The sequence below is a fragment of the Paenibacillus sp. 05T425 genome, assembly GCF_056396205.1.
Genome location: NZ_JBFTLA010000002.1, coordinates 403,700 through 634,385 on the forward strand (window position 1 = coordinate 403,700; position 230,686 = coordinate 634,385).

The 230,686-nt window shown below is 51.1% G+C and carries 195 protein-coding genes and 3 riboswitches (2 of these 198 cut by a window edge); of the genes, 155 read left to right on the plus strand and 40 right to left on the minus strand.

What is annotated here, in order from left to right:
- Together AC1DF0_RS05615 and AC1DF0_RS05620 are read left to right on the plus strand one after the other, a co-directional pair.
- Positions 1–372 carry the 3' portion of a YceI family protein gene (locus tag AC1DF0_RS05615; protein WP_442049394.1) on the plus strand. 162 nt of this gene lie to the left of the window's left edge, so the window shows 372 of its 534 coding nt (coding positions 163–534); its start codon lies off the left edge, out of view; the stop codon is at positions 370–372.
- Positions 373–475: 103 nt separating this feature from the next.
- Positions 476–2,491 carry a GTP-binding protein gene (locus AC1DF0_RS05620; protein ID WP_477573324.1) on the plus strand — a complete coding sequence of 672 codons (2,016 nt, stop codon included), beginning with the start codon at positions 476–478 and terminating at the stop codon, positions 2,489–2,491.
- 247 nt (positions 2,492–2,738) lie between these two features.
- Here the strand turns inward: AC1DF0_RS05620 and AC1DF0_RS05625 are convergent, their stop codons facing one another.
- The gene (locus AC1DF0_RS05625) at positions 2,739–5,042 is read right to left on the minus strand and encodes an AraC family transcriptional regulator (RefSeq protein WP_477573325.1); all 2,304 of its coding nucleotides are present in this window, start codon (positions 5,040–5,042) and stop codon (positions 2,739–2,741) included.
- A gap of 144 nt (positions 5,043–5,186) precedes the next feature.
- Between AC1DF0_RS05625 and AC1DF0_RS05630 the strand changes: the two genes are divergently transcribed.
- From AC1DF0_RS05630 to AC1DF0_RS05650, 5 genes are all read left to right on the plus strand, one after another.
- Positions 5,187–6,749, plus strand: a complete 1,563-nt coding sequence (locus AC1DF0_RS05630) for an extracellular solute-binding protein (RefSeq protein WP_442049397.1) — start codon at positions 5,187–5,189, stop codon at positions 6,747–6,749.
- A gap of 223 nt (positions 6,750–6,972) precedes the next feature.
- Complete coding sequence (locus tag AC1DF0_RS05635; protein WP_477573326.1) at positions 6,973–8,535, plus strand: extracellular solute-binding protein; 1,563 nt, start codon at positions 6,973–6,975, stop codon at positions 8,533–8,535.
- Positions 8,536–8,619: 84 nt separating this feature from the next.
- Positions 8,620–9,579: an ABC transporter permease gene (locus AC1DF0_RS05640; protein WP_442049399.1), complete on the plus strand. Its 960-nt coding sequence runs from the start codon at positions 8,620–8,622 to the stop codon at positions 9,577–9,579.
- 19 nt (positions 9,580–9,598) lie between these two features.
- Entirely contained in the window at positions 9,599–10,474 is an 876-nt protein-coding gene (locus tag AC1DF0_RS05645; RefSeq protein ID WP_442049400.1) for a carbohydrate ABC transporter permease, read from the plus strand.
- Positions 10,475–10,490: 16 nt separating this feature from the next.
- Entirely contained in the window at positions 10,491–11,588 is a 1,098-nt protein-coding gene (locus tag AC1DF0_RS05650; RefSeq protein ID WP_477573327.1) for a glycoside hydrolase family 88/105 protein, read from the plus strand.
- Between the two features lie 67 nt (positions 11,589–11,655).
- Here AC1DF0_RS05650 and AC1DF0_RS05655 read toward each other — a convergent pair whose 3' ends face one another.
- Positions 11,656–12,378 (minus strand): amino acid ABC transporter ATP-binding protein, encoded by a 723-nt coding sequence (locus AC1DF0_RS05655; protein ID WP_442049402.1) that lies wholly within the window; start codon positions 12,376–12,378, stop codon positions 11,656–11,658.
- Positions 12,371–13,885 carry an ABC transporter substrate-binding protein/permease gene (locus tag AC1DF0_RS05660; protein WP_477573328.1) on the minus strand — a complete coding sequence of 505 codons (1,515 nt, stop codon included), beginning with the start codon at positions 13,883–13,885 and terminating at the stop codon, positions 12,371–12,373. Before AC1DF0_RS05660 ends, AC1DF0_RS05655 begins: the two co-directional genes overlap by 8 nt.
- 463 nt (positions 13,886–14,348) lie before the next feature.
- Between AC1DF0_RS05660 and yidC the strand changes: the two genes are divergently transcribed.
- Both yidC and AC1DF0_RS05670 read left to right on the plus strand, forming a co-directional pair.
- On the plus strand, positions 14,349–15,194 hold the full coding sequence (gene yidC / locus AC1DF0_RS05665; protein WP_477573329.1) for a membrane protein insertase YidC: 846 nt from the start codon (positions 14,349–14,351) through the stop codon (positions 15,192–15,194).
- 20 nt (positions 15,195–15,214) lie between these two features.
- Positions 15,215–16,039, plus strand: a complete 825-nt coding sequence (locus AC1DF0_RS05670) for a sugar phosphate isomerase/epimerase family protein (protein ID WP_477573330.1) — start codon at positions 15,215–15,217, stop codon at positions 16,037–16,039.
- A gap of 387 nt (positions 16,040–16,426) precedes the next feature.
- Here the strand turns inward: AC1DF0_RS05670 and AC1DF0_RS05675 are convergent, their stop codons facing one another.
- From AC1DF0_RS05675 to AC1DF0_RS05685, 3 genes are read right to left on the minus strand one after another with little or no spacing between them, the layout of a single operon-like run.
- Positions 16,427–16,972: a chromate transporter gene (locus AC1DF0_RS05675; RefSeq protein ID WP_442049406.1), complete on the minus strand. Its 546-nt coding sequence runs from the start codon at positions 16,970–16,972 to the stop codon at positions 16,427–16,429.
- Positions 16,959–17,597 (minus strand): chromate transporter, encoded by a 639-nt coding sequence (locus AC1DF0_RS05680; protein WP_477573331.1) that lies wholly within the window; start codon positions 17,595–17,597, stop codon positions 16,959–16,961. Before AC1DF0_RS05680 ends, AC1DF0_RS05675 begins: the two co-directional genes overlap by 14 nt.
- A gap of 3 nt (positions 17,598–17,600) precedes the next feature.
- Entirely contained in the window at positions 17,601–18,083 is a 483-nt protein-coding gene (locus tag AC1DF0_RS05685; RefSeq protein WP_337100807.1) for an Lrp/AsnC family transcriptional regulator, read from the minus strand.
- 213 nt (positions 18,084–18,296) lie between these two features.
- Here AC1DF0_RS05685 and ggt point away from each other — a divergent pair, with 213 nt between their 5' ends.
- The 5 genes from ggt to AC1DF0_RS05710 all read left to right on the plus strand — a co-directional run bounded on the left by ggt (position 18,297) and on the right by AC1DF0_RS05710 (position 23,188).
- On the plus strand, positions 18,297–19,883 hold the full coding sequence (gene ggt, locus AC1DF0_RS05690; protein ID WP_477573332.1) for a gamma-glutamyltransferase: 1,587 nt from the start codon (positions 18,297–18,299) through the stop codon (positions 19,881–19,883).
- A gap of 24 nt (positions 19,884–19,907) precedes the next feature.
- Complete coding sequence (locus AC1DF0_RS05695) at positions 19,908–21,185, plus strand: amidase (protein WP_477573333.1); 1,278 nt, start codon at positions 19,908–19,910, stop codon at positions 21,183–21,185.
- On the plus strand, positions 21,182–22,042 hold the full coding sequence (locus tag AC1DF0_RS05700; protein WP_477573334.1) for a fumarylacetoacetate hydrolase family protein: 861 nt from the start codon (positions 21,182–21,184) through the stop codon (positions 22,040–22,042). The genes AC1DF0_RS05695 and AC1DF0_RS05700 overlap by 4 nt, the downstream gene beginning before the upstream one ends.
- 96 nt (positions 22,043–22,138) lie before the next feature.
- The gene (locus AC1DF0_RS05705; RefSeq protein WP_477573335.1) at positions 22,139–22,837 is read left to right on the plus strand and encodes a pirin family protein; all 699 of its coding nucleotides are present in this window, start codon (positions 22,139–22,141) and stop codon (positions 22,835–22,837) included.
- A gap of 24 nt (positions 22,838–22,861) precedes the next feature.
- Positions 22,862–23,188, plus strand: coding sequence for a hypothetical protein (locus tag AC1DF0_RS05710; RefSeq protein ID WP_477573336.1), 327 nt, complete (start codon positions 22,862–22,864; stop codon positions 23,186–23,188).
- Between the two features lie 106 nt (positions 23,189–23,294).
- On the opposite strand, the gene AC1DF0_RS05715 is transcribed toward AC1DF0_RS05710, so the two are convergent.
- Positions 23,295–24,473, minus strand: coding sequence for a DUF4272 domain-containing protein (locus tag AC1DF0_RS05715; protein WP_442049412.1), 1,179 nt, complete (start codon positions 24,471–24,473; stop codon positions 23,295–23,297).
- Between the two features lie 42 nt (positions 24,474–24,515).
- Positions 24,516–25,466, minus strand: coding sequence for a DUF4261 domain-containing protein (locus AC1DF0_RS05720; protein ID WP_477573337.1), 951 nt, complete (start codon positions 25,464–25,466; stop codon positions 24,516–24,518).
- A 141-nt stretch (positions 25,467–25,607) separates the two neighbouring features.
- On the opposite strand from AC1DF0_RS05720, the gene AC1DF0_RS05725 reads away from it, so the two are divergent.
- A complete protein-coding gene (locus tag AC1DF0_RS05725) occupies positions 25,608–26,921 on the plus strand; it encodes an SMI1/KNR4 family protein (RefSeq protein WP_442049414.1) in 1,314 nt (437 codons plus the stop codon).
- Between the two features lie 58 nt (positions 26,922–26,979).
- Here AC1DF0_RS05725 and AC1DF0_RS05730 read toward each other — a convergent pair whose 3' ends face one another.
- A complete protein-coding gene (locus AC1DF0_RS05730; protein WP_337100816.1) occupies positions 26,980–27,111 on the minus strand; it encodes a DUF4023 family protein in 132 nt (43 codons plus the stop codon).
- A 184-nt stretch (positions 27,112–27,295) separates the two neighbouring features.
- Between AC1DF0_RS05730 and AC1DF0_RS05735 the strand changes: the two genes are divergently transcribed.
- The 3 genes from AC1DF0_RS05735 to AC1DF0_RS05745 all read left to right on the plus strand — a co-directional run bounded on the left by AC1DF0_RS05735 (position 27,296) and on the right by AC1DF0_RS05745 (position 28,883).
- Positions 27,296–27,751: a DUF2269 family protein gene (locus AC1DF0_RS05735; RefSeq protein ID WP_442049415.1), complete on the plus strand. Its 456-nt coding sequence runs from the start codon at positions 27,296–27,298 to the stop codon at positions 27,749–27,751.
- Positions 27,752–27,842: 91 nt separating this feature from the next.
- Positions 27,843–28,478, plus strand: a complete 636-nt coding sequence (locus AC1DF0_RS05740; protein ID WP_442049416.1) for a hypothetical protein — start codon at positions 27,843–27,845, stop codon at positions 28,476–28,478.
- Between the two features lie 174 nt (positions 28,479–28,652).
- Positions 28,653–28,883 carry a cold-shock protein gene (locus AC1DF0_RS05745; protein WP_337100818.1) on the plus strand — a complete coding sequence of 77 codons (231 nt, stop codon included), beginning with the start codon at positions 28,653–28,655 and terminating at the stop codon, positions 28,881–28,883.
- Positions 28,884–29,240: 357 nt separating this feature from the next.
- On the opposite strand, the gene AC1DF0_RS05750 is transcribed toward AC1DF0_RS05745, so the two are convergent.
- A complete protein-coding gene (locus AC1DF0_RS05750; RefSeq protein WP_477573338.1) occupies positions 29,241–30,884 on the minus strand; it encodes a response regulator in 1,644 nt (547 codons plus the stop codon).
- A gap of 3 nt (positions 30,885–30,887) precedes the next feature.
- Complete coding sequence (locus AC1DF0_RS05755; protein WP_442049418.1) at positions 30,888–32,768, minus strand: cache domain-containing sensor histidine kinase; 1,881 nt, start codon at positions 32,766–32,768, stop codon at positions 30,888–30,890.
- A gap of 240 nt (positions 32,769–33,008) precedes the next feature.
- Here AC1DF0_RS05755 and AC1DF0_RS05760 point away from each other — a divergent pair, with 240 nt between their 5' ends.
- The 3 genes from AC1DF0_RS05760 to AC1DF0_RS05770 all read left to right on the plus strand — a co-directional run bounded on the left by AC1DF0_RS05760 (position 33,009) and on the right by AC1DF0_RS05770 (position 36,202).
- On the plus strand, positions 33,009–33,905 hold the full coding sequence (locus tag AC1DF0_RS05760) for a carbohydrate ABC transporter permease (protein WP_442049419.1): 897 nt from the start codon (positions 33,009–33,011) through the stop codon (positions 33,903–33,905).
- Positions 33,905–34,738, plus strand: a complete 834-nt coding sequence (locus AC1DF0_RS05765) for a carbohydrate ABC transporter permease (RefSeq protein ID WP_337100822.1) — start codon at positions 33,905–33,907, stop codon at positions 34,736–34,738. The genes AC1DF0_RS05760 and AC1DF0_RS05765 overlap by 1 nt, the downstream gene beginning before the upstream one ends.
- 138 nt (positions 34,739–34,876) lie before the next feature.
- Entirely contained in the window at positions 34,877–36,202 is a 1,326-nt protein-coding gene (locus AC1DF0_RS05770) for an ABC transporter substrate-binding protein (protein WP_442049420.1), read from the plus strand.
- Positions 36,203–36,856: 654 nt separating this feature from the next.
- Here the strand turns inward: AC1DF0_RS05770 and AC1DF0_RS05775 are convergent.
- The 3 genes from AC1DF0_RS05775 to AC1DF0_RS05785 form a co-directional block, all read right to left on the minus strand.
- On the minus strand, positions 36,857–37,594 hold the full coding sequence (locus tag AC1DF0_RS05775; protein WP_442050133.1) for a Bax inhibitor-1/YccA family protein: 738 nt from the start codon (positions 37,592–37,594) through the stop codon (positions 36,857–36,859).
- 90 nt (positions 37,595–37,684) lie between these two features.
- On the minus strand, positions 37,685–38,824 hold the full coding sequence (gene dnaN, locus AC1DF0_RS05780; protein WP_442050132.1) for a DNA polymerase III subunit beta: 1,140 nt from the start codon (positions 38,822–38,824) through the stop codon (positions 37,685–37,687).
- A 5-nt stretch (positions 38,825–38,829) separates the two neighbouring features.
- Entirely contained in the window at positions 38,830–39,084 is a 255-nt protein-coding gene (locus AC1DF0_RS05785; protein WP_442050131.1) for a ribbon-helix-helix domain-containing protein, read from the minus strand.
- Between the two features lie 282 nt (positions 39,085–39,366).
- On the opposite strand from AC1DF0_RS05785, the gene AC1DF0_RS05790 reads away from it, so the two are divergent.
- The 3 genes from AC1DF0_RS05790 (at position 39,367) to AC1DF0_RS05800 (ending at position 42,000) form a co-directional block, all read left to right on the plus strand.
- Positions 39,367–39,654 carry a hypothetical protein gene (locus AC1DF0_RS05790; protein ID WP_442050130.1) on the plus strand — a complete coding sequence of 96 codons (288 nt, stop codon included), beginning with the start codon at positions 39,367–39,369 and terminating at the stop codon, positions 39,652–39,654.
- Entirely contained in the window at positions 39,645–40,526 is an 882-nt protein-coding gene (locus AC1DF0_RS05795; protein WP_477573339.1) for a PP2C family protein-serine/threonine phosphatase, read from the plus strand. Before AC1DF0_RS05790 ends, AC1DF0_RS05795 begins: the two co-directional genes overlap by 10 nt.
- Positions 40,527–40,623: 97 nt before the next feature.
- A complete protein-coding gene (locus AC1DF0_RS05800) occupies positions 40,624–42,000 on the plus strand; it encodes a protein kinase domain-containing protein (RefSeq protein ID WP_477573340.1) in 1,377 nt (458 codons plus the stop codon).
- Positions 42,001–42,004: 4 nt separating this feature from the next.
- Here AC1DF0_RS05800 and AC1DF0_RS05805 read toward each other — a convergent pair whose 3' ends face one another.
- Positions 42,005–43,033, minus strand: a complete 1,029-nt coding sequence (locus AC1DF0_RS05805) for a GGDEF domain-containing protein (protein ID WP_477573341.1) — start codon at positions 43,031–43,033, stop codon at positions 42,005–42,007.
- Positions 43,034–43,299: 266 nt separating this feature from the next.
- Between AC1DF0_RS05805 and AC1DF0_RS05810 the strand changes: the two genes are divergently transcribed.
- Both AC1DF0_RS05810 and AC1DF0_RS05815 read left to right on the plus strand, forming a co-directional pair.
- The gene (locus AC1DF0_RS05810) at positions 43,300–43,668 is read left to right on the plus strand and encodes a hypothetical protein (RefSeq protein ID WP_442050126.1); all 369 of its coding nucleotides are present in this window, start codon (positions 43,300–43,302) and stop codon (positions 43,666–43,668) included.
- A gap of 106 nt (positions 43,669–43,774) precedes the next feature.
- A complete protein-coding gene (locus AC1DF0_RS05815; protein ID WP_477573342.1) occupies positions 43,775–46,075 on the plus strand; it encodes an ATP-dependent DNA helicase in 2,301 nt (766 codons plus the stop codon).
- Positions 46,076–46,077: 2 nt separating this feature from the next.
- On the opposite strand, the gene AC1DF0_RS05820 is transcribed toward AC1DF0_RS05815, so the two are convergent.
- On the minus strand, positions 46,078–46,566 hold the full coding sequence (locus AC1DF0_RS05820) for a hypothetical protein (RefSeq protein ID WP_442050124.1): 489 nt from the start codon (positions 46,564–46,566) through the stop codon (positions 46,078–46,080).
- 153 nt (positions 46,567–46,719) lie between these two features.
- Between AC1DF0_RS05820 and AC1DF0_RS05825 the strand changes: the two genes are divergently transcribed.
- Entirely contained in the window at positions 46,720–47,259 is a 540-nt protein-coding gene (locus tag AC1DF0_RS05825) for a Crp/Fnr family transcriptional regulator (RefSeq protein ID WP_442050123.1), read from the plus strand.
- Here the strand turns inward: AC1DF0_RS05825 and hmpA are convergent.
- From hmpA to AC1DF0_RS05840, 3 genes are all read right to left on the minus strand, one after another.
- Entirely contained in the window at positions 47,208–48,440 is a 1,233-nt protein-coding gene (hmpA, locus tag AC1DF0_RS05830) for an NO-inducible flavohemoprotein (RefSeq protein WP_477573343.1), read from the minus strand. The two genes, AC1DF0_RS05825 and hmpA, sit on opposite strands and share 52 nt — an antisense overlap.
- Positions 48,441–48,573: 133 nt before the next feature.
- The gene (locus AC1DF0_RS05835; RefSeq protein WP_477573344.1) at positions 48,574–49,692 is read right to left on the minus strand and encodes a nucleotidyltransferase domain-containing protein; all 1,119 of its coding nucleotides are present in this window, start codon (positions 49,690–49,692) and stop codon (positions 48,574–48,576) included.
- 420 nt (positions 49,693–50,112) lie between these two features.
- Positions 50,113–50,904, minus strand: a complete 792-nt coding sequence (locus AC1DF0_RS05840; protein ID WP_442050120.1) for a tyrosine-protein phosphatase — start codon at positions 50,902–50,904, stop codon at positions 50,113–50,115.
- Positions 50,905–51,421: 517 nt separating this feature from the next.
- On the opposite strand from AC1DF0_RS05840, the gene AC1DF0_RS05845 reads away from it, so the two are divergent.
- Complete coding sequence (locus tag AC1DF0_RS05845) at positions 51,422–53,167, plus strand: ABC transporter ATP-binding protein (protein ID WP_477573345.1); 1,746 nt, start codon at positions 51,422–51,424, stop codon at positions 53,165–53,167.
- A 36-nt stretch (positions 53,168–53,203) separates the two neighbouring features.
- A complete protein-coding gene (locus AC1DF0_RS05850; protein WP_477573346.1) occupies positions 53,204–55,231 on the plus strand; it encodes an ABC transporter ATP-binding protein in 2,028 nt (675 codons plus the stop codon).
- A 329-nt stretch (positions 55,232–55,560) separates the two neighbouring features.
- On the opposite strand, the gene AC1DF0_RS05855 is transcribed toward AC1DF0_RS05850, so the two are convergent.
- On the minus strand, positions 55,561–57,261 hold the full coding sequence (locus tag AC1DF0_RS05855; RefSeq protein WP_477573347.1) for a methyl-accepting chemotaxis protein: 1,701 nt from the start codon (positions 57,259–57,261) through the stop codon (positions 55,561–55,563).
- A 323-nt stretch (positions 57,262–57,584) separates the two neighbouring features.
- Here AC1DF0_RS05855 and AC1DF0_RS05860 point away from each other — a divergent pair, with 323 nt between their 5' ends.
- Complete coding sequence (locus tag AC1DF0_RS05860) at positions 57,585–58,529, plus strand: hypothetical protein (protein WP_477573348.1); 945 nt, start codon at positions 57,585–57,587, stop codon at positions 58,527–58,529.
- Between the two features lie 61 nt (positions 58,530–58,590).
- Here AC1DF0_RS05860 and AC1DF0_RS05865 read toward each other — a convergent pair whose 3' ends face one another.
- Together AC1DF0_RS05865 and AC1DF0_RS05870 are read right to left on the minus strand one after the other, a co-directional pair.
- Positions 58,591–61,215, minus strand: coding sequence for a putative bifunctional diguanylate cyclase/phosphodiesterase (locus AC1DF0_RS05865; protein ID WP_477573349.1), 2,625 nt, complete (start codon positions 61,213–61,215; stop codon positions 58,591–58,593).
- Between the two features lie 97 nt (positions 61,216–61,312).
- Positions 61,313–61,399: riboswitch (cyclic di-GMP riboswitch) on the minus strand.
- A 210-nt stretch (positions 61,400–61,609) separates the two neighbouring features.
- Positions 61,610–62,173 carry an FAD-dependent oxidoreductase gene (locus AC1DF0_RS05870; protein WP_442050114.1) on the minus strand — a complete coding sequence of 188 codons (564 nt, stop codon included), beginning with the start codon at positions 62,171–62,173 and terminating at the stop codon, positions 61,610–61,612.
- Positions 62,174–62,427: 254 nt separating this feature from the next.
- Here AC1DF0_RS05870 and AC1DF0_RS05875 point away from each other — a divergent pair, with 254 nt between their 5' ends.
- Positions 62,428–62,871, plus strand: a complete 444-nt coding sequence (locus tag AC1DF0_RS05875; RefSeq protein WP_442050113.1) for a MarR family winged helix-turn-helix transcriptional regulator — start codon at positions 62,428–62,430, stop codon at positions 62,869–62,871.
- A gap of 39 nt (positions 62,872–62,910) precedes the next feature.
- Positions 62,911–66,108 (plus strand): MMPL family transporter, encoded by a 3,198-nt coding sequence (locus AC1DF0_RS05880; RefSeq protein WP_442050112.1) that lies wholly within the window; start codon positions 62,911–62,913, stop codon positions 66,106–66,108.
- A 175-nt stretch (positions 66,109–66,283) separates the two neighbouring features.
- Here the strand turns inward: AC1DF0_RS05880 and AC1DF0_RS05885 are convergent, their stop codons facing one another.
- Complete coding sequence (locus AC1DF0_RS05885; protein WP_477573350.1) at positions 66,284–68,140, minus strand: ABC transporter ATP-binding protein; 1,857 nt, start codon at positions 68,138–68,140, stop codon at positions 66,284–66,286.
- Between the two features lie 7 nt (positions 68,141–68,147).
- Positions 68,148–68,696: a PadR family transcriptional regulator gene (locus AC1DF0_RS05890; RefSeq protein ID WP_442050110.1), complete on the minus strand. Its 549-nt coding sequence runs from the start codon at positions 68,694–68,696 to the stop codon at positions 68,148–68,150.
- 603 nt (positions 68,697–69,299) lie between these two features.
- On the opposite strand from AC1DF0_RS05890, the gene AC1DF0_RS05895 reads away from it, so the two are divergent.
- The 4 genes from AC1DF0_RS05895 (at position 69,300) to bcp (ending at position 73,038) form a co-directional block, all read left to right on the plus strand.
- Positions 69,300–70,631 (plus strand): ABC transporter substrate-binding protein, encoded by a 1,332-nt coding sequence (locus AC1DF0_RS05895; protein WP_442050109.1) that lies wholly within the window; start codon positions 69,300–69,302, stop codon positions 70,629–70,631.
- A 133-nt stretch (positions 70,632–70,764) separates the two neighbouring features.
- Positions 70,765–71,862 carry an asparaginase gene (locus AC1DF0_RS05900; RefSeq protein WP_442050108.1) on the plus strand — a complete coding sequence of 366 codons (1,098 nt, stop codon included), beginning with the start codon at positions 70,765–70,767 and terminating at the stop codon, positions 71,860–71,862.
- Positions 71,852–72,532, plus strand: a complete 681-nt coding sequence (locus tag AC1DF0_RS05905; RefSeq protein ID WP_477573351.1) for a VOC family protein — start codon at positions 71,852–71,854, stop codon at positions 72,530–72,532. Before AC1DF0_RS05900 ends, AC1DF0_RS05905 begins: the two co-directional genes overlap by 11 nt.
- Positions 72,533–72,564: 32 nt before the next feature.
- Complete coding sequence (bcp, locus tag AC1DF0_RS05910; RefSeq protein WP_477573352.1) at positions 72,565–73,038, plus strand: thioredoxin-dependent thiol peroxidase; 474 nt, start codon at positions 72,565–72,567, stop codon at positions 73,036–73,038.
- A gap of 508 nt (positions 73,039–73,546) precedes the next feature.
- Here the strand turns inward: bcp and AC1DF0_RS05915 are convergent.
- A complete protein-coding gene (locus AC1DF0_RS05915; protein ID WP_477573353.1) occupies positions 73,547–75,412 on the minus strand; it encodes an LTA synthase family protein in 1,866 nt (621 codons plus the stop codon).
- 340 nt (positions 75,413–75,752) lie between these two features.
- Between AC1DF0_RS05915 and AC1DF0_RS05920 the strand changes: the two genes are divergently transcribed.
- The gene (locus tag AC1DF0_RS05920) at positions 75,753–76,562 is read left to right on the plus strand and encodes a M15 family metallopeptidase (RefSeq protein ID WP_442050104.1); all 810 of its coding nucleotides are present in this window, start codon (positions 75,753–75,755) and stop codon (positions 76,560–76,562) included.
- 120 nt (positions 76,563–76,682) lie between these two features.
- Here the strand turns inward: AC1DF0_RS05920 and AC1DF0_RS05925 are convergent, their stop codons facing one another.
- Positions 76,683–76,838, minus strand: coding sequence for a DUF1540 domain-containing protein (locus tag AC1DF0_RS05925; RefSeq protein WP_169084362.1), 156 nt, complete (start codon positions 76,836–76,838; stop codon positions 76,683–76,685).
- Between the two features lie 71 nt (positions 76,839–76,909).
- Between AC1DF0_RS05925 and AC1DF0_RS05930 the strand changes: the two genes are divergently transcribed.
- Positions 76,910–77,869 carry a nucleoside hydrolase gene (locus AC1DF0_RS05930; protein ID WP_442050103.1) on the plus strand — a complete coding sequence of 320 codons (960 nt, stop codon included), beginning with the start codon at positions 76,910–76,912 and terminating at the stop codon, positions 77,867–77,869.
- 77 nt (positions 77,870–77,946) lie between these two features.
- Here AC1DF0_RS05930 and AC1DF0_RS05935 read toward each other — a convergent pair whose 3' ends face one another.
- The gene (locus AC1DF0_RS05935) at positions 77,947–79,263 is read right to left on the minus strand and encodes a deoxyguanosinetriphosphate triphosphohydrolase family protein (RefSeq protein WP_442050162.1); all 1,317 of its coding nucleotides are present in this window, start codon (positions 79,261–79,263) and stop codon (positions 77,947–77,949) included.
- 160 nt (positions 79,264–79,423) lie between these two features.
- Between AC1DF0_RS05935 and cls the strand changes: the two genes are divergently transcribed.
- The 8 genes from cls (at position 79,424) to AC1DF0_RS05975 (ending at position 88,538) form a co-directional block, all read left to right on the plus strand.
- Positions 79,424–80,872, plus strand: coding sequence for a cardiolipin synthase (gene cls, locus AC1DF0_RS05940; protein ID WP_477573354.1), 1,449 nt, complete (start codon positions 79,424–79,426; stop codon positions 80,870–80,872).
- A 637-nt stretch (positions 80,873–81,509) separates the two neighbouring features.
- Complete coding sequence (locus tag AC1DF0_RS05945; RefSeq protein ID WP_477573355.1) at positions 81,510–81,896, plus strand: Fur family transcriptional regulator; 387 nt, start codon at positions 81,510–81,512, stop codon at positions 81,894–81,896.
- Positions 81,881–82,672 (plus strand): response regulator transcription factor, encoded by a 792-nt coding sequence (locus AC1DF0_RS05950; protein WP_477573356.1) that lies wholly within the window; start codon positions 81,881–81,883, stop codon positions 82,670–82,672. The genes AC1DF0_RS05945 and AC1DF0_RS05950 overlap by 16 nt, the downstream gene beginning before the upstream one ends.
- A gap of 135 nt (positions 82,673–82,807) precedes the next feature.
- Positions 82,808–84,262, plus strand: coding sequence for a catalase (locus AC1DF0_RS05955; protein WP_477573357.1), 1,455 nt, complete (start codon positions 82,808–82,810; stop codon positions 84,260–84,262).
- Positions 84,263–84,437: 175 nt separating this feature from the next.
- Positions 84,438–85,421 carry an aldo/keto reductase gene (locus AC1DF0_RS05960; RefSeq protein WP_477573358.1) on the plus strand — a complete coding sequence of 328 codons (984 nt, stop codon included), beginning with the start codon at positions 84,438–84,440 and terminating at the stop codon, positions 85,419–85,421.
- 287 nt (positions 85,422–85,708) lie between these two features.
- A complete protein-coding gene (locus AC1DF0_RS05965) occupies positions 85,709–86,185 on the plus strand; it encodes a CcdC family protein (RefSeq protein ID WP_442050098.1) in 477 nt (158 codons plus the stop codon).
- Between the two features lie 122 nt (positions 86,186–86,307).
- Positions 86,308–87,639, plus strand: coding sequence for a DUF2252 domain-containing protein (locus AC1DF0_RS05970; RefSeq protein ID WP_477573359.1), 1,332 nt, complete (start codon positions 86,308–86,310; stop codon positions 87,637–87,639).
- A gap of 353 nt (positions 87,640–87,992) precedes the next feature.
- The gene (locus AC1DF0_RS05975; protein ID WP_442050096.1) at positions 87,993–88,538 is read left to right on the plus strand and encodes a glutathione peroxidase; all 546 of its coding nucleotides are present in this window, start codon (positions 87,993–87,995) and stop codon (positions 88,536–88,538) included.
- Between the two features lie 335 nt (positions 88,539–88,873).
- Here AC1DF0_RS05975 and AC1DF0_RS05980 read toward each other — a convergent pair whose 3' ends face one another.
- Both AC1DF0_RS05980 and AC1DF0_RS05985 read right to left on the minus strand, forming a co-directional pair.
- The gene (locus AC1DF0_RS05980) at positions 88,874–89,455 is read right to left on the minus strand and encodes a hypothetical protein (RefSeq protein ID WP_477573360.1); all 582 of its coding nucleotides are present in this window, start codon (positions 89,453–89,455) and stop codon (positions 88,874–88,876) included.
- Complete coding sequence (locus AC1DF0_RS05985) at positions 89,456–89,626, minus strand: hypothetical protein (protein ID WP_477573361.1); 171 nt, start codon at positions 89,624–89,626, stop codon at positions 89,456–89,458.
- 163 nt (positions 89,627–89,789) lie between these two features.
- Here AC1DF0_RS05985 and AC1DF0_RS05990 point away from each other — a divergent pair, with 163 nt between their 5' ends.
- The 5 genes from AC1DF0_RS05990 (at position 89,790) to AC1DF0_RS06010 (ending at position 95,330) form a co-directional block, all read left to right on the plus strand.
- Entirely contained in the window at positions 89,790–90,149 is a 360-nt protein-coding gene (locus AC1DF0_RS05990; RefSeq protein WP_442050093.1) for a DUF6385 domain-containing protein, read from the plus strand.
- Between the two features lie 69 nt (positions 90,150–90,218).
- The gene (locus AC1DF0_RS05995; RefSeq protein WP_477573362.1) at positions 90,219–91,025 is read left to right on the plus strand and encodes a DUF6385 domain-containing protein; all 807 of its coding nucleotides are present in this window, start codon (positions 90,219–90,221) and stop codon (positions 91,023–91,025) included.
- 33 nt (positions 91,026–91,058) lie between these two features.
- Positions 91,059–93,245 carry a tetratricopeptide repeat-containing glycosyltransferase family 2 protein gene (locus AC1DF0_RS06000; RefSeq protein WP_477573363.1) on the plus strand — a complete coding sequence of 729 codons (2,187 nt, stop codon included), beginning with the start codon at positions 91,059–91,061 and terminating at the stop codon, positions 93,243–93,245.
- Positions 93,202–94,812: a glycosyltransferase family 2 protein gene (locus AC1DF0_RS06005; RefSeq protein ID WP_477573364.1), complete on the plus strand. Its 1,611-nt coding sequence runs from the start codon at positions 93,202–93,204 to the stop codon at positions 94,810–94,812. The genes AC1DF0_RS06000 and AC1DF0_RS06005 overlap by 44 nt, the downstream gene beginning before the upstream one ends.
- 107 nt (positions 94,813–94,919) lie before the next feature.
- On the plus strand, positions 94,920–95,330 hold the full coding sequence (locus AC1DF0_RS06010) for a hypothetical protein (protein WP_442050089.1): 411 nt from the start codon (positions 94,920–94,922) through the stop codon (positions 95,328–95,330).
- Here AC1DF0_RS06010 and AC1DF0_RS06015 read toward each other — a convergent pair.
- The 3 genes from AC1DF0_RS06015 to AC1DF0_RS06025 are packed head-to-tail and all read right to left on the minus strand — an operon-like array spanning position 95,302 to position 98,418.
- Positions 95,302–96,429, minus strand: coding sequence for a glycosyltransferase family 4 protein (locus tag AC1DF0_RS06015; protein WP_442050088.1), 1,128 nt, complete (start codon positions 96,427–96,429; stop codon positions 95,302–95,304). The genes AC1DF0_RS06010 and AC1DF0_RS06015 overlap by 29 nt on opposite strands.
- The gene (locus tag AC1DF0_RS06020; protein WP_442050087.1) at positions 96,426–97,172 is read right to left on the minus strand and encodes a glycosyltransferase family 2 protein; all 747 of its coding nucleotides are present in this window, start codon (positions 97,170–97,172) and stop codon (positions 96,426–96,428) included. Before AC1DF0_RS06020 ends, AC1DF0_RS06015 begins: the two co-directional genes overlap by 4 nt.
- Positions 97,173–97,179: 7 nt before the next feature.
- Positions 97,180–98,418, minus strand: coding sequence for a hypothetical protein (locus AC1DF0_RS06025; protein ID WP_477573365.1), 1,239 nt, complete (start codon positions 98,416–98,418; stop codon positions 97,180–97,182).
- A gap of 686 nt (positions 98,419–99,104) precedes the next feature.
- Between AC1DF0_RS06025 and AC1DF0_RS06030 the strand changes: the two genes are divergently transcribed.
- The 6 genes from AC1DF0_RS06030 (at position 99,105) to AC1DF0_RS06055 (ending at position 103,818) form a co-directional block, all read left to right on the plus strand.
- Positions 99,105–100,778, plus strand: a complete 1,674-nt coding sequence (locus tag AC1DF0_RS06030; RefSeq protein WP_477573366.1) for a glutamine--tRNA ligase/YqeY domain fusion protein — start codon at positions 99,105–99,107, stop codon at positions 100,776–100,778.
- A gap of 282 nt (positions 100,779–101,060) precedes the next feature.
- Entirely contained in the window at positions 101,061–101,690 is a 630-nt protein-coding gene (gene mobA / locus AC1DF0_RS06035) for a molybdenum cofactor guanylyltransferase (protein ID WP_477573367.1), read from the plus strand.
- Positions 101,684–102,100 carry a hypothetical protein gene (locus tag AC1DF0_RS06040; protein WP_477573368.1) on the plus strand — a complete coding sequence of 139 codons (417 nt, stop codon included), beginning with the start codon at positions 101,684–101,686 and terminating at the stop codon, positions 102,098–102,100. The genes mobA and AC1DF0_RS06040 overlap by 7 nt, the downstream gene beginning before the upstream one ends.
- 19 nt (positions 102,101–102,119) lie before the next feature.
- Entirely contained in the window at positions 102,120–102,623 is a 504-nt protein-coding gene (locus tag AC1DF0_RS06045) for a GNAT family N-acetyltransferase (RefSeq protein ID WP_442052730.1), read from the plus strand.
- A complete protein-coding gene (locus tag AC1DF0_RS06050; RefSeq protein WP_442052729.1) occupies positions 102,620–103,354 on the plus strand; it encodes a metallophosphoesterase family protein in 735 nt (244 codons plus the stop codon). The genes AC1DF0_RS06045 and AC1DF0_RS06050 overlap by 4 nt, the downstream gene beginning before the upstream one ends.
- 11 nt (positions 103,355–103,365) lie before the next feature.
- Positions 103,366–103,818, plus strand: coding sequence for a VanZ family protein (locus AC1DF0_RS06055; protein WP_477573369.1), 453 nt, complete (start codon positions 103,366–103,368; stop codon positions 103,816–103,818).
- A gap of 53 nt (positions 103,819–103,871) precedes the next feature.
- Here AC1DF0_RS06055 and AC1DF0_RS06060 read toward each other — a convergent pair whose 3' ends face one another.
- Entirely contained in the window at positions 103,872–104,312 is a 441-nt protein-coding gene (locus AC1DF0_RS06060; protein WP_442052727.1) for a hypothetical protein, read from the minus strand.
- A 182-nt stretch (positions 104,313–104,494) separates the two neighbouring features.
- Here AC1DF0_RS06060 and hisC point away from each other — a divergent pair, with 182 nt between their 5' ends.
- The 6 genes from hisC (at position 104,495) to AC1DF0_RS06090 (ending at position 108,266) form a co-directional block, all read left to right on the plus strand.
- On the plus strand, positions 104,495–105,556 hold the full coding sequence (hisC, locus tag AC1DF0_RS06065) for a histidinol-phosphate transaminase (protein WP_477573370.1): 1,062 nt from the start codon (positions 104,495–104,497) through the stop codon (positions 105,554–105,556).
- Complete coding sequence (locus AC1DF0_RS06070; RefSeq protein ID WP_477573371.1) at positions 105,556–105,990, plus strand: hypothetical protein; 435 nt, start codon at positions 105,556–105,558, stop codon at positions 105,988–105,990. Before hisC ends, AC1DF0_RS06070 begins: the two co-directional genes overlap by 1 nt.
- A gap of 136 nt (positions 105,991–106,126) precedes the next feature.
- Positions 106,127–106,732 (plus strand): TetR/AcrR family transcriptional regulator, encoded by a 606-nt coding sequence (locus AC1DF0_RS06075; protein ID WP_477573372.1) that lies wholly within the window; start codon positions 106,127–106,129, stop codon positions 106,730–106,732.
- A gap of 7 nt (positions 106,733–106,739) precedes the next feature.
- Positions 106,740–107,120 (plus strand): DMT family transporter, encoded by a 381-nt coding sequence (locus AC1DF0_RS06080; RefSeq protein ID WP_477573373.1) that lies wholly within the window; start codon positions 106,740–106,742, stop codon positions 107,118–107,120.
- A 7-nt stretch (positions 107,121–107,127) separates the two neighbouring features.
- Complete coding sequence (locus tag AC1DF0_RS06085; protein ID WP_337103968.1) at positions 107,128–107,454, plus strand: DMT family transporter; 327 nt, start codon at positions 107,128–107,130, stop codon at positions 107,452–107,454.
- A 116-nt stretch (positions 107,455–107,570) separates the two neighbouring features.
- The gene (locus AC1DF0_RS06090; protein WP_477573374.1) at positions 107,571–108,266 is read left to right on the plus strand and encodes a serine/threonine protein kinase; all 696 of its coding nucleotides are present in this window, start codon (positions 107,571–107,573) and stop codon (positions 108,264–108,266) included.
- Positions 108,267–108,339: 73 nt separating this feature from the next.
- Here AC1DF0_RS06090 and AC1DF0_RS06095 read toward each other — a convergent pair whose 3' ends face one another.
- Positions 108,340–108,546, minus strand: a complete 207-nt coding sequence (locus AC1DF0_RS06095; protein WP_442052720.1) for a hypothetical protein — start codon at positions 108,544–108,546, stop codon at positions 108,340–108,342.
- 344 nt (positions 108,547–108,890) lie between these two features.
- Here AC1DF0_RS06095 and AC1DF0_RS06100 point away from each other — a divergent pair, with 344 nt between their 5' ends.
- From AC1DF0_RS06100 to AC1DF0_RS06160, 13 genes are all read left to right on the plus strand, one after another.
- Complete coding sequence (locus AC1DF0_RS06100; RefSeq protein WP_477573375.1) at positions 108,891–109,310, plus strand: RrF2 family transcriptional regulator; 420 nt, start codon at positions 108,891–108,893, stop codon at positions 109,308–109,310.
- 75 nt (positions 109,311–109,385) lie between these two features.
- Positions 109,386–109,697 carry a thioredoxin gene (gene trxA / locus AC1DF0_RS06105; RefSeq protein ID WP_337103972.1) on the plus strand — a complete coding sequence of 104 codons (312 nt, stop codon included), beginning with the start codon at positions 109,386–109,388 and terminating at the stop codon, positions 109,695–109,697.
- Between the two features lie 273 nt (positions 109,698–109,970).
- On the plus strand, positions 109,971–110,753 hold the full coding sequence (locus tag AC1DF0_RS06110) for a glycosyltransferase family 2 protein (protein ID WP_442052719.1): 783 nt from the start codon (positions 109,971–109,973) through the stop codon (positions 110,751–110,753).
- Positions 110,754–110,793: 40 nt separating this feature from the next.
- On the plus strand, positions 110,794–111,138 hold the full coding sequence (locus AC1DF0_RS06115; protein WP_442052718.1) for a DUF2304 domain-containing protein: 345 nt from the start codon (positions 110,794–110,796) through the stop codon (positions 111,136–111,138).
- A complete protein-coding gene (locus tag AC1DF0_RS06120; RefSeq protein WP_337103975.1) occupies positions 111,138–111,485 on the plus strand; it encodes an EamA family transporter in 348 nt (115 codons plus the stop codon). The genes AC1DF0_RS06115 and AC1DF0_RS06120 overlap by 1 nt, the downstream gene beginning before the upstream one ends.
- Positions 111,486–111,516: 31 nt before the next feature.
- Positions 111,517–112,782 carry a phospholipid carrier-dependent glycosyltransferase gene (locus AC1DF0_RS06125; RefSeq protein ID WP_442052717.1) on the plus strand — a complete coding sequence of 422 codons (1,266 nt, stop codon included), beginning with the start codon at positions 111,517–111,519 and terminating at the stop codon, positions 112,780–112,782.
- 131 nt (positions 112,783–112,913) lie between these two features.
- The gene (locus AC1DF0_RS06130; protein ID WP_477573376.1) at positions 112,914–115,280 is read left to right on the plus strand and encodes an S-layer homology domain-containing protein; all 2,367 of its coding nucleotides are present in this window, start codon (positions 112,914–112,916) and stop codon (positions 115,278–115,280) included.
- Positions 115,281–115,504: 224 nt separating this feature from the next.
- Positions 115,505–117,334: a cache domain-containing sensor histidine kinase gene (locus AC1DF0_RS06135; RefSeq protein ID WP_477573377.1), complete on the plus strand. Its 1,830-nt coding sequence runs from the start codon at positions 115,505–115,507 to the stop codon at positions 117,332–117,334.
- A 30-nt stretch (positions 117,335–117,364) separates the two neighbouring features.
- Complete coding sequence (locus tag AC1DF0_RS06140; RefSeq protein ID WP_477573378.1) at positions 117,365–118,891, plus strand: response regulator; 1,527 nt, start codon at positions 117,365–117,367, stop codon at positions 118,889–118,891.
- Positions 118,892–119,005: 114 nt separating this feature from the next.
- Positions 119,006–120,295, plus strand: coding sequence for an ABC transporter substrate-binding protein (locus AC1DF0_RS06145; RefSeq protein ID WP_442052713.1), 1,290 nt, complete (start codon positions 119,006–119,008; stop codon positions 120,293–120,295).
- A gap of 70 nt (positions 120,296–120,365) precedes the next feature.
- The gene (locus AC1DF0_RS06150; protein WP_442052712.1) at positions 120,366–121,247 is read left to right on the plus strand and encodes a carbohydrate ABC transporter permease; all 882 of its coding nucleotides are present in this window, start codon (positions 120,366–120,368) and stop codon (positions 121,245–121,247) included.
- Positions 121,247–122,071, plus strand: a complete 825-nt coding sequence (locus tag AC1DF0_RS06155) for a carbohydrate ABC transporter permease (protein WP_477573471.1) — start codon at positions 121,247–121,249, stop codon at positions 122,069–122,071. The genes AC1DF0_RS06150 and AC1DF0_RS06155 overlap by 1 nt, the downstream gene beginning before the upstream one ends.
- A gap of 46 nt (positions 122,072–122,117) precedes the next feature.
- Positions 122,118–123,056 (plus strand): glycosyl hydrolase, encoded by a 939-nt coding sequence (locus tag AC1DF0_RS06160; protein ID WP_477573379.1) that lies wholly within the window; start codon positions 122,118–122,120, stop codon positions 123,054–123,056.
- A gap of 274 nt (positions 123,057–123,330) precedes the next feature.
- Here the strand turns inward: AC1DF0_RS06160 and AC1DF0_RS06165 are convergent, their stop codons facing one another.
- Positions 123,331–123,474 carry a hypothetical protein gene (locus AC1DF0_RS06165; RefSeq protein WP_442053298.1) on the minus strand — a complete coding sequence of 48 codons (144 nt, stop codon included), beginning with the start codon at positions 123,472–123,474 and terminating at the stop codon, positions 123,331–123,333.
- Positions 123,475–123,632: 158 nt separating this feature from the next.
- Between AC1DF0_RS06165 and ychF the strand changes: the two genes are divergently transcribed.
- From ychF to AC1DF0_RS06395, 46 genes are all read left to right on the plus strand, one after another.
- Entirely contained in the window at positions 123,633–124,733 is a 1,101-nt protein-coding gene (ychF, locus tag AC1DF0_RS06170; protein ID WP_337103984.1) for a redox-regulated ATPase YchF, read from the plus strand.
- Between the two features lie 208 nt (positions 124,734–124,941).
- Complete coding sequence (gene prfA, locus AC1DF0_RS06175) at positions 124,942–126,015, plus strand: peptide chain release factor 1 (protein WP_477573380.1); 1,074 nt, start codon at positions 124,942–124,944, stop codon at positions 126,013–126,015.
- Positions 126,016–126,190: 175 nt separating this feature from the next.
- The gene (gene prmC / locus AC1DF0_RS06180) at positions 126,191–127,138 is read left to right on the plus strand and encodes a peptide chain release factor N(5)-glutamine methyltransferase (protein ID WP_477573381.1); all 948 of its coding nucleotides are present in this window, start codon (positions 126,191–126,193) and stop codon (positions 127,136–127,138) included.
- 587 nt (positions 127,139–127,725) lie between these two features.
- Entirely contained in the window at positions 127,726–128,451 is a 726-nt protein-coding gene (spoIIR, locus tag AC1DF0_RS06185; RefSeq protein WP_477573382.1) for a stage II sporulation protein R, read from the plus strand.
- A gap of 80 nt (positions 128,452–128,531) precedes the next feature.
- Positions 128,532–129,596 carry an L-threonylcarbamoyladenylate synthase gene (locus tag AC1DF0_RS06190; RefSeq protein WP_477573472.1) on the plus strand — a complete coding sequence of 355 codons (1,065 nt, stop codon included), beginning with the start codon at positions 128,532–128,534 and terminating at the stop codon, positions 129,594–129,596.
- Positions 129,597–129,714: 118 nt separating this feature from the next.
- Positions 129,715–130,227 (plus strand): manganese efflux pump MntP, encoded by a 513-nt coding sequence (locus AC1DF0_RS06195; protein ID WP_477573473.1) that lies wholly within the window; start codon positions 129,715–129,717, stop codon positions 130,225–130,227.
- A 235-nt stretch (positions 130,228–130,462) separates the two neighbouring features.
- Positions 130,463–131,041, plus strand: coding sequence for a low molecular weight protein arginine phosphatase (locus AC1DF0_RS06200; protein ID WP_442053303.1), 579 nt, complete (start codon positions 130,463–130,465; stop codon positions 131,039–131,041).
- 69 nt (positions 131,042–131,110) lie between these two features.
- A riboswitch (ZMP/ZTP riboswitch) is annotated at positions 131,111–131,192 on the plus strand.
- Positions 131,193–131,429: 237 nt separating this feature from the next.
- Positions 131,430–131,891 carry a ribose 5-phosphate isomerase B gene (gene rpiB / locus AC1DF0_RS06205; RefSeq protein ID WP_337103886.1) on the plus strand — a complete coding sequence of 154 codons (462 nt, stop codon included), beginning with the start codon at positions 131,430–131,432 and terminating at the stop codon, positions 131,889–131,891.
- A 20-nt stretch (positions 131,892–131,911) separates the two neighbouring features.
- On the plus strand, positions 131,912–132,514 hold the full coding sequence (locus tag AC1DF0_RS06210) for a TIGR01440 family protein (RefSeq protein ID WP_477573383.1): 603 nt from the start codon (positions 131,912–131,914) through the stop codon (positions 132,512–132,514).
- 76 nt (positions 132,515–132,590) lie between these two features.
- Positions 132,591–133,838 carry a serine hydroxymethyltransferase gene (locus AC1DF0_RS06215; protein WP_442053305.1) on the plus strand — a complete coding sequence of 416 codons (1,248 nt, stop codon included), beginning with the start codon at positions 132,591–132,593 and terminating at the stop codon, positions 133,836–133,838.
- A 519-nt stretch (positions 133,839–134,357) separates the two neighbouring features.
- Positions 134,358–136,031 carry an ABC transporter substrate-binding protein gene (locus AC1DF0_RS06220; RefSeq protein ID WP_475822644.1) on the plus strand — a complete coding sequence of 558 codons (1,674 nt, stop codon included), beginning with the start codon at positions 134,358–134,360 and terminating at the stop codon, positions 136,029–136,031.
- Between the two features lie 293 nt (positions 136,032–136,324).
- Positions 136,325–137,257, plus strand: coding sequence for an ABC transporter permease (locus tag AC1DF0_RS06225; protein WP_337103890.1), 933 nt, complete (start codon positions 136,325–136,327; stop codon positions 137,255–137,257).
- A 3-nt stretch (positions 137,258–137,260) separates the two neighbouring features.
- Positions 137,261–138,196, plus strand: coding sequence for an ABC transporter permease subunit (locus AC1DF0_RS06230; RefSeq protein ID WP_475822643.1), 936 nt, complete (start codon positions 137,261–137,263; stop codon positions 138,194–138,196).
- A 13-nt stretch (positions 138,197–138,209) separates the two neighbouring features.
- Positions 138,210–139,217, plus strand: coding sequence for an ABC transporter ATP-binding protein (locus AC1DF0_RS06235; protein WP_442049517.1), 1,008 nt, complete (start codon positions 138,210–138,212; stop codon positions 139,215–139,217).
- Complete coding sequence (locus AC1DF0_RS06240; protein WP_477573384.1) at positions 139,214–140,170, plus strand: ABC transporter ATP-binding protein; 957 nt, start codon at positions 139,214–139,216, stop codon at positions 140,168–140,170. The genes AC1DF0_RS06235 and AC1DF0_RS06240 overlap by 4 nt, the downstream gene beginning before the upstream one ends.
- A gap of 145 nt (positions 140,171–140,315) precedes the next feature.
- A complete protein-coding gene (locus AC1DF0_RS06245; RefSeq protein ID WP_442049513.1) occupies positions 140,316–141,416 on the plus strand; it encodes a glycine-rich domain-containing protein in 1,101 nt (366 codons plus the stop codon).
- Positions 141,417–141,765: 349 nt separating this feature from the next.
- On the plus strand, positions 141,766–142,395 hold the full coding sequence (upp, locus tag AC1DF0_RS06250; protein WP_337103895.1) for a uracil phosphoribosyltransferase: 630 nt from the start codon (positions 141,766–141,768) through the stop codon (positions 142,393–142,395).
- 37 nt (positions 142,396–142,432) lie between these two features.
- Positions 142,433–143,581, plus strand: coding sequence for a non-hydrolyzing UDP-N-acetylglucosamine 2-epimerase (wecB, locus tag AC1DF0_RS06255; protein WP_442049511.1), 1,149 nt, complete (start codon positions 142,433–142,435; stop codon positions 143,579–143,581).
- 190 nt (positions 143,582–143,771) lie between these two features.
- Positions 143,772–144,005: an AtpZ/AtpI family protein gene (locus tag AC1DF0_RS06260; RefSeq protein WP_307204789.1), complete on the plus strand. Its 234-nt coding sequence runs from the start codon at positions 143,772–143,774 to the stop codon at positions 144,003–144,005.
- Positions 143,998–144,366 carry an ATP synthase subunit I gene (locus tag AC1DF0_RS06265; RefSeq protein ID WP_442049510.1) on the plus strand — a complete coding sequence of 123 codons (369 nt, stop codon included), beginning with the start codon at positions 143,998–144,000 and terminating at the stop codon, positions 144,364–144,366. The genes AC1DF0_RS06260 and AC1DF0_RS06265 overlap by 8 nt, the downstream gene beginning before the upstream one ends.
- Before the next feature lie 22 nt (positions 144,367–144,388).
- A complete protein-coding gene (atpB, locus tag AC1DF0_RS06270) occupies positions 144,389–145,156 on the plus strand; it encodes a F0F1 ATP synthase subunit A (protein WP_442049509.1) in 768 nt (255 codons plus the stop codon).
- Between the two features lie 85 nt (positions 145,157–145,241).
- Positions 145,242–145,457 carry a F0F1 ATP synthase subunit C gene (gene atpE / locus AC1DF0_RS06275; protein ID WP_307204792.1) on the plus strand — a complete coding sequence of 72 codons (216 nt, stop codon included), beginning with the start codon at positions 145,242–145,244 and terminating at the stop codon, positions 145,455–145,457.
- A gap of 134 nt (positions 145,458–145,591) precedes the next feature.
- Positions 145,592–146,074, plus strand: coding sequence for a F0F1 ATP synthase subunit B (atpF, locus tag AC1DF0_RS06280; protein WP_477573385.1), 483 nt, complete (start codon positions 145,592–145,594; stop codon positions 146,072–146,074).
- Positions 146,071–146,610, plus strand: coding sequence for a F0F1 ATP synthase subunit delta (locus AC1DF0_RS06285; protein ID WP_442049507.1), 540 nt, complete (start codon positions 146,071–146,073; stop codon positions 146,608–146,610). The genes atpF and AC1DF0_RS06285 overlap by 4 nt, the downstream gene beginning before the upstream one ends.
- A 25-nt stretch (positions 146,611–146,635) precedes the next feature.
- Positions 146,636–148,150, plus strand: a complete 1,515-nt coding sequence (gene atpA / locus AC1DF0_RS06290; protein ID WP_442049506.1) for a F0F1 ATP synthase subunit alpha — start codon at positions 146,636–146,638, stop codon at positions 148,148–148,150.
- Between the two features lie 121 nt (positions 148,151–148,271).
- Entirely contained in the window at positions 148,272–149,132 is an 861-nt protein-coding gene (gene atpG / locus AC1DF0_RS06295; protein ID WP_442049505.1) for an ATP synthase F1 subunit gamma, read from the plus strand.
- A gap of 85 nt (positions 149,133–149,217) precedes the next feature.
- Positions 149,218–150,624 (plus strand): F0F1 ATP synthase subunit beta, encoded by a 1,407-nt coding sequence (gene atpD / locus AC1DF0_RS06300; RefSeq protein WP_442049504.1) that lies wholly within the window; start codon positions 149,218–149,220, stop codon positions 150,622–150,624.
- 24 nt (positions 150,625–150,648) lie between these two features.
- Entirely contained in the window at positions 150,649–151,050 is a 402-nt protein-coding gene (locus AC1DF0_RS06305; protein WP_442049503.1) for a F0F1 ATP synthase subunit epsilon, read from the plus strand.
- A 158-nt stretch (positions 151,051–151,208) separates the two neighbouring features.
- Positions 151,209–152,249, plus strand: a complete 1,041-nt coding sequence (locus AC1DF0_RS06310; RefSeq protein ID WP_442049502.1) for an ABC transporter substrate-binding protein — start codon at positions 151,209–151,211, stop codon at positions 152,247–152,249.
- A gap of 38 nt (positions 152,250–152,287) precedes the next feature.
- Positions 152,288–154,309 (plus strand): Fe(3+)-hydroxamate ABC transporter permease FhuB, encoded by a 2,022-nt coding sequence (fhuB, locus tag AC1DF0_RS06315; protein WP_477573386.1) that lies wholly within the window; start codon positions 152,288–152,290, stop codon positions 154,307–154,309.
- 157 nt (positions 154,310–154,466) lie between these two features.
- Complete coding sequence (locus AC1DF0_RS06320) at positions 154,467–156,689, plus strand: methyl-accepting chemotaxis protein (RefSeq protein ID WP_477573387.1); 2,223 nt, start codon at positions 154,467–154,469, stop codon at positions 156,687–156,689.
- 258 nt (positions 156,690–156,947) lie between these two features.
- Positions 156,948–158,561: a spore germination protein gene (locus tag AC1DF0_RS06325; RefSeq protein WP_477573388.1), complete on the plus strand. Its 1,614-nt coding sequence runs from the start codon at positions 156,948–156,950 to the stop codon at positions 158,559–158,561.
- Positions 158,558–159,808, plus strand: coding sequence for a Ger(x)C family spore germination protein (locus AC1DF0_RS06330; RefSeq protein ID WP_477573389.1), 1,251 nt, complete (start codon positions 158,558–158,560; stop codon positions 159,806–159,808). Before AC1DF0_RS06325 ends, AC1DF0_RS06330 begins: the two co-directional genes overlap by 4 nt.
- Positions 159,809–159,817: 9 nt before the next feature.
- On the plus strand, positions 159,818–160,057 hold the full coding sequence (locus AC1DF0_RS06335) for a hypothetical protein (RefSeq protein ID WP_477573390.1): 240 nt from the start codon (positions 159,818–159,820) through the stop codon (positions 160,055–160,057).
- A 7-nt stretch (positions 160,058–160,064) separates the two neighbouring features.
- Positions 160,065–161,306: a GerAB/ArcD/ProY family transporter gene (locus tag AC1DF0_RS06340; protein ID WP_442049496.1), complete on the plus strand. Its 1,242-nt coding sequence runs from the start codon at positions 160,065–160,067 to the stop codon at positions 161,304–161,306.
- Between the two features lie 127 nt (positions 161,307–161,433).
- The gene (locus AC1DF0_RS06345) at positions 161,434–161,778 is read left to right on the plus strand and encodes an NADH-quinone oxidoreductase subunit A (RefSeq protein ID WP_477573474.1); all 345 of its coding nucleotides are present in this window, start codon (positions 161,434–161,436) and stop codon (positions 161,776–161,778) included.
- On the plus strand, positions 161,763–162,281 hold the full coding sequence (locus tag AC1DF0_RS06350; protein WP_337103914.1) for a NuoB/complex I 20 kDa subunit family protein: 519 nt from the start codon (positions 161,763–161,765) through the stop codon (positions 162,279–162,281). Before AC1DF0_RS06345 ends, AC1DF0_RS06350 begins: the two co-directional genes overlap by 16 nt.
- Complete coding sequence (locus tag AC1DF0_RS06355) at positions 162,182–162,961, plus strand: NADH-quinone oxidoreductase subunit C (protein ID WP_442049494.1); 780 nt, start codon at positions 162,182–162,184, stop codon at positions 162,959–162,961. Before AC1DF0_RS06350 ends, AC1DF0_RS06355 begins: the two co-directional genes overlap by 100 nt.
- Positions 162,962–162,967: 6 nt before the next feature.
- Positions 162,968–164,068: an NADH-quinone oxidoreductase subunit D gene (locus AC1DF0_RS06360; protein WP_442049493.1), complete on the plus strand. Its 1,101-nt coding sequence runs from the start codon at positions 162,968–162,970 to the stop codon at positions 164,066–164,068.
- A complete protein-coding gene (gene nuoH, locus AC1DF0_RS06365) occupies positions 164,068–165,084 on the plus strand; it encodes an NADH-quinone oxidoreductase subunit NuoH (protein ID WP_477573391.1) in 1,017 nt (338 codons plus the stop codon). Before AC1DF0_RS06360 ends, nuoH begins: the two co-directional genes overlap by 1 nt.
- A 15-nt stretch (positions 165,085–165,099) precedes the next feature.
- Positions 165,100–165,549, plus strand: coding sequence for an NADH-quinone oxidoreductase subunit NuoI (gene nuoI / locus AC1DF0_RS06370; RefSeq protein WP_337103918.1), 450 nt, complete (start codon positions 165,100–165,102; stop codon positions 165,547–165,549).
- Positions 165,550–166,065, plus strand: coding sequence for an NADH-quinone oxidoreductase subunit J (locus AC1DF0_RS06375; protein ID WP_442049491.1), 516 nt, complete (start codon positions 165,550–165,552; stop codon positions 166,063–166,065). It begins immediately after the preceding gene.
- 4 nt (positions 166,066–166,069) lie between these two features.
- Positions 166,070–166,372 carry an NADH-quinone oxidoreductase subunit NuoK gene (gene nuoK / locus AC1DF0_RS06380; protein WP_442049490.1) on the plus strand — a complete coding sequence of 101 codons (303 nt, stop codon included), beginning with the start codon at positions 166,070–166,072 and terminating at the stop codon, positions 166,370–166,372.
- 9 nt (positions 166,373–166,381) lie between these two features.
- Complete coding sequence (gene nuoL, locus AC1DF0_RS06385) at positions 166,382–168,256, plus strand: NADH-quinone oxidoreductase subunit L (protein ID WP_477573392.1); 1,875 nt, start codon at positions 166,382–166,384, stop codon at positions 168,254–168,256.
- On the plus strand, positions 168,253–169,887 hold the full coding sequence (locus AC1DF0_RS06390) for a complex I subunit 4 family protein (protein ID WP_477573393.1): 1,635 nt from the start codon (positions 168,253–168,255) through the stop codon (positions 169,885–169,887). The genes nuoL and AC1DF0_RS06390 overlap by 4 nt, the downstream gene beginning before the upstream one ends.
- Positions 169,888–169,890: 3 nt before the next feature.
- The gene (locus tag AC1DF0_RS06395) at positions 169,891–171,450 is read left to right on the plus strand and encodes an NADH-quinone oxidoreductase subunit N (protein WP_477573394.1); all 1,560 of its coding nucleotides are present in this window, start codon (positions 169,891–169,893) and stop codon (positions 171,448–171,450) included.
- Between the two features lie 79 nt (positions 171,451–171,529).
- Here AC1DF0_RS06395 and AC1DF0_RS06400 read toward each other — a convergent pair whose 3' ends face one another.
- From AC1DF0_RS06400 to AC1DF0_RS06410, 3 genes are all read right to left on the minus strand, one after another.
- Positions 171,530–173,644 carry an S-layer homology domain-containing protein gene (locus tag AC1DF0_RS06400; protein WP_477573395.1) on the minus strand — a complete coding sequence of 705 codons (2,115 nt, stop codon included), beginning with the start codon at positions 173,642–173,644 and terminating at the stop codon, positions 171,530–171,532.
- Between the two features lie 99 nt (positions 173,645–173,743).
- A complete protein-coding gene (locus AC1DF0_RS06405; protein WP_477573396.1) occupies positions 173,744–175,225 on the minus strand; it encodes an O-antigen ligase family protein in 1,482 nt (493 codons plus the stop codon).
- 127 nt (positions 175,226–175,352) lie between these two features.
- On the minus strand, positions 175,353–176,549 hold the full coding sequence (locus AC1DF0_RS06410) for an acyltransferase family protein (protein WP_477573397.1): 1,197 nt from the start codon (positions 176,547–176,549) through the stop codon (positions 175,353–175,355).
- 254 nt (positions 176,550–176,803) lie between these two features.
- Here AC1DF0_RS06410 and AC1DF0_RS06415 point away from each other — a divergent pair, with 254 nt between their 5' ends.
- The 14 genes from AC1DF0_RS06415 to AC1DF0_RS06480 all read left to right on the plus strand — a co-directional run bounded on the left by AC1DF0_RS06415 (position 176,804) and on the right by AC1DF0_RS06480 (position 193,495).
- Positions 176,804–179,854: a S8 family serine peptidase gene (locus tag AC1DF0_RS06415; protein ID WP_477573398.1), complete on the plus strand. Its 3,051-nt coding sequence runs from the start codon at positions 176,804–176,806 to the stop codon at positions 179,852–179,854.
- Positions 179,855–179,893: 39 nt separating this feature from the next.
- Positions 179,894–180,157: a DUF1146 domain-containing protein gene (locus AC1DF0_RS06420; protein ID WP_442049484.1), complete on the plus strand. Its 264-nt coding sequence runs from the start codon at positions 179,894–179,896 to the stop codon at positions 180,155–180,157.
- Between the two features lie 293 nt (positions 180,158–180,450).
- Positions 180,451–181,860, plus strand: coding sequence for a UDP-N-acetylglucosamine 1-carboxyvinyltransferase (murA, locus tag AC1DF0_RS06425; protein WP_477573399.1), 1,410 nt, complete (start codon positions 180,451–180,453; stop codon positions 181,858–181,860).
- Between the two features lie 712 nt (positions 181,861–182,572).
- Positions 182,573–184,171 carry an efflux RND transporter periplasmic adaptor subunit gene (locus tag AC1DF0_RS06430; RefSeq protein ID WP_442049482.1) on the plus strand — a complete coding sequence of 533 codons (1,599 nt, stop codon included), beginning with the start codon at positions 182,573–182,575 and terminating at the stop codon, positions 184,169–184,171.
- Positions 184,168–184,935 carry an ABC transporter ATP-binding protein gene (locus AC1DF0_RS06435; RefSeq protein ID WP_477573400.1) on the plus strand — a complete coding sequence of 256 codons (768 nt, stop codon included), beginning with the start codon at positions 184,168–184,170 and terminating at the stop codon, positions 184,933–184,935. Before AC1DF0_RS06430 ends, AC1DF0_RS06435 begins: the two co-directional genes overlap by 4 nt.
- A complete protein-coding gene (locus tag AC1DF0_RS06440; protein ID WP_442049480.1) occupies positions 184,877–186,067 on the plus strand; it encodes an ABC transporter permease in 1,191 nt (396 codons plus the stop codon). The genes AC1DF0_RS06435 and AC1DF0_RS06440 overlap by 59 nt, the downstream gene beginning before the upstream one ends.
- 134 nt (positions 186,068–186,201) lie before the next feature.
- The gene (gene spoIID / locus AC1DF0_RS06445; RefSeq protein ID WP_477573401.1) at positions 186,202–187,464 is read left to right on the plus strand and encodes a stage II sporulation protein D; all 1,263 of its coding nucleotides are present in this window, start codon (positions 186,202–186,204) and stop codon (positions 187,462–187,464) included.
- Positions 187,465–187,547: 83 nt separating this feature from the next.
- Entirely contained in the window at positions 187,548–188,291 is a 744-nt protein-coding gene (locus tag AC1DF0_RS06450; RefSeq protein WP_477573402.1) for a peptidoglycan DD-metalloendopeptidase family protein, read from the plus strand.
- A 180-nt stretch (positions 188,292–188,471) separates the two neighbouring features.
- Complete coding sequence (gene spoIIID, locus AC1DF0_RS06455; RefSeq protein ID WP_307204834.1) at positions 188,472–188,759, plus strand: sporulation transcriptional regulator SpoIIID; 288 nt, start codon at positions 188,472–188,474, stop codon at positions 188,757–188,759.
- A 166-nt stretch (positions 188,760–188,925) separates the two neighbouring features.
- Positions 188,926–189,918 (plus strand): rod shape-determining protein MreB, encoded by a 993-nt coding sequence (gene mreB, locus AC1DF0_RS06460; RefSeq protein ID WP_442049477.1) that lies wholly within the window; start codon positions 188,926–188,928, stop codon positions 189,916–189,918.
- 167 nt (positions 189,919–190,085) lie between these two features.
- The gene (locus tag AC1DF0_RS06465; protein ID WP_477573403.1) at positions 190,086–190,946 is read left to right on the plus strand and encodes a flagellar hook-basal body protein; all 861 of its coding nucleotides are present in this window, start codon (positions 190,086–190,088) and stop codon (positions 190,944–190,946) included.
- A gap of 31 nt (positions 190,947–190,977) precedes the next feature.
- Positions 190,978–191,817, plus strand: a complete 840-nt coding sequence (locus tag AC1DF0_RS06470) for a flagellar hook-basal body protein (RefSeq protein ID WP_442049475.1) — start codon at positions 190,978–190,980, stop codon at positions 191,815–191,817.
- Between the two features lie 17 nt (positions 191,818–191,834).
- The gene (locus tag AC1DF0_RS06475) at positions 191,835–192,122 is read left to right on the plus strand and encodes a DNA-directed RNA polymerase subunit beta (RefSeq protein ID WP_442049474.1); all 288 of its coding nucleotides are present in this window, start codon (positions 191,835–191,837) and stop codon (positions 192,120–192,122) included.
- Positions 192,123–192,232: 110 nt separating this feature from the next.
- Positions 192,233–193,495: a glycosyltransferase family 39 protein gene (locus AC1DF0_RS06480; RefSeq protein ID WP_477573404.1), complete on the plus strand. Its 1,263-nt coding sequence runs from the start codon at positions 192,233–192,235 to the stop codon at positions 193,493–193,495.
- A 72-nt stretch (positions 193,496–193,567) separates the two neighbouring features.
- On the opposite strand, the gene AC1DF0_RS06485 is transcribed toward AC1DF0_RS06480, so the two are convergent.
- Entirely contained in the window at positions 193,568–195,778 is a 2,211-nt protein-coding gene (locus tag AC1DF0_RS06485; RefSeq protein WP_477573405.1) for an Ig-like domain-containing protein, read from the minus strand.
- A 246-nt stretch (positions 195,779–196,024) separates the two neighbouring features.
- Here AC1DF0_RS06485 and AC1DF0_RS06490 point away from each other — a divergent pair, with 246 nt between their 5' ends.
- From AC1DF0_RS06490 to AC1DF0_RS06570, 17 genes are all read left to right on the plus strand, one after another.
- Positions 196,025–196,585, plus strand: coding sequence for a CDP-alcohol phosphatidyltransferase family protein (locus tag AC1DF0_RS06490; protein ID WP_477573406.1), 561 nt, complete (start codon positions 196,025–196,027; stop codon positions 196,583–196,585).
- A 139-nt stretch (positions 196,586–196,724) separates the two neighbouring features.
- Positions 196,725–197,156 carry a 3-hydroxyacyl-ACP dehydratase FabZ gene (fabZ, locus tag AC1DF0_RS06495; RefSeq protein WP_477573407.1) on the plus strand — a complete coding sequence of 144 codons (432 nt, stop codon included), beginning with the start codon at positions 196,725–196,727 and terminating at the stop codon, positions 197,154–197,156.
- Positions 197,157–197,218: 62 nt separating this feature from the next.
- Complete coding sequence (locus AC1DF0_RS06500; protein WP_477573408.1) at positions 197,219–198,946, plus strand: phospho-sugar mutase; 1,728 nt, start codon at positions 197,219–197,221, stop codon at positions 198,944–198,946.
- 33 nt (positions 198,947–198,979) lie between these two features.
- Positions 198,980–201,112, plus strand: a complete 2,133-nt coding sequence (locus tag AC1DF0_RS06505) for a DUF5693 family protein (protein WP_477573409.1) — start codon at positions 198,980–198,982, stop codon at positions 201,110–201,112.
- Entirely contained in the window at positions 201,076–202,221 is a 1,146-nt protein-coding gene (gene csaB, locus AC1DF0_RS06510) for a polysaccharide pyruvyl transferase CsaB (protein ID WP_477573410.1), read from the plus strand. The genes AC1DF0_RS06505 and csaB overlap by 37 nt, the downstream gene beginning before the upstream one ends.
- A gap of 7 nt (positions 202,222–202,228) precedes the next feature.
- Positions 202,229–202,978 (plus strand): WecB/TagA/CpsF family glycosyltransferase, encoded by a 750-nt coding sequence (locus tag AC1DF0_RS06515; RefSeq protein ID WP_477573411.1) that lies wholly within the window; start codon positions 202,229–202,231, stop codon positions 202,976–202,978.
- Positions 202,979–203,185: 207 nt separating this feature from the next.
- Positions 203,186–204,328 (plus strand): glycosyltransferase family 4 protein, encoded by a 1,143-nt coding sequence (locus tag AC1DF0_RS06520; protein ID WP_442049465.1) that lies wholly within the window; start codon positions 203,186–203,188, stop codon positions 204,326–204,328.
- 183 nt (positions 204,329–204,511) lie between these two features.
- Positions 204,512–208,675 (plus strand): S-layer homology domain-containing protein, encoded by a 4,164-nt coding sequence (locus tag AC1DF0_RS06525; protein ID WP_477573412.1) that lies wholly within the window; start codon positions 204,512–204,514, stop codon positions 208,673–208,675.
- 499 nt (positions 208,676–209,174) lie between these two features.
- The gene (locus tag AC1DF0_RS06530; RefSeq protein ID WP_477573413.1) at positions 209,175–211,667 is read left to right on the plus strand and encodes an S-layer homology domain-containing protein; all 2,493 of its coding nucleotides are present in this window, start codon (positions 209,175–209,177) and stop codon (positions 211,665–211,667) included.
- A 191-nt stretch (positions 211,668–211,858) separates the two neighbouring features.
- Positions 211,859–214,366 (plus strand): hypothetical protein, encoded by a 2,508-nt coding sequence (locus tag AC1DF0_RS06535; protein WP_477573414.1) that lies wholly within the window; start codon positions 211,859–211,861, stop codon positions 214,364–214,366.
- A 123-nt stretch (positions 214,367–214,489) separates the two neighbouring features.
- Entirely contained in the window at positions 214,490–214,975 is a 486-nt protein-coding gene (locus tag AC1DF0_RS06540) for a hypothetical protein (RefSeq protein ID WP_477573415.1), read from the plus strand.
- Between the two features lie 113 nt (positions 214,976–215,088).
- Positions 215,089–215,364, plus strand: coding sequence for a small, acid-soluble spore protein, alpha/beta type (locus AC1DF0_RS06545; protein ID WP_475822603.1), 276 nt, complete (start codon positions 215,089–215,091; stop codon positions 215,362–215,364).
- 165 nt (positions 215,365–215,529) lie between these two features.
- Complete coding sequence (metK, locus tag AC1DF0_RS06550) at positions 215,530–216,744, plus strand: methionine adenosyltransferase (RefSeq protein ID WP_477573416.1); 1,215 nt, start codon at positions 215,530–215,532, stop codon at positions 216,742–216,744.
- A gap of 154 nt (positions 216,745–216,898) precedes the next feature.
- Positions 216,899–221,257 carry an Ig-like domain-containing protein gene (locus AC1DF0_RS06555; protein ID WP_477573417.1) on the plus strand — a complete coding sequence of 1,453 codons (4,359 nt, stop codon included), beginning with the start codon at positions 216,899–216,901 and terminating at the stop codon, positions 221,255–221,257.
- Positions 221,258–221,457: 200 nt separating this feature from the next.
- Positions 221,458–224,175: a stalk domain-containing protein gene (locus AC1DF0_RS06560; protein ID WP_477573418.1), complete on the plus strand. Its 2,718-nt coding sequence runs from the start codon at positions 221,458–221,460 to the stop codon at positions 224,173–224,175.
- Positions 224,176–224,256: 81 nt separating this feature from the next.
- Entirely contained in the window at positions 224,257–225,417 is a 1,161-nt protein-coding gene (locus AC1DF0_RS06565; RefSeq protein WP_442049456.1) for a sensor histidine kinase, read from the plus strand.
- Between the two features lie 4 nt (positions 225,418–225,421).
- The gene (locus AC1DF0_RS06570) at positions 225,422–226,153 is read left to right on the plus strand and encodes a response regulator (RefSeq protein ID WP_475822599.1); all 732 of its coding nucleotides are present in this window, start codon (positions 225,422–225,424) and stop codon (positions 226,151–226,153) included.
- Positions 226,154–226,298: 145 nt separating this feature from the next.
- On the opposite strand, the gene AC1DF0_RS06575 is transcribed toward AC1DF0_RS06570, so the two are convergent.
- Positions 226,299–228,185 carry a SpaA isopeptide-forming pilin-related protein gene (locus tag AC1DF0_RS06575; protein ID WP_477573419.1) on the minus strand — a complete coding sequence of 629 codons (1,887 nt, stop codon included), beginning with the start codon at positions 228,183–228,185 and terminating at the stop codon, positions 226,299–226,301.
- A gap of 33 nt (positions 228,186–228,218) precedes the next feature.
- Positions 228,219–228,300, minus strand: a riboswitch (cyclic di-GMP riboswitch).
- Positions 228,301–228,554: 254 nt separating this feature from the next.
- On the opposite strand from AC1DF0_RS06575, the gene AC1DF0_RS06580 reads away from it, so the two are divergent.
- Together AC1DF0_RS06580 and AC1DF0_RS06585 are read left to right on the plus strand one after the other, a co-directional pair.
- Entirely contained in the window at positions 228,555–229,028 is a 474-nt protein-coding gene (locus AC1DF0_RS06580; RefSeq protein ID WP_477573420.1) for a glycosyltransferase family A protein, read from the plus strand.
- A gap of 155 nt (positions 229,029–229,183) precedes the next feature.
- Positions 229,184–230,686 carry the 5' portion of a helicase-related protein gene (locus AC1DF0_RS06585; RefSeq protein WP_477573421.1) on the plus strand. It continues 414 nt past the right edge of the window, so the window shows 1,503 of its 1,917 coding nt (coding positions 1–1,503); its start codon is at positions 229,184–229,186; its stop codon lies beyond the right edge, outside the window.

A 230,686-nucleotide genomic window follows, 5' to 3' on the forward strand; every position in this document is an offset into this window, starting at 1 on the left:
GACCTGACGAGCATAGATACGCGCAATAACGACCGTGACGCTCACCTTCGTTCCGGCGACTTTTTCGAGACTGAGAAGTACCCGGCTCTGACATTCAAAGCAACGAGCATTGTGAAAACAGATGACGGCGAATACAACATCACGGGCGACGTAAGCCTGCATGGTGTAACACGCTCGGAGTCGTTCGCAGCGAGCTTCGAAGGCGCAGGCAAAGATCCATGGGGCAATGAGAAAGTAGGCTTTAGCGCAACAGGCAGCTTGAAACGCAGCGACTACGGCTTAACGTACAATGCAGCGCTTGAAACGGGCGGCGTACTGATCGGCGACGAAGTTAAGATCTCGATCGAGATCGAAGCGAATATTGCAGCTTAATCGAATCGTTTATGAACGGCTTATCGGGCAAATGTCCGGTAGGCTGTTTTTTATTTTTATATTATGATAGGCGTATGATCAGGCAGACGAGGAGATATGGTTCATGGTGCATAATAGCGGGGAACGCGGCCGAATTCGGAATATTGGTATTTTCGCGCACGTGGATGCAGGGAAGACGACAACGACGGAGCAAATCCTTTTTCATAGCGGACGGATACGTGCCTTGGGCAGTGTGGACGACGGTACGTCGCAGACGGATTGGATGGAAGTGGAGCGAGCGAGGGGCATTTCGGTACGTGCAGCTGCAACGCGCTACACTTGGCGTGATGTGACGGTTAATGTGATCGATACGCCCGGCCATGTCGACTTTCTGTCGGAAGTAGAGCGTTCGCTTCGGGTAATGGATGGAGCGGTACTTATTGTATCGGCGGTGGAAGGCGTGCAGGCACAGACGGAAGTCATTTGGCACGCGCTGCGGGATCGCGGTATCCCGACGCTGCTGTACGTGAATAAAATGGATCGGGTAGGCGCGGACGCATGGCGAACAGTGATGCAGATCAGACGGCTGCTGTCGGGCATGGCAACGCCTGTGCAGCTTCCGATTGGAGCCGAGGATAGCTTCGCCGGCAGCAGGGATCTGATGGCGGTGCAAGCGTCAATGGCGGGAAGTGCGGATGCCGAACGATTCGAGCAATTGCTTGTGGAGACGGCAGCTGAGCATGATGAGGCGCTGCTGCTGCAGTATATGGAGAGCGGCGAATTGCCGAGGGAAGAGCTGCGCGCTGCTATAGGTGAGCGGGCTTGCCGCGGTGAGCTGTTTCCCGTGCTGTTCGGAGCCTCGAACAAAGGAATCGGCACCCAGCCGCTCATGGATGCGATGATTGAGCTGCTGCCTCCGCCTCCTGCTGATGGGGCTGCAGACGGGCCGGTATCCGGCGTCGTCTTCCGCATCGAGCGCGATCCGGCTATGGGGCGTGTCGCCTATGTCCGCATGTACAGCGGAACGGTACGCAATCGCGATTCGGTTCGCAACGTGACGCAGGAGATTGACGAGAAAGTAACGCAAATAAGGAAGATCGACGGACAGCGGTCAGAGGACGTCGGGATGCTGGCGGCAGGCGATATTGCCGCCGTATGCGGGTGGAATCAGGCGCGCATCGGCGATATTATCGGCAGCGCCGCTTATGTGCCCGGCGAGACGCGGATGGCTGTTCCGCTTCTGACGGTGCAGGTGCGGTGGCGGAACGAGGCGGAGTATACCGCCGTCGTCGCCGCCTTGCATGAGCTGGCGGACGAAGATCCGCTGCTCGATCTGCAATGGCTGCAGGAGCAGCGGGAGCTGCACCTGAAGGTGATGGGGCCGATTCAGGTTGAGGTGCTGACCCATGTGCTCAGTAGCCGCTTCGGCCTTGCCGTGGACTTCGGAGCGCCGTCTGTCATCTATAAGGAGACGCCGGCGCAGACAGGCGAAGGCTTCATCGCGTATACGATGCCGAAGCCGTGCTGGGCGATCCTTCGCTTCCGCATCGATCCTGGCGAGCTAGGCAGCGGGCTTGTCTACGCCTCGCTCGCCCGGCCGGAGCGGCTGCTGGAGAGCTATCAGAACGAGGTCGCAAGGCGAGTGCCTGAGGCCCTTCAGCAAGGGCTGTTCGGCTGGGAAGTGACCGATCTTAAGGTGACGCTGCTGGAAGGCGAGCATCATGTATGGCATACGCATCCGCTTGACTTCGCGGTAGCTACGCCAATGGGGATTATGGATGGCTTGGCGCGCACCGGCGTGAAGCTGCTGGAGCCGATGGTTCGTTTCCGGCTGTCAGTACCGGAGGAGACCGGCGGGAAGATCATGAACGAGCTCGTTCAAATGCGAGGACAATTCGATACGCCTGAGGTTCGGGGCGAGCGGATGGAGATTGAAGGCGTACTGCCCGTGGCGACGTCGCTCGAATTCCCGGCGAGGTTCGGGTCGCTTACGAAAGGACGCGGCGTTATGTCGACGTTCTTCGCAGGTTATCAGGAATCCCCGCCCGACGTGCAGGCTGAGCGAACGCGTACCGGCGTTAACCCGCTTGACCAGTCGAAATATATTTTGTATGTTCGCAAGGCTCTCGCACAGTCCTAATTAGTGGGATTGACTTAAGATGCGGCGTTCATAGCGGAGTGGGGAGCGCCTGTGATTGAGAATAGCGCAAAAACATTGCGCTATTCAGGTCGGGTTTGGGTGTTTAGGGGAAATAGCGAAAGTTTTTTTCGCTATTTCCGTGCATTTTCTATGCATGCGTGGCCAATAGCGGCAGTTTGGGCCACTAATTAGGTGGCTGCAGTGGGAGAGCTTCAGTTAGCTCATATTCAGGCCGTTAACAGCACCATTATCCGGTTCGCTTCTTGTCCCTGTACTGCCCCGGCGTGATGCCTTCCTGCTTGCGGAAGGAGCGTATGAAGTTCTGCGAGTTGTTGTACCGCAGCTTGGCGGCGATGTCCTTGATCGGCATCTCGGAGTCAGCCAGCCAACGCTTCGCCATATTGAACCGGTACATCGACAAGTATTCGCTGAAGGAATAACCGGTTTCCTTGCGGAAAACGCTGCTTAAGTAGTTGGCATTGTAATGCAGTCTCGACGCGCATTCCTCCAGCGTCAGATCGGAATCGTAATGATGCTGGACGAGATCAATGATTTTCTCCGAAATGTTATGATATTGCGCCTCTTGGCGATCCTTGAAAATATTGACCATCGGAAGAACCGCTCTCGTCCAGAACCAATCCTCAATTTCCGCAGCTGTCCGCAGCTCCAACAACTCCTCCAACAGCGAGCCCTTCATCGGGTGAATTTGTTTCAAACTAACCCCTGACTCCTGCATGACAATAAGCAGATTGTTCAGCAGCCGCGCGAGCGGAATCTGGTATTCCTGCGGCGAGGACTCCACGCTGAATACCGCTTGGAGGAACAGCTTCACCAGCTCCTTGGATTTGTCCTTCTCCGCCAGCTTGATCGTGTCCATCAGCTCGTTCTCGATATGCGACGGATAGTTTAACTTCAAATAAGGGTTGCCCGCGTTAATGTTCTCGTACTGGATGATGATGCCTTCTCCAAGCTTCATGCGATGCTTGAGCGCCTCCAATCCTTCGCGATAGGCGATCGGAAGCGAAGCGAAGGAGCTAAGCGGAAGGCTCATGCCGATGCTGGCTTGCACGCTCAAGTAGCTCGTTATTTGCTGCTGCAAATTTTCCGTGATCGCATACAACGAGTTATGGAACTCAGTGCGGTCGTCTTCGACGCTGCCGATCACGGTTACGACCGTATGGTCCATAATGACGGGAGAGAGCCGCTGGCCAAACGGAATAAGTTCCTCAATGATGTTGTGGACGGCGAACAGCAGCAGTTCTAAGTCCTGTTTCGAATAGCGGCTATTCTCGAAGAAATCGATCTGCAGCGTAATGACGGCCATCGACTTCCATTCTTCAAGCTGTACGCCGTAACCGAACTGGATCAGCTTCTCGTTCAGCTCGCTTTGCTTGACGCTTCCTTGCAGCGCCCTGATCAGGAAGAAGGTGCGCACCTGCGATATATGCTGGCTAACTTCCTTCTCGAGCTGCGATTTCGACTGGAACAGGCGATGGACCTGCTCGCCGATCGCCTGGAATTCGTTCGACTTCCGCTTCTGAATATCGCCGAGTCTTTCGCCGATCTGATTCAGCAACAGCTGAATCGGCGAGTACATGCGCCGTGAGCCGATCCATGCCAGAAACATGGACAGCAGGAGCATAAATAAGCAAATATAAAGCGTATAAAAGCCGATCTTTTTCGATTCCTTCGTCATGCTGGCGATGGATGTCACGGATAAGTAAGTCCATCCGTTCAAGTCGGAGCGGTAATACGTAATGGCATAGTCCTTCTGCTCCAAAACGGCGGTGAATTGGCCGGCGCTTTGCGACAGCTGCCCCATTGATAAACCGCTTACATCAATCGATTTGCCAATAAGCTGCTGGTCGGGATGAAGAAGAATGCGGTATTGATCGTCAACGATCATGATGCTGGAGGCGTTGTCTCCGTCGCTCTCGAGCAGATCCTGCAGGCTGCAGGTCGGAATATTGGCAAGCGCAAGCCCGTATTTCTCAAGGCCCGTCGTCGGAAACTTCTTGACGAGACTAATGCTGTAGCTGCATGATGCATTGTTTGCATTCTCTTCGCTGTAGAACCATTCGGACGGATTAAGCACCCAAGAGGTGCTCTCCGGCACCTGCATCAGGCTGGCCAGCTCTTCATATTGGGCATAGGACTTAAAAGCGTACAGCCCGGAGTTCTTCACCATCCAGTTGTGGCGGTCGTTGATGAGGATGACATCCTCCAGTTTCGTATCGAACGATTGCATATGGCGAATTTCGTTGCGAAGGTCGTCGTACAGCATGAAATCGTCGGCGGTTAGCGGGCGGTTCATCGCTTTTTTGAGCACAGTGGAGTTAATGACTTGATTCAGCGTGTGGTTGACAGTCGTCAGTTTCTGCTCTACATTTGAGTTAATTTGCATAATCAGTTGCATTTTTCCTTCGTTTACATTTTTCTGTATTTCCTTGGAAGAAGTGAAGTAGGAGAACGCGCCGATAAATATAACGGGAAGCGTGCTGAGCAGAACCCCGAACATCGTCATCTTGCTTAGAAAAGTTAAAGATCGCACGGTACCCATCACCCTATCTGAATATAGATATAGTCATTATTTTAGTGATCATCGGCGGACTGGACAATAATCATCTCATTGCTGGATAATCATTTGCTTAGATTATGACGTGCAAAGCCTGCCGGGGCAAGCAGGAAACAGCTATTGGCACATACTGCGCTCGATATTGTTAGGGGGATTACGATGATAGAAGAGAAGCCGAACAGGCAAGGCAATCTATTGAAACGGACGGCATTTTTTCTAATGATTGCAATTGTATGCGCTTCCTGCAGCGGCAAACCGAACGCCGACCCAGCCGCAGGCAAGGACGATCGGACGCCGATTTCGATTATGGCGCCGCTCCACTTTCCGCATCCGCCCAGCGACGAAATAATCGCCCAGATCGAGGCGTTGACGAATACGACGCTCGATATCAATTGGGTGCCGGACGGTATTTATACCGATAAGATGAATACGTCGCTTACGACGAACTCCTTGAAGAAGGCGACCTTCGTGAAGCACACCGATTATATTTTTATCAAAAACGCGATTCGTTCCGACTCCTTCTGGGAGATCGGACCTTACTTAGAACAGTTTCCGAATTTGCGGCATCTCGATGCCGATATATTAGCGCAGGCTGCGGTCGACGGCAACATATACGGTCTTTATACGGAGAGGCCGTCCTCCAGGCAGGGCGTCATCATACGCGAGGATTGGCTCGATCGGCTGGGAATGAACAAGCCTTCAACGCTTGACGAGCTGTATGAAGTGATCAAGCAGTTTACAGTGAACGATCCGGATGGCAACGGCAAGCAGGATACGGTGGGGCTAGCCGATCGCAACGACCTCGTATTCGGCGCGTTCAAGACGCTCAGCTCCTACTTTGGGACGCCGAACAACTGGGGGCTATCGGCTTCGGGCAACGAGCTCATTCCGGAATTCGAGACGAAGCCGTACAAGGATACGATGAACTTCATGAAGCGGCTGTATGAGGAAAAGCTGATTAACGCCGACTTTGCCGTAACGAGCAAGGAGGTGCAGCGCGATAAGCTGATCCGAGGCGCCGCGGGCGTCTACATTGGCAGTATGACGGACGTGCAGCGGCTATCGGACGAAGCGAAGCAGATCAATCCCGAAGCAAGGTTTGCGCTTGTGAACCGGATTCAAGGCCCAGCGGGTTACCGGGTATGGTCGATACCAAACTACAACGGATTGTATTTGTTCTCGAAGAAAGCGATTCGGACCGAGGAGGAGTTGCTGGACATTCTCGCCTTTTTCGACCGTTCGATGGATAAGGATGTCGCAAATCTGTTGCGGTACGGTATCTTGAACAAGCATTATACGCTGAGCGGGCAGTCGGTCGTACTGCCGGAGGAAACGTCGCAGCTGCGCGCTACGGATGTCGGAGCGCTTTATACGCTAATGATTGCAGATCTTAGCAATCCAAACGTGCTGGATGCGGCGGAGAAGGAGACGATGTGGGAGCTGGCGGAGCGTCTTAGCGCAGATAACGAGAAATTTCTCGTGAAAGACCCTACAATCGGACTGGAATCGAAGACGTACGACGAGAAGAGCATGGAGCTGTACAAAATCGTGTCCGATGCGACTTACAATTATATTTTGGGGCATCTGAGCGAAAGCGGCTTCGACGATGAAGTGAATCGTTGGCGTCGCGAAGGCGGCAATGAGATTGCCAAAGAATATATGGATGCTTATTTTATGGAATAACAATAGCACTAAAGCAAAGCCTGCTGCGTCTTAATTGACGCGGCGGGCTTTTTTGTACCGTTAATGCCAGCCAGCTATCATCTCTTACCGTAATAATCATTTCCTCAGATGCGCGCAAGGAATCCCCTAATATGAACAAATGATTGTTTCGGCACTTCTGCGGCGGGTGCTAGATTGGAAGCGTACCAACCAAACCATAACGATAATTGGAGGTCAAAGAAGGATGAACAAAAAATCGTATTCGATTCTGTTAAGCGTCGTGCTCGTATTCACCATGCTGCTCGCGGCTTGCTCGGGCAACAACAATAAAGGCGCGAACGAGGAACAGCCGGACCCTACCGCAGACAGCGGCGGAACGAAGGTAGAAGAGACCGCGAAGCCGGAAGAGCCGGAGGCGCCGACAGAGATTACGATCATGCTTCCTCTTAACACCGCAGAGACTCCGCCCGACACCATTAAGAATGAGATCGAGAAGCTGACGAACACGAAGCTGACTTATCAATTTTTCCCGGCAGATACGTACGAGGAGAAGCTGAACACTTCCTTCGCTACAGGTTCGCTGCCGCAGGTTACGTACCTGAAGAACCAAGCTACATTTATTCAAATGAAAGGTGCAATCCGCGACGGTCAGTTCTGGGAAATCGGACCTTACTTAAGCGAGTTCCCGAATCTAAGCAAGCTGAAGGAAGAGATTCTGAACAATACGAAGGTGGACGGCAAGCTGTACTCGCTTTACATCGGCCGCCCGCTGGCACGACAAGGATTGATCTACCGCAAGGACTGGGCAGATAAGCTCGGAATCGCCCCGCCGGCTAACACGGAAGAGCTGTTCGCGATGTTGGAAAAATTCACGACGGGCGATCCGGACGGCAACAACCAGCAGGACACGATTGGTCTCGCGGACCGTAATGATCTCGTTTACGGCGCATTCAAGACGGTCGCTTCCTGGTTCGGCACGCCGAACAACTGGGCAGACGTTGACGGCAAGCTGCAGCCGGAGTTCATGTCGCCGAAGTACGTAGAGACGATGGACTTCATCAAACGGGTTCGCGATGCGAAAGCGATGAACGTCGACTTCGCGGCGACGAGCAAGACCGATCAGGTCAACCTGTTCACGAGCGGCAAGGCCGGCGCATACATCGGTGCGATGAGCGACGTTAATACGCTCGTGAAGGATTTGGTCAAGAACGTGCCGACGGCTGTTGTCGATACGCACAGCATGGTTGCCGCTCCTGACGGAACGCTTGCGAGCTGGTCGATTCCCGGCTACAACAACGTCGTGCTGTTCCCGAAATCGGCGATCAAGGATGAGGCCGAGCTTAAGAAAATACTCGCTTTCTTCGACAAAATGCTGACGCCGGAAGTATCTAATATGATGTTCTGGGGCAAGGAAGGCGTGCATTACACCGTCGTTGAAGGCAAAGCCAAGGCTAGCGACGATCAAGAGCTGACGGAGCGCGAAGTGAAAGGGTTCAAAGACAGCCTGATCGGCGAGCCGGAGACGAACGGCAGTTACGAGGGCTTCCATGATCTAGAGGCGCGTATCAAAGCCGAGCAGTTGACGATCGAGAACGAGAAGATCGCGATCAAGGATCCAGCCGCAGCGCTTGACTCCGCAACGTATACGGAGAAGGGCACAGAACTGCAAGAGCTGATTAAGGACGCAACGTACAAATACATCTACGGCTCGATCGACAAAGCGGGCTTCGACAAAGCGGTCGAGGACTGGAAGAAACGCGGCGGCGATCAAATTATCGAGGAGTTTAACGCAGCCTATCAGAAATAACGGTTGCTTCGCAACTGTTCAAGCAGGGAGAGGCTGCCTTCGCAGGAGGCGGCCTCTCACTCCCCGTGGAAAGGAAGGAATGGCATGCAGGAAACGGTTGTCCAGGCGGTTAAGCCGAGCAGAATACCGCAGAAGAGCAGCAGCGAATTGAAGAAGCGTCTATGGAAAAACAAATGGCTCTACGTGATGCTATTGCCTGGCGTGTTTTACTTTATTATTTTCAAATACATTCCGATGTTCGGAATTGCAATTGCCTTTCAGGACTACAAGCCGTTCAAGGGTGTCGGAGGCAGCGATTGGGTGGGGCTGAAGCACTTCGAGCGGCTGTTCACCGAGCCGGATTTCCTTAATATTTTGACCAATACGCTGTTATTGTTCGGCATGAATCTATTGTTCTTCTTCCCGATTCCGATTGTGCTCGCCTTGATGTTGAATGAGGTGAGGATATCCTTCTTCAAAAAAACGTTCCAAACGCTTGTTTATTTGCCGCATTTCATGTCATGGGTCATCATCGTCTCGATCAGCTTTGTCATGCTCACGTCGGACGGCGGCATCGTGAATGAATTGCTAGCTTTCTTCGGCTTCGAAAAAATCGATTTCCTGCTCAGCCCCGAATGGTTCCGGCCGACCTATATCATTCAGGTCATCTGGCGCGAGGCGGGCTGGGGAACGATCATATATTTGGCGGCGATCGCCTCGGTTGATCCGCAGCTCTACGAAGCTGCGAGAATGGATGGCGCAGGGCGCCTGAGACAGGTGTGGCATATTACGCTGCCGGCGATCCGCAGCGTCATCGTCATCCTGCTCATTCTGAAGATTGGCGACGTGTTGGAGCTTGGCTTCGAGCATGTGTACCTGCTGCTCAACTCGATGAACCGCGAGGTCGCGGAAATTATCGATACCTACGTATATACGGCCGCGCTGAAACAGGGCAAGTTCAGCTATGCCACGGCAATCGGCTTCTTCAAATCGTTCATCGGGCTTGTCCTGGTCATGCTTGCCAACAAGCTGTCCAAGAAGATGGGCGAAGAGGGCGTTTACTAATGGAAGGGGGCAATCTCAAGTGGTAGAAGACAAAACGTTAAGCGGACGCCTCTTCCAGGCGGTCAACTTCACGCTGCTGGCTATCATCGCGCTAGTTACCGTGCTGCCGTTCCTCCATGTGGTGGCGGGCTCCTTCACGACGAGCGCGGAGATGGCGATGAAGAAGTTTATCCTCATCCCGACGATATGGAGCTGGGACGCATATAAGTTTATATTTTCGACCGATACGATCTTCCGAGCGATGGGCGTCTCGATAGGGGTGACGGCAGTCGGAACGGTATTCAGCATGCTTACGACTGCGTTAATGGCTTACGGACTGTCGCGCCGTGATCTGGACGGCCGCCGTGCCGTCATGTTCCTCGTCGTCTTCACGATGCTGTTCAGCGGCGGCTTGATTCCGACGTTTCTCGTTGTGAAGGAGCTTGGCATGATCGACAGCTACTTAGCCTTGATTATTCCATCGGCGATCAGCGCATTCAACCTCATTATTCTGAAAAATTTCTTTCAGAACATTCCCGAAGGGCTTGAGGAATCGGCGAAAATAGACGGCTGCAACGACTTCGGGATCCTGTTCCGTATTGTGCTGCCATTGTCGATGCCGGCCATCGCGACGATCTCTCTGTTCTATGCCGTTACCTATTGGAATACGTACTTGAGCGCCATCCTCTATCTCGATGACAGTGCCAAATGGCCGATTCAAGTGCTGCTGCGGCAGATCGTTGTATTGGCGAGCGGTCTTGACTATAGCTCGGAGCTAGACTCCTCGGTGCCGCCGCCGGACCAAGCGGTGAAGATGGCTGTTATCGTCGTGGCTACGCTGCCGATTCTGGCCGTGTATCCGTTCCTGCAGAAGCATTTTGCCAAGGGCGCATTGATCGGTTCGATCAAAGGATAGAGAGGAGAGCTTATTCATGTTACACCAGACGACAGCAACGCCAATTGAATGGGCAAGAGCGGCCTGCGATTCGTTAATGAGCGCGTACTTGCCGGAAGAGCTTCCTCCGGCAGGCCGCTGGCATTATCACCAGGGCGTATTCCTATGCGGCATGGAAATGCTGTGGGAGGCGGATCGCGATGAACGATACGACGCGTATATCAAGCGTTACGTCGATCAATTGGTCGACGATCATGGCAGCTTCTACTTTGCGCGCGATGAGCTGGATGCGATTCAAGCAGGTTTACTGCTGTTCCGCCTTGATGAGCGGAACGGCGGGAGCAAGTATCGTGCCGCGGCCGACAAGCTGCGCTCGTTATTCCATACGCTTAACCGCACCTCGGAGGGCGGCTTCTGGCATAAGGATAAGTACCCGTATAATATGTGGTTGGACGGTCTCTACATGGGCGGCGTCTTCGCTTTGAAATACGCACGGGCATACGGGGATAATGGATTGCGCGACATGGCGCTGCATCAAGAACGGCTCATGCACCGGCATATGTATGATGAGCGGATGGGCTTGTTGTACCATGCGTGGGACGAGAGCCGTCGGATGCCGTGGGCGGACAAGGAGACGGGTTGTTCGCCCGAGTTCTGGGGCCGTTCGCTTGGCTGGTACGGACTTGCGATCGCGCAGTTTATGGATGAATTGCCCGATGAGCACGCAAGTCGCGGGCTGATTGCCGCCACGCTATCCGACTTCGCCAAGGCGCTGATGCGATATCAGGACCCGGAAAGCGGGCTTTGGTATCAGGTCGTTGATAAGGGACATTTGGCCGACAATTGGCTGGAGACGTCCTGCACTTGCTTGTTCGTCTACACGCTGGCTAAAGCATACAAGCTCGGGCTTATAGGCGAAGATGGCTTGCATGCGGCGAAGCGGGGCTTTGAGGGGCTGGCGAGAGTATGCCGTGTTGACGAGCGGGGGCGATTTATTTTGCCGGACATCTGCATTGGAACGTCGGCTGGCGATTACGAGAATTACGTCACTCGTCCGACGAGCGAGAATGATCTGCATGGCGTTGGCGCTTTCGTCATGGCGTGCGTCGAGATGCAGGAGCTCTTAGGCGAATAGAATGGAATAGACAAAGAGCTGTCCAAGAGAGCTAGCTATTGGCTCTTCAAGGACAGCTCTTTTCTATTTAGAGTACCTGCTCTAGAAACTTTATCGCTCGTTCGCTTTGCGGCTTGTCGAAGAAACTTGCGGGTTCGGAGCGTTCAACTAATCGGCCGCCGTCAAGGAAGTAGACGGTGCTTGCCGCATCGCGCGCGAACCGCATCTCATGCGTCACGATGAGCATGGTCATGCCGCTGTCGGCTAAGCCGCGAATGACAGTCAGCACTTCCTTCACCATCTCGGGATCGAGAGCCGACGTTGGCTCGTCGAACAGCATAATATCGGGTTCCATCGCGAGGCTGCGGGCGATCGCGACGCGCTGCTTCTGACCGCCGGATAGTTTAGACGGGTAGCTGTCCGCTTTGTCGGCCAGTCCGACTCGCCTCAGCAGCTCCTTCGCTTTGAAGCGAGCCTCTTCGATCGGCATGTTCTTCACCTTGCAAGGCGCAAACGTAATGTTGTCGATGACGGTCATATGCGGGAACAGATGGAAATGCTGAAATACCATGCCGATGTGCTGTCTTGCCTTCGTTATATCCGTTCCTTTGTCGGTGATGACCGTGCCGTCAATGACGATGCTGCCCGAGGTCGGCGTCTCGAGCATGTTCAGGCAGCGGAGAAACGTCGATTTGCCTGAGCCGGAAGGTCCGATCAGCGCAACGACCTCGCCTCGTTCGACGGTAGTTGTGATGCCCTTTAGCACTTGGTTTTTGCCGAAGGTTTTGGTTAGATCCGTTACATTAATCACTGCGGCGAAGCCTCCTTTCAAGCAGATGGGCGAGTGATGTTAGAATGAGCACGAGTACGTAGTAGATCACGCCTACGAACAACAGCGCCTCCAGCGCCCGGAATTCAATCGATTGGACGACATTAGCCCGTCGCATTAAGTCTTGCACGCCGATTACGGATACGAGCGACGACTCCTTCAACAAGGCGACGCATTCGTTGACGAGTGCTGGCAATATGGAGCGCAGCGCCTGCGGCAAAATAATGCTGATCATCATCGTCCGGTATGGGATGCCAAGCGCCATGGCAGCTTCTCGCTGGCCGCGATCGACGGACATAATGCCGCCGCGGATCGTCTCCGACAAGTAAGCGGCGGAGTTGAGCCCGAATGCGAGACCTGCGGCAAGCAGCGGCGAAATATCGTAGTGGAACAACTGCGGCGTCGCATAATAGATCAGGAACAGCTGCAGCAGCAACGGCGTACCGCGGAACACCGACGTGTAGACGGTCGCGAACCATTGGAGCGGCTTAACGCCGGATATTTTGAACAGCGACAATATCGTACCCCAGACGAAACCGAACAGGGCTGAGACGAGTGTGAACAACAGCGTCACGTAGATGCCGCGAAGCACGTATGGGGCGTATGGAGCGAGCATGCCGAAATCCAAGTTCAGCTTCTTCAGGACACCGGATTCCTCATCCTCGTCCTCTGCCGCGAACCATTGCTTTATCATTTCGTCGAGCTTACCGTTCTGGCTTATTTCAGCGAGTACGCGATTGAATTCGCCGACGAGCGGCGATTGCTTCGGAAATGCTACGGCATATCCATCCTCCGTCTCGGTTGCCGGAACGAAGTGCTGGACAAGATCGGGATTGGCGCTCGTATATTCAACCGCTACGGCGTCTTCTACGATAAGAGCATCGACGCGTCCCGTCTTCAACTCCTGAACGAGATCGGGAATGCGGTTCAGCTTCTTGAGCTCTACATCCTGAAGGGATTCAGCGTATGTATCCTGCGTCGATCCGAGCTGAACGCCGACTCGCTTGCCCTTTAAGGCTTCAGGGGATGCGTAAGGCAAGTCGGACTTGGAGACGATGGTATTGCGCGCTATGTAGTACGTGTTGGAGAAATCTACGTTTTGCTTCCGTTCCTCCGTCACGGACATGCCGGACATGACGAAGTCAACGCGGCCCGTCTGCAAAGCGGCGATAAGCCCATTGAAATCCATGCTCGCGATTTCCAGTTCATATCCTAGGCGGCTGGTGATATACTTGGCTATATCGATATCAAGTCCGACGATTTCTCCGCCATGAAGAGCATCTACGCTCTCGTAAGGCGGGTAATCGGGCGATGTGCCCATAATAAGCTTAGGCTTGCTTTCGGACGGCACCGCGTAGGCGATGTCCCCATTCAGTCCGGGTAAGTTTTGCTGCCGAGGAATTGACTGTTGGATGAAACTTACGGTGAGTATTAAAATTGCGACGGCGGATAGCGCCGTATAGATGCGTTTAAGCTTATGTCTGGTCATGGCTGCCTCTCTCAGATGGATTATGAATTTATAACTATGTTACTATAGCTTATCGTTACTATTTCCATCAACCCAAATTACTATTTGGCAGGGTGTTATTTATTTGCAGGGAACGGCCGCGCATTTAAGCCGTATAACAACGAAACGGAAACGGAAGGGAGGTGAATCCATTGTTAGAACTGGAATGGCATGATATATTTCCGTACTTATTATCGATTAGTTTACTGTGCTCGTTCGCTTATGCGTATGCATCTCATGTGAACACGAACGCTTATGCGTTCACGGAGGGAAGCATAGTGGTCAGCTTGCTGCTGCCGCTATATCCGGAAGCGTTATGGCGGACTATTCCCATTCGCCACTGGCTTGTTAGGAGAGAGAAGCGGAAGGAATCGCCGGATGACGACATAACCGACTGTAATGCCTCGTTTGTACACGCTAGTTCAAACAAACGAGGAGGATTTACATGCAAACAAACAATAACAATGGATTCACTTCTTTTCTAAGGAACAATCGTTTCATCATGATCGGACTTATGCTGGCTGTGCTGCTGCTCGTTAGCGGCTGCAGTACGGCTAGCGGTACAATCGACGGCGACACGCCTGGTTTCTTCAACCATTATGTGATTTATCCGCTGTCGGCTTCGATCCAGTATATGGCTAAGCTGTTCGACGGCAATTACGGTATCGCGGTAATGGCGATTACGATTATTATCCGCTTGGTGCTATTGCCTCTTATGATGAGACAATACCGCTCGCAAGCGACAATGAAAGAGAAGATGGCTGCGCTCCAGCCGGAGATGAAGCAGCTGCAAGATAAGTACAAAGGCAAAAATGATGCCGAGTCGAAGCAGAAGATGCAGCAGGAGACGATGCAGCTGTATCAGAAGCATCAGGTGAACCCGCTTGCGATCGGCTGTCTGCCGATGCTGATTCAACTGCCGATTCTGACCGGATTGTATTCGGCTATTAAGCTGACCCCGGAGCTAGCGGAGCATTCCTTCTTATGGTTCCAACTGGGGTCGCCGGATTATATTCTTCCGATCCTTGCCGGACTCGTTTATTTGGTCCAGTTCAAGGTGTCGCAGATCGGCGTGGACATGACGGGCCAACAGAAGCAGATGCAATTCATCGGTTACCTGTCTCCGGTTATGATGACGGTATTCGCCTTTACCGCTCCTGCTGCTATCTCGCTCTACTGGGTAACCGGCGGTTTGTTCATGATCGCGCAATCGTATTTGGCCAAAAAAATATACGCGCCTAAACCTGGGGCCGAAGCCGAGAATGCGAAGGCGGCGGGACAGAAGGCGTAAATTCAAGGGAGTTGCAACGAATGTCCGTTGGTGTATTAGCCCATCTGTTCGGCAGTCTGCCGTATAAAGAGCTTGCCCCTAAAGTAGCAGAGAAGGGATTTACGCATGTTCAGCTGGCGTTATGGAAGGCGATCAGCGATATCGACTTCAGCAAGCCGGGCAACCTGAGTCCGGGCCTTGCGAGCGCGATTGGCGAGCAGTTCGATCGGAACGGCATTTCGATCTCCGTGTTAGGCTGCTATGTGCATTTGTTCGACCGCAACGAGGAAGTTCGCCGCGCCAACGTGAATCGGTTCAAGGAGCTGCTTCGTTATGCGAAGCAGTTCGGCGCGCCGATGGTTGCGGCCGAGACGGGCCGTAATGAGGGCGGTGACTATACGGATCGGGATTGGGCCGTTATTAAGTCGACGCTTGAGGAGCTAACGGAGGAAGCGGAGCGATGGGGCGTATACGTCGGGCTGGAAGCAGCGGGCGGACACTTGATCGGTACTGCGCCGGAGCTGGCGCGTATGCTGGAGGAAGTGCCGTCGTCCATGGTTGGCGTCGTGATCGATCCCGGAAATCTGCTGAACGAGTCCAACTTCGCGCGTCAGAACGAGGTGATCGAGGAGGCGTTCGAGCTGCTCGGCGATCGGATTATTGCCGCGCATGCGAAGGACCGTATTCTTCTGCCTGACGGCAGCCTGGGTACAACGCCTGCTGGCTTCGGCGAAATGAACTACGAGCTGTACATGAAGCTGTTGAACCGTTGCAAGCCGCACGTCCATATTGTTATGGAAGAGGCTAAGGAGCAACAAATGGCGCATTCCAAGTCGTACATTGAAGGCATCCGGGGGCGTGTGTAAGACTGGTAGGGTGCAGTTTGGACCCTCGCAGCATCGATCGTGTTGAGCTATATTGGATTTTAGCAGCAACTTTAGGCTAGTTTTGTTGGTTTGGAGTGCTATGTTGGTTTTTTGCAGTAACTTCGAAGTTTAGCCTACTTTTGCGAACAAAACAAGGGGCTATGTTGCGAATATCCAACATAGCCCTCAAGAAAACGCCAAACCACCTAAAGTTACTGCAATTATCCATCATAGCTATTTCATATGTGCCCCGGACGTTCCGGACATCCGACAAACTAGCCAATCTCTTATATTTACTCTATTAACCGGCCATGCCGCGAGGCGAGGGGATGTCCCTCTGAGCAGACTAAACGTCTGCTCGGGGAGACATCCCCTTCTTCGTATTGCTTAAAGCACGTTTAAGTGCGGGATAACCAATCCCCCGTAGACGAAGGCGGCCACAATGACGAAGGCTGGATGGATCTTGCGGAATTGCATCGCCCAGAAGGCGACCGCCGCGATAATCAGCGATTGAATGAGGCCGATCGATTCGACGGAGCTCTCGGCCATCTGCCAAGTGAGCAGCAGCATCATGATCGCGATGACGGGCTGAACGAGCAACGTCATCCCTTTCACGACAGGCGATTGGCGATGCTTCTGCAGCACTTTCAGCAGCAGAATGAGCGCAACTGCCGACGGAACGATGGTAGCCGCGAGGGCGAGCAACGAGCCGCCAAAGCCTGCGACGTCATAGCCCACGAAAGCGGCGATCTTCGTCGCGATGGGGCCGGGAAGCGCGTTGCCGAGGGCTAGAATGTTGGAAAATTCCGTTGGCGTCGTCCATTCATGGTTCGTAACGATTTCCCTATACATAAGCGGTATGGAGGCAGGTCCTCCTCCGTAGCCAAGCACGTTGGCGATAAAAAAGCCGATAATCAAATTAATCCAATCCACGCGTTACGCCCTCCTTCTGCTGCGGCTTATGCTGATCCAACTTGCGTTCTTTTCTCCGCTTAATAGCAGCAACCGTCTTCAGGTGAAACGCGCCGTAGCCTAGGAATAATACAATGACGATAGCAGGATGCAGGTGAATGCCCTGAAGCAGGCCGAACGAGAGGGCGAAGAAGCCGATGCCAACGTAAATGCCGAGACCCTTCACGGCACGCTCGCCGAATTCGTACGCCATCATGCCAAGCATGACCGCAATAACCGGCGTCACCGCGCCGATCATGCCTTGCACGAACGCTGCGCTGCTTAAGTATTGCACGAAGGAGAGCAAAGCGATCATCGCGATGCCGGAAGGCACGATATGAGCCAGCACCGCGACAATGGCGCCAAGCACGCCCTTCTGCCGATAGCMGAGATAAGCGGCTATCTTGGTCGCGATCGGACCGGGCAGCGCATTGGCAATCGCGAGAATTTCTCCGAACTCCTCGTCCTCCAGCCACTTATAGTGGTTCACGGCTTCGTACCGAATGAGCGGAATCACCGATGGGCCGCCGCCGTAGCCGATAATGCCTGTCTTCATAAGCGCCCAAGTCAATTGCGTATACATGTTATCACGGAATGCACTCGCCATCGTCTAAAGCCTCATTCCCATCCGGCTTTTATACCGATTAATAAGCACTTGGCAGTCTACGCCCATAATGCCGGGGAGCGTATACAGCTTTTCCTTCAGGAACTGCTCCATCTCCTGGTTGTTGCGGAACAAGCCGTGCATATGCAGTTTGCTAGGTCCGGTCATATGATAAAGACTCGTGACGAAAGGCTCCATGGCAAGCACATCGGCTGCGGCATGCAGATGCTTCGGCTCGACCTCCACATTAAAGAATGCCGACACATGAATGCCGATTTTCTCCGGATTAATGACCGCAGTGAAACGCTCGATCACGCCTGCATCCATCAGCGCATTAATTCTCGCTTGGACAGCTACGCGCGAAAGTCCGATTTCTTTTGCGAGGTCAGTGTAAGATATTCTACCATTCGTATTGAGAGCTGATATAATCTTACGGTCAATCTCGTCGATTTCGACGGAGGTATGCTCCTCGGATGGTTTGGATTGCATGTCACCAACTCCCCTTTCCTTATGAAATTTGATTTCAAGGTGTCGTGTAATATCTATTTATAATTACCATATGTATAAATATAAACAGGAATTCATTCGTTTTCAATACAATATTGCAAAAACGATTACATTTTAGTTGCCTATCAATGATAGGCGTGGTATTTTTTAATCATAGATTTGAGTTAGGTTATCTAACATATAGGAGTGATCGCGATGAAACAATCTGCAACCGGTACGAAGGCTATGGTTGTCAGTCCTCATTATTTGGCGACCGCCGCCGGCATTCGCATGTTGGAGCAAGGAGGCAATGCCTACGATGCCGCCGTTGCCGTCAGCGCTTGCCTCGCTGTTGTGTACCCGCATATGACGAGCCTTGGAGGGGATTCCTTTTGGCTGATGCACCATCATGAAGAGGAAGTCGTTCGGGGATATAACGCCAGCGGAAGGTCGGGGCGCCTGGCAACAAGAGCCGCCTACGAAGGCGAACAGTCGATTCCGACTCGCGGCATGAGGAGCATTGTTACCGTACCGGGGATGGTGGACGGCTGGTTCGCGGTGCATGAGAGGTATGGCGCGCTTGAATGGGCGCAGGTGCTTGCTCCGGCGATTGAATATGCGCAGAACGGGTTTCCGATGTCTAATGATCAATATGAAAATACTTTGAAATGCGAAGCCATCCTCGCGCAGACGCTGGAGACGGCGGATATTTATTTGCCTGATGGCTGCGCAGTGCAGCCGGGTGAGACGTTCAAGCAGACGAATATGGCCAAGACGCTTCAGCGACTTGCCAAGTTCGGGCGCGATGAGTTCTATAAAGGCGAGACGGCAATGGAAATTGCCGACTATATGCAGCGGAATGGCGGATTGCTGACGCGTGAGGATTTTGAAGGGCATCAGGGTGATTGGGTTGAGCCTGTGAAGGGTTCTTATAGAGGGTATGACCTCTATCAGATGCCTCCGAATTCACAAGGCATCACGGGAATTATGGCCCTTCATATTCTAGAGCAATTCGATCTGCAAGCGATCGAGCACGGCTCGCATGAGTACTATCAGCTTTGTATAGAAGCGCTCAAGCTAAGCTTCCAGGATCGCAATGCGTATTTGTCCGATCCAGCCTTCACGGAAGTGCCGCTGGATAGGCTGCTTAGCAAGGAGTACGCCGCGCAGCTGGCCGCATCTATCGACATGGAGCAAGCGTCCGGGTTGCAGACGAAGTCGATTGGCAGCGATACGGCATATGCCGCGGTCGTTGATGGAGACGGAAATGCCGTATCGTTCATTCAGAGTCTGTATTTCGAATTCGGATCGGCTGTCGTTGCGGGCGAAACAGGTGTGCTGCTCCAAAATCGCGGCTCGTTCTTCTCGCTCGACGCCAGTCATGTGAACCGGCTTGAGCCGGGCAAAAGAACTTTCCATACGCTTATGCCGGCTATGGCTTGCAAGGACGGAAAGCCCTCTATCCTGTACGGGACGCAAGGCGGAGAGGGGCAACCGCAGACGCAGACGGCGATTTTCACGCGAATGGTCGATTACGGGATGGATCCGCAGCAGGCGATTAACGAGCCGCGCTGGGTATGGGGACGGACTTGGGGTGAGCCGACGCAGGAGCTGAAGATGGAGGGCCGAGTAGCCGAAGCGGTGCTCTCTTCCTTATCCCAAGCAGGCCATATCGTGCGCAAAATGAAAGATTTCGACGGCATCATGGGTCATGCCCATGCGATTAAGCGCGATGAGAGCGGTATTCTGCAAGGCGGCACGGATCCGCGCTGCGATGGCGCTGCAATGGGCTTGGATCACTAGAAGACGAGAGGGAGGATACAGACAATGAGCCAGAACCAGCACGAACAGGAGGGTGAGCGTCTGCATTTCATAGAGCGCTGGAACGCCTATGCGAACGCGTCTATCGACGTCCCTCCTTCCGGGAGCGGCGTATTGATCGGGAAGACGTTCGCGGTTAAGGATGTTTTCGATATTAAGGGACATACGTCTGGCGCGGGCAATCCTGATTGGCTGCGGACGCATATGCCTGCAACGGGATACGCGTCGGCCGTAAGCAAGCTTCTTGCCGCAGGGGCACATTTGCAGGGGACAACGATAACGGATGAGCTGATGTACAGCATTAATGGTGAGAACTATCACTATGGCACGCCGATGAATCCAAAGGCGAAGGGACGTATTCCCGGCGGCTCATCAAGCGGTTCGGCCGTTGCGGTGTCGGCTGGGCTTGCCGACTTCGCGATCGGTACGGATACGGGCGGTTCGATTCGCGTTCCTTCCGCGTATTGCGGTATATATGGCATACGCCCTACACACGACGCAGTCGATGTGGCAGGGCTTATTCCGCTTGCGCCGAGCTTCGACACGATCGGCTGGATGACGCGCGATGCTCAGACGCTGCTGGATGTCGGGCGGGTGCTGCTTGATCGAAGGAGCGACAGCGGGAATGGAGAGGAAGTGCAGCATCACGCACCTTTCAAGCGGCTGCTAGTCGCAACCGATCTATGGGATATTCCTGAGCCCTCGCTGCAGGAAACGCTTCGGGCTTACATTAAAGGCTTGGCCGTAATAATGGGAAGCGAACATCAACTGATTGTTGCGGCCCCCGAGGGAATCGGGGAATGGACGAGTGCCTTCCGGACGCTGCAAGGCATGGAAATATGGCAGTCGCATCGCGAATGGATAACGAGCGAGAAGCCAACTTTCGGTCCGGGCATAGCCGAACGGTTCGCGTGGGCAAGCTCGCTCCGAGAGGAGCATGCGATTAAGGCGTCGCTCATTCAGCAGCGCGCGAGAGCGCGCATGGAGTCACTGCTTGGGGAGGACGGTATACTCGTCATGCCGACTGTTCCTGCAGCGGCTCCGCTGCTCGGCCAGTCCGGCGAAGAGGTCGAGCGGGTCCGCATGCGGACATTCGAGTTGTGCTGCGTTGCGGGCCTTAGCGGCCTTCCTCAAGTGACGATACCGATTGCCGGCAAGGACGGCTTGCCGATTGGACTGTCGTTCATGGCGGGGAGAAATCAGGATATCCGCTTGCTGGAATGGCTTGCGAATGCTGCTGACGACAGTATTCAATCACAAGAAGAGAGTGGGAGAACACGATGAGAATAACTACGTTGAAGCTTGGTGAAAAAGAGGTCGCGGCGCTGAATAGCGATGCGGGACTTGTTCTGATCGATACGATTAATAAAGCTGTAGGACGTTCCTGGCATACGGAGTTGTTCGATATTATTTCGTGCGGCGAGCTTGATGCGATAACGCAATGGTATGAAGCCGGCGGCAAGGAGAAGTTGGCAGGCTTGCCTGCGCTTCCTTATACCGAAGCGGAATACGCCCCACTCTACCGCAATCCTCGCAAAATATGGGGAATCGGCATGAACTATGTGAAGAATGAAGAGGAGCTTGCGGCTGCCGACCCTAATGATGAGCCGGTTAGCTTCATGAAGCCGGATACGACACTGATTGGTCCCTTTGACGCCATTCGCATCCCGCAGGGAGCAGGTGCGATTACCGCAGAAGCTGAGCTTGCCGTCGTGATCGGCAAAGCTTGCAAAAACATAACCGAGGAGGACTGCGACGACGTCATCGCGGGCTATGTTGCAACAATTGATGTGACGGCAGCCGATATTCATGCGCGTAACCAGCGTTTTCTCACCCGGGCAAAAAGCTTCGATACGTTCTTTGGTCTCGGCTCGACGCTCGTAACGAAGGAAGAGCTGCCCGAGCTGCTGCAAGTTCATGTCGAAACGGCTCTGAACGGCGAGGTTGTCCATCGCAACAAGCTGTTCCATATGAAATTCCGTCCAAACTTTGCCGTAGCCTTTCACTCGAAGGTCATGACATTGCTTCCGGGCGATATTATCATGACCGGGACGCCTGGCGCGGTCGTTATTCGTGACGGCGATATTGTTGAATGCCGCATAGACGGCTTTGAACCGCTGTGTAACTCAGTCCGCGAGTAAGACTGCTGCGGCTTGGCTTCCTTTTTTTCGCTTGATCGAGATCGCAAAACCTGCTATAAATAAGTAAGTTAATAAATTCAGTTTGGAGGAGAAACGATGATAAACCTATTTCCTGCATCTGAACGGCATATTGCGGATCTCGGCTGGCTGCGAAGCTATCCAGCTTATTCATTCGGAGGTTATCAAGACAAGAGTCGAGCAGGCTTTAGCGTAATGCGCGTATGCAACGACGATTATATAGCTCCAGGACGAGGCTTCGGCGCGCATCCCCACAGCGATATGGAGATTGTATCGATCGTACTGAACGGTCGTATCCGCCACGAGGACAACTTGGGCAATCGCGTCGTAAGCTCGTTCGGCGAAGTACAGCGCATGTCGGCCGGCAGCGGCGTTATTCATACCGAATTCAACGATAGCCCGGATGAGGAGCTCAGGTTGCTCCAGCTGTGGTTCATGCCGCAGAAACGCGGGGCAGCTCCGTCCTATGAGGCGAAGAGCTTCGACACGGCCAAGCTGCATAATGCGTTGCTGCCCGTTGTTTCGGATGAGCTGCCTGGGCAAGCGGCATTGATTGCACAACGCATGACGATCTACCTGAGCAAGCTGGATCGCAATCAATCGATTCATTATGAGGCTGGCGAAGGACGCAACCTGTTTATATATGTCATAGAGGGCAAGCTGGCCGCGCTAGGTCAATCTATGACGGCAATGGATACGGCGGAGATCGAGCGCGAGAGCGAACTGACGCTTACGGCTGAGGAAGATGTTTTCTTCATGCTGATCGATCTTCCATAACGTCCCCGAAGGGAGAGGAAATAGGTGAGACAAACGCTGCTAGTAAAGCATGCGGTTAGCGGTCGGATGCTTATCGATTCGGGCAAGCAGGATGTAGGCTTCTCGCTGAACCAAGATGGAGACGGATGGCAGATCGATATAGAGGTGTCTTGGAGCGAGACGATCGAAGAGATTTTGAAGCTTAAAGAAGAGCTTAACGTGTTTATTTTCTACGAGTATGACGACAAGCCGACATTGAAGACTTGGTATTACGTCGGCAGTGCACCAGTTGAATATGGCATTGAGCAAGGGCTGCTGACCATTAAGGCTCAATCCCGCATTGAGTATTATCCGCACGAATATTCCGTTTAACCGTGTTGAAAGCGAAAGAAGCCCGGACATGCGCAATGCATATCCGGGCTTTCATTTTTATATGCCGAGCTTATAATCGTTGTACCCACCATGTAATGATGGTGGATTACGTATCGGTTTTAATTTCGTCCCATGGCTGGTCCTTGTATCGAATGAGCCAATTCAGCGCGTAATGCCTCTCATACACGACGCCGTTATCCAAATCCCCGGGCGTTTGGCTATCGTTAATCCTGCTGTCCACGCACACCCAGTTATAACGGTAAATGAGGTCCGCTGCGTCCAATATTTCATTCACGCTTCGCAACCGGGCACTCGATTTGAATGCTTCAAAGCTGTCATATCGCTTCAAAATAGAAACGGCTGCTCCAACGTCGCATACGCCGGTCGGCTCGTCCAGCTTCTGGACAAAGCCTAGCGCCCATAGCATCACAAGATAGCCCTCGTAACGCCATGAGAAAGGAGCGGCTTCGTCTATCTTAGGGCTGCGGTTACGAATAAAAGCTTTTTCAAGGGGCGAGAAAAAATCAGATGCGCCATACAGAGCCGTAACCCGATCGACAACCTCGTCTGTATCCTCCTCGCTCTCGCCGCTGCCGACACACTCGCCCTTCAACGCCACGATGCACAAGGCAACGGCGCGTTTTGTAATATCATCTACGCTCTGAATACAGGCGCCTTCGTCCGGCAGCGCCGCAGGCAAGTTCTTGTTGAACGGAATGCCGCGTTCCGTCAAGATCCTCTCTGACCGCTTTTTGCGACTAAGCGCCGTTTCCGTCTCTTTCAGATCGCCGTGCAACAGACTGGTATGGGCTGTAACTTTGAAATCATTCACCTCCGAGTTGCCGTCCAGATCCATCAGAAGCTTTCCGTCCCAATGAAGCAGCTGTCGGCTTCCCCAAAATACGGGGCCGTCCAACCGCTCCGCAATCGAGAGCAATTCTTTATAGAACGCGTCGGAAATTTCCTCCTCCGTCTCGATGCCGATGACCATGTTGAGTGTCGATATTTTGATCAGCAGCTTTTCGTGGACGAGGCTGTTTTTAGCCTGCAGCTGCGCGAAGAAATTTCCCATTCCGTTAATCATTTTTGCAAACTCGTCAGGCTGGGTATGACTGGTCATGATCGTAAAGCGGTTAACGGTTTTAGCGAACCATTTTTTGCGGGTCACTTGAATGTTTGTGCCGTCTTCGGTCACTTGGATACTGTCTTTCGGATATAGCGCTTTGATAAGGTCCAAGACCTGATTAAGGTCGAAATTAGAGCTGTAGATTGCACAGTTTTTCATTGAACTCTCCACTCTTTTTCAAGTTAAAATAATAGGCATTCGTTAGTTGTTCGGATTTAGTCCGGACGGTAGTTCGTTCCCATCGAGAGGGAACCATCGCAGTACGCTTCTAGGCGGATTGCCCAGTCCTTCCTCGAGCGAAAAGGCTTGCCAGTCAATGCTGCCGGGACCGTTGATCGTATCGCCGTCTTGGATGACGGGACCGTTCTTGTACACGTAATCGGACACGTTCCGCAGAAAGTTGGCGACCTCGTTCGGATCATGGGAGCGGCGGTCAAACACCGCTTCGTGATCGTCCGCGTCCAGTTGGAGCATGCCTACCGTATCCATCAACAGCCAATTTTCTTCCTGCGGCAGGTTGAAGAGGCGAACGTTAGACCATAACTCAAGCGGAGGAAGTTGAGACTGCTCAAAGCGCTCGAATAGCTCTTGTATCCGTGCGCCGGAAGCGAGGCATTCTCCGTTCGGGTTGAAATAGCAGAGCGCTTCAGGCAAGCGAAGCAAAGCTTGCGCAATGGCGGTTACCTCCATTAGCTCCGCAAAAGCGTCGTAATCGGCGGGCAAGACAGGGGTTTCGTCGTTTGCTGCCCCATAGGTATAGGTGGATCGAATGCGTATAAATGCGGTATGTTCTTCGACGGCTTGTCTCCCTTCGGGGTAACCCCATGCTTGCTGAGCGGAACGCTCTAAATTTCCTGGATAGGTATAAGGGCCGAAGAAGCCCATCGTCCAAGCGCCGAACAATGTCGCATCTACTGCAGGGTCTCCCATATCATCGGGCCAACGGCGATCGACAATATCGACTGTAATGACGCCGTCTACTTCGGGACGATGCCGAATAAGCAGGCTTGGTCCGCTGAAGACCCATTGCTCGGCATTTTCTTTTATATGATCGGTACTAAATCTTTCATTCAGTGCAGCTTCAATGCTACGGATGGATACGGAGCGTGAAAGTAGGATAGCTACTCCCTGTGTGAAAAAACCTTTTGGCATAACTCTACCTCCTCATCGAATGGTTGAATGTTTACCTTCCATATATCGACAAAACATTTTATAGTTTGGAGAGGCCTAAAGTTTTGAACGTCGGATTATCGATGCACAAACAATTTACGTTGAAGTGAAAGGAGTGAGGGGATGAAGGAAAGATTCGCAACATGGGCGGAGCAGTGGGTAAATCTGCTGGAGAGGTTGGGGCGGAGAGGAGCCCGCGTCCGGCCGCTTGCCATCAAGCCTCCTGCCGAAGAAGAGGAGTTGTTGGAAGCGGAGCGACGAATCGGAATAGCGTTGCCGCAAGCGGTGCGCGAAATATTGCGGGAGGGTTCCCGCGAAGTAAACGTGACGTGGTGGCTGCCGGATTGGACGATTGTGCGGTTCTCGTCTTCGGGCGATTTCGGGTGGAGCTTAGATGATATGGAATGGCCGGATTTCGGCGGCGATTTGGATGTGGCTGGAGGTCGGTATTTGGCTTTCTATTGCGCGCACAACGGGGATTACGTGCTATTCGACAGGGAAAAGGATCCGGAAGATCCTGCCGTTGTAGGCTGGAATCATGAGACGGACGAATTTGTTTTGCTGGCGCCTTCTTTTCAGGAATACATCGAGCGTGTAACCGCACTCAGCTGTATAGGGGCGGAGTGCTGTGAATACGAGTCTTACTGCGACAGTCAGGGACTTGATCTGCATGGAGAGGCGGCACTCGGATGGACAGAGTGGATCGAGCAATATCTGTCGACGACACTGGCGGATGCTGCATCGAATTTAGAAAAGCTTGTTTTATATGCTTCCATGCATGGTCTTGAAGATGAGCGGGTTAAGGAAGCATTCGACACATATGACTCGGCTATCGTGCTTCGTGAATGGCAGCAAAGGTTGGAAAGTGAGTCCGAATCGCACCGCAAAAAAGAGTGGTGCGTGCTGCTTGCCGGTACGGTAGGTCCGGTTGCGACCGATTGGGTGCGGTCTTTATGGCGTGATGCCTCGCATTCGTATTCATTGGTTGGAGAGCCGCTCCACTACTTGACCGCCGCATGTTTGCCGTTTGCTGAGGGGCTGCATTTGGTATGCGGCGAGCTGGAACGTACGGATGAAGGTCGTAAAATAAGCGGCTTTACGGCAAACGGAGCGTTGAGGTTTTTTCGCAATCGCGCCGCTCTTACCTGGATGGAGAAGCATGTTTCATTCCCGATCGATGGCTGGGACAGCTTGTTCGCGGTATCTGAGCCCGAATGGAGCGATGTCAGGCAATGGCTTGCAGGGAACGATGTGCAGCGACATACGGCTGTTTCCGGATTAGGGCTAATGATCAGGGGAAAAGCTTCTCCGAGCGGAGAGCCTGATGCTGCATTACTGATAAATTTATTGGAAGTGGTTAAACGACAATCGGTGCTTCGAAAGGAAAAAGAGCGGGTCGATCTGGTTCTCTCGCATTTTGCGGCTGAATGGCGATAAGCTGGCATGAAAAAAGAAGCCGGAACGTAGAAACGTCCCGGCTAGTTATTTGCTGAAGTTATTTATTCGTGCTGTGCTGCTTGTTGCCAAGATTGTTGGCTGGCGAGCCTTGGCCGTTGCGACGCTTATTTCGTTCAGCCTTGCGCTGTGTATCATGCACCTTATCTACAAACTCCTTTGTGCTTTCCATCCTTGTCACCTCCTCGTCTTTACCTCTTACAGGTATCTTGCACAATCCGCATGCTTATCTTATCCAAAAAATAATTATAATTGCGCGAGATGTGAACTCTCCCTTATTATTATTTTGTGCCGTAAGAACTACATCATATTAGTCCATCAGGCTCATTAATAAACTCTTCGATAGGGGTGTTAGTATGGATGTGTATGTTGTAGTGCTGTTCATTCACATTATTGGGGCAGTGATGGGGCTTGGAGCGGCTTTTTCGTTCCCGATCATCGCCAAATCCGCCAAGACGGTGACGCAGGCGAAGTATACGCTGCAACTGCTGAAGAAGCTCGAGATTATGCCGAAGGTCGGCAGTATAACGCTTTTGATTACCGGGCTTGTGATGGGAATTTTAGAAACGGCATTATTCAGTCAGTTTTGGTTCATTGCCTCAATAGTCGTATATCTGGGTACGCAAATCGTCGTCATCGGATTTTTACCGAAAACGATGAAAGCGCAAATCGATTTGCTGGAGCAAACCTCTGGAGAGGATTTACCTTCGGAATATGCGGTTATCGGCAGAAAATCGTCGCGTTTGGAAGGGATTGCTCATGCCAGCGCCTTCGTGCTCATACTTTTAATGGTATTCCAGCCGACATTTTAGGTTTATAATAGCGGTGCATAGTCGAACCTGCCCGAGGGCAGGTTTTTTGGCATAAATAGATGGAAATAGGCGGAAGGGGCTTGGGCAGACGATGTATAGAGTAATCGCGAGGGCGCAATTGAAGCGAGATGCAATCATAGAAGAAACCTGTGGCGAGACGATGCTGCAGCTCGTTCGCAGCGGTCAGCTTATGACGGGTGCGGCATTCAGATGGGGAAATCATTTGTTCGTTTACGCGGAATGTATGAATGAGCCTCTAGAGGCGGATGTTCTTATGCCGGAGGCAATGGATTTGCTGGAGGATTGGCCGGGTCAAACGATCAAGCGAAAGTGGATTCCGATGATTGATGTGTTTCACTTTAACGCGCCGGCAAGCCGGGAACACTGGCTGCGCAAGGAAGCGGTTGAACGCCGCGTGGGGCGCGTCGCGCACTTGAAGCCGGAGATGGCTGCCAGCTATATTTATTACCACTACCAGCTGCAAGAGGAACAAGCTTTCCATGGACCGAAATATGAAATAATCGCTATGCACGAGAACCTATTGTTCGGTTATCAGGAATTTCCCGCGGTAGTGGAGCAGCCTGAGCTGCCGGGCAAGCTCGGTACGACAGGTACGCCAAGCAATTGGGGCGATTCGCGAATGGACTTGCATTTTCAGCCGTGGGAGGATGGACATCTGTATTTTAAACCGATCGAGACTCTGTTTGCATATTATGGAAGCGAATAATATGAGCTGAAGAGCTGGTAATCATTTGCCTTTGCTTGGTCAATATGGTACGATATGATTAGTCGTCAGACATGAAACCCAATTACAAATACTACAGATGTACATAAACGATAACTGCCCCTAAGCGTGCGCGATAGAGGCAGTTTTTCCTTTTTTGTGCGGAGGAGGCTGACTATGTATAATCGTAAAAAACCGGCCGAAGAAGTGCCGGAGGAAAACACGAAGGTTTGGACTTGCGAGACGGAGGGCTGCAACAGTTGGATGCGGGATAACTTTGCGTTTGACCACGTTCCAAATTGCACATTCTGCCACGCACCGATGGTAAGCGGCATGAAGATGCTGCCTACGCTAGTCAACACGAATGCCGACATGAAATCGTTGAAAAAAGGAACGGCAATTACGTAGTGTTTAGCGGTTGTCGTGATTAAATTAAAGGCTGGAGATCGAGCAGCGGGCATCAGCGCCGTCTGCTTCGATCTCCTTTTTTATTTTGTACGTCTATTGGTTACGGACCATATAGTCGCTAAAAGCGCAAGTAGAGCTAATTGATGAGAATAGCGGACTGCAGCGGCTCTAAATGCTACAAGTTCATGCGAATTAGTTGGATAATGGTGCGATTAAAGCCATTAAGGTCTCTATGGTCCGCAACATTGCGAAAATTCGCGTTTTCGATGTATAAGTGTTACCGGTGTCCGTAATGAGAAGCGTTTCCTCTTTGTCGGAGCACCGAGAGACGGGGTAACATTTCCTGATCCCCGTCGTTTACTTTCCACCGCCGCCGCCGTCATCGCCGTAATGCCGCTTGCGGTAATCGTTGGGCGAGCAATCTGTCCATTTCTTGAACACCTTGCTGAAATATTTCTCGTCTTGGAAGCCGACCTGCTCGGCGATCTGCGTGATGCGAAGCTGTCCGTTCGCAAGCAGCTCCTTCGCCCGTTTAATGCGGCATTTGGCGATGAAGTCCGAAATGTTCTCGTTCATTTCCTGCTTGAACTTCCGCGAAATATACTCCCTGCTCAAGAAGAAACGGCTTGCGATCTCTTGCAGCGTAATATCCGAATGCACATGCTGCTCGATGTATTTGGCAATGTCGTAAATAACGCCGCTTTCCTTGTCCCGTTCGGCGATGCGCTTCGCAGACTGGCATGCTTCATCGAATACAGAGTGCTTCCATTGTTCATAATCGAATTKGCCAAGCTGAGTTACCGGTAATGGGTAAGCGTTGCTTGTGCGCATGCCTGCATTCTTCTCAACTGTCGCCCCGTCATCATGCGTTTCCCACATGGATTTGGCCAGCTCGAATTGTTGACGCCACTGGCCTAGCTGCTCCAGTGAAACATACCCGCTCTGATCGAGCGCATCGAACCAAGGCTGCATGGCGCGGCGGATTTGCTCCTGCTGTCCACTCTGGACGGCGAAGCGAATTCGCTCCTCATGCTCGCTCCACATAAGCAGCGGGTTCTTAGCGGCATGGGCCGTGCTTGGCTCGTAGAAGTGAAGGTCCGAGCCGCTGCCGAGCAGATTGCGCCGCTGCAAAGCGAGCTTCGCCTGCTGATAGGACGCAGCTGCATCGTTTGGAAAAGCGTTTGGCAATCCGATGCCGAAGACGAAACGCGTCTTAAGCGCTTTGAAGATAGCCTCGTTAATCTCGCCCAACAGCTCAGGAGCATTCTTCGCTTCACCCCATAGCAGCAGCGCCATCTCCATCTCATTTCCGCGATAACGGAACGCGTAGCCGAGCCCTTTGACGCGAAGAAACTCGTTGCATATATTCGTCAGCGCGAAGAAAAGCAGGTCCAGCCCCGCGGCGAACTTGGTTCTGACGGCAGGAGGAGACAGTTCAAGACTGACAACCGCGATGCGCGTATGCGGCATCGGCAGCGTAAGGCCAAGCTCCTGCTCCATCGTCTCTGCGAATGCCGGGTGATTGCCGGGCTCGCTGATCAATGTGGAGAAATATTGCTCCAGGAAGATCGGCTTAAGCTGATTCAGCTCCATATTCATATGGAGGCTGCGGCTGCGTTCCTTCTCCTCCCGCTTCCAGCTGTCTATTGCCGTTGCGAGCGCGGCTGTCAACTGCTCGGCATCGATCGGCTTCAGGATATAGTCGATCCCGCCGTACTTCACTGTCGTACGGACGAAGCTGAAGTCGTCATGTCCGCTAATGACGATGATTTTGCTTGCGGGCGCATGCTTCGCTGCCCATTCCAGCAGCTTCGTGCCGTCCATATTCGGCATCATCATATCGGTAAAGATAATCTCCGGTTTCTCTTTCTCAATCAGCTCGATCGCGCTTTGCCCATCCTGCGCTTCTAACAGTGTACCGATCTCGAACGAATCCCAAGGAACAAGGAGCCGGATCGCTTCTCTTACATGTTTCTCATCATCGATGATCAAAGCCTTCATGACTCATTCTCCTTCGCCGAGCGGAATGTGAATCGTAACGGAAAAGCCGTGCGGGCGAACCTGCTCCACTTCCATCGCAGCGGATGGATGGAAATGAAGGCGAAGCCTTGCCAGCACGTTCTGAAGCCCGATGCCGCCAGCCTCCTGGGACGATGCGGAAGCCGATTCCTGCGATGCCGGAGCTTGCGATTGCAGCATTCCATGAGACAGCGGCTTATCCAGCTCATATCGCAGTTCGGCGAGCCGTTCATCCGATATGCCGATGCCGTTGTCCAGCACGCGAATGGTTAATTGGCTGCTATCCTCGTTCAGCCAGCTTGCGATTGTCAGCTCGCTCGGCGAATCCGCTCCCGCGAAGCCGTGCTTGAAGAAGTTCTCGAGCAGCGGCTGAAGAATCATCTTCGGGACGAGAATACGCCGCGTGGCGTTATCGATCTGAAGCTGAATGCCAAGCGCTGTATCGAAGCGCTGCTTCTGCAGATCGAGATAAGCCTGCGCATATTGCAGCTCGCGGTTTAGCTCGACGACCGAATCCATCGTATTCATGTGGTAACGCATCATTTTGCCAAGCGAAGTAATGAGGGAGTAGGCCTTGTGGTCGCCGTGCTGAAGCGAGACCGTCCCAATGGATTGCAGCGCGTTATACAGAAAATGCGGATTAACCTGCGCCTGCAGCGCCTTAAGCTGGTTCGTCTTGTTGGCGAGCTCCAGCCGATATTCCGCCAAAATCAAGTTGTTGATCGTCTGCATCATCGAGCGGAAGCGGCGGGCGAGCAGGCCGATTTCGTCATTGCTTTGAATGTCGATCGAGACGTTCAGATTGCCGGTCTCGATCTTGTTCACATATCCGATCAGCCGCAGGAGCGGCTTCGTGAACGTAATCGAAATGAATAGTGTGGCAATAACGACGATGGCTAGAAAAGCGGCGCCAACCCAAATGTTGATCCGCGCGACGCGGTCGGCGGCGCTGTACAGATGGCTGTATGGCGTCTGCTTGACGAGGTACCAGTCCATGTACGGTGTTTTGATCCGATCGTAAAAAATCATTCCTTCGAACGATTGCTCCGTCCAGTCGAAATGACCGCTGTCTTCACTGGAACTATAGACGCTGTCCATCCAAGCATGGTCGATCTTGCCGCCGATCTCTTCTTGGTTGGAGGCGAGAACGATCTGCCCTTTCATATCCACGATATAGAAATCCTCTTTGCCGCTGTCGTACAGCTGGCGGTTCAGATCCTCGAGCACCGTCAGGCGCACGTCGATGGACAGCTCGGCAAGCAGCTCCTCGCTCGGCGCTCGGAAGATCGGGCGGTGCAACGTAAAAACCATCTCGTCATTAGCGCCGGACTTGACGTTAAGTCCGTAATTATGGCTTTGGTGAGTGGCCTCGATGGTTGCCTTTTTGACCGTCTCAGCCAGTGTGTCCTTGTCATTTTCGCCGACTCTGATGTCGTCGTTCCAGAGCAAATAAGTCGCGTTTTGCTTGACGACATAGAGCCGAACTTTATTGAATTCGCTTACGCTTTGGTAGATGCTGTACAGATGATCCTTGAGCAGGTTGCGGTTGTTAATGACATCCGTCAAGTCGTTCGGGAATACCTCATCCTCTAGGCTGCGCTCCAAAATATAATACAGCGAGCGAGGCACATTCATGGAGTTGTATACGGCCAGCGACTTCTGGTTGATGTTGCTCATGTAGTTCATAATGTTCGTTTTCCCTAAAGAGAGCAACTGCTTGTTTTTGGAAATCGCTTCTTCTGTAATCGAGCCCGTCGTGGCGTTATAGGAAATAATCATGGACGTTGCGATAGGTAAAATGGTAGCCGCCAGCAGAAGCAGCATGAGCTTATTTCGTATCGTGTTGAACGGTTTTCCAGGTTTCAAGTCGCTATTCCTCCCGCTGATAGGCGCTCTTCGCTCACGGCATCAGCCGTTTCGCCTTGTGGATACACAGTAACCGATTGTGCCAAGGATGGTCAATATATTCCACCAACGTTATCATCATCCTCGGTAGTCCGCATAGGGAGCGTGGTTTTATACTTTGGATGTGGGGAAAGCGTAAGCCTGTCTGAACCCACGGCCTACACAGGTGACACGAAGATAGAGAAAGGGGACTAGATCGCGATGTCCAAAGGATTCACTCGAAAAAGATGGAGCGAATGGGCGCAGCAGACCGTATTCGTCGGTCCAGGCCTCATTGCTTTCATTCTGATTGTGCTCGCGCCGTTTGTTATGGGTTTTTATTATATGTTTACCGAATGGGACGGCATTAATATAGGCGACGCCAAATGGACCGGGATGCGTAATCTGACGAAAATTTTCACCGATGACGAGAGGTTCTGGGATGCGTTCCTGTTCACGCTCAAGTTCACGATTGCCGGAGTGCTTATTACGAACCTGACTGCCTTCTTGCTGGCGCTCATGCTTAGCCGCAACCTGAAGAGCCGCAATGTGCTGCGGACGATCTTCTTCCTGCCGAATGTCATCGGCGGATTGCTGCTCGGCTACATCTGGTATTTTATTTTTGTAAGGGGCTTTGCCGCGATCGGCGAGGCGACAGGTATCGGATTCTTCAATCTGCAATGGCTCGGAACGCCGAATACGGCCTTCTGGGGCATCGTTATCGTGTTCGTCTGGCAGACGGCCGGTTATATGATGATTATCTACATCGCCGCGATGATCGGCGTGCCGAAGGATTTGATCGAGGCTGCGAAGATCGACGGCGCAGGTATGTGGCAGATGCTTCGTTCGGTGACAATACCGCTTATTATGCCCGCGATTACGATCTGCTTGTTCCTCACAACGTCGAACGCGTTCAAAATGTTCGATCTGAACTTGTCGCTCACTTCGGGCGGACCGGGCAACGCAACGGAATCGATCGCGCTGAATATTTACCGCGAAGCGCTTGGCTATAGCAGATACGGACTTGGGACGGCGAAGGCGATGATCTTCTTCCTCGGCGTCGCGCTCATCACGGTTACGCAAGTGTGGATTACGAAGAAGCAGGAGGTGGAAGCCTGATGGAAACAAGACAAAAATATACGCCGCTCCTGTTCGTTACAGAGATTATCGGTATTCTACTCGCATTATTATTCATTGCTCCGTTCTACTTCTTGATCGTCAACTCGTTCAAGAAGCTGGGCGATATTCTGCTCAATGCTTCATCCTTGCCGGAGAGCATTAGCTTCATCAACTTTCAGAGAGCCTGGGAAGCTGTAGAATTTCCGCGCGTATTCATGAATTCATTCCTGGTAACTTCGGTCAGCGTGTTGACGCTGGTCGTCATCAGCTCGATGATGGCTTACCGGCTCGTACGCAGGCCGACGACATTCAATAAGCTGTTGCTTACAGCATTGATCGCCGCCATGATCATACCTTTCCAATCGGTCATGCTGCCGCTTATGCGCGTTACGTCGTGGCTGGAGCTTCGAGGACATTTTCACGGGATCGTTATTTGCTACATGGGCTTTGGTATATCGCTCTCGATGTTTCTGTATCACGGCTTTGTTAAGTCGGTGCCGCTGGAGATCGAAGAGGCTGCGGTCATGGACGGCTGCTCCCCGTACGGCGTTTTCTGGAGAATCGTGTTCCCGCTCTTGAAGCCGATCTCGGTTACCGTTATTATTTTGAACGTACTATGGATTTGGAATGATTACTTATTGCCGATGCTAGTCATTAACGATAATATGACGACGATTCCGCTCGCCGTACAGAAGTTCTTCGGACAATACTTGCGCAAATGGGATTTGGCGATGGCGGCGCTGACGCTTAGCACGCTCCCTGTAATTGCTTTCTTCCTTTTCCTGCAAAAACACATTATCGAAGGCATAACAGCGGGTTCTGTTAAAGGGTAATGCGTAAATAATCAAAATATTACACCTAGTTGTTCAATAATTTCGGTGTTGTGCTAGTTTGTTGCACAACTATAATGACGATGTAAACAAGAAAAGGCTTTAATTGTTAAATAATAAAGTTGCGGGAGGTCATGTAAGATGAAGAAATTATCTTTCCTTATGCTCGTCGCGGTTATGGTGATCGTGCTGGCTGCGTGCGGGGGCAACAACAGCAATAACGGCAATAACAAAGGGGCAAATAACGGCGGTACGAAAGCAACGGACAAACCTACGGAGGCTGCACAAACAGAGGCGCCTAAGAAGAACGTAACGATTAAGATCTTCCAATTCAAAGTCGAAATTGCGGAAGCGCTTAATAAGATGGCTGAGGAATACGAGAAAGAGACAGGCGTTAAGGTTGACGTAGAGACGCATGGCGGCGGTGAGGACTACAGCGCATTGCTGAAAGCCGAGCTGGCGGCTGGCGAAGAGCCGGAAATCTTCAACTCCAGCGGTTGGGCAGGCTTCGACCCTTACGTGGATCGTGCTACTGATCTTAGCAACGAGGCATGGGCGAAGGATCTTGTAGAAGCTTCTAAAGCTCAAATCTCGCGTGACGGCAAGCTGCTTGGCATGCCGATGAACCTTGAAGCTTACGGCTTCACGTACAACAAAGACTTGTTCGCCAAAGCTGGCATCACGGAGCTTCCTAAGACGCTTGACGAGCTGGAAGCTGCTGCGAAGAAGCTGCAAGACGCAGGCATTACGCCGTTTGCTTTGACGAACGAGTGGTGGTCGATGGGTATCCACACGCTGAACATCGCGCTTGCTAACCAAGCTGACCCTGCTGCCTTCATCGAAGAAGTGAAAGCCGGCACGAAAACGTTGAAAGACGACGCTACGATGAAGCAATGGGTACGCCTCGTAGACATTATGTTCGCGAACGGACAAAAGAACGCTCTGACGACGGACTACAATACGCAAGTTGCTGAATTCGCAGCTGGCAAGTATGCGATGATCCAACACGGCAACTGGATTCAAGGCATGATCGACGAAGTAACGCCAGGCATGAACCTAGGTATGATGCCTGTACCGCTTCTTGATACGCCAAACGTATTCACAGGCGTTCCGAACAACTGGATCGTGAACAGCAAATCCGCTAACGTGGAAGAAGCAAAAGCGTTCCTGAACTGGATGGTTACTTCGGAAACAGGCAAAAAATATATCGCAACAGACTTCAAATTCGTACCTGCACTATCTTCGATCGAGCCTAACCCTGAAGCAATCGGCAGCATCGGCGGCGACTTCGCGCTATTCGCCAATGCCAACCCTTCGCAAGTGAAAAGCTGGAACTGGGACCGCTTCCCGGACGGCATCACGCAACAATGGGGCGCGGCGATGCAGGAGTACCTCGGCAAGCAAATCTCGGGCGACGAGCTGCTCTCGAAGCTTGACAAAGCGGTACAAGATATCGTGAAGAAATAATAGCGAGTAAGATAGTAAGCTCCGATCAAGCAGCTCAAGCTGCGCGGTCGGAGCTTTTCTTGTGCACGTTGGGATAGTTAATTGAGGCAGCATGCTGTTGCGTGCGGAGCGGAAGCGGAGAAGTAGAGGTTAAGACGGAAATTCCATCCTACTGACTCCAAATCAACCGCTATATAGTGAATAGGATGAAATTCCCATCTTATAAACTTGGAATCGTCTAAAGGAATTGTCATTTGTTATAAAATGAGTAGGATAAGCTTAGTAATCCATCCTATTCATTGGATATCGCTCTTTTGAACGGAAATAAGAGGGATTATCCATCTTAACCGAACCCAGGTCGGTTCAGGCCAATGTCGAAATAGCTGGAAATAGTCCCGTTAATTTCTCGATAAACGGAGAATTCGTACGATTAACTGGAAAAAATCCTGTTAATATTGCGCAAATAGGAAGAGCGGAGGAAATACGGGACAATTAGCAGGAGTAATTCCCGTTATTGATCGCGATGGCGTAATGCCGTCCAAATTAACAGGAGGAATTCCAGTTATTTCTCAAATCGCAGCAGTCAGGTTACCGTTGCAAACAAGCCAAACAAAGAAGAAGCCATTCCACGCCGGGATGGCTTCTTCTATGTTTACTTCTATGCAGCGACCGCGATTAGTCGCGGCTGAAGATTTTGGAGAGCAGGCGGAGCATCTCGATGTAGAGCCATACGAGCGTGACCATGAGGCCGAACGCGCCGTACCATTCCATGTACTTCGGAGCGCCGCGCTGTGCGCCGTTCTCGATGAAGTCGAAGTCCAGCACGAGATTGAGTGCAGCGATGACGACGATAACGAGCGAGATACCGATGCCGATCAGGCCGTTGCTGTGCAGGAAAGGTACGCTGATGCCGAACATTCCGAGCACGAAGCTTACCAAGTAAAGAAGGGCAACGCCTGCTGTTGCGGCGAATACGCCAAGCTTGAAGTTTTCCGTTGCTTTAATAAGTCTTGTCTTGTATGCGAGGAGCAACGCTACGAATACACACATCGTCAGCAGTGCTGCCTGCATCGTTATGCCGTTGTACAGCGATTCGTAATTAGCCGACAATGCGCCGAGGAAAAGTCCTTCTGCTATGGCGTAAACCGGTACTAAGTACGGCGCCGTTCTTGGCACGAAGCTTATGATAAGCGCCATCACAAGACCGATAATAACGCCGCCGATCATATAGCCCATGACGTTCTGGCCGTTGAAATACATGTTCCAAGTCGAGAACGCGCCGCCTAGCATTAATGCGAGCGTAATGAACGCTTTATTGACCGTTCCGTTGATCGTCATCGCGTCATTCAACGAATTGCCGTGCCGATCAAACGTATGATCTCTTAATGTCGGATTACCGCTTCTTCCTAACATGGGTAATTCACCTCATCATCATTTTGTCCCGATTCTATCACATCCTATGATGCTCATCCACTAGCAATGACTATTTCTTTCGCTGCGGCATCAATAGGCGCTTCGGATCGGAGTAAGAATGTAATACGTATCATGCCCTTGCGTAGTTTCAATAATGATCGGTTTCTCTCTTCCTGTCAGGCGTAAGTATATATGCTCGCTCTCAATAGCATCAACCATATCTTTCATATATTTCCCGTTAAAAAATACCGTAATCGCTTCCCCCGACCTCTCCGCAAGCGCCACAGCTTCCGTCACATCGCCGATGTCGGGCGAAGCGGCGAACAATTCCGCATCATCTTCTCCGATGCGTAGTCCGATAATGTGCATATTGCCTGCCAACAGCGATACTCGTCCGACCGCTTCAGCAAAAGAGGCGGTATTCAGCTTGAGCGCTGTAGCTGTAGAGAAGGCGGACGGCAGCAGCTTGTCGGTCGGCGGGAATTGGCCTGGAATAAGCGATGTCTGCATGCTGAAGCTGCTTGTGGCGAACCGCACACCGTGTTCGCTGAAGCTGATCTGCGTGTCGCCGGCGTTGTCGGTTAGCATTTTCGAATAGTCGAGCAGATGTTTAGCTTCAACGACGATAGCTGTCGGCAAGCTGCCGCTGTCATCTGCGTGAAGTCGCGAGGAGCGGGATGCGAGCCGAACGCCGTCCGTTGCCAGCAGCTTCAGCTTACGTCCATCCTCGAGTATGGACATGGAGACGCCGGTAAGGACAGGGCGCGCTTCCGATGTAGAGGCGGCGAAAGCKACTTGCTTCACCATACCTCGCAGCTCCCCGTTGTTGATAAGGAAAAATGAGCGCGCTACGCCATGCAGAGTATTCGGGAATTCATCAGCATTCATCGTTGCGAGCCTGTAGTTGGATTGGCCGGCTTGGATGTGCAAGATTGTACTCTCGATTAACTCGAGCGAAACGATGCCTTCTGGCAAGTTGCGGACAATATCGATGAAGTAACGGGCGGGAACGACGGTTCTTCCTGCTTGCGTAACCGCAAGCGAATCGGAGGAAGAGGGCAATTGATATTGCAATGTCATCGTTAGTTTGGTGCAGGTCAACGTTAACTGGCGCATATCGGCCTGCAGCTTAATGCCTGCGAGAATGGGCTGGACAGGCCTTGAAGGCAGTGCTGCCGCGACATGCTGCAAGGCGTGATGGAGGTCGTGTCTCGCAATTTCAACTCGCATCGCGCTCACTGTTCTCCCGTTTGCTGATCGGACAAGTAAGCTTCAATCATGTTTCGTATCACTTCCGATCGTGAACGTCCGTCCTTCTCGCATTGGGACTCGATCTGCTCCCAAGTTGACGAAGGCAGCGTTAACGATATTTTTCTCGTTTCGCCAATGCCTTTGCGGCCGGCGCCGGTACGAGGCCCGCCTTGCGAGAACATGATCGATAGCTGTCCTTCGTGCTCGGGAATGCCGAGCTTTATTTTTTTCGCGGGCATAGGGATTAAGCTCCTCGCTATATTTGATTAAGGTAACCTATTTCAAATATTCATTAACTTAACTTTACCATGCCTAGTTGTGATTGGCAATATTTGCAACGAAGGCTGGCGATAAGCACTTTTTCGCACAATCTAATGAAGTCATGTTCATGGATAAAAAGGTTGCGGAAACGGGACAACTTCCGCTTCGGCAAGCCTTTTTGGCCGTTGCCCGGCGGTTGGCATAAAACGAAAGTCCTATCCATATGGATGAGTATAATAGTGGCCGGAGAGGGTGGGCGCATGAGCAATCGTTACCCGTATTACAATCCGTATCGGCCGGGTAAACCGAGAGGTTACCGCCAATTGAACGGTCATGCCCTTGCATCGATGATACTCGGCATATGCAGCATCCTATTTTGGTGGACGTGGCTGCTAAGCATCGCGTGCGGAGTTATTGGACTGTTGCTCGGCTTCAAAGGCATCGATTCACAGCGACCAGGCTTAGCGAGAGTTGGAATCTTCACTTCGATTATCGGACTTGGCATAGGCGCGATTTCCTTATTGTTCAAGGTGATTTCATGGTTGTGATGTGGATGATGATCGGTTGCAGCCTTGTATTTATGATCCTTATCGTGGKGTTGCTATCCGGCAGCCAGCCGCATATTGATGAAGCGCTGGCTGAGTCCGAGCGTGACGTTGTGCCAGTGCAGATTGTTTCGGGAATCGCTCAGCATATCGGAGAACGGGAGGAGCAGCAGGATTCCTACTGCTTCTCCGAGCTTCACGATAGAGAGGCGATTCAGAGGCGCGGCGTACTGGCCGTACTCGCCGACGGTATGGGCGGGCTTGCAATGGGAGGCGAGGCGGGTCAACTGGCTGTGCAATCGATGCTTCAAGCTTATAGGAACAAAGCGGATGAAGAGAGCATTCCGCAAGCGCTGGAGCGGGCGATTCACGCGGCTAACCGCGATGTCTATGGGCTGGCGATAGAGCATGGGCTTGAATGGGGCGTAGGCACGACGCTTATTGCGGTTGTTGTGTCGGAAGACCGGCTGTATTGGACTTCGGCCGGCGATAGCCGAATATACCTGTACCGCGAAGGTACTTTACGGGCACTTACGCAGGACCATACCTATGCGAAGCAGCTGGATGAGCTCGTCAAAGCCGGTCTTATGACCCGTGAAGAAGCGGATACGCATCCGGAGCGGATGCTGCTTACGAGTTATCTCGGTATCCCGGAGCTGCGGGAGCTTGATCGTAATTGGACGCCATTTCACCTACAGCCGGAGGATTGGATCTTGTTATGCAGCGACGGCTTCTATGACGGGCTGACGGAGCCGCTGATGAGTGAAGCGGCGAAGCTTACGCCTCAGCTGGCAGCGGAATATATGGTGCAGCGGATAATCGAAGAGGAACGTCCGTATCAGGATAATGCAACCGTCGCTATTTTGAAAATATAGAAATGTTATCGTTTCACTCTTATACGGTCTCGGTACATACATATCAGCCTTTCGACGCTTCTACATGACTTGGCAACTAAAAAAGGCGGGCATAGGGATGAGAGATGATCGCATTTGCTTAGGGTGCATGGAATGGACGGACCGGACGGCAGTATGTCCTTCCTGCGGTTATGCGGGAGGCACGCTGCCAAGCGCTCCATGGCATTTGATGCCGGGTACGATTCTGAACGGCCGTTACTTGATCGGCAGGGTGCTGGGGCAAGGCGGCTTCGGCATTACGTATTTGGCATGGGATCTCAGTCTCGAGACGAAGCTGGCGGTTAAGGAATATTTGCCCCGCGAGCTGGCGACGAGAAGTCTCAATCAGCCGCCTATTAACGTATATTCGGGGGAAGCGCAGCAGCGGTACGCGTATGGGCTCGATCAGTTTCTAGAAGAAGCCAGGCGGGTGTTCAAGTTAGGACCGCATCCGGGCATAGTGACGGTGCGTGACTTTTTCAAGGAAAATGGAACGGCGTATTTGGTCATGTATTATTTGGAAGGGCAGACGTTCAAGGAGTTTCTGAAAATGCAGGGCGGACGCGTACCGTTTGTTATCGCGCTTGGCATTATGCGTCCGATCATGGATGTGCTGCAGGAGCTTCATGCGCATCACATGCTGCATCGGGATATTAGCCCGGAAAACATTTATATAACAACGAACGGCCAAGTAAAGCTGCTTGACTTCGGGGCTGCCAGGCAAGTGGCTGGCGAGCATAGCCTATCGGTTGTCTTAAAGCCGGGCTACGCGCCGGAGGAGCAATATCGAACGAAAGGAAAGCAAGGTCCGTGGACCGACCTGTATGCGGTAGCGGCAACGTTATATCGGGCAATCACAGGTCGGATTCCGCCTGAATCGCTGGATAGGCTGGATCGGGAATCGCTTGTCCCGCCTTTGCGGCTTCACGCGGTCATTCAACCTCATGAGGAAGCGGTGCTGATGAAGGCACTTTCCGTACACGCCTCCGATCGCTTCCAATCGCTGCAATCGTTTCAAGCTGCGCTTGAAGCGGGCAAAAAAGAACGAAGCGTATCTCCTTCAGAGAAGTCGCCTCATTCAAAGCTGCCTCAGCCCCCGCGTTCGCTTCCACAGCCTTCACGATCTAAGAAGCAGCAGGTGCGCGCCTCGCTTGCTCGACGCCGCGCCGTTCCGAAGTGGATGCGTTTTGCTGGAGGCGGAGGCCTGCTCCTTATTATCGTTATCGTGTTCTCCCTTCTAGTGCTGAATCGGGGATTCCGTGTGCCTGCTTATATTGGACATAGCAGCGACTCTGCCGTTAGAGACCTTAGGACCTGGAACATGGCTTACAAAGTAGAATATCGCTATAGCGAGTCCATTGCGTTAGGAATGATAGTTGATCAGTACCCGCTCGCAGGTACGAAGCTGGAGAGAGGAGAAACGGTAACGCTCATCGAGAGCCTTGGTCCGGAATAGAACGCTATTGCACGGTCGTTCGATTTTTGCCGTTATTTTTGGATTCGTATAAGGCATGGTCGGCTTGTTGAAAACAGTAGGCCTTCGTCTCGCCCGGCGCAACGGCATGCAGGCCGACACTTACGGTGACGGGGCGCCGATTCAGCTCGGCAACAGGGTTCAACGCAATCGATTTGCGAAGGCGTTCAATGGAAGCATACGCTTCCGCCTCACTCGTCTCGCATAACAGCACGACGAATTCCTCACCGCCATATCTGGCAGCGAAGGCATTGGCGGTAATGTGCTTGGAGATGCAAGCGGCAACCTGCTTGAGCGCAATATCTCCGACCCAGTGCCCGTATGTGTCATTGACCTGCTTGAAATTGTCGATGTCGAGTATCGCAAGCTGGAGCGGAAACGGACTTCGGTTATATTGTTCAAGCAATTGTGCAAAATACTCATGGAACGACTTGTGATTATGCAGTCCGGTTAGGGGATCGATCTTCGTCATTCTCTCCATCACGATCGTTTGGACGAGCAGCTCCTGTTCGGATTGCATCGATTGATCAAGCTTTTCCACGAGCGCATGGCTGCGATGGATAACGCCAAGGCCGGTCATGGCCGCGCAGAATAGGATGCTCCCGACTATAATGATCTCGATGAGATCCTCCTCCTTCACATAACGGCCGGGTTGAACATAGAGGGCTGCCATGGCTATCAGACACATCGCTAACGTTATGATCAAATAACGTTTCTTGAAATACATCATCGAGATAAGCAATGGGAATATAAGAATGATAGGTAAAGTATCGTAGCTGTCATGGATAAAGTAGAAGTACGAGTGCGAGGTTAATATGGATGAAATGACCGTCGCAAGCTCCATTCCGTTCGGCCATCTGCGGTAGACGATTTCCAGCGCAAGCACGAGCAGCAGAAAAATCGCGTTAGGTACGAGCATGCCGTTAAACAGATAGTTCACCGGCGTTAAGAAAGGCACATGCGCTGACAACACATAATGGATAAGGAGCATCGAGCCAAGAATAATCGTAGACATGGCCCAAAATAAGTTTAATATTCCGCGATTCCATTTTTGTGGAGTACGCATGGTTCGGTAGATGGGCAGAGACATAACATCCTCATTTCTAAAGGGTGAAATAATGAAAGACCGGTTATTAATATCGTACCTGCAATGTTTCTACGGAGCAGGCAGTTATTCCTTCATTATTCGACAGTTTTCCCTTCAAAAGTCAGATGGTTAGAATAACGCAGCTTCGGGGTAATATATGATGGATAACGAATATGTAAGCGGAGGCGATAGATGTGTATTGGAATGAGGAGGAGCGTAGGGATCGTGAGCACAACGATCTTGTGACGGAGAGGGATATCGATCCGGCTTTTGGACTGTTTGCGGACGAGGAGCAGACGAGCGCCGTGCTGGACGCGACGGACGAGCTGTTGCGAAGATATCCGGATAGCGAGGCGGGTTTATCCAGCGCCATCATCTCGGGTGAAGGGGATGACGAGGTAGACACGCCCGAGGAGATTTCGGCTGAGATGGCTGCCGTGCCGGATGCCGATGACATCGCAAAGAACAGCCCGGTAGACCCGGCGTCCCCGGAGCAGGATTTCCACGGCACCGATCTGCTGAACGGCGTCGGGCTGCATCCCGAGGAAGAGACGGAGGAGTAGAAGGGAGAAGGCGTCCGTATAGGACGCCTTTTTCTATGTGTCTGTTGCCGCTGAGCATGATACAATAGAGGAACAAATGTTCTTGGAGGAGTCGGGGAGCTAAGTCATGTCAGACAAACCGAGTACGATCGCGATATCGGTAAGGCATCTGGTCGAATATGTCTACCTGAGCGGCAGCATTGATGTGAAGCTGAATGCGGTAGACGCATTGCATGAAGGAACGAAAGCGCATCAGCGGATTCAGCAGCAGTACGGCGAGCTTGACCGCAAGGAAGTATATTTGAAGGCGGACATCGAGGCGGAAGGGCTTGTTATTGCGGTGGATGGCCGATGCGACGGACTGCTTGCCACCGAGCCTGCTATCACGATAGATGAGATTAAGTCTACATCCGGTGACCTAGACCTTATAACCGAACACTCTTATCCGGTGCACTGGGCGCAAGCGATGTTCTATGCCTATATGTATGCCAAGGATGAGCAAATGCCGCAGATGCGGGTGCAGTTGACCTATGTGCATACGCAGACCGACAGGCTGCAGCAATTCCATCGCATGGTGTCCTTCGAGGAACTCGAACGATTCGTAGAGGATGTCGTACAGCGATATATTCCGTATGCAGCGCTTCGCGTTCGTCATGCAGCTGAGCGGGATGCGAGCATCGAATCGCTCGCCTTTCCTTTCGGCACATATCGTGCGGGACAGCGCAAGCTGGCCGGCGCGGTCTACAAGTCGATCAATGAGGGCGTGCGGCTGTTCGCCAGAGCGCCGACGGGCATCGGCAAGACGATCTCGACGACGTTTCCGGCTGTCAAGGCGATCGGAGCAGGTATGCTTCAGCGCTTCTATTACCTGACGGCTCGCACAACGACGAGGAAAGCTGCTGAGGATGCGCTGCTGCTGATGGATGAGCAGGGACTGCGGATGCATACGGTTACGATTACGGCAAAGGATAAAATATGCTTTCAGGACGAAGTGCGTTGCGAGAAAGAGCATTGTCCGTTCGCGGACGGCTACTATGACCGGATCAACGGGGCGGTGCTTGATATACTCGCTAATGAAACGATCATCACGCGTTCGATCATCGAGCGATATGCGCAGATTCACCGGGTATGTCCGTTCGAATTCTCGCTGGATCTCGCTTACGCGGCCGATGCGGTCATTTGCGACTACAATTATATTTTTGATCCACGTATTTCGTTCAAGCGGCAATATAATGAGCAGAAGCGCAAGACCGCGCTGCTTGTCGACGAAGCGCATAATCTAGTGGACCGGGCGCGCGAGATGTATTCGGCCGAGCTGGTGAAGTCGGCGTTCCTTGCGCTGCAGCGAGAGTTGAAGGGAACGGATCAGGCAGGCTACAAAGCAGCCAAGGCGGTTAATGATTATTTCATTGCGCTTCGCAAGGGGAGCGAGGATTCGCCGCAGCTTGTAGAAAAGCTGCTTCCAGCGGAGCTTGCAGCGCTAGTAGAAACGTTCGCCGCCGCGATGGAACGGCTGCTCGCCGGAGGGCAAAGTGTAAGCGAGCTGCTGCTCGACACCTATTTTGCCGCGCAAAACTTCATTCGTACCGCTAAGCATTACGATGATAAATATGTGACGTTGACGGAACTCACGAAGAACGAGCTTCGCGTGAAGCTGTTCTGCCTCGATCCCTCGCAAATGCTGCAATTGATGGGCAAAGGGTATCGGTCCCATATTTATTTTTCGGCAACGCTGTCTCCGGTATCTTATTATATGGACATGCTTGGGGCGGGGGAGAAGGACTATACGCTGGCCGTCGCTTCGCCGTTCGATAAGGAACAGCTGGAAGTGATCGTGAAGCCGGTGTCGACCCGTTATCAGGATCGCGATGATTCGTATGCGCCGATTGCTCGTCAGCTTGCGCAATTGGTAACGGAGAAGCCTGGAAATTACTTCGTATTTTTCCCTTCGTACGCATATATGAACGCGGTGCATCAGACCTTTATGGAGAGCTGGACGATGAGGGAAGAGGATGAGAAGAAGGCTGAGGTGCTGCTGCAGCAGCGGGATATGTCCGAGGAGGAGCGGGATCAGTTCCTGGACAGCTTCCAGGGCGGCAAGGAGCGATCATTGATCGGCTTTGCGGTCATGGGCGGTGTGTTCTCCGAAGGCGTTGATTTGGCGGGAGACCGACTGGTCGGCGTCGTCGTTGTTGGCGTGGGACTGCCGCAGTTAGGCTTAGAGCGGAATATGATTCGCGATTACTTCAATGAGCAGGGCAAGAGCGGCTATGACTATGCCTACGTCTTTCCCGGTATGAACAAGGTGCTGCAAGCAGGCGGACGTCTCATTCGTTCGGAGACCGATAGCGGCACGCTGATGCTTATTGACGACCGTTACATGCAGCCTCATTACAACCGATTGTTGCCGGAGGAGTGGAGGCGTTAAAGTTACATCACCGCGCGTTCTGGCGCCTCTTGTTCGGTGCTGCGGCGGATGAACGGCGGGGCTTCGCCGAACTTGCGCTCCAGACGAACGGCGGCATAGAGGAAGAGCAGCAATCCTAGCAGAGATACCGCTACGGACAACGGCGTAATCCATATCGTTGACGGCTGGGTGAAGAAGGGGATAAAGGACACGGCCAGTATTGGCGGAGCGTTCCATTTGAACTTGCGGATCAGCCACATCACGGCTACCGTATTCAGAAGTATCGACAGAACGCCGGTGCTGAAGTGCATGCACACCGAGCCGATCAGCGATGCGGTTATTGCGCCAAAGGCGATTTTTCCGACGACATCCTTTTTGAAAGGCTTCGATATGAACAACAGGCTGAATGCGCCCAGCGTAGGGAAAAACAAAGTATGCATAATCGAAACATGCAGGGAGATCCAGTAGATCAGAACAATATAAGCACAGATAGCTACGGACTTAATGGTCATTATGATTGGATCCTTCTTTCTTTTTGATGAGAATAATAGCTGCGGCGCTTACGTAACGCAGGCGCAGCAACAAGTATTATAACACAAAAAAACGCCGTCCATAGAGATGGACGACGTTATATGGTATACATTAACAAATGAAGGAGTGGCGAAATGCTGCTGCATAAAGGAGAAATATTGTTTCGCCAAGGAGAGACGGGATCGCTCTACCATCTCCGCAGCGGCATGCTCAAGATCGTCCGAACGCACGAGGACGGGAGTCCGCTTCTCGTTAATATTATTACGCCCTATGAAACGATTCCTCACCATTCCTTGATTAGCCCGATGCCCTACCACGGCACGGCTGTTGCGCTCGTTACGAGCGAGGTGGTCATGCTGCAGCCGAGCGAATGGTATGAAGAACTGGCTCGCAGTCCGGAGAAATATCAGGAGGTCGCTTTGCTTCTGCAAAGCAAGCTTCGCATGCTGCAGCAGCGTATTGATCAATTGTCGCAGGTGAAGCCGATGGACAAGCTGATCAAGCTGCAGCAATGGTTCCGTCAATATATCGGTGCATCTTCGCTAACGGACGTCCTGACGCAGGACGAGATCGGCCAATTGATCGGCTTGCGCCGCGAGACGGTCAACCGGCTGCTTCGCGCTCAAGCTTCTGATTCCGCGGTTAGGCTGCCGGAAGGTCCGAAGAACTCGTAGCTGATATGATCCGCAGCGACTCCCCATTCGTTTAACATACCGTATACGGTCTTCATGAAAGGGACGGGGCCGCAGAAATAGAAGCGCGAGTCCGGCGAAGCKACGACCGATTGCAGCCAAGCTAGATCCACATACCCTTCTTTATGAAAAGCTTGTTGCTCTCTGTCGCGTATGTTCGGTTGATTATACACATAATAGACTTTGAGATGTTGATGTCTATTTTGCAGCGCTTCAACTTCCTGCTTCATGGCATGAACATTTCCGTTCTGCGCGGCGTGGATGAACGCAATCTCTCGTCCGGGCTGTTGTTCGAGAGCTGTATGGAGCATGCTAAGCATAGGCGTAATACCGACACCTCCGCTGAGCAGGACAAGCGGCTGATCGTCATTCGTATTCAGCGTGGAATCTCCGGCAGGCGCCGATAGCCATAACGCATCGCCTTGCTGAATTTGCTCATGCAGGTAGACGGATGCGATGCCGGCCGGACGATCCTGCAGCGTGTTTTCGCGTTTGACGGTAATGCGATAATAAGGGTTGCCTGACTTGTCGGACAAGCTGTATTGACGTATATGCGTATACTTCTCGCCGGGAATGTCCAATTTGACGCTTATATATTGACCTGCCTCGTATAGAGCAAGCGCTCCGCCATCCTGCGGAACAAAGTAAAAGGAGGTGATAACGTCGCTTTCCTCTACTATTTTCTCAACCGTGAACGCTCTCCAACCGTCCCAGCCTCCGGACTGACGCTTCGCCTCTTCGTACATTTCAGCTTCTACGCTAATGAAGACATCGGCAATGACGCCGTAAGCTTCACCCCAAGCCTGCAAAATGTCATCCGTCGCAGCATCGCCAAGAACATCCTTAATCGCCTGCAGCAAGTGATGGCCGACAATTGGATAATGCTCCGCCTTCACGCCTAAGCTGCGGTGCTTATGCGCGATTTGTTTGACCACGGGCAGGATGTCCGGCAGGCGGTCAATATGCAGTGCGGCCGCATACACCGTATTGGCAAGCGCCGTTTGCTGTCTTCCTTGCTTCTGGTTCGCATGGTTGAAAATATGGAGCAGCTCGGGATGGCTCGCGAACAGCATTTCATAGAAACGCTTCGTAATGGCAAGTCCGTGCACTTCGAGAACCGGAACGGTTGATTTGATAATAGCTACTGTATTGTTGCTTAACATGAAATATCCCCTCCTGGAGGTTTATACGGAAGTTTGTGATGATGCAGCCTTAGTATAAACAATCGCAGGAAGCTATATATGTGATTGAAAACACAGCAAAAAGCAACGATTTGTGACGGCCGTCGAGTGGGGGCTAACCCCGCTGGTCTAGATACAGCTCTAGCTGCTGAGGTGTCTCAAATTCGGCAATGTGTACGGTATGCGACTGGAGTAGGGAGCGCAGCCGCTCATCAAGAAGCAGAATCATGTCCCGCAGCTCGGATAATCGATCGGAGGCGAGCAGCTTAGGCAGATCAGGCAATCCAACAGCGATATATTCATGCATGTAGTCTGCGGTGGCGAGTACGGCGCTTGGCCAATAGCCATTTCTCGAATAGTAGAGGAAACGTGCAATCTCATCCTGGGCGCCGATGGACCAGAAGAAAGCTGTCGTATAATCATTCGCCTCGCAAGCCGTTAACAGCTTATCGAATTGCCCTCTGATTTCCTCGTAAAATCCTTTCATACGCCCTTTGTAATCAGGTCCGGCCGCATAATGCGCCTTCTGGGCGTTCAACAGTTCCAGCATATCTTGCACAAGCTGCTCGCTTGCCGTTTGTATTTCCTTTGTCTCGCTTGTCTGCATAAAAGTGTGCATGTGTTCATCCAGCCTCGCTGGTTTCAGATGAAATTGGTTGATTTGCTCTGTGTTTTTGCCCCAGCCTTTCGTGAAATAAGTACCGTTAAGCAGAGCGAGGGCATACAGCACATGAGTTAGAACTCCATGCGCCTCCGTTCGGAACAGTGTCAGATTACCAGTTGAGTCGTTGTGGAGCAGAGACATTTGGTAGAGATGAACGTAGGCGTCGCGCAAATGATTTTCCGCTTTCTCTATGAGGGCGAGCGATGGCTTGCCGGTTTCGGAGATTCGCTTGCGGAGCTGCTCGAAGCGGGCAAGATCGGCGTCCGAACGGACGTACAGCAGCTTGCAGTCGGCGATGATGGATGTATTCGGCTCTTCGAAAGCGGCCATCCGCTCCGCGCGCTCCCAGCTGATGGGCCAAAAGTCGAAGCTGATGCCGCCGCATAGGAACGAAAGAGCCGCGCGGAAGCCTCGCGGCGTAGATGGAATGAAGAAGAAGTCGAGGTCGGAGCGGGAGGTAGCCGTTCCTTGCGCATAAGAGCCGTAATAGGCGACCAGGGCTATATCACCTTTGAAGCGGGTTTGTATATGCTGAATGAGCGTTTGGGCAACCTCGAACACGTTTGCCATGACATTCACGCCTCCTTTAATACGGATGGGTATCACCTAAAGTATATAGGAGGCCGGAAGCATACATCCGATAAAGAATGGTTTAAAAGGAGCTGTTGGTTTTGTCACTTTCGATAGACGGAATAAGTTGTTTTTGCCTGTATTTCATACAGTCTAATCGGCCCCAATCGCCTAATAAGCGACTTTTGAGTGGAGAACATACAGTCAAACCGGCATTTTAGCCCTTAGCAGGGTTCCTCTGTCCATTAGACTGTACACAATCCAATCAAACTCTGATATCGTATCGTTTCCGGCCATTTGACTGCACAAAATCCATTCATATCCCCGAATAGGAAATGGACAATCGAAAAAGGACCGCAGCCTCCACTTTACAGTGGAAGCCGGAGGTCCTTAGCGTAAGGATTTTGGGACGACAGCCGACTATTCCAGGCAGCGGTCTTGGAGCGCTGCGCGCTTATCGGCATCGAGGCCGAACTCTTGCTCCAGGAAGCTGTCCGTGTCGCCGTACTTCGTATCGATAGCGCCGAATACGGCTTCCATGAACTCGCGGCGGAGCTGGAACATCGCTGACAAGCGCTCCATTTGCTCTTCGTCGAGAAGCCCGGCCAACTGCTCCTTCATCTTCTCGTTCATCGAGACAAGCGTAACGTTCGAGATCAGGTAGTCTTCAATAATCGTCTCGCGATCGACGCCGAGAGCAAGTAGAATGAAGGCGCTGCCGATGCCGGTACGGTCGCGTCCGGCTGCGCAGTGGTGCAGCAGCCCGAGGCTCTCCGATTCCTGAAGGAGCGACATCAGCTTCTTGAAGGAGACGTTGTCGATGGCCATCTGCACGTACATGTCGGCGAACGTCTCGACGGACATATTACGGAACAGGTCGGACTTCAGCATCTCGCGAATATCGCCTGTATTATGAGGCTGGTTCATCGCAGGAACACGAACGTTAGCTACGTTATCGAAGAGAGGGTCCGGCTTAAGCTCGGCTTCTTTGTCGTCGCGGTAATCGAACACGGTCTTAATGCCAAGCGAAGCGAACAGCTCGCGGTCGCTCTCTGTCATGCCTGTCAGCTCGGCGGAGCGGAAGAGCAGCCCGCGCTTCACCTTGCGTCCGTCATTCGTCTCATATCCGCCCATGTCGCGGAAGTTAAGTACGCCCTGGAAAGGCAGAACTTTTACATCGGAATCGTTAACTTGCTGCGTTGTCGTCGTCATTATATCGTATAAGCTCCCTTCATCTAGACCCGTTTATTTCGTTAACATAACTGGTACGCAACTAGAATACAAGTTGAATGTTAACTTGAAATTATTGTGATGCGAAGGTTTTGTAAAGGGTTAGGAGCTGTAATTTTGTGGTTGACATCGTTTTCAACGGATGGTAAAGTGACAATTAGATTTTATTCGAGAGGAGGGTTACGTTACATGCGGAAATTTATGAGAGCCATTGCAGCAGGAATCATGATTCATCGTTTCAACATGAATAACGTAATCCATCCGCGCGTCATTTCCCTGTAATAAGGGAGTATACCCGTCAATAGGGGCGCAGGGTTACGTTACCGTAACTTTGCGCCTTTTCGTTTGCCGCAATCGGGTTGCGGCAGCCTGTTCGCAGGCTGCCCGCACGTCCCGCGGCGGAAGGAAGAAGCGTGTCGTTGCGGCGGCGCGCTTCTTTTGTTTTTTTCTAAGGGAAGAATGTCGTAAGGATGGATAGCGGAAGGTGTGGTAGAGAAGGATGTTTATTGTACTCAAAAAATTAAAATGGTTTTTCGGCATGAACTGGAAGCGGTATACGCTAGCGATCACGCTCCTCGTTCTGACGGGATTCATCGATGTCATTCCGCCGTGGCTGATCGGTTATACGATTGACGGCATTCACCAAGGCGTACTGGGCGACGCCGACTTCCAGCTTATTGTAGTCAGCTGGATCGCTTTAACGATTATCGGGTATGTCATTACATATGTGTGGCATTATCAATTGTTCGGGGGCGCATTCGTGCTGGAACGATTGCTTCGGTCGAGGTTGATGCGGCATTTCCTGAAGATGACGCCGACGTTCTACGAGCGCAACCGTACGGGCGACCTGATGGCCCGATCGACGAATGACCTTGGCGCGGTGGCGACGACAGCCGGTTTCGGCATCTTGACGCTCGTCGATTCGACGCTGTTCATGATTACGATTCTGATCGTCATGGCCGGCCTTATCAGCGTGAAGCTGACGTTGGCTTCGCTTCTGCCGCTGCCTCTTATGGCGCTGGCGATGAGCTACTTCGGCAAGAAGATTCACGAGCGGTTCATGGACGCGCAGGACGCCTTTGGCGATCTGAATGACCAGGTTCTGGAGTCTGTAGCGGGCGTGCGGGTTATCCGCGCATTCGTACAGGAGGAAGCGAGCGAATCGAGATTCAAAGCGAAGACGAAGGAAGTGCTAGGCAAAAACATCGCAGTCGCCAAGATCGACGCGTTGTTCGAGCCGACGATGAAAGTGCTTGTCGGAACGAGTTACTTGATCGGTTTATGTTACGGCGGTTATCTCGTATTCCATAATGAAATTACGCTTGGCGAGCTTGTCTCGTTTAACGTATTCCTCGGCATGCTCATCTGGCCGATGTTCGCCATCGGCGAGCTTATCAACATTATGCAGCGCGGCAACGCGTCGCTTGATCGTGTCAACGAGACGCTCGGCTATAAGCCGGACGTTCCCGAAGCCGCCGATCCGGTTGCGGTGAAGGAGCCGGAAGGTCTTCAGTTCCGGGATGTTACGTTCCGTTACCCGTCCTCGACAGTCGACAACTTAGCGGACGTGTCGTTCACGCTTCGCCAAGGCCAGACGCTTGGTATTGTCGGTCGGACCGGCAGCGGCAAAACAACGCTGTTGAAGCAGCTGTTGCGCGAGTACCCGCTTGGACAAGGCGATATTACGATCTCGGGCTCATCGATTGGTCATCTGCGCACGCAGGAGTGGCTGCGCTGGGTTGGCTATGTGCCGCAGCAGCCGATTTTGTTCTCGAGAACGGTGAAGGAAAATATTATGTTTGGGAAGAGCGATGCGACGGATGAAGATATGCAGCGTGCTCTGCAACGCGCTTCGTTCGCGAAGGATATTCAGTTCCTTCCGGACGGTCTCCAGACGATGGTAGGCGAGAAGGGCGTTGCGCTGTCCGGCGGGCAGAAGCAGCGGGTCAGCATCGCCAGGGCGCTTATCGCCGATCCGGAAATATTGCTGCTGGACGACGCTTTGTCCGCGGTAGACGCGAAGACGGAAGCGGAAATCATTGACGGCATCCGTACGGAGCGCGTCGGCAAGACAACGCTTATTACGACGCACAGGCTGTCGGCCGTTCAGCATGCGGACTGGATTATCGTCCTCGACGAAGGACGCATCGTACAGGAAGGCACGCATGAGCAACTGCTGGAGAACGGCGGCTGGTATCGCGAGCAATACGATCGCCAGCAGCTGGAAGCTTTTATCGAAGAGTAATAGGTGCAGATTCATAATTTAGGGGCGTGAAGGACAATGAAACAGACAACGGGCAAGAGGTTGTTTCAATACGCCATGCTTTATAAGAAACCGATCCTGCTGGCGCTGCTGCTGCTCGTGCTTGCGGTCAGCGCGGAGCTTGCAGGACCGTTCATCGCTAAGCGAATGATTGACCAGAACATTCTCGGTATCGAGAAGAAGTGGCATGAGGTTTCGGCAGAACAGCCGTATGCGGTTCTTTATAAAGATAAATGGTATAAGCGCGAGGATCACTTCGCTGCGGATGAGCAGAAGGGCGCAGAGGTTCGCGTGCTTCAATCGGTACGCCAGTTCTATTGGCTGGAAGAGCCGCTGAAGTTCGAAAGCGGCAAGCGTGTCGTCACGGACGGCACGATGACCATAACGAGTAAGGAAACAGGCGAGCAAGCGAGCTATCCCGTGACCAAGCTATCGTCTTCGGAGCTGTACAGCTTCTACAAGCCGGAATTTCCGGCTTTGCTGACAATGGCGGCGCTGTACTTCGGCTTGCTGCTGCTTGTGGCTGTGTTCACGTACGGCCAGCGGCTGATGCTGCAGACGTCGGCGAACAAGATCGTCCGCCGGATGCGGAACGACATCTTCGCGCATACGCAGCGGCTGCCGGTCAATTATTACGATAATTTGTCGGCGGGCCAAGTCGTCTCGCGTATTACGAATGATACCGAGGCGATCCGCGAGTTGTACGTCGCGGTGCTGGCAAACTTTTTTACGGGCATTATTTATATGGCGGCGATCTATGGGGCATTGTTCCTGCTCGATGCAAGACTGGCGCTCATTTCGTTGCCGCTAGTGCCGATCCTTATCGTATGGATTATCGTTTACCGCAAGTTCGCGGCGCGTTATAACCGCATTATCCGCTCCAAGCTGAGCGAGATTAACGGCATGCTTAACGAGTCGATACAAGGGATGCCGATCATTCAAGCATTCCGTCGCCAAGAGGAAACGAACAAGGAGTTCGAGTCGCTTAATGAGCATTATTACAAGTATCAGAACAAGCTGCTCAGCTTGAACTCCATTACATCCCATAACCTCGTTAACGTCGTGCGGAACATTCTGTTCCTCATTGTCATCTGGCTGTTCTGGGGAGATTGGTTCGGCACGGCTGTATCGGTAGGCGTTCTGTACGCCTTCGTCGATTACATGAACCGGATGTTCGCGCCGATTGTCGGTATCGTKAACCAGCTGTCCAACCTAGAGACAGCGCGCGTATCGGCAGAGAGGGTGTTCCTGCTCATGGACGAGGAAGGCATCGACGTCGTGCCTGGCACGATGGATCGTTACAAGGGCGATGTGCAGTTCGAGCGCGTCTCGTTCGCTTACAAGAAAGGCGAATACGTGCTGAAGAACATTGATTTCCATGCGAAGCAGGGCGAGACGGTCGCGCTTGTCGGTCATACCGGCTCGGGCAAAAGCTCGATCTTGAATCTGCTGTTCCGCTTCTACGATATTAATGAGGGCCGTATCGTCGTGGACGGCAAGGAGGTTCGCGATATACCGAAGCAGCTGCTGCGCCAGCATATGGGCATCGTGCTGCAGGATCCGTTCCTGTTCACCGGAACGATCGCCTCGAACGTCAGCTTGGATAACCCGGCGATCAGCAGGGAGAAGGTCGAGCAATCGCTGCGCGATGTCGGCGCCTACGAAATGTTCAGCGTGCTGCCGGGCGGTATTGACGCGCCGGTTATCGAGAAGGGCAGCACGCTGTCGGCCGGTCAGCGGCAACTGATCTCGTTCGCGCGGGCGCTCGCATACGATCCCGCGATTCTGATCTTGGACGAGGCGACGGCGAGTATCGATACGGAGACCGAGGCGATCATTCAAGAGGCGCTCGATGTGCTTAAGAAGGGGCGAACGACGTTCGTTATCGCGCATCGGCTGTCGACGATTCGCGCGGCCGATCAGATTCTTGTGCTCGACCGCGGCGAGATCGTCGAGCGCGGCAATCACGAGCAGTTGATGGAGCATCGCGGCAAATATTACGCGATGTATCAGCTGCAGCAGGGCGGCGCGACGCAGCCGGCATAAGGCGGTTTGAAGCCTGCCTGCTCCATGCCGGGGCGGGGAATAGTGAAGGATCTCATGAAATAGTGAGTTAAATCTCACTATATAGTGGTGATATTGGCTGTTTGCGGAGATTAGTGAGGCAAACCTCATTAGCCGTGAAGCTGACTTCATGGGCAGTGAGCTTTGCCTCATTATTTGGCGGAGCGCGGTATCATTCAGCGTAATTAGTGAGTTTGTTTGGGTTCATAGATAGTGAAGTAGACCATATAAGCGAAGAAGGCTAGCTTCTCCATTAGGAGAGGCTAGCCTTCTTTATATATAAGGAGGAGGGGTTAGCGTGATCTGATAAATTAGGTTTTGAAGCGTCCGATCGTTTCATTCAGCGTGTTCGCCAGATTGCGAAGCTGCTCGGATGAGCTTGCGACCTCTTGCATCGAGGCGAGCTGCTCTTCGGAAGCGGCTGCTACGCGCTGCGCGTTATCTGCCGATGTAGCTGCAATGCCTTCGAGCTGGTCAAGCGAAGCGGCGATCTGTTCGCTGCCGGCCGACATCTGCTCGGAAGCGGCGGATACCTCTTGCACTTGGCTGGATACATCGCGTATCGACGTAACGATGGCGCGGAACGATTCGCCTGCCTTCGCGCTCACGATTGATCCTTCTCGGGCTGCGACTGCCGATTTCTCCATCGTCAGCACCGCATGCGACGTACCGCTGCCGATGCTGTGCAGAATCGCGCCAATCTGCTCCGATGATTCCTTCGAACGTTCGGCCAGCTTGCGAATTTCATGAGCAACAACGGCGAACCCTTTGCCGTGCTCGCCGGCACGCGCTGCCTCGATCGATGCGTTAAGCGCCAGCAAATTCGTCTGATTCGCAACATCGCCGATCATCGCGAGGATGCCGCCGATCTTATCGCTTTGCTCCTTCAACTCGTGAAGCGTAGCGACGGTTGTCGATACATGCTCTTCAATCTCGTGCATCTGTTGCAGGGTAGAATCAATGACACTCTCGCCTTCCGAAGCAAGCTGACTTGTATCTGCGGCTAGCTCGGATACGGAAGAGGTTGATTCCGCAATACGTTGTATGCCGACGGTCATCTCCGTCATCGCACGCTGACATTCTTGGAAGCTTTGCAACTGCGTATCTGAACCAACGGCTACCTCTTGAATCGCTTCTGTCACATCTTGCGTTGCTTGCGAGGTCTGCTCCGCGCTCTGCTGCATGTTGGCCGCAGCGCCCGCAACCTCGCCTGAAGTTGTGCTAATGTTACCTGCCAGCTCGCGCAGGCTTGCGATCATTGCGTTAAACGAGGTTCCTACTTGAGAAATTTCGTTTTGCCCTTTAACCGCAACGGCAAGCGTAAGATCGCCCTGAGCGGCTAACGCCGATACTTCTGCCAGCCTCTTGAGAGGCTTAAGCACCAAACGGATAAGTACGACAGCTATTAGAATAGCGATGACTGAGAATATTGCAGCAATGATAATGCTTTTCCATAATAGCTCGCTAAGCTTGGCGTTAATGAAAGCATAGTCGATATCAACTCCGAACATGCCTACTACTTGACCATCTTTAGATTGAAGCTCAGTCATTAAGGTGACCCATTGCCCGATCTGGTCCTCATAAACCTTGGAAACCGCAAATCCGTCTGCCGATGCTTCGGTGAACGTTGGCTGCAAAATCTCCGGAATCTCATAGGTGTCGCCGGGAGCAAAACCGGCAGCATGAAGCGCATCGTTGCTTTGCATAACGGTCGCGATCTTCTTCCCGTCTTGTTCAGTTACTTCGGGCATGTATATATAAGCATTCGCCACTAATTCGTTCTTTATCATCGTGTCCAGCAGTTGCTTAAGCTGTTGAAAAACATCGCCCTCCGTATCGCCGCCAGCCTTAATCTCCTCGTAGCCTCGGCCCAGCAAGAAGTAACTGGCTTCCATCTGGGCACCGAGTGTTTCACCGGTACGATTAATCTCCTGCGTAAAGGCGTTTTTTTGGCTGTTATAGGATAACGTCTCCGTAACTCCGATAACGACAATTAATAATAAAGCTAACACAATTGAACTTGCCACTACTAAACTTCTGTTGAACGCACGAAACATCCCATCACTCTCCAAAACATTGATTATGATGAATATCGTCGATTTATGTCGGATTATGTAGGTGGTAATTTGTGGAATCGACAATTCTAGTTGTATTTTCTGCAATAAGCATAACAATGGGATATTAGAAAAATGCGAGAATCAATGTTAGAAAAGTGTTGAATATATAAGCTTCCGAGCGGAATTCAGCTAACTTTCAGTCGGCTTTAAAGGACAATTAAGGAAGTGAGAGTAGGATGTTCCTGTAACAACATTATCGATGAGAGGTGGAATTACGAATGCTTCAATTGAAACCGAAAGCAAAAGCGATAACGGCAGGAGCCATCGCGCTTACTTTGACACTGGGAGGCGGCGTGCTTTGGAGCAGTCAATATGTGAATGCTGCCTCGTCTGACGTTGCTCAGACCGATTCTGACCAAACCGGCAAAGCGGCCGACGGTGCAGAGAAGAAGGGCAGGGGCGGGCAATTCGGCGGACATGGCCTCGGAAACATACAAGAACAGCTTCTCGCGTACTTGGCTATTGATGAAGCAGCGTTGAAGACACAGCTTAAGACGAGCACGCTCAGCGAAATCGCAGTGGCGCAGGGCAAAACACGCGAAGAGTTGAAAGCGAAGCTAATCGAATGGCTGGAGGCGGAGCGTGCGAGCGCCCCGGCCGCATCTGCGGACACCGATAAGCTGAAGGACGGACAAGCAGAGAAGACGAAACCAACCGCTGCCGAGCAGGCGGAGAAGCTGCTTGATTCCAAAGGCGGCGGACAGGGGCTAGGCAAGCATGACGGTCGCGGCGGGAAGGGCTTTGGAGGCGGAGGGCTTGAAGCGGTAGCTGCAGCGCTAGGCCTAGGAGCGGACGAGCTTAAAGAAGCACTGGATGGCGGGAAAACGATTGCGGCACTTGCTGCCGAGAAAGGCATAGCCGTACAAACCGTTATTGATGCGCACATAACCGAAGTGAAAGCCAAGCTCGCCGAGAAGCTTGCGGCGGGAGAGTTGACGCAGGAGCAGTATGACCAGAAGCTTGCAACCTTGGCTGAGCATGCTGAGAAGCTTGTAAACGGCGAGCTTCAAGGGCGCGCTCAAGATGGCGGCAAAGGTCCGCGCGGGGAGCGTCCTAACGGAGCGCGAGGTACGAAGGAAGGTGACAAGCCGGCAGCGGAGAACGGGGCACAGGCAAGCGAAAGCGAATCGGCATCTCAAGCCGAAACCGGAGCAAGCGCTTAAGACGAACAATGGCAGTACAGGAGGCTAATCCTGTACTGCCATTCGTTGTTTATGCAGTGCTTTATGCTGCACTGCCGGCCAGCAGCGCTTCGAACTGATGGGCCGGAAGCGGCTTGCTGAATAAGTAGCCTTGCAGTTCATCGCACTTCAGCTCCTTGCAAAATTGCGACTCGTCATCGGTTTCAACACCTTCTGCCACGACCCTCATATCCATACTGTGCACAAGCTCGATAATAGCCCGAACGATCGAGGACTTCTTCTCGTCGGTCGTAATGCCTTGAATGAACGAGCGGTCAAGCTTCACATCGGAGATCGGCAGCCTTTGCAGCTGATTAAGCGTTGAGTAGCCGGTGCCGAAGTCGTCCATCGAGATTAAGATGCCGAGCTTGCGCAAATACTGGATCGTTTCAATGACTTGCTCCATATTGCGCATGAAGACGCCCTCCGTAATTTCAATGCTGACGTATTCCGGCGATAATTGCGTATCTTCTAACGCGGATACGATCATTTCGATTAAGTTTCCTTGGAAAAAATGTCTGCCCGAGATGTTAACCGATACGCATATCGGAGGTAATCCCGCATCCTGCCACGCTTTGTTCTGGCGGCAAGCCTCGCGGAACACCCATCGGTCAATTTCTAATATGAAGCCCGCCTGCTCGGCAAGCGGAATGAACTTATCTGGCGGAATAAGGCCCAGCTCGGGATGCTGCCAGCGGATAAGCGCTTCTATGCCGCATAACTTCCCTGTCGAGGCGCTCATTTTCGGCTGATAGTGTAAGGAGAATTGGTTCGTTTGCAGCGCATTGTAGAGTCCGTTCTCCAAGTGCATCTTCTCTGTCATGACCGAGGCCAGCTTCGGCTTGTAGAAGCGGTAGCAGCCGTCGCCCTCTTCCTTGGCGCTGTACATGGCGATATCCGCGTTGCTAATAACGGTGTCGATATCTTCACCGTCGAGCGGATATAGACTAATGCCAATGCTGATTGTTAAGTAAAGCGGCATGCCGTCGATATCGAAAGGCTTGGAGAATGCTTCGCCGATCTGTTCCGCCATGTCGTGCACCTCCGCAACGTCGGTATATGAGCCGGCGAAGACGAATTCATCGCCACCGAGACGGAATACATCGAAGCTCGTTGCAGTCTCTGCGAAGCGGCTGGCAGCCTGCTTCAGGAGTCTATCGCCGGTTGCATGGCCAAGCGTATCGTTTACTTGCTTGAAGCGATTAATATCGGCGAACATAACAGCAATCTTATGCTCATTACCGGCATGTATCGTAATCATGTCTTGAATATGCTTCGTAAAGTGAAGCCGATTCGGCAAACCTGTCAGCATGTCGTAATAAGCGAGGCGATGAAGTTTCTCCTCCGATTGCCCAAGCATATACGCTTGAGCTTGCAGGCGCTCGCTGTTTTTCTGCGTCTCACCGAACATGTGGACGAGATTGACCGCCATTTGCTTGAAGTTGCTAATTAAGGCATGGATCTCGAAAATATTGCTGGACGGCCATTCGATCAGGTCTTCCTGCTTTAGGCGGCTCGGCAGATTGTTCGTCGCTTCGGCTAGTCGCTTCAAGCTTCTGCCTAGCCAGCGGTTAATGAAGAACGCAACAAGTGCGGCGAATAAGGCGAGTGTAATCAAATAAATGAAATGCGTGATGTATTTATTAAAAAGATAGTATTGATAGTTATGTAAAGGAATATCGATATGGATCATGAGGCCCGTATCATGGATGGGCGAGGCGTAACGGAACTTGCCTTCATGCCAAGTCGAGATATGGAGCGGATGCTCTTTAAGTACAGGAATAAGCAATTGAAGGTTGTTGCTTAGCGCTTTGTTAATCCGGTAGCTTGAGGTGTCATTACGGATGCTGCCGTTCCAAGGGATGACAGTGCCGCTTCCATCTGTAATGGTAATGGTGTATAGAGCGGACGAATGCTTGGCAATCAGCGATTGCAGGTATGCAAGCGTGGCCTCGGACTTATTGTCGTCATATCGAATCCTGCTCTCCATATATTCTCTTCCGATCATCGAAGCTACGTTGCTGGAAAGCTGCTCGGCGTGGCGGCTGGCTTCCTTGAAGGAGCCCGTGCTGCTAATGTAAATATTCAATAGAAACGGCAGTATAACGCACACGATCGAGAAATGAAACATGACGCGGTTGAGGGAGCTGGATCTGCGCCAATTGCGAGCGATGCCGGACCACTTTGAGAGCGGCAAATATTGCAGGGCAATATCGGCACACAGCGCGTTCAGCAGTCCGTTGATCGCCACAATCGACGTAACGAGCATCAGATCGGTCCCCATAGCGTTATATTGACCAACATGCGTAATATACGTTAGTGGGGCAGCGATAAGCAGCCAAAAGGCAGCGTCGCAGACGAACAGATGACTCGGGAACTTGCGAACGAGCAGACCGACAATGGCAATTTCCAGCAGTCCGATGTTATGGAATAGAGATTGATCCATAAGCTGAGTCCCAATCGTATGCACGACTGCGGCGGCCAGCAATCCGGGCCAGAACCCGAACAAGCGAAGTCCGACTAACAGGAATACGCTTGTAAAGGTGAATGTTATGCCATATAGAAAGGGATAGCCAAGTCTCTCGCTGATTAAAGCGAGCAGCGTGCATAGTAGAAAGGACAGGGCGATGATCCATCGATTACGCTTCGGTTGCTGTACAGTACTCAATTCGGGCCTCCTGGTAATATGTCAATGGAACGATTACGGTTGGATTTGACAATAAAAAAAGGATGCCAAACGGCACCCTCCTGCGGTCACGAATCATTAGGGTAACCCGGCGATCATGGCGTCATTACGCTGTAGACCCGTAGCTTTGCGTCCTATGCTTTCGCATAGTTTGCCCTTTGCCTATTCGGCTTTTCACCTAATATTCGACAATTTATTCTAAATTCCTTCTTTTTTTGAAGTATAGGAATATAGTTTCACACTTTACCTCATGCCTATACTTCACCGGAATGAAACGCGCCTCGCCACCAAGGATGGCACAGAACCGAGCTGCGCAAAGACGCAGCTAACGGTTCGTGCGTAGCGACAGCCTTTTCACCTTGCGCAAACTTGAAAACTAAGCTTTCAGTACGTCGTGATCGACATAACGCTCGCCATTCATTTCGCTAATGATGTTGATAGCAGCTTTGGCGCCGTCGCCGGCCGTAATGATCGCATGAACGCTTACGCCTGCTACCGTTCCAGCGGCCCAGATTCCGGGAATGTTCGTTTTGCCGCTTGGATCGACAGCGACTACCGTCTTGATGCGCGGCTCAGTACCCGCTTTTGTCTGAACGCCGATATGCTCGGCAAGGTCAGTTGCGGCTCCGGTAGCGAGCAGGACATGCTTTGCCTCGTAAGCTCCGCCATCGGATTCAATCATGAAGCCGCCTTCGATGACAGTAATGTTCTGAACGGTTTCCTCCTTAATCTCGGTGCCGAATTTGAGCGCCTGCTTCTTGCCTGTCTCGATGAGATCGGGACCGCCGATTTCGACAACGCCGTAATGGTTCTCGAACCATGCGCGTTTCGTCATCCCTTTGTTATTTTCGAACATGACTGTCTTTTTGCCTGCCTTCGCGCTAAAGATCGCTGCGCTTGCTCCTGCGGGTCCAGCTCCGATAATTGCAATATCGTACACGCGTCCAACCTCCAAATGTATTTATTTCGTTCCTCTTTCGTTTTCGCCAATATTATATAAATGTTCCGCGGCAAAAATCAATCGGACAATTCTAGCCCGTTCACGATATGTTCATTATTGACGCGTTGCATTCGAACCGCGTCTTTGATATAGTTCGATTATCGAATAGTTCTACAGTAGAATTAGTTTGTCCGAGTCATTGAAGTCATTAGTGTTCGGACCATTACGACAGAGAAGGAGGATCTGATGCGGGAATGGATCTCAAACTATCCAAAGAAATTATACATCGCTACGAGGCTGCCCACTTCTTGGTTAACCGCCGATTAAACGCTTTGATACGCGAGCTGATGCCGGAAGAGCTGACGATCGACCAGTTCTCGACGCTGCGATATTTGCATAGCCAGGGGCGGAGCACGTCCTCGGAGCTGGCTGATATTTTCTGCGTGGGCAAAAGCTCGATTACGGCCATTATTAATCGCCTTTTCGACAAGAATCTGATTTATCGTCTGCCTGATGAGAAGGATCGGCGCGTCACGTATTTAGCGCTGACAAAGGAGGGAAAGCAGCTTTTTGACGAGATGGATGTAAAGATGTATGAGCTGCTGCTAAAGTATATCAGCCCGTTCGACGAGCAGGAAGCGATCACGTTCATTCAGACGTTCGAGAAGCTCGCTCATGAACTAGGCAAACCACAATAAGGCTATGAAGCGTAATCGTGAAGGGAGAGCAGAGAGAGAATGAGAGTCATACTGAAGCTGAAGTGGTTAGTGCTTGTATTATGGATTGCGGTGGCAGCAGGGCTGATGATTACCGCGCCGGCAATGGGGGAGCTTGTACGGACCAAAGGACAGATCGGCGTGCCGGAAGGTTACTCCTCGCATATCGCTAGCGAGCTCGTGAAGGAAGTGGGAGGCGACGATGGCGCAAGCGGCATGGCGACCGTGCTCGTCTTCCATAAGGAAGGCGGCTTATCGGAAAGCGACCTAGCCGAAGTGAAGGGCGGCGTTGATAAGCTGAAGGCTGAAGGCGAGGCCATCGGCGTCACGTCGGTTACAAGCCACTTCGATACGCCTGAGCTGAAACCGCAGATGGTGTCCGAGGACGGCAGCACCGTTCTGACGCTTTTGAGCGTCGAGGCCGGCGACCGGGAGCTGGTCGAGCTGAAGGACGGTCTGTATGAGTCGCTGTCCGATATCGGCATTGAGCATTATTATACCGGCAACTGGATTATCTCCGAGGATGTTGTGCAGAGCTCGCAGGAAGGGCTTAAGAAGACGGAGCTTATTACGGTCGGATTCATACTTATCATCTTGTTCATCGTCTTCCGTTCGGCGGTTGCGCCGATTGTGCCGCTGCTGGCGGTGGGCTTTACTTACCTCACCTCACAGTCGATAGTCGCATTCCTCGTGAAGTATGCCGACTTTCCGCTATCGAACTTTACGCAAATTTTCCTCGTTGCCGTCTTGTTCGGCATAGGCACGGACTATTGCATTCTGTTGATCAGCCGATTCAAGGAAGAGCTAGCCCATCGCGGCGACATTACGGAAGCGATCGTTCATACGTATCGCACGGCAGGCAGAACGGTGTTGTTCTCCGGGCTTGCGGTGCTGGTCGGCTTCGCGTCAATCGGCTTCTCGACGTTTATGCTGTATCGTTCGGCCGTTGCGGTCGCTGTTGGCGTAGCGGTGCTGCTCATTGCGCTGTTCACCATCGTCCCGTTCTTTATGGCTGTGTTGGGCAAGGCGCTGTTCTGGCCGGCGAAGGGCTCATTGGAGCATAAGCCGAGCAAGCTATGGGGCGCTGTCGGCAGCTTCTCGCTGAAGAAGCCGGTATGGGCGCTTGTGATATTGGCGGTTATTGTTGTACCGTTCCTCACCGCTTATAAGGGCTCTATCTCATTCAATTCGCTTGACGAGATCGGCGACAAATACGATTCCGTTAAAGCATTCAATATTATTGCGGAAGGGTTCGGACCAGGCGAATCGTTGCCAACGACGGTCGTCGTGAAGACCGATCAGCCGCTGGATACGCCGGAGGGACTGGCAGCGCTGGAGCAGGCGAGCCGCGAGCTGGCGAAGGCCGAAGGCGTGAAGGCGGTTCGCAGCGCCACGCGGCCGATGGGCGAGGCGATGGAGCAATTCCTCGTCGCCGACCAGGTCGGTACGCTCGAGGATGGACTTGGACAGAGCGGCGAAGGACTCGGCAAGATCGGCAGCGGCTTGTCCGAGGCGAGCAGCGCGCTGAACGAGAATGCGCCGAAGCTGGCCGAAGCGGTCGACGGTGCTGGAGAACTCGTCTCCGGCACGAATGAGCTGAAGACGGGCGTCGAGCAGCTTGGCGCTGGTCTGAGCAAGATCGAGCAAGGGCTGCTGGACGGCTCGGCCGGAGCGAAGGAGTTAACCGCTGGGCTTGAGCAGGCGCATGCCAGCGCGGTTCAATTGGCTGCTGCGAGCACGGAGCTTGCGGGCAGCTATGAGCAGCTTGGCGGCGGTCTGGATCAGTTGACCGGCGCTTATAGCGCAGTCGCCGCTGAGCAGGCGAAGCTGGCGGAAGGGCTGGCCGGCGTGCAGCAAGGCTTAAGCGGGCTGACGGACAACTATCCTGGACTGGCGGAAGATGCCGCATTCCAGGAGGCGCTTGGCGCGCTCGCCCAGCTGCAGCAAAGCGCTGCCGGCGTTCACGCCCAGCTTGCGCAGATGAACGCGCAGCTTGGCGCAATCAATACCGGCATGAAGCAGGCGAATGCTGGGTTCACGCAAGCCTCGCAAGGCCAATCCGCGCTTGCAGGCGGACTTGAACGATTGGCAGCCGGCATTGCCGAGCTGCAGAAGGGCATTGAGCAGGCAGCGGCAGGCCAGGGGCAGATCGTTTCCAAGCTGCCGGGCGTAACGCAGGGTCTTGGTCAACTGTCAGAAGGGCAGAAGGAGCTGCAGTCGGGCTTCGCGGCGCTTGGTGATCAGCTCGGCGAGCTGACGAGCGGACTCGACGATAGTGTCAGCGGACTTACGCAAGTGACGGATGGCCTGCAGTCGGCTGGCGGTTACTTGAATGGTTTGGCAGATTCGCCGAATAAACAAATGACGGGCTGGTATATTCCCGAAGAAGCGATTGCGAACGAAGAGTTCCAAACGGCACTTAATGTGTATATGTCCGAGGATCGCCATACGGCTAAGTTCGATGTCGTATTCCGTACGAATCCTTACGAGCAAGATACAATGGCTGAAGTTCCTTCGCTGGAAGCAGCCGTGGAACGGGCTCTGCAAGGCACGGCGTATAGCGATGCCGAGATTGCAATCGGCGGCGTGACGAGCATGAACCACGATCTGAGCAATATATCGTCGGCCGATTATTCGAAGACGGTTGTGCTCATGCTGATCGGCATAGCGATCATTCTGATCGTGCTGTTCCGTTCAATCATTATGCCGCTCTATATGATCGCCTCGCTGCTCGTTACGTTCTACACTTCGATGGCGATTACGGAAGTTATATTCGTACGTTTGCTTGGTTACTCGGGCGTCAGCTGGGCCGTGCCGTTCTTCGGCTTCGTCATGCTGGTGGCGCTCGGCATCGACTACAGCATCTTCTTAATGGATCGATTCAAGGAATATCGCCACCTGTCGCCTTCCGAGGCGATCCTTGAAGCGATGAAAAATATGGGTACCGTCATTATGTCCGCAGCCGTCATTCTCGGCGGCACGTTCGCGGCGATGCTTCCATCGGGAGTCATGTCGCTGCTGCAAATCGCAACGATCGTCCTGTGCGGGTTGTTCTTGTATGCGATGGTTATGCTGCCGTTGTTCATACCGGTCATGGTTCGCATGTTCGGCCCAGCCAACTGGTGGCCGTTCATGGGACGCGAGCGTGATGCCGACTCCGGCGCTTCCATCGGTTCGCACGGTCAGCGAGCTCGCATTGCCTCGCATGACCCGAAGTAAGTCAGATGTTTGTTGATAAATGAAAGAGGCCGTCCCAATAGCCAGTAGGCTGTTGGGACGGTTTTTGTTGTTTATGTGGAGGCTTTATGTGAGATAGAGATCGGTTCTCTATTTCTCCCAAGTCAGCTGAAATTGGTGGAATATGAGGTCTTTGCCGCGAGACTTGATAATGCGACTAAAGTTTCTTCGTTCGTTGCAGCTCCAGCTGTGGTTCAGCGGCAGGTGCGGCAGCCTCCTGCTGAGGGAACTGCAGCTCATATAGCTGCTTGTACCTGCCTTGCGCCGTAAGCAGCTCATCATGCGTGCCGGATTCGAGGATAACGCCTTTATCCAGCACGTAGATCGTATCGGCCTGCTGAATCGTTGACAGCCGATGCGCGATGACGAGGCAGGTGCGGCCTTCGAGCAAGTGCGCGAGAGCATCTTGAATCGACTTCTCGGATTCCGTATCGAGCGAGGAGGTTGCCTCGTCCAGTATGATGATGGCTGGATTTTTCAGTATGGCGCGGGCGATCGATATGCGCTGCTTCTGTCCTCCGGACAGCTTCACCCCTCGTTCTCCGATCTGGGAGTCATAGCCTTGCGGGAACGACATAATGAACTCATGCGCGCTTGCGGCCCGCGCGGCAGCCTCGATTTCTTCATCGGACGCGCCTTGCTTCCCGTACACGATGTTCTCGCGTATCGTACCGTTCAGCAGCACAATATCCTGCGAAACGATGCCAAGATGCGAGCGCAAGGACGCCAGCTTCAATTGCTTAAGCGAAATGCCGTCGAGCGATACCGTACCCTCCTGAGGGTCATAGAACCGCGTCATCAAATGCGTAATCGTCGACTTGCCGGCACCGGAAGATCCGACGATGGCGGTAATCTTGCCCGGAGCAATCTCGAATTCAAATTTCGACAGCACCGGCACATCATTGTGATAGGCGAAGCTGACGTTGTCGAAGACGACGTGCCCTTGCACATGGGTCAGCGTAATAGCATCCGGAGCATCGGCAATTTGCGGCTGCGTGCCTAATATATCGACGATTCGCTCGTAAGCGGCAGCCGATTGTTGAATCGTATTAATGGTGCGGCTGAAGCGGCGGATCGGATTTTGCAGCAGGCGAAGGTATGCCATAAAGGCAACGATGGTGCCGATCGTCATGCTTCCGTCCATCGTGAAGCGTGCTCCGAACAGCAATACGGCAGCGAGTCCAATGAACAAGAGCATGTCGATCACCGGCTCGAACACAGCCCGCGTCTTCACGGCATGCAGATTCGCCTTCATATTGCTCTCGCTTCGCAGCGCAAAGCGTTCAGCTTCGAAGTCTTCGTTGGAAAAAGATTTAATGAGTCGAATGGATGATAACGTATCTTGCAGATGGTTGCTTACCTCGGCTACCGTCTCTTGCACTTTCTTAAAGGCCGCTCGCATCCGCTTGCCGAAAAATTGCGTCGTAAGAAGCATAAGCGGAAACGTTGCGAGCACGATGAGCGTTAACTGCCAGTTGATCCACATCATATAAGCAGCGACGGCGATGAAGGTGAACCAGTCGGTTATGATCGACATCATGCCCGACGAGACGAGCTGCTGAAGCATGTTCACATCGTTCGTGACGCGCGACATTAGATCGCCTGTGCGGTTGCGGTCGAAGAAGCCGATATCAAGCCGCTGAATATGCCGATACAGCTCGCCGCGTATGTCGTATACGGCGCGCTGGCCGACGGAAGCCATTAATAAGCTGCTTAAATAATTGAACAGCCCTAGCAGCAACGCCGTACCTAGCACGCCCAGCGCTACCCAAATCAAGCTGTCGTAACGCTGACTTGGAATGATGTCGTCAATCGTCCATTGCGTAAGACGCGGAATGGCGAACTCAAGCAGCGATACGGCAATGATGCAGATGAAGGCGGCTGCCATGAGCATCCATTGCGCTCGCACATGGAGAAACATTCGCTTGTACATGCTCCATATACTGCCGCGAGCTGGTTTCTTGGCCGGTAAAGGCGGCATTCGATTGCCCATAAAACCTGGATTCGGGTTCATGCTCGCATCACTCCGTTTCCTCGATAGCGCCGGACGCCTGCTGTGCGTATGCATCAAGCAACGAATTGATCTGCTGCTGCTGCTGCGATAACAGCGATTGAAGCTTGGACGAGAGCTCCTTGCTTGCCGAAGCTTCTTGCTCGGCGCGCGTCACAAGACGAAGCAGGTCGAAGGACTCGTTCGATAGGCCAAGCTTGCGTCTCATCTTCTCGAATCGATAGGCTTCCACTTCGGGAGGCAGTTTCCCGTTTTCGTCCCGTTTGGGGCGTTCGGGAAGCAGGGAGAGGGCGGATCGACCTTGTTCGGTGATCGAGTAAACCTTTTTGCTGCCGTCGTCCTCTCTGACCGAGACGAAGCCTTTTTCCTCCAGTGCTTGCAGTGTCGGGTAGATGCTGCCTGCGCTAGGAATATAGAGACCGCCGGATTGCTCCTCCAGCGTCTTCATAATCTGATAGCCGTGCATCGGCTCCTCGGCGAGCAGTCTGAGCAGCGCAATCTTCACGCCGCCGCGGCCGAAGTAACGTTTGCCGGAGCCAGGTTCTTTATGTGGATGCATAGTAGGTCTCACCTCGCTTGTATAATACGATATATCGTATTACTAAGTTAACGATATATCGTATTGAAGTCAATAGCCATTTTCCATCTTCGTCATTGTGTGGCTCTTATCATCATTGACAATGATTATTATTATTATTTACAATATCGGAAATATTTAAGCAAAGCTTGGGACGGAAGTTAATCTGCCATCGTTGTGATGATCTAGACAGCCCGTTGTGGTAAAATAAGACCAAGGTTACTCATATGATCCTCATTGGATGTGCTGAAAGCATGAACTTCAAAAACGACCATTTTCTTGAAAGAATCCTCTCCTTGTCCAGATGGTTCTTCTTAGTAGTTGCTGGAATTGTATACGTTTACTATTTTCATCATACGAAAGCAGATACTTGGCGCATAATCGTATTATTCAGCTGCTCAGTCTTGTATATATGGAGCTTGGGCGTCGTTATAAGGCGGGGAGAATGGACAGACGATGTCGTGAAAGCAACTGATATTTTATTATATTCCGCTAAGAAACAAGGCCGTAACTGTATTGTATGGGGAGTTGCCGACCGATAAATAAGGTAGGACACAACGAAATGCGCTACGGGGAGGGTATGAAATGGATAACAAGTGGAGGAGGCGCGGCTGGTATAAGCTTTTGCTACTACTCGTACTTGTGTTTATCTTGCTCAGTGGATGCGCCTCTCATAACGAGAACATAACCAGACAAGAAAGCAGTCCGCCTGGTGTGACGGATCGTATCACGATTAGGATTGCACAGAGCTTGCCTAATGACGTGCGAACCAAATCGCTGCAGACGCTTATTGAAGCTTTTGAACGGCAGCATCCAAGCATTAAGGTTGAACTCGTATCAACCGACTACGCCACGGCGGATAAGACGATAATGAAGCTGCTTGGCGAGGAGCAAAGGATAGATATTGTAGAAGTGAGAACCGGCAATTTGCAATCACTTGTCTCTGAGGGACTTATTGAAAACCTTCAGCCCTATGTTGCGCAATGGGATCAATATAGCATGTTAAGCGAGAACGCTCGTACCGCTGCAACCAGTCTAGACGGTACGCCTTACTACATTCCGAGCGGTCTATACCAGTCGCAATTGTATTATCGCAAAGATCTGTTCGAAGCCAAGGCGCTTCAAGTGCCTGAAACGTGGGAGCAGTTGTATTTTGTCGGGAAGCAGCTTACGAGCGCTCCGCGCAACCAATTCGGCTATGCCTTCCGCGGTGGAACGGGTGCTACCCGAATGTTGAATCAGATCATCCAGGCGTACAACAGCGACGATGTGAACCTGGGAGATCCGATGTACAGACATGACGGCAAGTCTATATTTGCCGATGATGGAGCTCTCCAAGCTATAGAGCTGTATCGTAATATATACGCCGACACATCGCCTCCTGAATCTATTAATTGGGGGTTCAACGAGCAGGTAGAAGCGTTCGCGAACGGCATGACGGCGATGCTGATTCAAGATTCAGACGCGATCGCGCTTATTGAGGAGAAGCTTGCGTACGGCATCTGGGCTACTGCTCCGCTTCCAGCTGGTCCCGATGGGGTGTCTTATTACAGTGTCGGCGGGGCGGGATGGGGAATTTCGTCCAAGTCCGGGCATAAGAACGAGGCATGGGAGCTGATCACCTTCTTATCGTCGACAGACAACCATATGAAGTTTGCCAAAGATACCGGCGTTATACCGATCTATAATAATGTGGACGACTCGGAGTTTTTCAAAACTGGAGCGTTCGCTCCTTATATTCTTATGAATAACAATCCTGTACGCTATGCGGGAACGAGAACATTAGGCGGCTTTGCTCAAAATGGGGATTACACGCAAAATGGACCGGACATGCTAAGAAAGTATTTGCGTGGAGATTGGACGGGAGAGCATCTGTTGGAAAAGCTTGACGAGATGTGGGAACGATCGCCTGAGTAGGAACATACAAGCGTAACGATGAATGGACGTTGCTTCATTCGCTTACACTATCTCTATATGCAGTTTGACCTTCTCCTGCATCGCCGATACGATAAGAGGGATAGTCGATTAGGTGAAAGGAAGAGTAAAGTCTATGAAGCGCTTATTAATTGTGTTTACAGGCGGGACCATTGGCAGCAGAAGCGCAGGCCGCGAGATTCAGGTGAATGAGTCAGGCTCGTATGCTTTGCTTGACGCTTATCAGGCTAGCGGCTTGAAGCGCGAAGAAGTCGTATTGGATACGATTCAGCCTCTTAATATTTTGAGCGAAAATATGACGCCGAATCATTGGGGCATTTTAGCCGCCGCGCTCAAGGAAGCGGACTGGCGGTCCTATGCGGGCATAATTGTGACACATGGCTCCGATACGCTCGCATATTCAGCGGCGATGTTCAGCTACTTGTTCGCTGATATTACGATTCCGCTCGTATTTACGGCGAGCAATTATCCTTTAGAAGACGAGCGGAGCAACGGCCTCGGCAACTTTAGCCACTCGATAGATTACATATTGGATGGCGAGCTGCCGGGCGTTTTTGTCGTCTATGCGAACGACAAGGCCGAGCCCATTGTCTATCTCGGTACTCGGATTACGCAATGCGAATCGTTCACCGATCAGTTTCGTTGTCCGTATGACCTGCCTTACGGCAAAATGGTCAATCGTAAGTTTGTACGGCTTGCGCATGACCATAATCCGACACCGGAGCAGCTTCGCGGCCGGAAGGATACCGGCTTGGCGGAATGGCAAAGTGAATCGCTTGCTATAGATTCAAGCATCGTATACGTGAAGCCCTATCCGGGATTGAATTATAGCTATTATCGGTTTGGCGAGGGTGACGAGCGGCGGCCGAAGGCGATTCTGCATGATCTTCATCATTCGGGAACGGCTTGCGCGGTAGATGAAGAACCGTATTCCCTAACTCGATTTATTGAAGCTTGCCAGACACAGCAGATTGACGTCTACCTTTGTCCGGTTAAGGACAGCTCGGATTCTATGTATTCCTCGTCGCTGAAGCTGATTGAGGCGGGTGCGATTGTGATCGAGAAGCTATCGGTAGAAGCGGCGCTTACGAAACTCATGCTGGGATGGGGCTTATATGGCGGATCGGGTGACGATGCTCGCGAAAGCGTTAAGTCGTTCGTAACGGGCGCGTCTATCTTTTACGAGAGGAATGAAGCATGCGATGTTCATTGACAGAGCGGAGTTCCTAACAGCTGAGCCGTTGGATCGGCTTATATCCTTTTACAACGAAACTCTGCAGTTTCCGATTGTAGACGAAGGCTTGAGCGGGCGTGTTACGTTTCAGGCGGGCAACTCCCGATTGACGTTCGTATCCGTGGAGAGCGCAGAGAACGATCCTTATTACCATTTCGCGTTCAATATTCCATCGAATAAGCTGGATGAAGCGAAGGGTTGGATCAGCCGGCATGTGCAGCTAGGCGTTGAGGCAGGTGAGGATGTCTCTTATAGTGCTTTGTGGAATTCGCATTCGGTCTATTTTGCCGATCCAGCGGGTAATATATTGGAGTTGATTGCGCGCCATACGATGGATAACGAGGTGGACCGCCCATTCGATGCGAAGCAGGATGTGCTGAACATTAGCGAAATTGGTTTGCCGGCACACCATGTGCGGTCAGCAGTGGATGCACTCGAGGCACTTGGCATACCGACGTATAAGATAAGAGATGACAGCTTCAATCCGATCGGCGATGATGAAGGTCTGTTCATTATTCGAACGGTAGGGGGCAGGTGGCACTTCACGAATAAGACGGCAGAGAGCTTCCCTATACGTGCTGACATACGAGGGCTCGGTGAGTTGCATTTATATGAGAGCGGCCAACAGCTCGTCATCGAGCAAAATTAATTAATAATAAGTAGAGTAGAGGAGAATATGCGATGGGACAAACGGTTTTGCAGGTAGGAGATCAGGTGCCTAATTTTAAACTGCAGGCATCTAACGGCAAGGAAGCTGCACTCGTTGATTATGCAGGCAAGAAGCTTGTTATTTATTTTTATCCGAAGGATATGACGCCGGGCTGTACGACCGAATCCTGCGACTTCCGCGACTTCAACGGACAGTTCGCTGAGCATAATACGGCTGTTATCGGCATTAGCCCAGACGATCTGATGTCGCATGAGCAATTCATCGAGAAGCATGAGCTGCCGTTCCTGCTGCTGTCGGATACGGAGCATACCGTGTCGGAGCTGTTCGGTGTATGGAAGCTTCGCAGCTGGGAAGGCAAAGAGTTCATGGGCATTGAGCGCTCGACTTTCCTGCTGGATGAGCAAGGCAAGATCGCCAAGGTATGGCGCAGCGTGAACGTGGAAGGCCACGCAGCCGAAGTGCTCGAGGCGGCTAAGAGCTTGTAACGGATCAAGGAAAGGGCCCGCTAAGCGTATATGAGCGCTTAGCGGGCCCTTTTCTGTTGCCGCAGCTAACGTCCGGCATAAGCGTCGCATGAAGCATTGCGCTATCCACAGCAGTCTCATCCGCTGCGCGGGCGGCGTTGCAGAGCAAATAGGATTAGGAATGCATCCTATTCGTACAAACTAAGGTTACTTGTATGAGATAAGATGCGAAACACAGCTTATGGTTGGTGAGAGCGACGATTATGATGGGTGCGGGCGGCGAAGCAGAGCAAATAGGATTAGGAATGCATCCTATTCGTACAAACTTAGGTTACTGGTATGGGATAAGATGCGAAACACAGCTTATGGTTGGTGAGAGCGACGATTGTGCTGGGCGCGGGCGGCGATGCAGAGCAAATAGGATAAGATAAGATCAAAAAACACCGCTATCCCAAGGACATTCGTCCAAAKGATAGGCGGTGTTCTTCACCTGCATATTCAACTATCAGCTTAGCTGGCTATCGGTTACTTACTTGTCTGTCTTCCAGCTCGGCAACGAGTTCACGTAGCTGTCGGACAGCTTGAGAAGCTCCAGCGCACGCTGGTACTCGTCTTCCGTTGCTTCCTGCTCGTTCACGCCGTCGCCAGCGAGAGGTAGATGTTTGCCGTCGTCATAGCCGCTGCCAGACATAAACAGCTCTTGGCTGCTTAAGAATGAGCCGCTCGGCAAATAATAACGTTGCGGAAGCACATTGTACGTTTGATTGAACAAGTCCTGACCGAAGTGAATTTGGTTGTCGAGCGATACGCCAAGCAAGTTCGCCACGGTTGGCAATACGTCAATCTGACCGCCCAATTGGTCATACACTTTCGCTTCAGGAGCGCTAGGGTTAATGATTACGAGCGGGATGTTAATCATATCGGTATAACCGTATTCACGTCCGTAAATTTCAGCCATAAGCTCTTTGTCATCGCGATCCAGCGAGTAGATCGGAAGGCCGAGATGGTCGCCGTACATGACGATCAAGCTATTATCCCATATGCCGCGATCCTTCAAGTCTTGAATGAAAAGTCCAAGCGCATAATCGGCATAGTTCTGACCGCGAATGTAGTCGCCTACGAACGTGCCTTCATAGCGTTCTGGAAGCTCCATTTGATACTTGTCTTCCGGTATCGAGAACGGGTGATGCGATGTCATCGAGATAACATGCGAGTAGAAAGGCTTGCCGCTTTCGCTCATGCGCTCCAGCTCTGCTGCAGTCTTCGCGTACAGCATTTCATCGGAAGGACCGAAGAATACCGTATCTTCATGTCCAAAAAACTTCTGATCGTAATAACGGTCGAATCCAAGTGCCTTATAAAGCTCGCCGCGATTCCAGAACTCTACGACGTTCGTGTGGAAAGTAGTCGTATCATAGCCGTTTGATTTCAGCAGCTTCGGCAAGCTTGGAAGCTCTTTGTCGGCATACATCTGCGTTGCTGCGCCGCGCGGCGGTATATACAGCGACGAGTTGACGACGAACTCTGCGTCGGATGTGTTACCTTGTCCAACCTGCTGGTAAAAATGTTTGAAATAATAATTCTCATTCACGAGCTTGTTGAAGTTCGGCGTAATTTCTTTTCCGTCGATCGTCAGGTTGACGAGAAAGTTTTGGAAAGATTCCATCTGAACTATTATCAGATTTTTGCCTTCGGCCGATTTATAAAGTATAGGCTCAATTGGCGGTTGAGCGTTTTTAAGCGAATCGATTTTGGGCTGCGTAATTTGATTCGGGTCGACATACTCGAGATCCTTGTTCGAGAAGATCATGTACGCTTCATAGTTGAGAATGCCCATCTGCTCGGCCTTCACGATTTCATTCATGCTGGCACGGTTAGGCAGGATATTGAATAAGCACAAGCCGATCGAAATCGTAAACAAAGCGACAACGAGACGTTTGTTTTCCTTCTTCGAGCTTTCCTTCTTCCAGTTGATCGCTTTTTTGCGGGCGAACAGGAGAACGGCCATAATGATGATGTCGGTGAAAATAAACAAATAATACGGGTCCATCAGCGAGAACACGCTGTTTTTGACGGCGGTAACCTGATTGACCTGGGCCAAAGCAAAGTATGTGACGATGACGCCATAATACTTGTAATACATAAGAACGGCGAATAGTATAAGCGTCATTACTAGATTGGCAATCAAATAATAAACAAGCTTCCGCTTCGATGCGAACCATTCGATCAAGCAGAATACGATGAGAACGAACGGAACTTCCTTGAGTATTGTCGTCCACGATACGCCACCCTCAAAAACAACCATCCAAGTTAAGTAGCTTTTGAGAAGCAGAATAAACGAGAAAAATAGGATGGGACGAGTGCTCAGGATACGTTTCGGTGCTATAGATGACACATAATCGCCTACCTTTCACAGCAAAAACAGGCTATCTCTCGGAGTAGCCAGCAAGCTTCAAGTAATATAAATGTTTACGACTCATTTACAACCATTATGCTCTTTTTCAGCACGCAATGTCAAAGGCAAATGACCCCTCATTGTCCAAGACAAAATTTACTGACATCATTATCATTTTCGGAATTATTGATGTTCTCATTATTTTCATTTAATCCTAACGAATGGAGTGTAACTTTTGGCGGGTTACACTAGTCTATAACTTTGTTATACAATAAGTATTCAGCATATACCATGAATGAATTAGAATTATTAGGAAAAAAATAAATGCAAGAGGTGCAATATGAAAAGACGAAGAAGAATAGGATTCATCTTATTATTATGCCTTCTCATCACAATCGGTTATTCCTTCGTGAAGACAGGAACGCTGGAGACGATGTGGGGCAATATATTCGCTAGCGATGGACAAGCCGAAGCCGATCCCGGAGAAACCGTGGTGCAGCCAAGCGACACGCCTGACGTTCAAGCCCAAGATCCTGTAAGGACGCAGGAAGAAATGGTCGTCGTTGCAGAGCCGGATAGCGTAACGGCACTGGTTAATCCAGTCAATATGCTGCCTGAGGATTACAATCCAACGGACTTGGTATATCCCGATGTGCGATTCGTATTTAATGAAAAAATCGAGAAGCGAAAGATGCGCCAAGAAGCTGCAACCGCCCTTGAACAACTGTTTGCGGCGGCAGACGCGGACGGCATGCCGCTTGCGGGCGTATCTGCTTATCGTTCGCATGCGACGCAAACGTCGCTTTTTGACCGCTATGTGAAGAAAGACGGCCTCGAGAAAGCTAAAACATACAGTGCTGTGCCGGGCACAAGCGAGCATGAGACGGGACTGGCTATCGATGTAACGGCCAGCGATGGCAGCTGCGCGGTAGAAGACTGCTTCGGCGATATGCCGGAGTCGGCATGGCTTGACGAGCATGCGGCGGATTACGGATTCATCGTGCGTTACCCGCAAGGCAAGGATGACATTACGACTTATCAATACGAGCCATGGCATCTGCGTTATGTAGGCAAAGAATTGGCGCAAGAGCTTGTGCAAAGCGGGGATACGCTTGAGGAGCATTACGGCGTTATACCGGTTAGCAAATAGGCGTAATAGCAGCGGCGCAAGGAAGACAGAGCCAATCGGATCCAGAAGGTTAGGACAGCCGATCGCGGGCAGTCGCCTTGCGTCGCTTTCTCATTGTCAATGTAAGACGTCTTCGTACGATTAAATCTTTGGTTCGAACGTTTTGCAGTCGGTTTCTTCGGAATTGCTCGCTTGTTTGCCGCGGTTGCTGACGACATAAATCGATGATGCGGCGCAATGATTACCCGCTGCCCAATACTTGCAGGAGTTGACTTCACATAATACATCCTTAGCCATTGACATTCACCTCCTCACCACTAGGATGGACAAACGATATATCGTTTTATACTTGAGAATAGACAGGAGCGATGGATATGAAGTTATATTTTAATCATGATGCAGGGGTTGACGATCTTGTATCGCTGTTTCTGCTGCTTCAGATGAAAAATGTTGAACTGACGGGTGTTTCCGTTATTCCTGCAGACGGCTACTTGGAACCGGGTGTGAAGGCCAGCCGCAAAATCATCGACCGCTTCGGAAGCGCCGCTGACAGCGATGCTATCGAGGTTGCTCGGTCGAATTCACGCGGCGTTAATCCGTTTCCTGCGGAATGGCGGATGCATACGTTCTATGTAGATGCGCTGCCGATCTTGAACGAATCGGGAACGATGGTGACGGCCGTATCCGATCTGCCTGCCCATAAGCATATGATTCAGAAGCTGCGCGAGTCGGAGGAGAAGGTGACGCTGCTATTCACGGGTCCGCTCACTGATCTGGCCAGAGCGCTGGACGATGCGCCGGACATTGAGGACAAGATTGAGCGTCTCGTATGGATGGGTGGAACATTTAATGAGAAGGGCAATGTGCTGGAGCCGGAGCATGACGGAACGGCTGAGTGGAACGCTTATTGGGATCCGGAGGCGGCAGCCAGGGTCTGGGCAAGCAGTCTTGCCATTACGCTCGTTGCACTCGAAAGTACGATTAAAGTGCCGCTAACGGTAGCGGTGCGCAACCGCTGGGCTTCGCTGCGCAAGCATGAGGGTGTTGATTTCGTTGGGCAATGTTATGCTGTATGTCCGCCGCTTACGTATATGGAGACAAACTCCACGTATTATTTGTGGGATGTGCTGACGACGGCTGCCCTCGGCAACCCGGATCTTGTTAAGGTGAAGACCGTTCATAGCGCGGTTATTGATGAAGGACCTAGCCAAGGCCGTACGATCGAGAAGGAAGGAGGCAGGCCGGTCAGCCTCGTCTACGACGTTGATCCGGACCGCTTCTTCGACTACATTACATCGCTTGCGGCCAGTGCGGTAAGCAACATATAGTTAGAACATGAATAAAACCGCCAAGGCAGGAGAGATGCTCAGCATCTCAATGCATTGGCGGCTTTGTTGTTGTCTCTTTAGTCTACCTCATAAATCGAGCCTGACTTGCTCGCATATAACTCGGCATACACTTTCTCGGCGTATGCGTCCGTCATGCCGGAGATGTAATCCGCCACGAAGCGCGGCCAACTCCATTTGCTGCGGTGATGCTCGAAGTTATCGATCCAATCCGGCGGAATAAGCAGCCGGCCGTACTCGGGCACTTTGAAGCTGTCCCACAGACGGCGGATCATAATTTCGCTGCGCATTTGGAGACGCTGTACACGGAAATCCTTGATAAGCGTTACCCATGCCAGCTTCTTCAATATTTCCATCGTGCGCAGCAGCTCGATGTCCTGCTTGCCGCCGTCCACGAACGTTACTTTCTTCCAGCTTTTGCCTTGATCATCAATAATGCCAACCTTGCCGGCGAAGATGCTTACCCAGCGCGCCTTCATCTCGCGTCTTGCACGCGAAGGCTCACGGTCGCAGCCAACATACAGCGCTTCCCATTGCTCGAAATAAGAGCCAAGCACACGTTTCACCATCGCAGGGATGTCGACCTGGTCCCAGCCGACGCCCATATTGCCTTTGTCGTTCACAATCTCTTGTACGAGATGGTCGATGAGGCGGCTGTCTTCGAAGAAGGCGCGGTTCATCTGAATTTTGCCGGCCCGAATACCGTCCTCGATATCGTGCGTGGAATACGCGATATCATCGCATAGGTCCATCAGTTGCGCTTCGAGTGTGGAGCAGCCTAGGGGCATATTCCATAGGTTTCGCAGCTGTTCGATCTCTGTCCATTCCGTGCCGTATACGCCCTTGAGCCTGCCAGGCTCGTCAAGCCCAAAAGGGTATTTGTTCACGGCCAGCAGTACCGCTGCGGTCAGATCGAGCCCGCTGCCGCTTCCCGCGCGTTTCTCGAGAAACATCAGGATTCGGAAGTTCTGCGCATTGCCCTCGTACTTAATGCCATATTCCTCGCTCAGCAGCGAATTAAGCACCTCTTCGCCCTTGTGACCGAATGGCGGATGCCCAAGGTCATGCGCCAGTGCGGCGATTTCCACAACGGCTGGCTCAAGCATAAGACCAGGATGCTCGCCCAAGGAAAGAAAAGAATATTGCTTGCCAAGCCTTCGTGCCACCTCGCGAGCTATCTGCGACACCTCAAGCGAGTGGGTCAGCCTTGTGCGATAATAGTCGCCCGAACCTGCGCCGAACACCTGCGATTTTCCTTGCAGTCTGCGGAATGCGGGCGATTGTATAATTCGTGAGTAGTCGCGTTCATATTCATCACGCTCTTCGCTGAATGTGCTAAGAGCTTGTTCGTCCAATCGAAGCTTTCGTAAGTCCATCATTGTTCCTCCCGTGCTGCTTCTGTCGCCGCCAGGGCCTTGTCAGCTTTATACGCTTGATATTTATATCATACTTTATCATACTTTCAGACTTGAACATACTTCGGGCATAGAGTATGATCGCATTAACTTTTACTTGTGACTGAGGTGCAACAGATGTATGGCAATTATGCAGAATATCGTATCGATCATATTGGTTCTTAATATTGTTTTGGCTATTACGATTATTTTCTTGGAGCGGCGAAACGCCAGCTCAACTTGGGCTTGGCTTATGGTGCTGTTGTTCATTCCGGTTCTCGGCTTCGTTCTTTATTTGATTTTGGGCCAGAAAATTCGCAAACGCAAGCTGACCAAACTCATGGGCGTTAATCAGCGTATTATTGAAGATACGGTTGATCGGCAGAAGCGCGAGCTGAAGAGCTCAGAATTTACGTTCGCCGACAGCGAGATGCAGCAGTATCAAGATATGATGTACATGAATTTGAATTCGAGTTTCGCGGTCGTTACAAACAATAATGCGGTCGAGATCTTCACGGACGGCAATCGCAAGTTCGACGCTCTGCTGCACGACATCGAAGGGGCGCAGCATCATATCCATCTCGTCTATTATATCGTTCGGGACGATGAGCTGGGACGCAAGCTGGTTAAGGCGCTTGCGGTGAAGGCGGCCGAAGGCGTCGAGGTGAGATTCTTGTACGATCATATCGGAAGCTCCAATCTTCCGCGCCGCTTCTTCTCTGAGCTGCGGGCGGCAGGCGGCAAGGAGGCGGCTTTCTTCCCTTCGCGCATTCCTTATGTGAATATGAAGATCAATTATCGCAATCACCGCAAGCTTGCGATTATCGATGGCGCTATTGGCTATATTGGCGGCTTCAACATCGGAGATGAATACTTGGGTTTGAATGCCCACTTCGGCGAATGGCGCGACACGCATCTAAGAGTCGAGGGCAATGCGGTGCTGCAAATGCAAGCGCAGTTTCTCATGGATTGGAATTTAGCCGCTTCCGGCAAAATCGAGCTGGACAAAAACTACTTTCCGTATAGGGAAGAGCGGGTCGGCCATATCGATATGCAGCTCGTCGCGAGCGGACCGGATACCGAGTACCAACAGATCAAGGACGCTTATATCAAAATGATCTATGCCGCCAAAAAAACGATCTGCCTCCAAACGCCGTATTTTGTCCCCGACGAGAGCTTGATGACGGCGCTTAAGATCGCTGCGCTATCGGGTGTCGAGGTGCGTATTATGCTGCCGCGCAAGCGCGATCACTTCTTCGTCTATTGGGCAACGCATTCGTATTTGGGGGAGCTGCTTGCCGGCGGAGTGAAGGTGTTCATGTATGAGAAGGGGTTCCTTCATGCGAAGACGCTCGTTATCGATGGCAAGATTGCCTCGGTTGGAACGGCGAATCTGGACATCAGGAGCTTCAAGCTTAATTTTGAAATGAATGCGTTTCTATATAATACGCAGACGGCTGCCAAGCTGCAACGCATTTTCGAGCAAGATATCGAATATTGCCAGCAGCTAACCAAGGAGCTGTATATGTCTCGTCCGCTTATGAATAAGTTCAAGGAATCGGTCTCAAGGCTGTTATCGCCTATCTTATAAGGTCCTGCAAACGCATAAAAAGGGATTCTGCTTATCGATGATAACCAGAATCCCTTTACGTGCACTTGCTACTAATATTCAATTTATTTTAACGCTCCAATCCCTTTGCATGTATTCATTATTTTCCGATCAATCCCTTTCGATAAGTACCGGATGACAAGCTCGATATCAACGATGGACGACTCTGCTTCCCCGCATGTCTTGGATTAACACTTCGGATACTCCTTTCTGCTTTTATGGAAGACATGCTTCGCTAACAGCCTTCAATGGACTATCCCCTCTCTTATGGAATTCGCCTCCGTAAGCGGCGAGTTAATCAAGATTCCCAAATGGACAATGGATATGTGATGCTTGCGGCTACCTCCTATCCGTTTGAGATAGGCTAAGTATATTCTATTTTTTTAATTTTGTAAATATTCAGATAATTAATTCGACAATATTTTTTTAACAATCTAAAATGCGCAAACAAAAGTATATTTCCGAGGCAATAAAGGTCATTATAACGGTTATTGTGTCAATATAACGAAAACGCTGAACAAGCGGCTAATCCGGATAACGTTCCATAACCTTCAATTGACCAACTATGTAAATAGATTTATACTTAGTCTAAATCATATTAATGAGAAGGTGATTCATAATGACCAAAATTAATTTAACGATACAGCGCAAAGCAATCTACGAAGTGGTGCAGCATGCTGAGGACCATCCAACAGCGGCCGACGTCATTGAGCGGCTTCGCAGCAAAGGCTTTCACTTCGCATACGGGACGGTATACAATTCGCTTCGGTACTTAACGGATGTCGGACTTATCCGGGAGTTGAAGCTTGGCGAGGCGGTTAGCCGCTACGATGCCCGGACAGAGGAACATCAGCATATTGTTTGTTCGAAATGCGGACGGGTTGATGAAGTGATGGACGAATTGCCGGAAGCATGGATCAAATCGGTACAATCGTCTACAGGGTATGCGATTGCGCACGCTCATGTCGTACTTGAAGGAGTGTGCGGTCAATGCGCGACGAAGTAATCGTTAAAATGGATATGGATGCTGTCGTCGGTGCATCGATGCTCGGGACAGCAGAAGCTGGTCTAGGCGGCGTGCTTTGTTCGCTAACGAAGCGCGTTATGATCATCAGTCCATTGCCTGAGCGGGTCAAAGGACTGCTAATCACTTTATCCGCGGAATGCTTCGATGTGTTCTCGCTTCATGACTTTGATTCGAGCATGCTCCAGAGCTTGAAGCCGGAGCTGCTCGTATATGATGCGATTCCGGTTACGCGGGCCGGGAGCAGCAACACGCTTCAGGACGGCGCTGCATTAATAGAATTTGCCGATCGATCCGGCGTTCCTGTTCTCGTGTTGACGGATCGGCAATCGTCTAATCATAACGGCGAAGCTGCTCTTGGCGGAGCGGAACTGCTCGTATGGCCTGCCAGCCCGGACGAGGCGCTGAACCGAATTAATCAGATGTTAATGAATCGCCCAACTGCAGGCGTGTCCGATGAGACGATCGCGTTCAAGGATATTCGCGTGGACAAGAAGAAGATGACCGTCGTTCAAGGGACCAATCGGATCGACTTGACGAAGACGGAATACGATCTGCTGCTCTTCTTCCTGACGTCGGACGGCTCTGTTCTTACGAGGGAATCGATGCTGGATACGGTATGGGGGCTTCAATTCTATGGAGGCAGCAATGTGGTTGACGTTCATATAAAGAGTCTTCGCAAAAAGCTGAAGGACAGCGCCGTTGCGCCAAAATATATCGTGACGGTGCGCGGTGTCGGTTATCGGTTAGCCGATTAATTGCCTCCGCTTCATTCTTCATCTATTATTCATGAACCGTTCATGTTGATTTCATGACAGGCCACGCGCATAACCTTATCATAAGTATATAAGATTTAGATCAAGTCTAAATATACGAATGATGAGGTGTGCCCTATGAACAATCATTTAACAACGAACCAAGGAACGCCGGTTGGCGATAATCAGAATTCCCGTACAGCGGGACAGCGCGGTCCGGCGCTGCTCGAAGACTACCATCTGCTCGAGAAGCTGGCCCACTTTGACCGTGAGCGTATTCCGGAGCGCGTCGTTCATGCCCGCGGAGCGGGAGCGCATGGCGTATTCCGCACCGAAGCTAGCATGAAAGCTTATACGAGGGCTCACTTCCTGCAAGCGGAGGGAGAAGAAACGCCGGTATTCGTTCGTTTCTCCACCGTTATTAACGGAACGGGCTCACCGGAGACGCTGCGCGATCCTCGCGGCTTCGCCGTCAAGTTTTATACGCAGGAAGGCAATTATGATATTGTCGGCAACCATCTTCCCGTCTTCTTCATCCGCGATGCGATGAAGTTTCCCGATATGGTACATTCGCTGAAGCCTGCTCCGAACACGAATATACAAGATCCGGCTCGCTATTGGGATTTCATGACGCTGTCGCCGGAATCCACGCATATGCTGACATGGTTATTTTCCGATGACGGCACGCCTGCTAATTACCGGGAGATGGATGGATTCGGCGTTCATGCTTTCAAGTGGGTTAATGAGAGCGGCGAGATCGTCTATGTAAAATATACTTGGAAATCGCAGCAAGGTGTTCGCAACTTTACGGCAGAGGAAGCATCTGCCGTGCAAGCCCAGGACTTCAATCATGCTACTCGCGACTTGTACGACTCTATCGAACGGGGCTCCTATCCGGAATGGGTACTCCATGTGCAAATTATGCCTGTCGAGCATGTCGATCGATATGCTTTCGATCCGCTCGACCCGACGAAAGTATGGCCGGAGGATATGTACCCGCTAATTCGCGTTGGCACGATGACGTTGAACCGCAACCCGGTCAACTATTTCGCCGAAGTTGAGGAGTCGGCGTTCTCGCCGAGTGCGCTTGTGCCAGGCATTGAGCCGTCGGAGGACAAGCTGCTTCAAGGCCGCCTATTCTCTTATCCGGATACGCAACGTTATCGTCTTGGAGCGAACTACTTGCACATTCCGATCAACTGTCCGTACGCACCGGTACGCAATCATCAGCGCGATGGCGCAATGACAATGAAGGTCGATCCATCTCCGGTTAATTACGAACCGAACAGCTCGCAGAGCAGTCCGAAGGAGAATGCGGCTTATGCCGATTCAAGGATGCCGCTGCACGGCATGGCAGGACGTCAGCGCATCGACAAAACGGACGACTTCACGCAAGCGGGAGAACGTTACCGTTCGCTGCCGGAGCAGCAACGCAGCAATCTGATTTCGAACTTGACGGATGAGCTTAAGCAGACGAATGACGAGATCAGAATGCGCGCGATCTGCAACTTTTTCCGCGCAGATCATACGCTCGGGATGAAGCTGGCACAAGATCTTGACGTCGATATTAGCGGTTTTATTCCGCGGGGCTAACGCGTGCACGGAAGACAACGAAAAAAACGGGGAGTCGCTTATTCAGAAGCGGCTTCCCGTTTGTGTTTGCATGTGCATAGGCGGGAGGGGTATGATGGAGGAGCGGCTAAGAAAGCGCTGCAATTACCATATCCACATTGCGCATAAAATCAAGCGTTGGAGGTCGGAATCCATTATGCAATACCGTCAATTAGGATCATCAGAGCTTCATGTGAGTGAGATCAGCTTCGGTACTTGGGCGATCGGAGGATCATGGGGCAATACGAGCGACGCAGAATCGCTTGCCGCCCTTGCAGCCGCAATGGATGCGGGCGTCAACTTCTTCGATACGGCAGACGTATACGGCGACGGCCGCAGCGAGCGACTGCTCGCAAGGGCGACGAAGGGCAAAGAAGATTCTATCTACATAGCAACAAAGTTTTGCCGGGCGGGCGACATTCACGATCCGGCTACCTATTCGGAGGCGGCGGTTCGCGCTTATTGCGAGGCGAGCTTGAAGCGGCTGGAGAGGGAACGAATCGACCTGTACCAAATTCATTGCCCGCCGCTTGCCATATTGAAGGACGGCAGCGTGTTCGGAGTGCTCGACAAGCTGAAGGCGGAAGGGAAGATCCGCGAGTACGGCGTTAGCGTCGAGTCGGTCGAAGAGGGCTTATACTGTCTGGAGCAGCCGAATGTAAGAGCGCTGCAAATTATATTTAATATTTTCCGCCAAAAGCCGCTGGAGAGCTTGCTTGATGAAGCCCATCGCAAGGGCGTAGGCATTCTGGTCAGGCTGCCGCTGGCGAGCGGCTTGCTCACGGGCAAGTTCACGAATACGTCGACGTTCGAGGCGGACGACCATCGCCGCTTCAACGAGAACGGCGAGCAATTCAATGTCGGCGAGACGTTCGCCGGTCTTGGCTTCTCCAAGGGGGTCGAGCTTGCCGAGCATCTCCGCTGGATAGCCGAAGGCCGTGACAATATGACGCGGGCATCGCTGCGCTGGCTGCTTGATCATGTTGCAGTCACTTGCGTCATACCGGGTTTCCGCAACGTTCGTCAGGTAGAGGACAACCTTGCAGCTATGAACGTACCGTCGTTCTCCGATGAGGAGATGGAGAGACTGCGCGTCTTCTACCAGGAGCAGGTTCATCCGCATATTCGCGGTTCATACTAAATAACGAGCAGGTGTCCGCGATTTGCGGCGCCTGCTTGTTTGGTTATGTTCAACATTCTGATGTGGTGAGAAAAACTCCTATCGGAGTATGTCGAGGATGAGCGTCCTACAAGTTTGCGTAGCAAACTCGCTTCGGAAGCAAAGAAGTTTTTATCGCCAATCTGAATGATCTACTTTACGCTTTATCGCTGTAAAGTACTTAAACATTCTGATGTGGTAAAATACAATTACTAAATCTATTATTTACCCGCCTCTTGATAGGGCGGCGGAATCGGAGGTTAAGCAAGTTGTTTTGGTCTACTCCTATCGTTCAGCTCTTATCTGTATGCGTATCCGTTATTGCCGGTGTAACGCTTATTATATTGCGCATGAGGGCTGGCAAGAAACCTACTACGCTGAAGAAGATTATCATACCGCCGCTAGGCATGGCGACAGGCTTCATCATGTTCGTTGCCCCGATCACCCACATCCCGTGGTTGTGGGGAGTGTCCGCCTTCGGTACGGGACTGCTGCTGTTCGCATTCCCGCTTATCGTAACGACGAGGCTTGAGCGCGTGCAATCGGACATTTACGTGAGGCGTTCCAAGGCGTTTATCGTCATTATTATTGTATTGTTCGCCATCCGTTTGGTTATGCATCAGGCTGTAGAGGAATTTATGTCGATTCCGCAGACCGGCGCTATTTTTTATTTATTGGCGTTCGGTATGATCGTGCCTTGGCGGCTCGCTATGGTGAGCGAATATTTGCGTCTGCAGCGGGCGTGAAGCAGTCATCTTCCATATTCAAACAGGAAATTCATTCCTCCGTGTAGAATGTTAGCATGCAACMGACTAGATTTATTGACGTATTGGTAACTTAAGATTCGCAAGGAGGAAGGAAGAGAGCTATGGATGCAAAATGGACCGAGCGGGTTAAACAGACTCACAACAAATTAAGAAAGCGGACACTGTCCGCAATCTTCCAAGAATTTGATAGCAAGATCATGATGCTGGAGAGTGACAAACGAGCTGAGAAATACCGCAAAATGTCGGCGACGCCATTCTCTTTTTTTCGCGGGAGCGCGTACTTATTTTATTTTGACATAAGCCGTGAATGGTTTTCCTATCATACTTCGCCTGCGCGTCCGACGTKGATTCAAGGCGATCTGCATTTCGAGAACTTCGGTGCGTTCCGCAATGAGAAGGGCGCGCTTGTGTACGATGTGAACGACTTCGACGAAGGTTATCTCGGCTCGTATCTTTACGATCTGCTGCGGATGTCGGTAAGCATCGCTCTTGTAGGCCGGCTTAAGGGACAGCCGATCGACAGCCAGTTGACGGCGATTGAGACGTATTTGCAAGGGTATTCCAAGCAGATGCGCAGGTTCGCGAAAGGCAAGGATGATCCGGGCTCGTACCAGATCGATCTAGAGCATGCTGAAGGGCCGGTGAAGAAGCTGCTGAAGAAGCTGCAGAAACGCCAAGACCAGCATTTCTTGGAAAAAGTAACGGCGCTTGTGCAAGAGCATCGGCAATTCGCGTACAACGAGGAAATTTTGCCGCCTACGGACGAGGAGAAGGAAGCGCTGCTGGCGGCATGGCCGGAATATCTTGCTACAGTAGCGGCCGATGACGCGGAGGAGCTGCGACATTTTCATATCAAGGATATTGCGGTGAAGCATGGCTCGGGTACGGCATCGATCGGACTCGACCGTTATTATGTGCTGATCGAGGCAGGCAATGATGAGCTTGGCAATGACGACATCGTGCTTGAGGTGAAGGAGGTGCGCGTGCCCGTGCCGGCGTACTTCATGCCTTATGACGAGACGTTCTGGTCGGAGTTCGAGCACCAAGGCAAACGCGTGACGATGACGCAGAAGGCGATGCATCATGCGGCAGATCCATATCTCGGTTACTTGACGATCGGCGAGCGGAACTTCTACGTTCGAGAGCGCTCGCCTTATAAGAAACGGCTGAAGCTCGAGTCGTTGGAGACGTCAGGAGATATGCTGTCGGTTACGGAAACGATGGGCCGCTTAACGGCGAAAATGCATGCGCGCGCGGATGCAGATGTGGAAGGCGGCGTTCTCTCTTATCATAGCGAGCAGGAAATTGTAAAAGCGATGGGTCCGGACGAGGATACGTTCTGTCTGTCGATCGCACAATGGGCGATTTCTTATGCGAATCAAGTGGAGCAGGACTATGCGTTGTTCGTCGAGTGGTCGGACGGCCGCAAATAGGCAAGTAATCGAAAGGGGCTGTCCCAAAAAGCTTAGATGCTTTTTTGGGGACAGCCCCTTATTGCACGCTTGATCGGCCGAGTTTCCTCTGTAAGAGCGTATTTGCTCTTACACGAAGCGGACCAAGGTTACTCTGGCGAGGTAAGGTCATATACGCGCTTACAGCCCGCTGCGAGCAGAACACTCCAGTTGGATTTTGTCTATAAGGCGAGCGTGCTGACTGTAAAGGTTTTTGGGACTAATAGAGGTTCGGTTTGACATGGATCATTCGGAGTGTTATGCTAAACAAGCCAAATAAATTGTATACAATTAAATTGTCATCTATCAAATAATCTATGCGGGAGGACTTCACAATGAGCGTATATTCTTATGAGCTGGAAACAATTAAAGGTGAACAAGTAACGATGGACAACTATAAAGGCAAGGTGTTGATCGTTGTCAACACGGCGAGCAAATGCGGATTTACGCCGCAGTATACCGATCTTCAGAAGCTGTACGAACAATATAAGGATCAGGGACTTGAGATTCTAGGCTTCCCAAGCAATCAGTTCGGGGAGCAAGAGCCGGGTGCTAATTCCGATGTACAAAGCTTCTGCCAAATCAATTACGGCGTAACGTTCCCGTTGTTCGCGAAGACGGATGTGCGTGACGAGACGGCGCATCCGCTCTTTGCCCATCTGACCGAGCAAGCGCCTTTTGCAGGCTTCAATACGGACGAGCCGAGCGGTAAAATGCTGAACGCGTTCTTGTCGGAGAAGCTGCCGCATTACCTTGAGGGCAACTCGATAAAATGGAACTTTACGAAGTTTCTCATCGACCGCGAGGGCAATGTCGTGAAGCGCTTCGAATCGACGGACGAGCCATTGGACATGAAGTCCGACATTGAGAAGCTGCTGTAAAAGGAATTGAAAAAGCCTGTAAGCGCAGAGCTTACGGCTTTCTTAGAAACCGTGCAAAGGTCGTTGTTGACCTAGGCACGGTTTTTTGTTGTTCTGAACTTTTCGTAAAATGGCCTTGCTAGTTACGGACCATGGAGAAGCTAATTGTGAGGTATGGGTGGTTTCTGGGGTATTGAGGACTCTAGCGACTCTATCTGCACCAAACGGCGCTAATTAGCCAGTAAAATGAGCAATTAGCGTCTCCTCAGTCCGTAATGATCACAGAAGCGGGGATATCGGGGGCTAAGTGTCGCTCGTGTCCGTTACGGCCAGCAGGCTCTGACGTAGCCACCATATTACGTTTCGATCCAGCTTACGGCGACGCCTGTGCCGATGATGCCGAGCAAGCTAAGACTGCCCCTAACGTTAACGGTAAGGGATGTACCCGAAGGTAGGTTGAAGCGGTTCGGCAGGGCGAGGCCGAATGGCCCCGGATATACGGGATAGGACAGCAGCAAAGTGCCGCCTGTTATGCCGCTCGTTGAGGTGGTGGCTGTTGCAACGCTTGTCGTCGAGTTAGTCAAAAACAGATTGGCAGGAGTTGCTGCGGATGGAGTCGTAAGCGTACCGCCGCTGTAAGCAGTCATTTGGCCGTTGAAGCTGGAGAGCAGGCTCAGAGACACGTCGATGTATCCTCCTATGCTCTCTATGATGACTGTACTGCCGCTGGCAGACGGATTATTGATCCCAAGCGACACATCTACTGTTCCGCCTAATATGCCAAGCGACCCGCTGTTCGATCCTTGTACGTTAAAATGTTTAGCAGTTGCCGTGGCGCCAGTCCGAGGGGGCGCGGTTGTGCACGGCTGTCCATAGGAATCGACTAATTGGCCATGGAGTTCGTCGTCATAGCGATTAAGAGGATTGTTGTTCGGCATCTAATGTTCCCACCATGAAATATTCGAGCCTGCGCTAATCGCACCTGGTCCAACGGACATTGTAATGGAGCGATTGGGCGGAACGATGATGCCGCCCGTGAATTCAATCGTGAACATTCCCGCTGATTCGAATGGGGAAATAACGAGAGAGACAAATATAGGTACTTCCATCTTGTTGTAAACGCCGTTTCGGGTTAGTAGCAGGTGGCATACAGTATCGAAACATGGACAACGAGGGGGAGAGGAGGCGACGGTGGCTAAATCAAAACGGTGTGAAGGAGTGGATTCCAAAAAATCCCGCAGCACACATAACGCGACAGGAGCGTGCGGAAGAATGCAGAAGCGAGCAGGCCGCAAGAGGCGTTGTCCAGCGCCTGCTGGCGGAAAGTTCTGTCAGGTCGTATATCGCAATGTCGAGACGACGAATGAGTTCACGGCGCTTCCTAGTCAGGAGATGAGCAACAGAAGCCTGTTTTCATATGCGATCGTCAACCGAGGCAGCAAGGGGGCGGTCGTACAGCTGGAGATTGGGCCGAATGACAGTGATTATCTCGTCGATATGGAAAGTGAAATTAACGGAGGTTCGATGGATATTATCGTCCCGTCTAAATTCATGCGTTTCGTAAGAGTATCGGTGAGATCGCTCGATCCGGGATTGCCTACGAAGCTGACAGTCTATTATCAAGCGCAATAGCATGGGGCCGTCATCTCCCTCGTTGTCGGTCAAACTATAAGTCTCATGGTGTGGAAAGGGTGATAGTTAATGCCAAACTTCTCGTCGTTTAACCCGAATCCGGACAATTTACGGACGCTCATATTCGGGAAGGACAATGCATCAACTGCAAGAGCGCTGTCCACGGATACAGATGGACATATCCTCAACATCATGCTGGACGGAACAATCAGCAACTTGATGGGGGTAACGATTACAGCCGGTACGATCAACTCCGTAATGGGCGCGACGATCACGGCGGGAACGTTGGACGCGGTGCTCGGCGCAACGATCACGGCGGGAACGCTGGACGCGGTGCTTGGCACAACAATTACAGCGGGAACGCTGGATGCTGTGCTTGGGACAACAATTACAGCGGGAACGCTGGATGCTGTGCTTGGGACAACAATTACAGCGGGAACGCTGAACGCGGTGCTTGGCACGACAATTACAGCGGGTACATTGGGTGCAGTGATGGGTACGACGATCACGACGGGATCGCTTAGCAGCGTCACTTCGATCTCACAGAAGAGCTTCCAAGAGACAGCCTACCTCGATCAGGTGACAGGCGATGCCTACACGGCTCTGCCAGCGGTTACGACGAGCGTATTCGGCAACTATTCTTTCTTCGTCTACAACAAAGGTCCGGGTACGAACAAAGTGGATGCGCGCGTTGAGATTAGCGCCAACGGTACGAATTGGTATGTGGATGTCGATACGGTTACGGGAATTGCGGTTGGATCGGTCGATGTATTGGTGCCGCAACGGTTTCTTAAATTTACGAGGCTTGCGCTTCGTTCCAGCACAGCGGCGAGTCCGACGACGGTGGATTCTTATTTTAACGGACAAGGCACTTAACTAGAATACAAAAAAGAAACAGGAGGGTGGCTCATGCTGCTCGGAGTACACATGATTGCCCGGAACGAGGCGGATGTGTTGAGGCGCTGCCTGCTTAGCGTGAAGAGCTTCGCGGACGAGATCGTTGTGGCCGATACGGGTTCGACAGACGATACGGCCGAGATTGCGAAGCAATGTGGGGCAAGGGTGCTGAGTGTCGAATGGCAGGATGATTTTGCAAAGGCGCGGAATGAGCTGCTGAAGCATGCAAGAACGGTATGGGTTCTTGTGCTGGATGCCGATGAATGGGCGATAGCAAATGAGAAGTCCGGCAAGATGCTCCGCGAAGAGCTGAAGCGGACGACGGAAGCTGCCCTTCGGCTGCCGATGCAGCATGAGTTGACCGCAGGCGATGCTGTTGTTCCGAAGCTGACGAGCGATGCGGTCAGATTGTTCCGCGCGGATTACGGCTTCGTCTATTACGGCGAAATCCATGAACAGCTCGTCCGGATTGGCACAGGCGCGAGTGAAGGCCGCATGTACGATGTAGACGGGCCGCTAAGCACTAGCGGTATCGTCATCGGCCATGACGGTTACGTGCCGGACACCATGACGCGCAAGTCGAAGGCAAAACGTAATTTACGGATCATTAAGGGTCAGCTGGCTAGGCGCCCGAATGATCCTTTTTGTCTATATAACCTTGGCGTGACACAGTGTCAATTGGGCCAGGCAGAGGCGGCCAGTCGAACGTTCCTTCAGTCGCTTGATGCGGTGGAGCATGATGCGCCCTATCGGCCGACTCTTGTACGCGATTACGCGAAGACGCTTATAACATTGAACCGCATGGAAGCGGCGGAGGAGCTTTTGCAAAAGGAAACGGGGATATATAGCGATTATACCGATCTTTATTGGCTGCATGGAGTGGCGCTGCAAGCTCTCCAGCTGTTGCCCGAAGCGAAGGCAGCCTACGAAACAGCTATCGAGCTCGAGAAGGGCATACACAAAAGCGGCGCTGTGCCTGTCAGCTATATATCCGAGGCTGGAGCAAGCAGCTATCGCGCAAAGTGCGGTCTTGGCGATGTACTCGTTAAGCTTGGCCAATCGGAAAAAGCGCTGCATATGTATGAGGAAGCCTTGGACGATCGGCCGGACTGGCAGCCAGCGCTTAACGGTCTTGCTTATGCGATGCTTCTGCGCGGAGCGGGAGATACCCATATTCGCGACCAACTAGCGGTGTATACAGGGGAAGAGAGCGATAACGGCTTGAGGCAGCTTGCAAGAGCCATGTGCGAGATCGGCGCTTATCGGATCGCGATGCCCATCTGGAGAGAGCAATCGATTCAAGGGCGCAAAGGAAAAGGGCTATCGACTGATACACGCCTAATAGCCGATGCACTGATCGGGACAGGGCAATATGCGGAAGCAGCCAAGCTGCTTATGATGCACGTACAGCTTCTGGGCGGCGACGAGGCAGCGGCGCTGGATGCGGCTTTGTGCTGGTGGAACGAGGGGTTGCCGTTGCCTCCTATTACTTTGGCGCGTATTGTTCAAGCTGCGGGAACGCAATGTACGCTCGCGCGTTTCAAGCAGATCGAGGTTGTAATGCTTGGCGCTCCTATTCGCGATGAATTTTGGCAAAGCTGGCTGAGCGGATCAAAGGATAGCGTCTGCGAGGCGCAATTGGTAAGACGGGCGGTAACACATGGCATGCTGCGGCTGGCAGCCCGTTTGACGGCTGCGATGGAGAAGCTGGACATCATGTTCGAACAGGCGCTTTATGACGAGGGATATAACGAGGCGGCGGCCGAGCTGATGCTGAGACGTTTTGCAGTCAAGGGGGAGCTTGCCCGCGGCCATTGGCTCAGATTAGGCGAGCTGCTGTACAACAACTATTTGTTTAGCGAGGCGCTCGCCATGTTCGAGGGAGGCATTGCCGCCAAAGAGGAGCAAACGCCGGCTGTGACTGCTCATGCTGCAGGTTCTAAGGTGGAAACGAAGCTGCGTATGGGTGCGGCGTCTTCGAGCTTGCAACTGGCGCTTGCGGCTGTGCGGTTGTCGGGTGATCCACTAGTAAGCAGCCGGGGCTGGGACGGAAGCAGGTATGAGGATGACGGGGCGCGGCTGACAGATGCGATCGCCAGATTGGAAGCGCTCGGTTGGCGGACGACTTGGAATGGAAGGCAAAGGAGGCGCGCGAATGGCGAAGCACCGGAAGCACATTTCCTTATGTATGATCGTTAGAAACGAAGAGCGTATGCTTCCATCATGCTTGCAGAGCGTATGGGGAATTGTGAACGAGATCATTGTGGTGGACACGGGTTCGACGGACCGAACGGTAGAGATAGCGGAATCGTTCGGCGCGATCGTCATACATGAGCAATGGGACAATGACTTCGCGAAAGCGCGCAATGCAGGCTTGGAGATCGCAACAGGCGAGTGGATCTTGTTCTTGGACGCAGATGAGCGCCTTGGAACGGGAGCGGGCGAGGAGCTGCTGAAGTATATGGATGAGCCTCGTGCCTGCGGTCTCTTTTTGCAAATATGGAATAAGGCTGATCGAAACGGGAATGAAAACGAGGACGAGATGGAGGGATCTGCCGGGGGGAGCGTACATCCTGTCCTTCGCATGTTCAAGAGTGATCCCGATATCCGGTTCGAGKGGCGGATTCATGAGCAGATAGCAGCTTCGATTCTGCGCCGCTGGCCGGATTCGGCTTTCTATATGACCGAAGTCAAAGTGTATCATTATGGATACCGGCAAGAGGTGATCGCCGAGAAGAATAAACAGCATCGCAATATGCGGCTGCTGGAGCTGGCCGTAGCGGAAGAGCCGGACAATTATTTTCACCGCTACAATATCGGGGTCGAGTATTTGCGTGCAGGCATGCCGGCCAAGGCTTTGGAGTCGTTTCGCGCAGCGCGGCAGCAGTCGGATTTCGAGAAGCTAAGTTATATGCATTTGGCCGTGAAATATGAGGTGCGCTCTTTGTTGGCGCTTCACCAGTATGCGGAGGCTGCGGAAGTTGCCGCCCAAGGCTCAAGGCTGGCTGAGGATTATCCGGATTTGTATCATTATAGGGCGATCGCGCTGGCAGGCTTAGGGAGATTGCGTGAAGCTGTTCAAGCGGCGGAGCAAGCGCTCCGTATCGGTGCTTCGCCAAGCCGCTACCATACGGAGGAGGGACTAGGGACGTACCGTACGGCTTATCTGCTTGGCCGGATGAAGGAGGAACAATTGGATCGGGCCGGCGTATTGGAAGCTTACGTGTCGGCTTTGCGATTCAAGCCGCAGCTGCTCTCGCCCTTGTACCGGCTGTGCAGTTATATACGGATTACGGGTGAGGAGCATCGTCTCTCCTCCTTGCTCGCTTCAAGAGTCATATGCAGCAGCGCGGCTGCCGTTATTAAACTCGCGGAAGTTATGCTGGAGAGCGGCTGCGACCAAGCGGCGCAGGAATGGGTAGGCTGGCATATCGGTCGGCTTGACGGGGCTCATCGTCAGCTGCTGGAACGCTGGCTGCGGGAGCTCGAAGACGATTGGAACAATCTTGAATCTGACGCAAATGCCGATAAGGATGGAACTGAAGCTGAGAAGCCAAACGAGTCGGTGAGCGCAAGTGCGGGATTGACGCGAGAATATATGTACGAGATGTGCGATAGAGCGGACGCGCACTTAGAGCTTCTGCAGCAGCATGGGTTGGATGGGCGTCGCGGAGGGGATAACATTGCTGAGGCTTCTTCCTATTCGTATAGCAAAGCCATTCGCTTGGCGCGATTATCGATACCGATCTATGAAGGCTGGAACTGATGCATCAGGCCGGTTCTACAAAATTTAGTACTGCCGAATCCCTCTTTCAACCGCTAGGATGGAAGTAATCCGCAGCCGCAGAGCGAGCAAAGAGGGAGTGGTTTTTAGTGAAGCCATTGTATACGTTTGTCAGCATACTCCTATCCATTTTTACGTCTTCGCTTTTAAGTGCCTTCATTATTTCTCTTATGTTTTTTGTTCTTCCAGCTATATTTATTGTCGTTATTTATTGCTTCATCGGAACGGCATTGTTAGGCGCTCCCGTATCATTTGTCATTCATATGATGGTCAAGTCGGAACGGTTGTACGCGATCTTCATTAAGTTGGTGCTGCACATTGCTGCAGCGGCGCTATTTATTATGCTCTTCTTCATAGACGAAATGAACGGACAAAATATTCTTTACAGCGGCGCAATCCTTTTTCTCATATCTGCCGTTATCAATGCCATCATCTACTTTGTCATCTATACGTGCATTAGGCGCTTCCTGTTCAATGATCGGCAAGCTGCTCCGCAATAATGGCCGTCCATGCCGCTTCCCACTTGCCGTGGTCGAACGATAAAGCAGTCTGTCTCGCCATGCGGCCCATTCGAAGCCGTTCCTCCTTATTGTCCAACAATGAACGAACCGCAGCCTCAAGCGAAGCGGAGCTTGGAGGCGTCTTGCGACCATTCAGCCCATCGATCACAATATCGTTAAGCCCGCCTACATTGCTGGCGACGACAGGAAGTCCGCAGCTCATCGCTTCTAGGCATGCGAGCGACGTTCCTTCAGAATAAATTGTCGGTATGACGGCTATATCTGCGTTGATATAGGCGCTGCGTACATCATCGAAGTCGTATACCCGTTGTTCGATTCGAGCCTGATGGAGATGAGCATCACGCCAAAGCCGGAAGGCGGCCGCGACTGGTGTATTCTCTACGAGCTCGCCTGCGAACTCGATAATCACATTCGGATAATCGCGAAGAATCGAATCGGCGAGCAGCATCATCGGGACGATACCTCTCTCAAAGCTAAGCCTCCTTGGATAGAGGATGCGGAGCATTTGTCCGCCCGCCTCATCCTTGTCGGTTGGAGGCGTGAACCAAGACGTATCCACCGAATTGGGCAATAGGGGGATGCGTCTTGAATCTATAAATTCGCATACCGACCGGCAGTAGGTTAAAAATTGCGAGTCCACAGACACGACCACATCCAATTGCGAGACGGCGTTATTAATCACAGAGGCGAGCTCAAGCTTCGCTTGATGTGGCATTGCTTGCCGATCCCAGCTAATGCCGTGGCAGATGCCGATGCTTCCGGGACGGTAACGAATGGGCTGCCATATACAGCTCGCATAAATAATAAGTCCCTCGGCCGCGGCGGCCATCGTCTCGAAGGCAGCGCCTATCCGCTCCGTGTCATAAGTCCAGCCGCGAACGGGAATGCTCTCGTATTCGGAGTCGAAGCTTCCGAAGTAGGATAGCTGATAGACGATAGGCTGAAGACCCATCGCGGCAATGACGCGGCATAGGGAGAGAATATACCGCTCCAGTCCGCCGCCGAACGGTCGGGAAATATTTTGCGTATACCCGTCAAGAAAGCTGTGTGTCAATATCGTAACCGATGTCTGCTTCAACCTATATCTACCTCCTCGCGCCAACGTATAAGATTCGGCTTCGGATCGAGTATCGATTCATAGTGCGCCAGGCTGCCCCATTTGCCATACGGGTCGTATTGCTTATAGCGCTCGTACTTCGCCTTGCGTTCCTCCTCGCTTCCCGCCCAGCCGAGATGCTTGACGCGAAGCTCGGTAGCGACACCTTGCAATGCTGCGCAGCTAAGAGGGAGGCGCGGTACGTGATGCTCCCATTGCGGATAGCTGTATGGATACCCCGGCATGTAACGGACAAGCGTCATGGAATGGCGTTTATGCAGATTCCACCATTCATCCTCGCGGTAATGCGTAAGCGAACCCCACATATCGAACATGCGAAAAGCAACCCAATCGTACCGATCCTGATCGATGAGGCTGCGAATTTGTTTTTTGGCACGCTGCTCGTAGATTTCATCGGCGTCGACGGAAAGCACCCAATCTGGCTCGGTATCGGCAGCTTCCTGCCACAGCCGCGACCGGAGTTTCCATTCCTGCTCGAAGAGAGGCTCTTCCAGCCGTACAAGCTTCTCCACCTTATCGAAGGAGCGGCAAATGTCATACGTATCGTCCGTGCTGGCATCATCTACAATAACGATCCCGTCGACGAAGCTGGATAGCTCTCCGAGCACCGCTTCCAAATAGCGGCCTTGCTCGTTGCGCACCTGCATGATTGCAGTTAATTTATTGCCGCTTGTTCGGCGCCGCCAAATTCGACCTTCTCCCATCGTAGATTCACTCCCCTCTGCTCTCGGCTTCGGTTCTTGCTTCCGCTCCTGCTCCAGCGAGCATAAGAATGGCGTTATCCAGCTCGCTTAGCTCAAGGATGCTGCCAATCGCCTCGACCCGGCTCTCCGCCGCCGCCAACCAAGCGTGAATCGCATCATGCCTGCGGCCTTGCAGCATCATTAGATAAGTCCCGTTCAGCAATTCATATTGCTGCTGCTCCTCGATCGAACGAATCGAAAGCTTCTCCATATGTTCCATGGCCGCTCCCAAACGCCCAATCTGAATATAAGCCTCAATAAGCAGATTACGGGCGACCGGTTCACTGCTTGCCTGCGGCTCCAATAGGTGCACGGCTTGCCGATAGTCATCATTGAGCCGATAGAGCAATGCTTTGGCAAGCGTCTCTTTGCCTTCCTGCAGCCAATCATCCATTAGATAAGCCTTCTGACGATCTTCGTCCGACACGGCCGAGTAGCTATAGGATTGAATAGCAGACCACGTATCTCCGTGCTTGAGCTGAATCGCAGATAGGAAACGGTAGTAGTCAGTCAGAGCATCTTTATTGCCTTCCAATATGGCCAGCTGAAACGCTTGCAGAAGCTCTTCCTCCGACTTGCTAGGATCATCAGCCAAATAACGAAATACGGCATGAAAAAAAAGCTCACTCGCCTTGACGGGGGCACTGGCACTGTTTTCGAGCTTTGATTGGATCGATTTCGCATATCTCTCTGCAATGAATCGCTGCTGCAGCCGAACGAGGGGTCTCGCCATATAATCCCCGATTGTCCAGCTGAAAGCTTGCCGCGCGAACAAATCGCTCACCTCGTCGCTTCCATCCAGCAAGAAAACATCTTCTCTTTGGAACGATTGCTCCAGGTAGTAGAGCTCGTTATTCGTGATGACCAGATGTCCTGCTGCACATAGCAGCTTGCGGCATTTCGACAGTAGTGCGCTCTCCGCTTCTAACGGGAAATGATCCAAGACGATAATCCGATGGGGGGACCATGCAAGGGCGGTGTGAAGCCAGTACGGGTTCATGACGATCGTAATCGCTGTTTTCCAGGGAATTGTATGAAGCTGATGCAGCGGGATAAGGACAGCATGAGCCGGATAATCGGCGGCTGTTCGGTCGGTAACGATATACGTTCGGTGCTGACTCGTATGGCCGAGCAGCAGTTGTTGATAGAGCGGGGAGAACTGCTGCCAATCGCCGTCCGGAAAAATAACGAGAACAGAAGCCGTCAAGGTCGATTCACCATCCGATCTTAAGAGAGATGGGGCATTCGAATTCCACTTCCGTACATAGGCTTGATGTGCGCTTTATGAAAGGTATGCGCGAGTCGGGGAGGGAATGCAAATAGATTTATGTCAGCTTGGTCATCTCAGCCCCCTATTTAGTCTGTCATTAGCGTCATTATAGGAAGCTAAATCGAGTGCTGCTTCCGTATGTGCATCAATAGTGGCGTTTCGGGCTCTTAAACTCACCTATTGCTCGGATTTCCTCAAAAACGTCTCAATAGCGTCCCGAAATCAAACTAATCAGGGTTTGGATAGTAAGATAGCCTATTTAGTTTCCCAAAAGGCAATTATCGCTGAAGCGCGGTCGCTCGTCTACTTATTGACTTCGATAGAGAGATTGGATTACCACATTGGCCAAGTGCGGTTTGATTTGCGTTAGCAATTCAAGGCTTGGTCAATTGGCAAGGCACACTAAATTTGAAACGCGGTCGCAAGACCTTTCCACATTGGAATAGTGAGGGTTCATCTGATGGAACGATGAAGCGGTACGTGATTCCATTTGGCAATCCCATCTACCTCTGAAGCGCGGTCGCACCTCTTCGAATTGCTGCGTTAATAGATGGGATTATAATTTCTCTGAAATTTGTGTATTATAGTAGGATATATATTCTCCGAGGGAAAGGTTGGTCGTGATGGAAAACGCAGTGGAATCGAAGTCATCATCCTCAAATTTTATTAAAAACATCGTAGTCGAAGATTTAAAGAGCGGCCGCGTACAGGAAATCGTCACACGCTTTCCCCCTGAGCCGAACGGCTATTTGCATATCGGACATGCGAAATCAATTTGTTTGAACTTCGAGCTTGCCGATGAATTCAAAGGCAAAACGAATCTTCGTTTCGACGATACGAATCCGCTTAAGGAAGACACGGAATACGTAGAATCGATTCAAGAGGATGTGCGTTGGCTGGGCTTCGAGTGGGACGAGCTTCGCTTTGCGTCGGACTACTTCGAGGAGCTGTACAATCGCGCAGTGCTTCTGATCAAAAAAGGAAAAGCTTACGTCTGCGAGCTGACAGCCGAGGAAATGCGCGAGTATCGCGGAACGCTGACCGAGCCGGGCAAGGAAAGCCCGTATCGCAGCCGCAGCGTAGAAGAGAATCTCGATCAGTTCGCGCGTATGCGCGCTGGCGAGTTCAAAGACGGCGAGAAAGTGCTTCGCGCCAAGATCGACATGGCTTCGCCAAACATTACGCTTCGCGATCCTGTCTTGTACCGCATCGCGCACGCCCATCACCACCGCACGGGCGACGCATGGTGCATCTACCCGATGTACGACTACGCGCATCCGATCAGCGATGCGATCGAAGGCATAACACACTCCATCTGTACGCTAGAGTTCGAAGATCACCGTCCGCTCTATGATTGGGCGATTGCCGAATGCGAGATGGAAGCGACGCCTCATCAATACGAGTTCGCCCGTCTGAACGTGACGAACACCGTAATGAGCAAGCGCAAGCTGAAGCAACTGGTAGACGAAGGTGTCGTTGTCGGCTGGGACGATCCGCGCATGCCGACGATCAGCGGACTTCGCCGCAAAGGCTATACTCCGGAATCGCTTCGGGCGTTCTGCCGCGAGATCGGCGTGGCGAAGAGCAACAGCATTGTCGATGAGCGCAATCTGGAGCACTTCATCCGCGAAGACCTGAAGCTCAAGGCGCTTCGCACGATGGCGGTCCTTAAGCCGCTTAAAGTCGTCATCACGAATTACCCGGAAGGGCAAACGGAGCTGCTGACGGCAGAGAACAACAGTGAGAATGAAGCGATGGGCGAACGCCAAATTCCGTTCTCCCGCGAAATTTATATTGAGCAAGACGATTTTATGGAAAATCCGCCGAGCAAATACTTCCGTCTGTTCCCTGGCAACGAGGTGCGTCTCAAGCACGCGTACTTCATTACATGCCAAGAGGCGATCAAGGACGCTGACGGCAATTTAATCGAGCTTCGTTGCACGTATGATCCGCGCACGAAGAGCGGTTCCGGCTTCAATGAGCGCAAAGTGAAGGGCACCATTCACTGGGTGGAGGCATCACAAGCGGTTGCAGCCGATTTCCGTCTCTATGAGCCGCTTATTACGAACGAAGCCGAAGAGGAAGGAAAGCCGTTCCTCGAATGTATCAATCCGAATTCGCTTGAAGTGCTGCAAGGCTTTGTTGAGCCGAATATGAAGGATGCGACGGGCGGCGACAAGTTCCAGTTTTTCCGCCACGGCTATTTCAATGTCGATCCGAAGGACACGACGCCGGAGAAGCTGGCCTTCAACCGTATCGTTTCCTTGAAAAGCTCCTTCGACCCGACTAAAGCTTAATACGACACATTGCAGCCTGCCGAGCATATTTGCGAAGCAGGCTGTGTTATTTTCGCCATGCTAACGGACATGTTAGCCCTTATAACCTATGAATTCGGCCATTATTGTATGGTTACGGACACCACAGTCTTTATTTGCTCGAATCAAAGCAAATTCACTGTGGTTAACAACTATTAAGTACTTCTATGTCCGCAAGGACAACAAATAATCGTTTTCTGAGCGAATAAGGATTTTAGTGTCCGTTAGCAGGGTGTCAGTAACAAATTGTAGAGAGGGGCGCATATGAGTCATAAAGCGCTGCAATTGCATGGCCTCGTTCTTGCTGGCGGCCAGAGCTCGCGGATGGGGACGGATAAGGCGCTCCTGCCAATCAACGGGAAGCCGTTGCTCTATCTTCTCGTTAAGCAGCTTGCCGCACTCGGGATGAAAGTGACGGTTGCGGCAGGCGCGCCTAATCGGGAGCAATCATACCAAACCGCATTGGCTGAGCTCGGCCCGCAAACAAGCTTTGCTTACGACCGTTACCCGGGCTGCGGTCCGCTCTCGGGTCTGCATGCCGGGCTGGCAAGCATCGATACAGGTTGGGTGTTCGTCGTTGCATGCGATATGCCGACGATCTCACTGCCGCTGCTGGAGAAGCTGCGAGACAGGCTTTGGTCATTCGGCGAGGGAGCGGGTGTAATACACGCCTCCGGTCAGCCGATGCATGCATTTTATGAAGCAAGTCTGCATGTACAAGCGGAAGAGGCTCTACAGCGCGGCGATTACCGGTTCATGCGCCTGTTGGAGGCATTGCCAAGGATTGAAGTCACGCCGACGATAGAAGAAGCGTCGATCGCTTTCACGAATATGAATACGCCGGAGGCATACGCGCGTTATATCTCCGAGCTAGAGGAGCGACCTTCTTGCTGAAGTCTTTCGATTTCAAAGCGCTATCAATTGGCTTACTGATTTATGTTATTTCAACTATTGTATTTGGATACATTCTTATTGCTGTCTTTACAGATGGCCTATTCGATTTATTGCCCAATAATGAATGGAAGTTTGAATTTCTAATCAGCATACTGGCTACATTCGCGGCAGGTTATTATACGTTCAAACTTGCACGTCGAGGTATTCCCAATCAAAGTCTACTGCTCGGCATTATTATATCCGCATATCATTTGATCGGGACGATTAATCAGCTGCAAGATACTTATAGTGATCAATTGCTAATTAATTTAACGTACGACGCGTCCATTATCCTCTTCACATACTTAGGTGGAAGACTTGCGAGGCGCAGCCTTTCAAGAAAAGCAGCGACAAATAACATCACGGGATAACATGTACGAGGTGAACACAATGAAAAGCTTTCAATACGAAATAGTCGATGCGCAGCCCGGCGACCTGCCGCGTATCGTCGAGATTTATAACTCTACCGTCGCGAGCCGGATGGTTACGGCTGATCTGGAGGAGGCAACCGTCCAGAGCAAGCAGAAGTGGTTCGAGGAGCACTCGCCGGAGTCGCGGCCGATGTGGGTGCTTCTAATTGATGGACAACTCGCAGCATGGTTCAGCTTCCAATCGTTTTATGGCAGACCCGCCTACCAGGCAACGGCAGAAATCAGCATCTATATTGCGGAAGAATACCGCTCGATGGGAATAGGTTCGATATTGCTTGCCAAAGCGATAGAAGAGAGCCCGCGCCTCGGCATCCGCACGCTGCTTGGATTCGTATTCGGACATAATGAACCGAGCTTATCCTTGCTGCGTAAGTTCGGCTTCGCTGAGTGGGGATTGCTTCCCAAGGTGGCCGAACTGGACGGGGTCGAGCGTGATCTTGCGATTATGGGGAGAAGAATATGAAGCGTAAATTAGTCATTAGCGATATTCATGGCTGCCATGGGGCATTGAACGAGCTGCTCGCGCTTATGAGCTACAAGCCGGGCGAGGATCAATTGCTGCTGCTTGGCGATTTTGTCGATCGGGGGCCGAACAGCCGGGAGGTCGTGGAGCAGGTCATCAAGCTGGTGAAGGATGACGGCGCGATCGCAATCAAGGGCAACCACGACGAGCGTTTCGTTGATGTGGTGCTGGAGAGAAGCGAGCAGGCATTACATAAGTTCACGGGTCATGGCGGACGCCAAACGGCAGAGAGCTACGCAGAGGTAGGCCATTCTTCCTTGGATAAGCTGCTGTCCCAAATGAAAGCGACCGTGAAGCAATCTTATACGCATCATCTTGATTTCCTAGACAGCTTGCCGCTCTACCACGAGGATGAACATTTCATTTACGTCCACGCGGGATTGAACCCGGCCTTCGACAATTGGAAGGAGCAGCCGGAGCGTGACTTTCTTTACATTAAAGAGCCGTTCATCAAGCAACCGACGCGTGTCGGCAAGACGGTTGTTTTCGGCCATACGAAGACGAGGGATATTCACGGCAAGTCTGACATTTGGTTCGGCGACGGAAAGATCGGCATTGACGGCGGCTGCTCGAACGGCTATCAGCTGAATGGTCTCGAGATTCGAGGCAGAAATGATTTTAGAACCTATATGGTGCGAGGCAAACCGAAAAATAACACGGCTGCGAGGTGATCCGAAGCAACGTGTACAAGAAGGCTTACAGCAAAAGCATCCTATTTAACCTGATGCTAACGGTTGCCGCACTTATCTATGTTTTTATTATGTTCCATTTATTGCTTTATCGCGATCGCTTCTACGGAGCCGGCTATTCATACAATATCGTTCCGCTCCATACGATCAAAAATTATATTTATTACCGCAATCATATGAATTGGAACATTTGGTTCACTAATATTTTCGGCAATATTGTATTATTCATTCCTATTGGCATCTTCGCTCCGCTCTTACGCGTCAAATATCGGAATCCGATTAGACTTGCCGCTTTCACGATTGCATGGATTGCGATTATCGAGCTTATTCAAATGCTTACACATGTGGGCAGCTTCGACGTCGACGATATTATCTTAAATACGGTTGGCGCGCTGCTCGGGCTGATCTTTACGCACATTATGCTTTTTGTTTACAAAAAAAGGTGAATAAAGAAGCCGGCCAACGAATACCTCGCCGGCCGGCCTGTAATCTGCGTTATCTACATACGCAAGCTTGAATATATTAATACATCCCCGCGAAGATCGCCCTCGGATATCATTCGGATCCGCGTTGCAATCTTAAGGACAGGTCCAACTATCATGCCGGACATCATAATAGCGAGCAGAATGCCGAGCACGATGGCGACAGCGGCGATGATGACAATTATGAGCTCCAGCGTCTTGCCGTGGTGCAGGACGGATTGGCTCGCCTCTTGCGTCTGTAATTCCCGTTTGGCAGCGAGCTCGTCAAAGCCTGTGCTGGGTTCTCTTCCGATAGGTGTTACCGTGTCTTGTAATATTTGCATCGCGAGCTCATCGTTGCCTGATTCGATAGCTGGAAATTGCGTTGTTTCGATGTTCTCGCGCCAGGATTTACTTTGTTCAATCAAGCTTTCCACTTCTTCGGAATGAGCGGTGGACAGTATATACTCCTGTACCATGATTTCATTTTTCCCACTCCCGCGCATCATTTTGTTTTCTCTCTCTTTTAACAAAACGTGAAACGTACTGCACTTGCGGAAAAACGATCGGTATATATACACCGTTTGTATCAAATATATCGATTAATAGTTATAAGATAATAAAATCAAACCTATTCAGAAGTTGAAAGGAATGTTGTTCTGTGAGCAAATTTTGGAGTCCATTAACGGCTTCGCTGGTTCCTTATGTACCAGGCGAGCAGCCGAAAGATAAAACGTATATTAAGCTGAACACGAATGAAAATCCGTATCCGCCTTCTCCGAGAGTTATCGAGGCTATTCAAGCGGCGGCAGGCGATGATTTGAGATTGTACCCGGACCCGACCTGCGAAGCTTTAATAGGAGCGGTCGCGGACTATTACAAGCTGCCGGCAAGTCAGGTATTCGCGGGCAACGGCTCGGACGAGATTTTGGCGTTCGCTTTTGCAGCTTTCTTTGATCCGGCGAAGACGATTTTGTATCCTGACATTACGTACAGCTTCTATAAGGTGTACGCGAAGCTGTACGGGCTGCAATCGGAGCTCATTCCTCTTGATGATTCGTTCACGATTCATCCAGCCGATTATGCGAAGGAGAACGGTGGCGTTATCCTGCCGAATCCGAACGCGCCAACCGCCAAGCTGATGTCGCTGGACGATATCCGCACGGTGCTGGACAGCAATCCGAACCAAGCGGTCATTATCGACGAAGCCTACATCGACTTCGGCGGCGAATCTGCGATTAACCTAATCCCGCAGTATCCGAATTTGCTCGTCGTACAGACGCTTTCGAAGTCGCGCTCGCTCGCAGGACTTCGTGTTGGCTTTGCTTTCGGCAGCGAGGAGCTTATTGATGGGCTGAATCGGATCAAAAACTCATTCAACTCCTATACAATGGACAGGCTTGCTCTAGCTGGAGCGATAGCGGCGTTCCAGGATGATGCTTATTTCCGTGAGACGACGGAGAAAGTTATTCGTACGCGTGACCGCGTAGCGGGCGAGCTTGCTGCGCTTGGATTCAAGGTTACAGACTCGAAAGCAAACTTCGTATTCGCTTCTTACCCTGACAAGCCTGCCGTGTCGATCTTCCAACAGCTTCGCGACAAAGGCGTGCTTGTCCGTTACTTTGCGCAGCCGCGCATCGATGAGTACTTGCGAATCAGTATTGGAACAGATGAGGAAATGGATGCTTTCCTGAAGGCTATTAAGGAAATCGTGGCCGTGTAATGGAGGAAATAAGCGATAAGTATGCATGGTTCAAACGTTCGGCGCGGAATGCTTCGCTGCTCAGCGTCGCCTTCGCGCTTGTCACGAATGCGGTGTACGTCGCATCCTATTACTCCGCATTTGTTATCGAGTATAGCTACATCATTTGCCTGCTGTTAGCCGCAATATTTGCTGTTCCGATTATTTGGCTGTTCCGTAGCAGGCACTGGTACTTTCCCGTATTCATTGTGCTGCTGTGGATTCCTTTGAACCTTGTAATCGGGTTTGCCATATCGGGCCTGCTGCCGGAGGGCGGGGGCGAGATCGGCGATGGATTGGCGATGTTTTTCTTCTTTATCCTGAATCTCGTATCGGTCGTCTGCGGTACGGCGGCGGGGATGATCGTCAATGGCATCTTGTTCTTTTCCCGTAAATTAAAATCGAATGATGTGTAACACTAAGAGTCTAATCGGAAGCCTGAGAAGGAGCCGATTGGGCTCTTTTTTTTTGACTTATCGAATCTACTGTACTATTATATAGTGATCCCTAACGTTCGTTAGGTAACGAACGTTAGTCGAACGGAGTGATGGCATGGATGATAACTTAACGACGCCGGAGAAGATTAAGCTGGCTGCCCTTACGCATTTCACGGAATCCGGCTATGAAGGTGCGTCGATGTCTCAGATTGCGAAGGAGGTCGGCATCAAGACGCCTTCCATCTACGCGCATTTCAAGTCGAAGGAGCAGCTTTTTCTTGGGCTTACGCAGCAGGTAATCGATGAGGAGTGGGAGCATTACAACACACTCTTGCTGCAGCTTCGGGATGAACCGGTCGAACGCAAGCTTTATCGCATATTCGACTTCTTCTCCGACTTTGCCCACCTGTCGAGCGGTCAAGCGTTTCTGAAGCGAACGATGGTTGTGCCGCCGCGGCATTTGCGCGAACAATTACAGGCTGCCTTTCTTCAATATGAGGATCAATTGTCGGAGCGGATTATTGAAATTATTCGCCAAGGGAATGTAGAAGGCATTCTTGCCGATCGCGATGAAGAGCGAATGGTCGCTGAGCTATATGCTTTCGTTGACGGCTTGCTGGTGGAATATCAGATTTATGACAGCACATTGTTCAAGCAGCGCAAGCAGCTTTTATGGGAATCACTCTGGCAGCTATGGACACTTAACAACAAGGAAGGATGAATGGAAGATGGCATGGATTTATTTGTTATTGGCAGGCTTTCTAGAGGTGGGCTGGACGTTCGGGCTCAAATATTCGGAGGGCTTTACAGTTTTGGTACCGAGCATCATTACGGTAGTGCTGCTTGCTGCGAGCTTCTATCTGTTCGCCAAATCGATGCAGATTATTGAAATAGGGACTGCGTACGCAATGTTCACGGGAATGGGAACCGTCGGCACGGTTATAGCAGGCATATTATTTCTCGAGGAGGCCGTTGATTTCTGGCGGTTGTTCTTCATCGTGCTGCTTATATCGGGCATCGTCGGACTTAAGCTTGTCTCCAAAGACAAGAAGGAAGACTCTTCGCAGGAAACGCACGCGGAGCAGTTAAGACAGCAGGAGAGGGCGTGACGATAAGATGGCATGGTTATTTTTACTCCTATCGGGCTTAGGCGAAGTCGGCGGGGTTACGTTCATGAAGCTGTCGGACGGCTTTCGCAAATGGAAGGGGACGGTCGGCGCGATCGCGTCGGGCTTCGTTAGCTTTTTCTTCTTGTCGAAGGCGCTTCAGACGATCCCGATCAGTACAGCTTACGGGATATGGACGGGTATCGGCTCAGTAGGCGGGGTTGTGCTAGGCATGGTGCTTTTTAAGGAATCGAAGGATTGGCGTAAAATCATGTTTTTGGCAATGATTATAACCGGGGTAATCGGCTTGAAAGTCGTAAGCGGCGGCGGACATTAATTAGCCTTTAACGGCGACAGCCCGTTTCACCTTATGAACTCTTTATTTTTGCAGAGGAACACCTTACAATGAAAGGGACTGGAAACGAATTGTAAGGAAAGGGAGCTCTGTCACCTATGGATGCACAAAGATTGGAATCATTTATCGATAAAGTGAAGCAAACGCTGCTGGCAGAGCTTAAGCTCGAAAGCGTAGATCCGGGCAATCCGATACATGTGAAGGCGATGCCGAAGGAATGGAAGCTGCTTGGAGCAGGCAACTATGCCAGCGTATTCTACCATCCCGATGACGCGGATATTGCCGTGAAAGTATATGCGCCTGGCCGAGAAGGTTGGGAAAGCGAGTGCGAGGTGTATCGCCGTATTGGCGATCATCCATCTTATTCGACTTGTTACCATGCGGGCGAGCATGACGGGCATTACTACTTGATCCTGCGCAGGCTGCAAGGCAAAACCTTGTATAATTGCGTGCTTGAAGGGATAACAATTCCGAAGAGCGTGATCGACGATATCGACCAAGCGCTCGATTATGCGCGTTCGCAAGGGCTGTTTCCTCATGATGTTCATGGCAAAAATGTTATGGTGGCGAACGGCAAAGGAATCGTCGTCGACATATCCGACTTCTTGAAGGAGGAGCCATGCGCGATGTGGGACGACTTGAAGAAGGCGTATAACCGTATTTATATGCCGTTCTTGTCCAAGCACACGATTGCGATTCCTGAATGGGTCATGAACAGCGTGCGCAAAGGCTATCGATGGGTGAAGCATTCGCCGCTTGGCGGGCGCTCGTCGCAAGGAATAAGCAAATCATAACGAATGGCAACAGCAAGGCAGCGATTCCGATACGGATCGCTGCCTTCGTTCGTTTCGTCGTCCGTTGCCCCGGCTAATGCTCTTTGTCGAACGCATCGAGCAGCGCCTTGGCTTGATCAAGATCTTTCTTCAATACATGAATTCGTTTCACGGAGCTGCTCTCGTTCGTAATCTTCGATTTCAGTCCGCCGGCTTTCAGATGCGCTTGCAGCCGATCAATCAGATCGACTCTCGATCCGCCCTCCGCACGAATCGATACCCATCGATTCCAAAATGCCATGATTGTGTTCACCTCCTTTAAAGTTTTGCGTAGCAAAACTACTTCGGAAGCATTAACTTTGTTTTGTATGACAAAACTCGCATCGGAAGCCTAAACCTGGTTTTGCTAAGACAAAACTTATTTCGGAGCCTTTGTGCAATCGGCACAATTCATATTTATTCAGTTACGGCACTAAATGATGACAACCGCTCGTAAAATTATGCTTCTGTCTCCTCTCCACTTTTTGCAGAGAATAGTTCCCCGCGGCGCACCGCAATATAATGATGAACGGCGTGCACCTGGCTATTGACAAATACAACTGTAACGGATAAAATTACAGTAAGAAGCAGGGAGGCCCGTTCATAGTGAACAGTGAATTTACGATTGCCGTACACAGTCTTGTTTATTTGGCTTATTTGCCGGAACGAATGGCGAGCAGCGAGATGATTGCCGATAATGTCGGTACGCACTCCGCACGCGTTCGCAAGGTGATGAGCGCATTGCGTCGAAGCGGATACGTGAATACGCGCGAAGGTTCTGGCGGAGGATATCGTCTGACCATTGACCCAAGCATCGTCACGCTAGCCGACATCTACCGCGTCATGGCGCAGGGGTCGCTCATGCCAAGCTGGTGCTCAGGCAATCCAGAGATRGATTGCGTCGTCGGATCGAATATGAATCAAGTCATGTTCGGTATTTTTTGCAAGGCGGAGAAGCAGCTGGAGGAGCATTTTAGCGCAATTACGATTCAAGACGTGCTTGGCCAGATTCACGCCTGTTCGTAGCTTCGAATTTGGATTTGGTAAGGATGAGACGGGTTATCCCTTAATCATACACATTGTTTGGAGAGGATGATTGAAATGGCAGTAGCATTGACGAAAGATAACTTTTCCCAAAGCGTACAAAGCGGTGTATCCCTTGTTGACTTCTGGGCGCCATGGTGCGGACCTTGCAAAATGCAGCTTCCGATCGTAGAGGAGCTTTCCACTGAACTGGAAGGCCAAGCTGTAATCGCGAAAATCAACGTTGACGAAGAGCCTGAGCTTGCTTCGCAATTCGGCGTAATGAGCATCCCGACGCTTATTTTGTTCAAAGACGGTCAACCGGTTGACAAAATGGTCGGCGTACAAAGCAAAGACGCTTTGAAAGCAAAAATTGCTGGTCAACTGTAAGCAACAATAGGGCAAAAACAAACGTCTAAATATCGTCTGGAATCAGTTCAACGCTGGTTGCCAGGCGGTATTTTTTTTCTTTCACTTATTTCCTCTCCGAAATAAATGCTAGAATAGGGAACAAGTGGATGCATAGATTCGTGTAAAAACGACAACAATTACACATTTTCACAACCTTTTCAGTTGCTTTCTAATAGAGAAGTTTAGTAGAATTAGAGGTATTGTGAACAATGGAGCGTCAACAAAAACTACGATTTATGGAGTGATGATGGAGTGAACGCAGTCATTTCTGAGAAGGACGGCGCCGTTACAGGTGAGTCTCTGCGGAATGGAAATACGTCTTCAAAAATTTTGATCATAATACCGGCTTATAACGAAGAGCATAGCATAAGCCACGTTATCCATGATGTGAAGACGCATTGCCCGTCTGCTCATATTCTCGTCATTAACGACGGCTCGAAGGATCGCACGAAGGAAGTTGCTGAAGCGAACGGCGCAGCCGTCATCACACTCCCTACAAATCTTGGTATTGGCGGAGCCATGCAGACCGGTTATCGTTATGCCCATCGTTACGGCTATGATGTCGCTGTGCAAGTGGACGGAGATGGACAGCACAAAGCCGAGCAGCTTCACCTTATTTTGTCCCCGGTACTGAGCGGCAAGGCTGACCTTGCGATTGGTTCGCGGTTTATTGAACAAACAGGTTTCCAGTCGACGACGTCAAGACGGATCGGCATCAAAATTTTGTCGACGATCGTAAGCGCCATGACACGCAAAAAAGTGCTCGACGTGACGTCCGGCTTCCGTGCGGCTAATAAACGCGCGATATCGGTGTTCCAAAGCGACTATGCAACCGATTATCCGGAAGTGGATTCGATCGTGCTCGTCAATCGCAGCGGACTTCGCACGAGCGAGGTAGCCGTAACAATGGAAGCACGCACGGGAGGCACTTCATCTATAAATGCGATGAGATCGGTGTATTATATGATTAAAGTAACATTGGCTTTGTTCATCCGAAGCCTGAAACAAACAAAACCAGTTGAAGTTCAGTCGTAATCAAGCGGCATCAGTCGTTTATGTTTGAGGGGGAAATTCCATGCAAGCCTTGTGGATTATCACAAGTGTCGCTTTTCTGATTGTACTTATTATGTTGATTAATAGAAGGTTGTTGCGCGAGCAGTATTCCATGCTGTGGCTGCTGTTCGGCGTCGTCATGCTCATCTTGTCCGTGCGACCGCAAATTATCGATTCGCTTGCCGACTCGATCGGTGTCGATTATGCGCCGGCGCTCTTGTTCTTAGTCGGAATTCTGTTCTGCGTAGCGCTCATTCTTCACCTTACCGTGATCGTATCCAAGCTGTCGGAGAAGGTCATTCGTCTGACGCAAGAGCTTGGCATTCTGCATCATGAGCTTCATGATCGCAAAAGGTCGGAATCGTAATGGCTGCATACGTTGTACTGGCTTTTAATATTTTACTGCTCGTCTGCGGTCAACTGCTGTGGAAAACCGGAATGAACAAGCTCGATACCGCCAAAGGCGAATCGGTCGTTACTTTATTATGGTCGCCTCATATTTGGGGAGGGCTTGTTCTATACGGAATTGCAACGGTGATGTGGCTGTACGTATTGAAGAAGCTGCCGCTCAGCCTTGCGTATCCGCTACAAAGCTTAGCCTACGTGCTCGGCATGGTGGCTGCAGTTTACTTGTTCCACGAGACCGTTCCGCTGCAACGCTGGATCGGGGCGGGAATTATTTTGGTCGGAGTTATCGTATTAGCTTGGAAATAGGTTGTGTTATCGTCTGAGGGGGCCGTTTATTTTGTTGGAATGGGTACGGAAGAACAAAGTTTGGACGATCATGATCGTCCTGATTTTTTTGCTTGCTTTCTGGTTAAGAGCCGATTTTCTAACATCGGTTAAGCATAACATTTCGCATGACTCGAAGTATTACAATGAAATGGTTCATCGTCTTGTCGACAAAGGCATCTATGCATACAAAGAAGAAGTACCGAACGCGCGCGTAACGCCGGGTTATCCGCTCTTTATGACGGGCATGTACCTTATTGGCGAACAGATCGGTGTGGAATACTTCCCGCTGATTCGATGGGCGCAAGTGCTTATTAGCTTAGCTTCGCTCGCGCTGATGTATATCATCGCCATGCAAGCAACGAAAAATAAGTGGATCGCTTTGATCTCCATTTTCATTGGCGCAATTTATCATCCGTTCATCTGGACAACTGGCGCGGTGCTCACAGAGACGTTGGCATTATTCCTGCTTATGGCATACTTGTCGATGCAGATGTATGCGTTCAAGACGCAGCGCATTCGAGATGCGGCAATTGCAGGTCTGCTGCTCGGCTTAACCGTACTTGTACGGGCTGAGTTTTTACCGCTGTTCGTTCCTTTGTACGGTGTATTCCTGCTTCAACAGTGGAGCAAGAATAGGAAGGCGACAGGGATTGATCGCAAGCCGTTGTCTGACGTATTCAAAAAGATCGTTTTGCTCGGTGTCGTGACGGGTCTATGCTTGTCCGCTACGATGCTGCCATGGTGGATTCGCAATATTGTGTCGCTGAATGAATTCGTACTTACATCTTCGCAGTCCAATCCATTCTCCGCGGGTACGTATCCGGACAAAAACTACGAGGATCGTATTGTGCAGAAGGAAAAATGGATGACGCAGTCGGATTACGCATGGGCGCGCATTAAAGCAGGCTTTACGACGCAAACATGGACGTACGTGAAGTGGTACACGGTTGGCAAGCTGAAGTATACATATGGCCATATGTTCTTCGGATCGGGACATTCTCCGATTTTCTATGCGTATCCGAAGGTCGCTTACTTGCATCTTCTCATCGTATACAGCAGCATTATCACGCTTCTCGGACTGATCTGGCGCTGGAGACATCCGGGCGTTATGCTGGCAGTCGTGCTCGTTATTATGTCTATGATCAGACTCGTATTCGTGCCGGAATATCGGTATAATTTCACCGTCATGCCGATCTTTATTATTTTCTCCGTTTGGCTTGGCATATTTATATTACAGAAGCTATGGGGGCTCGTATCCAGTCGGAGAGCTGCTTAGCAATGAAAGCTGTCTTCCTTCCCTTTGCGGAAAGAAGACAGTTTTTTTGTTTTTTAAATGGGTGCAACTTCCAACCGGCTACTTCCGTTTTATAGGATGTAAGTATTGGAAAAATAAAGGAGGACGAAGTAGTGAGGCGCAATAATCGTACGAAGCTCGCAACGATATTAACGGCTGCAATGATTATGGGTACACTGCCAGGACAAGCATTTGCCGATAGTGCCGACAGTGGAGGCGCTAGCGCGGCAGCGGGCAGCGAAACGGCCGTCCAAAGCGGCACGAATGCTCAGATTACGAAGGTCAAGGCGGAAGCACTCGCCAGACAGTACGTAAACATTCCGAAGGAGTATACGCTCCAAGGGACTGGCTTCTCGTCAGAACAGCTAGCGGTCGGGAAACGCAATACATGGAGTCTCGATTTTGTGAAGAAAGTAAACGGCAAGCAGCAAGGCAGCATCTATGTACGCATTCATGCGGATAACGGCCAGCTGTTGGAGTTTCGAACGTATGTCGATAACCCGTCGGCTAAACCAACCTATCCTCTCAAAGTGGAGAGGGATGCGGCGCAGAAGCTTGCACTTGAGTTTATACATACATTGGCGCCTAATTACGAATCGCAAGTTAAGCTGAATACGGAATTTGGTGTATCACTGCTGCCTCCGCTTACTGGTCAGGTTCGACATATGCTGCGGTTCGACCGGATCGTGAAAGGCATTCCGTATGCGGATAACTACATTGAAGCGGAGATTGACAGCGAAGGACATATGATGAGCTATTCGCTGCGCTGGGATGAAACGATTGTATTTCCGAAGGTAAGCACGACGCTTACAGCAGAGCAAGCGGACGCTAAGCTGCGCGCGGCAGCTAAGCCCGAGCTGGCGTATATCATTCCGTACAGCGCGAAGGGAGAGCGCAAGCCTGTTCTTAGCTACAAGCTGGACTCCTTGGCGATTGATGCCGTGAGCGGAGACACGAAGGACCGTACGAACATTTCGTATTATCGTCAAGGCACGGTATCTAAGACTCCGTTGACTGCGAAGCCGGATGGGACGAAGCCATCGAACAGCAATATTACGGAACAGCGTGCGGTGGAGATTGTGAAAGCAGCATTCAAGCTTCCGGCAGATGCCGTGCTGTCGCATTCCAATTACAATGAAAATAAGGACGAATACTCGGGCAAAACGAATGCATATTGGGATTTGAACTGGACGATTACGAAGGACGGCAAGGAGCAAGGTTTCCTATCGGCCACAGTCGACGGCCAGTCAGGTGCCATTCGCAACTTCTATAACTACAATTATTCGGCGTCTCCCGAGAAGGGAGAGACAGACAAAGCGCCTGTATCGCTGCAGCAGGCAATGGAGCTGGCGACGGCAACGGTCAAGAAGCAGCTGCCATGGCTAACGCATGAGCTTTATATCGTCTCCCCTAAACCAGAAACATATGAAGGCAAGACCGCGGGCGAGATCGGATCGTATCGAATCGAGTTCGTTCGCAAAGTTCATGGGGCAACCGTGGAATATGACAATATTGGCGTATCGATTGATTCCCGTACGGGAGAAGTGACGGATTACAACGGAAATATCGCAGATTTCGATTATCCGGCTTCACCGCCAGGCGTCATCACGAAGGATGCAGCCATATCGAAGTGGCTAGGCTATTACCGTACGGAATTGGCTTACCAGCTAGTTCAACAATATTGGTGGGAAGGTCAACCGATTCCGTATCAAAAAATGTTAGTGCTGATCGCGGCAGGCGAAGCGAGCGAGTCGCAGCTTACGACGAAAAACGAAGCGGAGCTCGTCTACCGTCTCGTACCGCGTCCGCTTGACGAGAGCATCTTCCTCGATGCGGAGACGGGAAGCTGGCGGAATCGCGAGACCGGCGAGGCGACACAGCTTGAGAAGCCGAAGGCAACCGACATCGAGGGCCATTGGGCACAGCGTCAGCTTGAACTGATGGTTGCTTACAAAGCGCTTGATGTGAAGGATGGCAAGGTGCGGCCGAGTGAACAGGTTACGCGKGGCGAGCTCATTAAGATGCTTGTGCTTGCGCGCAATAGCGGAAACTCTCCAATGTACGACATGGGAACAGCTTCGGCAGCGCTGGAGAAAGCTTCATTCGACGACGTTGCGGCGGATTCCAGTTACTTCGTTTACGTCGAAAGCGCACTGGCGCAGAACTTGATCGACATCGGCGATGGCTCCTTCAATCCAGACGGCAAAGTCAGCCGCGATGAGATGTCGGAGCTGATTGTAAGAGCGCTTGGCTATAATGCGCTTGCCGAGTACGATCATATCTTTAAAGCGAGCTTCAAGGACTCGGATCAGATCGAGAACAAAGGTCAGGCCGCGATTGTGGTAGGACTGAAAATCATGAGCTTGTCGGACGGCAAGTTTTTGCCTGGGAAGCTGGTCACCCGCGCCGAAGCGTCGGTTGCGTTCTTCCGCTACTTGCAGACGCGTGCGGATTTGGCCGAAGCGCCGCTGAGGATGTAAATTGTTTCAGTAATTGAGTAAAGGGATGGAGCAGGCTGTATTTCTGCTCCATCCTTTTTTTTGCTCATACGTGTGCGCGAATGGTTATGAATGGTTTGCAACGCGTGAAGGCTGCACAGGAAAAGGTCCCTATTGCATTACTTACAGCTTACAGCTTGTACGTACAATTAAACGGTGTCGTGCTATAATACCCTCTAGAAATGACAAAGGCAGGGGGGCGCCCAGTGAAAACGAGGGACAACATGAAGAAAGTTTTCGTATATTTGCGGCACACGTTTCTGGACCGGACGATTATGCGGACGATACTCGTATCTTATTTACTCGTTAATGTGCTGCTTCTGCTTCTGCTCGGCTACCTGTCCATCAAGGACTCCACGAAGATGATCACGGACGAAATCGTCAGCTCCAGCAACAAGGTGATGGAGCAAGCGGCGCTAGGTCTKAGCTTCAATCTGGAGGAGTCGAAGCGCTCGCTCGTCATGCTGGCCGGCAATCACTCCGTTATTACGATGATGAAGGAGCATCAGAAGATCGGCATCGAGAGCAGGCTTCAGCATGAGCGCAACATTTCGGAGATTGCGCAGGGCGTAAGTACCTATCAAACGCTGATCAGCGACGTCCTTATGATAGGCGAGACGGGGTACGTCAACAATTTGGACGGACGCAAAACGTTACAATGGGATTACCCTTTCCAGTCGCAACCGTGGGTGAAGCAGACGTTCGAGCGTAATCCGCAAGGCAGTTTCTTCAGCATCGGCGTTCATATGCAGGACTATTATCTATCCACGGATATTACGCGTTACAATCAGCCGGTGCTGTCGGTGGTGTTGCAAGTTAAGGGGTATCAGGGGCAAATTCTCGGGGCGGTTATTGGGAATTTGGATTTGGGAAAAATCAACGGCATGTTCGAGCAAAGCGCTTATCAGAACAAGGGCAGCATCTTCTTGATTGATGAGAACCGCCATATTATCGTCCATAAGGACAGCGCTAAAATTGGACAAGTACTCGACTTTCCTTCGGAAGAGAAGCTGTACGAGCATCCTTCGGGCCACTTTCAAGAAAATATCGACGGGGTTGAGACGCTCGTCATTTATCAGCCTACCGCCGTCAGCGGCTGGAAAATGATCTCGACCGTACCGATGTCCGATATTACGAGCCAGTCGCAGCCGCTCAAGACGAATTTGGGTCGCATCCTCTACTTGTGCTTGATTGCGAACACGCTTATCAGCCTGCTCATTACGTTGCGCATCTCGCTGCCGGTGAGAAGATTGATGGCGGCGCTCGACAGAATGGGCGAGGATGATTCTTTGTATGTGAAGCCGAGGGATTACCGTTATAGGGAACTTAATCAGATCGGCGACAAATTTAAAGGGCTGATGGGCCGGATTGATTTGCTCATTAAGCAAAACTATTTGACGCAAATTAACTTGAAGGAAGAAGAACTGAAGACGCTTCAGGCGCAGATCAATCCGCATTTTCTGTTTAATACGCTGCAGCAGCTGCAGACGGAGATCGTATGCGGCAATACCGAGGAATCCAATCATATCGTGCTGTCGCTCAGCAACCTGTTCCGGTACTCCATGAAACGCTCGGAGGAGGAAGTGGAGCTGGAGCGCGAGATCAACAATGTGTCGGACTACTTGTATATTCTGAACAAAAAATACAATAACGGTATCCGTGTATCGTTCTCGATTCCAGACCGGGATGTGCTGCGCCGCAAAATACCGAAGCTGACGCTTCAGCCGATCGTTGAGAATTCGATTCGTCACGGCTTCGGCGACCATATCCGGGAGGGTGCCATCCATATTAAAGCGGTCGGCGGTCGCAAGGGCGTACTGATCGTTGTATCCGACAACGGACAAGGCATGTCCAAGGAACGTGCGGCGGAGTTGACCAGGCATATTAACAGCACGACGCAGAAAAGCGACAATATCGGCTTATACAATGTGAATCAACGAATTAAGCTCAAATACGGAGAGCCTTATGGCATCCGCATCTATAGCAAGCAGGGAGTGGGAATGAGAGTTTCCATCCTGCTGCCCATTATGGATTAATTCACATCAAGGATGAAGGGAGAGAGAAGGATGAAGCTGCTTATTGCGGACGATCAGCAATCGCTGCATACTTTTTTGGATAAAATGATGAATTGGCAGTCGCTCGGCATTACGGAGATTAAGCATGCGTACGACGGACGGGAAGCTGCCGAGCTGGCTGAGCAATGGCAGCCGGAGCTGCTCATTATCGACATTCAAATGCCGCACTTGAACGGCATCGAGGCATTGAAGCAGCTGCAGCAGCTGCCCCATAAGCCGAAAACGATCATATTGAGCGCTTACGATGAGTTCGAATATGCTCGGGAGGCGCTTCGGCTAAGCGTTGCACAATATTTGCTCAAGCCGGTCGATACCGCACAGCTTGATTCAGCGCTTAAGGAGCTGATTGAGGAGCTGAAGGCGGAACAACAGACGGAGCTTGGCAGTGCGATAACGAGTTACTTCAGGCAAGAACAGGAGCAAAGCGGTGACGAGGAGAGTATTGTTGCGGCGGCGAGGTCAGCCTTCCCATTGCTCGGGATTAAACGATATTTAATTGTTCAGATTACGGGTGAGCAGTTGCATAGGGACGGGTTAGTTTCTTTGTTGAATCGGATGGAGCCTGTGGCGGAGCTAAAGGTTCTTGCACAAGTTCATTCGCTTAAGTTCGCAGCCGTACTAGGGTTGACCAGCGATGCCCGGATGGACGAGCTCGTGAATTTAGGGGAGACAGCTGTATTGTCTTGGCAATCAGATTATCCGCTATGTCGCGTCACCATAGGGCTAAGCGCGATTGGCGATACACCGGAGGAGCTATACGGACTCCTGGCTCAAAGCAGCGTTGCTGCGGCAAGCGGCTTCTATTCATCAGTCACGGTTCAAGTCGGCAGTGAGGCTGCCAAGTCAGAGCCGTGGACCATGCAGCTTTATGAGCAGTTCGATAAGTCGTTCGAGGAAAAATTCTCGCTGGCCTTCTCGCAAGAGGCGATGAAGGACATTGTTGCTGCTTTGTTCAACGTTTTTAAAGAGCTAAGGCTGGAGCCGGATCAAGTATACCGCTTATGCAAACATTACTTGACGATGGCCGAGCAGGCGATAATCCGTTCGAAGCGTTTCGCGACGGATATTGAACCGGTAACGCTGGAGAGGCTGAGGAAGCTTCATACCGCTGCCGAGCTGGAATCATACTTCTACACTGTAATCGATAGCTTGGTTGTCAGAACGGACCACGCCGCCGAGCGGACGGAAGAAACGATCACAAGAATCAAGTCGCATATCGAGCTGCATTACGAGGAAGATTTATCGCTGCAGCACATCGCCGATAGGTATGGCTTGGATAAATATCAGCTAAGCCGCTTGTTCAAACAGCAATTCGGTATCAACTACTGGCAGTACGTGACGCAGATCCGGATGGATAAGGCCGCGGAGCTTCTGTCGGGTACGAATTTGAAAAACAGCGTCATTGCGGAGATGACCGGTTTCGTCGACGAAAGTCATTTTAGCAAAACGTTCAAAAAGCACTTTGAGGTCTCGCCAAAAGATTACCGCGGGGGCAAGCATCAACCGCCCAATATGTAAGCGTGCAACAAAGTACAAAAATCCGTGCAACGATGTAAATTCAAGAGCCCCTAGTAAAGCGTTATCATAATGGTGAAAGTGCTTACAAATACTCGTTAACAGGGGGAATACAGCATGAGAAAATCAAGTTTATTGCTTTTGATCGCCATGATGGCGGTGACGCTTGTCCTATCCGCTTGCGGCAGTAACGGCAACAACGGCAACAAAGAGGGCGAAGCGGGCGGCGAAGGCGCCGGCACAGACAAAAAGGTAAAGCTAAGCCTGCTCTCGTGGAACAATGAAACCGAAATGAAGCCGGTCATTGACGGTTTCACGGCGAAATACCCGAACATCACGATCGACTTCCAAACGGCTCCGCCGGTTAAGGACTATATCGCTAAGCTGCAAACGATGCTGCTGTCCAATTCGGCGACGGACGTATTCATCATGGCGGCCGAGAACCGCAATGAGCTGATTGATGGCGGTTATGCGCTTGATTTGACGGATCAGCCGTTCATATCCAAGATGACAGACGCAAGCAAAGGCATGTTCACGCGTGACGGCAAAACGTATGCATTCTCCCAAGCCGGCTGGGTGGGCGGCATCTATTACAACAAAGAGCTGTTCGCGAAGGTTGGCGCGACGGAAGAGCCGAAAACATGGCAAGAGTTTATCGACCTGTGCCTGAAGCTGAAAGAAGCCGGAATCGTACCGCTGTATGATAACGCAGGCGACATTTCCACCATTCAAGGCGCTTTGGTAGCTAGCCAAACGTTGTCCGGCAATCCGGACTATGACGCTAAACTGTTCGCAGGTGAAGCGACGTTTGCCGAAGGTTGGACGAAGCCGCTGCAAATGTGGAAGGAAGGTCTGGTCGACAACAAAATCATTACTTCCGATATGATGGGCTTGACTGCGGATCAAATGGTTAATGAATTCGCAATCGGCAACGTAGCGATGATTCAAGGCGGACCATGGAACATTCCGGCTATCGAGAAAGCGAATCCGGAGCTGCAATTCAGCATGATGGCGATTCCTGGAGCTGAAGCAGGCCAAGACTATTATGCAGGCGCTCCGAACGTCGGTTTCGCGGTGAACAGCGCTTCGAAAAACCAAGACGCGGCTATTAAGTTCGTTGAATACATGTCTACGCCTGAAGGCTTGGAAAACTTCGAAAAAGGCACGGGTCAAATCATTACGCTTCCAGGTTATGAAAGCAAAGTGCACCCCGCTCTAGAGAAAGCATACAAAGAAGGTTTGCTCGCAGGCAAATTCTATCTCCCGATGGTTTCTTGGCCGAGACACCAAGAAGCGCTTCGCAATCAGATGGTCGTGTCCGTACAGGACTTGCTCGTCGGCAAAGGCTCGATTGAGACGATTACAGGAGCCATGGACCAGAAGCTGAAAGAGATGGAAAGCAAATAAAAAGAGAAAGTGAGCGGCAATAGAGGGGAGCAATCCCCTCGGCCGTATCATGAGGGAGGGAGCCTGCGAGATGAAGCTGCTAAGATCTTTCCAGTATCAAGTTTTTCTTATTCCGATTTTGTTTTTCTATACGGTATTCACGATCTACCCGCTTATCAAATCGTTTTTATTCAGCTTGACGAACTTTAACGGTTATTCGAAGGAATACGATTTCGTAGGTTTAACGAATTATATTAAAATTTTCAAGGATGCCGCCATTATATCGGGTATTTCTTACACGCTTTTATTCGCGATATCGACAACGATTCTGACCACGCTGCTGGCGATTGTGCTTGCGCTCGTGCTGGACCGGAATTTCTATACAAAAAACATTCACCGTGCGATTTTCTTCTTCCCGTCCATTCCGAGCGGTCTAATCCTTGCATACGTGTGGGGCTTCATCTTGTCGCCGATCGCTTCGGGCGTGTTGAATAACGTGCTTCATACCTTGTTCGGGGCAGGGCCGCAGCCTTGGCTGTCCGATCCGATGTTAGCCAAGATGTCGACCATCCTTGTCGCGGTATGGGCGGGCGCTGGCTGGCATGCGGTATTGTATCTTGCTTTCCTGCAAGGCATCTCGAAGGATTATTACGAAGCGGCTTCGATTGACGGGGCTAACCGCTGGCAGCAAATCCGCAGCATAACATTGCCGCTGCTTGCTCCGGCCATGACGATCAGCGTCATGCTGCTCCTCACGGGCGGCCTCAAAGTATTCGAAATCCCGTTCGCGCTGACGAAGGGCGGTCCGGGCTTCGAGACGCATACGATTACGCAGGTTATCGTGCTTCGCGGCATCTCCGAAGTACAGTTCGGACTCGCATCCGCCATGTCCATCGTCTTCTTCCTGATCGTGCTGGCGCTCACCTACTTCCAAGTGACGGTCATGCAGCGCAGAGAGGAGAAGATGTTATGATGACGGACAAAACCCGCAAAAGCTGGCTGCTCGATATCGTGATGCTGCCGGTAGGGGTCATTACGTTTTTCCCTTTCTATCTCATTATCGTGAACACGCTTAAGACGCCGGTCGAGACGGCAAGAAATCCGCTCAGTCTGCCGACGAAGCTGAATTTCGACAACTACGAGCGCGTCTTCACTGAAGTGCCGCTGCTGCAAAGCTTCKGCAACAGCTTGATCATTACGGTCATATCCGTGCTTCTTATGGTTCTGATCGGCGCGATGGCGGCGTATCCGATCGTCTTCAACCCGGGTAAGACGAACCGTATTATTATGGGATATTTGCTGGCGGGTTTCCTCATTCCGTTCCAAACGACGCTTATTCCGCTATTCGAGCTGATGACGCAATTCAACCTTGTCGATAAGCTGTACGGCATCATGTTCATTTATATGGGCGGCTCGGTATTCGTCTTCTTCTTGATGATGGGCTATATGAAGACAGTCCCGAAGGAGMTGTCCGAAGCTGCGACAATCGACGGATGTACCGTTTGGGGTATCTTCTGGCGCATTATTTTCCCGCTGCTGAAGCCGATTACGGTCACAGCCATCATTTATCAGACGATGTGGGTGTGGAATGATTTTCTCGCGCCGATGCTGTTCCTTAACTCGTCCGACAACGCGACGCTTGTCCTGCAGGTATACAAAGCCAAAGGCGAATTCGCCGTTGATTGGCCGTTATTCATGACGTTGACGGTTATCGTGCTCATTCCGATTTTCATCTTCTTCATACTGATGCAGAAGCAGATCGTAAAAGGAATTGTCGGCGGCGCTGTCAAAGGGTAATCAGCAGCATTAAGGTGGATTTAATAACGAAGGAGACGATAGCTGCATGAACGCACCTTTATTTCGAGATCCGATCTATGACGGGGCGGCCGATCCGGTCGTCATTTGGAACCGCGAAGCTCAGGAGTGGTGGATGATTTATACGAATCGCCGGGCAACGGCGGAAGGGACTAAGTTCGCTTGGGTCCACGGTACTGATCTCGGAGTGGCTTCCTCGCGCGACGGCGGCAACAGCTGGCTGTACCGGGGTACGCTGCAAGGGCTTGATATCGAATGGGGGCGGAACACGTTCTGGGCTCCGGAGATCTACTGGCATGACGGCTTGTATCATATGTACGTTAGCTATATTCAAGGCGTGCCCGTAGACTGGCCGGATCATCGGCGCGACGTGATGCACTACACGAGCCCGAATTTACTCGACTGGACGTTCCGTTCCAAGCTCGCGTTAAGCTCGTCCCGCGTCATCGATTCATGTATTCATGAGCTGCCGGGCGGCGGCTTCCGGATGTGGTACAAAGACGAAGACAACGAGTCGTTTACTTACGTGGCGGACAGCGAAGATCTGTACGAGTGGAAGGTTGTCGGTCCGGTCATTACGGGACGCGGTCACGAAGGGCCGAATGTGTTCTGGTTCAAAGGCTCTTATTGGATGATCGTCGATGAATGGAGAGGTCAAGGCGTATTCCGGTCGGATGATCTGGATACGTGGGAGCGTAACGGCCTCATTCTTGACCAGCCGGGAGCGCGCGAGGATGACGGCGGCATTGGCTTCCATGCGGATGTCGTCGTGCAGGGCGATAACGCCTATATTTTCTACTTCACTCATCCGGGGAGAAACGGAGCGCTTAATAATGAAGGCCAAGAGAGGCGATATGAGAGCAGGCGCTCCTCTGTGCAAGCGGCTAAGCTTGATGTTGTGGACGGCAAACTGATATGCAATCGCGACGAGCCGTTCGAGATGAATTTGCTGCCTGAAAATGATTAAAGAAAGGGGGCTGTCTTTGGGACAGCCCCCTTTGTTAGATTGGAAAACATCCAACCAAATCGGCCAGACCGATCAGGAAAGAATCTTTGATTGGAAAACATCCAACCTAATCGACCTATTTTACTCATTTTCGCTCTTGTAGGCTCATTTGCCTGTAGAAAATCCACTCAAACTGCATCAATGATGCGATTTTGTTCATTAGCCTGTATGAAATCCAATCAACGACATTTTTTGTGCGAGCTGCCCTCTTTTGGGACAACACCTCTTTACGGGATTAATCCGTTTTTTTCTTTTTCGTGGAGAAGTTGGAGACGGACTTGGCATCCTCGACGTTGTCGTTGACGAAGGCCATGTCCTGATTTTTCGCTTTCATATGCGTCGTGCCTTTGTAATTGCCTTTGTGCGTTTGATTTTCCATGCTGTCATCTCCCTGTATAAGGCTGCGATAACTCGCTCCACGGTATTATTTCCTGCGAACATAAGCGCCATTCCAGCCTTTCGGACTTTCAAAGTGGAGGTTGCTGGGGTATAATGACGGAAGTTGTTTACTTTCGGGAAAATAGGGGTGTCATATACATGGCTTTGAAAGCAGGAATCGTCGGCTTGCCGAACGTCGGCAAATCGACCTTGTTTAATGCAATTACGCAAGCGGGCGCAGAATCCGCGAACTATCCATTCTGTACAATCGATCCAAACGTAGGTGTCGTTGAGGTGCCGGACGAGCGTCTGGATAAACTCGTTGAGCTCGTTACTCCTAAGAGCATCGTGCCAACGGCATTCGAATTCGTTGATATTGCCGGCCTTGTTGCGGGCGCGAGCAAGGGCGAAGGACTTGGCAACAAGTTCCTTGCGCATATCCGCGAGGTTGACGCGATCGTTCACGTCGTTCGCTGCTTCCAAGACGACAACATTACGCATGTCGCGGGCAAAGTAGATCCGATCAGCGACATTCAGACGATTAACCTTGAGCTTGTGCTTGCGGATCTGGATTCGGTTGAGAAAAAAATCGACCGCTCCCGCAAAAACTTAAAGGGCGGCGACAAAAAGATCGCTTTGGAGGTTGAAGTGCTTGAGCGGGTGAAGGAAGCATTGTATAACGATCTGCCTGCTCGCAGTCTTGATCTGAGCGAAGAAGAGAAACTCGTTATTCGCGACCTGCACTTGCTGACGATGAAGCCGGTGCTGTATGCGGCGAACGTAAGCGAATCCGAAGCGGGCGATACGGACGGCAACGAATACGTACAGAAAGTGCGCGAGTTCGCGGCACAAGAAAATGCCGAGGTTGTTCCAATCAGCGCGAAGGTGGAGTCCGAGATTGCCGAGCTTGAGGGCGAAGACAAGGAAATGTTCCTTGAGGAGCTGGGAATGGCCGAGTCCGGTTTGAACCGTCTTATTAAAGCGGCTTACAAGCTGCTTGGCTTGTATACGTATTTCACGGCTGGCGTACAAGAGGTCCGCGCTTGGACGATCCGCAACGGCACGAAAGCGCCGCAAGCGGCAGGCGTTATTCATACCGACTTCGAGCGCGGCTTCATCCGTGCCGAGGTTGTATCGTTCACGGACCTGGCTGCGGCCGGTTCGATGGGCGTTGCCCGCGAGAGAGGCCAAGTTCGCCTCGAGGGCAAAGATTACGTCGTGCGCGACGGCGACGTTATGCACTTCCGTTTTAACGTGTAAGTTGAATAGAAGGGTGTCTTGGCATGGCGCGCGCTCGCGTGAACATGTCTAGACGCCCTTTTTTGCAAAGAGTGGCGACGTTTGGTGTAGCATGCGGGGCAGAATAAGCATACGTAATGAACAACTACAAAAAAGCACCTGTCGATACGCGGCATCAGGTATGATATAATAAGGAATATCCTAATGGAATAAACAGAGGTGAATGATTGTGATAGACCGTTTACAAGCGCTCGCCGACCGGTATGAGAAGCTAAGCGAGCTGTTATGCGATCCGGATGTATCCAGTGATCCGAAGCGGCTTAGAGAGCTTTCGAAGGAGCAGTCGGACTTACAAGAGGCATACGATGCCTTTACGGAATATAAGCAAGTGTCTGAGCAGCTCGATGACGCCAAAGTCATGCAAGGCGAGAAGCTCGATGATGAAATGCGCGAAATGGTGAAGATGGAGATCGAGGAACTTAGCGCGAGGAAGGAATCGCTGGACGAGAAAGTCCGCATTCTATTGCTTCCGAAGGACCCGAACGACGACAAGAACGTTATCGTGGAAATTCGCGGCGCGGCAGGCGGAGACGAAGCTGCATTGTTCGCTTACGATCTGTACCGGATGTACACGAAGTACGCCGATGCGCAAGGCTGGCGCGTAGAGCTTATGGAGTTTAGCGAGAATGATGTGGGCGGATTTAAAGAGGTTATTTTCATGGTGCAGGGCAAAGGCGCGTACAGCAAGCTGAAGTACGAGAGCGGCGCTCACCGCGTACAACGTATTCCTGCAACGGAATCGGGCGGCCGCATTCATACGTCGACTTCGACGGTTGCGGTTATGCCGGAAGTTGAAGAAGTCGAGATCGAAATTCTCGATAAAGACATACGGGTCGATACGTTCTGCTCCAGCGGCGCAGGCGGACAGTCCGTTAATACGACGAAGTCAGCCGTTCGCGTATTGCACGTACCTACGGGCATTATGGCGACTTGCCAAGACGGCAAATCGCAGAACGAGAACAAAGCGAAGGCGTTGCAAGTGCTTCGCGCTCGTATCTCCGATATTCGCCGTCAAGAAGAAGAGGCGAAATATGCGGGCGAGCGTAAGAGCAAGGTGGGTACAGGCGACCGCAGCGAGCGGATCCGTACGTACAACTATCCGCAAAGCCGCGTAACCGATCACCGTATCAACTTGACGCTGCACCGTTTGGACTCCGTCATGAACGGCGATATGGCTGACATTATTTCGTCGCTGACGATTGCCGAACAAGCGGACCTGATGGAACGCGAATCGATGGGCTAAGATAACAACAATGCGCTGGATTCCCGCTGCGATTGCTCTCTAGAAGAGCGAGCGCGGCGGAGGTCCGGCGTTTTTTGCTTGGATGGGTGGATATGGCTGAAATTAACGGGAGTAATTCACGTTAATTTCAAGCGGGGAATTATGATTAGGCGTGAAGAGTATGGAGGGTGCTGGGATGATGGGCGATGTTGTTGGTGGAAATGGGGCGGCGCAGAGGTTGACGCTGCGCGATGCGATGCTGCGCGCGACGAACGAGCTTGCGGCGCACGGGGTTGAAGAGGCGCGAGGCAATGCGGAGCTGCTGCTGCTGCATGTGCTCGGCATGGAGCGCTCGCAGCTGCTGCGCGACTATGGCGAGCCGTTCCCGGCGGATAAGGCGGAGGCATGGACGGAGCTGGTCCGCCGCAAGGCGCTGGGCGAGCCGATTCAGTATATGATCGGCGAGCAGTGGTTCTACGGCCGGCCGTTCGCGGTCACGCCGGCCGTGCTTATTCCGCGGCCGGAGACGGAGCTGCTCGTCGAGGCCGTGCTTGAGGCGGCCGATAGGCTATGGCCGCCGGAGGCCGCTGCCGTGCCGACGGTCGTCGACGTCGGCACGGGCAGCGGCGCTATCGCCGTGACGCTAGCTTCGCAGCGTCACGGATGGCGCTTAAGCGCGTCCGATCTATCGCCGGACGCGCTTGCAGTCGCCCGCACGAACGCGGCCCGCCATGAGGCGGACGGCCGCATTGCTTTCGTGCAGGGCGACCTTCTCGCGCCCTTCGTGCCGGGGCGCGACAATACGGGGCACGCCGGGCTGCGCATCGACGTGCTCGTGTCCAATCCGCCGTACATACCGGCGGCGGACATGGAAGGGCTGCAGCGCGAGGTGCGCGACTATGAGCCGCACCTCGCGCTGGTCGGCGGCGAAGACGGGCTTGACCCGTATCGCCGCATGATCGAGCAGCTTCCGCAGCTTGCCGTGCTGCCGCGCATCGTTGCCTTCGAGCTCGGCATCGGCCAGCCTAGCCTCGTCGCGGCAATGCTTGAGCGTATGTCCGCATGGGACGACATACGTATTATTACCGATTATGGCGGCATCGAGCGCCACGTCATCGCAACACAATCGCAGTCGCGCCAATAGCGGCCGCTGCGAACATCACAACCTTCAAGGCGCGGATTCTTTCCGCGCCTCCACACAATCAATCGCCGTCTCTCCGCGCCTCCATCATTTCAATCCGCTTTAGCTAACAACTCGCATCCCTGTCCCCTCACTAACCTCAACCAGTCTGCTCCCCCGCCAACAAACAACTAACTAACCATCTAATTCAGGCTTCACTTCCGTTGCTGCGCAGTCTCCTATCCATTCATTTGTAGCCTTTGAATGGATTTCATCCAATCAAATGAATCTATCTGCTCGAATCTTCCACTTTGATTGGAGTTTATCCAAGCTAATGAGCCGTATGTGTTCGAATTTGGCTGCGTGAGGCGGTTTTGGCTGTACGTTTTCCAGTCAAAAGGCAGTTTCGAGCCGATAAGTACCATTTGATTGGACTAAATCCAATCAAAACTATTTTGCAAGGGCAGCCCGTCAAAAACGCCATCTCACGGCAGCCCCTGCAAAATAATAGATTACTAGGTTTAATTGCTAGGATTGCCGGACATACTGATCTCATAGACGTTCCGGAACGCAAGCAGTCGCACCGACGGGTGCGCGAGGGGAGCTTGTGTATGTCCAGCCATTATTCCAAGCATTCTTATTCCAATGTTAAGCCTTATTCCTCCAAATCCAAATTTCGTTACCGCAATAGCTACGGTTTAGTTGTATTTGTACTTATTATGTTGATTATGAGCTGGGAAACCGGCCGCATGGATACAGCGATCGCAAGCGGAGAAATTCCGCAGGAAGCGATTCGCCTTCGTATTTTAGCCAATTCGGATAGTCCTGCCGACCAAGCGGTGAAGCGCGTTGTGCGCGACGAGATCGTCAAAGCGATGGGCACTTGGGTAAGCGGTCCGCAAACGATTGAGGAAGCTCGCCAAACGATTCTTGCTCATATGCCGGAGATCAAGGCGATTACGGCTGAAGTGCTTGCAAGCCGCGGCTTCAAATACGGCTCGAACGCTGAGCTTGGCGTTGTTCCTTTCCCTACGAAAATGTACGGCAGCGAAATGTATCCTGCCGGCGATTACGAGGCGGTTCGCATTACGCTTGGCGCAGGCAACGGTCAAAACTGGTGGTGCGTGCTTTTCCCTCCGTTATGTTTCGTTGATGGAGCATCCGGCGAAGCGGTTGCAGGAGCATCAACGGTTGCAGCGGCGCAGGTAGAACCTTCGGTCGACAAGCAAGCGCAGCCAGATGATCAATCCGAGCAACCGTCCGCGCCTGAAGCGAAGTTTTTCCTGTGGGAGATGCTCGAAAAACTGTTTAACTGGATCAAAGCTCTCTTCGTCTAACGAAACGGCTTGCTTACAAGTGGCTGTGCTATAATACTTTTATAGGCAACACATTCATGGATAAGCAAGGATTGAACGATATGATGAACAAAACAACGATATGGCAAGTCCAGGCCGAAGAGCCTGCATCTGCCTTGAGTCTTAAAGAAGCAGCCGCTGTGCTGCAGGGTGGAGGCTTAGTCGCCTTCCCGACCGAAACGGTCTATGGCTTAGGAGCTGATGCTCGAAATACAGCTGCGGTTCAAGGGATATTTACCGCCAAGGGACGGCCGTCCGATAATCCGCTGATCGTGCATATCGCTAGCATTGGCCAAGCGGATGAGCTAGTACAGCCTTATCCGCCGCTTGCCGCACAGCTTATGAAGCGCTTCTGGCCAGGACCGCTTACGATCGTGCTGCCTGTTCGCGAAGGCAAGCTGTCGCCGCTTGTTACGGCCGGTCTTGCCACTGTCGGCATTCGCATGCCGGATCATCCAGCGGCGCTTGCTCTCATCGAACGAGCCGCTTGCCCGGTCGCCGCGCCAAGCGCGAACCGATCAGGCCGACCAAGCCCGACGCTTGCGGCGCATGTGCTGGAGGACCTTGAAGGCCGGATCGACGGTATCGTCGATGGCGGAGCGACGGGTGTCGGTCTCGAATCGACTGTCATAGAGCTCGCTGACGATAGAACGATTCGTATTTTGCGCCCCGGCGGCATTACGCAGGAAACGCTGAGAGCCGCATTCCCCCATGCGGTCATCGAAGGCGCCGACGCTGCAGAGTCGGAGGCTGCACCAAGGTCGCCTGGTATGAAGTATACGCATTACGCCCCGCAGGGTGAGCTTACACTCGTGCAAGGCGAGCCAGTTCAGGTGGCTGCCTACATCCGCGCCGAGGTCGATAAGGCCAAGAAACGCGGGGAGACTGTCGGCGTATTGGCTTTTGAAGAACGAATCGCCTTCTATGAAGGCGATCTTGTGCTGTCTTGCGGAAGCGAGAAGTTGCTTGAAGAAGCTGCTCATCGCTTGTATGCCGCGCTGCGCGAATTCGACGCTGCGAAGGTACAGCGCATCTGGGCCGAATGCGCCCCCGAGCACGGAATCGGTGAAGCGCTTATGAACCGTATGGCGAAAGCCGCAGGAAATCGAATTATTCGATTGCAATGATTGTAGTCTGTTTGTCCACTTGTTCGCATATGTTTGGTATAGAATGTGACGGACATGGAGGAGATAGGCTGTGGTCGAGGCTGATTTGCATGCAGGACAATTTGTGACGCTGCTTATCATGGCTGTAGCGTTAGGATTTGATGCTTTTTCGTTAGGGCTCGGTATCGGTTTGAGAGGCATTCGGATCAAAGATATTTTGAAGCTTAGCTCGGTCATTGCCTTGTTTCATATCATCATGCCGCTTGGCGGCATCGTGATGGGGCAGTTCGTAAGCGGGCTCCTTGGCAGTGTGGCTACGACCGCGGCAGGTATTCTGTTACTGCTGCTTGGCGGACATATGATATACAGCTCATTGCGGGGCGATGCCGTCACGTCATTCGATCACCGCACCACTTGGGGCTTGCTCGTATTCGCGCTTAGCGTGAGCATCGATTCGTTTTCCGTGGGCATTACGCTTGGCATGTTTGCTGCGGATATATGGCTGACGGTATTGCTGTTCGGCATTTTTGGCGGCTTAATGTCGATAATGGGGCTGTCGCTTGGACGGAAAGTAAGCGCTGATCTAGGCGAGTATGGAGAAGCGCTCGGCGGTGCTATTTTATTCGTCTTCGGTATTTTGTTCATCTTCTGACAGGACATGCCTCTCCATACTAACGAGGCTGGACGTAATCGGTCTTTTTCGGTACTATCTAGTTAAGTGAATGTGCTGTAAGTTTGTGCGAATTGCACAATGCGGCAACACATCGCGTTTTGTATGAAACGAATGGAATTTTAGTTTTTATAAAATCTTTTAAAATTAGCTTTTGCCGCCAAAAATCGGCGACAGCCGTTTCACCTTGACGCGACATGATAAGGAGGCAGCAGGCATGAAACGTATTTTATTCGTATGTACCGGCAATACATGTCGCTCCCCAATGGCGGAAGCGATGCTGAAACGAATGGCGCAAATGAGAGGGATTACGGTTGCCGTTCGTTCCGCAGGCGTATCGACGGTTGACGGACTTCCCGTTTCCAAACATGCGCTGGAGACGCTTCGCGAACGCGAGATCGAACATAAAGGTTCTTCCAGAGCGATGACTTCGGAAGCGGTTGAATGGGCAGATCTTATATTGACGATGACCTCCGGACATAAGAGAGGACTTCTTCAATGGTTTCCGGAAGCGGTTGACAAGACGTATACGCTTAAGGAGTATACGAACATAGACGAGCGCGTTCTTGCCGATATCGAGGAGCTTGAAGGACTTTATACGGACATGCATATGAAACAGGCTCTCGGCCAGCAGCTTACGTCCTTGGAACGCACGCGTCTGCTTGAGCTGGAACGGAGCATTCCCGACTTCGACATCGCTGATCCGTTCGGCGGCTCCTTTGCTTTATATGCTAGCTGCGCGCAGGAAATCGAGACGGCGCTTGTCCGTCTGCTTGATAAGATTTCCAAGCGATAATTCGAATCCGCCATAGGTGTTTGCAATTGATTTTTTGTCGTTTATCGGCTATGATGAAAAGACAAATTAGGTTTCCGATGTAACTGGCGACGGAAGTGGGCTAACCACGGTGGAGCATCGGATCATACGGCCGGTCGCCTGGGCAAAGAGCAACATGCTAACAAGCATGTCATGCTCTTTTTTTGTCTTCATAAGAATTGTCGTTATCAGTGTATCAGCCGTTTACGCTTGAAATATAAGGGTTAATAAGTTGTACACTTATATCCACGCTTCTATTTCTCCGCGAAACGGATGCTGATCGATCAATGCCTTCCGATCAGCCGTTTACGCTTGACAAATGCAGGTATAATAAGACTGTAATTGAGTTCGAGGGAGGTCAAAAAAACCTATGAAAATTGCAATTGGAGCCGATCATGCCGGCTATGTGCTAAAGGATGTTGTCGTGCCCTTCATTGAATCGTTGGGACATGAAATTGTCGATGTAGGCTGCGACTGCAGTCAATCGGTTGATTATCCGGACTACGCGCTTCCTGTATGTGATCTCGTTGCGAACGGAGAAGCCGATCGCGGCATTCTGATCTGCGGGACGGGCATTGGGATGTCGATTGCCGCTAATAAAGTGAAGGGCATTCGCTGTGCGCTTGTACATGATCTGTTCTCGGCTAAGGCGACTCGCGAGCATAACGATACGAACGTGCTTGCCATGGGAGAGAGAATCATCGGTCCGGGCGTTGCTCAGGAAATCATTCGCATCTGGTTGGAAACGCCGTTCTCGCAAGGCGAACGCCACCAGGGCCGATTGAATAAATTAGCTCAAATCGAACAACAATTTGCTTCGAAATCCGTGTAATCGATATGACGGAAGCATATATGAATGATCGCGATCCGCTGGAATCGATTGCTTCGAATGTAGAAACGATCATAAGGGAGCTTGCTTCGGCGGGCGGATTGTCGGCTGGACAGCTGCTCGTTATAGGTGTTAGTACAAGCGAGGTGCTTGGACAGCGCATCGGAACGGCAGGCACGCTAGATGCTGCCGAGCGAATATTCGCCGGTGTCGAGACTGTTCGCAAGGAAATCGGATTTCATCCCGTTTATCAATGTTGCGAGCATCTGAATCGCGCGCTTGTCATCGAACAGCCGGTTGCTGAGCGGTTCGGTCTAGAGCTTGTATCGGCAGTTCCGATTCCGAAGGCGGGCGGTTCAATGGCCGCATTCGCTTATCGGACTCTCCCGGGAGCGTGTCTCGTAGAGACCGTGGCGGCACATGCGGGCATCGATATTGGCGATACGCTGATTGGGATGCACTTGAAGCGCGTTGCCGTACCGGTTCGACCTTCGATTAAGAGCATCGGCAGCGCCCATGTTACGATGGCTTTCACGAGACCGAAGCTGATCGGCGGCACTCGCGCTGTGTATGAACTTGATGAAGCTGTGCCGAAGCAGGAACAGACGAGCGGCACATGCGACTGATTCAGATTTCGTCTCAATAAGGATACAAGAATCAAACCTATATAATCTTTTTTAAACCTAAGGAGGAACTAATGACATGGAAAATCTACGTAAGCAAGATCCGGAAGTACTAAAAGCAATGGGCCTTGAGCTGACTCGCCAACGCGACAATATCGAACTAATCGCTTCCGAGAACATCGTAAGTGAAGCTGTTCTTGAGGCAATGGGTTCGGTATTGACGAACAAATACGCGGAAGGTTACCCAAGCAAGCGTTACTACGGCGGCTGTGAGCATGTCGATATCGTTGAGGATCTTGCCCGCAACCGTGCGAAAGAACTGTTCGGTGCTGAGCACGCGAACGTTCAGCCGCACTCCGGCGCACAAGCGAATATGGCTGTATACCTTGCTGCTCTTAAGCCTGGCGATACGGTTCTTGGCATGAACCTGGCGCATGGCGGCCACTTGACGCACGGCAGCCCGGTTAACGCATCCGGCTTGCTCTACAACTTCGTAGCTTACGGCGTACAAGAAGACTCCTTCACAATCGATTATGAAGAAGTTCGCAAACTTGCTTTCAAGCACCGTCCACGTTTGATCGTAGCTGGCGCAAGCGCATACCCTCGTATTATCGATTTCGAAAAATTGGGCAAAATCGCAAGCGACGTAGGCGCATTGTTCATGGTTGATATGGCACACATCGCAGGACTTGTAGCTGCAGGTCTTCACCCGAGCCCAGTGCCGCATGCGCACTTCGTAACGACAACGACGCACAAGACGCTTCGCGGACCTCGCGGAGGTATGATTCTTTGTCGCAAAGAGTGGGCTGCCGCTATCGATAAAGCGGTATTCCCAGGTTCCCAAGGCGGACCGCTTATGCATATTATCGCGGCAAAAGCAGTCGCTTTCGGCGAAGCGCTTCAGCCTTCCTTTAAGCAATATGCACAAAACGTCGTGAAGAACGCTAAAGTTCTTTCCGAAGAATTGTTGTCCCGCGGAATCAACATCGTATCCGGAGGAACGGATAACCACTTAATGCTGATCGACACGCGTAATCTTGGCGTTACAGGTAAAGTGGCTGAGCATGTATTGGATGAAGTTGGCATCACAGTTAACAAAAATGCTATTCCTTTCGATCCAACGAGCCCGTTCGTAACTAGCGGTATCCGTGTAGGTACGCCAGCGGCTACAGCTCGCGGAATGAATGAAGACGCAATGAAAGTTATTGCAGAAGTGATTGCCCTGGTATTGAAAAATACGGAGGATCAAGCTGTTCTTGAGAAAGCGCGCGGCATGGTTCGTGACCTGACAGCTAAATTCCCGCTATACCCTGGAATGACTTACTAATACGCTATACAGTATCTATATACAATCGTTTGTATAAAAAACGATCAAAAGCCCGTGTATCGACTCGAAGTCGATGTCACGGGTTTTTTTTCATGCATGGAATGACCGAAAGCCTGCATGTTTATTCAAGTATCCAAAAGCTATTTACAAACGATTTGTAAGCACCAATAAAAAATTTTTTAAAGTAAAATTTACCGCAAGTGTATTTTTTGAAATTTGTAGCATCCTATATGCGACAAGGGATTTGTCGAATTTCCAGCAAAATCGTTTCTGACGAAAAGCTGACGTGCCAATTTTTAGGTTGTTGACAATGTAATATTCGTTAGTATATATTTTCTACGTTAAAATCAGAGTAATAGTATATTATTTTCGTGAAAATTAATGAATTTATTATTCATTCAGATTCATAATTATGCAAATTGAATTTTTATGCACTTTGTATAATTATTAATCATTAATTTTTGCGTTTTTAATGTTACAATAAATTACTTCTGAGACAAAATCAGGGGAGGAAATGAAGTGAAAAAGAGATCAGTATTTTCGTATGTAACGCTTTTGTTGGTGCTTACGCTCATCGTGGCTGGCTGCGGCAACAAAAACAACAACCCTGCAAATCCGAACAACTCCGGCAACGGCGAATCCGAGGGCACTCAGGAAGCAAGAGCTTTCCGCATGAACCTCCATTCCGAACCGCCAAGTCTTGACCCGGCATTGATGGAAGACAACGTGTCCGGTACTGTAGCAACAGGTATTTACGAAGGTTTGACACGCAAGGACGAATCCGGCAACACAGTCGAAGGTATGGCTGAGTCGTGGGAAGTGTCTGAAGACGGCAAAACTTACACATTCAAAATTCGCTCTGATGCAAAATGGAGCAATGGCGATGCAGTAACCGCTAATGACTTCGAATTCTCTTGGAAACGCGCGCTTGATCCTGCTGTTGGATCGACATACGCGTACCAATTCTATTACATCGTAGGCGCTCAAGATTACAACGAAGGCAAGACAACGAATGCCGACGCTGTAGGCGTTAAAGCGCTGGACGCTCAAACATTGGAAGTTAAGCTTAACTCTTCAACTCCTTACTTCCTTGGTTTGACTTCGTTCTACACTTACAACCCTGTTCACCAATCCGCTAAGGACAACGCTGCTTGGGCAGCAGACGCTGCAACGATCATCGGCAACGGTCCTTTCAAAATTAGCGAATGGCAGCACAATACTTCCATGAAGCTCGTTCCGAACGAGAACTATTATGCGAAGGACGAAGTAAAGTTCACTAGCGTTGACTTTACGATGATTGCCGACTCAGCAACTGAGCTTGCAAACTACGAAACGGATCAGCTTGATTACACAGGCAAACCGACTGGCGAGATTCCAGCTGAGCAAATCCCTGTTCTTGCTGAATCGAAGAAAGACGAGTTCAACCAAATCGGTACGGCTAGCTCGTACTACTACATGTTCAACACAGAGAAAGCGCCATTCAGCAACGTGAAGGTACGTAAGGCACTGGCGATGGCGATCGATCGTCAATTGATTGTTGAAAACATTACACAAGCGGGCGAGCTTCCTGCATTCGGCTTCGTACCTCCGGGCATCGTCGGCGTGAACGGCAACTACCGCGACGAAGTGAAGGACGACTTCTTCAAGGAAGATATCGAAGAAGCTAAGAAATTGCTTGCTGAAGGTTTGTCGGAGCTTGGCCTTACTTCGTTCCCGGAAGTGAAGCTGACTTACAACACGAACGACACGCACAAAGCAATTGCTGACGCGATTGTTGATATGTGGAAGAAAGAGCTTGGAATTACAACGATTACAACTGCAGCTGAAGAATGGGCTGTATTCCTTGAGAACCGTACGGCTATGAACTATGATATCCAACGCGCTGGATGGGGAGCGGACTACAACGATCCAATGACGTACATGGACATGTTCGTAACGAAAGGCGGACAAAACAACACTGGTTTTGCTTCTCCTGAATACGATGCTCTGATCAAAAAAGCATACGCAAGCAGCGACCAACAAGAACGCATCGATGCAATGAAAGAAGCAGAGCAAATCTTGATGGAGCAATTGCCTATCTTGCCGCTCTACTACTACAGCAGCGTATACCTGCTGAAACCAGGATTCGAAAATATTTACCTGGACTACAAAGGCGACATTGAGTACACTCGCGGCTACTATGTAGCAAAATAGTGTGAGTCCAACGCTTGAAGTCGGGGATATATGCGAGCAGCATATATCCCTTTCTTTTGAAATAGGAGAGAGTCAAAGTTTCACTTATTTCGTTAATGCGAGACGCAGGCCGTCTTGTTTGATTCAAATATAAGAAAGTATAAATTTTGCTGCTTATACTATGCTTATATTTCTCCGCGAAACGTTAGCTGTTGCCGCCAAAGGACGGCACAGAACCGAGCTGCGCAAAGACGCAACTAATGGTTCGTGCGTAGCGACAGCCGTTTACGCTTGGTAAGGAGGTGTCCGTTGCATTGTTAAAATACGTATCCAAAAAGTTTCTGTCGATGATTGTGTCGTTGTTCGTTCTCGCGTCGGCAACCTTCTTCTTGATGAAGCTCATTCCAGGCGATCCGTTCCTGCGTGAGAAAGCGATTCCCGAGAAGATCAAAGAACATTTGTTTGCCATGTACGGTTTAGATCAACCGGTATGGAAGCAATATCTGATGTATTTGAACAACTTGCTTCATGGAGACTTAGGTATGTCGATGAAGCAGCAGTATATGTCCGTTACACGCATTATTAACGATAGCTTTAAGTATTCCGCGCAAATCGGCGTGCTGGCAATTATTGTTTCTGTTGCCGCAGGCTTGATTCTAGGCATTATTGCCGCGCTAAACCATCGAAAATTATTGGATAGCCTTACGATTGTCGTTGCCGTGCTTGGGGTTTCTATTCCGAACTTCCTTGCGGCGTCGGCGTTGCAATACGTTTTTGGCCTGAAGCTCCGCTGGCTTGACGTATCCGGTCTGAATGACTGGAGCGACTACATTATGCCGGTGCTTGCACTGTCGTTCTTACCCGCTGCATTCATTGCGCGCCTGACTCGCTCGACAATGCTCGAGGTTCTATCCGCTGACTATATTAAGACGGCTCGCTCCAAAGGGCTTAGCGGACGTATCATTCTCGTTCGTCACGCCCTTCGCAATGCGATCCTGCCTGTCGTGACCTACATCGGTCCGATGACGGCGAATATCATTACAGGCTCTGTCGTTGTTGAACAAATATTCGGCATCGGCGGCATTGGCAAGTTTTTCGTTCAAAGTATCACGAACCGCGACTATACGCTTATTATGGGCCTTACGTTGTTCTACGGCATTATTCTGATGGCTGCGCGGTTCTTAACTGACGTTGCATACGGCTTCGTTGATCCGAGAATTAAGTTAAGCAAAGGGAAGGGGGGCTAAATCATGGCAACGGATAAAATGTTGACCCCTGATGACTTTGTCAAGCTAACTAAGGAAGAGAAGAAAACAGAGACGGTCGTTCGCGAAAGTATTTCAGCTTGGAAGGATGCATGGCTCAGACTGAAAGCGAACAAGATGGCGATGATATGCCTTGCGCTTCTTATCGCTATTGTGATTATGGCGATTGCAGGCCCTTGGATTTCCAAGCTTGCAGGCCATGACTTCTCGACTAACCATTTGACGGAAAAGAACACTGCTCCGAACGGAACCTACTGGTTCGGCACCGATAATCTCGGTCGGGACATGTTCGCCCGTACGTGGATGGGAACGGGAATTTCGTTGCAGGTCGGCTTGTATGCGGCACTTGCCGATCTTGTCGTCGGTGTCATTATGGGCGGTATTATGGGTTATTTCGGCGGCCGTGTCGATGAAATTCTTAACCGCTTTTGCGAGATTATATATTCCATACCAAGCATGCTAATTATTATTTTGCTCATCGTTATTATGGAGCCTAGTATGTTCACGATTGTACTTGCGCTCAGTATAACCGGATGGGTCAATATGGCTTGGCTTGTCCGGGGTCAGATCATGCAACTCAAAAACCAGGAGTACGTCATGGCTGCGCAAGCGCTTGGCGCAAGCACGCCGCGTATTCTGTTCCGCCATCTAATCCCGAACGCAATGGGGCCGATTATCGTAACGCTGACATTGACCGTACCGAGTGCGATCTTCGCGGAGGCGTTCCTCAGCTTCCTGGGTCTCGGCGTGCAATCGCCGGCAGCATCGCTTGGTACAATGATTAACGATGCGATTAAGGCATGGACGCTATATCCGTGGAGAATGTGGTTCCCGGCTGTAATTATTAGTTTGATGATGCTTTGTTTCAATATTTTCGGTGATGGTCTGCGGGATGCGCTTGATCCGAAGATGAAGAAGTAGGAGGTGGACCATGATGGAAAGATTGCTTGAAGTCAAAGACCTTCGCGTTGATTTTAAAGTTCGCGGCGGCATCGTGCAAGCGGTGCGCGGCGTCAACTTTCATGTGAATAAAGGCGAGGCGGTAGCGATTGTCGGCGAGTCCGGCTGCGGCAAGAGCGTCACGGCGCAATCTCTTATGCGGCTCGTTCCGTCCCCGCCGGCGAAGACGACAGGCTCGATTCAATTCGCAGGCAAAGATATATTGAAGCTGACCGACCGGCAGATGGAGGACGTGCGGGGCAAGGAAATGGGCATGATCTTCCAAGACCCGATGACCTCGCTGAACCCGACGCTGACGATCGGCCGTCAGATTACGGAAGGACTTGTGAAGCATCAAGGCTTAAGCGGCGAGAAAGCTCGCGCTAAAGCCATTGAGATGCTGGAGCTCGTAGGCATTCCGAATCCGGCTTCGCGCGTGAAACAATATCCGCATCAATTCTCCGGCGGCATGCGCCAGCGGGCGATGATTGCGATCGCGCTTGCGAGCAATCCGTCCCTGCTTATAGCGGATGAGCCGACAACGGCGCTTGACGTTACGATTCAAGCGCAAATTATGCAAGTGATGAAAGATTTGCAGCATAAGCTTGGCACTTCTATTATTCTTATTACGCATGACCTTGGCGTTGTGGCCGATGTGTGCGATCGCGTTATTGTCATGTATGCAGGCAAAGTCGTGGAAACGGGAACGAAGTGGGAAATATTCAAAAATCCGAAGCATCCATATACGAAGGGGCTGCTGCGCTCCGTGCCGCGTCTCGATCAGAAGAAGGACGAGCCGCTCGTTCCGATTTACGGCATGCCGCCGGATTTGATCAAGCCGCCTGTAGGCTGCAGCTTCTGTGCGCGCTGCGACGAAGCGATGCGCGTCTGCATCGATAACGATCCTGAATTGCTTAAAGTAGGCGACAGCGAGTCGCATGCTTCGGCATGCTGGATGGCGCATCCTTATGCGCAACCGGCAAAACGGGAGGTGTCGGTATGAGCCAGTCGTTGATTGAAGTGAAAAACTTGCGCAAATTTTTCAATCTCGGAGGCGGTACGACACTACAAGCGGTTAACGATATTAGCTTGTCGATTCAGAAGGGCGAGACTGTCGGCGTCGTTGGAGAGTCGGGCTGCGGCAAGTCGACGGCCGGCCGTACGATTATGCGTCTTTATGAGCCGACGAGAGGTTCGGTTGCCTTCGAAGGCAAAGATATTTATGGTCTGAAGGGCTCGAAGCTGAAGGCGCTTCGCCGCGATATGCAAATGATTTTTCAAGATCCGTACGCATCGCTTAACCCTCGTATGACGGTCATGGACATTATCGGGGAGCCGCTCGATATTCATAACCTCGCCAGTGGGGGCAAGGAACGTCGGAAAAAAGTCGAGAATTTGCTCGATTTGGTCGGTCTTAATCCGAGCCATGCGACACGTTATCCGCATGAGTTCTCCGGCGGTCAACGCCAGCGTATCGGCATTGCTAGGGCGCTTGCGGTCGATCCGAAGTTCATCATTGCCGATGAGCCGATCTCCGCGCTTGACGTATCCATTCAAGCTCAAGTCGTTAACTTGATGCAGGATTTGCAGCGCAAGATGGGTCTGACTTATCTGTTTATCGCGCATGACCTGTCGATGGTTAAGCATATTAGCAACCGCGTTGCCGTTATGTATTTGGGTAAAATTGTAGAGCTTGCTTCCAGTGACGACTTGTATGCGACGCCTGCGCATCCGTATACGCGAGCGCTTATGTCGGCGATCCCGATTGCCGATCCTGAGGTTGAAGCGACGCGGGATAGGATTGTGCTGACTGGCGATTTGCCGAGCCCGATCAACCCGCCGAAGGGCTGCCAGTTCCATACGCGCTGCCCAATCGCGACCGATCGCTGCAAGGTGGACGAGCCTGCTCTTGTCGAAACAAGAAAAGGACATTTCGCCGCGTGTCACTACGCATAATGAACGAAGAGTAGCCGTATGGCTGGCCGATTACCGGCTGCCGTGCGGCTCTTTTTGGTAAGTGTGAGGTTAAGCAATTTAGAGCCTAATGTCCCTTCCTGTGTTAGAATATGGGTAATACAGATGGATGGAGAGGACGGAAGCAATGAATCAATTTGTACCCGGAATGTTCGTTTTTCTAGTCGTCATTATTGTTGTCGTAATCGTTGTTATCAACATAGCGAAGTCTAGTCGGCAATCATACTCTGGCAGAGGCCCCGGTAGTATGAAACGCTATTATGCTTCATGGCCGGCAGAGGAGCCGCCTCAGGCGCTTGGCGTGCCGTACGGGCATCCAGCCAGATCCGCAGCGGAGAGGCTTGAATCGGCGCTCGGTCTTGATTTCGAGGCTCGCATCAAGGATCGTGTGCTGAAGGAGCAGCCTCGTCTGACCGATAACGAGTGGAAATGGACATGGTTTGAGCTGAAGCGTTACTTTCTGATGTGCGCGACGATGAGAAGCGTGCCGATGTACAGCCGTTCGGCGGATGCGATCTGGCATGAGATGTTAATGTTCACGCGGGAATACGAGCAATTCTGCGCTAAATTCAGTGGCGACCTTATTCATCATGCTCCGCATGCAGCGGGAGTACAGCCCGAGCCGGGCGAGCGGGCGTGGTTCGACTGGGTATACGGCGAACTGTTCGAGCGCACGCCGGCGAGCGGAAGGGTGTGGGGGACGTTCTACCGCACGCCGCTGCCGCAGTCGAAGCTCGATGAGGTTGAAAGATGGGGCGAGGATCGTTTGAAGCAAGAATGGTTCAACGGCAAAACGCCGCTCAAGCACGCCGATATTGGCGGTATAATCGATCATTTGATTGGCCGGTTGAAGGAACAGCTTGGAGCCGCTAGAGGCAATCAAGCCCGCAGCCGGCATAGCCGCTCGTTCACGAACGGCGCGCATAATCCATCTCTGGATGGGATCACCTTCCTATCCGGTATGCTCATTTTCAACTCTCTTCATCACTCCAATGATTTCGCAAGGCAGATGGACAATTTGCAGACGGATGAAGAGCGCAAATCGAATTCGAGCGGCGATTCAACATACGCATGCAGCGGCTCTTCGCATGACGGCAGACATGACGGAGGCCATGACGGTCATTCGGGCGGCGGTCATGGCGGCGATTCCTCCTGCGGCAGCGGCGGAGGCGATGGTGGCGGCGGCTCTTCCTGCGGAGGCGGTGGCGGCTGCGGGGGTGGAAGCTAGTGGTAAGTGTGTAAGATGCGTAAGAATGAAACAACCCGCGTCCTCTGAAGATGGATACGGGTTGTTTCATGTGCTGCAGCACCTGCAATAAGAGCATAGATGCTCTTACAGCGAGCGGTATGGTGTGTTAACGTCTGTAAGGGCGTATGCACTCTTACGGTGCGGTTGAGGAGGCTCGGTAATCTCGCTGGTTCGCGTTTCTGCATTTATCGACAAGCAACAGCATTAGCCGTACAGGCTTGGACATACTGAAATAGTAAAAAACTCAAGATGCATCACGGGGTTTACAATGCTATAATAGTTGGGATTGTGTCAAGCCTACAACTATATACAGGAGGAATTACGCTCCATGAGCAAACTAATCATTTGCGACCATCCTTTAATTCAGCATAAGCTGACTTTTATTCGGAATAAAGAAACGAATACGAAAGATTTTCGGGAATTGGTTGACGAAGTAGCCACATTGATGGCTTATGAAATTACGAGAGACATTCCGCTGGACACGATTAAAGTGGAAACGCCTGTCGCTGTAACAGACGCAAAAGTCGTATCGGGCCGCATGCTTGGACTGGTGCCGATTCTACGCGCCGGACTAGGTATGGTCGACGGCATACTGAAGCTTATTCCATCCGCTAAGGTCGGACATATCGGACTCGCTCGCGATCATGAGACGCTGCAGCCGAAGGAATATTACATTAATTTGCCGACAGATGCCCCTAATCGTTTGCTGATCGTGATCGATCCGATGCTGGCAACGGGCGGTTCGGCTATTGCCGCTATCTCCTCGCTTAAAAACCACAATTGCGACCAGATCAAATTGATGTGTCTGATTGCTGCACCTGAAGGCGTGAAGGCTGTTCAGGAAGCGCACCCGGACGTAGATATTTATATCGCCGCATTGGACGAGCGCCTGAATGAGAAGGGCTATATCGTACCAGGTCTTGGTGACGCGGGAGACCGCATGTTCGGGACTAATTAGAGCCTCAGAAGGCAATTTTTAATAGGAGTGGAATCTTTTGACCAAACTGAAGGTAATGACCATTTTCGGTACGCGTCCGGAAGCAGTCAAGATGGCACCGCTTGTTCTTGAACTGCAGAAGCATGACGATCAGATCGAATCAATCGTATGCGTGACGGCCCAGCATCGTCAGATGCTGGATCAGGTGCTCGACTTCTTCGAGATTGAGCCGAATTATGATTTGAATGTAATGAAGGATCGCCAGACGCTGACAGAAACGACCGTACGGGTGCTTGAAGGCCTCGATCCGGTGCTGCAGCAAGCGAGGCCAGACATCGTGCTCGTGCACGGAGATACCCAAACGACGTTTCTAGCCAGCTACGCGGCGTTCCTTAAACAAATTAAGGTAGGCCATGTTGAGGCGGGACTACGGACGTGGAATAAGCTGTCCCCGTATCCGGAAGAGATGAATCGGCAGCTTGCAGGCGTTCTATCGGATGTGCATTTCGCTCCTACGGAGTGGTCGGCGAACAATTTGCGCAAGGAGAACAAGTCCGAGGAATCGATCTATGTAACTGGCAATACGGCAACTGACGTATTCCAATATACGGTGGATGAATCGTTCATGCATCCTGTGCTGGATTGGGCTAAGGGCAAACGGATGATTCTGATGACGGCGCATCGCCGCGAATCGCTAGGCGAGCCGCACCGAAACATCTTCCGCGCGGTGAAGCGTATTGCGGACGAGCATGAAGACGTCGTTGTCGTGTATGCAGTCCATCTGAATCCTGCGGTAAGAGAGCCGGCGAACGAGATTCTCGGCAATCACCCGCGTATCCAACTGATCGAACCGCTAGATGTGTTCCAGTTCCATAATTTCTACCCGCATACGTACATGATTATGACCGATTCAGGGGGTATGCAGGAGGAGGCGCCGTCGTTCGGCGTGCCAACCCTTGTTCTTCGCGATACGACGGAGCGCCCGGAAGGAATTGAAGCTGGAACGCTTGAGCTCGTGGGCACGGATGAAGAAGCGGTATACAGCAGAGCGAAGGCGCTGCTGAACGATTCGGAACTGTACGGAAGAATGAGCAGAGCGGCCAATCCGTATGGCGACGGCAAAGCGTCAGAGCGCATTGTAGAGGCGATCTTGCATCATTTTGGCAGAAGAAAGTCGCGCCCTGAATCGTTCACACAACGTTCATAGTTTACATGCGTACAGCCTACTGTAAGGTTAATGTACAGCATACAGTAGTACTGTACGGTTTTGATCGCTCGGAACACTAGTAGAATCAAGGGTTTTGTACATCTTGTTCACTAAATGTTTGCAGTTATATCAATTGACAAAACCAGCGCTGCTTCGATAAAATATATGAGGATTGACAGGGGTACATGCCATGAATAGAAATAACAAAAGGGACAATCCGCTGCTGGCTGCCGGTCTTGTAGGCGCTCTCGGAATCAATGTCGCAGTTTGTATTTTCTTGGGGTACTGGATCGGCTCTTTGGGCGCGGACCGCTTCGGCGGCGAGATGGCTTGGAAGATGTCAGGTCTGCTTGTTGGTCTGGCTGTCGGCATTCTTTCAGCCATTCTGATTGTAAAGAGGGTTCTGGAGGATTCCGATGGATAACATTATGAAGACGGCAGTTCGGGTGCTCCTGTATCTGCTGGCAGCTTGTCTGCTGGTATGGGCTCTCGCTCCGGAATGGCGTATTGTCACACTCGGCCTTCTTCTAGGATTGGCGGCAAGTTCCATGAATGCGTTTTTATTGAGACGCCGCGTGGAGATGGTTACACATGGTGCAGCGGGAACTGGGCCGCGCAAGATGGGTCTCGGACTCGGAAGCCGGATCGCGACCGTGCTTTTGGTAGCCATGATCGCCTATCGTTTCCCGGAGAAGTTCAGCATGCCGGCCGCGTTAATCGGCTGTATGGTTATGCCGTTTATTCTTTTGGCAGCAGCTTATATTCATAACAAACGACAGTCTTAGCGGAAAGGGGTGAAAATTTTACATGCATGAATTTCCCATAGTGCATCTTGGGCCGCTCAACATTGATCTCTCGACCGTTATCGCATTATTCGTATCCGTTGTCATTACGATGATTGTGGCAAGATTGGCAGTTCGCAATCTGTCGGTGACTAATCCAGGCAAAATGCAAAACTTCCTGGAGTGGGTCGTTGAATTCGTACACGGAGTCATTGCCAGTGCAATGCCGCTCAATCGGGTTAAGCCTTTCCTATCGCTAGGATTGACGCTTATTATGTTCATTTTCATCTCCAACTTGCTCGGTTTGCCATTCGGTGTTACTTTCGAGGCGCATCACGTCAATAACGCGCTTGGCATCACGCAAGAATTGTTGGACGAGCATCACGGCGAAGCGCACGTTTCCTTCTGGAAATCGCCTACCGCTGACATTAACGTCACGGCTGGTCTTGCGATTATCGTATTCGTGATTGTCCACTACCTTGGCCTCAAGCAGAACAGAAAGCACTATCTGAAGCATTACTTCCATCCGTTCCCKATTTTCTTGCCGGTCAACCTAATCGAGACCATCGCAAAGCCGGTAACGCTGGCGCTTCGGTTGTACGCTAACATTTATGCGGGCGAGGTTCTTATCTCTACGATTCTGATGCTCAACTGGTACGGTATCCCGTTCCTGATCGCATGGCAAGGCTTCAGTTTATTCGTAGGCGGTATTCAGGCTTTCCTGTTCACGATTCTGACGATGGTATATATTTCGCAAGCTGCCATCCATGACGAAGCCGATGAACATCATTAAATAACGCTTTAGACTCGGACAAGCTCATGAAGCTCCGGGTTGGTTATACAACTAAAAACAACATATCTCGAGGAGGATTTTAAAAATGGAAATCTTGGCAGCAGCATTGGCAGTAGGTTTGGGCGCAGTTGGCGCAGGCGTAGGTAACGGTATGATCGTCAGCAAAACAGTTGAAGGTATCGCTCGTCAACCGGAACTTCAATCCAAGCTTCAAACAACAATGTTTATCGGTGTAGGTATCGTCGAAGTTGTGCCTATCATCGGCGTAGTTATCGGTTTCTTGGCGTTCTTCAGCGCTTAATTGAAAACAGTCATGATTGGCGGGGAAGGCCTAGCCCTCTTCGCCTTCGTTATGCAAATACGCTTTAATCAAACAGCGGACGGCCACAGCCGTTTACGCTTGGACACTACTGCAGTAAGAAAGGAGTGGCTTCAATGAGTTTGAGTTGGGAATCGATGTTAATAGCGATTATTTCGTTCGGCATTTTGTACTGGTTTCTGAACAAGTACGCGTTCGGTCCATTGTTCGGTGTAATGGAGAAGCGCAGACAGTTGGTGCTCGAACAGATGAATACAGCGGATTCCAGCCGTAAAGCTGCTGAACAGCAAATGGAAGAGCAGAAGGCAGCGCTGCAACAAGCGCGCAAGGAAGCCTACGAAATTATCGAGCAAGCGAGAACGACAAGCTCGAAGCAAGCGGACGATATCGTGCAAACGGCAAAATCCGAAGCTTCCCGCCTGAAAGACGACGCTCTCAAGGATATCGAAAGCGAGAAAAACAAAGCGATTGCAGCTCTTCGTTCCGAAGTTGGCGGCATCTCCGTTAAGATCGCATCGAAAATTATCKAGAAGCAAGTGGATGAGAAGGCACAGGAGCAGTTGGTTGATCAATACCTGAAAGAAGTTGGAAGCAAATGAGCCGCGATACGGTCGTAGCGAAGCGCTACGCTAAAGCGTTGTTCGAAGTTGCCGCTTCACAGCAAATCGTTGCTGAAGTGGAAGCTGAACTGAAACTGATTGCCACTGCTGTGGAACAGGACGCGGACGTTCAAAAATTTCTTTCTTTGCCTAACATTGACCCAAGCAAAAAAGTTGCGGCAGTTAAAGCGGCCTTCGGCGACAGCATCTCCGCGCTCGTTCTAAATACAATCGAAATTCTTATTTCGCGCAGACGGCAAGATATTCTTGTCGACGTGTACGCAGCGTATACGAAAATCGCGGGAGAAGCGCTTGGTCAAGCGCATGCAACGGTATATTCCGCGCAATCGCTCAGCGGCGAGGAGCTTGCTAACGTAGCAGCTCAATTCGGGCAATTGACCGGCAAAAAAATTATTGCGCAGCAAATCGTGGATCCTTCCCTGCTCGGCGGCGTACAAGTGCGCATCGGCGACCGTCTGTACGACGGAAGCTTGTCCGGCAAGCTGGATCGTTTACAAAAATCGTTTAAAATCTAATGCATGGTAGATAGGGGTGAACGAATTGAGTATTAGACCTGATGAAATCAGCACGCTGATTAAACAACAGATCGAAAACTATAAATCCGAAATTCAAGTTGTTGACGTCGGCACCGTAATCAATGTCGGTGACGGTATTGCCCGCGTACACGGCTTGGAAAACGCGATGCAGGGGGAACTGCTCGAATTCGCTAACGGTGTTGTAGGCATGGCCTTGAACTTGGAAGAAAGCAATGTCGGTGTCGTAATCCTCGGACCATACACGGACATCCGCGAAGGCGACCAAGTGAAACGTACGGGCCGTATCATGGAAGTACCAGTCGGCGAAGAGCTTCTTGGCCGCGTAGTTAACCCGCTTGGTCAGCCGCTTGACGGCAAAGGACCAATCAACACGACTCAATTCCGTGCAATTGAATCGCCTGCACCAGGCGTTATCGACCGTAAATCGGTTCATGAGCCTATGCAAACAGGCATCAAAGCGATCGACGCAATGGTACCGGTTGGCCGCGGCCAACGTGAGCTTATCATCGGCGACCGTCAAACAGGTAAAACAGCGATCGCTATCGATGCGATCATCAACCAAAAAGGCAACGGCGTGAAATGTATCTACGTTGCGGTTGGTCAAAAACAATCCACTGTTGCTAACGTAGTAGAAACGCTTCGCCGCCATGGCGCGCTTGACTACACAATCGTTGTAACGGCTGGCGCTTCCGAACCAGCTCCATTGCTCTTCCTGGCTCCTTATGCAGGCTGCTCGATGGGTGAATACTTCATGTACAAAGGCGAGCACGTTCTCGTTATCTATGATGACTTGTCGAAACAAGCGGCAGCATACCGTGAGCTTTCGCTCTTGCTCCGTCGCCCACCGGGTCGGGAAGCTTACCCTGGTGACGTATTCTACCTGCACTCCCGTTTGTTGGAGCGCGCTGCGAAGCTTAGCGACGCAAGAGGCGGCGGTTCTTTGACTGCATTGCCATTCATCGAGACGCAAGCATCCGACGTATCGGCTTACATTCCTACCAACGTAATCTCGATCACGGACGGTCAAATCTTCCTTGAAGCCGATCTGTTCTACTCGGGTCAACGTCCAGCGGTTAACGTTGGTATCTCCGTATCCCGTGTCGGCGGTTCCGCTCAAATTAAAGCGATGAAGAAGGTAGCCGGTACGCTCCGTCTTGACCTTGCGGCATACCGCGAGCTTCAAGCGTTCTCGCAATTCGGCTCCGACCTCGACAAATCGACGCTTGCCCGCCTTAACCGCGGTGCGCGCACGATGGAAATTCTTAAGCAAGACGTTAACATGCCGATGCCGGTTGAGAAGCAAGTTATCTCGATCTACTCCGCTGTTAGAGGTCACTTGGATGAAATTCCAGTTGGCGACATTCTTCGCTTCGAGAAGGAGTTCCATGCGTACCTGGATTCGAACAGCCCGGAAATCGGCCAATCGATCCGCGATACGAAGGACCTCGCTGGCGACAACGAGAAAGCTCTCGTTGACGCAATCAACAAATTCAAGAAAAGCTTTGCCGTAACGGCTTAGAAATATATCGTCTGCGCCCGTCCTACTTCAGTCCGGGCGCAGCTTCCTTACTCCTCCAACACCAGGCTTTGAGCATGCTGCGTAAGCTGTATGCGCAAGGCAACAAAGGCGGGTGAAACAAATGGCAAAAGGTATGCGCGATATTAAACGCGAGATTAAGAGCAAACAAAATACGAAGCAGATCACGAAAGCGATGGAGATGGTTGCGGCTTCCAAGCTGAGAAAAGCACAGGAAGCAGCGACAGCGTCCCGTCCTTACGCGGATAAGCTGAAGGAAGTTGTGGCTAGCATCGCAGCCGGCACGAAGGATGTGAAGCATCCGATGCTGGAAACGCGTCCGATTAAGAAAACGGGTTACCTCGTTATTACTTCGGACCGCGGTCTTGCAGGCGGCTACAACTCCAACATTCTTCGTAAAGTAACGCAAACGATTCGCGAAAATCATAAATCCACCGACGAATATGTATTGTTCGTTATCGGACGCAAAGGCCGGGATTTCTTCCGCCGCCGCAATATGCCGATCGTGGAAGAGGTTATCGGTTTGCCCGATGCCCCTACTTTCGCAGACATCAAGTCGGTCGCGTACTCCGCAGTGAAGAACTTCGCTGAAGGTACGTACGACGAGCTTCACCTGTACTACAATGAATTCGTCAATGCGATTACTCAAATTCCGACAGCAGTACGCTTGCTGCCGCTGGAAGATGTGAGCGGCAAAGGTTCTGTTGCATCGTATGAATACGAGCCATCAGCTGAAGGCGTGCTTGAAGTGCTGTTGCCTAAATACGCGGAAACGCTTATTTACAGCGCGGTATTGGACGGCAAAGCGAGTGAGTTCGGCGCTCGTATGACGGCAATGGGCAGCGCGACGAAAAACGCGAACAAAATGATTAACCAATTGACTCTTACGTACAACCGTGCGCGTCAAGCGGCGATCACGCAAGAAATTTCGGAGATCGTTGCCGGAGCGAACGCTCAATCGTAACTATAGATTTGCACTGTTACCGCGGGACGCTTGCGATAAGCGCCAGCCCGGGTGCAGTAACAAGAAGGAACCAGGAGGGAAAACCATGAAAAAAGGACATGTTGTATCCGTCATGGGTCCGGTCGTAGACTTAGAGTTCGAACGCGGCAGTCTGCCGGAAATTTTGAACGCTGTCAAAATCGAGCAAAAGGGCGAAGCAGGCGGCATCGATATTAATCTGACGCTTGAAGTAGCTGTTCACCTCGGTGACAATAAGGTACGTGCCGTAGCTATGAGTACGACTGACGGTCTAGTACGCGGTATGGTTGCTGTTGATACAGGCGCAGCAATCACAATCCCGGTTGGAGCGGCAACGCTTGGCCGTGTATTCAACGTACTTGGCCAACCAATTGACGAAGCTGGCGATGTAACATCGGCAATCAACTTGCCAATTCACCGTCCGGCACCTGCTTTCGACGAATTGTCCACGCAAGCGGAAATTCTTGAAACAGGCATTAAAGTAATCGACCTTCTCGCACCATACGCAAAAGGCGGTAAAATCGGCCTCTTCGGCGGCGCGGGCGTAGGTAAAACGGTTACGATCCAAGAATTGATCAACAACATCGCGCAAGAGCATGGCGGTATCTCCGTATTCGCAGGTGTAGGTGAACGTACTCGTGAGGGTAACGACTTGTACCATGAGATGAAGGATTCCGGCGTACTTAGCAAAACAGCGATGGTATTCGGTCAAATGAACGAGCCTCCTGGCGCACGTCAACGTGTAGCTTTGACTGGTTTGACAATGGCTGAGTATTTCCGTGATGAAGAAGGTAAAGACGTTCTTCTGTTCGTCGACAACATCTTCCGTTTCACGCAAGCAGGCTCCGAGGTTTCGGCCCTTCTAGGCCGTATGCCTTCCGCGGTAGGTTACCAGCCAACGCTGGCAACTGAAATGGGTCAATTGCAAGAGCGTATCACGTCGACGAAAAAAGGTTCGGTTACTTCGATCCAAGCGATCTACGTACCTGCCGATGACTACACGGATCCGGCTCCTGCAACGACGTTTGCCCACTTGGACGCTACGACGAACTTGGAGCGTAAAATCTCCGAGATGGGTATCTTCCCGGCGGTTGATCCGCTCGCGTCGTCTTCCCGTATCCTTAGCCCTGGCGTATTGGGCGAAGAGCATTACAACGTAGCTCAAGGCGTTAAGAAAATTCTTCAACGCTACAAAGAGCTTCAAGATATTATCGCAATCCTCGGTATGGACGAGCTGAGCGAAGAGGACAAATTAACCGTTGCTCGCGCACGTAGAATTCAACTCTTCCTGTCCCAACCGTTCCACGTTGCAGAGCCGTTCACAGGCACGCCTGGTAAATACGTTCCTGTTAAAGAATCCGTTCGCAGCTTCAAAGAAATTCTCGAAGGCAAACATGATGACCTTCCGGAAGAAGCCTTCCGTTACGTAGGTGTAATCGAAGAGGCCGTCGAGAAAGCCAAAACGCTGCAATAGTAGCGAAGGGCGGGAGGAATCCACATGAGTACCTTTTTGGTCGAAATAGTAACTCCGGAGCGTAAAGTATACGCGGAGACTGCGAATATGGTTAGCGTAACAGGCGTAGAAGGCGAGCTCGGTATTTTGCCGAATCACATTCCGCTTGTAACGCCGCTGCGCATCGCTCCCGTAACGATCAAACGCGATGGCAATAAAGTTGATATCGTAGCCGTTAACGGCGGTTTCATCGAAGTACGCAAGGACAAGATCGTTATTCTTGCCGAAAGCGCTGAACTCGCTACCGATATTAACCTTGAACGTGCGGAAGCTGCCAAGCAGCGTGCGCAACAACGTTTGAATGCTAAGCGTGATGAGGTTGACTACCGCCGCGCAGAGCTTGCTCTGCAACGCGCAATGAACCGTCTGAACATTAAGCAGAAGTAATCCAATGCACCAAGAGCACTGCCTAAGCCACTCGGCCTGGGCAGTGCTCTTTTTGTTATATTTAAAATAATATTGTAGAAAAGGTTGACATTGAAAATGAGAATCCTTATCATAGTGGAAGTGGTGAGAGAGATTATCAATATGGGGGAATGAAAGAAATGAAACGTTTGAAACTAATGAGCTTGATGTTGGCAGCGATGGTGGTGTTTCTAGCTGCATGCGGCGGCAACGCGAACAGCGGGAACACGAACAATGAAGGCACAGCTAATACGGAACAAGCTAACAATACAGCTACAAATGCTCCTGCTGCAGAGGACGATTCCGTCCGTACGATCAAGCATGCTATGGGCGAGACGGAAATTAAGGGTACTCCGAAGAAAGTTGTCGTACTGGAATGGACGTATGCAGAGGATCTGCTCGCGCTTGGCGTTCAACCGGCTGGCGTAACGGATATCGAGAACTACAACGTATGGTACGGTTATTTGGAGCAAAAGCTGAACGCGGACGTTGTTGAGCTTGGAACGCGTCAAGAACCGAGCTTGGAGACGATTACGAGTCTTGCACCTGATCTCATTATCGGCGTTAAATTCCGTCATGAAGCGATATACGATCAACTGAAAGCAATCGCGCCGACGTTGATCTTCAATCCGTATCCAGAAGAAGGCGGACTTGACCAATATAGCGAAATGGAAGAAACGTTCCTCGCAATCGGCGACGCTGTAAACAAGAAAGCCGATGCAGAGAAAGTATTGACTGATTTGCACGCTTCATACGAAGATTCGAAGGGCAAGCTAGCCGCTGCCGGTAAAGAAGGACAATCGATCGTCATGACGCAAGCTTGGAGCGCGGAGGGCGTTGCGACATTCCGCCTGTTCACGGACAACTCGATGGCGATGTCCATTCTAAGCAAGATCGGTTTGAAAAACGCGCACAAAGACGAAGCCTTCCAAATGTACGGTTACTCGGAAGGTTCGCTGGAAGCTTTGACAAAGGATGAAACGAAGCAAGCAAGCTTGCTTTACACGATTAGCCCTGACGACACCGTGTTTAGCGAATTGCTTCCGAAGAACGATGTATACAACAATCTTCCGTTCGTAAAGGAAAACCGCCTTTACAACCTTGACGGCATCTGGCCATTCGGCGGCCCGCTGTCCGCGGAACTTCTAGCAAATAAAGTAACTGACCTGCTTACGAAATGAGTCTAAAAGCTGTTAGCAAGAAGCATACGCAACAAACGATGAAGAGCCCTGTGCTGCTAGCCGCAGCCGGGCTCCTTCTGCTTGCTGTGCTGTCAGCCCTTCATCTGACGCAGGGAGAAGCCGATCTCCCGCTCAAGACTACGATTACCGCCTTATTCTCTGCAGAGCCGCAGATGGAGCATCAGATATTATGGACGCTGAGATTGCCTCGGACTCTTATTGGCATCCTTGTCGGCGGCGCTTTGGCCGTCGCGGGTGCTCTGCTGCAGAACGCAACGCGCAATCCGCTTGCGTCTGCCGCTACGCTTGGCATTAACGCAGGGGCATTCTTTGCCTTAACGATCTGTACGATCTTTTTCCCGGTGATGGCTCACTCTTATCCGTTTCTATTAACTTGCGCCGGAGGTGCTGCCGCAGCGCTGCTTGCGTTTACGATGGCTGGCGGGGCGAAGGCTTCACCGGTTAGACTTGCTCTGTCAGGTATGATCGTTACAATGGCGCTCAGCTCGGGAGTAGCTGCCTTGCAGCTGTACTTCGAGCAGAAAACGATGGGACTGTTCTTGTGGGGCTCAGGCTCTTTGGTGCAAAACGGCTGGGGCGGCGTGCAGCACGCATGGCCATGGATCATCGGCGGTGTCGTTCTAGCTTGCTTGTTAGCCGGCAAATGGGACCTTATGGAGATGGACGAGGATACGATTACTTCCCTTGGTCAGAAGGCATGGAAGCTGCGCTTCTCGGGAATCGCGATAGCTGTTGTGCTCGCTGCTATCGCTGTCAGTGTCGTTGGCCCGATCGGTTTCGTCGGACTCATCGCACCGCATCTGATGCGTATGCTTGGCGCCAAGAGACATATTGCGCTGCTGCCTACGTCGTTCATCTGGGGTGCGGTTATCGTGATCGCTTCCGATACGGTCGCGATGCAGTTTAGGCATTCGCTTGGACCGCTGCCGGCTGGAGCGATAACTGCCCTGATCGGCGGACCGTGGCTCGTATGGCTTGTCCTGCGGACGGTTAAAGCGAAGCGTGAAGGAACGCCTCAGGCTACTTCCGCTTCTTCGGTTAAGCTTGCGCGCGTTCCGTATGGCATATGGGTTGCAGGAGCGTTCCTCCTGCTGGCGGCAGCGATTGTCGCGAGCTTGGCATTCGGAAGCTTGCGTATTCCAGTCGGCGATGTGATATCCGCTTTATTCGGCAATGGCGATGAGCAGGTGAAACGTTTGGCTATCGATATGAGGCTGCCTCGTACCTTGGTTGCCGCTCTTGCAGGCGCTACGCTGGCGGTCAGCGGCTTGCTTCTGCAAGGCATCGTACGCAACCCGCTCGCCGATCCTTCTATTATTGGCGTGACAGCTGGCGCAAGCGTAGGGGCTATGCTGCTGATGGCCGTATTCACTGGATTGTCCGTTCAATGGCTTCCTGCCGGAGCGTTCATCGGAGCGGTGGCTGCGTCATCTCTTGTATTCCTTTTGGGCAGGAAAAGCGGTTTTCAACCCGCTGTCGTTGCCTTGCTTGGACTGGGCGTATCCGCCGCGGGAAGCGCGATCGTGCAAATCCTGGTCCTTCGCATGAAGATGACCGTTGCATCGGCGCTCGTCTGGCTTGCAGGAACGACTTATGCGCGGACCTGGGACGACTTCTGGCAGTTGATCTACTGGCCGCTTATTTTGCTGCCAATCGCGTGGGTACTGGCTCGACGAATTGATATTTTACAATTTTCAGATACGACGGTGACCAATCTGGGCTTGAAGGCAGATCGTGCGAGGCTGCTGATTGGCGGCCTAGGCGTGGCGCTTGCCGCCGCGGCAGTATCTGTAGTCGGTTCGATCGGATTTATCGGTCTGATTGCTCCACATATAACGAGAATGCTCGTAGGGCCGCATTATCGCAGACTTGTTCCCCTAACTGCCCTTCTTGGTGCTGTGCTGCTTGTGCTCGCCGATATGATCGGTCGCTCGGCTCTAGCGCCGAAGGAAATTCCGTCGGGCTTGATTGCGGCTCTGATTGGAGCCCCCTATTTCATGTGGCTGATGTGGCAGGCAAACCGAAAGAAAAGCAGATGATGTCAGGTATTATTCGTGTTTATGGCCACTTTTTATGAGATTCACGTCAAACAAGGACGGTTTTCGACAAAATAATAAAACTTCTGCATGAAATATCCATCAACCTATGTTAATATAATTAACATTAGTAGATAGAGAAGAGCAGGAGGAGTGCGACATGTTCGATTGGTTAGGGATGAAGGTTGGGTTTCCACTCTGGATTTCTTGGCAATTAAACAAAGATTTGAAGGACGATGTTGAGCAGAGCTTCGAGGGGATCGCGGATACGCGCAAGGAGCTGCTCTCATCGTGGGCGATGGAGAACTGGGACCAGCTCGATCAACTGGCGGGGCAATTGAAACCTGCATTTACCGGAATCGGGTCTAAGCTATCCGCAGCAGATCAGCCTTCGATCGAACGATTGCTTGAACGTACATATGCACGCGCAATTGACGTGACGGAGCTCTTCATTATGGATGAGCAGCATACCGTTATCTACTCTACGTTTGCCGATCATATCGGACAATCGTATCGTTCGGGCAGCGCCATCTATAACGGTTTGGTCTATGCGACGCAAGAAGGCAGCTTGCGCAAATGCTTGTTCGGACCTTATAGCGATCCGATTACGTTGAAGCTAGGCGCACGTTCTTCCTCCTTCCACGATAAAATGACGTTATTATTCATCTGCCCGTTCAAGACGGAGAGCGGTGCTTGGGCTGCGGTTTGCGCGCGTGTGCCGAATGATGTCATTGGCGACCTGATTCAACGGGAATCGGGCCACGTCTATCCCGACTCGGGCGACAACTACATCTTTATGGCCGAACCGGGCCTTAATCGCCAGATCGCTCCGGGAACGGCTTTGTCGCGCAGCCGATTCGAGGATCGAACGTTCACGCACGGCGAGAACTTGAAGGATGGCGTTACAACCGACTGGGGCACGGTATCGATCAAGGAGCATACGGAGCTCGAGCTAATGTTCACCGATCCGGCGACAGGGCAGCTTCATCCAGGTGTAGCGAATACGATCAGGAACGGAAGCAATCTATTCGTTCAATTCCCGGGGTATTCGGATTACCGGCATATTTCTGTAATCGGCAAAGGGGTAACGTTCCAGCTGCCGCATTGCCCTGACAAGTGGGGCATGATGTGCGAGGGCGATCTGGAGGAAGTGTACCGGATTCGCAGTATCGGCTGGAGACAGCGCAAAATTCAATGGGGTTCCATGCTTGTTCTTAGTATGCTGTCGGCACTCCTTGTTGGGCTTATCGCTTCAGCAGTATCTCCTTGGGTTGCGGCAGCCGCTGTGTTCGCATTCACATTAATCTTCGGCGTGTTCATCGCCGGAACGATCCAGCGCAAGGAAGCGAGCAGAGTTGTTGGTCATTTGCGCAAGGTGAATTCCTTTATTCGTATGAATGCGGAAGGGAAGGGCGACTTGACGCAGCGTCTTCAACTGTCGGAGTTCGACAACGACGAATCGAAGGAGCTGGCGAAGTGGATCAACAATATGATCGACTCTCTCGAAGGCATTATGCTGCAAGTGAAGCTGGCCGCTGCGGACGTGTTGTCCAGCCAGCATGTGCTCAATGAGTCTGCCGCTGTAACGGCGCAATCGACCGAGCGGGTGAGCGGCAAAGTCAGCGATATGATCGGCAGCATTAGATTGCAGCTTAAGGATATCGATACGGCGAAGGATACAGCCGATGATATGCGAGCTACGTTAAGGCTGCTTGAAGAGCAGGCTGCGGCGCAGATAGCGGTAGCGAAGTCCGAGGTTGATCGAATCGGCGATAAGATGTTCCATATATCGGCGAAGGTCGGACAGACAAATGAGACGATTCATAAATTCATGTCCACTGTGCAGGAGATTAGAGGCGTGCTGCAAGTTATAGAAGAAATATCGGCACAGACGAATTTGCTGGCGCTGAATGCGTCGATCGAGGCGGCTCGCGTAGGCGAGCAAGGCAGAGGTTTCGCGGTAGTTGCAGCCGAAATTCGCAAGCTTGCCGATATGACGAAAAAATCAACGGAAGAGGTTCACACGATTACGCAACATATCTATGAGGAAGCGAAGCAAGCCTATGCTTCCATGGATGAAGGAACTCGGGTCGTGGAGGAAGGGACAGAGCTTGTAGCTACTGCCGCAAGCACACTGGCTGCCGCACATGCCGAGGATGTGCGCAAAACGCAGGTCGTTGACGAGGTTGTCGAGCTGATGGAGAAGATCGCGCTTGTCAGCCGAGAGAATCGAAAGGTTTCATCCGATGTTGAGGGCAAAGTGAAAGAATTGATCGGCGAGATGAGCAATGTCCGGCAGACATCGCAAAGCGTAGAATCGATTACGACGCTGTTGCAGCAATTGGTAGGACAGTTCAAGCTGACCGATACGAGAATCAGGTAAATGAGAAAGGGCCGCAGGCACCGTTATTAAATAACGGGCTTGCGGCCTTTTTTTAAAATATAGGAAAGTATAAGTTTCACTCTAATCCTTCTGCCTATATTTCTCCGGAATGAAACGCGCAGCGCCGCCAAAGGACGGCGACAGCCGTTTCACCTTGTGCGCCAAAAACTAGCATGTACATAATAATGGAATGCAAGAGGCATCCTATCCCTAATAAGTATGAGTGCAGACTATTCGGCTGTAAGGGAGCGGGAGCATATGTCGGGACGTATAGTGCAAGGCAGGCGCAAGGGCGGCGCAACAGACGAGAAGAGGCTGACCAAGGCGGTCAARCATGAATCGGAGCAAATGAACCRTATTGCGGACATGCCCCTTACTGCCTCGTTGAAGAAAAATATGGAGACGTGCAAGAATGAGCTTGGCGAAAGCCCGGATATTATTTACCGCGAAATAGAGTTAAACGACTCTAACCATACACCGATTCTGCTTATTTATGTCCAAGGGATGATCGAGGATGATCGAATGAATGAATTCGTCATTCAGCCCCTGCATCGGGACCATTATGACGCAGAGACACAACAGCAAGAATTGACGTTGCTTAAGTGGATGGAGAAGAGGCTTCTTTCGACCGGTCTGGCAATGGAAGTGAAGGATTGGAAGATGGTATTCCAAAAGCTGTTCTTGGGCTATTGCATCGTTATGGCGGAGGGCGAGACGCAAGCGATTGCCACAAACGTTGTCGGGGGCGCTCGTCGCGGAGTCGAAGAGCCGAAGACGGAGATGGTTATTCGCGGCCCGCGCGAAGGGTTCACGGAATCGATCCGCGCCAATACAGCGATGCTGCGAAGAAAGATTCGCAGTCCGAAGCTGTGGATGGAACAAATGACGATAGGTGAAGTCACGCAAACACCGGTTTGCTTCATGTACATTAAAGGGCTTGCCGGTGAAGAGATGATCGAGGATCTTCGGGAACGGCTTAATCAAATCAAGATTGACGGCGTGTTGGAATCAGGTTACATCGAAGAGCTGATAGGCGATCAGAGATGGTCCCCTTTCCCGACGATAATGAGCAATGAACGTCCGGATGTGGTTGCCGGCAATCTGCTCGAAGGAAGAATCGCTATTCTCATTGACGGTACGCCGTTCGTGCTTATTATTCCGGCTACGCTCAACGTATTTTTCCAAGCGGCGGAGGATTATTACCAACGGTTCGATATTGCAACGTTCCTGAGATTGCTTCGCTTCGCTTCTTTTATGATTGCGCTGTTGATGCCGTCGATCTATGTCGCGATTATAGGCTACCATCAAGAGATGATTCCAACGCAGTTGCTGCTGAAACTGGCGGCTCAGCGGGAGGGCGTTCCGTTTCCTGCCTACTTGGAAGCATTCATTATGGAGCTTGTGTTCGAGATATTGCGCGAAGCGGTCGTACGTATGCCTAGTGCGGCCGGCAATACGATATCCATTGTTGGCGGTCTCGTTATCGGGCAATCGGTCGTAGAAGCGGGAATCGTGTCCCCGGCGGTCGTGATCGTCGTTTCGTTCACAGCGATAGCCAGTTTCGTCTCGCCGAACTACAGTCTCGGCATCACCGCCCGGCTGCTGCGTTTCTTCCTGTTGCTGGCCGCATCAACGCTGGGTTTCTATGGTATCGCGCTCGTTACACTGTTTATACTGCTGCATCTCTGCAATATTAGATCGTTTGGCGTGCCGTATATGACACCGTTCGCGCCGATGGTGATGGCCGATCTGAAGGATACTTTCATTCGCGTTCCATTGTGGTTGATGAAGGAGCGCCCGCAACGCATCAAGTCTAACAATAAAGTAAGACAGCAGGTAGACCCAGAGCCTAGGAAGGAGCCGGGGCAATGACCGTGAAGCGAATCCGGGCTTGGCTGCGAGGAGCAAGAGCGGCTGGCCGGCCTGCACGGGTTATCGGGGCAGTCGGCGTGCTGCTGCTGCTGAGCGGCTGCTGGGACTTGCGCTATCTAGACACGCTTGGCGTCGTATTCGCAATAGGCATCGATCCCGATCCGTCAGGCAAGCAAGAGCTGCAGCTTACCGTACAAGTCGTCCTGCCGCAGAATGTGGCATCAGAGAGCAAAGGCGGAGGCGGCGGACCGAGTGTGACGTCATTTACGGAGACTGGAGACACCGTATTCGAGGCGATACGCAAAATGACGACGAAGACGTCGCGCAGACTTTTTTTCTCCCATACACAAATGTTGATCATCAGCGAGAGCATGGCGAGGCGCGGCGTTTATCCGCTTGTTGATCTTATCGAACGCAACCCCGATATCCGAACGGATATGCAGATTGCATTGGCGCGGGGAACGAGCGCTCGCAAGCTGCTGCAGACGACGACGCAGACGGAGTCGATCCCGGTCAATCAGTTTCATTCCATGATCGAGGTAAACGAGCAAGCGTATGGGACCAATTATGCGATATTCGTTAAGGACATTACTCGGTTGGCTGGTAAAGGCAGAGAACAAGGCGTTATCCCGTCCTTACGAATCGATGGAGATAAGTCAGCAGGGAATAAGATAGACAACATAACAACCATTCCTCCGGAAGCATTCCCATCCCTTGCATCGATGGGCGTACTTAAGGACGGAAAGCTGGTCGGCTTTCTGACACCTAAGCAGTCTCGCGGTCTCGCTTTTTTGAAGGGCAAGGTGAAGAGTACGGTTGTCAAGCTTGCTTGTCCGGAGTCGAAAGGCTTCTTGACGGTAGAAATACATGATGCGAAGCGCTTATACCACGTGAAGCAGGGAAAGGACGGCAATCCGATCATAGAAGCAGATCTGCTGCTTACGGGAGGCATACAGGAAATTATGTGCCCGGGCATTAAGGTGATGGAGGAGAGCGTCTTGGTGCAAATAGGTAAGTTAACGAGCGATACGGTTAAGGCGGAAGCCGAAGATGCGATTCATGTTCTGCAGAAGGATATGAATTCGGATGTGCTAGGTTGGGGCAAAGAAATATATATGCGCAAGCCGTCGATTTGGAAGCGGAAGGAAGCAAGCTGGGACGAAGATTTTCCGCTCATAAAGTCCAACATTAATTGCAAAACGAATATTCTCAGTTCAGGCATAAGAAGCGAATCTATCGTGGAATGAGTGGTCGGGATGCTTTCTTTGATAGCAGCCATGCTTATTGTGGCAAGTGTCGGTGTTCTTATTTGGGTTCTCGGCGGTAATCGCGGACAGTACAAGGAGCGCGGCTGGGCTATGTTTATATTAACGATAGCGGCTGCGCTTATCGCTTCTATGTTGCTTGGACTTCCAGTGCCGAATCCGCTGGATATGATTATGGCTCTATTTAAGCCTGTATACAATCCGCTAATCATTTGGATCGAGAAGGGGTGAATGGAATTTGAGTAAAACAGTCGGGTTGAACAACTCATTGGTGACGCCGGGGCAATCAGCGAAAATGGTTTTCATGTTCGCGATGGGAAGCTCGACGCTCATTCTTCCAACAGCCGTCACGGTCATCGCCAAGCAGGACAGCTGGGTGTCGATGCTGCTTGCGGGGCCTATTAATTATTTCGTGCTCATGATTTATTTGGCGCTTGCCGAGCGCTTTCCCAATATGTCACTGGCGCAATATGCACAGAAGCTGATCGGTGTCTGGGCAGGCAAGCTTCTCAGCATAACCTATATTATATTTTTTCTAATATTGAGCTCGCTCGTACTAAGGAATATATCCGATTTCCTAGGCTTGTCCGTATTGCCGCAGACGCCAGGATGGTTCATAAACAGCACGTTTATGATCGTTGTGGTGTATGGCGTGTACTTAGGGATAGAAACTATAGCGCGTACAGGTGAAATTCTTTTCACCTGGGGGATGCTGATCATTATCGTCATTCTCGTATCGCTCACCAACCAATTCAACTTCCACAATTTTGAGCCCATTCTGTATAAGGGATTGCTGCGGCCGATTAAGGGGGTCTATCCGATTCTCGGCTTCCCGATTGCCGAGTTTGTATTCTTCACTTCCATATTGCCGCTCGTGCAAAAACAAAGCAAGCCGAAGCTGCGCAAGGCGCTAAAGCTGGCGATGATCGTCCTTACCACTTCGAGTACGATATTGACCTTCTACCTTATTGGCGTCATGGGGGTAAGCGAAGTGACCCGAAGCCCTTTCTCGGTATACGATATGGCTAAGTATATTAATATCGAGGAAATATTGGTTAGGGTTGAAATTTTAGTGGCGATTGTCTGGATTGGAACGGTTTTTATGAAACTTGTCTTATGTGTATATGCGCTCACCGTTACAACGGCGCAGGTCGTCGGCCTCCAAACCTATAGACCGCTAGTCCTGCCTTACGCATTTATTATTGTTCCGCTGTCCATGCTCGTCTATCGTAATATCGCCCATACGAAGGAGGTTGCGATGGGGGTATGGACCTTATATTCATCGCTGCAGGGTATTATTATCCCGCTCCTATTGCTCCTTATCGCGGTCATAACCGGTAAGCGGGATTCGACTGACGGAAAGTTCGCCACCGATCAGCAAGGGCAAGAGGAGCAGCGGACGGAGCCTAAGCAGCAGGAATCGTCACAATCCGCTATGGGAGCGCAATCCGCGCCACAAGCAGGCGGGGATGACGGTTAACTCCGTCATAGACGGCTGTGGAAGCATTTGTTATAATTGTGATGAAAAAATGACCAAGCGGCACGAGTCCGCGCCAAACCAACAGACGGAGGCGACCCGAGTGGAAAACTACGCCAACAACTATGTCATGGTGGCAATTTTCATCGTACTGGGCATTTTGCTCCCGGTTGCAGCTTTGACTATCGGCAGGCTGCTTCGGCCTTATAAGCCGACGGAGCTTAAGAAAACGACGTACGAAAGCGGTAACGAACCGGTAGGTGTTGGTCAGGTTAGATTCAATATCCGTTATTATTTATTTGCATTGATGTTTGTCATCTTCGATGTCGAAACCGTTTTCTTATATCCATGGGCCGTTGCTTATAATAAGCTCGGCCTCTTTGTGCTGGTGGAAATGATCATATTTGCGGGAATGCTGCTTGTTGGACTTCTATATGCCTGGAAAAAGAAGGTGCTGAAATGGAATTCAGTCTAGAGTCAATTTCACTTGATGAGCGCAAAGAGCTGGAACGCAACGTATTTATGGGAACCTTGGAGCAGCTGAAAGCATGGGCGCGGAGCAATTCGTTATGGCCGCTTACGTTCGGCCTTGCATGCTGCGCAATCGAAATGATGGGAACGGGCGCATCGCATTACGATTTGGACCGCTTCGGGGTTATGTTTCGTACATCGCCTCGCCAGTCTGACGTTATGATCGTCGCAGGAACGGTCACGAAGAAGATGGGACCGCTGCTTCGGCGTCTATACGACCAAATGCCGGAGCCGAAGTGGGTCATTGCAATGGGCTCCTGCGCAACGGCAGGCGGACCGTATGTGAAGTCGTATTCGGTCATTAAGGGCGTCGATCAGATCGTTCCCGTCGATGTGTACATCCCGGGATGTCCGCCGAATCCGGCGGCGCTGATCTACGGCATCAATCGGCTGCAGGAGAAGATCCGCTACGAGGCGAAGACCGGGAAGCGGGTGACGGGCCGATGAGCGAGGAGCAGGATAAGCAGGATAAACCGGAGGCTGCGGAGTCTAGCGATGCAGCGAAGCCGCCGGCGCCGGCGGTAGATCCGGAGCGCGAGGCGAAGCTGAAGGCAGCGGCGGAAGCGCGGGCTGCTCGCGCGGCGGCGAAGGAGAAGGCGGATGCGGAAGCGGCGGAGGCCGCTCCTGCCGAGCCTAAGCCGCCATCGCCGAAGCAGCCGCATCTCGATCTGCTCGTCGCTCTCGTGAAGCAAGAGACAGAGGACGAAGAAGCTATCGTCGAGTCGTACTTGAACGAGCTGAATGGCGATATGCCGACGCTCGTTATACATAATAAGCATTGGCGGAGCATAGCATCGATGCTGAAGGGGCATGACGAGCTGCGCTTCAATTACTTGCGCAACGTATCCGGCGTCGATTACGAGACGCATATGGAAGTTGTGTATCATATGATCGGGCTGGACAGCAAGCTGGAAGCGGCGATCAAGGTGCGGACCGATCGGGATGCTGCATCGGTGCAATCCGCTACGCCGGTCTGGGCGACGGCGAATTGGAACGAACGTGAAATTTACGATTTGCTGGGTATCGACTTCCCGGGTCATCCCGACCTGCGGCGCATTATGATGCCCGATGATTGGGTTGGACACCCGCTTCGCAAAGATTATGAGCCGCTGGATTCGGAGGTGTAGCCGCCTGTGATTCGTACAGAAGAGCTGTTATTGAACGTTGGTCCGCAGCATCCAAGCACGCATGGCGTATTCCGAATTATCGTCAAGCTTGACGGCGAGGTCATTACGGAAGCGACGCCGGTCATGGGCTACTTGCATCGCGGCACGGAGAAAATCGCGGAAAACTTGAATTTTACACAGATTATTCCTTATACGGATCGAATGGACTACGTATCGGCCATGACGAACAACTATGTGCTCGTTCATGCGGTCGAGACGATGATGGGACTGGAAATTCCGCTTCGTGCGGAGTTTCTGCGGCTCATCGTGATGGAATTGCAGCGAGTAGCAAGCCACCTCGTATGGTGGGGTACGTACCTGCTCGATATTGGGGCGATGAGTCCGTTTCTTTATGCGTTTCGCGATCGTGAAATCATTATCGATTTGTTCAATGAGCTGTGCGGGGCGAGGCTGACTTACAACTATATGCGCGTAGGCGGAGTGAAGTGGGATGCGCCTCCGGGCTGGATGGATAAAGTGCGCGACTTCCTCCCTTATATGGAGAAGAAGCTGGAGGAATACGATAAGCTTGTCAGCGGCAACGAAATCTTCCTCGCGCGAATTAAGGGCATCGGGCAATACGATGCGGCAACGGCGATTGATTATGGACTTTCCGGAGCGAATCTGCGCTGCACGGGGGTTGATTGGGATCTGCGCAAGGCGGAGCCTTACAGCTTGTACGACCGTTTCGAATTCGACGTGCCGCTCGGCACGCGGGGCGATTGCTATGAACGCTACCGGATCCGTCTAGAGGAAATTAAGCAAAGTCTGCGTATCTTGAAGCAAGCCGTAGAGCAATTCCCGCAAGGCGGCGAGACAATGGGCAAGGTGCCTCGCGCGATAAGACCGCCTGCCGGCGAGGTGTATGTGCGCATTGAATCGCCGCGCGGCGAGATCGGCTGCCATATCGTCTCCAAGGGTAAAGCGGAGCCGTATCGTCTTAAGTTCCGCCGGCCTTCCTTCGTTAATCTGCAATTGCTTCCTAAGCTGCTTGTCGGAGAAACAATGACCAATCTCATTACGATATTGGGCGGCGTCGATATTGTCGTCGGGGAGGTCGATTGCTAATGGGAGCATGGTTAAGCGAGCCGCTCACTTGGGGCAGCGCCCTCATGATGTTCCTATGGGGTGTCGTATTCTTAGTCATCGTGCTTGGCTTCGTCACGTATGCCATATACTTCKAGCGCAAAGTCATCGGCTGGATGCAGCTTCGCATCGGTCCGAATCGCGTTGGCCCGTTCGGCTTGCTGCAGACGGTAGCCGATATCTTCAAGCTTCTGATTAAAGAAGATACAATCCCGCGAAAGGCGGACCGGCTGCTGTTCATTCTTGCGCCGGCGCTAGCTTATGTGCCCGCATTCGCTGTACTTGTCGTGCTGCCTTATACGCAAAACCTATATTTCGCCGATCTGAACGTCGGTTTACTCTATTATGTGGCGTTGTCGGGCATATCGACGCTTGCCATCGTAATTGGCGGCTGGGCTTCCAATAACAAGTATGCGCTGCTTGGGGGCATGCGCTCCGCCGCTCAAATGATTAGCTACGAGGTGCCGCTCGTCATTTCGGTAGTCGGAGTCATTCTACTGAGCGGCAGTCTTAATCTTCGCGACATTGTAGAAGCCCAATCGGGCGGCTGGTTTTGGAATTGGAATTTCCTTCCTCAGCTTATAGGCTTCGTCGTCTTTATTATCGCGGCCGTCTCCGAACTGAACCGGACGCCCTTCGATTTGCCGGAGGCGGAATCCGAGCTGGTGGCCGGCTATCATGTCGAGTACAGCGGCTTCCGCTTCGCCTTTTTCATGCTGTCGGAGTATGTGTACGTGTATGCCATTGCTGCGCTAACGACGGTGCTGTTCCTCGGCGGCTGGCATGCGCCTGCGCCTTTCCTCGATTTTGTGCCTGGCATCCTATGGTTTCTGCTCAAGTTCGTCTGCATCGTCTTCTTCTTGTTCTGGATTCGGGCGACGTTTCCGCGGATACGAGTCGATCAACTGATGGGACTCGGTTGGAAGGTGCTGCTGCCGGTGTCGTTGCTTAACGTGTTTGCGACCGCTGTCTACTTGGAGCTGTTCATCAAAAATTAAGAGGGGGAATAGGCAATGAACGGTATGCTGAAGGGCCTTGGCGTTACGCTTAAATCGATGACAGCTCCAAAAGTTACGACCTCTTATCCGGACGTGCCGATTCTGATGCCCGATCGCTTCCGCGGCATTCAGCATTTCATCCCGGATCTGTGCATCGTCTGCAACCAATGCGCGCGCATCTGTCCGACGGATTGCATTACGCTGACGGGCAAGCCGAATCCCGACCCGGAGAAAAAGGGCAAAGTGATTGATACGTTCGACTTGAATTTCGAAATATGCATCTTGTGCGACTTATGCACGGAGGTATGTCCGACGGAAGCGATTGTGATGACGAATCACTTCGAACTGTCGACGTTCAGCCGCGACGATCTGTTCAAGGACGTAGAGTGGCTGACCGATAACAACACGCTCGTTCGCGAAGATAACAACAATATCGGAGCGCCGGCCAAAGGGGGCGCCAAATAATTGTTCAATATTGATTTTACGGGAGAGTACGCCGCCTTTTTTATATTCTCCGCGATTATGATTTGCGGCGCGGTGCTGATGATTACGCTGGAGAAGGTCGTTCATATGGTCGTCTCGATGGCGGCCGTCTTCCTCGGTCTCGCCGGCATGTTCGTCCTGCTCGAGGCGGAGTTCGTCGCTTTCGTGCAAGTACTAATCTATGCTGGCGCAATTTCGATTCTGATGATTTTCGGCATTATGATGACGAAGCATCAGTCTGCGGAGCAGGAGCCAGTGAAGCCGCTTAAGGAGGCGCTTGCGATTATCGGCGCGCTCAGTCTGTTCGGGATACTGTTCTATGCCATTCGCATGACGACCTTCCCGGAGCCTGCGCCTTTCCAAGCGGGCGAAGACAATACAATGGCTATTGGCATGACGCTGTATACAGGTTATATCATTCCGTTCGAGCTGCTCTCGGTGCTGCTGACGGTAGCCTTCATCGGCGCGATTGTCCTGGCCAAGAAGGAGGCGGATTAATACGATGCTTCCATCCTACTTGACGATGGCTGCTATTTTGTTCTGCATCGGGCTGTACGGAGCTTTGGTGAAGCGGAACGCGGTCATCGTTTTGCTGTCGATTGAGCTGATGCTGAATGCGGTCAACCTGAACTTGGTCGCGTTCTCGAAATACGGTGTCGTACCGGCGCTTACCGGTCAGATCTTCTCTTTATTTACGATAACGGTGGCAGCTGCGGAAGCGGCTGTGGGTGTTGCGATCTTGATCGCTCTGTTCCGCTCGCGAGGAACGGTGAATGTGGACGAATACGACGAAATGAAGAGGTGACGTTAGCAAATGGAGATGTATACAAAGGCGGCTTGGCTTATTCCGCTGCTTCCGCTGGCGGCGTTCCTCCTTCTTACGGCGCTTGGCAGAAGCTACCGGCGTGCGGGAATTGCGATCGGCTCTGCAGGCGCATTGGCTGCGTTTCTGCTGTCGCTGCTCGTGCTGATCGGCAGGCTTGGCGATAATGCGGTCGATTATAACAAATCATTCGATTGGATTAAGATCGGCGAATATACGCTGCGTATCGGCTTCGAAGTAACGAACTTAACCTCGCTGATGCTCGTCGTCGTGACGCTCGTCAGTCTGCTCGTTAGTATTTATTCAGCAGGATATATGAAGAACGATGAGCGGATTACCGTTTACTACGGTTATGTGTCCTTGTTCACGTTCTCGATGCTTGGACTTGTCTTATCCGATAATTTGTTATCGCTTTATATATTTTGGGAGCTGGTAGGCGTATGTTCCTTCCTGCTCATCGGCTTCTGGTATGCGAAGCCAGCAGCGAAGGCGGCCGCCAAGAAGGCGTTCATCGTGACAAGGATCGGTGATGCCGGGCTGCTAGTCGCTATTCTGCTGCTCTTCTGGTACATGCCGGATCATCGGCTGGAGTTTACGATGATCCAGAGCGTTTTCGACGGACAGCCTGGCGCAATAACGACGGAGCTGTCTACGTTAATCGCGTTGCTCATTTTCTTAGGGGCGGTCGGTAAGTCCGGCCAATTTCCGCTCCATGTCTGGCTTCCTGATGCGATGGAAGGTCCGACGCCGATCAGCGCCTTGATCCATGCGGCTACGATGGTGGCGGCAGGCGTCTTTCTCATTGCGAGGACGTATGATATTTTCCTCGATTCGGCGGCAGCGATGCAAACCGTCGCCTATATTGGAGGCTTCACGGCTATCTTCGCGGCGAGTATTGCGCTGGCGCAAAATGATATTAAGCGCATATTAGCCTATTCAACCGTGAGCCAACTTGGCTATATGATGATGGCGCTTGGGCTCGGTTCGCTTACGGGCGGCATCTTCCACCTGTTCACGCATGCATTCTTCAAAGCGCTGCTGTTTCTTGGAGCGGGCAGTATTATTCATGCGGTACATACGCAGAACATTCAAGAAATGGGCGGCTTGGGCTCAAGGATGCGAACAACCGCGTGGACATTTGGCATCGGCGCACTTGCTCTCTCCGGTATTCCGCCGTTATCCGGCTTTTGGTCGAAGGATCTTATTCTATCGGTAGCGCTGGAAGAGAACAAACTGCTGTTCGTTGTCGGCCTGTTGACCGCGTTCTGCACGGCTCTATATATGGCGAGACTGTTCTTCCTCGTATTTATGGGTAAACCGCGGACATCATTAGGAGGAGCGCATGAGTCGCCATCCGTTATGACGATTCCGCTAATCGTGCTCGCAGTGCTTGCAGTCATATCCGGATTCGTGGAGACGCCTTGGAACGGTACGTTGGGCTCATGGCTAAGCGAAGGGAATATAGAGGAAGCGCATAGCAGCGGCATTGCGATTATTGCTTCTATTGCCGTTGGCGTATTAGGCATCTACCTCGGCTGGCTGATCTATGTGAAGGGCAGCGTGAGCCGCGGCATTGTTGCTGAGAAAGCGCCAGGATTGGTAAAGCTGCTTGAACGCAAGTACTATATCGATGAAAGCTATGAGCGTATCATTGTAAAGCCGTTCAAGAGTCTCGGCACACTCCTTACGGCTCTTGATGAATATGTGATCGGCGGGGCTGTCCGTCTCGTATCAGCAGCTGCCGATTCGGCTGGCAAAGCAGCAGTAAGACTGCAGAGCGGCCAAGTACAAACGTACGGCATTGCAGCCGTCCTAGGTCTCGTTATCATTGTTCTCGCTATTGTCGGAAGGAGGTTCTGGTCATGAGCATCCTGCCCGATATACCGATTCTTTCCATCATATTGCTGTCACCGCTGCTAGGGCTGGTTGTCCTATTGTTCCTCCCTAAGCATCGTGGAAGTCTATTGAAGATAGCGGCCGTCGTTACGACGCTAATCCCGCTTGCCCTCTCCTTCTGGCTGTATGCCGATTATGATAAGCAGCAGAGCGGTGCTGTTTATGAGGAGCAGCTGGACTGGATTGAAATGCCGCTCAATAAGGAGCTGCATCCGAGCGTTAGCGCATTTACGTTCAGACTTCAATATGAGCTGGGCGTAGACGGACTATCATTGCCGCTTGTTTTGCTCACTAGTCTTGTTACTGCCATGGCTGCACTTGCAGCCTTCCATGTGAAGAAACGATGGAAGTCGTTCTTCATTTGGTTTCTGCTGCTGGAGTTCGGAATGCTGGGCGTCTTTCTCGCCCGCGACGTGTTCTTATTTTTCGTATTCTTCGAGCTGACGCTCGTGGCTATGTATTTCTTAATCGGTATTTGGGGGTACTTCAACAGGGAAAAGGCTGCGAACCGGTTCTTGATCTACAACGGGCTTGGCTCGGCGATCATGTTAATAGCCTTTGTTATACTCGTGAATACGGCCGGCTTCCGTGTTGAGGCGATCGGTGAGCAGGTACAATATATCTATAGCGGCAGCTATGCGGATATCATCCGCAACATGACAGATACAGAAGCGATGGTCAATCAACCGGCCGTTAGCATGATGGGGACGATTAATCCTTTTGCGATGACGGATGGAATGCATTGGACGTTATTTATCATGCTGCTCGTTGCTTTCGGCATTAAGCTGCCGATCTTCCCGTTCCATACTTGGATGCTCAAGGTGCATACGGAAGCGCCGCCGTCTGTCGTTATGATTCACTCGGGCATATTGCTCAAGATGGGCGCGTACGGCTTGCTGCGCTTTGGTTTGCTTCTCTTCCCTGAACAAGCGAAAGCATGGGCGACTGTACTCGCCGTGTTAGGAGTCATTAATATTTTGTACGGAGCGGTGCTTGCATTCAGACAGACGGAGCTGAAGCTTGTATTGGCGTACTCCTCGATCAGTCATATGGGCATTGTACTTTTAGGTTTTGCAGCGTTCAACGAAATTGGACTGCAAGGCGCGATATTCCAGCTTGTATCGCATGGACTTATATCGGCATTGTTATTTCTTCTTGTAGGAAGCTTATATGAACGAACGGGAACGACGGAGCTCTCGGAGCTGGGAGGACTGGCAAGGTCACTGCCGTTCATGAGCGGAGTGCTGTTGGCTGCGGGACTTGCGTCGCTTGGTTTGCCCGGTCTATCAGGGTTTGTGGGCGAGCTGCTGGCGCTGCTCGGGCTGTTCGAATCGATGAGATGGCTTGCGGCGGCCGCCGTTCTCGGCATTATTTTGACAGCGGTATACGTATTAAGAAGCGTTCTAAAGATAACGTTCGGTCCAATGTCGGACTCCTATGCTGCGCTTAAGGATGCGCGGCTGATCGAAGCCGTACCGATGATCGTATTGCTTGCGTTCATCCTGTTGCTCGGCTGCTACCCGTCCATATTGACCGACACGGTGCAATACAGCATGGGTGATTTATTCGCACGATTACTTGCAACAAGGGCGGGGGGATAGACGATGCATGAAGCTGATTCTTTAGTACCGCTGACATGGGCGGATATGCTCCATCTTGCCCCTGAATTATCGTTATCCGCCTTATTCGTTATGATCGTGCTGCTGGATCTCCTTCTGCCGAAGCGGATGAATCGGATATGGATTGGAGGCTGGCTGACGTTAGGCTCGCTGCTTCTATCGCTGGGGCTTGTGATTTGGCAGCTGCTTGATCGCAATAGCGGAGGGGACGCAGCGGCGGAGACGATTGAGCTGCTTGCGAACAGCTACCGCATAGACGACTTTAGCAGTCTGCTCAAGCTTGTGTTTCTAGCGGGTGCTGCGCTTATCGTGCTGCTCGCTATCGGCTCTACTAAGGACGACGACGCGATTACGGATCGGGCGGAATATTTTTACTTGCTGCTGCCTGCGGTCGTAGGCGCGATGGCGATGGCCTCTTCCGGCAATCTTATTTCCCTGTATATTGGACTTGAACTGTTGAGCATTACGAGTTATATATTGGTTGCCATGCGGAAAAAGTCGTCCAAATCGGCAGAGGCGGCTTTCAAATATCTCGTAACGGGAGGCATCTCGTCTGCTTTCATTTTGTTCGGAATGTCTTATTTGTACGGGGTAACGGGATCGGTCGATCTGGGACAGATAGGTGCGGCGATTCCAGAGGCGATAGAAGACTTCAAGGCGCTGCTGTATGTAGGCTTCTTCTTCATCCTTGCAGGCTTCGGGTTGAAAATCGCGACAGCGCCGTTCCACGCATGGGCGCCGGATGTCTATCAAGGGGCGCCGACGCCAGTGGCCGCTTTCCTCGCTGTCGTCTCCAAAGGTGCGGCGTTGGCCGCAGTCTTCCGCATCATGTATAATACGGCTTACTTTGCGACGACGGGGCTTGATGCGTATATAACGAAGGACGTATTTTTTGCGCTGCTTGTGCTGGCGGCTGCCGGTATGCTTGTAGGCACAACGGCGGCGCTGCGCCAGAAGCAGGTGAAGCGGCTGCTTGCTTTGTCCGGCGTAGCCAATGCCGGATATTTGCTCGTGCCGATCGGCCTCTCGATTACCATCGTACATAGCAGTAACTTCTCCGAATTTATCTATTACTTGATCGCGTATCTGTTCATGACGGTCGGCGCCTTCGCCGTGTTGACGGCAGTAAGCCGTACCCCGGGCGAAGGAGAAATGAAAGATTTTGCTGGGATGTACTACCGTGCGCCGTGGACGGCTGCCGCGATGGTGGTGCTTTTGCTATCGTTGGCGGGACTGCCCATATCGGGCGGCTTCTTCGGCAAGCTGTTCATCCTGATCGGAGCAGCTAATGCAAAGGCTTATTGGCTCGTAGCGATAATGGTAGTGAGCAGCGTTATTTCCTACTACTTCTACTTTGGCTTCATCCGGCAAATGTTCATGCGCAGTTCGAGCGAGGAGGATGAGATCAAGGTGCCTGCAACTACGGGCATTGTGATCTGGTTATGCGTGGCGGCTACGCTGGCGCTAGGATTATTCCCTGGAGTGGTGATGGAAGGGATCGAGTCGGTTATTTCTTTGCAGGTGGATTTGCTGGTAATTAAATGATTACAAAAAAACAGAGGCTGCATTCCGGTTTTGGACCGGGCAGCCTCTGTTTTTTTCTTTAAATATTAGTGCTAATTGATTACTTAGTGCCTGCTAACAAGGAGAAGACAACCTGAGCGCTCTCTGCACGCGTTAACAGCGCTTTTGGGGCAAACTGATTGCCTTCACGTCCTTGGACTAGTCCAGCTTCTGAAGCTACGTCGATATATTTCAACGCCCATGCTGCAGCTTCGTCACGATCGATAAAGGTTGATTCAGCTTTTGCATTTAAGCTTTTGCCTGCTTTCAATTCGATTGTTTTAACTAGGATCGTAGCCATTTGCTCTCTGGTAATTTTTGCAGTAGGAGCAAACGTAGTGTTGTCCAATCCGTTAACGATTCCCGCTTGACTTGCCGCAGCCACCGCTTCTGCATACCAAGCGTCAGCGCTAACGTCTTCGAATTCAGTAGTTCCCGTAGCTTTAAGGTCGAGAGCTTTAACGATCATCGCTACGAATTCAGCTCGCGTTACGTTCTCTTGCGGAGCAAAACGATCTTCGGACACTCCTTGAATAATATGTTTGGCGGCCAGTGCTTTAATCGTGTTGTGCGCCCAATGCGATGCCGCTACGTCAGCAAAGATTTTATCGTATTCTAAAACGGCATATTTGCTGAAGTGGGGAATTTCAACGGTAATTTCACCGTCGATGACTTCACCCCCTACAAATTCGAGGTTGCCCTCATCGGAGATGAAGTACACACCAACCAGGTTTTTGTTCACGTCTCCGCTTACCTTAAAGCTAATCGTAATCGGTTCTTTGAATTGGCTTAAAGATACAGCTTTGCCGTCCTTCGTAATAACGGACAAAGAGAAGTCGTAAATGTCGCCTGCTGCTTTTAATCCTGCATTGTTTTTGTCTGCTGCATCTTTGAGAAGCCCTGGTGCAGAAGAATCGGAAACCTTATTGAAGGAGAAAGCGATTTGTGCGCCATCAAGCTGATCTGCCGTTAATAAGCCTTGCAACTCTTTTAGTACGCTTGTTGGGATATCGACGGTTATTTCTTTGCCTTCTAATTGAAGCTTATTGTCTCCAAGTAGAGTAGCGGCATTGACAGGCAGAATGACTTCTTCCTTTCCATCAGTCAAAGGAATCGTCACTTGACCTTCTTTGCCGGAAGACAAGCTATCGGCGCTAATGGACTGTTTGTTTTCTTCGGGCTTTGGCGTTTCAACTTCAGGTACTTCGGTGTTCGGCTCGGGTGTTTGTGAAGGGAGCGTTGTGTCTCCGGATGAGATTGAAACGTTTTTAAAATCGACAACGTTTTTGCTGTCGATAAAATGTAATTGCTTCTGATATTCCTCGGCTAAATAAGAAACAACATCGCCGTATCTTAATTCAACAGAGTAGTTATGGCCAGCTTTCGGAAGCTTAATCTCATTTCCTTCACTTAGGTCGGATAGGGAAAGCAAGTAAGTATGACCTTCGATTAGCGGTTGTTMGAAAGTCAATAGCAGCCGACCCATGTCGTCTTGCGGGCCGTCACCGTCAATCCAATAATAGCTCGGATTGATAGCAGAAGCGTATACGCTTTCGGATATGGTTGTGTCTGTTAGAAGGAAGTCTGATGCCAGGGTGGTATCGGGGTTATACACTGTGTCAATACTCGTTACGGATCTGGGGAGAAGTATTTCAATTGAATTATGCCCACTGCGTTCAGGAGTGAACGAAACGAGCTTTTGACCGCTTTTTAGGAATCGGTTCTTCAATAGTCCGTTGAAAAATTGTTGACCCTGTATACGGTAAGCGTCCAAATATACATCTGGATCATAGTAATAAGTATATCTGCCTTCAGTCGTTAAATTTATATCATATGTAGTTTCGTTCTCTGTTAGTTTAATAGTTGTAGGCTGTTGTTCTCCCACATATGCACTGTAAGAAACGGAATAATAACGAGTGTTATTGTCATCGTAACTTTCGTAAAAAGAATTTGTTTCTGGAATCATTTGTTCTTCGATCGCTTCTGATTCGTTGAATAATTCAATACTCACCGCGTCCGGATCTGAAGTGTAAATTTCGCCATGGAGCATTCCGGTCTCAGCATTGTAATAGAATCCAATACTAGTAGCGGCATATGCAAGAACGGGTAACAATGATGATAATAATAATAGCGATATTAGTGATGCACTGAGCTTGCGTCGAAAGCTTTTTTTCAAGTCTTCTCCTCCTTGATTCCTAGTTATTTACAAATACTTTTCTACTATATCAACCTTAGGACAATTTTACCAGTCCTATTCAACATTTTGATAAAAATCCTATTTATTCAATTCTTCCACTAAATCAGTATATAGCTGTTGATGAGGTACTTTAGCGATTGCAAGCTCGAGCTGTTGTTTGGCTGATTCAAAATATTTCCTGTCTTTAGTCGCATTTCCCTTTCTAATATATACTTTTGCAGATTCGTATAAGATTGAATGCGACCACGGAATTGAATGTTCAGCCTTCGAAAGGTGGCTCACTGCTGTTACAAATTGCTCGTTCTTTGCAGCCCTTATGCCTTGATTCATCCAATTGTAGGCTGTTCCCATCCATATAAAAAAGATAATGACAAGGGCGGTAACCATACTTAATGCTGAAAGTTTAAAGGCTCCCATCTTCAGTATTATGGGAGTCCTTGAGGACATGGGTATTATAAGACAAATGAGCATGGCGAAGACTACTGGGAAGTTAAGATCGAAATCGAAACCGGCATGCAGTAACATGACAGACACAATGAGCAGTGTTTCTTTCTTGTAGAAGCCTTCTCCCTCTTTTTGCGTTCGTACTTCGACAATTGCTTTTTTATAGAAAACAATAAGTATTGTCAACCAGATTATGAGGCCGATTATACCTATGTCTAGTGCTACCTGGACAAAGTGATTATGTATGTATTTCACAAAATAAGGCTGCGATTGGTACAAATGTTGCAGACCCGCCCAGCCGCCCCCGCCTGAACCGCCCCAAAAGTAATCGGTAAACATGGAGAGGCTGTCTTTCCAATAGGTTAACCTGATTTGAAATTCCGGCGTGCTTGCCTGGATACTGGAGACGCGACCTAAAAAAAACAATATATCTTGTTTAATGGCCATTGCGAGTAACAATCCAGCCGCATGGCTTGCCGTAACGTACAACAGCGTCGACAAAGCTCGCATTCGCGGGATAAAAACAATGGCGGCGATAATGGATAGCAACCACAAAATCCAAACGGAACGAGAGAACGTTAATAACAGGCCGGTAGCAGTTATTGTCATCGTAAATAGGTGGATTTTGGACTGGGATTTAGAGAAGGAGAACATACTTAGCAGCAAGTTTACAAGCAGGATGATAGCCAAAGTATTTGCGTAATACAGAAGTGATTCCAGCCGTCCGTTGCGCTCCATATGGAATAATAAGCCCACAACAACGAGCATAAGGCCAAGGAAGTTCCAACTGGAATATAACTTCGATAAGTRCTGTGCGGAGAGATTCATAACAAGTAAGGATAACGGGATGAGGCTAGTTACTCTCGACGCTTCAAGGAGAGCCGCTTCCAAATCGACCGCATACAAGCAAGCGATCCAGTAGCATGCGACATAGAGAATAACCCCAATGTGCAGCCAATTTATCAAGAGTGATTTTTGAAGCAAGAGTACAAGCAGGAAGGCAAGTAAAAGAAATGCGTTCATGAATAATAAGGATGTCTCAAAAAAATACCCGTTAAAGATAAAGCCGAAAACAAAATACATTAGAATAACGGCATAAGAAACGGAATTAGTCATATTGGTCTCCATAATCAAATTTTCTAAATTGAAAGAAGATATGCAAAGAAATAAGCGCCTCGCAACTTAAGCGAAACGCCTTGTTCTCTTGATGAGCCGTACAACTTACGGAAAATGGTTGACTTGCTTATAATGACTCTGCAATATCACCGGATGCCTGCTTACGGGATGAATTTCGGTTTCGATCGATTACTTTCGCAATGGACCTTCCCAGCTTGTTGCTCGGCAGCTCCACGAATTTGTACGTGAAGTGGGCGACAGGAAGGCTTACGATCGGAACGAGAATGAAAGCCGCTTCAATCGGTATAATTTTGCCCAGCAAAATGGTGATCATCATCATAACCGGAATATGAACCAAATACAGGCTGAACGAAATTTTACCGAGCCATGTTAAAGGCTTTATGGAAAGGAAGGCATTTAGGCGGTCCGAAGAAAGAACGGCCGCGAACAGCAGCAGGATGCCGGCAATGGTTATAACGTCCGTTATTTTCTGATCTTTCACTTGGAAGACGACAACCATCCAGCGGCAATTGATCAATACGAGCGAGACTGCCACAAGAATAGCCGTATAAATGGTTTTCAGTCTAGGCAGTTTATTCCGATATTTAGATAGCAGCGCTCCTAGTATGAAGCAGGTGCAGTAATACATGCTCCATCTAACGGCTTTTACCATAATTAATAGACGACCTTCATCCAGAACGGCGGCCCAGTTATCCAACGCCAAATAGACAAGCACATTTAAGCCTAGCGACAGGATGGCGGCGCTGAGGAAATTGAATCTCCTTATTATTAGAAGGAAGAGCGGTAAAATTAACGATATTCTCATCTCATGGAACAACGTCCACACGACTCCGTTCACATTCGTCGTATCGTAGTTCTCCATCAGAAAGTAAGAGGCGATCGCTTTAAGGGTAACGGGATGATTCCAACGGTTATCGTAGGAGGCGCTTAATCCTTGAATATCTTTGTGTTCCAAAAAGATGGTTAATAGCAGCGCCGATACTAGCATAAGAACGATGTAAGGAATGTATATGCGGCAGAATCGTCTTATCGCATACGCTCCGTAGGACTGGGTTTTGCCCTCGAAAAAGGGAATTGCAAGGACAAAGCCGCTTAACACAAAAAATAATAGAACGGCTTCCCTGCCTGCCCAGAGGGTATGCAAAGGCGTGATTGTGAAATATTTGAGAAAATCGTTGTCGAAACGATTGAAATTGGCTTGTTCAAAAACGGTGAAAGCAATTAAACAGTGGAAAATAACAACGATCATTGAAGCAATTCCTCGAAGCGAGTCGAGCGATTCTATGCGATTATTATTGCTCAAACCTTCTTCCTCCTCTAATCACGGTGTGCGGTTAATGGCGCTAATTAATGATAACACAAGGCTAGGGGCTTGGATATTGTAAAGAACTTCATAGGTCTTTTGGACCGTTGTCGGTCATCTGCAAGGGATTTAACGGTTTGGAATCGAATATGTTCTATGTAGTAACCCTTATATGTAGAAACCCCGTATCGTTGATCAAGGATGCTGCTTCAGTATGCCAAATAGATGCGGCCAATATGATAAAAAGGCAGAATATGATGATATTACCAAATGGACGAACGTTGAAGCAATTAGCGACAATCAGATATAAAGCGGTGCGCGCTTATGCGCGAAGATCGCTGCTAGCGCTGCTGCTTGCTAGCGTCGCCTTCGGGGGCATAGCCCCCGCAGGGCTCGCTCGCCATGCGGCGGCAGCGCCGCTGGAGGCAGCGCCGCTGGAGGCAGCGCCGCTGGAGGCAGCGCCGCAATCCGCGGCCGACGGCGACGCTGTCGCCGCTGAAGAGCAGCCGCAGAGCTGGCTGCTCAAGTGGAGCGACCCCGCGCTGGCGCATGAGCTGCGCGGGACAGAGGTGCTCCGCCGCCAAAGCGAGGCGGCGGTCGATGTCGTGCGTCCCGCCGGCGACAGCGGCGAGGACGTGCAAGCTTGGCTCGCCCGGCTGCTAAGCGAGCCGGGCGTCGAATATGTGCACCCGAACAGCCGGGTGCACGCTCTTGCGCTGCCGGAGGCGTCGCAGACGCCGGCGCCGGGCAGCGGCAATGAAGGCGCGGATACGAAAGCCTCATCCGCGCCCTCCAGCCCCCCCTTGTTCACCGGGCAAAAAGTGACGGTGAACGACCCTGAATACGCACAGCAGCCTTACTTGGCTCAGATCGGCGCAGTTAAAGCGTGGGAGACAATGCGCGAGCAGACGAAGCTTACGATAGCGATCGTGGATACGGGCGTCGATCTTGATCATCCCGACCTAATCAATAACTTAGTGCCCGGCGTCAATCTGGTCGATCCGAAGCTTCCGCCCAACGACGACAACGGCCACGGCACCAGCGTGGCCGGCGTTATTGCGGCCGAGAGCAATAACGGCAAAGGCGTAGCGGGCATAATATGGAAGGCGAAGATTATGCCTATCAAGGCGCTCGATAATCGCGGAGACGGGACGGAAGAGGAGCTTGGCGACGCGATCTTGTATGCAATCAAAAGCGGCGCTCGGATTGTCGTCCTGTCGGTTGGTCTGCACCGCTACTCGCCTTACATGCTCGATATCGTAGAGTATGCCGAGTCCAAAGGCGTGCTGCTCGTAGCAGCGGCAGGCAATGACGGCGTTTCGTATGGCGCAATGGCGGCTGTCAAATATCCTGCCGCCTACCCGACCGTAATCGCAGTTGGCGGCATCAAACCGAATGGAACAGTTGACGCACGCTCTAATCCGGGACCCGAGCTTGATATTATGGCCCCATGGAACGTGTTCACGACGGGCATAGGCGGGCTCTACAAGCGGGAAGAGGGCACCTCGATGGCGGCGCCGCAAGTAGCTGCGGCTGCAGGTCTTATTTGGGCTCAAAATCCAGATTTGAAGCCTTACCAAGTAAGGGCTCTTCTGCGGCAGACGGCCAAGGATATCGGTACTGCAGGCGTCGACAGCAAGTCGGGTTATGGCTTGCTGCAGATCGATAAAGCGGTTAACGCGAATGTCGTAATGGATATATACGAACCGAATGACACGAGCAAGACGGCGAAGCGATTCCAGCTAGGCACGAGCATCACCGCCTCGCTTGATAACGGTGAAGACCAAGACTGGTACCGAATTGACATGCCGAGTGATGGAACGCTAAAGATCGATTACAAAGGTATGGTTGATGCGGGCAAAGCGGTGCAGCCTGTACGGATTTATCAATATTTTAACGGTCAGCAGCAGATGATCTACGATACGAAGCTGGCAAGCACTTCGATCGATATCGATGTGAAGAAGGGCGCGCATCTCATTCGAGTTGAGTTGATGAATAAATATAGTACTTTAGATTTACCGTATATGCTGACTTCCTCTTTTATAATAAAACAGGATGCTTACGAGTCGAACGATAAATCTTATGAAGCCTATACGCTTCAACCTCGGACACAAACCGTCGTTGGCAACTTTCATCAAACCGCTGATCGCGACTGGTATGTTGTATCTTTTACGCAAGGCGGTAAACTAAAGATTGTATTAAGCACGGATACAGCAAGAATTGATCCGGGCCTCGCTATACAGCGCGCAGGTGATCAGTTGCTCTTGTATGATGATGAGGGTGAAGGGAAAACGGAGCAGTCTCCTGTCATAACCGTCGCTCCAGGGAAATATTATATTCGTGTCCACAATGCAATCTCATCCGAAGCAAGTCCTGTCATAGGTACATATACGCTGAAGCTGGAATATACGCCTAAGTACGAAGATCCGAATGAACCAAACGACAAATCGTATGAGTCATTTATGGTAAATCCGGGTACGGATTATCTAGGTGTAATAGGCAGCAAAACCGATTTGGATTGGTTTCAATTTCGTGTGAGCAAGGCTAGCGTCGTATCGATGGCCGTCTCAAGCGTTCCGTCCTCAATAAATTTGAAGCTGGAAGCCTACGATAAGCGGATGTCGCGTCTAACAACGTCTTCAACCGGGCAGAGCGGTTCTCTGCAGACATCGGAGCTCATACTTGAGCCGGGCATTTATTATGTGAAGCTATCTGCAGGCGCTCCGTCAGACAGCCAATATTATCGTTTCAAAATCAAGTCGGAGGCGCTGGTCGGAGGCTTCCGCGATATTTCAAATCATTGGGCTCAAAAAGAAATAACCGCGTTAAGTCAGCTTGGCATCATAAACGGAACAGGCAATTATCGCTTCGAGCCGAAGCGGGCGATCACCCGCGCTGAGGCGGCAGCAATGGTTGTGAAGGCTTATAAGCCGAGCGGGAGCATTAACAACGGCCAGAAGCGATTCAAGGACGTTACAGCCTCGCACTGGGCCTATGACGAAATAGCCAAAGCGGTACAGCAGGGCTGGATAAAAGGCTTCCCCGATGGAAGCTTTAAGCCGGATCAGCCGATAACGCGCGTAGAAATGGCTATTATTATCGGTTATGCGGACGGTGTGCAGCCGAGAATCCCGCTCGCTGCTCCGTTCGCGGATGTGAGCAGAGCGCACTGGGCAGCACCCATGCTGATCGCGCTTAAGGGGAACGGTGCAATCAAAGGGATAGAGAATAACCAATTCAAACCAAAGCAGCAAGCGAGCAGGGCCGAATATTCGGTACTTCTGTATCATTTGCTGAGCAACTAAGCCGATTAAGAGATCGAGGGATGAAGCGAAGGGGTAGCTATGGAAAATTATGATGTATTCGATGAGGCGCAGCGGATGACCGGCATTACCGGGTTATTCTCTATTATTGTTGTTCTGATCAGCATTATGTTGGTGTGGACGCTGCTGCAGGAGGTAAAGTGGGAAACGTTCTTCAAGCATCCCCGCAATGCAAAGGCAAGGATGTTTCAAGTGGTTGTTGCGGTTATTTTGGGACACTTGTTCGCCAAGTTTATTTTGGAATATTGGAGCTTCACAACGATGCTTCGCAGCTTTGTCGAATAACAGTCGCGAAAGATGTCAACAATGGGTATTAAATGACGATAAGATAAGTTGGGGAGCACGAAGCACAAGCAGATCCCAACGTGAAAATGGATTACTTTTTTTGGTAAAGCAGGATAGGCAGGCAAGGCGAAAATCCGATCTAGGACCAAAGACGGATAAGAATAAAATGGAAGTAATTTAGCGCTTGTCGATTCATGTAGATGAATGATAAGATGAAGTTTAGTTGTAGTGAGAAATTCCATTATATGCTCGTAGAGGGTATAGAAATTGCAGTTCGCGGAGGGAACCATAAGATGACCAAAATTATCGTCCGCGGAGGTCAGCGTTTGAAGGGAACGGTCCGCGTTAGCGGTGCAAAAAATGCCGTGCTTCCCATTCTAGCGGCCTCATTATTGGCGACAGAAGGAGACAGCGTCATCTATGACGTACCCCTCCTCGATGACGTTATGACGATTCAGAAGGTGCTTGCTTCATTGGGCGCACAATTAACTTATAATAATGAAATGATGCGCATATCAGCGCCAGCTATTACTTCAATCGAGGCACCTTACGAGCTCATTCGTAAAATGCGTGCATCGTTCCTTGTCATGGGACCGCTTCTTGCCCGCGTAGGCAAAGTGCGTATCTCGCTGCCAGGCGGCTGTGCGATTGGAACTCGTCCGATCGATCAGCATTTGAAGGGCTTTGAGGCGATGGGAGCGGAGATTACGCTCGGTCATGGCTTCATTGAAGCAAGCACGCCGACCCGTCTTAAGGGTGCGAAGATTTACCTCGACGTTGCCAGCGTGGGCGCAACGGAGAATATTATGATGGCAGCCGCACTAGCGGTTGGAACGACCACCATTGAAAATGCAGCCAAAGAACCGGAAATCGTCGACTTGGCTAATTATATTAACGCCATGGGCGGCAAGGTGCGCGGTGCCGGCACCGGTCTAATCCGTATTGAAGGCGTGGATAAAATGCACGGCGCAGCGCATAATGTTATCCCTGACCGCGTTGAAGCGGGCACGTACATGATTGCAGCAGCGATAACTGGCGGCGACGTATTCGTGGAAGGCGCAATTGCCGATCATTTGACGCCGGTCATCTCCAAGCTCGAAGAGATGGGCGTCGAGATTACCGAGAGCGACAATGGCATTCGCGTTCGCGCAGGTGCGGAGTTGAAATCGGTCGATGTAAAAACTTTGCCGCATCCAGGCTTTCCAACCGATATGCAATCGCCTATGATGGCACTGCTTCTCGTTTCGGAAGGTACGAGCGTGGTGACGGAGACCGTATTCGAGAACCGTTTCATGCACGTTGAAGAATTCCAGAAGATGAACGCTCAGATCAAAGTAGACGGGCGTACCGCTATTGTAAGCGGCGGATTGCCGCTTAAAGGCGCGAAGGTATGTGCGACTGACTTACGCGCGGGAGCGGCGCTTATCTGCGCGGCGCTTCGCGCTGAAGGCGAGACAGAGCTTACGGGACTGCATCATGTGGACCGCGGGTACGTCGATATTACAGGCAAGCTAGCCGCACTGGGCGCTACGATCTTCCGCGTAGAATCGGAGAACGAGCAATCAGCTCCTGCACCGGTTGCAGTCGCTGCAAGAGCGACTGCGGTTGTTGCTACGTCAGCTGTATCGGAGCATGAACAGGCTGCGAGCTACAAGCGGGAGAAAGAGGTTGCCGTACTTAAGGTTCAGCCGACTTGGGCTTAAGCGTTTTGAGTCGAACCAACTAAACGTAATTGAATCAAAATAAAGCGAGGACATCTTGTCCGTTATGAGGAAGCAATAAACCTCTGGCGGGCAAGATGTCCTCTTTTTTTAAACGTGTAAATAATCGAACGTCATTGTATACGAACGGTGGTTATAGAAGAGGCAGAGAGGTTTCGGTAATGTGGAGATCCGCGGAGCGGGTCTCCTAGTTGGTGTGCGAAGGGTATCATGACATCTAGTTGCTCCCCATCGATGCAAAAGCAGGTTTTTGGTCGCAGTGCGGACCATAAAGTCCCTTATTGCGATTTTCTCCTCCGTTTCTTCTTATTACGGACTCAGCGGACCCTATCTGAGACAATCAGCATGAGTTTGTTAAGAAAGGGAACCGATAGGGTCTCCTCGGTCCGCAACCATGCAATAGGATTGGAATGTGGCCTAATAGTGTCGCCAGGGTCCTTAACGGATCACGGCCAAGTTTCACTCTTATCCTTATGCCTATATTTCTCCGCGAAACGAAAGCTTATGCTGACAAAGACGGCACAGAAACGAGCGGTGCAAAGAAGCAGCTAACGATTCATGCGTAGCGAAAGCTTTTTACGCTTGTTTATGCGCCGATAAAGGATAACTGTCTCATGCGGCTTGTTCATTTCCCGTTCATCTTCGTTTGCTATAGTCTATTCGATCAAGTCTGATGGAGGGTGGCGTAAAGCAAATGAAGAAGTGGACGATTTGGCTAGGCATCGTTATCATTCTTGCCGCGGCCGGAGCGGGAGCGTATTACTATTATTTTGCGAAGGACAAGGAAGCGGCGGGAGAAGATCCTGTAGCCCAGACGGTTACGGCGACCAAGGGCTCGATCGTGAATCAAATTAGCGGGACAGGTTCGGTTGCCGCGAATTCTCGCGAAACGCTGACCGCCGGCAAGAGCGGAACGATCGCCGAGGTGCATGTGAAAAAAGGCGATAAAGTAAAGGCGGGCCAAACGCTCGTAACGTTCGAGGATTCGGACGACTATGAAGATCAGATCGAAACGATCGAGAAAAATAAGGAAAAGCTGCAGGATACGATTGAAGGGTATCAAGAAGATTATAAAGCAGCAATCGGTACGGAAGACGAAGAGGAAACGAAGAAAAAAATACAAAAAAGCATCGAGGACACCAACTCGGAATTGGCAGATCTGAATGACGATCTGCAAGACATTTATGAAGAACAGAACGAGCAGGTGAAGACGGTAACAGCAACGATCGAAGGCGAGATTACGGAATTCGATATTGAAGCTGGAGACGAGGTTCAAGCGAATACGACGATAGCAACCATCGTTGACTATACGAAGCTGGAGTTTGTTACATCAGTCGATGAGCTCGACATTCCGTCGCTTAAGGTAGGCCAAGCGGTTGATATTACGCTTAGCTCGATTGCCGACCGTACGATTGATGCGACTGTGTCGGAGATTGCGCGCGAAGGCTCGTCCAGCAACGGCTCATCCTCCTTCGAGGTGAGCATCCTTCTGAACGATATTGAAGGGGTTATGGCAGGCATGTCGGGTGAAGCCGCGATTACGATTGAGTCCAAAGAAGATATTGTTCTCGTGCCGGTAAATGCGGTTGTTGAGATGGGCGGCAAATCATTCGTTCGCATACCGTCGACTGGCGATGGCGCAGCCGCGGCTGGCGGTGGACAGACGGGGGGAGGACGCGGACAAGGAGATTGGTCAGGCGAAGGCGGGCCAATGGGTGAAGGCGGCGGTCAACCTCCAGAAGGCGGAGCGTCCCCTGGAGGCGAAGGCGGTCAAGCGCCGGCAAGCGGCGATACGCAGGGTGAAGCGACGAAGGGCACGACTGATGCTGAAGCACCGGCAGGCGATGGAGCGGCTTCCGGCGGCGGACAAAGCACGTCAGGTGATAGTGGCGCGACTGCAGGAACAGGTCAACGGCCAAGCGGCGGCGGACAAGGCATGACGGGCGGTGCTGGCGGAACTGGGGGAACCGGAGGCGGCGCGGGATCAAGCGAACGTCAAAATATGCGCCAAGCGATGATGGAAACGTTGACGCTCGGCGGACAACTTGTCGAAGTGACGACGGGTCTTAGCAACGAAAACTTCGTTGAAATTGTATCGGGAGTCAATGAAGGTGACAGCGTGCTTATCCCTGTTGCTTCCGGAACGGCTGGCATGGGTGGCGGTCAGCAAGAAACGAATGTTCAGATGCAAGGCTTCCCGGGAGGCGGCTTCGGCGGTGGAGGCTTCCAAATGCAAATGGGCGGCGGCGGTGGAACCGTACGCAGCAGTGCTGGCGGCGGTGGCATGCGATGAGCGGAAACGATCATGGCAGCATACCACTAATCGAGATGGAAGGCGTAACGAAGTATTATATGATGGCACGGGAGAAAACGACTGTTCTGCACAACGTCTCGCTCAGGGTCGAGCATGGCGAGTTTCTAGCAATCGTCGGTCCGTCGGGGTCAGGCAAATCGACTCTTATGAACATCATCGGGTGTCTAGATACGCCAAGCGAAGGAAGCTACAAGCTGGAAGGCTCAGAGATGAACGGCCAAAGCGACAATAAGCTGACCGTGATGAGAAACAAAAAAATCGGATTTATTTTTCAAGGCTATCATTTGCTTCCGAAGCTGACGGCGCTGGAAAACTGCGAGCTGCCCCTCATCTATCGCGGGTTGTCAGGCAAGGTACGCAAGCAGCTGGCCAAGGAAGCGCTCGAGAGAGTCGGTCTTGGCAACCGTCTGCATCATCGGCAGAGCGAGCTGTCCGGCGGACAGCAGCAGCGGGTTGCAATCGCGCGTGCGTTAGCGACTAATCCGCCTATGCTGCTTGCCGATGAGCCGACTGGCGCGCTCGATTCCAAGACGGGCATGGAAGTGTTGAACATGATGGAGGAGCTGAACCAAGCGGGCCAGACGATCGTCCTTATCACGCATGATATGGAGGTAGCCCAGCGGGCCAGACGTACAGTCGTCATCCGGGACGGGGTGTTGACGGAGCTCGGAAGGAGGAATGACGATGAAGCTTACGCAAGGCTTGTTAATGGCCGTGAAGAGCGTCTTATCGAACAAGCTTAGAACGATACTTTCGATGCTCGGGATATTGATCGGCGTTGCGACGGTCATTGCGCTTGTGGCGATGGGCAAGGCGTCATCCAACGAGGTAGCCGAGCAGGTGTCATCACTCGGCAGCCCGAACTCGCTGTCGGCTACCATTACAGGACGCGGGACGGTAACATCGCTAACGGTCGATGAAGCGAACGAGCTTGGAGATGTCATGAACATCGAAGGCGTTGCGCCTGTAACGAGCAGCAATGCGTATGCGAAGTACGGTAAGACGCAAGTATCGGTTAGCGTAGAGGGAATTACGCCCGCCTATGAGCAGGTTAAAGATTTTCCTGTGCAGGACGGCCGCTACATTGCATCGCCGGATATTAATAACGCGTCAAGAGTAGCGCTGATCGGCGTAGATACGGCGACCGACCTGTTCGAGGAAGAGGGCGAGAATCCGGCGGAGGCCGTTGGCAAAAAAATAACGATCAACGGCTACAACTTCACGATCGTCGGCTTGCTCGAATCGCAAGGCACGTCTATCGCGGGCTCTAACGACGAGAAAATACTGATTCCGATTACGACAGCGCAAAAAATATTTCAAACGAGCGGCGTCACGACGATCAATTTGCTTGTCACCGACACTGATCTCATGTCCGCGACCGTCACGGCAATCGAGGCGGTACTCTATGAGAAGTTCAGAGGCAACGAAAACGCGTACCGCGTCTTCAATCAAGAGGAAGCGATGGAGACATTGAACTCGGTTAACGAGACAATGAATAGGCAATTGATCTATGTCGCTATTATTTCCCTTATTGTTGGCGGCATAGGCATTATGAACATTATGCTAGTATCAGTCACCGAGCGGACGCGCGAGATTGGCATACGCAAGTCGCTTGGCGCCAAGAAGCGCGATATTCTGTTTCAGTTTCTCGTAGAAGCTGTCTGCATAAGCGGTTTGGGAGGCGCCCTTGGAATTGGGCTTGGCTACGTGGCTTCATTCGTCATCGGCCAGGTTATGCATACGGAAACGGAAGTGCCGGGCGATACGGTACTGCTGTCCTTCGCGTTCTCCGCCCTCGTCGGCGTTATATTCGGCTATTTGCCCGCGAATAAGGCAGCTGGCTTAAAGCCGGTCGACGCCCTTCGCTACGATTAGGAGACAAGAGGTTCTACCCTATTATTCGTTCTCATAGAATGAACCATCAGGGTCGATTTAAGAGAGCGGCATAAGCGATAGGATCAATAACGCCAGCATGCTCGCTCTCACCGGCCTAGGTGGAAGGAGAGCGCATGAGCCCAAAGATAAGAACACAACTGGTCGTATCGTTGTTGCGCCGGCAATCGGTCAAGCGATGGTTAGCTCTATTCGGTATTGGAGCTATGTTGGGAGCTTCTATTCTGCTGATTAAGCTATCGCTGAATGAGCTTCGTGCGGCGTCCGCCGCAGGTTACGCTGATACCGGTCTGGCCGAATTTCAACAATCATCAATCAAGGAACAGGCGGCAAGTCGTATCACGGAGACAGCCGCCCAACTGCAGCGGCGCACCAATGAGAATGAGGCAGCTGCGCGGAAGAATGAGCCAAACGGAAAAAATGATGATATCGGCAAGGAACAGAACGTTTCAGACCAAGTAGATGTAACGTCTGCCGCTCCGCAAACGTCAAGCGAGCTGGATGATTTGATCATTCATATCTATCTGACGAAAGAGAAGCGCATCGAGAACGTGCCGCTCGAAACGTACGTACGCGGCGTTGTCGCGGCAGAGATGCCTATCGATTTCGAGATAGAGGCGCTTAAGGCGCAGGCGATTGCCGCCAGAACGTATATAGTCAGACGGCTGATACAAGGACAAGGCGATGATACCGATATGTCCCTGCATGGCGCGGACGTAACCGATACGGTACAGCATCAAGTGTATACGCCGCTGGCGAAGCTGGAGGGGCAATGGGCGAAGACGGAGCGCAAGGCGAATATGGCCAAGCTTGGCAAAGTCATTGATGAGACGAGAGGTCTGGTCATTACGTATGAGGGAGAACCGATAGAAGCGGCTTTTTTTTCAACGAGCAACGGCTATACGGAAAACTCGGAAGACTATTGGACACAGCCGATTCCTTATTTGCGCAGTGTGGAAAGTCCGTGGGACAAGGCGATCTCGCCTAAATATAAAGAGACGGTGAAGCTTAAGCTAACCGAGTTTCATAAGAAGCTGGGCGTTAAGAGAAAAGGGTTCGCGAAGTCATCCATTCGCGTCATAGAGCGAACGGAAGGCAATCGCATTAGCAAGATTCGTATAGGCGATAAAGTGTTTACCGGCCGCGAGGTAAGAGAGAAGCTAGAGCTGGCTTCCTCGCAATTCACGTGGAGCGTTAAGGGAGATTCCATTACGGTTACGACCTATGGCTACGGACACGGTGTCGGCATGAGCCAATGGGGCGCGAACGGCATGGCTCGGGAAGGGGCGGACGTGGCCGCTATCCTCGGCCACTACTACTCTAGTACGACAGTCGAACAAGCTTCCAAGCTATCGGCGCAATTGGCCCAAAGGTCATAGTCTATAATCTTTCAAAAATTAGTATTCACCTCACGTATAAACCTAGCAGTTCTGGCAACAATGGCTAGTGAGGTGATATAAAAATGAATGAACAAAATCAGAACAAACCGAAGCAAAGACCAGAAGAAACTCCCAAAAACGCTCTGGGAGGAACGTCTGCCGCCAAGTCTAGCAGTGGATGGAGAAGCCTATTCGCTAAGAGATGGGTATCCCCAGCGCTCTTCATGGCCGCGGCAGCAATTATCGTAACCTTACTTTGGATCTATCAGGGAGCGGACACGAACACAGACAAAGCAGTTACATCCGATCCTACTGAAGAGACTCAAGGTGACGGTCAAACAAACGCAGGCGAAGAAGGCGCATTGCCTGTTATCGCGGGCAACGAATCGATGGAATGGCCGGTTAACACGGAAACACTTACTGTGAAGACGCCGTTCTACGATGACAAGCTTCCGGCAACGGAGCAAGAGGACGCGATTGTAGAGATCGAGGACAACAAATTCGTACTCAGCACAGGTATGGACTTCGTTGATCCGACAGGCAAGACGTTCGATGTAGCGGCAGCGCTCTCGGGTACAGTAACGAAGGTGTATCAGCATCCGAAAAACGGTCTGACGGTAGAGATCTCGCACGGCGAAGAGCTGTCGACGGTTTACCAAAGCGTATCGGAAGTAGCGGTTAAAGTAGGCGACGAGGTGCAGCAAGGCACGGTTATTGCAAAAGCGGGCCGCAACGATCTCCAACGCGATCTCGGCATCCACCTTCATTATGAAACGCTCGTGAACGGCGATCCGGTTAATCCGAATGATTTCATCAAAGAGCAGTAAACCGTTAGAAGCGGCGTAAATACTACGCTTGCTATGCACAGGCAGGGGACATTCCCCTGCCTGTTTCTGTTTTTATTTAAAAATTATTGGCAATCGGGCTTGTCACGCTTGGCCATAACGAATATATACCCGCTCGACTCATATAATGTACCAAACTATCTCGAGTAGGGAGGCGGGAACGTGCACGATTACATCAAAGAGCGAACCATTAAAATAGGCCGCTGCATCGTTGAAACGAAGCATACGGTGCGAACGATCGCCAAAGAGTTCGGTGTGTCCAAGAGTACGGTGCATAAGGATTTGACCGAACGACTGCCGGAAATCAACCCCGACCTGGCAGACCAGGTTAAGCACATTCTCGAGTATCACAAATCGATTAGGCATTTAAGAGGAGGCGAAGCGACCAAAATCAAATACAAAAAAACGAGTTCCAAGAAGCGTGAAGTCATTGCCGCGGGCAAGGTGTAATCAAATAAAAGATTAGTCGACACGCGCTGACACAGCATGAAAATTTTTCATCGATTTGTAGAGGAATTTCGACCTTTTTGGCGAATAATGTACACTAGCGGTTTCTCTGTCAAGAGGGACTAAACGTACGTTATGTAAACATTATTCGTTGGGGGACTTAAGCCTTATGCTGAGCAAGGATATCGGGATTGATCTTGGAACAGCCAATGTTTCGATTCATGTAAAAGGAAGAGGCGTTGTGCTCGATGAGCCGTCTGTCGTTGCAATTGAGAGCGACACGAAGCGCGTGCTTGCCGTAGGCGAGGAGGCGCACCGTATGGTGGGCCGTACTCCGGGCAACATCATTGCGATTCGTCCGCTAAGAGATGGCGTAATCGCAGACTTTGAAATTACGGAAATTATGCTGAAAGCGTTTATTGACCGTGTAGAAGGCCGCAAGTGGTTCAGCCGTCCTCGCATTCTAATCTGCGCGCCAACGAATATTACGTCGGTAGAGCAGAAGGCGATTCGCGAGGCGGCGGAGCGCAGCGGCGCGAAGGAAGTTTTTTTGGAAGAAGAGCCGAAGGCTGCCGCTATTGGGGCTGGAATGGACATATTCCAGCCTAGCGGCAATATGGTCGTGGACATTGGCGGGGGTACGACGGATGTAGCCGTTCTTTCTATGGGCGACGTCGTTACCGCCTCTTCGATTAAAGTCGCAGGGGACAAGTTCGACGACGCAATCATGAAATATATTAAGAGCAAGTACAAGCTTCTGATCGGCGAGAGAACGAGCGAGGATATTAAGATTAAGATTGGCACGGTATTCGAGGACGGACGCCGCGACGAGATCGATATTCGCGGACGCGACATGGTGTCGGGTCTGCCGCTTACGGTTACGATCCGCTCGAACGAGGTTCGCGAAGCGCTATGGGATCCGGTGATGTCGATCGTATCGGCAGCCAAGTCGGTACTGGAGCGTACGCCGCCGGAATTGTCCGCCGATATTATCGACCGAGGCGTCATTCTGACAGGCGGCGGCGCGTTATTGGACGGGCTCGATGCTCTGCTCGCAGAGGAACTGAAGGTACCGGTGCTGATCGCTGAGGATCCGATGCATTGCGTCGTGAAGGGTACGGGTATTCTGCTCGATCACTTGGACAAGCTCGGTAAAAAATAAGGCTGGTTAGCGGCATTTGAATCGTTTGCGCGGGTAGGGAGCCATAGGGGGGCGAGCCGAGGCCCAAATGAGTCAAAGGTCGCATAGACATGCTATTCAGCCTGCCTTGCTTTCAACCGATAATATATAGAGGTACTGGGAATGAAAGCCACGAGGAGGTTACAATCGTGTTAAGAGGACTATATACCGCAGCTGCCGGCATGATTGCACAGCAACGCAGACATGATACGGTAACGAATAATATATCGAATATCAATACACCGGGCTACAAGCAGACGAATTCGGTGTCGCGCGCATTTCCTGAGATGCTCTTGTCGCTTACAGGCGTTGAGCCGAAGGATCAAATGAAGATCGGCAAGTTAACGAGCGGCGTATTCGCGGAGGAGAGCTTATCGATTCATCTGCAAGGCGACCTGACGCAGACGAATAACGCATCTGACTTCGCTCTTATCTCGAATATCGATGTGCCTGGACTCGTGTTCGATGAATCAGGCAAGTCGGTTAGCGAAGACGGCCAAGTGACGTTCCAGCCGCAAGCGTTCTTCACCGTTCAGAACGCGAATGGAGAAGTGCGCTATACGCGCGGAGGCAAGTTCACATTGACGGAAGACGGCTTCCTCATGACGACCGATGGCTCTAGCGTACTTGGAGCGAACGGTCAGCCTATCGAATTTCCGGTCGGGACAAGCCTTGAGAATCTGATGTTGACCGACGATCAGCGGTTCTTAGATCCCGCAGGCATTGAGCGGGGGCAGCTCCTCATCACGCGCGTAGATAATCCGAACGAGCTTGTGCGCGACGGCAACGGCAACTTCCGCTTCGAAGGCGAAGACGGCAATGCCCGCGCAATCGATGCAGGCGAGAGAATCGAAGTAAGACAAGGCTACGTCGAACGCTCCAACGTAGACGCCGCGCAAGCTTCGGTCGATCTGATGGCTGCGCTTCGGGCTTATGAAGCAAATCAGAAGGTTATTCAATTTTACGATCAAAGCTTAGGCAAAGCGGTAACAGAGATTGGCCGCGTCTAACCGATAACGAGATTGCGTCAGGAGGCTATGCATGAACGGTTCAATGATTAATGCGATGGTGTCGATGAACGGGCTGCAGCAGAAGCTCGACTTGCTCGCCGATAATATAGCGAACGCGAATACGGTAGGCTATAAGAAGAAGGAAGCGACGTTCGAGGATTTGCTCACGAACGTGAGAAGACAGCCGGAAGCGTTCAATCAGCCGGGCAGGCTGTCGCCGATGAACTTCAACCAAGGCTGGGGTTCGCATATGACGATGGTGCAGCCGAATTTGTCGCAAGGACCGGTTAAAGCGACGGATAAAGAGACTGACCTTGCCATTGAAGGAAATGCCCTATTCGAGGTCGAAGTCGATGCGGCAGGCAACCGTGCGTACACGCGCAACGGCGCCTTCCAGTTGACGCCTAACGCAAACGGTGATACCATACTGGCAACGGAAGACGGATACCCTGTAGTCGGAAGAGTCAGGGATCAGACGGGTGCTCTCGTAGACGGGCAGATCGTCGTACCGCAGGGCTACAGCCTGCGCGTCAATCCGGATGGCACTGTGCTTGGCGTTTCGTCCGAGCAGACGATCGAGCTTGGCAGCGTGAAGCTGCTGCAAGCGACACGTCCTGCAGCGTTGACGGCGGTGGCGGACAATCTGTTCATTATTGCTGATGGAATCAACCAAGGAGACGTCGTTCAGCTTATCGTGCCTGGCAGCGATAATGGCGTTACTGTTAACCAAGGTTATTTGGAGCAATCCAATGTCGAAATGACGGATGAGATTACGGAGCTTATTAGTGTACAGCGCGCTTACCAGTTGGCCGCGCGTGCTCTCTCGTCCAGTGATACGATGATGGGGCTTGCTAACAGTTTGCGCGCATAAGGATAGGATGATGGTGAATGAGTATGGCCGATGAGCGAGTCGAGAATAGCAATAGGGGCGAAGGAGAAGATCCCCCAAAGCGAGACGGCTCGAAGACGAAGGCTAAAGCTAAGAAGCAGCGTTCCAAAGGTGCGAATATCGCTTTATGGATTTTGCGCAAGAGCATCGTGCCAGTCATTATGGTCATTATGCTCATTGCAGGCCTGTACGCCGGTTATGTCGTACTTGGCAAGCAGCCGGAGGATGAAGTATTCAGTTGGTCGACTTGGCAGCATCTATACGATTTGGTGTTTGCCGATTCGTAAGGGTGTACGACGCATTTGCTCGTACGAATAAGCATATGAGATCATGCTCTTGCAGGAGCGACTGCTGAGCGTGATCTTTTTTTGTGTGTGGAATTTTAGGGGAAGGCGGTATGGTGGAGAAGATGAACCAATCTCGTGCAAAATGGTACTGGGGCGCTGTCGCTGTCGTATTCATAGTAGGCGCTTTTCTGCGCTTCGACTTTGTCGCATCGTCGACGCATAGCATGAAAAACCATGATACGAAGTATTACAATCTAATGGTTCAACAATTGTTGGAGAAAGGCGTCTACGCCTATAAGGAAGAACAGCCGAATGCGAAGGTGACGCCGGGTTTCCCGCTCTTCCTAGCGGGGATCTATAAAGCGGTTGACTATAAGCAGCATGATCCTTTTCCTTATGTCAGATACATACAAGTTATCTTAAGTCTTGCTACGATGGCGTTGCTGTTCCAACTTGCCTATCGGCAGCTAGGGAGAGCGCAAGCGCTCATCGCTTTGCTGCTGGCGGCGGTCTATCCGCCATTCGTTTATGCGAACGGAGCGATACTAACCGAGGTGCTGGCGACGTTCCTGCTCGCGTTGTACGTTACGCTGCAGCTGCGCTCCTATGAGAAGCTGTCGCTTCCATGGGCGCTAGCGGCAGGTGCTGCGCTCGGAGCGCTCGTGCTTACGCGTCCGGAATTTCTGCCAGTTGCGCTGCTGTTCGTTGTATTCTACGGCTGGAAACTGAAGCAAAGCCGTAAGAAGGTATTGACCGTCTTCGGTGTGACGATGCTCGTATTCGCCGTGCTGATGAGTCCATGGTGGATTCGCAATATGGTGACGTTCGATAAGTTCATTTTGCTGTCCACGATGGAGAATCCGTTGTACGCCGGCACGTTCGAATACAAGAACTATGAGAATACGATTGTTCCGATTCATGCGAAGGCGGAAGATTCACAGACGGAGGTCGCTAAGGAGCGCATTATATACGGCTTCAAACATTATCCGCTGACCTTCCTTGGTTGGTATACAGTAGGCAAGCTAGTCTATCTGTACGGCCCGGTCTATACGGGAACGGGACATGATCCATGGTATACGATTATACCGATGAACGGCTTGCCGTTGCACTTCGTCATTATGCTGCTCGCGGCGTTTGGTACGATCTATGCGCTGCTGCGGTATAAACGTTCGCAGCCGCTGCTGATCTTCATCGCGCTGTTGGTCGTCTCGATGACCGCGCTGAGACTTATCTACGTCGCGGAGGCGAGGTATACGTTCACCTTGATCCCGCTCATCCTGTTGCTGACGGCAGACACCGGGAAACGGCTCTACGACTGGTTCGTTCTGAAATATAGCAAACGGAGTAAAGCGTCCGCTTCAATTGATGCATAGCTTAACCTTAACAACAAAGCCCTTTCAGCTTCCGTGACCGGAAGTGAAAGGGCTTTGTTCATTTAGAGGCTTCTATTTAACGCTAACGCGTATGGTAATCGTTTTGCCGCCAAAGCTTGCTTTGATCGTCGATGTACCTTTGCTTACCGCTGTAATCTTGCCGTCGTTTACTGTAGCTACGCTTGGCTTGGAGCTCGTCCATATCGCGCTGGCCGTTGCATTGACCGGGCTTCCCGTTGTGTAGTTCGCCGTTAACGTTATAGCGAACGCTGCGCCAGGGCTGAGCGATACCGTCTTGGACGACACCGAGAGCGACTTCAGCTTAGGGGTAACGACTAGGGCGATCTCAACCTTCTTGCCTTGGTAAGACCCGGATACTTTGCCGCTGCCGACTGCTATTGCTTTAACGGAACTGCCGTTAACGGATGCGATTGTATCGGGATTGACCTCCCAGTTCATTTTGGAACCGAGTGAGATTTTTTTGCCGTCTTTGTAATACCCGGTTACTTTAATCGACTTCGAGCGTCCCGGATTGAGCGCGAGAGAGGTAGGCTCTACGACGAGCTTCACGATCTCCTCTTCAATTCGAACTTTTACGGTAATCGTTTTGTTCAAGTATGTGCCAGTCAGTGAAACGGTGGAAGCCTCAAGACCTTTAACGGTCTCGGCCTTCAATACGATATTATCGGACGTTGTCTTCCACTTGATGGACTTCGTTACGTCCTCTTCTTCGCCGTCTTCATTAACGACGGTTACGCTTGGCAATGCCGTTTCCTTGCCGATAATAACGCTCATTTCCTTCGCGCTTGCAATGAGTTTAAGCGGTTTGACGTGCACCGTCAGCTTGGCTTCTACTTTATATCCTTGCACAGTACCCGTCAGTACAGCCTCACCGATTGCGACTGCTGTCCATTTGCCGTCCTTAATCGTAGCGATTTCCTCATCGGAGGAGGTCCACTGTACAAGTTTGCTGACGTCGGTTTGCGTGCCGTCGAAGATCGTAGCTGTTACTTTTGGTAGCTCGGCGCTGTCGGAGACGAAACCGTCAATTTCCTTTGACTCCGTCTTCACCGCATTGATGCTGGCATATACGGTTACTTCGATGCTGCGGCTTACCCCTTTGTGGGATGCCGTGATTTTCGTTGTGCCAACGCCTTTAGGTGTAACAACACCGTTTTCAACGGTAGCAACGATTACGTTGGACGATGTCCATGTAGCTTCAGTGGTTACGGGTATAGGTTCGTTCTGGTTCGTCAGCACCTCTGCTTTAATTGAAAGAGGAGCGTCTTGCAAGAACATATGATATTCCTTCTCGGGAGTCAGTTTGATCGATTGATAAGCTGCTCGAACAACGACTTCGATGGAAGTGGTTACGCCGAGATACGAGACGGTGATCGTCGTTTTGCCCGCGCCAACTGGCGTAATGGAGCCTTTATCAACGGTTGCGACAGCTGTGCTGGAGCTCGTCCACTTAGCCTTATCCGTTACAGGATCTTTTTCAAGCGTGTTCTTGTCTGTTACTGTAGCTGTCAGCTTCGTATCATCGGTCCCGATTTCAAGCTCAAGAAGACCGGATTTGTTAAGCTCGATCGACTTGTAAGGGGAGGAGACGGTCAGTACGACCGAATCGCTTTTTCCTTTGTACTTCGCGGTAATCGTCGTCGATCCTGTGCCGACTAGCGTAATTGTGCCGTCAACGACGGTTGCGGCTGCCGTGTTAGAAGAGGACCAAGTGGCTTCGGATGAAATATTTATGCCATCGTCGTTGCCTTTAGTTCCTTCGAGTCTGTAAATGAGCGTTTCGCCTAATTCAATTTCTTGCGTGGATGGAATATCGTTTTCGCCTTTGGAATCCTTAAGCGTTACTTCATCGTATACATAGTCAGAAGTTGCTTTGATGCTGACCGTATATCCGCTATAAGTTGCTGTAATCGTTGCCGTCCCTTTGCCGAGACCGGTAAGGACGCCGCTCTCAACCTTTACGATCGAGGCGCTTGACGACTTCCATGTTGCGCTTGAAGTGACATTCTTCTTCGTTGTGCTGCCGGAGACCGAAGCAAACAACGTGACGTTGATTTTATCCGACTCGACCTTTAGATCAAGGGAATTGGTGCTGCTATTGAAATCCGAGGCATCATAATCGAATTCGATTCCGGTTACGGTATCCTCCGCCGCATAAGCGATTCCTGTCATCGAGGTAGCAATAAGCATAAGTGCCAGAGTAGCGGCAAGCCATTTTCGCGCCTGCATGAACGACAAGTTCCATTGTAAACGTAAATTCACTGCATCCCGTTCCTTTCTGCTTCATTAATAATAGTGTCTTCTACTATTAACGGTTAGAAAAGGTTGGAAATGAAGATAAAAAGGGCAACTTATTTCAAATGGGTATAGAGAACTACAACATTTATGGGGATGCAGCGCATTCTTCTGCCAAGGGGGACGCATGCGCGGTTTTCATTTGCATATGGTAGTTGTATAATAGTTGGGAGCCGAGGCGAAAGTCAGGAATAGGCAAAGGAGTGTGACCGTTTGAATCTGCCGAATCTATTAACCTCATTACGCTTTGTGTTAATTCCGGTTTACATAGGTGTATTCTCAAGCGGTTATATGATCCCAGCCTTTCTGATTATGGTTGCCGCCGGTATTACCGATATTTTGGACGGCTACATCGCTCGCAAGAGCGGACAAGTGACAACGGTTGGCATTATGCTTGATCCGCTGGCCGACAAGCTTATGCTCATAACAGTCATCTTATCGCTGTTGCTGGCAGACATGATTTCATGGGCTGCAGCTGGAGCGATGTTTTTGCGCGATTTGGGCATGATAGCGGGAGGCATGTTTTATCATTTTCGGGGCAAGAAGACCGTGCCGGCTAACTGGATGGGGAAACTGACGACGATATTATTTTATTCAGCCATCATGTTTATTTTCTTCGATGCATCGTTTGCAAAGTCGTATCTTTGGGCGGTCATCGCGTTCTCATTTATTACTTCCTTTATGTATATCGTATTATTCAAGGCGCTAAATAAGCCGGAAGTAGATGCGCTGCTACATAAACAGGAAGGTGAGCCGGAGAAAAAAGAAGCTTGACCAAAGACGCTTCAGGTCTCATAGTCAAGCTCCCTTATCTTAACCTCCACGAACTGCAGTTTCATGAAGGATAAGTATAGTTTMAGTTAAAATAACTTTTTTTATACTAGTGAACTTTGCGAAAGGGGTATTGTTTAACATGCTCGATATTAATCAAATCCAAGAAATTATTCCGCACCGCCCTCCGTTCCTGCTCGTCGACCGTATTTTGGAGGTTGAACCGGGCGTAAAGGCCGTCGGACTCAAAAACGTAACGATGAACGAACCCTTTTTTGTAGGGCATTTCCCAGGTTATCCGGTTATGCCGGGCGTATTGATCGTGGAGGCGCTTGCGCAAGTAGGCTCGGTTGCGATGCTTATGGTAGAAGCGAACCGCGGCAAGCTTGGATTCTTCGCGGGCATTGACGGCTTCCGTTTCCGCGACCAAGTGAAGCCTGGCGATACCCTTATTCTTGAGGTAGAGATTACGCGCCTCAAAGGGCCGATCGGCAAAGGAAAAGCGACTGCAAAAGTTGGTGACAAGGTAGTAGCCGAAGGAGAGCTTATGTTTGCTCTGTCCGATCGTAATTAATCATTTGTTGCACACGTAGGCTCGATTTGATTATCAAAGATACGAAGAAAGAGGTTGAATATATGACTCAATCATCCCTGAACACGGCTGCGGCCAAATATGAAGCATGGTTAAATGATCCGCTCATCGACGAAGCGACGAAGGCGGAGCTGCGCGGCATCGCCGGCGACGAGAAGGAAATGACGGATCGTTTCTATCGCGATCTTGAATTTGGGACAGGCGGCTTGCGCGGGGTTATGGGTGCAGGAACGAACCGGTTGAATGCTTATACCGTCGGCAAAGCGACGCAAGGTCTATCGAATTGGCTGCTCGCCAAAGCAGACGCTGAAAGCGGCAAACCTTCGGTCGTTATCGCGCATGACTCCCGCAATCTGTCGCCTGAATTCGCGCTGGATTCGGCGCTTGTGCTTGCGGCTAACGGCATTACGACGTATTTATTCGAAGGGCTGCGTCCTACGCCGCAATTGTCCTTTGCGGTTCGCGCGTTGAACGCGGCGAGCGGCATTGTCATTACGGCAAGCCATAACCCTCCTGAATATAACGGCTACAAGGCATACGGAGCAGACGGCTGTCAGCTCATTCCGGAGGAAGCAGAGCAAGTTATCGCTTCGATTGGCCAAATCGTAGACTTCGGGGAGATCAAGCGCATAAGCCGCGAGGAAGCGGAAGCTAAAGGTTTGCTTCGCTGGCTGGGCGCTGATGCGGATCAACAATTCATTGATACGGTTTCAGCGCAAAGCTTGAATGGCGAGCTGCTGAAAGGCGAGATCGGCGAGAAGTTCGGCGTCGTGTTCACGCCGTTGCACGGAACAGGAAACATTCCTGTTCGCGAGGTGCTGAAGCAAGCGGGCTTCCGCAACGTTCACATCGTACCGGAGCAGGAGAATCCAGACGGTTACTTCAGCACGGTGAAGTCTCCGAATCCCGAGGAACGAGAAGCATTCACGCTGGCGATTGCCCTCGCGAAGGAGACTGGCGCCGATATCATTATCGGTACGGATCCGGATGCGGACCGCATGGGCGCCGTCGTGAAAAACAACGAAGGCGAATACGTCGTTCTGTCAGGCAATCAATCGGGCGCATTGATGGTTCATTATGTACTTAGCCAACTGCAAGAGCGCGGCAAGCTTCCAGCTAACGGCGTCGTTGTTAAGACGATCGTCACGAGCGAGATGGGCGCGGATATCGCTTTGTCATACGGCGTTGCCGTTGAAAATACACTTACGGGCTTCAAATATATCGGCGAGAAAATGACGCGTTACGAGCAAACGGGCGAGCGTGCATTTCTATTCGGTTATGAGGAAAGCTACGGCTATCTGACGGGCACATACGCGCGCGATAAGGATGCGATTGTCGCTGCGCTGTTGATCTGTGAAGCGGCTGCTTATTATAGCAGCAAAGGGAAGACTTTATACGATGTGCTGCTTGAGCTGTATGCGCAGCACGGTGTGTACTTGGAGGGCTTGGAATCCCGCACGCTCAAAGGATTCGACGGTGTTCAGCAGATCGCGGCGATCATGGACGACTGGCGTCAGAATCCGCCTGCCGAGATCGGCGGCGTGAAGGTTGAACAGGTGCTTGATTACGCTGGCGGCCTAGACGGACTTCGTCCGGAAAATGTGCTTAAGTATCTTCGTGCGGACGGATCTTGGTTCTGCTTGCGCCCATCGGGCACGGAGCCGAAAATCAAAGTTTATTTTGCGGTCAAAGGGGAATCGACGGCTGCGGCTGCAGAGTCGCTTCAAGCGTTGAAGAATGCCGTTATGGCACGCGTTGACAGCAAAGCATAGACGGGAAACTGTAATTTAGAACGGAGGAGTTTCGTGCTTTTACGATGGCAGCAATGGAATCGGCACGCGAAGATATGGTTATGGGTCATTACGCTGATTGGCGTGGCGGCGGCCATGCCGCTTGGCCTGGTTCGTATGGAAATGGAGAAGACGTCGAAGAACATTGAGTATGTATTCGACTATCGCGATATTATTGAAGTGTCGGAGCTGCAGACGAAGCCTCGGGAGTTCGTGAAGGAAAAGCTCCAGTTGCTTAAGGATTCGGGTATCACGACGATGGCTGTCTACGAGAGCTCGCTCAAGGAGCTAGTGCTCTCCGGCAGGCTGATGTATTTTAGCTCCCGCGACGCAGCTCTGCTGCAAGGCAAGTTCGAAACGCCGGGACAAAACTTCACTTATATTTTATACAATGGCAAGGAAGAGGAAGAGCAGATCGGCCCGATCGTCCGCGAAGCGTTCGACCGAGCTGAAGCTGTATACAGAGACTGGTCTTACGAAGGTAAAAATGGTCTTGTCATTGAAATGCCGGTTGCCGAAGCGGTCATGAAGACGATGGATTTTGATCCAATGACGCTTCGGGAGCTTCATGATGCAGGCTTTGATATTTTGCCGCGCATCTCGAACAAAATCCAGCCTTACGAGGAATCCGATTTGGACGAGCAGCTCGGTATGATGAAGGAATACGGCGTTACCCGGGTGCTGTTCGACGGGGATGTCGTGAAAGGCGGCTCGGACAAGGCGAATTTGCTGAGCGTCGCCGGATTGTTGAATAAGTATGAGATGGGACTTATAGCGATTGAAAATTTGAAAAAACCGCAAAAAGGGTTAAATAATTTAGCGTACAATACGGATTATAATATTGTTCGCCTTTATTCCCTCTCTCCGGGAGACGGGATGGAAATGTCGCCTGAGGCAATCGCCGACCGTTTCTTGTTGGCGGCGAAGGATCGCAATATTCGGATGTTCTTTATGAACGGCATGGTACAAGCCAACGCGGACAAGGGCAAATTCGTTCATAACCTGGACAAAATAAGCCAAGCGCTGCGCGGGGAAAACGGGGCTGTAGCCAAGCTTTCTGAGCATGGCTTCACGCCAGGCGAGCCGCAGCCGTTCGATTACGAGCAACCGTCATGGGCGAAGCCGCTTCGCGGCGTTGTAGCGCTGGGAGCGATTGCGCTTATTGCCCTCGTTGTCGGCACGTTCGTACCGGGCGTCAACATTCCGGTGTTCTTGCTCGGTCTTGTAGGAAGCGCCGGCTTGTATAAGCTGAATAGCTCGACGATGGAGCAAGCCTTGGCTCTGGGCGCTGCCGTTGCTGCGCCGACGCTGGCGCTCATTTGGGCGATGAATCGCATTACCTCGAGAACCGTTGGCGATCGGCGTATTGTCGGAGGCGAAGATTGGTCGGTTGGCAGAAGCCAAGCCTCCCTTGCAGAGGGCGGAGAGGCTGCAGGAGGGAAGAATGGCCGCTTGAATTGGTTGTTCGCTGCTCCGTCCGTAGGCAAACGTCTTGGACTGGCGATTAATTGGTTCGTAGTGACGGCATTGATTTCACTTATAGCCGTTCCGCTTGTGTTCGGCTTGTTGAACAATATTACGTACAATCTTGTATTGGAACAATTCCGCGGCGTTAGCGTGCTGCATCTTGCGCCAATTGCGCTTGTTGCGATCTACGTCGTGCTTTATACAGGCCATGCGAAGCTGTTCAATATTCGCAAGCTGCTTGCGCAGCCTATTACGCTTACATGGGTTGTTCTCGTCGCCGTTATCGGCATCGTCGGTTATTATTACTTGTCGCGTACGGGCAACGCTGGATCGGTATCGTCGATAGAGCTTGTGATCCGTAATTTCCTGGAGCAGACGTTCGGCGTAAGGCCGCGCTTTAAGGAGTTCCTGCTGTCGCACCCGCTCTTCTTGCTCGGACTGTTCTTATCGCTCCGTTATCGCGCGGCATGGTTGCTCGTGATCGTTGGCTCAATCGGCCAACTGTCGATGGTTGACACGTTCGCGCATCTGCATACGCCGCTTTATATTTCGGCTATCCGCGTTCTGCTTGGACTAGGCACGGGAGCAATTATCGGCTGCATTCTTATTGTTGCGTGGCTGATTGTGGAGGGAGTTTTGAAGAAATGGGCACCGATTCTCATACGCAAGTATATCAAATAGCGATCTCCGGCTTTTACGGCTTCCATAATAGCGGTGACGAGGCGGTGCTGCTCTCGATTCTGCTCGCGCTTGAAGCGGAAGGCAAGGCGCAGGGCGTAACGGTCAAACCGATTGTGTTGTCTGTAAACCCGGAGTGGACGAGCAAGACGTACGGCGTTGAATCGGCTCATCGGATGCGTCCGGCGGACGTGATTAAGACGCTCCGTCGCTGCGATGGGCTCATTAGCGGCGGTGGTAGTTTACTCCAGGACGCAACGGGGGTAAAGACGATTCCGTATTATACGGGAATCATGAAGTTGGCCCAGCTTCTCGGAAAGCCGACGTTTGCGTATGCGCAGGGCATTGGCCCGGTGAATCGAAGATGGATGGATCCGATGATCCGCAATGTGATGAAGCGGAGCAAGTATGTTTCGGTGCGGGACGCCGAATCCGCCGCTTTGCTCGGGCGGATCGGGGTCCCTGTGGACCGGATCGACGTCGTGCCCGATCCGGTGATGGGCTTGCCGCTGCCGGCCGTTGAGGCGGCAGCGACCCTCGGCGCGAGCGAGACGCCGCCGGTCATCGGCGTTTCGCTGCGCCACTGGCGCAGCGACGGCGCGGATCTCGCGCGCGCCGTCGAGGCGCTGGTCGCGCTGTCGCACCGCCGGCCCGTGCGGCTGCGCTTCTTGCCGTTCCACACCCCCTCCGACGTAGAAACGTCGGAGCAGGTGATGGAACGGCTGCGCGGCCGGCTCGGCGAGGGTAGCTCCGCCGAGCTGGCCGCTCCCGGCGACCATCCGCAGCAGATGCTGCTCGAGGTCAGCCGGTGCGACGCGTTGCTGGGCATGCGCCTGCACGCGCTTATCTATGCCGCAGGCCAGCGCATTCCGATGCTCGGCCTGTCCTACGATCCGAAGATCGATCAATTCCTGAATCGACTAGGGCTAACGCCAATCGGCACGACGGAGCAGCTGGACGCAGAAGCTTTCGCCGATGCGGCATGTTTGCTGCTTGACCAGCGTGGTCAGTGGCAGGACAAGCATAAGCGCGCAATCGACCAATTAGTGGAACAATCGCAAAAACCGGCGCAACAAATCGTGCATTTCTTGCGTCATACTATATCGAGGTGACTTCCTCATGTCGAATAATCATCCAACCGTGCCGATTTATGGCATACCGTTCTCGAAACTGAATTTGGACGAGACGGTTCGTTTACTTACAACAGCTATTGAGGCAAGAACACCTACGCATGTGATTACGGCTAATCCGATCATGATTATGGCAGCGGTGGACGATCCGAATTATGCGCGGATGATGCTGAAGGCTGATTTGATCGTGCCGGACGGCGCCGGAGTCGTGTGGGCGGCGAAGCACGCCGGCAATCCGGTTGCTGAGCGAGTAACAGGCATCGAGTTGCTTAACAAACTAATGGAGCAAGGCGAGAAACGCCACTGGAAGGTGTACTTGCTCGGCACGACGCAGGAAATTATTGAAGCGGCGGCCGAGAAGCTGCAGCTGCAGTATCCGCAGGTAAGGATCGTAGGCTGCCGCAACGGCTTCTTCACCGCTGAGCAGGACGATGAAGTGATTGCCGAGATCCGCCAAGCGGCGCCCGATTTGTTATTCGTAGCGCGCGGTGCGGATACGCAAGAGCCTTGGATCGTCAAGCACAAGAAAGGCTTGAACGTACCGCTCATTATGGGTGTCGGCGGAAGCTTTGACGTTATTTCCGGCAGATTGAAGCGTGCACCATCTGTTTTCCAGAAGTTGCGTCTCGAATGGCTCTATCGCCTGATGCAAGAGCCAAAACGCTACAAAAGAATGCTTGTTTTGCCGAAATTCGTCGTGAAAGTGCTTCGCGACAAAGAAAAAGTGACAAAACCTTAACTTACACCGCGAATATGTAGTGAAAATCGTGAAAATCGGTTGAAAACGGGATTGGAGTTTCTTTTTCAATCGGAGTATAATTCACTTCGGTACATGCGTAAACGCGTATCTCCGTCCTTTGACGGCGAGAATGACGTTACACGCAGGAAATATAGGGCTGCTTTTAAGTGAGCGTCTTATATTTGAAGAAAAGGGGAGTTGCACAAAATGCCAGTAGGCTTGCTGTACACGATAGGATTCATCATCTCTCTTGTATTAGCCCTTGTCATGACGCCGCTCGTGAAGAAATTCGCGTTCAAAGTCGGCGCAATCGATAAACCGAATCACCGCAAGGTACATACGCGCATTATGCCGCGTCTTGGCGGGTTAGCTATTTATATTGCATTTGTAGGGGGATTCTTCTTATTGTCCCCATTGTTGCCTGACGGTTTGCTTCGTCCGAGCGACATGAAGCTGATTAACGCGCTGCTTGTCGGTGGGACGATCATAATTGTGCTTGGTGCTCTAGACGACCGTTTCGAGCTTTCGGCTAAGGTTAAGTTGGTCGGCCAGATCGCCGCAGCTTGCGTTGTCGTATTCGGCTTCGGAGTGAAGATCGATCTGCTGAACATTCCGTTCGGCGAGACGATGCAGCCTATCGCTCATTGGATCGCGATTCCGATTACGATTCTATGGATCGTTGGCGTTACGAACGCGATTAACTTGATCGACGGCTTGGACGGGCTTGCTGCAGGCGTGTCGGGTATCGCCATTGCGACGATCGTAGTCATGGCATCGCTGATGGGCTTCCAGCCGATCATCCTGCTTAGTACGCTGCTGCTTGGCGGCATCGTCGGTTTTCTTGTGTTCAACTTCCATCCTGCGAAAATATTCATGGGAGATTCCGGCTCGCTGTTCCTCGGATTCAGCTTGGCGACGCTCTCCATGCTTGGCTTCAAGCAGGTTACGATCGTATCCTTCGTTACGCCGCTTCTTATTATCGGCGTTCCGCTCTCGGACACGTTCTTCGCGATCATTCGCCGCTGGGTGAACAAGCGCCCGGTGTTCGCACCGGATAAGGGTCACTTGCATCACCGTCTGCGCGATCTTGGCTTCAGCCACCGCAAGACCGTTCTCATTATCTGGAGCGTTGCCGCTATCTTCGGCGGACTTGCGATCGTGCAGTCGACTATCGTGCAATCGAGCGCGGCCAATTGGATCACGTTCGCCGTTATCTGCTTGCTCATGTTCTTCCTGCAGATCGGTGCAGAGGTTACCGGCATTGTAGACAAGACACGCAAGCCGCTTATTAGTTTCCTTAACCGCATCTTCTTGCGGACTAAGGTTAACGCGGAATCGCGTTCGAAATAATAACTTCATATTACTGTATGAACAAAGCTCCGAGCCCTTGTATCAAGAGGCTCGGGGCTTTTTTGTTTTACCCGACTTACTTGTCATATTTGGAAATTCATGTTTAACCTAAACTTTGGCTGCGGTCTGTCCGATATATACGTTACATCTAACTTTAAAGGACAGAAGTGGAGGAGGCTAATTGTGTTTAAAAAAATCTCAGCAGTATTGCTAATGCTGGCCCTCGTCCTCCAGGTACTGCCGCCGTACAGCGGCACAGGAGTATCTGCCGCGACGGGAAGCTTTAGCTTTGCGAACGAATCCGACTTATCGACTGCACCGCGCATTACGACCGAGCCGCGAGTGACGCTTGCTGGTTCGATCAGCAACGTCAACGGATCGACGGTTTCGTACGATGTCGTCCAAATCATCAACAATAAAGGTAATAATGATCCGGCCGATGATCAGATTGGTTCGAAGCGCGAGAACGTGACGAGCAATATCTACATTAACGGATTCAACATTCAAGTATACAACATTGAACTTTTCCCGGGCCTTAACCGCATCACATTCCGAGGCGTGCAAGGGGGAGGAGAAGTTACTAACTCCATCTATATTAATTATCATAACGCACCAGTGTTCTATGATTTGGTTGCTCAGCTTGACGGCAATCGTTTCAGCATCGAAGAGAATGGAACGACGGTAGTTCATTCGGCCAACTCGGCCGGCAAAACTTCCGCCGACATCAGCCTTACAGGCTTCGCTCCTAACGCGCAGTCCGTAACGATTGTTACGAACAGTAGCAGCAAGACGTACAACGTCAGCAGTTCGAACAACTACCAGTTCGCCGCTTCTCCGATTAACTTGCAGCAAGGCAAAAACCTTGTGACGATTCGCGTCAAGAACGCCGATCAAACGATCGAGACATCACGCGAAATCGCTTTTTATAACGGAAATGTAACGTTCTACGACGTTAACTTGAGCGAGCTGGTCGGGACAACTACCAATACAGCGGCGCTAGAGTACAACCCTAACTTCTCTGTTACGAATGTTAGCAACGTTCAAGTAAAGGGTAAAGTAATCGTTCCGAACTACCAAAAGGACGATTCAGTTCCCGCGGACGGTATTTTGGAGCCGCATCCGGATCCGAACAACCAAATCCCGATCAGCTATTCCCTTACCAAATCGCCAACGACGGTAACAGGATCCGTGTATACGAATTCTGCATCATTGCCTGTTGGCAGTGCAACAGACGCGTTCTACGTGTACGAGTTCAGTGCTCCTCTTAGCACCTTTGTAGGCGCGGCACCGGATTATAACGTTCAATACGGCATTAAGCTAACGGCTGTGAACGAGAAGAAAAAGGCTCAGAGCCTATCGTATAACGAAGGCACGGGCATCATGAACTTCTCGCTTCGAAACGCGAACCAACGTTATATCGAGCAAATCAATTATTTGAGCGGCTACGAGACGGGTAAGCCATTTGAAAATTTAACTAGCTCGACGCTAGAGGGTATAAATTTGTTTAGCATTCCTTTTGCGATGGAAGTGCTCGTTGCGAATCCCGACATTACGAACACAGGTAATCTTGTTACCGTGAACAATTTGACAAGCTTAACTGGTGTAGGAGCAGGCAGCACCTACCTCGCAAACGCAAGCAACGCCAATTTTGAAAACATATCGAATCAATTAAATACGAAATTCGTTTATCGAGAAATCAACGGGGTGAACCGACTCTTTAAACGCGAAATCATTGTATTTAAGAAACTTCCTTTCGAAGGAACGCAAACCGTAGAACTTAACGTGGGCGGAGCAGCCCCAGCCGGAGTGAATAAGACGGTTACGTTTACAATGCTATTCGGTCCTTTCACTAGCTACCAATCGATTTACGATAATATGTTGATTTACGACGATACGAACTTGACGGGCACGGAGCGCGCTACAAAAGTCATTACCGAAGCGTTGTCCGATTTCAAGGGTCAGATCAACAATATTAACAATACATCGGAAATTCGTTACGACTTGACGAGCGGCGGCGCGCAAACGGTGTTCTTCTACATCAACAACACGCCGATCCGTCTAGCTCCGCAGAGTGCTGCGGATCCGACGAAATTCCAAATCTACGATGCGGCTGAACGCATTCGTGCTTTCGGAGCATTATTCAGTGGCGAGAACGAAATCCGATTTGTGTTCCAAGGCTCGAAAAATGCCTATGAGAAGAAAATCAAAATTTATTTGGTGCCTACGAATCTGCCGGTAATTCCTGTTGATACGGCGCTAGGTATATTCCCTTACAGCACCAATTACGAGGAGCCGCTGGCGAACGATCCGAAATTCCCACTGCAAGGAACGATCTTCACAACAACTGAAGCGTCGATGAACATTTTCGGAACATTCGACTTTATCGATTTTGGTAACAATATTACGGTTGCAAGCATTTCTCAAAAAATTGCGGATATGGCTAATCCAGCGTACAATTTGACACCGCCATCCAGCTATATTCTCAAGATCGATGGCAGCTCGCTTGAAGCGCCGATTAAGTGGGACCTGACCAAAGCGTTCTATGTGATCAACAGTGCAGCTAACAATGCACAGATCGGTATCGTCAATCCTAACCAAGTCGTCGAGAATCTTTCGGTTAGATACGATATTGCAACACAGAGCTTCTCCTTTATACTGGAGCGTCAGAAACTAAATGCTGACGGCAGCTCGAGCGTGTATAACTTTACGGTGTATAACAACGGAGAGACGGGTCCAAGAGCAAGCTACCGCTTGGAAGTGGATCCAACCTCGATGCCATACACGATCGTTCGTCCGATTCTCCCGGCAAAGAGCATCGTTAACCAAAACTTCCTTGAAGTCGTTATTGATGCACCAGTCGGTACGGAGTCCGTAACGATCAATAAAATTAAGGCCGAGAAGATTGAATTCGACTCCGATAACAATCCGTCGACGCCTGAGCTTGATTATACGAATACGTACAGGGCTTACTTGAATACATTAAAAGTCGGCAAAAACGAAATCAAATTTACGATCGTACGCGCTGATGACGAAGTGGAAAGCAGCTTTGAGATTACGTACAGACCAACCAACATTCCGGGTGCTCAATACCTGGAAACGATGAAAAACTCGCATAAAATATTCGAAGGCGCAGTTAGCCTTAAGTTCCCGGCTAACACTTCCTTAATACGCAGCGACTTCAACGTGCCGGCCGACTTGAAAAACCAAGTGTTCACGGGTCATAATCTCTTGTTCGCCATCGCTAACGGCGAAGACGGTGTCGTTGACCGCCGCGAACTGGAAGAGAAACCGCCAGGGTACGATATTACGCTGGAGAGCTTCGGGACAAGATTCCGTCTTTCCTACCCGACGAGATTTACGAAAGCTAGTCCTGTTTATTGGATCGATGCGGGTCTTGCCGATGATCCGAACTCCGCTTCTTATGACCCGTTAACAATGGGCGTAGATCCATATCAATTCCCGGGCGCAAAAGGTACGAACGGCACCAAAGTTCCGACTTATGACGACCGTCCTGACGACAGAGAATTGGTCACGTCTAAGACCGGTGAACTGACGCTTACTTTCGATCCGAATATGAAGGACAGCGTTGGCACGATTATTACGGTTTACCGTTACGACGTGAAAGCGAAGTATTGGGAAAATATTGGCGGCGTTGTAGACGTGAAGAAAAACACGATTACCGTTCCGTTCAATAAATTCGGTTATTATGTCGTTGGCAAGATGGTGTACGCATTCGAAGACGTAACCTCTCATCCGTATGCGCGCAACTTCCTCGAAGCTATTTATGCTAAAGGGGTAATGAACGCAGCAGGCTACGATGAATTCGGAACGGATATTTATGTATCCCGCGGCGAATTTGCTCGAATGATGGTGAAGGCGCTCGATATTCCGCTCAACTACGAGCTGAGCAAACCGCATTTCAACGACGTTCCTACTATTATTAATCCGGATGCGTTATGGGATTACCGTTACATTGAGACTGCTGCCCGCGAAGGCATCATTCGAGGAACGGGGCCTCAAACTTATCAGCCGAACGTTAACCTGACTCGCCAAGAAGCAGCGGTAATCATTGCTAGAGCGCTTGACCTGAAGCTGGGGACAGACGCAACGAAGATCAAGAAGGATCTGGACAAGATCTTCAAGGACAGCGGCGACGTAAACTATTACGCTCAGTCTTCCGTAGTTGCAGTGGCGAAGAAAGGCTTTATCGTAGGCTCGCCTGTCGATGCAAGCAATCCAAAGGCTGGCTATGTATTCGAGCCTAGATCCAACTTGCTTCGTTCAGATGCAGCGATTATTACCGCGAAGATTCTTGCCGATCTGAAGAAGCTGCCTAAAATTAATTAATAGCTAGTGAAGCACGCCATGAAACGGCCGCAGGCATAGTCTGCGGCCGTTAATATTGTTATTGAGATAGCGGTAATATGAGAATCCTGAAACATTATCCATGGAAAAACTTAAGTATCGACGTTGATGAGTGAAACAAGCTATACTAGCAAAGTAAAGAAAGAAAGGGCTCATCCAACTGAATCGTACATAAAAAAACTTTTCAGGCAAAAGCGCAACTTTTCCCTGGGCATTGCGTCTAAATACATGGCAGCGCAAAACAAGCAATGAAATTTGACGAATGCGCATCGGAATAGCCAAATAGTTGGAATGAATTCTCAACTTCCTCTTTACGGTACGGGTAGCCCATTGTATAATGTTATAGTGGTACACCTACTCTAGCACTCTTTTACTTATTGTTTACAAGTTTCTGCGACATGTTATTACATAGGGTTAAGCATGCGCGCAGACATCATTTATACGAAATCAATGCTCTACTCTGGGAAGGGGGTGAATCGGCATGAGAGAACCGAGCAATCTATTATCCAATCAACACTCTCAACAACCGAAGGTATTTAGAGGAGGAGAAAAAAAGGTTATGAAAAAAAGTTTATCTTTGCTCGTAGCAATCGCGATGGTATTCTCGATGTTCGCAACATCGGTATTCGCGGCTGATGAAAAAACAACAGAACAAAAATACGACGAACTAGTGAAAGCTGGTATCTTCGCAGGTTTGCCAGGCGGCGAAGCTGGTCTGGATCAAACAATGACACGCGCACAAGCAGCGGTAATTATCGCTAAGCTTGCTGGCTACAAAGATGGCGTTACTTCACCTGACGCTGGTTTCAAAGACGTTCCTGCTGGTCACTGGGCTAAGCCTTATGTTGACTTCGCGGCTAATCTTGGAATCATCTCCGGTCTTGGCGACGGCAACTTCGGCCCAAGCTCGAACGTAACAATCGAACAACTGGCTAAGCTAGCTGTTGACGCTTTGGCTAAACTTGGTTACACGCTTAAAGACGCAGTAGCTGTAGAAGGTACTGTAACTGAATGGGCTAAAGAATATGTTGGCAAAGCAATCGCTAACGGCATCTTCGCAGCTCAAGCTGACTACACAATTCCAGCTCTTCGCGGATTGCTTGTAACTGCTTCTTACAGCGCTTATGTAGCTCTTCAAGTTCCAGCTGCAATCGTAGTTGAATCGGTTAAAGCGGCTAACTCCAAAACATTGGTAGCAACATTCAATGTTGAAGTTGGTACTGCTGTAGCTAGCAACTTCACAGTTCACGCTAAAGACGATGTTTATGCAATCAACGTTGTTGAGAGCGTAGCAATCGATGGCAAAACGGTTAAAGTTTCCTTGACTGATTCGCTTGATACTGAAACTACTTATGTAGTAGTAGCAGAAGGCGTAGTTTCCAAAGAAAACAACCTGGTTCTTGCTTCCACTTCGAAAGAAGTAACTTACGCTGCTACGGCTGCTGCAAGCATCGCTTTCTCAGGCACTACTTACGCTGATAACAAAACTGTAGGTCTTGTAATCAAAGACGCAAGCGGTAACGACATCACTCCTGACTTCGATCTTACTGACGAAGAAGTAATCTCCGTTGAAAGCTCGAACGAAAACGTTGTAGGTACTGACCTTGTAACTAACTACACTGGTTCCGAGAATGCTGCTCAATACGCAGTTGTTAACGTTAAATTGCTTGGCGACGAAGGCAAAACTTTGTTCGAAACAGGCAACACAATCATCACTGTAAAAGGAACGCTTGACGTTGCTACTACTATCGATGCTGTTACATTGTCTGCTGATCCAGATAGCGAAACTTTCGCTAAAACAGATCTTGCTTTGAGCGCTAGTGAAACCGATCAATACCTGGCTACTAAAGTTCTTGACCAAGACGGCGTTAAAATCACTGACGTTGCTTTGTCCGTAACTTACAGATCGCTTAACCCATCGATCGCATTGGTTGATGAAGAAAGCGGTTATGTTTCCCCAATCAAAACTGGTACGGCTTCCGTACTTGTAAAAGCAACTTACAACGGCAAAACAGTTTCCAAAACAGTAACTGTTGAAGTTAAAGCAAATGCAGAGAAAAAATCTTTGTCGGCTGTAATCACAAACTCGAAATTGGTACTTGGTTCCGATATCGAAAACACTTTGACGATCAAAGTTCTTGATCAATACGGCGACGTGTTCCCAATCGACACGACTGCTCAAGTAACGACAAGCAAAGATGGCGTAATCGCTGATTTGTCCAAAACTGCTACTGCTGTAACAATTACTGACGGCGTAGCTGAATTGCCAATCGAACTTGATGAAGATGCTGTTAAAGGCACTGCAACAATCAAAATCGTAGCTGCTGATTACACGAAATCCGTTTCTATCTCTGTTGTAGAAGCTGGTACATTCGCTGGTTACGCTGCAGTAGTAAGCAGCACTAACCTGGATGTTAACGGCGACGCTGCAGACACTGAGCTTGATTCTGCTGTAACAGTTAACGTGTACAAAAAAGACGTTAACGGCAACTACATCGGTAAAGCAGCAACTGACGGCGTTACTGTAACGCTTGTTGACGCTGAAGAAGCTTCCGAAGGTGGAGCAGTTGAAATCGACGGTCTTGACGTAGTTGCATATGCAGCTGGTACTGAGTCCGTAACCGTTTATGTTGATTCCGTTAAAGTAGCTACGCTGAAATTCACTGTTGTGAACACAGCTTCGACTTTGACAAAAGTAACTCAAGTTAAAAACTCGCTGTCCGTAACTGCTTCGACTGATCTGTTCGCAGCAATCCAAGGCGCGTTTACTGTGAAAGATCAATACGGCACAACGCTTACGCTTGCTGCTGATAAGATCGCAGTTCACTCTTCCAAAGAAAGCTTGATCCCTGCATACAACGCAGTTGATGCAGCTGATGGTGACTGGACAGCTGTTAGCGGCCAAACTGGTTCGGCAACACTGATCGTTATCATTAACGATGTTGCTTACACACTTACAGTTGTAGTTCGTTAATAGTAGAATGACCTAAGAAGGAGGCTGTCCTCTTAATCGCTCCGCGATTAAGAGGCTCAGCCTCTTTTTTTGTATCTGTTCATCCATGGTTCACATAACTGCGATATACTGTTAATTATTATGGACAAAACAGCAACTTCTATACGGCTGTAAGCGTCTATACAGTTAATAAGTTCGAGGAGGAATGATTTGTGAATACAAGGTGGATCAAGATCGGTGCAGCGACTGTAGCCACGTATGCATTATTGGCTCAATCGGCGATCCCGTTATCGCCATTGAAGGTTGTAGAGATCGCTGAGGCGGCATCGATTACGAGTCAAAGCGTCAAGCTTAATGCATCCAGCACGATTACCGTACGTGACGGTCAGTTCTTGATGCAGGATCAAGGTAAAGTATTCGCTTATACAGTTACAATTAAAAATAGCGGCAACACAACTATTAATATGCAAGATTACTATATTCGTTTGGTTACGAAGTCGGGGAGCCGGTACATATCCAAAGTGACGGAGGCCGACAAAACTAAATTAACCGTTGCTCCTAATACAACGGTTAATGTTACTTATTATGCGGTTGTTAATATGAATACGAAGCTTTCCGACCTCGCATTTAATATTATTAAATGGGACTTCTCTTCATCCAATTACGAAAAGTTACTTGGGAAGCTTAGTTTCCCTGAAGGCTCGACCGATAAAACAACCGCTTTTCAAGCTAAAACAATGTTATACAATGGCGGAACGCTTCGTGGCGCACTAAAGCAATATATGGTGACCAGTGATAAAAACAACGTTTACGTAACGATGAGCTTTTTGCTTGAAAACTCGGGCCTTCAGAGTGTCAACGTAGCTAATATGAAACTGTTCGCACAATCGGAAGGCTTAGCTACATACAATGTCGATACTACGGCATTGACGAATCTTACTATTCAGCCAAAAGAACGAAAAATCATTACGTTAAGCTCAACGATGCCGCTTGCTATGAAGGGAAAGAAGTTCGCATTAATCGTAGCATCACCGAACGAAGGCGGTACAAGCTCAAGCATTCCAGTAGGCGTGTTCGATATGCCGAAAGTAACGCCTGCAGCGGCTGTAGAAGTCGGTAAAGTAAAGACGGTTTATTTGAACGGCGTTACGGTTAACAGTGGTGTCGGATTTGTAACGACGAGCGAGAATGATGACAGCAGCTTGAAGATCGAAATGGATTACGATCTTGAGAATATCGGGACAACCTTCACCAACGTACCGAATTTGAACTTCTCGCTTGTTACGGCAAGTGGTGTTGTTTATCCGCTAGCATCTAACAATGCCGAAGGGACAGCCGTTTCATTGCTGCCGAAAATCAAGAAAACGATCACCATGAGCGGAGACATCCCGGCATCGGTGAATTTGAATACGTCCCAGCTTGTCGTACGTTCTGGTGTAACGGAAACGAACTCGGGTTACGTCGTAGCCAGCTATAAAGTGAAGAAAGACGGCGGCGTCGCAACCGGCGGCAACACGTACAGCTATGACGACGGCTATCTCGTTAAATTCAATTCGGTTCACCGGCTGCCGACATCCGAGAAAGATTCGTTGATTGCCGAGATCACAATAACGAATACGAGCAAGGCTGCTAAGAAAACGCCGAATTTGAGCGGTTATTTCATGTTGAACGGCGTACAAATCTCCGATGCGCATCAGGTCACTTCTTTGGATAGCGAGCTGTATATCGAGCCTAATGCTACGGTCACCAAATATGTTCATGTGAATATTCCTTATACGGCGCAAGTAAGCAATATCTCGCTAGTTCTTACGGAGCTGCCGGCAACTTCAACAGATAAGGAGAAGAAGCTGTATCAATTCGGTGCGCAAGCGGTTAGCACAGTTCCAACGCAAACAAAGGATCAAAGCTATCTCATCAACAATGCGGGACGCAAAGCGGATATTAAGCTGCTTACGACGAGATTCTATGATAACGTGACGGAGAGCTATTTCTACAGTGAATTCGTCATAACGAACAATGAACAGCGTTATGCAGCTATCGCCGATATTGGTGGTTATTTGCAAGATGTGACAGGCTTTACGATTCCGGTCCAATTCATTAAATTCACGGAGAGAGTAACGCCGGAAGGCAAAGTCTTAGTATCTGCATGGGCCAAAGTTTCAAAGAATTTCAACCGATTAGGTTCGTCTCTGATAATCGGAAAAACAGCAGAAACAACCGCTGGCGAAGTGAAATCAACCGTTATGATGAATCCGGTCGCGTACAAGCTTACGGACGAGTCGGGATCAGCAGTGAAGACTGATTTGCTTGGCATTACATTCAGCGGATACAATCTTAGCCTTAAAAATTTGAGTACGCAGCTTGCATTCTCAGGCGAAGGAAACTCGGATGGCATTCAATTCGATTTAGATTACGATCTTGCTGTCGGAAACGATTATGATTATGTTGCAGGAGATCATAAAATCGTAATTGAATTGAATGGAGGCAGTTCTAATACGACTTACTCCAAAACATTCGCGTTAAAAAAATCCGATGACAACGCGCTTACCGTACTCGAAGAGGGCACGTTGAATCCGCTGTCGGTTGTCTTTAATGATGCCAATATCTTAAACAAACTCAATAACCTCAACGATACGTATACGGTTAACGTCTACGATGTGTTCGAAGGCGCGAAGATGCTTATCGCTACGAAAAAAGTAAAATGGTTCACGACCACGTAATAATGGGCTTTAGACGCTTTAATAGATTCATAGAGATGCTAGAGTGGATACAAAAAGCTGGTTAATCCTACTCAAATCTAGTATCTTATTAAGAGATAAATAGATATGAGAGGAGACTGCCAAGTGAAACAAAAGGTATTACGAATCGTCGCCGCATGCGTACTTATAGGTGCAGGCGTATGGATCGGCGTTAACTTCGTTTCGCCGCTTGAAGCGGAATCAAACACGCTCACGCCAGGCTCTGTAGAAGATCCTGTCGTGACAAAGAGTTATGTCGACGAGCAGCTTGCTAAGATTAATGGAGGCGGCGGTTCAGGCGGAGGAAGCGGTGCGAGTGCGACACTAGAAGTTGTAGCCGTGCCTGCCGGTAAAATATTGCTTGCGGGTGCCGGTACCGAGGTCATCGTACGTGTAGGCAAAGCGCTCGCTTATAGTGTGGATACGAACGGCGTAGCGGATCTGACGGACGGTACGGAGCTTAAGAAGGGCACAGCCGTTCCGGCGAACCACTTGCTTATCTTCCCTCGTGAAGGCCGTGGCATTCAACCTGATCCTGCTCAGAAGAATGGGCTTACGGTGTTGGTAAGAGGCAGCTACGTTCTGCAATAGCGGATGGAATGAATACTACATTTTCCCCGAACTGACAATAGGTTATACGCTTCAAGGAGCCAGGAACGGCACACAATACAATTGTTCCTACATTACTTGGAGGTGTCACCACAATGAGTCGTTCGAATAAAGTAGTAGTACCGAATTGCAAATCTGCCCTAAACCAAATGAAATATGAAATTGCTGCCGAGTTTGGCCTCACATCTGGAGGCTACGGAAGCACTGGTCATGATACGGAATTCGCAGGCGAATTAGGCGGTACGACTGGCGCTAGCGGCGGCAGTGTTCAATGGTCTAACTTGTCGACGCGTCAAGCCGGCTCTGTTGGCGGGGAGATTACGAAGCGCCTCATCGCTCAAGCAGAACAGGTGCTTGGAAACTACCAGTAATCCCCTCGGAATTAAAAAGGGCGTCCATTGACAGTAAGCGACAATTTCGGTATCATACTGTTTTAGAAGAGTTGTCTAACAACCTTTTCCTTCGCGGAAAAGGTTCATTTTTTGTGTAGAAAGTTAGCTCTTATTCCATACTAAGGTTGTAGGAGGTTGATACGGATGTCGGTCAAAGGACGCCACTTGTTCACATCGGAATCAGTAACGGAAGGCCATCCCGATAAAATATGCGATCAAATATCTGACGCAGTCTTAGACGCATTCCTTGAAGCAGATCCATATGCGCGTGTCGCTTGCGAAGTTTCTGTAGCAACAGGTCTTGTGCTTGTTATTGGCGAGATCAGCAGCCGTGCGGATTATGTTGATATTTCGGCGATTGCTCGCCGTACGATTAAGGAAATCGGTTATACGCGTGCGAAATATGGCTTTGACTCCAGCACTTGCGCTGTTCTCACTTCGCTGAACGAGCAGTCTGCCGATATTGCGCAAGGCGTTAACGCTGCGCTTGAAACACGCGACGGCAAGGATATGAAGCAAGAGAACGAAGACATCGGAGCAGGTGATCAAGGCTTGATGTTCGGTTTCGCGACAAATGAGACGCCTGAGCTTATGCCGCTTCCGATCGCCCTGTCGCACCGTATCGCACGACGCTTATCGGAAGTGCGCAAAAACGGTACGCTTGATTACCTGCGCCCAGATGGCAAAACGCAAGTAACGATTGAATACGTCGATGGCAAGCCGGTTCGCGTGGATACGATCGTTGTATCGACACAGCATGCTGAGGAAATTACGCTTGAGCAAATTCAAAAGGATATTCTCGAGCAAGTTATCAAACCAGTCGTTCCAGTGGAATGGCTTGATGAAGAAACAAAATATTTCATTAATCCTACAGGCCGTTTCGTTATCGGCGGACCTCAAGGCGATGCTGGTCTTACCGGCCGTAAAATCATCGTTGATACGTATGGCGGCTACGCTCGTCACGGCGGCGGTGCATTCTCCGGCAAGGATCCTACAAAGGTTGACCGTTCGGCAGCTTATGCCGCGCGTTACGTAGCGAAAAACATCGTAGCTGCAGGCCTTGCGGACAAATGCGAAATACAATTGGCATACGCGATTGGCGTTGCTAAGCCGGTATCGATCAACGTCGATACGTACGGTACAGGCAAAGTCGAGGAAGAGAAGCTCGTTGAGCTGATCAACAGCAACTTCGACCTTCGCCCGGCGGGCATCATCAAGATGCTGGACCTGCGTCGTCCAATCTACGCTCAGACAGCTGCGTACGGTCACTTCGGCCGCACGGACATCGACCTTCCTTGGGAACGCGTCGACAAAGCGGATAAGCTGAAAGCAGAAGCTGGCGCATCTACCAGCGTATAATTCATAAAGACAAATCAAAAGAGGCTGTACCTTCTTATAGGAGGAACGGCCTCTTTTTGCGTTCAACAATGTTAAAAAGTTAAATAACCTAAATTTTTCAACCTCAAAAACCGACAAATAAGATACGACTGTAATTTTTGAGGAGTGAAATGGAATGAAAAGAACCAGCAAGCTGTCTTTGTTCATCGCTGTCGTATTGTTGCTGCAAATCGGCCTTACAGGCTGGTCATCGCATTCGCAGCATGTTTCCGCGGCAGCGGCAGGGCCGATCGCATTAAGCTTAACTCCGGCCGACGATTTAATAAATGTTGCACCAGGAGCCTTACTTAGGATCATTTTTGATGAGAATGTAGCGAAAGGTTCGAGTGCAAATACGATTACGATATATGAAGCATCTACAAATATGCCATTCGAAAGTCTGAGCGTCTCCAGCAGCCGCGTGAGGATTTTGGCTAATAAATCCGAAGTTACGATTGATCCGCAAAAGGATTTTGATATTAATACGAATTATTACGTGCTTATTACCGCAGGTGCGTTCGTCAATGAATCAAACGGGGCTGGCTATGCTGGCATTCAATCGGCGGATGCGTGGAATTTCAAAACGGTTGAGACGGATGAGCCGATAACGCTTAGTTTGCAATCTTATGCTCCCCAAGGCACAGGGATTCCAACGAATACGGCGATCACTCTTAATTTTAGCAAACCGGTATTCGCGACTAGCGGAAATATTACAGTCGTATCCGGTGATGACAGTCAAAATATTGCTGTAACGTCCAGTTCGGTTCGGGGAAGCGGAACGAGTACGATTACAATTACGCCGCCAGTTGCGTTGCAGCCGAACAGGACGTACAGGGTTACGATTGGCAGCGGACAATTCCAGGATGAACTAGGGAATGCGTACAGCGGCAGCAACTGGAATTTTACAACAATGGACTCTGCAATCAAAATAGCTGCACCATTCTCTCCGGCCGATGATGCTGTCAACATCGAAACGAATGCTAAGCTGATTGTTACATTTAATACAGCGGTAAGAGCTGTGAGCAATAAGTATATCCATATTAAAATTGTAGGCACGAATGAGACGTTCCAGAGCATAAGAGCGACGAATACGTCTATTGCCGGCAACGTTGTAACGATTACGCCAAGTCCAGCATTGCGAGCAAACACTTCGTATTATGTCGTTATAGATTCTGGTGCATACGAAATTGCTGGAACAAGCGATTATTTCACAGGTATTACGAGTGCAAGCGTGTGGAACTTCACGACGAAAGATTCCACCGCGCCAACGGTTGCAACTTTATCGCCTGCAAATCGTGCAACAGCTGCGAATGTGAATACAAAGCTTCAAATGACGTTTAGCGAAAATGTTCTGCCTAGCAGCGGAAATATCGAGATTAGAGTGTCAGGTACCGGCGCGTTGTTCCGTTCCATTCCCGTTACTTCGGATCTAGTCACCGGCGGGGGAACGAATACGATTACGATCGACCCTAATAAAGCGTATAACGGCGAAGCGAAGAAACCGTTCGTCAACAATACGAAATATTATGTCATCGTGGGAAATACGTCTTTCCGCGATGCTTCAGGCAATTATTACGGCGGGATTACGACCAATACGGGTTGGACTTTTAGCGTTTCGAGCGACACGGTTAAGCCGATTGCCGTGGCACAGACACCAGCAAATAATGCTATTGCCGTAAAAGAGGACGCAGAGTTTACGATGACGTTTAGCGAGGGCATCGCTCTAAGCGACGAGTATTTAGCTGGTACTGCAAGAGTAACGATTTATGGTGTGGGTACGGGAACTTCTTATAACACAACGTTATCAATCGACAGTGCTAACGAAAAGAAATTAATTATTAAACCTGTGGGACTTTTAACTAGAACCACGAGCTATTATGTCTATATCGATCCGAATGTCATTACTGATATTGCAGGCAACTATTACGTCGGCATTCAGAATGAATATCAATGGGCGTTCAAGACGATAGGTACTGATCTTACGCCTCCTGTAATCAGCAAAGTCGAGGCGAACGACAGCTCCGTAATATTGACCTACAACGAKGAACTCAACTCGAATGTAAAGCCGCTTGCGGGCAGCTTCTACATTACGGTAAACGGGGCTTTCCGCCCAGTAAACTCGGTGCAGGTAAACGGAACGACAGTTGTGCTTACATTATCGAGTCCAATTCTAAGCGGACAGCTTGTCAAACTTTCTTATACGAAAGGAACGCCGGGACTTATTCAAGATATATCGGAAAACGCGGCTTCAAGCATTGTGAGCATGGATGTTCCTTTAGTATCGGATACTTCTATTCCGAAGCTGCTTGGTATAACGGCATCTGGGAGCAGCGTTACGCTCTCTTTCAGCAAAAACTTGATCGCGCCTAGCGCGAATGCCTATTTGCAATTCAGTGTGACAATAGGAAGCAGCGTGTATTACCCGATTGCCATATCGGGCAACGGCAGCGTCGTAGTGCTGACCGTAAATACGGTTATTACGGGCACGCAATCGGTTAAGGTGAGCTACTCGCCGGGCTCTTATCCGCTAAGGGATTCATCCGGCAATAACGTAGCCGCCTTCTCGAACGCATCCGCGACGAGCGGAACGGATAATACGGCCCCTAAAGTGCAGGCGATTACGGCTAACGGCCTTCTCATTACGATTAAGTACGACGAGAGTCTCAATCCTGTAACGAAGCCATCGGCGGGCCAATATAGCGTGCTGGTGGATAACGTTGCGAGAACGGTCACGACGGTAAGCGTAGTTGGCGATACGGTTACATTGGCGCTTAGCACAGCCGTAAGCAGCGGCCAATCGGTCAAAGTGTCTTATTCGCAAAGCGGAATCGCGCTTACAGATTTGGCTGACAATAAAGCGCCTGCGTTCTCGCAAGTTGCGGCAGAATCCGGCGACGCGAAGAGCGGCTTGCTTGGAGCTGTAGCCAAAGGGACGACCGTCACGCTAACCTTCAACGAATCGTTGAACAATGCCTATGTACCGTCGAGTATTCAATTTTCGGTTAAGGTGAAGGGGGTTCTGTCACCCGTTTCGCTTGTAACCGTAAGCGGTTCAGTCGTGAAGCTTACTTTGTCCGCTCCTCCGGGAATTGGCGACGCGATGACAGTAACTTACTTCTCCAACGGATTTGGACTTCAGACATCGAAAGGCATCACGCTGGACGGGTTTGAAAATGTGAATGTCGCTAATCAGACGACGCTGCTCGATACGTTATCGGGCGACTTCGAATCCGTAGACGGCGGAATCGGCATCAAGAGTACATCCGTAGCTTCCGCAACCGATACTTCGCCTGCAGGCATGTCGGCGCAACGGTATACGCTGCCGCAGGATTTGATTAGCCAGGCATATCAGACAGCCAGATCGGCAGGCGTAGCGGCTCCGAAGGTCGTGTTCACGGTTCCCGTTACGGAGAGCGCGGCAATTGTATCCGTGCCGTTAAGCGCTTTGGACAATGCGTACAGACTGGGAACAAAAGCGATCTTTAAAGTGATCTATGGCGACACGAGCTATGAAATTCCGTTAGCCGCGCTGGATTTCTCGGCTATTATGGCATCACTTAATGCAGGCGGATCCGTAGGCAATTTGCTTATCAAGATCGATCAAGGAAATTCTTCCCTGACAACGAAGCTGACGTCAACGCTGGGCACTACGGGCGGACAAATCATTTCGGGACCGGTTCACTATGATGTGTCAGCGGCGAGCGGTTCGATCATCAAGCCTATTACCGGTTTCAAAGGTTATGTCAATCGCACGATTGCAACGTATGCAAGTGTGTCGACGAGCCAATCGTCCGTTGTATGGTACGACGAACAGGCTGGCACCATCTCGTATGTGCCGACTACGTTCTCTACTTCCGGCGGCAAGACGATAGCAACGTTCAAACGCAAGGGTAACAGTGCATATGCGCTCGTGCAAAGCTCGAAATCGTTCTCTGATGTAACGAACCATTGGGCTGCGCCTGCCATTAATACACTGGCACGAAAGTATATCGTCGAAGGCAGAACGAATACGAAGTTCGAACCGCAGGCGAACATAACGCGCGGCGAGTTCGCAACGTATATTGCCAAAGGACTCGGATTAACAGGCAATAAGACGGCGGCTGCAAAGTTCAAGGACGTAAGCTCGAACACGACGATGGGGGCTTATATCGGAGCCGCATCCGAGGCCGGCATAATTTTCGGCAACACGGATGGCACGTTCAAGCCGAATAGCCCGATTACGCGACAGGATATGGCGGTTATGATGGGTAGAGCGGCAGCAGTCGCTGGCGTTACCATCACGTTGCCATCATCGGCATCGACGTATTTGAACAACTTCACAGACAAAGGTAAAATCGGCACATATGCGCAGGCAGACGTAGCCAAAGCAGTATATGCAGGAATCATGTACGGCAAAACGACGACAGTAATGAGCCCGCTTACGAATGCGACGAGAGCAGAAGGCGCTGCGTTGATCATGCGTTTGCTGGAGTACGTGGACTTTATTACTCCTTAATAGACAGGTAGAAGAGGCGAATCTAGCTGGATGTGAGAGCATAGTGCTCACATCCAGCTAGATTTTCTTTTTTTTACTTGGAATAGGTTATACCTTTCAGCTATTGGAATGTGATAGAAGTCTTTTATCATGCGTAACTTTTGTGCAACTCTAGTAGTCTATACTACATAGACGTACTAGATGGGAGAGTTGCTAACAAAATGGGTAAGGCAAGGAACAACAGGTGGCGGCGGACGGAGAGCATTAGTAAAAAAGTATTTATTATCGCATTAGGCGGCACGTTATTGTCGCAGCCGGTCGTATCGCTCCTTCCCGGGAGTTGGAACGCGGCGATTGCCGAAGCGGCAGATGTTGCAATGGCCACGGCTACTGCACCGACGCTGAAGCTGACAAAGCAGGCATATGTGACGGCAGGCGCTAAGCGCATGGACTATTTGTGGAGCGCGACAAGAAACGGCAAAGCGATCACTTCCGAGGTGCATGTCATCGAGGTTGATCTATCGAATCCCTATGTTTCTTTAAATACGATGAGCGGCAAAAACCATACGGTTGGCACGCGTAATTCGATAACGAATATGACGAAGGAAAGCGGTGCGGTAGCGGGAATCAACGCGGATGTATTCGTGATGACGAACGAAGGCGCGCCTATGGGCGTCCAAATCACGAGCGGAGCTTTCGAATCCAGTCCATCCAAGTTGAAAGGCATGTATGCATTCGGGGTGTCGAAGGACCGCAAGCCTTCTATTGACAACTATACCTTCGAAGGACTCGTTACGGCAGCCGACGGCTCGACATTCGCGCTCGAGGGTTTGAATCAATCCGCGTATGGCCCCGAATTCGGCGGTAATAAATATAGCCATGTCGATACGATGTATATCTATACGAGCGCATGGAACGGTGCTGAGCGGCCTACCAACACAGGGGCGACCCCGACGGAAGTACTCGTTCGCAACGGAATAATTGAACAAATTTCAATCGGCAAGCCGGTTAGCGGGCAAGCACCGGTTGACGGATACATATTGCGTTCTCACGGTAAAGCAGCGACTTTCGTGAAAGAGCATTTGCAGGTCGGACAGGCAGTTACGGCAGACTATTCGCTTATCTCGTCAACGACGGGCGCGAAGGTCGATCCTGCCGGCTTCGAGATGTTAATCGGAGGCCACACCTTGTTAGTTGACGGAGGAGCAGCATCGGCGTTCTCCCGTGATGTAACAGGTGTCAGCGGTTCTTCCTACACGTCAAGATCCGGAGTAGGCTACTCCAAGGACGGTACGAAGGTGTATTTAATTACGAGCGAGAAATACGGCAGCAGCACCGGACTTAGCTTGAAAGAGCTGCAGCAGGTTATGGTGCAGCTTGGCATATACAAAGGCGTGAACCTGGACGGCGGCGGTTCTACGACCATGGTCGAACGACCGCTCGGCACGAGTTCGCTGACGCTGTCCCATTCGACGCAGTCCGGAACGACGCAGCGCAGCGTATCGAATGGCATAGGCGTATTCACAAGCGCGCCGGTTGGTACGCTGAAGGGCGTTACTATAACAGGCTCGAACGTGGTATTCCTCGGCCAAAAGACGACCTTTGCTCTCAATGGCTATGATACGTACTATAACCCCATTAAAGTGGATGCGACGCAAGCAGCTTGGAGTGCTAATCCTGCGGTTGGGACGTTCAGCAGCAATACGTTTACGGCGACTAAGGTCGGCAAAACAACGATCAGCGTCAAGGCTGGAGATGCTTCAGCTCAGTACACGATGGAGGTAATCGGACAAGATCAGATCGCCTCGATCTCGTTGAATACGGCTGCCGGTATGCTTACGCCTGGTTCAACGCTCACAGTCCCTGTTACAGTGAAACTAAAGAACGGCAAAACGTACAAGCTAAGCGGCGATTCTCTTAAATGGGAGTATATCGGCTTTAACGGCACCATGACAGGTGATACGCTAACGGTTAATTCGGTAAAAGCAGGCGTGAAGACCGGATACGCGATTGGTCGTTACGACGGCTTCCCGACGTTGATTCCATTCACGCAAGGCGAAACGGTCAAAGCATTCGAGGATTTCGAGAAAACAGCTTACCCGATCTCGTCCCAAGTGACGCCAAAGGAAATTGCGGGCAGCGTAAGTCTTGCTGCGGATTTGCCAGGACAGACATCTGCCAAAGCGCTTAAGCTGACCTATGATTTTACGAACGGCACAGGTACGAAGGCATCGTATGCGGCGTTTAACACGAATGGCGTATCGTTGTCTGGAAGCCCTACATCGATGTCGCTTGACGTATACAGCGATCAAAGCAAAAACTGGGTAAGGGCAGAGCTTATTGATGCCGACGGCAAAGCGCATCTAGTCGACGTAACGAAGCAGCTCGATTGGAGCGGTTGGAAGACGATTAAGATCAATCTATCGTCGCTTGGCATGAAGTATCCCGTGAAGTTGAAGCGAATCTACGTTGTTACACTGGACAGCACGCAAGCTGGACGCTCGGTTACAGGTACAGTTGGTTTGGATAATATGAAGCTTGGTTATGCGCCGGAGGTAACGGTAGATACGAAGTCCAAGGTTGAGATGATAGTAGGCAAAACGAATGCAACCTTGAACGGCAAAACGCTTAAGCTGGATGCCGCTCCGATTCAGTTGAACGGAACGACCTATGTGCCGCTCCGCTTCGTAACCGATGCGCTCGGCGGACAGCTGTTCGTTGACGGCAAGCTGAACAAGGTGGGCGTACTACGGGGAACGAAGCTGCTTGAAATGGTTATTGGCGAGAAGGGATACGTGTTGAACGGTACTCGCCAGCAGTCGGAGGTAGCGCCTATTATTCGCAATAATAGAACATTGATTCCTGTGCGATTATTCTCGGAAAAGCTTGGCTTCACCGTAGGATACGATGCAAAACAGAAGAAGATTACCATTCAATAGCATGGACGACAGGCAGCCTTTCTGTGGTATGATAGGGGAGTATAGGAATCAGGATTGCCATAGAAAGGTTGCCGATCGATCGTGGATCACTTAACAGTCGATATAAACCGAGTTATCAAAAATGCAATTCAAGTGATGGAAGACAGCAAATATCAAATCTATGAAATATGCGAATCCGCGCGCTCTGAGCTGGAAGCGCTCGAGCAGGAACTGGAGCTTGTGCTTCAGGAAACGGTGAAGACGATCGAGAAAGTCGATCAGTTGGAGCAGGATTACAGGCGCGCGCGAATTCGATTGACTGAAGTGAGCCGGGATTTCGTCCGATATAAGGAAGAGGACATTAAGTCGGCTTACGAGAAGGCCACACAAATCCAGCTGGATCTTATGGTGTACCGCGAGAAGGAATCGTATTTGAAGGCTCGCCGGGACGATCTGCAGAAGCGGGTTCGCAACGTTGAGAACTCGATTGAGCGGGCGGAGATGATTGCTTCTCAAATTAACGTCGTACTGGAGTATTTATCAGGCGACCTTAATCAGGTGACGCGAATTTTGGAATCGGCGAAGACGAGGCAGCTGCTGGGTCTAAAAATTATTTTGGCGCAAGAGGAAGAGCGGAAGCGCATCGCCAGAGAAATTCATGACGGGCCGGCGCAGTCACTCGCTAATATTGTGCTTCGCACAGAAATCGCCGAACGTATGCTGATTAAGAAGGAATTCGAGATGGTGCAGGAAGAATTGGTTGATTTGAAAGGCCAGGTTCGTTCAGGGCTTGAAGAAATTCGCAAAATCATTTTCAATCTCCGGCCAATGGCGCTCGACGATCTTGGATTAGTGCCGACGCTGCGGAAGTTTGTGCAGGATTTTGAAGATAAATCAAAAATACATACTGTATTCGAGCTCTCCGGCAAGGAGATTCGAATGCCGTCTGCCATGGAGGCGGCCATTTACAGGCTCGTACAAGAAGCTTTCACGAATGCTCTGAAGCATGCTAACGCTTCGCGCGTATTGCTTGACATAAGCTATGAGCCTCATTTGATTACAATCATCATTCACGATAACGGCATTGGATTCCAGAGCGATCTTATCGATCTCGGAGCAAGCCGAAACTCCCATTTTGGACTCATCGGGATGAGAGAACGCGTGGAATTGATTGAAGGAAGGATGGATATAGACTCAAATCCTGGACAGGGCACGAAAATTATAATTCATATACCAATAACTGCCGAGAACAGAAAGGAGTAGTATAATGATAAATCAAGTTCCGAGCACTCCCGCCCGAAAAATCAAAATATTACTTGCAGACGACCATCAGTTGTTTCGCGAAGGCTTGAAACGAATTTTGAATATGGAAGATGATTTGGAAGTGATCGGCGAGTGTGGTGACGGCATTCAGGTTATGGAATTTTGCAATCATACATTGCCCGAAATCGTACTGATGGACATCAATATGCCAATTGAGAACGGTGTAGTAGCAACAGAAAGACTCAAGAGCATGTTCCCTGACGTGAAGGTAATTATTCTGTCTATTCATGATGATGAGAGCTATGTATTCGAAACGCTCCGCAAAGGGGCTACTGGCTATTTGCTTAAGGATATGGAAGCCGAGTCGCTTATTAACGCGATCCGTTCGGTTGTTCAAGGTTATGCGTATATTCATCCTAAAGTAACAGGGAAGCTTATCAATCAGCTTCGTCGTATGACGTACCTGGACGAGATGGGAATTGTATCGGGAGCAGCAGCCGCCCAAGAGCAAGGCGTTAAATATAACGCTGTCGACGAAAGCCCGCTGACTCGCCGAGAGGCAGAAGTGCTGCGTCTGATGGCCGAAGGCAAGAGCAACAAAAACATTGGCGAGTTCCTGTTTATTAGCGAGAAGACGGTTAAAAACCATGTCAGCAGCATTTTGCAAAAAATGGAGGTTGATGATCGCACGCAAGCGGTTATTCAATCGATTAAGTATGGTTGGGTTACGTTGTAATAGACAAAATCGTAGCACAACTGATTAAAGTGGGGGTCCCGTGTCTGTAGGAGCGGGATTTTTTTGTTGTGTTCGTAAGAAAAGAAAACCTCGATGCCGTCTCTTGGACGGCACCGAGGTTCGAATGCTTCGCTAGCGGGAATCTCTAGCTTTGTTTATTGGCTCTTTGTTTTCTGATTGTAAGGATACCAGCCGAGATTGCAAAAGCGCCAAGCAGGTAGAACGGAAGCGAGCTTGTATCGCCGGTCTTAGGAAGATTGCCGAGCGGTACTTCGCCTTCTTCGATCACGCTGCCGTCATCTTCGCCGCCATCTCCGCCGTCGCCAGGGCCGCCCTCAGGAATTTCTTCCTCTTCAATTACCTCCGTGGAAGGCGTTGGAGTAGGCGTTACTTCAGGCGTCGGTGTTGGCTCTGTGCTTGGTGTTACTTCAGGTGTTGGAGTCGGTGTTACTTCCGGCGTTGGAGTCGGTGACGGATCCGGAGTTGGCGTCTCCGGAGGAGACGTTGCGCAGCGAGCTCCGTTGTTTACCAATTCCTCATAGTAAGAAGACTCGCCTGGACCCCACCATACGATTCTGATCGTGTTTTCCTTCGACTCCGTCGATACCGTATCTGCCGTAATCGTGATCGACTTGCCAGCTGGAACGATCACTTGATTAGAAGATTCGTCATTAGCTTCGAGTACGTACCAAGTAATTGTGATGTCCTCATCGCCAGGGTTGTGTACTCTCCATTTGCGAGTGGAGCTCGGACTAACGGTACATACATTCGAAATTGTAAGTTCCGGCTGTTCCGGCTCTACAGTAGGAGTCGGCTCCGGTGTTGGTGTAGGAGTCGGCTCTGGCGTAGGTGTAGGAGTCGGCTCTGGTGTTGGTGTAGGAGTCGGCTCTGGCGTAGGTGTAGGAGTCGGCTCTGGTGTAGGTGTAGGAGTCGGCTCTGGTGTAGGTGTAGGAGTCGGCTCTGGCGTAGGTGTAGGAGTCGGCTCTGGCGTAGGTGTAGGAGTCGGCTCTGGCGTAGGTGTAGGAGTCGGCTCTGGTGTTGGTGTAGGAGTCGGCTCCGGCGTAGGCGTAGGAGTCGGTGGTGTGCAGTCTTCGCCTGGGTTTTGTACGGTTATCGACTTATTGTAGTCATCGCCCCACTTGACGGTAAGCGAACCGGGAGTGCCTGTGACAACGATTGGCTCAGAGTCGTTGCTAGTGATGTATTCACTATGCCATGATCCGTTCGTTTTCCATTTGAAATAAAGTTTTACATTGCTTTCGTTCGTAACGATCCATTTGCGAGATTGGCTTGGTTCGTCGGTACAAGCGGCAATGAGATTGAGTATAGGCGTGTTATATACATCAACCTTCGCAGTCTTGTCTTCCTCAACTTTTACCGATTGACCGCTGCTCGAGATGGATGTCGTGAAGCCTGCAGGAACAACCTCAACTACCTTGTAGTAGCCAGGTGCCAGGTTTTCGAACTCCACTTGGCCACTGCTATTAGTTGTGCCGGTAGCAACTACATTGCCGTCTTTAAGTACTTGGAAAGTGACGCCGCTCTGAGGTTTTGCATCGTCATCATCATAGTAATACTTTTTGGTAACTTTGATGTTACCGCAATCCTCATCATCGTGACGTCCACCGCCACTAGTGCCTTGCAGGACCCCGCTGGTCAGTCTGGGGCTGTCTCCGCCGATGCATTTATTGCTGTTGTCATCACAATCCTCGTCATCATCACGGCCGCCGCCATAAGTGCCTTGAATGCCGGACACATCGCGGTCGTCTCCGTCGCATGTATTGCCACCGCCGCCACCACCGCCTCTGGTGAAAACCAATAATGATTGAAGTGAAGGAGACTCTACCGATGCAAGTTCCTCAGAAGGGAGAACAGTTGACTCTGGATTCTCGGTAGCCGGTGCAGTTGTTTCCTGTGCAGATTCTTGACTTGTTTCATCCGTGCCCTGCGCCATAACGATCGAGCTTAAGAACATGGACAAGACGAGCATGATGGACATGATGACCGCAAACTGTTTTTTGACCAACTTCATTGTTCACTCTCCTCTTAGATTTGGATAATCTAGTTCTAAGAGGGCCGGTTACACTACTAGCTCCGTATAATCCAAGTGTCCAAATGCAGATTATACATCATCGCTTCCCTAAAAAGCACGAATGTTAAAGAGGTTTTCCCTCCTTCCTTCACTCTATCTGCTTTCCAATACTACTTATGCTCTAGTGCGCACTAAAATGATAACATATATTGGTATTTCTACAAGAGTGTTAAAATGTTGCGGAATGTTGAAATAAGGCGAAGGATGTCGAATGAGGCATTTGGACTGTATATTTTTCAACTTGTCCGCTTATACCGGAACCTGTGGGCGCTCCATCGCATATAGTGTCGCATAGAGGAGGTGACCGCCGTGCTCAAACTTCTGCTTCTCGTGCTTGGGTGTTATATAGCGGCTGCATTGTCGGTTCATCTGGCTTATCGGATACGGCAAGGGCGGAAGCGGGCTAGCAGGCATTATGTACTTATAGCCGCTGATCAAGATCAACATAATATCGAATGGTATATGCGTTCATTGTTAACTTTCTCGCGTCAGACGGGTAAGGAAGTCAAAGTAACGGTTGTTGATTATGGCGCGACCGCTGAGACACTAGCTATTGTCGATCGAATGGCCCGCAAGGGACAAAAGGTGACGGTTCATGAATATCCGGAAAAGATGAGGCTAAGCCGCACAGCCGCTGAAGCAGGTGCAGTCGTTTCCAATAGAGAAAGCGATGCCAATCAGTTGATGTGGCTGCTGCAGTCTGAAGGTATTTTGAAGGACGCGAATCAGGCAGTGCTTATCGACCTGCAAAATCCATCCGATTTGTCCAAAATGCCGTTCTAGTATATACTAATTGCCATAACGGTTGTGAAAGTGAAGCACACTTTACAGCGCTCTATGCGCTCTAGGTGTGCTTTTTTTGCGTTTTCTTGGTTGTATGTAGAATGGCAGCAATGACGACGCACTAAGAAATACAATATGCGGGGAGCGTAGAAAAGATGCGGGCTTATGTGTATGTTGTCAGCAAAAATGAAAAAAGGAGAGCTTATTGTACGATCGCGCCTGAAGTTGATCGGATTTATTGGCTCGAGCCCTCGCTCGGCATGCGAATGGGGAGGATTGTCCCACCGGCAGATGAGGGCTGGATATGGCGGAATCCGCTGCCGCTCGGGGATGCTTGCAGAGCGGCGGAGCTTTGGAATAGCGATCAGGAGCGACGAAGGGGAGGGAGGGGCGATCGCGAAGGTGTGGTTGGCAGGCTTGCCGCATGTACGGCGGCAGCTAGCGGGGAGGCTGCAGGCACGCGGCGCAGCAGGCGTGGCGAGAAGCAGCAGGGCGATAGCCTGCGCGGCGGCGCGGAGCGCTGGGAGCGAGCGGCGGCAGCGGGCGAGCTTGGGGAAGGCGGCGCGGCAAGCGATAGCGGGGCTGCGCTGGAGGCGTTGGTCGCAGCCGTGAGGCAGGCTGCGGCGCTCTTGCAAGGGCGCGCGCTGCTGCGGGGCGAAGCGCAGGCGCTGCTTGAGGGCGCGGGCGTGCCCGGTGCGGACAGCGGCTGGAGCGATGTGCTCCAGCTGGCTGCGTTGCTCGGGCACGTGCTCCTGCGTGGGGCGGTTGCCGCAACTGCTGGCAACCGGACAAACCTGCTGCGCCGGAGCCGGCGCGAACTTCGCTGCTTGCGCTGCGGCAGCGGAGAACCGCAGATGCGCCGCACAGCCTGCGCATCCTGCGGCAGAGCATGCGCTTATTGCTCAAGCTGCATTCAGATGGGGCGCAGCCGGGAATGCGAGCTTCTTATTGAAGGGTTGCCGTCTGTAAACGCTCATCTAAATGCAGGCGGCCTCCCGCCGATGGAGGAGAGACTGTCCAAATGGGGGCTCAGTCCCGCGCAAGCATCGGCAACGGCTAAGGCGCTTCAATTCGCTGAGACATCCAATACCGATAAGAGGCTAGCTCAATCCGCACCAGCAGCAATAAGCAGCTTTTTGCTATGGGCGGTTACCGGAGCGGGTAAAACAGAGATGATCTTCCCGCTTATTGATTCTATCTTGCTGCGCGGCGGCAAGGCCCTTCTTGCAACACCGAGGCGCGATGTTGTTATTGAACTTGATCCGCGTATTCGTAGAGCGTTTCCGTCTGCTTCGGTCGTCACCTTGTACGGAGGCAGCGAACAAAAGTGGGAGTGCGGCGACATTACGCTGGCGACGACACATCAGCTGATTCGCTTCTGGCAGAGCTTCGATCTTGTTATTTTGGATGAGCTTGATGCCTTTCCATATGTAAACGACGCAACACTCCACTACGCGGCAGACAAAAGCTGCGCCCCAGGGGCAGTTAGACTTCTGCTGTCGGCGACGCCTCCGCAGACCATGCAACGGGAGGCGAGACGAGGCTCTTTACCTCATGCAAGGGTGCCGGTACGCTATCATCGGCATCCGCTGCCTGTCCCTAAGCTGCTTCGAACCGCAAAAGTAGCGAAGCTGCTGCAATCAAGGAGGATTCCGGCT

Bases quoted from the DNA above. Each gene is read 5' to 3' on its own strand.
- AC1DF0_RS05620 (WP_477573324.1), top strand. From the start codon at position 476: ATGGTGCATAATAGCGGGGAACGCGGCCGAATTCGGAATATTGGTATT.
- AC1DF0_RS05635 (WP_477573326.1), top strand. From the start codon at position 6,973: ATGAACAAAAAATCGTATTCGATTCTGTTAAGCGTCGTGCTCGTATTC.
- AC1DF0_RS05640 (WP_442049399.1), top strand. From the start codon at position 8,620: ATGCAGGAAACGGTTGTCCAGGCGGTTAAGCCGAGCAGAATACCGCAG.
- AC1DF0_RS05650 (WP_477573327.1), top strand. From the start codon at position 10,491: ATGTTACACCAGACGACAGCAACGCCAATTGAATGGGCAAGAGCGGCC.
- AC1DF0_RS05660 (WP_477573328.1), bottom strand. From the start codon at position 13,885: ATGACCAGACATAAGCTTAAACGCATCTATACGGCGCTATCCGCCGTC.
- yidC (WP_477573329.1), top strand. From the start codon at position 14,349: ATGCAAACAAACAATAACAATGGATTCACTTCTTTTCTAAGGAACAAT.
- AC1DF0_RS05670 (WP_477573330.1), top strand. From the start codon at position 15,215: ATGTCCGTTGGTGTATTAGCCCATCTGTTCGGCAGTCTGCCGTATAAA.
- AC1DF0_RS05685 (WP_337100807.1), bottom strand. From the start codon at position 18,083: ATGCAATCCAAACCATCCGAGGAGCATACCTCCGTCGAAATCGACGAG.
- ggt (WP_477573332.1), top strand. From the start codon at position 18,297: ATGAAACAATCTGCAACCGGTACGAAGGCTATGGTTGTCAGTCCTCAT.
- AC1DF0_RS05695 (WP_477573333.1), top strand. From the start codon at position 19,908: ATGAGCCAGAACCAGCACGAACAGGAGGGTGAGCGTCTGCATTTCATA.
- AC1DF0_RS05700 (WP_477573334.1), top strand. From the start codon at position 21,182: ATGAGAATAACTACGTTGAAGCTTGGTGAAAAAGAGGTCGCGGCGCTG.
- AC1DF0_RS05705 (WP_477573335.1), top strand. From the start codon at position 22,139: ATGATAAACCTATTTCCTGCATCTGAACGGCATATTGCGGATCTCGGC.
- AC1DF0_RS05715 (WP_442049412.1), bottom strand. From the start codon at position 24,473: ATGAAAAACTGTGCAATCTACAGCTCTAATTTCGACCTTAATCAGGTC.
- AC1DF0_RS05720 (WP_477573337.1), bottom strand. From the start codon at position 25,466: ATGCCAAAAGGTTTTTTCACACAGGGAGTAGCTATCCTACTTTCACGC.
- AC1DF0_RS05725 (WP_442049414.1), top strand. From the start codon at position 25,608: ATGAAGGAAAGATTCGCAACATGGGCGGAGCAGTGGGTAAATCTGCTG.
- AC1DF0_RS05730 (WP_337100816.1), bottom strand. From the start codon at position 27,111: ATGGAAAGCACAAAGGAGTTTGTAGATAAGGTGCATGATACACAGCGC.
- AC1DF0_RS05735 (WP_442049415.1), top strand. From the start codon at position 27,296: ATGGATGTGTATGTTGTAGTGCTGTTCATTCACATTATTGGGGCAGTG.
- AC1DF0_RS05740 (WP_442049416.1), top strand. From the start codon at position 27,843: ATGTATAGAGTAATCGCGAGGGCGCAATTGAAGCGAGATGCAATCATA.
- AC1DF0_RS05745 (WP_337100818.1), top strand. From the start codon at position 28,653: ATGTATAATCGTAAAAAACCGGCCGAAGAAGTGCCGGAGGAAAACACG.
- AC1DF0_RS05760 (WP_442049419.1), top strand. From the start codon at position 33,009: ATGTCCAAAGGATTCACTCGAAAAAGATGGAGCGAATGGGCGCAGCAG.
- AC1DF0_RS05765 (WP_337100822.1), top strand. From the start codon at position 33,905: ATGGAAACAAGACAAAAATATACGCCGCTCCTGTTCGTTACAGAGATT.
- AC1DF0_RS05770 (WP_442049420.1), top strand. From the start codon at position 34,877: ATGAAGAAATTATCTTTCCTTATGCTCGTCGCGGTTATGGTGATCGTG.
- AC1DF0_RS05775 (WP_442050133.1), bottom strand. From the start codon at position 37,594: ATGTTAGGAAGAAGCGGTAATCCGACATTAAGAGATCATACGTTTGAT.
- AC1DF0_RS05785 (WP_442050131.1), bottom strand. From the start codon at position 39,084: ATGCCCGCGAAAAAAATAAAGCTCGGCATTCCCGAGCACGAAGGACAG.
- AC1DF0_RS05790 (WP_442050130.1), top strand. From the start codon at position 39,367: ATGAGCAATCGTTACCCGTATTACAATCCGTATCGGCCGGGTAAACCG.
- AC1DF0_RS05800 (WP_477573340.1), top strand. From the start codon at position 40,624: ATGAGAGATGATCGCATTTGCTTAGGGTGCATGGAATGGACGGACCGG.
- AC1DF0_RS05805 (WP_477573341.1), bottom strand. From the start codon at position 43,033: ATGTCTACGATTATTCTTGGCTCGATGCTCCTTATCCATTATGTGTTG.
- AC1DF0_RS05815 (WP_477573342.1), top strand. From the start codon at position 43,775: ATGTCAGACAAACCGAGTACGATCGCGATATCGGTAAGGCATCTGGTC.
- AC1DF0_RS05820 (WP_442050124.1), bottom strand. From the start codon at position 46,566: ATGACCATTAAGTCCGTAGCTATCTGTGCTTATATTGTTCTGATCTAC.
- AC1DF0_RS05825 (WP_442050123.1), top strand. From the start codon at position 46,720: ATGCTGCTGCATAAAGGAGAAATATTGTTTCGCCAAGGAGAGACGGGA.
- AC1DF0_RS05835 (WP_477573344.1), bottom strand. From the start codon at position 49,692: ATGGCAAACGTGTTCGAGGTTGCCCAAACGCTCATTCAGCATATACAA.
- AC1DF0_RS05840 (WP_442050120.1), bottom strand. From the start codon at position 50,904: ATGACGACGACAACGCAGCAAGTTAACGATTCCGATGTAAAAGTTCTG.
- AC1DF0_RS05845 (WP_477573345.1), top strand. From the start codon at position 51,422: ATGTTTATTGTACTCAAAAAATTAAAATGGTTTTTCGGCATGAACTGG.
- AC1DF0_RS05860 (WP_477573348.1), top strand. From the start codon at position 57,585: ATGCTTCAATTGAAACCGAAAGCAAAAGCGATAACGGCAGGAGCCATC.
- AC1DF0_RS05875 (WP_442050113.1), top strand. From the start codon at position 62,428: ATGGATCTCAAACTATCCAAAGAAATTATACATCGCTACGAGGCTGCC.
- AC1DF0_RS05880 (WP_442050112.1), top strand. From the start codon at position 62,911: ATGAGAGTCATACTGAAGCTGAAGTGGTTAGTGCTTGTATTATGGATT.
- AC1DF0_RS05885 (WP_477573350.1), bottom strand. From the start codon at position 68,140: ATGAACCCGAATCCAGGTTTTATGGGCAATCGAATGCCGCCTTTACCG.
- AC1DF0_RS05890 (WP_442050110.1), bottom strand. From the start codon at position 68,696: ATGCATCCACATAAAGAACCTGGCTCCGGCAAACGTTACTTCGGCCGC.
- AC1DF0_RS05895 (WP_442050109.1), top strand. From the start codon at position 69,300: ATGGATAACAAGTGGAGGAGGCGCGGCTGGTATAAGCTTTTGCTACTA.
- AC1DF0_RS05900 (WP_442050108.1), top strand. From the start codon at position 70,765: ATGAAGCGCTTATTAATTGTGTTTACAGGCGGGACCATTGGCAGCAGA.
- AC1DF0_RS05905 (WP_477573351.1), top strand. From the start codon at position 71,852: ATGTTCATTGACAGAGCGGAGTTCCTAACAGCTGAGCCGTTGGATCGG.
- bcp (WP_477573352.1), top strand. From the start codon at position 72,565: ATGGGACAAACGGTTTTGCAGGTAGGAGATCAGGTGCCTAATTTTAAA.
- AC1DF0_RS05920 (WP_442050104.1), top strand. From the start codon at position 75,753: ATGAAAAGACGAAGAAGAATAGGATTCATCTTATTATTATGCCTTCTC.
- AC1DF0_RS05925 (WP_169084362.1), bottom strand. From the start codon at position 76,838: ATGGCTAAGGATGTATTATGTGAAGTCAACTCCTGCAAGTATTGGGCA.
- AC1DF0_RS05930 (WP_442050103.1), top strand. From the start codon at position 76,910: ATGGATATGAAGTTATATTTTAATCATGATGCAGGGGTTGACGATCTT.
- AC1DF0_RS05935 (WP_442050162.1), bottom strand. From the start codon at position 79,263: ATGGACTTACGAAAGCTTCGATTGGACGAACAAGCTCTTAGCACATTC.
- cls (WP_477573354.1), top strand. From the start codon at position 79,424: ATGGCAATTATGCAGAATATCGTATCGATCATATTGGTTCTTAATATT.
- AC1DF0_RS05945 (WP_477573355.1), top strand. From the start codon at position 81,510: ATGACCAAAATTAATTTAACGATACAGCGCAAAGCAATCTACGAAGTG.
- AC1DF0_RS05950 (WP_477573356.1), top strand. From the start codon at position 81,881: ATGCGCGACGAAGTAATCGTTAAAATGGATATGGATGCTGTCGTCGGT.
- AC1DF0_RS05955 (WP_477573357.1), top strand. From the start codon at position 82,808: ATGAACAATCATTTAACAACGAACCAAGGAACGCCGGTTGGCGATAAT.
- AC1DF0_RS05960 (WP_477573358.1), top strand. From the start codon at position 84,438: ATGCAATACCGTCAATTAGGATCATCAGAGCTTCATGTGAGTGAGATC.
- AC1DF0_RS05975 (WP_442050096.1), top strand. From the start codon at position 87,993: ATGAGCGTATATTCTTATGAGCTGGAAACAATTAAAGGTGAACAAGTA.
- AC1DF0_RS05980 (WP_477573360.1), bottom strand. From the start codon at position 89,455: ATGCCGAACAACAATCCTCTTAATCGCTATGACGACGAACTCCATGGC.
- AC1DF0_RS05985 (WP_477573361.1), bottom strand. From the start codon at position 89,626: ATGGAAGTACCTATATTTGTCTCTCTCGTTATTTCCCCATTCGAATCA.
- AC1DF0_RS05990 (WP_442050093.1), top strand. From the start codon at position 89,790: ATGCAGAAGCGAGCAGGCCGCAAGAGGCGTTGTCCAGCGCCTGCTGGC.
- AC1DF0_RS05995 (WP_477573362.1), top strand. From the start codon at position 90,219: ATGCCAAACTTCTCGTCGTTTAACCCGAATCCGGACAATTTACGGACG.
- AC1DF0_RS06000 (WP_477573363.1), top strand. From the start codon at position 91,059: ATGCTGCTCGGAGTACACATGATTGCCCGGAACGAGGCGGATGTGTTG.
- AC1DF0_RS06020 (WP_442050087.1), bottom strand. From the start codon at position 97,172: ATGGGAGAAGGTCGAATTTGGCGGCGCCGAACAAGCGGCAATAAATTA.
- AC1DF0_RS06030 (WP_477573366.1), top strand. From the start codon at position 99,105: ATGGAAAACGCAGTGGAATCGAAGTCATCATCCTCAAATTTTATTAAA.
- mobA (WP_477573367.1), top strand. From the start codon at position 101,061: ATGAGTCATAAAGCGCTGCAATTGCATGGCCTCGTTCTTGCTGGCGGC.
- AC1DF0_RS06045 (WP_442052730.1), top strand. From the start codon at position 102,120: ATGAAAAGCTTTCAATACGAAATAGTCGATGCGCAGCCCGGCGACCTG.
- AC1DF0_RS06050 (WP_442052729.1), top strand. From the start codon at position 102,620: ATGAAGCGTAAATTAGTCATTAGCGATATTCATGGCTGCCATGGGGCA.
- AC1DF0_RS06060 (WP_442052727.1), bottom strand. From the start codon at position 104,312: ATGGTACAGGAGTATATACTGTCCACCGCTCATTCCGAAGAAGTGGAA.
- AC1DF0_RS06070 (WP_477573371.1), top strand. From the start codon at position 105,556: ATGGAGGAAATAAGCGATAAGTATGCATGGTTCAAACGTTCGGCGCGG.
- AC1DF0_RS06075 (WP_477573372.1), top strand. From the start codon at position 106,127: ATGGATGATAACTTAACGACGCCGGAGAAGATTAAGCTGGCTGCCCTT.
- AC1DF0_RS06080 (WP_477573373.1), top strand. From the start codon at position 106,740: ATGGCATGGATTTATTTGTTATTGGCAGGCTTTCTAGAGGTGGGCTGG.
- AC1DF0_RS06085 (WP_337103968.1), top strand. From the start codon at position 107,128: ATGGCATGGTTATTTTTACTCCTATCGGGCTTAGGCGAAGTCGGCGGG.
- AC1DF0_RS06090 (WP_477573374.1), top strand. From the start codon at position 107,571: ATGGATGCACAAAGATTGGAATCATTTATCGATAAAGTGAAGCAAACG.
- AC1DF0_RS06095 (WP_442052720.1), bottom strand. From the start codon at position 108,546: ATGGCATTTTGGAATCGATGGGTATCGATTCGTGCGGAGGGCGGATCG.
- trxA (WP_337103972.1), top strand. From the start codon at position 109,386: ATGGCAGTAGCATTGACGAAAGATAACTTTTCCCAAAGCGTACAAAGC.
- AC1DF0_RS06115 (WP_442052718.1), top strand. From the start codon at position 110,794: ATGCAAGCCTTGTGGATTATCACAAGTGTCGCTTTTCTGATTGTACTT.
- AC1DF0_RS06120 (WP_337103975.1), top strand. From the start codon at position 111,138: ATGGCTGCATACGTTGTACTGGCTTTTAATATTTTACTGCTCGTCTGC.
- AC1DF0_RS06140 (WP_477573378.1), top strand. From the start codon at position 117,365: ATGAAGCTGCTTATTGCGGACGATCAGCAATCGCTGCATACTTTTTTG.
- AC1DF0_RS06145 (WP_442052713.1), top strand. From the start codon at position 119,006: ATGAGAAAATCAAGTTTATTGCTTTTGATCGCCATGATGGCGGTGACG.
- AC1DF0_RS06150 (WP_442052712.1), top strand. From the start codon at position 120,366: ATGAAGCTGCTAAGATCTTTCCAGTATCAAGTTTTTCTTATTCCGATT.
- AC1DF0_RS06160 (WP_477573379.1), top strand. From the start codon at position 122,118: ATGAACGCACCTTTATTTCGAGATCCGATCTATGACGGGGCGGCCGAT.
- AC1DF0_RS06165 (WP_442053298.1), bottom strand. From the start codon at position 123,474: ATGGAAAATCAAACGCACAAAGGCAATTACAAAGGCACGACGCATATG.
- ychF (WP_337103984.1), top strand. From the start codon at position 123,633: ATGGCTTTGAAAGCAGGAATCGTCGGCTTGCCGAACGTCGGCAAATCG.
- prmC (WP_477573381.1), top strand. From the start codon at position 126,191: ATGATGGGCGATGTTGTTGGTGGAAATGGGGCGGCGCAGAGGTTGACG.
- spoIIR (WP_477573382.1), top strand. From the start codon at position 127,726: ATGTCCAGCCATTATTCCAAGCATTCTTATTCCAATGTTAAGCCTTAT.
- AC1DF0_RS06190 (WP_477573472.1), top strand. From the start codon at position 128,532: ATGATGAACAAAACAACGATATGGCAAGTCCAGGCCGAAGAGCCTGCA.
- AC1DF0_RS06195 (WP_477573473.1), top strand. From the start codon at position 129,715: ATGGCTGTAGCGTTAGGATTTGATGCTTTTTCGTTAGGGCTCGGTATC.
- AC1DF0_RS06200 (WP_442053303.1), top strand. From the start codon at position 130,463: ATGAAACGTATTTTATTCGTATGTACCGGCAATACATGTCGCTCCCCA.
- rpiB (WP_337103886.1), top strand. From the start codon at position 131,430: ATGAAAATTGCAATTGGAGCCGATCATGCCGGCTATGTGCTAAAGGAT.
- AC1DF0_RS06210 (WP_477573383.1), top strand. From the start codon at position 131,912: ATGAATGATCGCGATCCGCTGGAATCGATTGCTTCGAATGTAGAAACG.
- AC1DF0_RS06215 (WP_442053305.1), top strand. From the start codon at position 132,591: ATGGAAAATCTACGTAAGCAAGATCCGGAAGTACTAAAAGCAATGGGC.
- AC1DF0_RS06230 (WP_475822643.1), top strand. From the start codon at position 137,261: ATGGCAACGGATAAAATGTTGACCCCTGATGACTTTGTCAAGCTAACT.
- AC1DF0_RS06235 (WP_442049517.1), top strand. From the start codon at position 138,210: ATGGAAAGATTGCTTGAAGTCAAAGACCTTCGCGTTGATTTTAAAGTT.
- AC1DF0_RS06240 (WP_477573384.1), top strand. From the start codon at position 139,214: ATGAGCCAGTCGTTGATTGAAGTGAAAAACTTGCGCAAATTTTTCAAT.
- AC1DF0_RS06245 (WP_442049513.1), top strand. From the start codon at position 140,316: ATGAATCAATTTGTACCCGGAATGTTCGTTTTTCTAGTCGTCATTATT.
- upp (WP_337103895.1), top strand. From the start codon at position 141,766: ATGAGCAAACTAATCATTTGCGACCATCCTTTAATTCAGCATAAGCTG.
- AC1DF0_RS06260 (WP_307204789.1), top strand. From the start codon at position 143,772: ATGAATAGAAATAACAAAAGGGACAATCCGCTGCTGGCTGCCGGTCTT.
- AC1DF0_RS06265 (WP_442049510.1), top strand. From the start codon at position 143,998: ATGGATAACATTATGAAGACGGCAGTTCGGGTGCTCCTGTATCTGCTG.
- atpE (WP_307204792.1), top strand. From the start codon at position 145,242: ATGGAAATCTTGGCAGCAGCATTGGCAGTAGGTTTGGGCGCAGTTGGC.
- AC1DF0_RS06285 (WP_442049507.1), top strand. From the start codon at position 146,071: ATGAGCCGCGATACGGTCGTAGCGAAGCGCTACGCTAAAGCGTTGTTC.
- atpG (WP_442049505.1), top strand. From the start codon at position 148,272: ATGGCAAAAGGTATGCGCGATATTAAACGCGAGATTAAGAGCAAACAA.
- atpD (WP_442049504.1), top strand. From the start codon at position 149,218: ATGAAAAAAGGACATGTTGTATCCGTCATGGGTCCGGTCGTAGACTTA.
- AC1DF0_RS06305 (WP_442049503.1), top strand. From the start codon at position 150,649: ATGAGTACCTTTTTGGTCGAAATAGTAACTCCGGAGCGTAAAGTATAC.
- AC1DF0_RS06310 (WP_442049502.1), top strand. From the start codon at position 151,209: ATGAAACGTTTGAAACTAATGAGCTTGATGTTGGCAGCGATGGTGGTG.
- fhuB (WP_477573386.1), top strand. From the start codon at position 152,288: ATGAAGAGCCCTGTGCTGCTAGCCGCAGCCGGGCTCCTTCTGCTTGCT.
- AC1DF0_RS06320 (WP_477573387.1), top strand. From the start codon at position 154,467: ATGTTCGATTGGTTAGGGATGAAGGTTGGGTTTCCACTCTGGATTTCT.
- AC1DF0_RS06330 (WP_477573389.1), top strand. From the start codon at position 158,558: ATGACCGTGAAGCGAATCCGGGCTTGGCTGCGAGGAGCAAGAGCGGCT.
- AC1DF0_RS06335 (WP_477573390.1), top strand. From the start codon at position 159,818: ATGCTTTCTTTGATAGCAGCCATGCTTATTGTGGCAAGTGTCGGTGTT.
- AC1DF0_RS06345 (WP_477573474.1), top strand. From the start codon at position 161,434: ATGGTGGCAATTTTCATCGTACTGGGCATTTTGCTCCCGGTTGCAGCT.
- AC1DF0_RS06350 (WP_337103914.1), top strand. From the start codon at position 161,763: ATGGAATTCAGTCTAGAGTCAATTTCACTTGATGAGCGCAAAGAGCTG.
- AC1DF0_RS06355 (WP_442049494.1), top strand. From the start codon at position 162,182: ATGTCCGCCGAATCCGGCGGCGCTGATCTACGGCATCAATCGGCTGCA.
- nuoI (WP_337103918.1), top strand. From the start codon at position 165,100: ATGAACGGTATGCTGAAGGGCCTTGGCGTTACGCTTAAATCGATGACA.
- nuoK (WP_442049490.1), top strand. From the start codon at position 166,070: ATGCTTCCATCCTACTTGACGATGGCTGCTATTTTGTTCTGCATCGGG.
- nuoL (WP_477573392.1), top strand. From the start codon at position 166,382: ATGGAGATGTATACAAAGGCGGCTTGGCTTATTCCGCTGCTTCCGCTG.
- AC1DF0_RS06390 (WP_477573393.1), top strand. From the start codon at position 168,253: ATGAGCATCCTGCCCGATATACCGATTCTTTCCATCATATTGCTGTCA.
- AC1DF0_RS06395 (WP_477573394.1), top strand. From the start codon at position 169,891: ATGCATGAAGCTGATTCTTTAGTACCGCTGACATGGGCGGATATGCTC.
- AC1DF0_RS06415 (WP_477573398.1), top strand. From the start codon at position 176,804: ATGATGATATTACCAAATGGACGAACGTTGAAGCAATTAGCGACAATC.
- AC1DF0_RS06420 (WP_442049484.1), top strand. From the start codon at position 179,894: ATGGAAAATTATGATGTATTCGATGAGGCGCAGCGGATGACCGGCATT.
- murA (WP_477573399.1), top strand. From the start codon at position 180,451: ATGACCAAAATTATCGTCCGCGGAGGTCAGCGTTTGAAGGGAACGGTC.
- AC1DF0_RS06430 (WP_442049482.1), top strand. From the start codon at position 182,573: ATGAAGAAGTGGACGATTTGGCTAGGCATCGTTATCATTCTTGCCGCG.
- AC1DF0_RS06435 (WP_477573400.1), top strand. From the start codon at position 184,168: ATGAGCGGAAACGATCATGGCAGCATACCACTAATCGAGATGGAAGGC.
- AC1DF0_RS06440 (WP_442049480.1), top strand. From the start codon at position 184,877: ATGAAGCTTACGCAAGGCTTGTTAATGGCCGTGAAGAGCGTCTTATCG.
- spoIID (WP_477573401.1), top strand. From the start codon at position 186,202: ATGAGCCCAAAGATAAGAACACAACTGGTCGTATCGTTGTTGCGCCGG.
- AC1DF0_RS06450 (WP_477573402.1), top strand. From the start codon at position 187,548: ATGAATGAACAAAATCAGAACAAACCGAAGCAAAGACCAGAAGAAACT.
- mreB (WP_442049477.1), top strand. From the start codon at position 188,926: ATGCTGAGCAAGGATATCGGGATTGATCTTGGAACAGCCAATGTTTCG.
- AC1DF0_RS06470 (WP_442049475.1), top strand. From the start codon at position 190,978: ATGAACGGTTCAATGATTAATGCGATGGTGTCGATGAACGGGCTGCAG.
- AC1DF0_RS06475 (WP_442049474.1), top strand. From the start codon at position 191,835: ATGAGTATGGCCGATGAGCGAGTCGAGAATAGCAATAGGGGCGAAGGA.
- AC1DF0_RS06480 (WP_477573404.1), top strand. From the start codon at position 192,233: ATGGTGGAGAAGATGAACCAATCTCGTGCAAAATGGTACTGGGGCGCT.
- fabZ (WP_477573407.1), top strand. From the start codon at position 196,725: ATGCTCGATATTAATCAAATCCAAGAAATTATTCCGCACCGCCCTCCG.
- AC1DF0_RS06500 (WP_477573408.1), top strand. From the start codon at position 197,219: ATGACTCAATCATCCCTGAACACGGCTGCGGCCAAATATGAAGCATGG.
- csaB (WP_477573410.1), top strand. From the start codon at position 201,076: ATGGGCACCGATTCTCATACGCAAGTATATCAAATAGCGATCTCCGGC.
- AC1DF0_RS06515 (WP_477573411.1), top strand. From the start codon at position 202,229: ATGTCGAATAATCATCCAACCGTGCCGATTTATGGCATACCGTTCTCG.
- AC1DF0_RS06520 (WP_442049465.1), top strand. From the start codon at position 203,186: ATGCCAGTAGGCTTGCTGTACACGATAGGATTCATCATCTCTCTTGTA.
- AC1DF0_RS06530 (WP_477573413.1), top strand. From the start codon at position 209,175: ATGAGAGAACCGAGCAATCTATTATCCAATCAACACTCTCAACAACCG.
- AC1DF0_RS06545 (WP_475822603.1), top strand. From the start codon at position 215,089: ATGAGTCGTTCGAATAAAGTAGTAGTACCGAATTGCAAATCTGCCCTA.
- metK (WP_477573416.1), top strand. From the start codon at position 215,530: ATGTCGGTCAAAGGACGCCACTTGTTCACATCGGAATCAGTAACGGAA.
- AC1DF0_RS06560 (WP_477573418.1), top strand. From the start codon at position 221,458: ATGGGTAAGGCAAGGAACAACAGGTGGCGGCGGACGGAGAGCATTAGT.
- AC1DF0_RS06570 (WP_475822599.1), top strand. From the start codon at position 225,422: ATGATAAATCAAGTTCCGAGCACTCCCGCCCGAAAAATCAAAATATTA.
- AC1DF0_RS06575 (WP_477573419.1), bottom strand. From the start codon at position 228,185: ATGAAGTTGGTCAAAAAACAGTTTGCGGTCATCATGTCCATCATGCTC.